203 protein-coding genes and 18 pseudogenes (2 of these 221 only partly in view) are annotated in these 226708 nt (G+C 69.7%); 107 read left to right on the forward strand and 114 right to left on the reverse strand.

The window, feature by feature from the left end:
- The 3 genes from AB0G59_RS04345 to AB0G59_RS04355 all read right to left on the reverse strand — a co-directional run.
- On the reverse strand, nt 1-547 hold the 5' portion of the coding sequence (locus AB0G59_RS04345; RefSeq protein ID WP_360907884.1) for an HD domain-containing protein. 50 nt of this gene lie to the left of the window's left edge; only the first 547 of its 597 coding nucleotides appear in the window; it begins with the start codon at nt 545-547; its stop codon lies off the left edge, out of view.
- 45 nt (nt 548-592) lie between these two features.
- Nucleotides 593-748, reverse strand: coding sequence for a DUF6131 family protein (locus AB0G59_RS04350; protein WP_360907886.1), 156 nt, complete (start codon nt 746-748; stop codon nt 593-595).
- Between the two features lie 200 nt (nt 749-948).
- Nucleotides 949-2238, reverse strand: coding sequence for a cytochrome P450 (locus AB0G59_RS04355; protein ID WP_360907888.1), 1290 nt, complete (start codon nt 2236-2238; stop codon nt 949-951).
- Nucleotides 2239-2808: 570 nt separating this feature from the next.
- Between AB0G59_RS04355 and AB0G59_RS04360 the strand changes: the two genes are divergently transcribed.
- The 3 genes from AB0G59_RS04360 (at nt 2809) to AB0G59_RS04370 (ending at nt 4960) form a co-directional block, all read left to right on the forward strand.
- Complete coding sequence (locus tag AB0G59_RS04360) at nt 2809-3687, forward strand: NAD(P)-binding domain-containing protein (RefSeq protein WP_360907890.1); 879 nt, start codon at nt 2809-2811, stop codon at nt 3685-3687.
- 434 nt (nt 3688-4121) lie between these two features.
- Nucleotides 4122-4676 (forward strand): HNH endonuclease family protein, encoded by a 555-nt coding sequence (locus AB0G59_RS04365; RefSeq protein ID WP_360907892.1) that lies wholly within the window; start codon nt 4122-4124, stop codon nt 4674-4676.
- The gene (locus AB0G59_RS04370) at nt 4673-4960 is read left to right on the forward strand and encodes a hypothetical protein (RefSeq protein WP_360907894.1); all 288 of its coding nucleotides are present in this window, start codon (nt 4673-4675) and stop codon (nt 4958-4960) included. Before AB0G59_RS04365 ends, AB0G59_RS04370 begins: the two co-directional genes overlap by 4 nt.
- 61 nt (nt 4961-5021) lie before the next feature.
- Here AB0G59_RS04370 and AB0G59_RS04375 read toward each other — a convergent pair whose 3' ends face one another.
- Nucleotides 5022-5903 (reverse strand): PhzF family phenazine biosynthesis isomerase, encoded by an 882-nt coding sequence (locus AB0G59_RS04375; RefSeq protein ID WP_360907896.1) that lies wholly within the window; start codon nt 5901-5903, stop codon nt 5022-5024.
- Nucleotides 5904-5998: 95 nt separating this feature from the next.
- Here AB0G59_RS04375 and AB0G59_RS04380 point away from each other — a divergent pair, with 95 nt between their 5' ends.
- Together AB0G59_RS04380 and AB0G59_RS04385 are read left to right on the forward strand one after the other, a co-directional pair.
- Nucleotides 5999-6916: a LysR family transcriptional regulator gene (locus AB0G59_RS04380; protein ID WP_360907898.1), complete on the forward strand. Its 918-nt coding sequence runs from the start codon at nt 5999-6001 to the stop codon at nt 6914-6916.
- 98 nt (nt 6917-7014) lie between these two features.
- Nucleotides 7015-8166 (forward strand): hypothetical protein, encoded by a 1152-nt coding sequence (locus AB0G59_RS04385; protein ID WP_360907900.1) that lies wholly within the window; start codon nt 7015-7017, stop codon nt 8164-8166.
- Nucleotides 8167-8177: 11 nt separating this feature from the next.
- On the opposite strand, the gene AB0G59_RS04390 is transcribed toward AB0G59_RS04385, so the two are convergent.
- Entirely contained in the window at nt 8178-10157 is a 1980-nt protein-coding gene (locus tag AB0G59_RS04390) for a tetratricopeptide repeat protein (protein ID WP_360907902.1), read from the reverse strand.
- 63 nt (nt 10158-10220) lie between these two features.
- A complete protein-coding gene (locus AB0G59_RS04395) occupies nt 10221-11090 on the reverse strand; it encodes a DMT family transporter (RefSeq protein ID WP_360907904.1) in 870 nt (289 codons plus the stop codon).
- A gap of 225 nt (nt 11091-11315) precedes the next feature.
- On the opposite strand from AB0G59_RS04395, the gene AB0G59_RS04400 reads away from it, so the two are divergent.
- Entirely contained in the window at nt 11316-11810 is a 495-nt protein-coding gene (locus AB0G59_RS04400; RefSeq protein WP_360907906.1) for a peptidylprolyl isomerase, read from the forward strand.
- 280 nt (nt 11811-12090) lie between these two features.
- On the forward strand, nt 12091-13008 hold the full coding sequence (locus AB0G59_RS04405; protein WP_360907908.1) for an NAD(P)-binding domain-containing protein: 918 nt from the start codon (nt 12091-12093) through the stop codon (nt 13006-13008).
- A gap of 52 nt (nt 13009-13060) precedes the next feature.
- Here AB0G59_RS04405 and AB0G59_RS04410 read toward each other — a convergent pair whose 3' ends face one another.
- Together AB0G59_RS04410 and AB0G59_RS04415 are read right to left on the reverse strand one after the other, a co-directional pair.
- Entirely contained in the window at nt 13061-14095 is a 1035-nt protein-coding gene (locus AB0G59_RS04410) for a methyltransferase (protein ID WP_360907910.1), read from the reverse strand.
- An 80-nt stretch (nt 14096-14175) separates the two neighbouring features.
- Nucleotides 14176-14499, reverse strand: a complete 324-nt coding sequence (locus tag AB0G59_RS04415) for a multidrug efflux SMR transporter (RefSeq protein WP_360907912.1) — start codon at nt 14497-14499, stop codon at nt 14176-14178.
- A gap of 216 nt (nt 14500-14715) precedes the next feature.
- On the opposite strand from AB0G59_RS04415, the gene AB0G59_RS04420 reads away from it, so the two are divergent.
- Nucleotides 14716-15318, forward strand: coding sequence for a hypothetical protein (locus AB0G59_RS04420; protein ID WP_360907914.1), 603 nt, complete (start codon nt 14716-14718; stop codon nt 15316-15318).
- Nucleotides 15319-15339: 21 nt separating this feature from the next.
- On the opposite strand, the gene AB0G59_RS04425 is transcribed toward AB0G59_RS04420, so the two are convergent.
- Nucleotides 15340-16569 (reverse strand): cytochrome P450, encoded by a 1230-nt coding sequence (locus tag AB0G59_RS04425; protein WP_360907916.1) that lies wholly within the window; start codon nt 16567-16569, stop codon nt 15340-15342.
- Between the two features lie 124 nt (nt 16570-16693).
- Between AB0G59_RS04425 and AB0G59_RS04430 the strand changes: the two genes are divergently transcribed.
- Complete coding sequence (locus AB0G59_RS04430; RefSeq protein ID WP_360907918.1) at nt 16694-17551, forward strand: maleylpyruvate isomerase N-terminal domain-containing protein; 858 nt, start codon at nt 16694-16696, stop codon at nt 17549-17551.
- A 43-nt stretch (nt 17552-17594) separates the two neighbouring features.
- Here the strand turns inward: AB0G59_RS04430 and AB0G59_RS04435 are convergent, their stop codons facing one another.
- The 6 genes from AB0G59_RS04435 to AB0G59_RS04460 all read right to left on the reverse strand — a co-directional run bounded on the left by AB0G59_RS04435 (nt 17595) and on the right by AB0G59_RS04460 (nt 24933).
- Nucleotides 17595-19088 (reverse strand): helix-turn-helix transcriptional regulator, encoded by a 1494-nt coding sequence (locus AB0G59_RS04435; protein ID WP_360907920.1) that lies wholly within the window; start codon nt 19086-19088, stop codon nt 17595-17597.
- Nucleotides 19089-20116: 1028 nt separating this feature from the next.
- On the reverse strand, nt 20117-21355 hold the full coding sequence (thrS, locus tag AB0G59_RS04440; RefSeq protein ID WP_360908610.1) for a threonine--tRNA ligase: 1239 nt from the start codon (nt 21353-21355) through the stop codon (nt 20117-20119).
- A 200-nt stretch (nt 21356-21555) separates the two neighbouring features.
- Nucleotides 21556-23172 carry a hypothetical protein gene (locus AB0G59_RS04445; protein WP_360907922.1) on the reverse strand — a complete coding sequence of 539 codons (1617 nt, stop codon included), beginning with the start codon at nt 23170-23172 and terminating at the stop codon, nt 21556-21558.
- Nucleotides 23173-23240: 68 nt separating this feature from the next.
- Nucleotides 23241-23675, reverse strand: a complete 435-nt coding sequence (locus AB0G59_RS04450) for a protein-tyrosine phosphatase family protein (protein WP_360907924.1) — start codon at nt 23673-23675, stop codon at nt 23241-23243.
- Nucleotides 23676-23707: 32 nt separating this feature from the next.
- Complete coding sequence (locus AB0G59_RS04455; RefSeq protein WP_360907926.1) at nt 23708-24274, reverse strand: DJ-1/PfpI family protein; 567 nt, start codon at nt 24272-24274, stop codon at nt 23708-23710.
- An 89-nt stretch (nt 24275-24363) separates the two neighbouring features.
- Nucleotides 24364-24933, reverse strand: a complete 570-nt coding sequence (locus tag AB0G59_RS04460) for a GNAT family protein (protein ID WP_360907928.1) — start codon at nt 24931-24933, stop codon at nt 24364-24366.
- A gap of 212 nt (nt 24934-25145) precedes the next feature.
- Here AB0G59_RS04460 and AB0G59_RS04465 point away from each other — a divergent pair, with 212 nt between their 5' ends.
- Nucleotides 25146-25616 (forward strand): hypothetical protein, encoded by a 471-nt coding sequence (locus AB0G59_RS04465; protein ID WP_360907931.1) that lies wholly within the window; start codon nt 25146-25148, stop codon nt 25614-25616.
- 123 nt (nt 25617-25739) lie between these two features.
- Complete coding sequence (locus AB0G59_RS04470; protein ID WP_360907933.1) at nt 25740-27104, forward strand: NAD(P)/FAD-dependent oxidoreductase; 1365 nt, start codon at nt 25740-25742, stop codon at nt 27102-27104.
- Here AB0G59_RS04470 and AB0G59_RS04475 read toward each other — a convergent pair.
- Nucleotides 27089-28351, reverse strand: coding sequence for an MFS transporter (locus tag AB0G59_RS04475; RefSeq protein WP_360907935.1), 1263 nt, complete (start codon nt 28349-28351; stop codon nt 27089-27091). The genes AB0G59_RS04470 and AB0G59_RS04475 overlap by 16 nt on opposite strands.
- 95 nt (nt 28352-28446) lie before the next feature.
- Here AB0G59_RS04475 and AB0G59_RS04480 point away from each other — a divergent pair, with 95 nt between their 5' ends.
- The 3 genes from AB0G59_RS04480 to AB0G59_RS04490 all read left to right on the forward strand — a co-directional run bounded on the left by AB0G59_RS04480 (nt 28447) and on the right by AB0G59_RS04490 (nt 31974).
- Entirely contained in the window at nt 28447-29766 is a 1320-nt protein-coding gene (locus AB0G59_RS04480; RefSeq protein ID WP_360907937.1) for an aminotransferase class I/II-fold pyridoxal phosphate-dependent enzyme, read from the forward strand.
- A gap of 103 nt (nt 29767-29869) precedes the next feature.
- On the forward strand, nt 29870-30538 hold the full coding sequence (locus AB0G59_RS04485) for a TetR/AcrR family transcriptional regulator (protein ID WP_360907939.1): 669 nt from the start codon (nt 29870-29872) through the stop codon (nt 30536-30538).
- The gene (locus AB0G59_RS04490) at nt 30535-31974 is read left to right on the forward strand and encodes an MFS transporter (RefSeq protein WP_360907941.1); all 1440 of its coding nucleotides are present in this window, start codon (nt 30535-30537) and stop codon (nt 31972-31974) included. The genes AB0G59_RS04485 and AB0G59_RS04490 overlap by 4 nt, the downstream gene beginning before the upstream one ends.
- Here AB0G59_RS04490 and AB0G59_RS04495 read toward each other — a convergent pair.
- Both AB0G59_RS04495 and AB0G59_RS04500 read right to left on the reverse strand, forming a co-directional pair.
- Entirely contained in the window at nt 31949-32800 is an 852-nt protein-coding gene (locus tag AB0G59_RS04495; RefSeq protein ID WP_360908612.1) for an arylamine N-acetyltransferase, read from the reverse strand. The genes AB0G59_RS04490 and AB0G59_RS04495 overlap by 26 nt on opposite strands.
- A gap of 146 nt (nt 32801-32946) precedes the next feature.
- Nucleotides 32947-33939: a helix-turn-helix domain-containing protein gene (locus AB0G59_RS04500; protein ID WP_360907943.1), complete on the reverse strand. Its 993-nt coding sequence runs from the start codon at nt 33937-33939 to the stop codon at nt 32947-32949.
- Nucleotides 33940-33991: 52 nt separating this feature from the next.
- Between AB0G59_RS04500 and AB0G59_RS04505 the strand changes: the two genes are divergently transcribed.
- Complete coding sequence (locus AB0G59_RS04505; RefSeq protein ID WP_360907945.1) at nt 33992-34387, forward strand: cupin domain-containing protein; 396 nt, start codon at nt 33992-33994, stop codon at nt 34385-34387.
- A gap of 43 nt (nt 34388-34430) precedes the next feature.
- Here the strand turns inward: AB0G59_RS04505 and AB0G59_RS04510 are convergent, their stop codons facing one another.
- The 3 genes from AB0G59_RS04510 to AB0G59_RS04520 form a co-directional block, all read right to left on the reverse strand.
- Complete coding sequence (locus AB0G59_RS04510; RefSeq protein ID WP_360907947.1) at nt 34431-35387, reverse strand: glycerophosphodiester phosphodiesterase family protein; 957 nt, start codon at nt 35385-35387, stop codon at nt 34431-34433.
- Nucleotides 35388-35437: 50 nt separating this feature from the next.
- Nucleotides 35438-35887, reverse strand: a complete 450-nt coding sequence (locus tag AB0G59_RS04515) for a ribonuclease domain-containing protein (protein WP_360907949.1) — start codon at nt 35885-35887, stop codon at nt 35438-35440.
- A 107-nt stretch (nt 35888-35994) separates the two neighbouring features.
- Complete coding sequence (locus tag AB0G59_RS04520) at nt 35995-36399, reverse strand: DUF5997 family protein (RefSeq protein ID WP_360907951.1); 405 nt, start codon at nt 36397-36399, stop codon at nt 35995-35997.
- 58 nt (nt 36400-36457) lie between these two features.
- Here AB0G59_RS04520 and AB0G59_RS04525 point away from each other — a divergent pair, with 58 nt between their 5' ends.
- A complete protein-coding gene (locus tag AB0G59_RS04525) occupies nt 36458-37255 on the forward strand; it encodes a LysR family substrate-binding domain-containing protein (RefSeq protein WP_360907953.1) in 798 nt (265 codons plus the stop codon).
- A 75-nt stretch (nt 37256-37330) separates the two neighbouring features.
- Here AB0G59_RS04525 and AB0G59_RS04530 read toward each other — a convergent pair whose 3' ends face one another.
- Both AB0G59_RS04530 and AB0G59_RS04535 read right to left on the reverse strand, forming a co-directional pair.
- Complete coding sequence (locus AB0G59_RS04530) at nt 37331-37549, reverse strand: ferredoxin (protein WP_360907955.1); 219 nt, start codon at nt 37547-37549, stop codon at nt 37331-37333.
- Nucleotides 37550-37552: 3 nt separating this feature from the next.
- Complete coding sequence (locus AB0G59_RS04535; RefSeq protein ID WP_360907957.1) at nt 37553-38743, reverse strand: cytochrome P450; 1191 nt, start codon at nt 38741-38743, stop codon at nt 37553-37555.
- Between the two features lie 172 nt (nt 38744-38915).
- On the opposite strand from AB0G59_RS04535, the gene AB0G59_RS04540 reads away from it, so the two are divergent.
- Nucleotides 38916-39488, forward strand: coding sequence for a TetR family transcriptional regulator (locus AB0G59_RS04540; protein ID WP_360907959.1), 573 nt, complete (start codon nt 38916-38918; stop codon nt 39486-39488).
- A 21-nt stretch (nt 39489-39509) separates the two neighbouring features.
- Here the strand turns inward: AB0G59_RS04540 and AB0G59_RS04545 are convergent, their stop codons facing one another.
- Both AB0G59_RS04545 and AB0G59_RS04550 read right to left on the reverse strand, forming a co-directional pair.
- Entirely contained in the window at nt 39510-40877 is a 1368-nt protein-coding gene (locus tag AB0G59_RS04545) for an erythromycin esterase family protein (RefSeq protein ID WP_360907961.1), read from the reverse strand.
- 61 nt (nt 40878-40938) lie between these two features.
- Nucleotides 40939-41676, reverse strand: a complete 738-nt coding sequence (locus tag AB0G59_RS04550) for a hypothetical protein (RefSeq protein ID WP_360907963.1) — start codon at nt 41674-41676, stop codon at nt 40939-40941.
- A 282-nt stretch (nt 41677-41958) separates the two neighbouring features.
- Between AB0G59_RS04550 and AB0G59_RS04555 the strand changes: the two genes are divergently transcribed.
- Both AB0G59_RS04555 and AB0G59_RS04560 read left to right on the forward strand, forming a co-directional pair.
- A complete protein-coding gene (locus AB0G59_RS04555; RefSeq protein ID WP_360907965.1) occupies nt 41959-42495 on the forward strand; it encodes a hypothetical protein in 537 nt (178 codons plus the stop codon).
- A gap of 36 nt (nt 42496-42531) precedes the next feature.
- Nucleotides 42532-43074, forward strand: a complete 543-nt coding sequence (locus AB0G59_RS04560) for a hypothetical protein (RefSeq protein ID WP_360907967.1) — start codon at nt 42532-42534, stop codon at nt 43072-43074.
- A gap of 30 nt (nt 43075-43104) precedes the next feature.
- On the opposite strand, the gene AB0G59_RS04565 is transcribed toward AB0G59_RS04560, so the two are convergent.
- Nucleotides 43105-44232, reverse strand: coding sequence for a PP2C family protein-serine/threonine phosphatase (locus tag AB0G59_RS04565; RefSeq protein ID WP_360907969.1), 1128 nt, complete (start codon nt 44230-44232; stop codon nt 43105-43107).
- A 225-nt stretch (nt 44233-44457) separates the two neighbouring features.
- On the opposite strand from AB0G59_RS04565, the gene AB0G59_RS04570 reads away from it, so the two are divergent.
- The 3 genes from AB0G59_RS04570 (at nt 44458) to AB0G59_RS04580 (ending at nt 47552) form a co-directional block, all read left to right on the forward strand.
- Nucleotides 44458-45714: a hypothetical protein gene (locus tag AB0G59_RS04570; protein ID WP_360907971.1), complete on the forward strand. Its 1257-nt coding sequence runs from the start codon at nt 44458-44460 to the stop codon at nt 45712-45714.
- Between the two features lie 120 nt (nt 45715-45834).
- Nucleotides 45835-46350: an aegerolysin family protein gene (locus AB0G59_RS04575; protein WP_360907973.1), complete on the forward strand. Its 516-nt coding sequence runs from the start codon at nt 45835-45837 to the stop codon at nt 46348-46350.
- A gap of 149 nt (nt 46351-46499) precedes the next feature.
- Entirely contained in the window at nt 46500-47552 is a 1053-nt protein-coding gene (locus AB0G59_RS04580) for a LuxR C-terminal-related transcriptional regulator (protein WP_360907975.1), read from the forward strand.
- 44 nt (nt 47553-47596) lie between these two features.
- On the opposite strand, the gene AB0G59_RS04585 is transcribed toward AB0G59_RS04580, so the two are convergent.
- Nucleotides 47597-49108, reverse strand: a complete 1512-nt coding sequence (locus AB0G59_RS04585) for an alpha/beta fold hydrolase (protein WP_360907977.1) — start codon at nt 49106-49108, stop codon at nt 47597-47599.
- A 119-nt stretch (nt 49109-49227) separates the two neighbouring features.
- Entirely contained in the window at nt 49228-49293 is a 66-nt protein-coding gene (locus AB0G59_RS04590; RefSeq protein WP_360908614.1) for an SCO3870 family protein, read from the reverse strand.
- Between the two features lie 422 nt (nt 49294-49715).
- Between AB0G59_RS04590 and AB0G59_RS04595 the strand changes: the two genes are divergently transcribed.
- Together AB0G59_RS04595 and AB0G59_RS04600 are read left to right on the forward strand one after the other, a co-directional pair.
- A complete protein-coding gene (locus tag AB0G59_RS04595) occupies nt 49716-50504 on the forward strand; it encodes a hypothetical protein (protein WP_360907979.1) in 789 nt (262 codons plus the stop codon).
- A gap of 310 nt (nt 50505-50814) precedes the next feature.
- Nucleotides 50815-51348, forward strand: a complete 534-nt coding sequence (locus tag AB0G59_RS04600; RefSeq protein ID WP_360907981.1) for a ferritin-like domain-containing protein — start codon at nt 50815-50817, stop codon at nt 51346-51348.
- Nucleotides 51349-51389: 41 nt separating this feature from the next.
- Here AB0G59_RS04600 and AB0G59_RS04605 read toward each other — a convergent pair whose 3' ends face one another.
- The 3 genes from AB0G59_RS04605 to AB0G59_RS04615 are packed head-to-tail and all read right to left on the reverse strand — an operon-like array spanning nt 51390 to nt 54029.
- Nucleotides 51390-52532 carry a PP2C family protein-serine/threonine phosphatase gene (locus AB0G59_RS04605; RefSeq protein ID WP_360907984.1) on the reverse strand — a complete coding sequence of 381 codons (1143 nt, stop codon included), beginning with the start codon at nt 52530-52532 and terminating at the stop codon, nt 51390-51392.
- Between the two features lie 57 nt (nt 52533-52589).
- On the reverse strand, nt 52590-53252 hold the full coding sequence (locus tag AB0G59_RS04610) for a M15 family metallopeptidase (RefSeq protein ID WP_360907987.1): 663 nt from the start codon (nt 53250-53252) through the stop codon (nt 52590-52592).
- Nucleotides 53253-53312: 60 nt separating this feature from the next.
- A complete protein-coding gene (locus tag AB0G59_RS04615) occupies nt 53313-54029 on the reverse strand; it encodes a TetR/AcrR family transcriptional regulator C-terminal domain-containing protein (protein ID WP_360907989.1) in 717 nt (238 codons plus the stop codon).
- 226 nt (nt 54030-54255) lie between these two features.
- Here AB0G59_RS04615 and AB0G59_RS04620 point away from each other — a divergent pair, with 226 nt between their 5' ends.
- The 3 genes from AB0G59_RS04620 to AB0G59_RS04630 all read left to right on the forward strand — a co-directional run bounded on the left by AB0G59_RS04620 (nt 54256) and on the right by AB0G59_RS04630 (nt 57088).
- Entirely contained in the window at nt 54256-55869 is a 1614-nt protein-coding gene (locus AB0G59_RS04620) for a CocE/NonD family hydrolase (RefSeq protein ID WP_360908616.1), read from the forward strand.
- Between the two features lie 48 nt (nt 55870-55917).
- The gene (locus AB0G59_RS04625) at nt 55918-56487 is read left to right on the forward strand and encodes a MepB family protein (protein WP_360907991.1); all 570 of its coding nucleotides are present in this window, start codon (nt 55918-55920) and stop codon (nt 56485-56487) included.
- A gap of 121 nt (nt 56488-56608) precedes the next feature.
- Nucleotides 56609-57088 (forward strand): hypothetical protein, encoded by a 480-nt coding sequence (locus AB0G59_RS04630; protein ID WP_360907993.1) that lies wholly within the window; start codon nt 56609-56611, stop codon nt 57086-57088.
- A gap of 30 nt (nt 57089-57118) precedes the next feature.
- On the opposite strand, the gene AB0G59_RS04635 is transcribed toward AB0G59_RS04630, so the two are convergent.
- Together AB0G59_RS04635 and AB0G59_RS04640 are read right to left on the reverse strand one after the other, a co-directional pair.
- Nucleotides 57119-57697 carry a hypothetical protein gene (locus AB0G59_RS04635; RefSeq protein ID WP_360907995.1) on the reverse strand — a complete coding sequence of 193 codons (579 nt, stop codon included), beginning with the start codon at nt 57695-57697 and terminating at the stop codon, nt 57119-57121.
- Between the two features lie 45 nt (nt 57698-57742).
- Nucleotides 57743-58183, reverse strand: coding sequence for a MarR family winged helix-turn-helix transcriptional regulator (locus AB0G59_RS04640; RefSeq protein WP_360907997.1), 441 nt, complete (start codon nt 58181-58183; stop codon nt 57743-57745).
- An 88-nt stretch (nt 58184-58271) separates the two neighbouring features.
- Here AB0G59_RS04640 and AB0G59_RS04645 point away from each other — a divergent pair, with 88 nt between their 5' ends.
- Both AB0G59_RS04645 and AB0G59_RS04650 read left to right on the forward strand, forming a co-directional pair.
- The gene (locus AB0G59_RS04645) at nt 58272-58829 is read left to right on the forward strand and encodes a quercetin 2,3-dioxygenase (protein WP_360907999.1); all 558 of its coding nucleotides are present in this window, start codon (nt 58272-58274) and stop codon (nt 58827-58829) included.
- A 501-nt stretch (nt 58830-59330) separates the two neighbouring features.
- Nucleotides 59331-60221, forward strand: a complete 891-nt coding sequence (locus AB0G59_RS04650; protein WP_360908002.1) for a hypothetical protein — start codon at nt 59331-59333, stop codon at nt 60219-60221.
- Between the two features lie 64 nt (nt 60222-60285).
- Here the strand turns inward: AB0G59_RS04650 and AB0G59_RS04655 are convergent, their stop codons facing one another.
- Nucleotides 60286-61434 (reverse strand): alkene reductase, encoded by a 1149-nt coding sequence (locus AB0G59_RS04655; protein ID WP_360908004.1) that lies wholly within the window; start codon nt 61432-61434, stop codon nt 60286-60288.
- A gap of 64 nt (nt 61435-61498) precedes the next feature.
- Between AB0G59_RS04655 and AB0G59_RS04660 the strand changes: the two genes are divergently transcribed.
- Together AB0G59_RS04660 and AB0G59_RS04665 are read left to right on the forward strand one after the other, a co-directional pair.
- Nucleotides 61499-61882: a MerR family transcriptional regulator gene (locus tag AB0G59_RS04660; RefSeq protein ID WP_360908006.1), complete on the forward strand. Its 384-nt coding sequence runs from the start codon at nt 61499-61501 to the stop codon at nt 61880-61882.
- A 71-nt stretch (nt 61883-61953) separates the two neighbouring features.
- Nucleotides 61954-62106, forward strand: a pseudogene (locus AB0G59_RS04665) (DUF6596 domain-containing protein); the annotation flags it as partial.
- Between the two features lie 151 nt (nt 62107-62257).
- On the opposite strand, the gene AB0G59_RS04670 reads toward AB0G59_RS04665, so the two are convergent.
- Nucleotides 62258-62476: a hypothetical protein gene (locus AB0G59_RS04670; RefSeq protein WP_360908618.1), complete on the reverse strand. Its 219-nt coding sequence runs from the start codon at nt 62474-62476 to the stop codon at nt 62258-62260.
- Nucleotides 62477-62572: 96 nt separating this feature from the next.
- A complete protein-coding gene (locus tag AB0G59_RS04675) occupies nt 62573-63214 on the reverse strand; it encodes a hypothetical protein (RefSeq protein WP_360908008.1) in 642 nt (213 codons plus the stop codon).
- Between the two features lie 551 nt (nt 63215-63765).
- On the opposite strand from AB0G59_RS04675, the gene AB0G59_RS04680 reads away from it, so the two are divergent.
- From AB0G59_RS04680 to AB0G59_RS04690, 3 genes are all read left to right on the forward strand, one after another.
- Nucleotides 63766-64317 carry an NUDIX domain-containing protein gene (locus tag AB0G59_RS04680; protein ID WP_360908010.1) on the forward strand — a complete coding sequence of 184 codons (552 nt, stop codon included), beginning with the start codon at nt 63766-63768 and terminating at the stop codon, nt 64315-64317.
- A 231-nt stretch (nt 64318-64548) separates the two neighbouring features.
- Nucleotides 64549-66573 carry an ABC transporter ATP-binding protein gene (locus tag AB0G59_RS04685; protein ID WP_360908012.1) on the forward strand — a complete coding sequence of 675 codons (2025 nt, stop codon included), beginning with the start codon at nt 64549-64551 and terminating at the stop codon, nt 66571-66573.
- A gap of 177 nt (nt 66574-66750) precedes the next feature.
- Nucleotides 66751-67314 carry a dihydrofolate reductase family protein gene (locus tag AB0G59_RS04690; RefSeq protein ID WP_360908014.1) on the forward strand — a complete coding sequence of 188 codons (564 nt, stop codon included), beginning with the start codon at nt 66751-66753 and terminating at the stop codon, nt 67312-67314.
- Nucleotides 67315-67396: 82 nt separating this feature from the next.
- On the opposite strand, the gene AB0G59_RS04695 is transcribed toward AB0G59_RS04690, so the two are convergent.
- On the reverse strand, nt 67397-68125 hold the full coding sequence (locus AB0G59_RS04695) for an alpha/beta fold hydrolase (protein WP_360908016.1): 729 nt from the start codon (nt 68123-68125) through the stop codon (nt 67397-67399).
- 474 nt (nt 68126-68599) lie between these two features.
- On the opposite strand from AB0G59_RS04695, the gene AB0G59_RS04700 reads away from it, so the two are divergent.
- A complete protein-coding gene (locus AB0G59_RS04700) occupies nt 68600-69493 on the forward strand; it encodes a methyltransferase domain-containing protein (RefSeq protein WP_360908018.1) in 894 nt (297 codons plus the stop codon).
- A 254-nt stretch (nt 69494-69747) separates the two neighbouring features.
- Nucleotides 69748-69966 carry a hypothetical protein gene (locus tag AB0G59_RS04705; RefSeq protein ID WP_360908021.1) on the forward strand — a complete coding sequence of 73 codons (219 nt, stop codon included), beginning with the start codon at nt 69748-69750 and terminating at the stop codon, nt 69964-69966.
- Nucleotides 69967-70033: 67 nt separating this feature from the next.
- On the opposite strand, the gene AB0G59_RS04710 is transcribed toward AB0G59_RS04705, so the two are convergent.
- Together AB0G59_RS04710 and AB0G59_RS04715 are read right to left on the reverse strand one after the other, a co-directional pair.
- The gene (locus tag AB0G59_RS04710) at nt 70034-70459 is read right to left on the reverse strand and encodes a hypothetical protein (RefSeq protein ID WP_360908023.1); all 426 of its coding nucleotides are present in this window, start codon (nt 70457-70459) and stop codon (nt 70034-70036) included.
- Between the two features lie 327 nt (nt 70460-70786).
- Nucleotides 70787-71971: an NAD(P)/FAD-dependent oxidoreductase gene (locus AB0G59_RS04715; protein WP_360908025.1), complete on the reverse strand. Its 1185-nt coding sequence runs from the start codon at nt 71969-71971 to the stop codon at nt 70787-70789.
- Nucleotides 71972-72153: 182 nt separating this feature from the next.
- On the opposite strand from AB0G59_RS04715, the gene AB0G59_RS04720 reads away from it, so the two are divergent.
- Complete coding sequence (locus AB0G59_RS04720) at nt 72154-72762, forward strand: helix-turn-helix domain-containing protein (RefSeq protein ID WP_360908027.1); 609 nt, start codon at nt 72154-72156, stop codon at nt 72760-72762.
- A 155-nt stretch (nt 72763-72917) separates the two neighbouring features.
- Here the strand turns inward: AB0G59_RS04720 and AB0G59_RS04725 are convergent, their stop codons facing one another.
- Together AB0G59_RS04725 and AB0G59_RS04730 are read right to left on the reverse strand one after the other, a co-directional pair.
- On the reverse strand, nt 72918-74822 hold the full coding sequence (locus AB0G59_RS04725) for an endonuclease/exonuclease/phosphatase family protein (RefSeq protein WP_360908029.1): 1905 nt from the start codon (nt 74820-74822) through the stop codon (nt 72918-72920).
- A 201-nt stretch (nt 74823-75023) separates the two neighbouring features.
- Nucleotides 75024-76316, reverse strand: a complete 1293-nt coding sequence (locus AB0G59_RS04730) for an MFS transporter (protein ID WP_360908031.1) — start codon at nt 76314-76316, stop codon at nt 75024-75026.
- 107 nt (nt 76317-76423) lie between these two features.
- Between AB0G59_RS04730 and AB0G59_RS04735 the strand changes: the two genes are divergently transcribed.
- Nucleotides 76424-76876: a helix-turn-helix domain-containing protein gene (locus AB0G59_RS04735; protein WP_360908033.1), complete on the forward strand. Its 453-nt coding sequence runs from the start codon at nt 76424-76426 to the stop codon at nt 76874-76876.
- 8 nt (nt 76877-76884) lie between these two features.
- Nucleotides 76885-77088, forward strand: a pseudogene (locus AB0G59_RS04740) (VOC family protein); the annotation flags it as partial.
- 6 nt (nt 77089-77094) lie between these two features.
- Here AB0G59_RS04740 and AB0G59_RS04745 read toward each other — a convergent pair.
- The gene (locus AB0G59_RS04745) at nt 77095-77694 is read right to left on the reverse strand and encodes a TetR/AcrR family transcriptional regulator (RefSeq protein WP_360908035.1); all 600 of its coding nucleotides are present in this window, start codon (nt 77692-77694) and stop codon (nt 77095-77097) included.
- A gap of 90 nt (nt 77695-77784) precedes the next feature.
- Here AB0G59_RS04745 and AB0G59_RS04750 point away from each other — a divergent pair, with 90 nt between their 5' ends.
- Nucleotides 77785-78486, forward strand: a complete 702-nt coding sequence (locus AB0G59_RS04750; RefSeq protein WP_360908037.1) for an SDR family NAD(P)-dependent oxidoreductase — start codon at nt 77785-77787, stop codon at nt 78484-78486.
- A 125-nt stretch (nt 78487-78611) separates the two neighbouring features.
- Here the strand turns inward: AB0G59_RS04750 and AB0G59_RS04755 are convergent, their stop codons facing one another.
- Nucleotides 78612-79100 carry an NUDIX domain-containing protein gene (locus AB0G59_RS04755; protein ID WP_360908039.1) on the reverse strand — a complete coding sequence of 163 codons (489 nt, stop codon included), beginning with the start codon at nt 79098-79100 and terminating at the stop codon, nt 78612-78614.
- 192 nt (nt 79101-79292) lie between these two features.
- Here AB0G59_RS04755 and AB0G59_RS04760 point away from each other — a divergent pair, with 192 nt between their 5' ends.
- Nucleotides 79293-80507 (forward strand): glycosyltransferase, encoded by a 1215-nt coding sequence (locus AB0G59_RS04760; protein ID WP_360908041.1) that lies wholly within the window; start codon nt 79293-79295, stop codon nt 80505-80507.
- Between the two features lie 95 nt (nt 80508-80602).
- Here AB0G59_RS04760 and AB0G59_RS04765 read toward each other — a convergent pair whose 3' ends face one another.
- Nucleotides 80603-80983: a hypothetical protein gene (locus AB0G59_RS04765; protein WP_360908043.1), complete on the reverse strand. Its 381-nt coding sequence runs from the start codon at nt 80981-80983 to the stop codon at nt 80603-80605.
- Between the two features lie 412 nt (nt 80984-81395).
- Between AB0G59_RS04765 and AB0G59_RS04770 the strand changes: the two genes are divergently transcribed.
- On the forward strand, nt 81396-82055 hold the full coding sequence (locus AB0G59_RS04770) for a LysE family translocator (protein WP_360908045.1): 660 nt from the start codon (nt 81396-81398) through the stop codon (nt 82053-82055).
- A gap of 62 nt (nt 82056-82117) precedes the next feature.
- Nucleotides 82118-82792, forward strand: coding sequence for an HAD family phosphatase (locus tag AB0G59_RS04775; RefSeq protein ID WP_360908048.1), 675 nt, complete (start codon nt 82118-82120; stop codon nt 82790-82792).
- A gap of 22 nt (nt 82793-82814) precedes the next feature.
- Here AB0G59_RS04775 and AB0G59_RS04780 read toward each other — a convergent pair whose 3' ends face one another.
- Nucleotides 82815-83141, reverse strand: a complete 327-nt coding sequence (locus tag AB0G59_RS04780; RefSeq protein ID WP_360908620.1) for a hypothetical protein — start codon at nt 83139-83141, stop codon at nt 82815-82817.
- 178 nt (nt 83142-83319) lie between these two features.
- Between AB0G59_RS04780 and AB0G59_RS04785 the strand changes: the two genes are divergently transcribed.
- Together AB0G59_RS04785 and AB0G59_RS04790 are read left to right on the forward strand one after the other, a co-directional pair.
- Nucleotides 83320-83472: a hypothetical protein gene (locus tag AB0G59_RS04785; protein WP_360908050.1), complete on the forward strand. Its 153-nt coding sequence runs from the start codon at nt 83320-83322 to the stop codon at nt 83470-83472.
- Nucleotides 83473-83683: 211 nt separating this feature from the next.
- Nucleotides 83684-84151: a MarR family winged helix-turn-helix transcriptional regulator gene (locus AB0G59_RS04790; protein ID WP_360908052.1), complete on the forward strand. Its 468-nt coding sequence runs from the start codon at nt 83684-83686 to the stop codon at nt 84149-84151.
- Between the two features lie 90 nt (nt 84152-84241).
- On the opposite strand, the gene AB0G59_RS04795 is transcribed toward AB0G59_RS04790, so the two are convergent.
- Nucleotides 84242-85078 (reverse strand): hypothetical protein, encoded by an 837-nt coding sequence (locus AB0G59_RS04795; protein WP_360908054.1) that lies wholly within the window; start codon nt 85076-85078, stop codon nt 84242-84244.
- A 564-nt stretch (nt 85079-85642) separates the two neighbouring features.
- On the opposite strand from AB0G59_RS04795, the gene AB0G59_RS04800 reads away from it, so the two are divergent.
- Together AB0G59_RS04800 and AB0G59_RS04805 are read left to right on the forward strand one after the other, a co-directional pair.
- Entirely contained in the window at nt 85643-86458 is an 816-nt protein-coding gene (locus tag AB0G59_RS04800) for a 3-hydroxybutyrate dehydrogenase (protein ID WP_360908055.1), read from the forward strand.
- Between the two features lie 167 nt (nt 86459-86625).
- Nucleotides 86626-88614 (forward strand): helix-turn-helix domain-containing protein, encoded by a 1989-nt coding sequence (locus tag AB0G59_RS04805; RefSeq protein WP_360908057.1) that lies wholly within the window; start codon nt 86626-86628, stop codon nt 88612-88614.
- Here the strand turns inward: AB0G59_RS04805 and AB0G59_RS04810 are convergent.
- Together AB0G59_RS04810 and AB0G59_RS04815 are read right to left on the reverse strand one after the other, a co-directional pair.
- Nucleotides 88588-89967 carry an MFS transporter gene (locus tag AB0G59_RS04810; RefSeq protein WP_360908059.1) on the reverse strand — a complete coding sequence of 460 codons (1380 nt, stop codon included), beginning with the start codon at nt 89965-89967 and terminating at the stop codon, nt 88588-88590. The genes AB0G59_RS04805 and AB0G59_RS04810 overlap by 27 nt on opposite strands.
- Nucleotides 89968-90569: 602 nt before the next feature.
- Nucleotides 90570-90701: a hypothetical protein gene (locus AB0G59_RS04815; RefSeq protein ID WP_360908061.1), complete on the reverse strand. Its 132-nt coding sequence runs from the start codon at nt 90699-90701 to the stop codon at nt 90570-90572.
- Nucleotides 90702-90883: 182 nt separating this feature from the next.
- Here AB0G59_RS04815 and AB0G59_RS04820 point away from each other — a divergent pair.
- Nucleotides 90884-91429: pseudogene (locus AB0G59_RS04820) on the forward strand (IS630 family transposase); the annotation flags it as partial.
- A gap of 16 nt (nt 91430-91445) precedes the next feature.
- On the opposite strand, the gene AB0G59_RS04825 reads toward AB0G59_RS04820, so the two are convergent.
- The 4 genes and pseudogenes from AB0G59_RS04825 to AB0G59_RS04840 form a co-directional block, all read right to left on the reverse strand.
- Nucleotides 91446-93146, reverse strand: coding sequence for a hypothetical protein (locus AB0G59_RS04825; RefSeq protein WP_360908063.1), 1701 nt, complete (start codon nt 93144-93146; stop codon nt 91446-91448).
- 251 nt (nt 93147-93397) lie between these two features.
- A pseudogene (locus AB0G59_RS04830) lies at nt 93398-93784 on the reverse strand (transposase); the annotation flags it as partial.
- 240 nt (nt 93785-94024) lie between these two features.
- A complete protein-coding gene (locus AB0G59_RS04835; RefSeq protein WP_360908065.1) occupies nt 94025-94369 on the reverse strand; it encodes a hypothetical protein in 345 nt (114 codons plus the stop codon).
- A 92-nt stretch (nt 94370-94461) separates the two neighbouring features.
- Nucleotides 94462-94791, reverse strand: coding sequence for a hypothetical protein (locus tag AB0G59_RS04840; protein WP_360908067.1), 330 nt, complete (start codon nt 94789-94791; stop codon nt 94462-94464).
- A gap of 1217 nt (nt 94792-96008) precedes the next feature.
- Here AB0G59_RS04840 and AB0G59_RS04845 point away from each other — a divergent pair.
- Nucleotides 96009-96098 (forward strand): annotated as a pseudogene (locus AB0G59_RS04845) (IS5/IS1182 family transposase); the annotation flags it as partial.
- Between the two features lie 216 nt (nt 96099-96314).
- Here the strand turns inward: AB0G59_RS04845 and AB0G59_RS04850 are convergent.
- From AB0G59_RS04850 to AB0G59_RS04900, 11 genes and pseudogenes are all read right to left on the reverse strand, one after another.
- Entirely contained in the window at nt 96315-97097 is a 783-nt protein-coding gene (locus tag AB0G59_RS04850) for an aspartyl/asparaginyl beta-hydroxylase domain-containing protein (protein WP_360908069.1), read from the reverse strand.
- Between the two features lie 55 nt (nt 97098-97152).
- Nucleotides 97153-97866 (reverse strand): 2OG-Fe(II) oxygenase, encoded by a 714-nt coding sequence (locus AB0G59_RS04855; RefSeq protein ID WP_360908071.1) that lies wholly within the window; start codon nt 97864-97866, stop codon nt 97153-97155.
- Nucleotides 97867-97882: 16 nt separating this feature from the next.
- Nucleotides 97883-98203, reverse strand: coding sequence for an acyl carrier protein (locus AB0G59_RS04860; RefSeq protein ID WP_360908073.1), 321 nt, complete (start codon nt 98201-98203; stop codon nt 97883-97885).
- Nucleotides 98172-99518, reverse strand: a complete 1347-nt coding sequence (locus AB0G59_RS04865; protein WP_360908076.1) for an AMP-binding protein — start codon at nt 99516-99518, stop codon at nt 98172-98174. Before AB0G59_RS04865 ends, AB0G59_RS04860 begins: the two co-directional genes overlap by 32 nt.
- The gene (locus AB0G59_RS04870; protein ID WP_360908078.1) at nt 99515-100792 is read right to left on the reverse strand and encodes an MFS transporter; all 1278 of its coding nucleotides are present in this window, start codon (nt 100790-100792) and stop codon (nt 99515-99517) included. Before AB0G59_RS04870 ends, AB0G59_RS04865 begins: the two co-directional genes overlap by 4 nt.
- Nucleotides 100789-101820 (reverse strand): radical SAM protein, encoded by a 1032-nt coding sequence (locus AB0G59_RS04875; RefSeq protein ID WP_360908622.1) that lies wholly within the window; start codon nt 101818-101820, stop codon nt 100789-100791. Before AB0G59_RS04875 ends, AB0G59_RS04870 begins: the two co-directional genes overlap by 4 nt.
- Nucleotides 101804-103090, reverse strand: coding sequence for a hypothetical protein (locus AB0G59_RS04880; protein ID WP_360908081.1), 1287 nt, complete (start codon nt 103088-103090; stop codon nt 101804-101806). The genes AB0G59_RS04875 and AB0G59_RS04880 overlap by 17 nt, the downstream gene beginning before the upstream one ends.
- Nucleotides 103059-103886 (reverse strand): hypothetical protein, encoded by an 828-nt coding sequence (locus AB0G59_RS04885; protein ID WP_360908083.1) that lies wholly within the window; start codon nt 103884-103886, stop codon nt 103059-103061. Before AB0G59_RS04885 ends, AB0G59_RS04880 begins: the two co-directional genes overlap by 32 nt.
- Before the next feature lie 19 nt (nt 103887-103905).
- A complete protein-coding gene (locus AB0G59_RS04890; RefSeq protein ID WP_360908085.1) occupies nt 103906-105282 on the reverse strand; it encodes a radical SAM protein in 1377 nt (458 codons plus the stop codon).
- A gap of 162 nt (nt 105283-105444) precedes the next feature.
- Nucleotides 105445-105735: a hypothetical protein gene (locus AB0G59_RS04895; protein WP_360908087.1), complete on the reverse strand. Its 291-nt coding sequence runs from the start codon at nt 105733-105735 to the stop codon at nt 105445-105447.
- Nucleotides 105736-106160: 425 nt separating this feature from the next.
- Nucleotides 106161-106736: pseudogene (locus tag AB0G59_RS04900) on the reverse strand (transposase family protein); the annotation flags it as partial.
- 314 nt (nt 106737-107050) lie between these two features.
- Between AB0G59_RS04900 and AB0G59_RS04905 the strand changes: the two are divergent.
- Nucleotides 107051-108505: an RNB domain-containing ribonuclease gene (locus AB0G59_RS04905; RefSeq protein ID WP_360908089.1), complete on the forward strand. Its 1455-nt coding sequence runs from the start codon at nt 107051-107053 to the stop codon at nt 108503-108505.
- Nucleotides 108506-108568: 63 nt separating this feature from the next.
- Here the strand turns inward: AB0G59_RS04905 and AB0G59_RS04910 are convergent.
- Nucleotides 108569-109338 (reverse strand): annotated as a pseudogene (locus AB0G59_RS04910) (transposase).
- A gap of 94 nt (nt 109339-109432) precedes the next feature.
- Between AB0G59_RS04910 and AB0G59_RS04915 the strand changes: the two are divergent.
- The 5 genes and pseudogenes from AB0G59_RS04915 to AB0G59_RS04935 all read left to right on the forward strand — a co-directional run bounded on the left by AB0G59_RS04915 (nt 109433) and on the right by AB0G59_RS04935 (nt 116169).
- Nucleotides 109433-110037, forward strand: a pseudogene (locus tag AB0G59_RS04915) (hypothetical protein).
- Between the two features lie 559 nt (nt 110038-110596).
- The gene (locus AB0G59_RS04920) at nt 110597-111649 is read left to right on the forward strand and encodes a pentapeptide repeat-containing protein (RefSeq protein ID WP_360908624.1); all 1053 of its coding nucleotides are present in this window, start codon (nt 110597-110599) and stop codon (nt 111647-111649) included.
- 16 nt (nt 111650-111665) lie between these two features.
- The gene (locus tag AB0G59_RS04925; RefSeq protein WP_360908091.1) at nt 111666-112367 is read left to right on the forward strand and encodes a hypothetical protein; all 702 of its coding nucleotides are present in this window, start codon (nt 111666-111668) and stop codon (nt 112365-112367) included.
- A 361-nt stretch (nt 112368-112728) separates the two neighbouring features.
- A complete protein-coding gene (locus tag AB0G59_RS04930; protein ID WP_360908626.1) occupies nt 112729-113754 on the forward strand; it encodes a tyrosine-type recombinase/integrase in 1026 nt (341 codons plus the stop codon).
- A 1218-nt stretch (nt 113755-114972) separates the two neighbouring features.
- The gene (locus tag AB0G59_RS04935; protein ID WP_360908093.1) at nt 114973-116169 is read left to right on the forward strand and encodes a family 2 encapsulin nanocompartment cargo protein terpene cyclase; all 1197 of its coding nucleotides are present in this window, start codon (nt 114973-114975) and stop codon (nt 116167-116169) included.
- Nucleotides 116170-116260: 91 nt separating this feature from the next.
- Here the strand turns inward: AB0G59_RS04935 and AB0G59_RS04940 are convergent, their stop codons facing one another.
- On the reverse strand, nt 116261-116725 hold the full coding sequence (locus AB0G59_RS04940) for a DnaB-like helicase N-terminal domain-containing protein (RefSeq protein WP_360908095.1): 465 nt from the start codon (nt 116723-116725) through the stop codon (nt 116261-116263).
- Between the two features lie 119 nt (nt 116726-116844).
- Between AB0G59_RS04940 and AB0G59_RS04945 the strand changes: the two genes are divergently transcribed.
- Nucleotides 116845-117510 (forward strand): RNA polymerase sigma factor, encoded by a 666-nt coding sequence (locus AB0G59_RS04945; protein WP_360908097.1) that lies wholly within the window; start codon nt 116845-116847, stop codon nt 117508-117510.
- Nucleotides 117507-118544 (forward strand): CU044_5270 family protein, encoded by a 1038-nt coding sequence (locus tag AB0G59_RS04950; protein WP_360908099.1) that lies wholly within the window; start codon nt 117507-117509, stop codon nt 118542-118544. The genes AB0G59_RS04945 and AB0G59_RS04950 overlap by 4 nt, the downstream gene beginning before the upstream one ends.
- Before the next feature lie 691 nt (nt 118545-119235).
- On the opposite strand, the gene AB0G59_RS04955 is transcribed toward AB0G59_RS04950, so the two are convergent.
- Complete coding sequence (locus tag AB0G59_RS04955) at nt 119236-119457, reverse strand: hypothetical protein (RefSeq protein ID WP_360908658.1); 222 nt, start codon at nt 119455-119457, stop codon at nt 119236-119238.
- Between the two features lie 194 nt (nt 119458-119651).
- Nucleotides 119652-123650 carry an ATP-binding protein gene (locus tag AB0G59_RS04960; protein WP_360908101.1) on the reverse strand — a complete coding sequence of 1333 codons (3999 nt, stop codon included), beginning with the start codon at nt 123648-123650 and terminating at the stop codon, nt 119652-119654.
- 316 nt (nt 123651-123966) lie between these two features.
- Here AB0G59_RS04960 and AB0G59_RS04965 point away from each other — a divergent pair.
- Nucleotides 123967-124660: pseudogene (locus AB0G59_RS04965) on the forward strand (helix-turn-helix domain-containing protein); the annotation flags it as partial.
- 471 nt (nt 124661-125131) lie between these two features.
- On the opposite strand, the gene AB0G59_RS04970 reads toward AB0G59_RS04965, so the two are convergent.
- The 8 genes from AB0G59_RS04970 to AB0G59_RS05005 form a co-directional block, all read right to left on the reverse strand.
- Nucleotides 125132-126196: an acyl-CoA dehydrogenase family protein gene (locus AB0G59_RS04970; protein WP_360908103.1), complete on the reverse strand. Its 1065-nt coding sequence runs from the start codon at nt 126194-126196 to the stop codon at nt 125132-125134.
- Nucleotides 126196-127383 (reverse strand): acyl-CoA dehydrogenase family protein, encoded by a 1188-nt coding sequence (locus AB0G59_RS04975; RefSeq protein ID WP_360908105.1) that lies wholly within the window; start codon nt 127381-127383, stop codon nt 126196-126198. Before AB0G59_RS04975 ends, AB0G59_RS04970 begins: the two co-directional genes overlap by 1 nt.
- A gap of 74 nt (nt 127384-127457) precedes the next feature.
- Nucleotides 127458-128651 (reverse strand): CoA transferase, encoded by a 1194-nt coding sequence (locus AB0G59_RS04980; RefSeq protein ID WP_360908107.1) that lies wholly within the window; start codon nt 128649-128651, stop codon nt 127458-127460.
- 84 nt (nt 128652-128735) lie between these two features.
- Nucleotides 128736-130181 (reverse strand): CoA transferase, encoded by a 1446-nt coding sequence (locus AB0G59_RS04985; protein WP_360908109.1) that lies wholly within the window; start codon nt 130179-130181, stop codon nt 128736-128738.
- A gap of 69 nt (nt 130182-130250) precedes the next feature.
- The gene (locus tag AB0G59_RS04990; RefSeq protein ID WP_360908111.1) at nt 130251-130988 is read right to left on the reverse strand and encodes a helix-turn-helix domain-containing protein; all 738 of its coding nucleotides are present in this window, start codon (nt 130986-130988) and stop codon (nt 130251-130253) included.
- Between the two features lie 698 nt (nt 130989-131686).
- Complete coding sequence (locus tag AB0G59_RS04995; RefSeq protein ID WP_360908628.1) at nt 131687-131971, reverse strand: peptide deformylase; 285 nt, start codon at nt 131969-131971, stop codon at nt 131687-131689.
- Nucleotides 131884-132255 (reverse strand): peptide deformylase, encoded by a 372-nt coding sequence (locus AB0G59_RS05000; RefSeq protein ID WP_360908630.1) that lies wholly within the window; start codon nt 132253-132255, stop codon nt 131884-131886. The genes AB0G59_RS04995 and AB0G59_RS05000 overlap by 88 nt, the downstream gene beginning before the upstream one ends.
- Nucleotides 132252-132599 carry a hypothetical protein gene (locus AB0G59_RS05005; RefSeq protein ID WP_360908113.1) on the reverse strand — a complete coding sequence of 116 codons (348 nt, stop codon included), beginning with the start codon at nt 132597-132599 and terminating at the stop codon, nt 132252-132254. Before AB0G59_RS05005 ends, AB0G59_RS05000 begins: the two co-directional genes overlap by 4 nt.
- A gap of 124 nt (nt 132600-132723) precedes the next feature.
- Between AB0G59_RS05005 and AB0G59_RS05010 the strand changes: the two genes are divergently transcribed.
- Nucleotides 132724-132969 carry a transposase gene (locus tag AB0G59_RS05010; RefSeq protein ID WP_360908632.1) on the forward strand — a complete coding sequence of 82 codons (246 nt, stop codon included), beginning with the start codon at nt 132724-132726 and terminating at the stop codon, nt 132967-132969.
- A 2-nt stretch (nt 132970-132971) separates the two neighbouring features.
- On the opposite strand, the gene AB0G59_RS05015 is transcribed toward AB0G59_RS05010, so the two are convergent.
- The gene (locus AB0G59_RS05015) at nt 132972-134486 is read right to left on the reverse strand and encodes an FAD-dependent oxidoreductase (RefSeq protein WP_360908115.1); all 1515 of its coding nucleotides are present in this window, start codon (nt 134484-134486) and stop codon (nt 132972-132974) included.
- Between the two features lie 342 nt (nt 134487-134828).
- On the opposite strand from AB0G59_RS05015, the gene AB0G59_RS05020 reads away from it, so the two are divergent.
- On the forward strand, nt 134829-135497 hold the full coding sequence (locus AB0G59_RS05020) for an SDR family NAD(P)-dependent oxidoreductase (protein ID WP_360908117.1): 669 nt from the start codon (nt 134829-134831) through the stop codon (nt 135495-135497).
- Here AB0G59_RS05020 and AB0G59_RS05025 read toward each other — a convergent pair.
- The gene (locus AB0G59_RS05025) at nt 135461-135832 is read right to left on the reverse strand and encodes a GDSL-type esterase/lipase family protein (RefSeq protein ID WP_360908119.1); all 372 of its coding nucleotides are present in this window, start codon (nt 135830-135832) and stop codon (nt 135461-135463) included. The two genes, AB0G59_RS05020 and AB0G59_RS05025, sit on opposite strands and share 37 nt — an antisense overlap.
- 66 nt (nt 135833-135898) lie before the next feature.
- Here AB0G59_RS05025 and AB0G59_RS05030 point away from each other — a divergent pair, with 66 nt between their 5' ends.
- Nucleotides 135899-136531: an RICIN domain-containing protein gene (locus AB0G59_RS05030; RefSeq protein ID WP_360908121.1), complete on the forward strand. Its 633-nt coding sequence runs from the start codon at nt 135899-135901 to the stop codon at nt 136529-136531.
- A 206-nt stretch (nt 136532-136737) separates the two neighbouring features.
- Here AB0G59_RS05030 and AB0G59_RS05035 read toward each other — a convergent pair whose 3' ends face one another.
- A complete protein-coding gene (locus AB0G59_RS05035; RefSeq protein ID WP_360908123.1) occupies nt 136738-137109 on the reverse strand; it encodes a helix-turn-helix domain-containing protein in 372 nt (123 codons plus the stop codon).
- 91 nt (nt 137110-137200) lie between these two features.
- Between AB0G59_RS05035 and AB0G59_RS05040 the strand changes: the two genes are divergently transcribed.
- On the forward strand, nt 137201-138040 hold the full coding sequence (locus AB0G59_RS05040) for an NAD(P)H-binding protein (protein WP_360908125.1): 840 nt from the start codon (nt 137201-137203) through the stop codon (nt 138038-138040).
- 750 nt (nt 138041-138790) lie between these two features.
- A complete protein-coding gene (gene glsA / locus AB0G59_RS05045; protein WP_360908128.1) occupies nt 138791-140356 on the forward strand; it encodes a glutaminase A in 1566 nt (521 codons plus the stop codon).
- Here the strand turns inward: glsA and AB0G59_RS05050 are convergent.
- The 3 genes and pseudogenes from AB0G59_RS05050 to AB0G59_RS05060 form a co-directional block, all read right to left on the reverse strand.
- A complete protein-coding gene (locus AB0G59_RS05050; RefSeq protein ID WP_360908130.1) occupies nt 140344-140631 on the reverse strand; it encodes a hypothetical protein in 288 nt (95 codons plus the stop codon). The genes glsA and AB0G59_RS05050 overlap by 13 nt on opposite strands.
- Before the next feature lie 395 nt (nt 140632-141026).
- The gene (locus AB0G59_RS05055) at nt 141027-141302 is read right to left on the reverse strand and encodes a hypothetical protein (protein WP_360908132.1); all 276 of its coding nucleotides are present in this window, start codon (nt 141300-141302) and stop codon (nt 141027-141029) included.
- A pseudogene (locus tag AB0G59_RS05060) lies at nt 141279-141415 on the reverse strand (helix-turn-helix transcriptional regulator); the annotation flags it as partial. The gene AB0G59_RS05055 and the pseudogene AB0G59_RS05060, both read right to left, overlap by 24 nt.
- Before the next feature lie 2 nt (nt 141416-141417).
- Between AB0G59_RS05060 and AB0G59_RS05065 the strand changes: the two are divergent.
- From AB0G59_RS05065 to AB0G59_RS05080, 4 genes and pseudogenes are all read left to right on the forward strand, one after another.
- On the forward strand, nt 141418-141663 hold the full coding sequence (locus tag AB0G59_RS05065) for a hypothetical protein (RefSeq protein ID WP_360908634.1): 246 nt from the start codon (nt 141418-141420) through the stop codon (nt 141661-141663).
- Between the two features lie 922 nt (nt 141664-142585).
- Nucleotides 142586-142825, forward strand: coding sequence for a hypothetical protein (locus tag AB0G59_RS05070; RefSeq protein ID WP_360908134.1), 240 nt, complete (start codon nt 142586-142588; stop codon nt 142823-142825).
- Nucleotides 142826-142851: 26 nt separating this feature from the next.
- Nucleotides 142852-143448 (forward strand): annotated as a pseudogene (locus AB0G59_RS05075) (FAD-dependent oxidoreductase); the annotation flags it as partial.
- Between the two features lie 8 nt (nt 143449-143456).
- Nucleotides 143457-144671, forward strand: a pseudogene (locus AB0G59_RS05080) (FAD-dependent oxidoreductase); the annotation flags it as partial.
- Here AB0G59_RS05080 and AB0G59_RS05085 read toward each other — a convergent pair.
- Nucleotides 144599-145477, reverse strand: coding sequence for a LysR family transcriptional regulator (locus AB0G59_RS05085; RefSeq protein WP_360908137.1), 879 nt, complete (start codon nt 145475-145477; stop codon nt 144599-144601). The pseudogene AB0G59_RS05080 and the gene AB0G59_RS05085 sit on opposite strands and share 73 nt — an antisense overlap.
- A 123-nt stretch (nt 145478-145600) precedes the next feature.
- On the opposite strand from AB0G59_RS05085, the gene AB0G59_RS05090 reads away from it, so the two are divergent.
- The 4 genes and pseudogenes from AB0G59_RS05090 to AB0G59_RS05105 all read left to right on the forward strand — a co-directional run.
- A complete protein-coding gene (locus tag AB0G59_RS05090) occupies nt 145601-146374 on the forward strand; it encodes an SDR family oxidoreductase (RefSeq protein WP_360908139.1) in 774 nt (257 codons plus the stop codon).
- 65 nt (nt 146375-146439) lie between these two features.
- Complete coding sequence (locus AB0G59_RS05095; RefSeq protein ID WP_360908141.1) at nt 146440-147027, forward strand: ester cyclase; 588 nt, start codon at nt 146440-146442, stop codon at nt 147025-147027.
- Nucleotides 147028-147479: 452 nt separating this feature from the next.
- Nucleotides 147480-148115, forward strand: a complete 636-nt coding sequence (locus AB0G59_RS05100; RefSeq protein WP_360908143.1) for an SUKH-4 family immunity protein — start codon at nt 147480-147482, stop codon at nt 148113-148115.
- A 20-nt stretch (nt 148116-148135) separates the two neighbouring features.
- Nucleotides 148136-148287: pseudogene (locus AB0G59_RS05105) on the forward strand (IS5/IS1182 family transposase); the annotation flags it as partial.
- A gap of 264 nt (nt 148288-148551) precedes the next feature.
- Here AB0G59_RS05105 and AB0G59_RS05110 read toward each other — a convergent pair.
- On the reverse strand, nt 148552-149433 hold the full coding sequence (locus AB0G59_RS05110) for an NAD(P)-binding domain-containing protein (RefSeq protein WP_360908145.1): 882 nt from the start codon (nt 149431-149433) through the stop codon (nt 148552-148554).
- A gap of 109 nt (nt 149434-149542) precedes the next feature.
- Between AB0G59_RS05110 and AB0G59_RS05115 the strand changes: the two genes are divergently transcribed.
- The 3 genes and pseudogenes from AB0G59_RS05115 to AB0G59_RS05125 form a co-directional block, all read left to right on the forward strand.
- Nucleotides 149543-150214 (forward strand): TetR/AcrR family transcriptional regulator, encoded by a 672-nt coding sequence (locus AB0G59_RS05115; RefSeq protein WP_360908147.1) that lies wholly within the window; start codon nt 149543-149545, stop codon nt 150212-150214.
- A gap of 492 nt (nt 150215-150706) precedes the next feature.
- On the forward strand, nt 150707-152119 hold the full coding sequence (locus AB0G59_RS05120; RefSeq protein ID WP_360908149.1) for a DEAD/DEAH box helicase: 1413 nt from the start codon (nt 150707-150709) through the stop codon (nt 152117-152119).
- A gap of 242 nt (nt 152120-152361) precedes the next feature.
- Nucleotides 152362-152705, forward strand: a pseudogene (locus tag AB0G59_RS05125) (LysR family transcriptional regulator); the annotation flags it as partial.
- 583 nt (nt 152706-153288) lie between these two features.
- Here the strand turns inward: AB0G59_RS05125 and AB0G59_RS05130 are convergent.
- The 8 genes from AB0G59_RS05130 to AB0G59_RS05165 form a co-directional block, all read right to left on the reverse strand.
- Nucleotides 153289-154257, reverse strand: a complete 969-nt coding sequence (locus AB0G59_RS05130; protein ID WP_360908151.1) for an alpha/beta hydrolase — start codon at nt 154255-154257, stop codon at nt 153289-153291.
- A 239-nt stretch (nt 154258-154496) separates the two neighbouring features.
- The gene (locus AB0G59_RS05135; protein ID WP_360908153.1) at nt 154497-155228 is read right to left on the reverse strand and encodes an SDR family oxidoreductase; all 732 of its coding nucleotides are present in this window, start codon (nt 155226-155228) and stop codon (nt 154497-154499) included.
- A gap of 93 nt (nt 155229-155321) precedes the next feature.
- A complete protein-coding gene (locus AB0G59_RS05140; RefSeq protein WP_360908155.1) occupies nt 155322-156536 on the reverse strand; it encodes a cytochrome P450 in 1215 nt (404 codons plus the stop codon).
- A 34-nt stretch (nt 156537-156570) separates the two neighbouring features.
- Complete coding sequence (locus tag AB0G59_RS05145; protein WP_360908157.1) at nt 156571-157965, reverse strand: FAD-dependent oxidoreductase; 1395 nt, start codon at nt 157963-157965, stop codon at nt 156571-156573.
- Nucleotides 157955-158182: a ferredoxin gene (locus tag AB0G59_RS05150; protein ID WP_086569655.1), complete on the reverse strand. Its 228-nt coding sequence runs from the start codon at nt 158180-158182 to the stop codon at nt 157955-157957. The genes AB0G59_RS05145 and AB0G59_RS05150 overlap by 11 nt, the downstream gene beginning before the upstream one ends.
- A 416-nt stretch (nt 158183-158598) precedes the next feature.
- Nucleotides 158599-159207: a dienelactone hydrolase family protein gene (locus AB0G59_RS05155; RefSeq protein ID WP_360908159.1), complete on the reverse strand. Its 609-nt coding sequence runs from the start codon at nt 159205-159207 to the stop codon at nt 158599-158601.
- A 230-nt stretch (nt 159208-159437) separates the two neighbouring features.
- The gene (locus AB0G59_RS05160) at nt 159438-160871 is read right to left on the reverse strand and encodes an MFS transporter (RefSeq protein WP_360908161.1); all 1434 of its coding nucleotides are present in this window, start codon (nt 160869-160871) and stop codon (nt 159438-159440) included.
- Nucleotides 160864-162705: a glycoside hydrolase family 15 protein gene (locus AB0G59_RS05165; RefSeq protein ID WP_360908163.1), complete on the reverse strand. Its 1842-nt coding sequence runs from the start codon at nt 162703-162705 to the stop codon at nt 160864-160866. Before AB0G59_RS05165 ends, AB0G59_RS05160 begins: the two co-directional genes overlap by 8 nt.
- Nucleotides 162706-163924: 1219 nt before the next feature.
- Here AB0G59_RS05165 and AB0G59_RS05170 point away from each other — a divergent pair.
- Both AB0G59_RS05170 and AB0G59_RS05175 read left to right on the forward strand, forming a co-directional pair.
- The gene (locus AB0G59_RS05170; protein WP_360908165.1) at nt 163925-164482 is read left to right on the forward strand and encodes a DUF3291 domain-containing protein; all 558 of its coding nucleotides are present in this window, start codon (nt 163925-163927) and stop codon (nt 164480-164482) included.
- Between the two features lie 258 nt (nt 164483-164740).
- On the forward strand, nt 164741-164983 hold the full coding sequence (locus AB0G59_RS05175) for a hypothetical protein (RefSeq protein ID WP_360908167.1): 243 nt from the start codon (nt 164741-164743) through the stop codon (nt 164981-164983).
- Nucleotides 164984-165118: 135 nt separating this feature from the next.
- On the opposite strand, the gene AB0G59_RS05180 is transcribed toward AB0G59_RS05175, so the two are convergent.
- Nucleotides 165119-166198 (reverse strand): LLM class flavin-dependent oxidoreductase, encoded by a 1080-nt coding sequence (locus AB0G59_RS05180; RefSeq protein ID WP_360908169.1) that lies wholly within the window; start codon nt 166196-166198, stop codon nt 165119-165121.
- A gap of 114 nt (nt 166199-166312) precedes the next feature.
- Between AB0G59_RS05180 and AB0G59_RS05185 the strand changes: the two are divergent.
- Together AB0G59_RS05185 and AB0G59_RS05190 are read left to right on the forward strand one after the other, a co-directional pair.
- Nucleotides 166313-166510 (forward strand): annotated as a pseudogene (locus AB0G59_RS05185) (transposase family protein); the annotation flags it as partial.
- Between the two features lie 220 nt (nt 166511-166730).
- Nucleotides 166731-167018 (forward strand): hypothetical protein, encoded by a 288-nt coding sequence (locus AB0G59_RS05190; protein ID WP_360908660.1) that lies wholly within the window; start codon nt 166731-166733, stop codon nt 167016-167018.
- A gap of 678 nt (nt 167019-167696) precedes the next feature.
- On the opposite strand, the pseudogene AB0G59_RS05195 reads toward AB0G59_RS05190, so the two are convergent.
- Together AB0G59_RS05195 and AB0G59_RS05200 are read right to left on the reverse strand one after the other, a co-directional pair.
- A pseudogene (locus tag AB0G59_RS05195) lies at nt 167697-167792 on the reverse strand (cold shock domain-containing protein); the annotation flags it as partial.
- A gap of 173 nt (nt 167793-167965) precedes the next feature.
- Nucleotides 167966-169417: a short-chain fatty acyl-CoA regulator family protein gene (locus AB0G59_RS05200; protein ID WP_360908171.1), complete on the reverse strand. Its 1452-nt coding sequence runs from the start codon at nt 169415-169417 to the stop codon at nt 167966-167968.
- Between the two features lie 176 nt (nt 169418-169593).
- Between AB0G59_RS05200 and AB0G59_RS05205 the strand changes: the two genes are divergently transcribed.
- The 5 genes from AB0G59_RS05205 (at nt 169594) to AB0G59_RS05225 (ending at nt 175719) form a co-directional block, all read left to right on the forward strand.
- Entirely contained in the window at nt 169594-171105 is a 1512-nt protein-coding gene (locus AB0G59_RS05205; RefSeq protein ID WP_360908173.1) for an MmgE/PrpD family protein, read from the forward strand.
- The gene (gene prpB, locus AB0G59_RS05210; protein ID WP_360908175.1) at nt 171105-172010 is read left to right on the forward strand and encodes a methylisocitrate lyase; all 906 of its coding nucleotides are present in this window, start codon (nt 171105-171107) and stop codon (nt 172008-172010) included. Before AB0G59_RS05205 ends, prpB begins: the two co-directional genes overlap by 1 nt.
- A gap of 20 nt (nt 172011-172030) precedes the next feature.
- A complete protein-coding gene (locus AB0G59_RS05215) occupies nt 172031-173164 on the forward strand; it encodes a bifunctional 2-methylcitrate synthase/citrate synthase (protein WP_360908177.1) in 1134 nt (377 codons plus the stop codon).
- Nucleotides 173165-173437: 273 nt separating this feature from the next.
- Nucleotides 173438-174157, forward strand: a complete 720-nt coding sequence (locus AB0G59_RS05220; RefSeq protein ID WP_360908179.1) for a hypothetical protein — start codon at nt 173438-173440, stop codon at nt 174155-174157.
- A gap of 110 nt (nt 174158-174267) precedes the next feature.
- Nucleotides 174268-175719 (forward strand): PepSY domain-containing protein, encoded by a 1452-nt coding sequence (locus tag AB0G59_RS05225; RefSeq protein ID WP_360908181.1) that lies wholly within the window; start codon nt 174268-174270, stop codon nt 175717-175719.
- A 167-nt stretch (nt 175720-175886) separates the two neighbouring features.
- Here AB0G59_RS05225 and AB0G59_RS05230 read toward each other — a convergent pair whose 3' ends face one another.
- Together AB0G59_RS05230 and AB0G59_RS05235 are read right to left on the reverse strand one after the other, a co-directional pair.
- Nucleotides 175887-177503: an NAD(P)/FAD-dependent oxidoreductase gene (locus tag AB0G59_RS05230; RefSeq protein WP_360908636.1), complete on the reverse strand. Its 1617-nt coding sequence runs from the start codon at nt 177501-177503 to the stop codon at nt 175887-175889.
- A gap of 990 nt (nt 177504-178493) precedes the next feature.
- Nucleotides 178494-179198, reverse strand: coding sequence for a lipoprotein (locus AB0G59_RS05235; protein WP_360908183.1), 705 nt, complete (start codon nt 179196-179198; stop codon nt 178494-178496).
- Nucleotides 179199-179634: 436 nt separating this feature from the next.
- Here AB0G59_RS05235 and AB0G59_RS05240 point away from each other — a divergent pair.
- The 5 genes and pseudogenes from AB0G59_RS05240 to AB0G59_RS05260 all read left to right on the forward strand — a co-directional run.
- Nucleotides 179635-179739 (forward strand): annotated as a pseudogene (locus tag AB0G59_RS05240) (phosphatase PAP2 family protein); the annotation flags it as partial.
- 240 nt (nt 179740-179979) lie between these two features.
- Entirely contained in the window at nt 179980-180786 is an 807-nt protein-coding gene (locus AB0G59_RS05245) for an SDR family oxidoreductase (RefSeq protein WP_360908638.1), read from the forward strand.
- Between the two features lie 6 nt (nt 180787-180792).
- On the forward strand, nt 180793-182169 hold the full coding sequence (locus AB0G59_RS05250) for an NAD(P)/FAD-dependent oxidoreductase (RefSeq protein WP_360908185.1): 1377 nt from the start codon (nt 180793-180795) through the stop codon (nt 182167-182169).
- A gap of 97 nt (nt 182170-182266) precedes the next feature.
- On the forward strand, nt 182267-183751 hold the full coding sequence (locus AB0G59_RS05255; RefSeq protein ID WP_360908187.1) for a cytochrome ubiquinol oxidase subunit I: 1485 nt from the start codon (nt 182267-182269) through the stop codon (nt 183749-183751).
- A complete protein-coding gene (locus tag AB0G59_RS05260) occupies nt 183751-184791 on the forward strand; it encodes a cytochrome d ubiquinol oxidase subunit II (RefSeq protein WP_360908640.1) in 1041 nt (346 codons plus the stop codon). The genes AB0G59_RS05255 and AB0G59_RS05260 overlap by 1 nt, the downstream gene beginning before the upstream one ends.
- Nucleotides 184792-184830: 39 nt before the next feature.
- Here AB0G59_RS05260 and AB0G59_RS05265 read toward each other — a convergent pair whose 3' ends face one another.
- The 3 genes from AB0G59_RS05265 to AB0G59_RS05275 form a co-directional block, all read right to left on the reverse strand.
- Nucleotides 184831-186408, reverse strand: a complete 1578-nt coding sequence (locus tag AB0G59_RS05265; protein WP_360908189.1) for a GMC family oxidoreductase — start codon at nt 186406-186408, stop codon at nt 184831-184833.
- A gap of 184 nt (nt 186409-186592) precedes the next feature.
- On the reverse strand, nt 186593-187537 hold the full coding sequence (locus AB0G59_RS05270; RefSeq protein ID WP_360908191.1) for a cyclase family protein: 945 nt from the start codon (nt 187535-187537) through the stop codon (nt 186593-186595).
- A 3-nt stretch (nt 187538-187540) separates the two neighbouring features.
- Nucleotides 187541-189361: a glycoside hydrolase family 15 protein gene (locus AB0G59_RS05275; RefSeq protein ID WP_360908193.1), complete on the reverse strand. Its 1821-nt coding sequence runs from the start codon at nt 189359-189361 to the stop codon at nt 187541-187543.
- Between the two features lie 353 nt (nt 189362-189714).
- Here AB0G59_RS05275 and AB0G59_RS05280 point away from each other — a divergent pair, with 353 nt between their 5' ends.
- From AB0G59_RS05280 to AB0G59_RS05300, 5 genes and pseudogenes are all read left to right on the forward strand, one after another.
- A complete protein-coding gene (locus AB0G59_RS05280) occupies nt 189715-190668 on the forward strand; it encodes a DUF389 domain-containing protein (RefSeq protein ID WP_360908195.1) in 954 nt (317 codons plus the stop codon).
- Nucleotides 190669-190920: 252 nt separating this feature from the next.
- The gene (locus tag AB0G59_RS05285) at nt 190921-191841 is read left to right on the forward strand and encodes an aldose 1-epimerase family protein (protein ID WP_360908197.1); all 921 of its coding nucleotides are present in this window, start codon (nt 190921-190923) and stop codon (nt 191839-191841) included.
- Between the two features lie 63 nt (nt 191842-191904).
- Nucleotides 191905-193683, forward strand: a complete 1779-nt coding sequence (locus AB0G59_RS05290) for a sodium:proton exchanger (RefSeq protein WP_360908199.1) — start codon at nt 191905-191907, stop codon at nt 193681-193683.
- 178 nt (nt 193684-193861) lie between these two features.
- The gene (locus AB0G59_RS05295; RefSeq protein ID WP_360908201.1) at nt 193862-195244 is read left to right on the forward strand and encodes a chloride channel protein; all 1383 of its coding nucleotides are present in this window, start codon (nt 193862-193864) and stop codon (nt 195242-195244) included.
- 184 nt (nt 195245-195428) lie between these two features.
- Nucleotides 195429-195730: pseudogene (locus AB0G59_RS05300) on the forward strand (dihydrofolate reductase family protein); the annotation flags it as partial.
- Between the two features lie 61 nt (nt 195731-195791).
- Here AB0G59_RS05300 and AB0G59_RS05305 read toward each other — a convergent pair.
- Complete coding sequence (locus tag AB0G59_RS05305) at nt 195792-196655, reverse strand: SDR family NAD(P)-dependent oxidoreductase (protein WP_360908203.1); 864 nt, start codon at nt 196653-196655, stop codon at nt 195792-195794.
- Between the two features lie 58 nt (nt 196656-196713).
- On the opposite strand from AB0G59_RS05305, the gene AB0G59_RS05310 reads away from it, so the two are divergent.
- Nucleotides 196714-197454 carry a TetR family transcriptional regulator gene (locus AB0G59_RS05310; protein ID WP_360908205.1) on the forward strand — a complete coding sequence of 247 codons (741 nt, stop codon included), beginning with the start codon at nt 196714-196716 and terminating at the stop codon, nt 197452-197454.
- Between the two features lie 262 nt (nt 197455-197716).
- On the opposite strand, the gene AB0G59_RS05315 is transcribed toward AB0G59_RS05310, so the two are convergent.
- The 3 genes from AB0G59_RS05315 to AB0G59_RS05325 form a co-directional block, all read right to left on the reverse strand.
- The gene (locus tag AB0G59_RS05315; protein WP_360908207.1) at nt 197717-198973 is read right to left on the reverse strand and encodes a protein-glutamine gamma-glutamyltransferase; all 1257 of its coding nucleotides are present in this window, start codon (nt 198971-198973) and stop codon (nt 197717-197719) included.
- 302 nt (nt 198974-199275) lie between these two features.
- A complete protein-coding gene (locus AB0G59_RS05320; RefSeq protein ID WP_360908209.1) occupies nt 199276-199776 on the reverse strand; it encodes a hypothetical protein in 501 nt (166 codons plus the stop codon).
- A 182-nt stretch (nt 199777-199958) separates the two neighbouring features.
- On the reverse strand, nt 199959-202097 hold the full coding sequence (locus tag AB0G59_RS05325; RefSeq protein WP_360908211.1) for a SpoIIE family protein phosphatase: 2139 nt from the start codon (nt 202095-202097) through the stop codon (nt 199959-199961).
- Nucleotides 202098-202353: 256 nt separating this feature from the next.
- Here AB0G59_RS05325 and AB0G59_RS05330 point away from each other — a divergent pair, with 256 nt between their 5' ends.
- Nucleotides 202354-205020, forward strand: a complete 2667-nt coding sequence (locus AB0G59_RS05330) for a SpoIIE family protein phosphatase (RefSeq protein ID WP_360908213.1) — start codon at nt 202354-202356, stop codon at nt 205018-205020.
- Between the two features lie 169 nt (nt 205021-205189).
- Here the strand turns inward: AB0G59_RS05330 and AB0G59_RS05335 are convergent, their stop codons facing one another.
- Nucleotides 205190-205558, reverse strand: a complete 369-nt coding sequence (locus AB0G59_RS05335) for an amphi-Trp domain-containing protein (RefSeq protein ID WP_360908215.1) — start codon at nt 205556-205558, stop codon at nt 205190-205192.
- 241 nt (nt 205559-205799) lie between these two features.
- Between AB0G59_RS05335 and AB0G59_RS05340 the strand changes: the two genes are divergently transcribed.
- The 6 genes from AB0G59_RS05340 to AB0G59_RS05365 all read left to right on the forward strand — a co-directional run bounded on the left by AB0G59_RS05340 (nt 205800) and on the right by AB0G59_RS05365 (nt 210794).
- Nucleotides 205800-206126, forward strand: coding sequence for a carboxymuconolactone decarboxylase family protein (locus AB0G59_RS05340; protein ID WP_360908217.1), 327 nt, complete (start codon nt 205800-205802; stop codon nt 206124-206126).
- 305 nt (nt 206127-206431) lie between these two features.
- Nucleotides 206432-206770, forward strand: coding sequence for a hypothetical protein (locus tag AB0G59_RS05345; RefSeq protein WP_360908219.1), 339 nt, complete (start codon nt 206432-206434; stop codon nt 206768-206770).
- Nucleotides 206771-207033: 263 nt separating this feature from the next.
- Nucleotides 207034-208053 carry an NAD-dependent epimerase/dehydratase family protein gene (locus AB0G59_RS05350; RefSeq protein ID WP_360908221.1) on the forward strand — a complete coding sequence of 340 codons (1020 nt, stop codon included), beginning with the start codon at nt 207034-207036 and terminating at the stop codon, nt 208051-208053.
- Between the two features lie 96 nt (nt 208054-208149).
- A complete protein-coding gene (locus AB0G59_RS05355; protein ID WP_360908223.1) occupies nt 208150-209205 on the forward strand; it encodes a 3-oxoacyl-[acyl-carrier-protein] synthase III C-terminal domain-containing protein in 1056 nt (351 codons plus the stop codon).
- Between the two features lie 66 nt (nt 209206-209271).
- Nucleotides 209272-209571 carry an acyl carrier protein gene (locus AB0G59_RS05360; RefSeq protein ID WP_360908225.1) on the forward strand — a complete coding sequence of 100 codons (300 nt, stop codon included), beginning with the start codon at nt 209272-209274 and terminating at the stop codon, nt 209569-209571.
- A complete protein-coding gene (locus AB0G59_RS05365; RefSeq protein WP_360908227.1) occupies nt 209568-210794 on the forward strand; it encodes a beta-ketoacyl-[acyl-carrier-protein] synthase family protein in 1227 nt (408 codons plus the stop codon). The genes AB0G59_RS05360 and AB0G59_RS05365 overlap by 4 nt, the downstream gene beginning before the upstream one ends.
- Nucleotides 210795-210820: 26 nt before the next feature.
- Here the strand turns inward: AB0G59_RS05365 and AB0G59_RS05370 are convergent, their stop codons facing one another.
- Nucleotides 210821-211243, reverse strand: a complete 423-nt coding sequence (locus tag AB0G59_RS05370) for a cysteine/serine endopeptidase inhibitor (RefSeq protein WP_360908229.1) — start codon at nt 211241-211243, stop codon at nt 210821-210823.
- A gap of 380 nt (nt 211244-211623) precedes the next feature.
- On the opposite strand from AB0G59_RS05370, the gene AB0G59_RS05375 reads away from it, so the two are divergent.
- From AB0G59_RS05375 to AB0G59_RS05385, 3 genes are all read left to right on the forward strand, one after another.
- On the forward strand, nt 211624-212517 hold the full coding sequence (locus tag AB0G59_RS05375; RefSeq protein ID WP_360908231.1) for a glycoside hydrolase family 19 protein: 894 nt from the start codon (nt 211624-211626) through the stop codon (nt 212515-212517).
- 334 nt (nt 212518-212851) lie between these two features.
- On the forward strand, nt 212852-213130 hold the full coding sequence (locus AB0G59_RS05380; protein ID WP_360908233.1) for a hypothetical protein: 279 nt from the start codon (nt 212852-212854) through the stop codon (nt 213128-213130).
- A gap of 167 nt (nt 213131-213297) precedes the next feature.
- Nucleotides 213298-213702 (forward strand): hypothetical protein, encoded by a 405-nt coding sequence (locus AB0G59_RS05385; protein ID WP_360908235.1) that lies wholly within the window; start codon nt 213298-213300, stop codon nt 213700-213702.
- Between the two features lie 15 nt (nt 213703-213717).
- On the opposite strand, the gene AB0G59_RS05390 is transcribed toward AB0G59_RS05385, so the two are convergent.
- Nucleotides 213718-214722 carry a hypothetical protein gene (locus AB0G59_RS05390; RefSeq protein WP_360908237.1) on the reverse strand — a complete coding sequence of 335 codons (1005 nt, stop codon included), beginning with the start codon at nt 214720-214722 and terminating at the stop codon, nt 213718-213720.
- Between the two features lie 514 nt (nt 214723-215236).
- Between AB0G59_RS05390 and AB0G59_RS05395 the strand changes: the two genes are divergently transcribed.
- A complete protein-coding gene (locus AB0G59_RS05395; RefSeq protein ID WP_360908239.1) occupies nt 215237-216160 on the forward strand; it encodes a hypothetical protein in 924 nt (307 codons plus the stop codon).
- Nucleotides 216161-216196: 36 nt separating this feature from the next.
- Entirely contained in the window at nt 216197-216532 is a 336-nt protein-coding gene (locus AB0G59_RS05400; protein WP_360908241.1) for a hypothetical protein, read from the forward strand.
- 40 nt (nt 216533-216572) lie between these two features.
- Here AB0G59_RS05400 and AB0G59_RS05405 read toward each other — a convergent pair whose 3' ends face one another.
- The 6 genes from AB0G59_RS05405 to AB0G59_RS05430 all read right to left on the reverse strand — a co-directional run bounded on the left by AB0G59_RS05405 (nt 216573) and on the right by AB0G59_RS05430 (nt 223673).
- A complete protein-coding gene (locus AB0G59_RS05405) occupies nt 216573-217778 on the reverse strand; it encodes a GNAT family N-acetyltransferase (protein ID WP_360908243.1) in 1206 nt (401 codons plus the stop codon).
- 37 nt (nt 217779-217815) lie between these two features.
- Nucleotides 217816-218868: a methyltransferase gene (locus AB0G59_RS05410; RefSeq protein WP_360908246.1), complete on the reverse strand. Its 1053-nt coding sequence runs from the start codon at nt 218866-218868 to the stop codon at nt 217816-217818.
- 13 nt (nt 218869-218881) lie between these two features.
- Nucleotides 218882-219808, reverse strand: a complete 927-nt coding sequence (locus tag AB0G59_RS05415; RefSeq protein ID WP_360908248.1) for a TauD/TfdA family dioxygenase — start codon at nt 219806-219808, stop codon at nt 218882-218884.
- 57 nt (nt 219809-219865) lie between these two features.
- Complete coding sequence (locus tag AB0G59_RS05420) at nt 219866-221221, reverse strand: hypothetical protein (RefSeq protein ID WP_360908250.1); 1356 nt, start codon at nt 221219-221221, stop codon at nt 219866-219868.
- Nucleotides 221222-221251: 30 nt separating this feature from the next.
- The gene (locus AB0G59_RS05425; RefSeq protein ID WP_360908252.1) at nt 221252-222634 is read right to left on the reverse strand and encodes a DUF6002 family protein; all 1383 of its coding nucleotides are present in this window, start codon (nt 222632-222634) and stop codon (nt 221252-221254) included.
- Nucleotides 222635-222722: 88 nt separating this feature from the next.
- Nucleotides 222723-223673 (reverse strand): 2-oxoglutarate and iron-dependent oxygenase domain-containing protein, encoded by a 951-nt coding sequence (locus tag AB0G59_RS05430; protein ID WP_360908254.1) that lies wholly within the window; start codon nt 223671-223673, stop codon nt 222723-222725.
- A gap of 397 nt (nt 223674-224070) precedes the next feature.
- On the opposite strand from AB0G59_RS05430, the gene AB0G59_RS05435 reads away from it, so the two are divergent.
- Nucleotides 224071-225285, forward strand: coding sequence for a cytochrome P450 (locus AB0G59_RS05435; RefSeq protein WP_360908642.1), 1215 nt, complete (start codon nt 224071-224073; stop codon nt 225283-225285).
- Between the two features lie 57 nt (nt 225286-225342).
- On the opposite strand, the gene AB0G59_RS05440 is transcribed toward AB0G59_RS05435, so the two are convergent.
- A complete protein-coding gene (locus tag AB0G59_RS05440) occupies nt 225343-226650 on the reverse strand; it encodes a peptide ligase PGM1-related protein (RefSeq protein ID WP_360908256.1) in 1308 nt (435 codons plus the stop codon).
- A 34-nt stretch (nt 226651-226684) separates the two neighbouring features.
- A protein-coding gene (locus AB0G59_RS05445; protein WP_360908259.1) for an MFS transporter crosses the window boundary here: on the reverse strand, nt 226685-226708 show its final stretch. The gene runs 1284 nt beyond the window's last position; 24 of the gene's 1308 nt are visible here — the last part of the coding sequence; its start codon lies beyond the right edge, outside the window — the gene reads right to left on this strand; the stop codon is at nt 226685-226687.

Below are 226708 nucleotides of genomic sequence, written 5' to 3' on the forward strand. Positions count from 1 at the left end.
CGCCGAAGCGGGCGCGCAAGGCGTGGAACGCGTCGACTTTTTCCTTGCCGAACCTCCGCACATGGGCGGCGTAGTCGCCGGAGGAGAGGAATTTCGGAGGCGTCGTCTTGGTGTGGAACTTGTCCGCGTACATCACCAGTTGCTCTTCGGGGCTCACGGCGAGGTAGTCGGCCTCGGGGAGGGGCAGCTTCTGCTTGCGGATGTCGTGCCTGGTCAGGCCCATTCCCGTGTGGCACGAGCAGAAGCGGCGCAGGCGCTCGGGGAAGCCTTCCCGGCCGAGGATCTCGTGGCCGAGCACACCATGACGGATGTACTGGCCCTGGAGGAACCGCCCGGCGCGGTCGTAGAGCCGGTAGACGCCGATGTCGTGGAGCAGCGCGCCCGCGCGCACGAGCTCCGCGTCGAGCCGGTGGGCGGAGCGGGCCATGAGCTGCTCCGCGATGCGGCAGACGATTTCGCAGTGTGTGTACACGAGGTCGAAAGCCTGCTGCGACGGCGCGTACTTCTCGTGCAGCACACGGATCTCGGCGACGGTGGGCAAGGTCACCGCCGCAGCGTAACAACCCGCCGCAGCGCCGCGCCGCCGATGGATTCACCAATAGTGCTTGCGGCCGGCCACCGCGTGCCCCATGGCTCCGAGCAGGAAGAATATGGCTCCGAGGACGACGAGGATGATGCCGATCGTCCACAGGATGGATATTCCCGCCACGAATCCGATGACCAGCAGAATGATGCCGAGGGTGATCATGGTGGACTCCTGGTTTCCGCCGTTCGGCCCGGCGCCCGGAAGGAGATGACGGCCAGGTCGGACATGTCCTATTTATTTTAAATGTTCGTGGCGTTCAATGGAACGCTAGGACATTGCGGAGGGTGGCCGGGCGAATGCGCGTCGTCGCGGGAGAGGTGCGGCCGGGCACGGATACGGGCTCAGGAGGTACGGATCCGCGCTCACCACTCGACCAACAGCCTCGCCGGCGCGACGACGTTGATGCTCGGCTCGTACACGCGCGGCTGGTCCGGGACCAGCCGCAGGTCCGGTCGGTGGCGCATGAGCGCGGTGATGCCGGCCCGGATCACCGTCCGGGCGAGATTGGCGCCGAGGCAGTAGTGCAGTCCCTGGGAGAAGTGCAGGCTGCCGGCCAGGTGCGGGCGGTGCGGGGCGAAGGAGTCGGGCTCCGGGAAGTGCCGCTCGTCGCGGTTCGCCGAGGCCGTCATGACCCAGAGGACCGAGCCCGCCGGGACCGGGACGCCGCCCACCTCGACCTCGGTCGCCGTCATCCGGAACACCCCCAGGGCCGGCCCGGAGCGCCGGAGGGTTTCGCTGAACACGCCGTCGAAGCGATCGGGTTCGTCCCGCAGCGCCTGCCAGCGGTGCGGTTCCTCCAGCAGTTCCCCGCACAGATTGATCAGGGCGAAACTGGTCGGGCGGAAGCCGGCGGTGATGACGTCGAAGCTGATCAGGCTGATCAGCTCTTCGTCGCTGTAGTCGGCCTCTCCCTTCGACACCTTCTGCACGAGAAGACTTATGAGATCGTCCTGGGGCAGACGCCGGCGTATGTCGATGACGTCGCTCAGATACGCCTCCCACTCCTGGATGTCGTTCGCATAGGCGAGTTGCAGATGCGCGGGAGGCCGGCCGAAGAAGAATTCATTGACCGCCCGGTGGTAGCGCATGATGCGGTCGTAGTCGTCGACGGGCAGTCCGGCCAGCCGGATCACGACGGTGTTCGCCAGCGGGCGGGCGTACGCCTCGACGAGGTCCACGGGAGGTTCCGCGGGAATCTCACCCGCCCGCAGGTCGGCGATCTCCTCGATCCGGGGCTCGAGACGCTTGACGCCCTTGGCCGAGAAGTACGGCACGACCGGCTTGCGCAGGCGGTCGTGCGTGGGCGACCCGTCGAATCCCATATTGGGCGCCGTGAACGTGCTGGTGTTCCGCAGCACGTCACGGACCTCCGGGGGATAACTCGACATGATGATGGACCGCGTGGAGGCGGGAAAGAGGTCGGCGTTCTTGAGGACCCACGACACGTCGTCGTACCGGGACACGATCCACATGTGCAGATCTTCGCTGTAGAAGACCGGCGCCTCGTCCCGCAGGCTCTTCAGCATCGGATGCAGATCGGCCGAGCCGTGCGAGAGGAAGGTGGCCGCCACCGACTCGGGGGAGAGCAGCGGACAGTTCTGCGCCCGTGCCCCGTTGTCGGTCCCGATGGAGGAGCTGATGAATTCCGGCAACGTCAGACCTGCTTTCGATCGTTTTGGTGGCGCAATCAGGCGCTCTCCGGGGCGTATCCGTCGCTTTGTTCAGGCTCGCACCCCTTCGTGGCGTACGAGGGCCGCCGCCCTCTCCTCCCGAGGCCCTCTTGACGGGAGCCATGGCGCCGGGTGAGGCGCGGCGGGCCACGGATGCCGGGGAATTCCTCGTCCCCGGAGCACCACGGGAATCGCCGCACCTCACAAGGCCGATGGCTGCCGCACCCGGTACGGACGCATCCCGAGCCCGTCCGCCTGACACGTGCGGGGCGCGTACTCAGGAAGATACGCACGCCGGTAGACGGGCCCCGAAAGGCATATACGTTCTTCGACGGGCAGGCCAATGCCGTCGAATTCCGTGTTTCCGGGCGCGGGATCGTTCCATGAGGGCCCACTGACCTGGCCGACGGGCGCTCGATGATCGAACGGATCATCTGCGGCCCGCGCCGGTCATGGAGAATGGAGTGCGGATCACTGGCCGTTCAGGGGGAGTTGCGGAATCCACATTTCTCGCAGGTGTGCTGTCAAACGGGGGAAAGCGTGAATGCGAAGGTGACTGTTCTCGGCCTGGGGTCCATAGGGACGGCATTGGCCGAAGTGTTGGTGGCGGCCGGTCACCGGACGACCGTCTGGGACGGTACGCCGGGGGCGGGAGAGGCTCTGGCCGGCAAGGGTGCCGTGGCGGCGGGCTCGGCCGCGGAGGCCGTCGCGGCGAGCCCACTGGTCGTGATCCGCATGGCGACGTACGAGGCCGTCCGCGAGGTCCTGGACTCCGTGGCCGCCGGGGCGTTCGAGGGCCGTGGCATCGTGAACCTCACCCCGGGCTCGCCGCTGCACGCGCGGGCGGCGGCCGACTGGGCGCGGCGGCACGGCGCCGGCTATCTCGACGGCGTGATCATGGCGACGTCGCCGCCCGGCATCGGGAATCCCGACTTCCCGGTGCTCTTCAGCGGCTCGCGGGCCGCCTTCGACAAGCATCGCGAGGTGCTCGCCGCACTGGGCGAGCCGGTGCATCTGGGCACCGACACCGCTCTGGCCTCCGTGTACGACACGGCGCTGCTGGGCCTGATGTGGTCCACGCTGGCCGGCTGGTTGCACGGTGCGGCGCTCGTCGGCGCCGACGGTCCCGGCGGGAACGAGACGGCGACGGCCTTCACGGACGTGGCCGACCGATGGCTGAAGACCGTCGGCCCGCTCATGAGGAGCTATGCCGCACAGATCGACTCCGGTCAGTACCAGGGCGACGGGATCACCCTGCACCTCCACCGCTCGGCGATGGACCTCCTCGTCCACGCGAGCGAGCTGCGAGGGGTGGACCCCGACCTGCCGGAACTGTTGCGGGAACTGACCGGGCGGGCGATCGAGGCCGGGCACGGGGACGACGGCTACGCGCGCCTGGTCGAGGTGATGCGCCGGAACGACCGGTCGTGAGCTTGTCCGTCGGTGGCGAAGGCGGTATTCCTGCCCGTACTACCGCATGACCCTGTTTCCTCCATATGACGTACATCGGGCGTTCTGCGTCGTTTGGCGTCGGGCAGGGGGTGGGCAGCCTGGAGCGGGACGATTCGGGCGGCCAGTTGGGGGGCGTGAGGATGACGACGCGTCAATGGCGAGTCAGCACATGCGCGGCGGCGGTGATCGGTGCCGTGGTGGCGCTCGGCGGCTGCGGCGGAAGCGACTCGGGCGACCCGAAGCCGGCCGCGACGGTCTCCGCTTCGTCCCCCTCGGTCCCGTCGTCGGCATCCTCCTCAGCCCCGTCGTCGGCCTCTTCCGCGGCCTCTTCCGCGGCCTCTTCCCCGGCATCCTCTTCGGCCCCTTCCTCGGCTGCGTCGTCGCCGGGGTCGGGGAAGAACGGCGGGCGGGAGGTGCTGCCCGGGCTGCCGTCGGCGGGGGAGGCCCGTCAGCAGCTGGGGAAGCTGACGGTGGCCGAGCCGCGCCCCATGACGGGCTACAGCCGGTCGGCCTTCCCGCACTGGGCGCAGCAGGGCAACAAGTGCGACACCCGCGAGACGGTTCTGGAGCGCGACGGCCAGGGCGTCAAGCGGGACGCCGAGTGCCGGGCGACCTCCGGCTCGTGGCGCAGCTTCTACGACGACAAGACGTTCACGGCGGCTTCCCAGGTCGACATCGACCACATCGTGCCCCTGGCCAACGCATGGCGGTCGGGCGCCGACAAGTGGCCCACCGACCGTCGCAAGGCGTTCGCCAACGACCTGACCCACCCGCAGCTGCTGACGGTCTCGGCGGCCTCGAACCGGAGCAAGGGGGACCAGTCCCCGGACCAGTGGCAGCCGCCGGCGAAGTCCGCCTGGTGCGTCTACGGCCGGGCCTGGACGTCGGTGAAGAGCACCTATGGCCTCACCGTCACCGAGAACGAACGGAAGATGCTCACCACCATGTTGGGTACCTGTACGGCATGAACAGCGAGCACTACGCGCAATACGAACACTTCCGGGACGAGGTGACCGCCGGTCCGGGCGGTGCGATGACCGACGAGGTCGGCGTCGTCACCGGCGACCTCACCGTCGTCACCGCGCTGCGCCCGGACGGCCCGGCCGGGGTGCGGGTGCAGTACACCGGTGCGGAGGAGTGGTACACCCTCACCGGCAGCCCCCGCCCCGTACCGCCCGCCGGACTGAAATCCCTGCACCAGGCAGTGCTCGAGGCCGTCCGGGCCGGCGGCGGCGCACAGGTGCCCGGCTGAGACCGGCGACGGGACCACCGCCCCGCCCCGCCTCGTGTCCATCGGCCGGTGGACACGAGGTTCACCCGCCGATGCGCACCGCCTGCCCGGTGACGCGTACGCGCGCGTCGGCGGGGTCCACGGTCACCAGCAGGTCGCTGGGGCGGCCCATGTCCTCGCCCTGGCGAATGCTGATCGCCGCTTCCTCGCGGATCTCTCCGGTCGCCCGCAGATAGCCGCCCAGCGCGGCCGCCGCCGCGCCCGTGGCCGGGTCCTCCACCACGCCGCCCACCGGGAACGGGTCGCGCGCGTGGAAGAGCAGCTCGCTCTCCCGCCACACCAGCTGCACGGTGGTCCAGCCGTGCGCTCGCATGACGTCGGCCAGGGCGTCGAAGTCGTAGGCCAGGTCGGCCAGTCGCGCGCGGGAACCGGCCGCCAGGACGAGGTGCTCGTTGCCGCCGAAGGCGACGTGCGGCGGCAGCGCCGGGTCCAGGTCCTCGCGCGCCCAGCGCAAGGCGGCGAGCGCCGCGTCCAGTTCGGCGTCCACGGCCGGCCGGGAGCGGGTGGGCGCACTGGTGAGGGTCGCCCGCACCGCGCCGCGCCCGTCGACGACCGTATCCACCCGGATGTCGCCCACGGGCGTGTCGAAGACCACCTCGCCGGGGCCGATGCGCTCGGCGAGCGCCACCGCCGTGGCGACGGTGGCGTGTCCGCAGAACGCGACCTCGGCCAGAGGGCTGAAGAAGCGCAGCCGGAAACGGCGCTCGGTCTCGTCGGCGGCGGTGATGAAGGCGGTCTCGGAGTACCCCACCTCGGCGGCCACGGCCAGCATCCCCGCCTCGTCGAGCCGGGCGGCGTCGAGGACGACGCCCGCGGGGTTGCCGCCCGCCGGGTCGGAGGTGAAGGCGGAATAGCGAAGGATCTCGACGGAACGGCCGGCGACGGTCTCGGTCTCAGTAGTCATGAGGGTTACTCTGCCGCCGGGCAGGCATCGTGACAAGCGATGGATCATGATGGGTCCCATCGGTGCATCCGATGGATCCGGCTATGCTCGCCCGCATGGACACCCGACTGCTGCGCACCTTCACCACCGTGGCCGGCACCGCCAGCTTCACCACGGCCGCCGCCGAGCTGCACCTCGCCCAGTCGACGGTCACCGCGCAGGTCCAGGCCCTGGAGAAGGAGCTGGGCACCCGGCTCTTCGACCGGCTGCCCCGGGGCGTGGCGATCACCGAGGTCGGCAGGCGGCTGCTCGCGGAGGCCGAGGGCGTACTGGACGCCGAGTCACGGCTGCGCGCGGCGGCCGCGGCCGACGGCCCTCCCGTGGGCCGGGTCGTCATCGGCGCGGGCGAGACGCTGTGCTCGGCGCGACTGCCCGGCGTCATCGCCGCCCTGCGCGGGCTCCACCCCGACCTCGAGGTCGACTTGTCGCCCGTAGGAACCGCCGAGGCCGCGGAGGGCCTGCGCACGGGCCGCCTCGACATCGCCTTGATGCTGGAGGAGGAAGTCCTCTTCCCCGACATCGACACCGAACCCCTCGCGCACGAGCCGCTGGTGCTCCTGTGCGCCCCCGGACATCCCTTCGCCCACCGGACGGATCCGGTCACCTGGGAGGAGCTCGCACAGGAAGCGTTCTTCCTCCACGAGCAGGGCTGCTCCTACAGCGACAGGCTCGCCCGCCGTCTCCTGTCGACCCCGGGCGTACGTCCCCGCCTGACCCGCTTCGGCAGCATCGAGGCCGCCCGCTCCTGCGTGGCGGCCGGCCTCGGCCTCACCCTGCTGCCGCGCGCCACCGTCGAGCACGCCCTGCGCGAAGGCCGCCTGGCCGAGGTGACGGGACCGTCGATCCCCGACGTGCCCGTACAACTGGCGCGCCACCGCAGGCGCTGGACCTCTCCCGCGGCGCGGGCGGTCGTCGCCGAGCTCGCACGGCAGTTCGGGGGCGGCGAGGGGAGCGTTCCCGCAGCCCGGTCGTAGGCCGCCTCCTCGGGGCAGGCCCGCCGGGACTGCTCCGTTGCGGCGAATCCGCGGCCCCGCCGTTCGGAACAACCGTGCCTACGGGAACACCGATACGGATGGACGTCGCGATCATGGGGCACTACCGTGCCGACCGGCTCGTCACCGCGCTCAGGCGCCACGCGGCCGAGCGGATCTGGCTGTGCGGCCCTACCGACGTCAGCGCCGGCATGGGACCCGGCATCCGCTACCGCCACCTCGCGGCGGGCGCGGGTGTCGACGACGTCCTGGCCCTGTGGGCGCGCATCGGCGCGCAGGTGGTGGTGCCGAGCCTGTATCCGCTCGAACAGGAACAGCTCCTGCACACCCTGGCCACCGCCGCGCAACAGGTGCCCTTCGGCGGCCGGCACGCACACGTCCATCCACCCGCCTTCGCCGAAGCGGTGTCCGACAAGGTCCTCTTCCACCGGCTGGCCCTCGACCGGGGCTGGCCGGTGCCCGAAGGCATCGTCTGCGAGGACAGGGCGCAGGCGGCCGCGGCACTGAAGGAGCTCGGGCCACCGGTGATGGTCAAGACCGGCAGATCCGTGCCATGGCAGGGGCGCTGGTACCTCACCGGCCCCGACGACCTCGGCGCGGCGGACGGCATGGTCTTCCCCGTGGTGGTGCAGCGTGTCTGCCGGGGCGAGGAATTCGGCGTCGAGCTGCTCACCGACAGGGGCGGCACGCTGCGCTGGCCCATTGCCTCCTTCGGCCCCCTGGACGAGCGGTGCATGCCCGGATGGCGCATGCGGGTGATGCCGGCCGGGCTGCCCGCAGCGGTCCGGCACGGCCTCGACGCGTTCATCGCGGACGTCACCGACGTGCTCGCACCCCGCGGGGCGTGGCAGATCGACATGGCCGTCGAGGCGGGGGAGCTGCGGGTGCTGGAGGTCAACGGCAGGTTCGGCGGAATGGCCCACCTGAGCCGGGCGGTCACCGGCCACGATCCCTACCAGGCGCTCGCCACCGCCGCGCTGGGCGGCGAACCGCCGGCCCCCACCGCCGTGCGCGTCGCCGCCGAACTCCCCCTGCGGATCGGCGCGAACCTGCCGGAAGCGGGCGACGGCGTACGGGTCGAGATCGAGAGGCCCTCACCCACGGAACCCTGTCTGCCCACCCACTTCCACCGCACCCTCGTCGTCGCCGACGACCCGGCCGCACTCGCACACTGGATCCGCGCTCTGCCCGGAAGCGCCTGGGCCGACCATGTGCCGCTCTCGCGGGGGTAGGGAGCCAGGGATCAGGGCGCCCCCGTCAGCTCCGACAGCAGCTCGGTGACCTCCTGGGCCTGCTGGGGGAGCGCCGCCTCCTCGTACGCCGTCCGCGCCTGTTCCCAGTGGCGGCGTGCCGCGTCCGGCCGGCCCGTGGCGGCGGCCAGGTGACCGAGATGGTGCAGGGTACGGGCCTGGCCGACGGTGTGGCCGAGCCGCCGGTAGACGAGCAGCGCGCCGTGGTAGCGGTAGTGGGCCCGATCGTGGTCCGCCTGGTGGCGGGCGGTGATGCCGAGGTTGAACAGGGCGTTCCCGCTGCCCTGGTGGTCTCCGAGGGCATGGAAGAGCGGCAGGGCGGCGGCGTAGTACGTCTCGGCCTCCCCGTACCGGCCGCTGCGCCGGGCGACCGTGCCCAGGCTGTGCAGGGTCCGGGCCTCACCGGTGCGGTCGCCGAGCCCCCGGTACAGATCGAGCGCCTCCGTGAAGGTCCGCAGCGCCCGGTCGTAGTCCTGCATGTGCTTGAGGAAATCGCCCATGCTGTACAGCGCGAGGGCCTGTTGCGCGCCGTCGGCGCTGGAGCGGGCGCACTCCACCGCCAGCTCGCACGCCTCGAGACCGGCGTCCCAGTCCTGCTGACGGCGCAGCAACCAGCTCACGTCGTGGGCCAGCGGCAGGACGACGCCGGGCCGGTAGCGCATCCAGGCCAGCTGGAGGGCGAATCGCAGGTTCGGGCGCTCGACGTTCAGCCAGTCCTCTGCCGCATCCTCGCGCTGGCCCGCCCGCGCCGCCCGCACGATGCGCTCGGTGACATCCCGGGCGGCGTCAAGGTAATGGGCCAACAGTCCGTCGACGGCGGCCTCGACGCTCGCCTCGTCGTCCTCCGCGGAGCAGCGCCGCTCGGCGAACAGCCGCAGCAGGTCGTGGAAGCGCACCCAGCCCCGGGGCCTGCCCGGCTCGATCATGTGGGCCTCGCGCAGCGACCGGAGCAGCTTCCTGGCCTGCGCCACGGAACGTCCGGCGACCGCGGCGGCGGCTTCCACGCTGACCTGCTGCCCCAGATGGAGGGACAGCAGCCGGAACATCCGGGCTTCCTCGGGCGCGAGCCCGGCGTACGACAGCTCGAACGCGGCGGTGACGGAGTCGCTGCCACCGTACGACAGCTCGTCCAGGCGGGTGGCGCGGTCGCGTAACGTCGCCGTGAGCTCCCCGACCGGGAGGTCCGGATCACCGGCCAGGATCGAGGCGACGACGGCCAGGGCCAGCGGCAGCCGACCGCACAACTCCGCCAGGTCGGCCACGGCTTGCGGCTCGTCCTGGGCGCGGGTGTCCGAGGGTCGGCGCATCCGCAGCGTACGGACGATCAAGTCCGTGGCCTCGGCGGGCTCCAGGACGCCCAGGTCCACGATCCGGGAACCGGGCAGGTCGCCGAGGGCGTGCCGGCTGGTCACCAGCACCCGGTGGACCGGCGAACCGGGCAGCAGGGGTCTGACCTGGTGCGCCGAGGAGGCGTTGTCGAGCACCACGAGGACCCCGCTGCGCCGGGCGGCGAGGTCCGCGAGCTTCGAGCGGTACAGCGACAGACGCCCCCCGGCCGTCGGCGGGAAGAGCTCGTCGGGTACGCCGAGGGCGCTCAGGAACGCCGACACCGCGGTGTCGGGCTCCACGAACCGGCGCTCGTCATAGCCCTGGAGGTTGATGAAGAGCACTCCGCCGGAGAACCACCCCGCCGCCAGGGCCTCGTGGGCCGCACGCAGCGCCAGGGCGGTCTTGCCGACGCCGGGCGTGCCCGAGAGCGTCGACACCACGACGGGGGAACCGTCGGAACCGGGATCCAGCGTGGCGGTGACGTCGCGCAGGGCCGCGCTCCGTCCCGTGAACTCCGGTGCCGTCGGCGGCAGACCGGCCAGCGCGGTGGGCACCGAGGGAGCGAGGTGCAGCTGTTCGACGTGCCCTGCCTGGATCACCGAACCGGTGACGCTGCCGCTCAAGTCGTTGGACGAGTGGTTCACGGTCTCTTTCTAGCCCACGGCGAAGGACCGGGGAAGGCGTTCGGCCCACGGGCGGCGGCGGGCTCACGGCACCGCCCGCTCCTGTCGTTCCGTGTCGACGCGGGGGAGGATCAGCACCCCCCAGGTGACCAGTACCGCTCCGATGGCCTCGGGGATCAGCCACCACCCGGCGCGTACCCGCTCCCCGTAGACCAGGATGCCCAGCGCCAGGCTGACCAGGCCCTCGCCCAGGGTGAGGGCGGGCTGTGAGGCGATGAGCGGGCCGGACTCCATGGCGTTCGCCAGGAGGAACAGCGAGCACGCGCCGGCCGCCACGAAGCCGTAGGTCTGCCAGGAGGCGAGGAAGGCGCCGCCGCCGTGCTCGTCGAAGGTGGTGGTGGCGGACTTCATCAAGGTGGCGGTCAGGGCGTAGCCGATCGCGGAGGCGGAGCTGAAGAAGGCGGCGCGGGCCTTTCCCCTGGGTCGCGGCAGGGCCGCCGCCACGCACAGGGCCATGGCGCCGCCGGTGGTGAGCAGGGTCAGCGTCCACATGCCGGGGGAGACGTCGGTGTGTCCGCCGTGTGGCGCGGCCGCCGCCAGTGCCATGCCGAGCCCGGCGGCGACCATGACGGACGCCGCCCAGCCGACCGCGGGCAGCCGGCGCCGGGACACCGCGGAGGCGACCAGGAGGGTGAAGGGCAGCTCGGTCACGAGGATGGGCTGCACCAGCGACAGCGATCCCAGGGTCAGGGCCAGGGCCTGGCAGGCCGCCGCGCCGACCACGATGGCGATGCCGCCGAGCCACGCCGGGTTGCGCACCAGGTGCCGGACGATCCGGACGCTGAAGGCGTCGCCCGGGGGCACGGTCCGGGCGCCCAGCCGCTGGAGCACCGTGCCCGTGGCGTTGCCCACGGCCGCCAGCAGGGCGAACAGCGCGGAGTGCAGTGCTGCCACGGTGCGGTTCCTCCGTTCGGAGCCTCGGGTCGCTGGCGGCAACGGTGGCAGAGCGGACGGTGGGACCGGAACCGCACCACCGCCCGGGAACAGTGATCACACGATCGGCCGGGTCGGACACGCGGCGTGACGGTGCGCCGGGTCGTGAGGGCCGGGTGAGCGGCTGAGAGCGAAACTCGGGGGGCCTGTGTGCATTGAGTGGGTCGGGAATGACAGGCTGTCCCCATGCAGAATGTGTTCTTCGACATCACCATCAACGACGAGCCCGCCGGGCGCATCGTCTTCAAGCTGTTCGACGACGTGGTCCCCGAGACCGCCCGCAACTTCCGTGAGCTCGCCACCGGCCAGCACGGCTTCGGCTACGAGGGCTCCGGCTTCCACCGGGTCATCCCCGCCTTCATGCTGCAGGGCGGCGACTTCACCCGGGGCGACGGCACCGGCGGCAAGAGCATCTACGGCGCGAAGTTCAAGGACGAGAACTTCCAGCTGAAGCACACCAAGCCGGGCCTGCTCTCCATGGCCAACGCGGGCCCCAACACCAACGGCTCGCAGTTCTTCATCACCACCATCGTCACCGACTGGCTGGACGGCAAGCACGTCGTCTTCGGCGAGGTCGTCGAGGGCATGGACATCGTGAAGAAGATCGAGGGCCTGGGCTCGCAGAGCGGCCGCACCTCGGCGAGCATCAAGATCGCGAAGTCGGGCGTGGTCGAGGCCTGAGAGGCCTGATACACCGGCGCGGGCCGGCTCGTAGAGGCGGCGGCTGCCCGGCAGACGCCGCCCTCGAGCCGGCCGGTCGCCCCTCCCCGGCCGGGAAGGCGCGGACGCCGCGCCGATCCGTGCCCCCCGCCCGCATGCCGGGAACCGCCGGGCTTGCAATGGCTTGATATCCCTCTTCCCTCTCCTCCAGTAATGAGTGGAAGAGTCCTTTGCGGGAAGAATCGCACCGAGGCGTAACCAGCCGACAGGCAACCGCTCTCTGCGATCCCCGGGGGGAACCGTGTGCGCCAACGTAACTGTCGTCGGTCTCGGACCGATGGGGGCGGCTCTGGCCGGCGCGTTCGTGGCCGCGGGCCATCGGACGACCGTGTGGAACCGTACGCCCGGCAAGGCGGAGGCCCTCGCCAAGAAGGGCGCCGTGACGGCGGCGACAGCTGCCGAAGCCGTGGCCGCGAGCCCGGTGACCGTGGTCAGCCTCGCGACGTACGAGGCCGTCGACGAGGTGCTCCGGCCCCTGGCCGACGCGCTCGCGGGCCGGACGCTGGTCAATCTCACCTCGGGGCCGCCGGTGTGCGCACGGGCGACGGCCGCCTGGGCGGAGAGCGGCGGTGCCGACTACCTCGACGGCGTGGTCCTGACGACCCCCTCCGGCATCGGCAGCCGGGACTTCCTCCAGCTCTACAGCGGCCCGCCGGCCGTCTTCGAGGGACATCGCGAGACGCTCGCCGCCCTGGGCGACCCGGTGTACGTGGGCGTCGACACCGCCCTGCCCTCCGTGTACGACACGGCACTGCTGTGCCAGATGTGGTCCACCCTGACCGGCTGGCTGCACAGCGTGGCCCTCATCGGCGCCGACGGCCCCGGGGGCAACGTGCCGGCGACGCGGTACACCGAGGTGGCCAACCGGTGGATGGACACCGTGCGCTTCTTCATGAGCACGTACGCGCCGCAGATCGACGCCGGGCGCTACCCCGGCGGCGACTTCCCCCTGGACCTCCACCGCATGACGATGGAGGTCCTCGTCCACGCCGGCGAGCTCCGGGGAGCGGGCTCCGGTCTGCCGGAGCTGTTCAAGGCGCTGACCGAGCGGGCGATCGCGGCCGGTCACGGCAGTGACAGCTACGCACGCCTGGTCGAATTCGTACGCCAGGAAGGCCGGCCGGACGCCACGCTGCCCTGGCCCCCGACGACCGCCTGAGGCAGACATACGAGCGGGCGGGCCCGGGAGCCCGCCCGCGACCCGCCGGCGTTCACTTAACGGCGATCACCATGGACTCCGGCCCGGCCAGATGCCGCACCCGGCTCTCACGGAACCCGGCGTCCGCCAGCCACGCGCGGCAGTCGGCACCCGTGTACTCGAAGCCGCCGGGCGTCTCCAGGAGCATGGTGAGACTCATGAGCAGCCCGGCGACGTTCTCCCGGCGCTCGTCGTCGAGGAGCGTCTCGTAGATGACGAGGACGCCGCCCTCCTGCAGCGCCTCGTACGCCTTCCGCAGCAGCGTCTTCGCCTTGGGCAGTGCCCAGTTGCTCAGGATGTGCCCGAAGACCAGGACGTCGGCCGTCGGCAGCGGCTCGGTGAAGAAGTCTCCGGCGCGGAAGACGAGCCGGTCGCCGAGGCCGGACTCCTCGTGCCGGCGCCGGAAGCCGGGGGCGACGGCGGCCAGGTCGAAGCCGGTGCCGCGCAGGTGGGGATGGCGGTCGAGCAGGTGTGCCAGCACGGTGCCCTCGGCGCAGCCGATGTCGGCGACGGTCCGGTAGGGGGACCAGTCGAACTCCTCGGCCAGGGCGAGCGCGGAGCGCATGGACAGCCCCGTCATGGCCTGCTGGAAGACGTCGAGGCGGTCGGGGTCGTCGTAGAGGCCGGCGTAGATGCCCTCCTCGCCGGCCCCGATGCCGTTCTGCGGCTCTCCCGTGCGCAGGCCCGCGTCCAGCCTCCCCCAGAGCTCGTACATCCTGGCATCGCTCATCTCCAGGAGGCCGCCCAGGTAGGCGGGCCTGCCGCGGACCAGGTACCGATCGGCGTCGGGGGTGTTCGCGTACAGGCCGTCGGTGCGCTCCAGGGCGTCGAGGGCGACGAGGGTGTCGAAGAAGTCACGGGCGGAGCGGGGGTGCAGCTTGAGCCGGACGCGCAGTTCCTCGCCGCTCAGCGGACCGTCGGCAAGCTCGGTGAAGAGGCCGAGACGGGCGGCGACGAGGAGGACCTTCGACGCCATGAAGCCGGTGGCGGTCTGCAGGAGCCGGTCGATCGCCGGGGCGTCGTGGGGGCCGGGAGACGTCTCACTCATGGGTCCCTCGCAGGGCGCTCGCATGGTTGTTTACCGGATATTTCTCAACTACCCACCCTTCGCCCCCTTCAGGCGCCGGATCAGTGGGCACCGCCCATCTCCAGCGCCATCACCCCCGCCACCACCAGCACCAGGCCCCCGATCTGCACCGCCGTCAGCCCGTCCTTGAAGAGCACCGCGCCGGCCAGCGCCACCAGCGCCACCCCCACGGCCGCCCAGATGCCGTAGGCGATCCCGATCGGCATGCCCCGCTTGAGCACCTGTGACATCAGCACGAACGCCGTCACGTACCCCACCGCCACGACCACGCTGGGCCCGACCTTCGAGAACCCCTCCGACAGGCGCAGCGACACCGTCCCCGTCACCTCCGCCAGGATCGCTCCTGCCAGCAGCATCCACGTCATGGCCTGCGCCTCCCTTGTCCAGCCGGAGAACCCGAACGTCCTTTCCTGACAGTGTGGGCGCGCGAGGACGCGGCATCCGCCGTGGGTGCGGCCGGTCAGCCCGAAAGGATGAGGCGGTCCCCACCCCGCCAGCAGCCGGCGAGACGTTCCTGCGTAGACTCCCTGGCTGATTCCGGACTCGATGGCCGGAAGGCACCACCGATCAACGGGGATACCTTGCTCACTCACACGAAGACCGGCACCTGGCGACGCTCCGCGCTCGCCGTCGGAACCGTAGCCGTCGCACTGGCCTTGACGGCGTGCAACTCCTCCACCGGAAGCAGCTCGGGCGACAAGAAGGGCAAGGCCTCGGCCGCGCCCGACAAGCCGCTCAAGGTCGGCCAGCCCAGCCCCGAGGCGATGGAGATCGGGCGCTACGGCAAGACCGGCAAGTTCACCATCACGCCGCAGCGCGTCGTCATGGGCAAGCCCTCCGACCTCACCGAGCTGGACGCGCAGAAGTACCAGGGGATGACGGTCGCCTGGGCGTACGTCAACGCCAAGCTGGTCGGCGGCGACATGCCGTTCAAGGGCCCCATGGTGTCGACCAACGTCGGGGTGCTGGCCGAAGGGAACCAGCGGGGCACCCAGCTGATCCTCATCGGCGACATGCCCGGCAGGCCCGCCGACTGCCGTGACCTGGACACCGAGGCGACGTGGCAGAAGGACGAGGAGCACACGGCCTGCATGCCCTTCATCGTGCCGGAGAAGCAGAAGGTCACCGCCATCACCTACTCCCGTGGCTACTACAAGGCCCCCCTGAAGTGGACCCTCGACTGACCGGCCGACCCGTACACCTCGTCACCCGAGCCGGACGGGCAGCGTGTCCGTGCTGTTCCCGACGAAGCTCGGGTGCGGGGGCAGCGCGCGGTCGGGCACGGCGGGCGTGAGGTCCGGGTAGCGGGCGAACAGCGCCTCCAGCGCGATCGCCCCTTCCAGCCGGGCCAGGTGCGCCCCGGGGCAGAAGTGCGGTCCGTGCCCGAAGGACAGATGGCGCTGCTCCGGGCGACGGGTCACGTCGAAGCGCGCCGCGTCGGGCCCGTACGCACGCTCGTCCCGGCCGGCGGCGCTGTACGAGGCCAGCACGGCGGTGCCCCGGGGTACGAGCACGCCGCCCACCGTCAGGTCGCGCGTGGGGTAGCGGAACGGGAAGAAGCCGACCGGGCTGTCGTAGCGCAGGGTTTCCTCCACCACGTCCTCCCAGCCGGCCCGGCCGGAGCGCACCGCCGTCAGCTGGCCGGGGTCGGCGCACAGGGCCCGTACGGCGTTGGTGATGAGGTTGAGGGTCGTCTCGTGCCCGGCGACGACCAACAGCAGGAGCGTGCCGACGAGTTCCGGGCCGCTGAGCCGCTCCTCGTCCTCCTCCTGTGCGGCGATCAGCGCGCTGGTGAGGTCGTCGCCGGGGGCCTTCCGGCGCCGCGCGACGACCTGGTCGAGCAGGGCGGCCATGTCACGGTTGGCCGCCAGGGTCTCCGCCGGGCCGGCGGAGGTGCTGACGATCGTCTGCGAGAGCCGGTGCACCTCGTCACGTAAATCCTGGTCGACGCCGAGCAGTTCGCAGATGACGCCCATGGGCAGGGGATAGGCGAAGTGCTCGCGCAGGTCCACGACCCCGTTCCGGCCGGCCCGGTCCGCGAGCCGGTCCAGGAGAGCGTCGGCGAGCTCCCGGACGCGGGGCCGCAGCGCCTCGACCCGCCGGGCGGTGAACGCCCGGGAGACCGGGGCGCGCAGCCGGCGGTGGTCGTCCCCGTCGGCGGTGGTCATGCCCTCGAGCGTGGCGAACACCGTGAGCGGCCAGCCCTGCGGTATCCGGCCCTGCTGGAGCGCCGCGAAGTGGCAGGGGCCCTTGGCCGCGTCGGGGTGGGCGAGGAACTCCTTGAGCTCCGCGTACCGGGTGACCGCGACGGCCTCCACCCCGCCCGGCAGCAGGACGGGGACCACCGGTCCCCGGGCGCGCAGGAGCGCGGCTTGCGCATGCCCCCCGGCTCCCGTCGGGTCGAGCGGGTAGGGAGCGGGCGCTGTGTCGTTCATGGTGACCCTCCTCGAAGGAAGCCGGCGGGGCGGCGGATGCCTGCGGTGCCACAGAACGAACCTCTACCGCCTACGGGCACCCGGCGGTAGCCTGCGGGCTCATTCGCCGTCAGAGGAGTGCGCCATGGGCGCCGAGGGCCGCCGCGATCCGCTCGCCGAGCACGAAAGGACCCGGGCCGCTCTGCGCGCCGTGATCCCGCGCCTGGTCCACCTGGTGCGCGGCGTTCCCGACCTGGGCGCGCCCTCCGGCGTACCGGTATGGACGGTGGGCGACGTCGGCGCGCACGTGTGTGCCGCCTATCTGGCGTACTGCTCCGCGTTCACCGGTGAGTTCGACGACTGGGACAGCGTCCTGCCACCGGACGACGGCCCGCTCTCCGAGCGGATCGCCGCCGTGAACGCCAAGGCGATCGGCCTCTTCGGCGAGGACGAGCGCCGGCACCTCGGCGACGTCATCGCCGAAAGGGGAGAGACCTTTCTGCGGGTCACCGAGGGCCTCGTACCCCAAACTCCCGTCGCCACCCCCTGGTACGGGCAGCAGGCCGTCATCACGCTGGCGACGGCGACCGGGCTCATGCTCAGCGAAAGCCTCCTCCACGGCCTCGACATCGCCCGCGGCGCCCGGCTCCCCTGGACGATCGGACCGGACGAGGCACGGCTGGTGCTCGGCCAGTCGATGCCGACGATGATGCCGCTCGCCCTGGACAAGACGAAGGCGCGAGGGGCCAGGGTCTCGTTCGACCTCGCGCTCAAGGGCGGGCCGCGGCTCGCGGTGGTCATCGAGGACGGGCGGGCGACGGTGGTCCGCGACGCGCCCGCACGCCCCTACGACTGCAGGATCACGGCCGCGCCGACCGAGTTCCTGCTGGTCTCCTTCCGGCGCCTGCCGGTCTGGAAGGCGATCGCCCGCGGACGGATGCGGGCGGGAGGCTCCAGGCCATGGCTCGCCCCGCGCCTGGCCCGGCTCATCGCCAGCCCCTGACCGGGCGCTTCCGAGGGAACCGCCCGGGTGCCGGCCGGCCGGGCTAGGGACGATCGGGGTCGATCTTGAGGACGGGCGCCGTGCAGATGATGCTGCGCCGACGGGCGATCCTTCCCCGCAGGTGTTCGCGCCGTCCGAGGCCGAGGATGTCGCTGCTGCTGAGGACCCCGTTGAACCGGGTGAGGAGATGGTGCAGTTCGTCCCCCTCCTCGTCGGCTTCCTCCGCGCACTCGCCGCCGGCCCCGTCCTCGGCCGCCCCCGCCTGCTCGTCCGTCCGCTCACCCGCGCCGGGTGCGGGGCGGCAGACGGGGTGGTGCGACGGCTCCGGCTCGTCCTCCTGCCCCGGTGGTCGCCGGTGCTGCTGGTCGGGCTGGTGCACGGCCGCCTCCCACAGCGGCCTGAAGTAGTCGAGCGGGCCGCCGAGGACGTGCAGCAGGGCGGCGACGTCGTCCCACTCGGCGGGTTGCGTCCCCTCCAGCATGGTCGTGACCCGGTCGGACGACAGCCGCCAGCGCGTGGCGACGGCGATGTCGTACGCGGTCGGCTGGCCCGCCCTCACGTGCAGGGTCCGCAGGGCCGCCAGCAGGCGTGCGGGGCCCAGCAGCCGGTCCTGGCCGGCGATGACCCCGCCCGGACTGGCCACCACGGGCGCGGCCACGGCGACCGTGTCCCGCAGGCGCTCGGTCTCCCACACCTGGCGCAGCACGGCGGGATCCGCCCCGCAGGCGATGGCGAAGCGCTCGGTGAGCGGCCAGGCGGGCACGCGCTCCCCGCTGAGGATCCGGGAGAGGTAGGAGGCGGAGCAGCCGACCCGGCGGCTGAGGACCTGCAGCTGCATCTTGGAGGCGCGGGCGAGCATCGACAGGACGGGGGCGAGCCGGTTGAAGGCCGGGGTCGCCGGAGTGCGGGCCGACAGGGGGGTGTCCACCGGCAGGTCGGACGGCGGGGGCGACTCCCCGGCCGGCGCGGTCTCGCCGTAGAGGGCGCCCAGGGACGACGGGGTGCTCCTCAGGTGGATGTGCTGGCTGAGGCGGCGCAGGATGTAGGCGTTGGTGTAACGGTGGCGTGCGGTGTCCTCGCTGACGTTCAGCAGCCGGCCGATGCGGCTCCACGTCACGCGCCGGTGGCGTGCGCGGCCCACGAGGCCGGCGGTGAGGCTCTCGAGCTGGGCGCGCAGCTGCTCGGCCCTGCGCAGCGGTTCCTCGGCGTCGAGGGCCTGCAGGCCGCGCTGGAGCTGGCGGGTCTCCTCGAGGATGTCCTTGATGATCTCCGCGAGGACCTCGTCGGCCCCCGACGGTACGCAGGGGGAGGGCTGGTACTGCCCTTGTACGGCCCGGGGCCGGCGTTTGGGCAGCGGGGGGCGCACCGGGGGTGCGGCCGGTGCGGGTACGCCGGGGGCGGAGACGGCGGCCTGGGGGTTCTTCCTCATGCGGTAGGCGGCCTGGCGGCACGGCGTGCTGCAGTACTTCTGGGGGCGGCCCACCTTGGGCTCGCCACTGGATCCGAGGGGCGTCTGGCAGAACTGGCAGAAATTCATCCTCGCCGTCCTCATGCTACGAAAAGGGTTCAGCCGGGGAAGTTCCGTCGCTGATTTGGTGGGAGCGGGCCTGTATTTCCGTCACCGGAAACCGGACGACTTCTCCGGATTCCTGTTTTTCGTCACGGTGGCCCGGTGCCGGCCGGAGGTGTCCGGCCGGCACCGGGCGCATTTCAGGACCGGCGCTTTCGCCTCGGCCAGTGGCCGCGACCAGCGATTCCCAGAGCGGCGAGGAGCCCGGAGAAGGACTCCGGGGTGAACTGCAGCTGGAGTCTGGCGCCCGAGATCAGCAGGAAACCCGTGACAAGGATGGCCAGGAACCAGGCAAGCGCACGCTTGCCAGATCGGTTCACACGACGGAAGGTTTCGTAGCGACTGCTAGTCTCTAGGTCGTGAGCCAGACGGTGCTGAAGCTGTTTGGCGCGTCGGCGCCGGGGGGATCGTTCCATTCGGTTTCTCCTGGACGGTCGAATCGCTGAGGGACGCGTGCAGGGTTTTGGATGAAGGTTTGGCGACCGCTTCACGCCCTGCACGCGCCTGAGCGTGACCTTATCTTTACACTGCGCCGAAAACGAATCGCCCTAATGGTGCATCGCGCCCATTTCGCGAAACGCCGCAGGACCGGTCGAATTCCGTAGTGAAAACCCGTGCCCATCTCACCGGATTCCGTTGATTTCGCCCGTGGGGCCTTCCTTCCCTGGTATGACAGGCACTCCGGCCCGCGGCGGTGCGGCGGATCAGGTTGCCTCGGGCAGCGATTCATGGGCCGGCGACGGACCGACTGCGTCCCCCCTCTTGACTTCGGACATAGAGGGAGGAAAATGGCAATACACCAGACAACCGGTGAGAGCCGCACCGTCGGTGGAGACGTAGACATCCATCGGCCCGAGTGACCCCACCTCGGCAACTGGCTAGGCCCTCGGCAGGTACGTATCGACATCGGAGTCCAGGCGACGACCGAGACTCACGGACCGATACGGAGCGCCGAGGGCTGGTTCATGCCCGGAGCACGGAAACGGAGACCGTGTCTACCGGGCTCCGCCTTGCCCGGCCTCGTCCCACAGGTCGGTGCTGTGGGAGTCGACGAGGGCACCGATGCGGGCGAGGACGTCCCCGGCCGGCCGCGGGTCGAGGCGGCGCCCGTCACGGAGGCGCACGGCCACGTGATCGTCGGCGGCTTCCCTGGCGCCGATCACCGCCTGGTAGGGCACGAGACGGGCCTGACGGACGCGGGCGCCCAGGGTGCCGTGCTCGGGCCCGGCGATCTCGGCGCGCAGCCCCAGTTCGGTGCACCGCCGGGCGAGGGCCGCAGCGTTCGGCAGCTCCGCCTCGGAGACCGGCAGGACGGCCAGCTGGACGGGGGCCAGCCAGGCGGGGAAGGCGCCGCCGTGGTGTTCGATGAGGTGGGCCACGGCGCGCTCCACGCTGCCGACGATGGCGCGGTGGACCATCACCGGCCGGTGCTTCGCGCCGTCGGCGCCGATGTAGTGCAGGTCGAACCGCTCCGGCTGGTGGAAGTCGATCTGGACGGTCGACAAGGTGGACTCCCGGCCCGCACCGTCGGCGACCTGGACGTCGATCTTGGGGCCGTAGAACGCGGCCTCGCCCTCGGCCGCCTCGTACGGCAGGCCGGAGCGGTCGAGGACATCGGTGAGCAGCGCGGTGGACCGCCGCCACATCTCGGGGGCGTCCACGTACTTCCCGCCGGGCCCCGGGAGGGAGAGGCGGAAGCGGGCCGGGCTGATGCCGAGCGCCTCGTACGCCCTGCGGATCATCTCCAGGGCGGCCCGCGCCTCCTCGGCGACCTGGTCCAGGGTGCAGAAGATGTGCCCGTCGTTGAGCTGGATGGCCCGTACGCGGTTCAGCCCGCTCAGCACGCCGGAGAGTTCGGACCGGTACATGCAGCCCAGCTCGGCCATGCGCAGCGGGAGCTCGCGGTAACTGCGGGGGCGGGAGCGGTAGATCACGGCGTGGTGGGGGCACAGGCTCGGCCGCAGGACGACCTGCTCGCCGCCCAGGTCCATCGGGGGGAACATGTCGTCGCTGTAGTGCGACCAGTGCCCCGAGATCTCGTACAGCTCCCGCTTGCCGAGCACCGGCGAGTACACGTGCCGGTAGCCCGCCCGCCGCTCGGCGGTGCGGATGTACTCCTCCAGGGCGTGCCGCACGGTCGCGCCGTCGGGCAGCCAGTACGGCAGCCCCGCGCCGATCAGCGGGTCGGTGTCGAACAGGCCCAGTTCGCGGCCGAGTTTGCGGTGGTCGTGCATGACGTTCCGGGTGGCGTTCGGCATGGCGTTCTCCTCACGGTCATCGGGCGAGTGACCGCAAGCCGAAGCCCCGGGGCACTCGCCCCGGGGCTTCGGACTGAACAGCTGTCAGCGCGCCGGGACACTCTCCGGCGTCGTCGTCATGGCAGCGCGCTTCATGGCAGGGACCGTAACAGAGGGGCCGCAGCGGCCGCTTGTGATTATTTCCGGCCAGTCAGAGGATCGGGGTCCGGGTCCTGCGCCTCCTGGCCGCACACCAGCGTCCGGCCCTCCTCCGTCCCGATCAGCACCTCTCCGCTCGGGGCGACGCTCAGGCACCGCGGAAGGAAGACGTGCGGGCCGACCGCGGTCGGCCGGCGGTGCACCACCTCGCCGTCCTCCGGGCACAGCGTCAGCAGCTCCCGCGCGCTGGTGGCGACATGGAGGAGACCCGCGCCCGCGTCCACCCCCACCACGGTGGCGTCCACGCGGTGCGCCCATGCGACCTCGCCGTCGGGGAAGGCGCGGCGCACGAGATACGTGCCGTCGAGGGTGGTGCAGACGTGGACGACCGCCTGCCCGAGGCCGTCCTCGACGTGGACGCCCGGGCCCCCGCCGATGGGCCCCGTGGGGCACTTCTCCCACCGGAGCGGGAACAGCGGCTCGATGCCCGCCGGCGAGACCTTGACCACCCACTTCTCCGGGCACGGCTCATGGCTGTACCCCTGCGGGAACAGCCGCTCGCCGATGCCCTGCAGGAACAGCAGGTGCGGGGAGCGGCGGATGCGGAAGCCGTGGTACGAGGAATCGCACTCGCCCAGCGCCACCGTGTCCAGCTGCCTGCCCGTGGGCGTGAACACCGGGGTCTCGTACGGCGGCCACATCGCCGGGGGAAACAGGTAGCGCGAGTCGCGGGCCGCCCAGGCGCCGTCGGCGCGTGCACTGAGCGCGACGGGGAAGTCGACCCGGCGCTCGGCGATGACCGTGCCGTCCGCGAGGTCGATCCGCTGGAGCAGCGTCTTCCTGTTCGCGCTGTCCCCGACGAAGACCGTGACCCACGCCGTCCGCTCGTCCGGCGCCACGTACACCTGGTGACCGGACCGGTGGAGGAATTCCTCCGGTACGGGCACCGACCACAGCACTTCGCCCGAGGCCGACCGGCACGCCAGCAGGCTGCTGCTGAAGTGCGCGGCGAGCATCCGCCCGTCCCGGAGCCCCTCCACCGCCGTCACCGCGTCGCGATGCCCCCAGGGGCGGCCCGCCCCGTCGGCCCACGCGGCCAGCTTGTCCCCCGGGCGGTCGGCGGCGGGCGCCCAGTGGATGTCCTCGTCCTCCACCGTGACCCGGGGGCCGAACTCGACGCCCCCGCCCTCGACGTCCTCGAGACCGAGCCACTCGTCCCGCTCGGCGACGCACCGGGTGTGGAGGTCGCCCGGATCGTCGTAGCAGCGGTCGGGCTCGGCCAGGGTCACCTCCAGCCGGCGCTCGTCGAGCCAGCGCAGGGCGGTGACCCCGACGCCGGGGAAGGGGAGGGAGGTCCGGCGTCGCGGCGCCGGTTCGAAGAGGACCAGTTCCCCTTCCCGCTCCCACTCGTCGCCCCGCTCGGTGCCGATGGTAAGGAGGGGGAGGGAGGGGTGGAAGGTGAAGACCTCGATGTGGTGGTCCAGCTCGACGAAGTGCCAGGGCGAAAGGTCGCCCTTCCGGTACACCGCCACCCGTGACCTGCCGTCCCGCGGCGAGGGGGAGGCGACGACGGCGAGCCACGCCCCGTCGCTGCTCACCGCGGCGTGGTACGGCCACCGGGTCTCGGGAAAGGGCTCGTCGGGTATCACGTGCATACGCAATGTTCTCAGGCACCACGGCGCCGGCCCCACCGCCCCGGGGGCAGGGCGCGGCCGGCTTCGTCCTACGCGTCCGCGAAGCGCAGGACGAAGCGGCGCTGCCAGGGCGTCTCCACCGCGCGCGGGTGGTAGTTCCGGCGGACGAACTCCACGGCCCGCTCCGCCGGGACCCCGTCCAGGACGGCCATGCACGCCAGGGCCGTGCCCGTCCGGCCGCGTCCGCCGCCGCAGGCGACCTCGACGCGTTCGTGCGCCGCCCGGGCCAGCGCCTCCGCGAACGCCTCCCGCGCCTGCCGGGCGTCCCGGGGAAGCCGGAAGTCGGGCCAGCGCACCCACCGGGACTCCCATGCGGTCGCCGACGGTTCCTTGCCGAGCAGATGGACCGCGAAGGACGGGGCCGGTCCCGGGGGGAGGGGGTGGCGCAGGCCGCGGCCGCGCACCAGGACACCCGAGGGGAACCGCATGACCCCGGGGTCCGTCGGGTTCCAGTCGTCCGCCATGCGAACACCCTATCGGCGGCCGGGCGGTGGCCTCAGCCCTTGACCGGGGCCTGCTCCCGCAGCAGGCCGACGAAGGCGCGCATCCACGCCGGGTGGTCGGGCCAGGCCCGGGCGGAGACGAGGTTGCCGTCGACCACGGCCTCCGCGTCCACGAACGTGCCTCCCGCCAGACGCACCTCGGGCGCGCAGGCGGGATAGGCGGCGGTACGGCGGCCCTCGAGCACGCCGGCCGCCGCCAGGGCGAGCGCGCCGTGGCAGATCTGCGCGACGGGCTTGTCCGCGGAGAAGAAGTGCCGCACGATCCGCTGGAAGTCCTCGTCCAGGCGCAGGTACTCGGGCGCCCGGCCGCCGGGGACGACCAGGGCCGCGTAGTCCTCCGGCGCCACGTCCGCGAACGCGACGTCGGCCTGCCAGGCGTGCCCGGGCTTCTCGGTGTAGGTGTCGAAGCCCGGCGTGAAGTCGTGCACCACGAACTGGAGCTTCTTCACGGCCGGCGCGGCGATCTCCACCTCGTACCCCTCCTCCAGCAGCCGCTGGTACGGGTAGAAGACCTCGAGGTCCTCCGCGGCGTCGCCGGTGAGGATCAGGACCTTGGGCATGCGGTACTCCTTCGGCTCGGGAACGGCCCGGCTATCCCTACCCGGCTCCCCGCCCGCGGACGCTCGCGCGCCCGGCCGCCGGCGGCACCTCACCCCTGGCGGTCGGCTTCCCGCCGCGCCCGCCACTGCGGGGCCAGTACCGACCAGAGCTCCATGTCACTGCGGACGCCGCGGTGGGGGTAGCTCTCCCGCAGTACCCCTTCCCGCACCATGCCCAGGCGCTCGGCGACCTTGATGCTCTCGGCGTTGGCGGGGGACGCCTGCCACTCCACACGGTGGATCCCGCGCACGTCGACCGCCCAGTCGACGAGCACCCGGATGGCCCGCGTGACCAGCCCCCGGCCGACGGCCGACTCCTCCAGCCAGCAGCCGACCTCGCACGTGCCGGCCGCGGCGTCGAAGGACCGGAAGAGAACGGCCCCGACGAGCGTGCCGTCCGCCCATATGCCGTGGAGGGACCCGCTGTCGGTGGCCTTCTTGTCCGCGTACGACTGCAGGAACGCCCTGGCGGAGGCCAGGTCGGTGGCCCGTTCCGGCAGCGGGATGTGACGGCCTATGTGGTCACGGGACCGGTCGATGTGGGCGAGGTACTCCTGTGCGTTCCACGGCTCCAGGGGCCGCAGTTCGGCATGGTCGTCACCCAGCGATTTCGCGAACATCTCACTCCTCGACGGCTTACATGTATCGGTGTGGGCAACTCCCCGAAGAATGATCATGTTCCCCGCGCCGTCGGCAGTCCGGCCAAAGAGTGGCACGAACACGTCAGGAGGGTGCGGAGGGGAGCCGTCCGCCGTACGGGAGTGCGAGAGTCCGCTGAGGCCCCCTCCCGGGGGCGCACCAGTGGACGAACAACTCGACGAAAGGACCTTTCGTGGGGAAGAAGATCGCCACACTGCTCGCATCCGTCGCCCTCGGCGCCATGACGTTCGCCGGTCAGGCGAGCGCGGCGCCCGCCGGCCACAACGCCTCAGCGGCCACGGACCAGGCCGACGGCGCGAGAACCAAGGCCAGCCAGACGCTCTACGCCCCGTCGGTCCTGGAGAGAGACCAGTCGGTGAGTTCCGACACCGCCCGCCTGGTCATGCAGTCCGACGGCAACCTCGTCGTCTACGACGAGTTCAACCGGGCCCGCTGGGCCTCGAACACCGTCAACCGCGGCTGGCGGGCCGCGTTCCAGGAGGACGGCAACTTCGTCGTCTACTCCCGCTCCGGCCGGGCCGTCTGGGCCTCCAACACCGCCGGCCACCCCGGCTCGCGGCTCATCGTCCAGGACGACGGGAACGTCGTGATCTACGACGGCAGCCGTGCGGTCTGGGCCACGGGCACGAATCACCTCCGCTGACCTTCCGCATCCGGCGCCCCGGCGGCCCGTGGCACGCGCCGCCGGGGCGCACTCCGGAGCGCCGGAGCGACTCCGGTGGCGGCGGCAGTACTGAAACCCCGCCGAGCGAGCAGACGTCAGAACATGACACGTCCACGGATCCTGATCGTCGGCGGCGGCTTCGCCGGAGTCGAGTGCGCCCGCCGCCTGGAACGCACGCTCACGTCCGACGAGGCGCTGATCACGCTCGTAGCGCCCTTCAACTACCAGCTCTACCTGCCCCTCCTGCCCCAGGTGGCCTCGGGCGTCCTCACTCCGCAGTCCGTGGCCGTCTCGCTCCGCCGGGGGCTGCGCCGCACCCGCGTCATCCCCGGCGGAGCGATCGGCGTGGACGCCCGGGCCAAGGTCTGCGTCATACGGAAGATCACCGACGAGGTCGTCGACGAGCCGTACGACGTCATCGTGCTCGCACCGGGCAGCGTCACCCGCACCTTCGACATCCCCGGCCTCGCCGAGCACGCCCTCGGCATGAAGACCCTGGCCGAAGCCGCCTACCTCCGCGACCACGTCATCGCCCAGCTCGACCTGGCCGACGCGGCCACCGACGAGGCCGAACGCGCCTCGCGCCTGCGGTTCGTCGTGGTGGGCGGCGGCTACGCCGGCACCGAGACGGCCGCCTGCCTGCAGCGCGTCACCACGGCGGCGTGCAGGCGCTACCCCCGTCTGGACGCACAACAGATCACCTGGCACATCGTGGACCTGGCGCCCAAGCTCATGCCGGAACTCGGTGACAAACTGGGAGCCGCGGCGACGCGCACCCTGCGGCGGCGCGGCATCGAGATATCCCTGGGCGTCTCGGTCGCCAAGGTCGAGCGGGAACGGGTCACCCTGACCAACGGCCGCGAGCTGCCGTGCCGGACCCTGCTGTGGACGGCGGGCGTGACGGCCAGCCCCCTGGTCGGCACCCTGGGCGCGGAGACGGTGAAGGGCCGGCTCGCCGTCACCGACCGCATGACGCTGCCGGGCCACGACGGCGTCTTCGCGCTCGGCGACGCCGCGGCCGTGCCCGATGTCGCCAAGGGCGACGGCTCCGCCTGTCCGCCCACGGCACAGCACGCCCAACGCCAGGGCAGGGTGGTCGCGGACAACGTGGTGGCCCACCTGCGCGGCGAGCCGCTGCGACCGTACGTGCACAAGGACCTCGGGCTGGTGGTGGACCTCGGCGGCAAGGACGCCGTCTCCAGGCCGCTGGGCGTCCAGCTGACCGGCCTCCCGGCGCAGGCGGTGGCCCGCGGCTATCACCTGATGGCGCTGCGCACCCAGGTCGCCAAGGTGCGGACGGTGACGAACTGGCTGCTGAACGCCGCGGCGGGCGACGACTACGTCCGTACGGGCTTCCAGAGCCGACGGCCCGCCACCTTGCGGGACTTCGAGTTCACCGACGCCTATCTCACGCCCGAGGAGATCCGCTCCCGGACCTCGTCGGCGGAGGGTCACGGGGACGTCTGACGACCGGCCGGGGACAGGCCGCAGGGCTCCGGCGCCGTCTCCTGCGCCGGGGTCTTCGGTATCCGGTCGCGGACGAGGCGGTGCTGCGCCAGGCAGGCGCCGGCGGTGAGCGCGCCGAACGCCGTCCAGCCGAGGGGGCCGGTGGCGACGGCCGCGGTGACGACCAGCGGGCCCAGCGCGCGCTGGGTCGCCTGGGCCAGGCCGTGGACGCCGAGGTAGGCGCCCTGGGCGTCCTCCGGGGCGAGGGCGACGGACAGCTCCCAGGAGACGGTGGCGTGGAGCATCTCGGCCAGGGTGACGGCGCTGGCCGCGAGGGTGAGGAAGACGGTGGCGAGCACGGCGCCGTGCGCGGTGGAGGCCGCCATGGCGATGCCGGCCGCCGCGAACGTCAGACAGAGGGGGAGGAGGAGCGCGCGGGCCTTGGCCGTGGTGGCGCCGAACCTTGCCAGGGGCACCTGGAGGGCCACGACCAGCACGCTGTTGAGCACCAGCAGCAGAGGGACGAGGCCGTGCGGGGCGTCGGTGGCGCGGACGGCCCACAGCGGCAGGCCCACCCTGATGACGGAGTCGTCGAGGAAGAGCACCGCCTCCGTGGCCATGTACGTGAGGTAGGAGCGGTCGCGCCAGGGGCTCGCGGGCGTCGTCGAGGGCGTGGGGCCGGAGCCCTTGGCGACGGTGCGGGCGGGCGCGGAGGCCTCCGAGCAGCGCAGGGTGATGAGGGCGACCACGACGAAGGAGAGCGCGTCGCCGAGGAGCAGGTACCGGTAGACGGCGGTCGTGCCGATGCCCAGCGCCGCCGCCGCGCCGAGGCCGCCTATGGCCCAGCCGGCGTTGGCGACCGTGCGGTTGACCGCCTGGTAGCGGACCCGCTCGCTGCCCGCGATGCGCGAACCGTAGAGCTTGGTCAGAACGCTCGCCCCCCGGTCGCCGAAGCCTCCGGCCGCCGAACAGACCAGCAGCAGGGCGAAGTCGCTCGTGGTGAGCAGGCCGAGGGCGGCCACGGCGCGCAGGATCTGGAAGGCGGCGAGCACGCGGGTGAGCGGCAGCCGGTCGGCCAGGCGCCCGCCGAGCGGTGCTCCCGCGATGCCGGCGACGCCGGCGACGGCGACGAGGGTGCCGACCCGGCCCACGCCGAGATGGGCGACGTAGGTGAAGTACAGCACCGACGTGGCGGCCCACAGGCCGCTGCCGACCCTGTCGACCAGGGCCACCCACAGCATCCGGCGCCCGTCCCGGCCTCCCGGCACGCGTGCTTCCACAGCGGCGATCCACCTGCGACCCGAGCTCACGGTCCCCCCGATCCTCTTGCCAACCAGTTATGTATTGATACATACTTGACTACGTGACAACACAATATGGGATCACCGGTGCGACGGCCAAGGCCCTTTCCGCTTCAGTCGAACAGGCCGTGACCGACGGCAGGTTGGAACCCGGTGCGGCCCTCCCCCCGGTGCGCCGGCTCGCGGAGGACCTCGGGATCAGCCCCGGAACGGTCGCCACCGCCTACAAGGAACTGCGCGGACGCGGCATCGTCGTCACCCGCGGCCGCGGCGGTACGGTCGTGGCGCCCGCCCCCGCCGTGGCGTCCCGGCGCCCGCCCAAGGTGCCCGATGGCCTGTGCGACCTGGCGGGCGGCCACCCCGACCCCGCGTTCCTGCCCGACCTGCTGCCGCCCGGCCGCCTGTCGCCCGGCGCCCGCTCCCACCGCTCGTCCCCCCGGCTGCCCCGCCTCGAGGAGGCCGTGCGGCAATGGCTCGGGTCCGACGGCGTACCGGTGGAGCACGTGACGTTCGCGCACGGAGCACTGGACCTGATCGGACGGCTGCTCTCCGTCGAGCTCCGGCCGGGCGACGCCGTGGCCATGGAGGACCCTGGCTACCACCATCTGCTCGACCTGATCACGGCGTTGGGCCTGCGCACGGTCGCCGTCGCGGTCGACGACGAGGGCATGCGCCCCGAGGCGCTGCGCGCCGTGCTGCGGACGGGAGTGCGGGCCGTCGTCTGCAGCCCCCGGGCGCAGAACCCGTACGGCGGCTGCCTCTCCGCCGCCCGCCGCGACGCGCTCGTGGCCGCCCTGCGCGAGGCGCCCGACGTCCTCGTGATCGAGAACGACCACGCCGGGAGCATCGCCGCGGCCCCTCTCCACACCCTCACCGCGGGCGGGCTCACCCGCTGGGCGCATGTGGCGACCGTGACGAAGTACCTGGGCACGGACCTGCGGTGGGCGGCGGCGGCCTGCGACGCGACGACGCTGGCCCGCCACGACGGACGGCTGCTGCTCACCTCCGGCTGGGTGAGCCATCTGCTGCAGGAGACGGTGCTCACCCTGATGGCGGACCCCGGCACCCAGGCCCTGGTCCGGCAGGCACGGGAGGCGTACGACGAGCGCCGGCGCGCCCTGACCGCCGAGCTCGGGCGACGCGGCATCGCCGCCCACGGCGTGAGCGGCATGAACGTATGGGTGCCGGTGCGGGACGAGTCGGCGGTGGTGAACGGGCTGCGGACGTACGGCTGGTGGGTCGCGGCCGGAGCGCGGTTCCGCATCGAGACCGCCCCCGGAGTGCGGATCACCACCGCCGGCCTGTCGCCGGCCGACGCGCGACGGCTGGCCGGCGACTTCGCGGCCGTGCTGGGGGAGTCCCAGGCCACGTACGGGGGGTGAGGGGGGTCGCCCACGGGCCGGCGGACGAGCTGAGGTCTGTGAGGAAGTCGCTCCCGTTCCGCGCGAGTAGACAGTGTCTACCTGTTCCTGGTAGACACTGTCCATGGACCATGAACCCTCCCTCCGCGACCGGCTGATCGACGTCGGAGTGGACCTCGTGATGACCGAGGGAAGCGCCGCACTGGGGCTCCGCGAGATCGCCCGCCGGGCAGGGGTCTCCCACGGGGCGCCACGGCGCTACTTCCCCACGCACCAGTCCCTGCTCTCCGCGATCGCCCGCCGCGGCTTCGCCGACCTCGCAGCGCGCATCAAAGCCGCCACCGCACCCACACCCGACGGCGCGAGGACACCGCGCGAGCAGGTGCGGGCGATGGGGCGGGAGTACGTCGCGTACGCGCTGGAGCACCGCGGCATGTTCGAGCTGATGTTCCGTCACGACCTGCTCGACAGCGAGAAGGAAGCGCCCCGGGACGAGACGGCGGGCACCGACGGGAAGGACGCGGCGGACCGGCCCCGGCTGCGGGAGTCGACCCTGCCCATGTTCGAGGCCTTCGTCGGGCTCGTCGAGCGGTGCCGCCCGGAGCACGCTCCCGCGGGGCAGCCACCCGCCGTCACGGCCGCCGCCCTCTGGACGAACCTGCACGGCCTCGCCCAACTGTGGACGTGGGGCAGCCTGCCCCTCGCCCTCGGCACCACCACGCCCGGCGGCGACCACCTCGACCGGATCGTCTCGGCGGTCCTGGACGCACACCTCGGCCCGGTGGACGCATGAACGGGCCCGCACGGCGGCACCTGGCGCTCGCGGCCAGCGTGACCGGAGCGATGATCGTCGCCCTGGACGGCACGGTGCTGCTCATGGCGCAACCCAGCATGCAGCGCGAACTCGGCGCCGGCGTGGCCCAGGTCCAGTGGACCAGCACCGGCTATCTGCTCGCCGTCGCGGCCCTCCTCGTCCTCGCCGGCCGGCTCGGCGACCGGTACGGGCACCCACGGCTGCTGTTCACCGGCGTCCTCGGCTTCGCGGCCGCCTCGGCCGGCATCGCGCTCGCGCCCTCCGTGGGCTGGGTCATCGGCCTGCGCGCCCTGCAGGGCGTCTTCGGCGCGCTGCTGCAGCCGGCCACCCTCGCCCTGCTGAGACTGGCCTACCCCGCGGACCGGATCGGGACAGCGGTCGCCCTCCGCACCAGCGCGATCGGAGTGGCCTCGGCGGCCGGCCCGCTCCTCGGCGGCCTTCTCGTCGCACACCTGGGCTGGCGCGCCGTGTTCTGGGTCAACGTCCCCGTCGCCCTCGTGATCGCCGCGCTCACCCTCGCCGTACGGGTGCCCACGCCCCCGGCCGCCGCGTCCCAGCGGCTCGACCTCCCGGGCGCCACCCTGCTCGCCGCCGCCCTCGCGGCCCTCGTCCACACCCTGGCCGGCGTGCCGGCGCACGGCTGGACCGCGACGCCGACCCTGCTCGGGCTCGCCGTCACCGCGGGCCTCGCGGCCGTACTCCTCGCGCACGAACGCCGCATCGACCACCCCATCGTGCCGCGCGCCGTGGCACGGTCCCTGCCAGTGACGGCGTCGATGGGCATCCTGCTGGTCACCACCGGCGGCATGTTCGGCGCCCTGTTCGTGGCGACCTTCGTCCTCCAGGACGTCCTCGGGCTCGACCCGCTCACCACCGGCCTGCGGGTCCTGCCGATGACCGCGTTCATGGTCCTCGGCGCGCCCTTCGCTGGCGCCGCGCTGCGCCGCTACGGCCCGCGCCGCACGGCGACCGCCGGCATCCTCCTCGTCGTCCTCGGCCTCACGGGCCTCTCCCGGCTCACCACGGCCGGCACATGGACGGCCACCGGCGCCGCCTTCGCCGTCCTCGGCGCGGGCTTCGCCACCGTGATGGTCACCGCCACCGGGACCGTCGTCGGTGACGCGCCGGCGGGGTACGCCGGGGTCGTCGGCGGACTGAAGCAGACCGCCATGAATATCGGCCCGACCCTCGGCATCGCCGTCGCCTCGAGCATGATGCCGACGAGCGCGCCCACCCCCGGCCGCACGGCCGCCGACGCGCTCCGGTCCGCCCCGGAGACCGGCCCCACCGTGCTCGTCCTGGCAGCTCTCGCCGCCCTCGCCCTGCTGCCGGCGGCGCTGCTGCCGCACGGACGCCCGGAGAAGCGAACAGCCGCGGCCCCGGGCCGGGTCAGGCCGACCGAAGGCCGTCCCTGAGCCGGGCGAGGTCCCCGGCGTCCACGCTGATCCCGAACTCCTCCTCCAGCACCTGCCCGAGCTCCGCCGGCTCGATCTTCCGCTCCGTGGACGAACCGTCGGGGCGGAAGGTCGTCAGGGTCGTGGCGTCGAGCCGGCGGTGGTGGGCGCCGGTGAACCGCTGGGCGAACGGGCGCTTGACGAACGGGGAGCGCGCATGGGTGGACACGTAGTGGCTGCCCACCACGTAGTCGATCGTGTACTGCGGATTGAGGGTGAAGGTGTGCCGGTCCTCCCAGCCCCCGGCCTTGAGCTGGTACAGCCACCAGTCGTCGATGCCGAAGACGCCCGGACGCCGCTCCAGCCGGAACTTCCAGCCCTCGTAGTCCACCTCGGTGCCGTCCGCCAGCTCGATCGGCTCCAGCGGCCCGCAGCCGAATCCGACGTCGCACAGCCACAGCCGCTCGTCGTCGGCGGCCGTCACGGCCAGCAGCGCGTGGGTGGCGGGCAGGATCTTGTCCGCGCCGAGCGTCACCCGCCCGCTCATGGCGCTGAACTCGAAGCCCAGCCGCTCGAGGACGGCGGCGAACAGCACGACGTGCTCGAAGCAGTAGCCGCCGCGGCTGCCGCGCACCAGCTTGTCCTGGACGGACTCGACGTCCAGCAGCACCGGAACGCCCAGGACGGCGTTGAGGTTCTCGAAGGGGATGGAGGTGACATGCCCCCGGTGCAGGGCACGCAGCAGGTCCAGGGTCGGCGCCCGCTCGCCGTGGTAGCCGATGCGGTCCAGATAGGCGTCGAGGTCCAGCAGGTCGCCGTTCCAGTCGTGCGTGCGGTCCGTCTGCATCGTGGTTCCTCGCTTCTCGATCGTTGCGGACACGACCGTATGCGAAGCACCGCAGCCGGGGCCTCTGCCCGGAGACCGTGCGGACCTCGACCTTTGGACCTAGGGCTTCGAACCGAGACCACCTGAGCCCCGTACGCGCCGCGGCCTCAACCCGCCCCGGGCCCGAACCGGCGCTGGTACGCCGACGGAGTCAGGCCGGTCCCGCGCCGCATCAGCGTACGCAAGTGCGTGGCGGTGCCGAGCCCGCTGCGCCGCGCGACCACCTCGAACCGCGACTCGCCCCGCTCGATCAACCGGCACGCCAGAGCGAGCCGTTCCCCCGTCAGCCACGCCAACGGCGTCGTCCCCAGCTGCGCCCGGAAGCGGCGGTGCAGCGTCGCCGGACTGACCGCCGCACGCGCCGCGAGGGCGGACACCGTGAGCGGCGAGTCCAGCCGCTCCTGGGCCCAGGCCAGGACGGGCGCCAGCGACTCGTCCGGGAGGTCGGGCACGGGACGCTCCACGAACTGCCGCTGCCCACCGTCCCGGTGCGCCGCGAAGACCAGCCGCCGGCTGACGGAGTTGGCTATCTCGGCCCCGAAATCACGGCGGACCACATGCAGCCCGAGGTCGAGCGCGGCCGCGCTCCCGGCGGCGGTGAGGATGTCCCCGTCGTCCACGAACAGCACGTCCGACTCGAGCCGGACGGAGGGGAAGCGGGCCCGGAAGTCGTCCGCCCACTGCCAGTGCGCGGTGGCCCGGCGCCCGTCGAGGACCCCGGCCTCGGCCAGCGTGAAGGCGCCGCTGCAGAAGCCGACCAGGCGCGCACCGCGTGCGTGCGCCCGCCGGATCGCCTCGAGCACCGACCGGCGGCGAGGCACCTCGACGTCGGGGCGGTTGGGGACGATCAACGTGTCCGCCGTCTCGGCCGCCTCGAGACCGGCGACTCCGGTGAGCGTGAAGAAGCCGTCCCGCATCAGGGTGCGGGGCTCGGGGGAGCACAGCCCGAAGTCGTACAGCTCACGGCCGATCTCGGGCCTGCGCAGCCCGAAGACCTCGGTCGCGCAGCCGAGCTCGAAGGGGTTCGAGTTCTCGTCCACGATCACGACGACCCGGTGTACGCCCGCCGTGCGGTCCGGCTGCGAGGATTGTTGCGTCATATGCGATTCCTAGCACTCACACCGGCCGGGAGCACCGGCGGAGGATGAGCCCATGAGCAACGAACCCATCCTCCTGGACAAGGCCCTGGCCTCCTTCGACGCCCTGTGGAGCCCCCGCATCGTCACGCGCGTCAACGACTACGACGTCCGCATCACCAAGGTCCAGGGAGAACACATCTGGCACGTCCACGACGACACCGACGAGTTCTTCATGGTCCTCGACGGCGAGCTGCGCATCTCCCTGCGCGAGCCCGCCGGGGAGCGCACGGTCCTGCTGCCCCGGGGCGCGGTGTTCACCGTCCCCCGGGGCACGGAGCACAAGCCGTCCGCCCCCTCCGGCGCGGCGATCCTGCTGTTCGAGCCGAGCGGGACGCTCACGGTGGGGGACCGCCACGACGAGATCCCGGACCACGTCGACGCGACGACCGGGCACGCACTCGGCTCCTGAACTCCCCCCGCTCCTCCTCGGGTTCGGCCCGGCCGACGTCGGGTCAGCGGGGCCGGAGGAGCAGCCGGGGCGAGTCGACGAGGACGGCGGTGGCGCCGAGCCGCGTGGCGGTGCGCAGATCCGCCTTCGTGTTCACGGCGAACATCACGATCGGAGTCCTGCCGTGCGATGCGGAGCGGAAACAGGCGACGGATTCCGGGGTCCACAGCTGCGCGGTGACGGGAGAGTCTCCCGTGCCCAGGGTGAACTTCTCCCGCAGTGTCATCTGCCGCTTGAGCTCGAACCCGGCCCAGGAGCCGGCCGGAGGCGCGCTCTTGCAGGCGTGTTCCAGGGCGACTTCGGTCAGGCGCTGCCGGGTGGCGTCACGGGACTCGGCGACCTGCGCCCGCTCCGTCTTCGCCAGCAGTCCGGTCACCTCGGCGTCGGTGGAGTACAGCCGCACCCTGTCCCAGGCGTTCTTCTCGTCCAGCACCCGCACCACCGCGTCGACGACGTGGGAAGCGGGCGCCTGCTTGAGGTCGAGGTAGATCTGCCGGCCCTCGGGTACGGCGTCCAGCGCCGCCGCGAGCGTGGGGATGCGGACGGGGTGTTCCCGGTAGGGGTGGGCGCCGTCGGCGTCCTTGAAGGCGTACCCGGCGTTCAGCGACGCCAGTCCGCTCAGGGGTGTCTCCGCGACGGCCCCCGAGCCGTCCGTCAGCGCGGACAGGTCCGTCGGCCGGTACAGCACGGGGACGCCGTCCTTGGTCGCCTGGACGCTCAGCCACTGGCCGTCCGCACCCGCAGCCAGCGACCGTTCGATGGCGAGCAGCGTGTTCTCGGGGTAGTCGCCGGTCCCGGCGCGGTGCGCGATGATCAGCGGCTTGGCCGGGGCGTGCGCGGCGGCGGGTCGGTCCGTCTGCGCGGTGGCCGGGCTGCCGGCCGTGAGCATGGGGGCGGCGCAGACGAGGAGCGCCGTGGCGGTGAGGACGGACCGGCGCGGTATGAAGGTGGTGTTCGTCACCTGGGCATCATGCCGCTCGTCCCGTACCTCCATGCCCAGAAGGTCTTGATTCAGGGGCAGCCCGAGGTGATCTTCCGGAAGTTGCGGTAGTGGTCGGCGGTGTACCAGACGGTGCGGGTGCCCGGGTCGCGGACGAGGCGTTCGGCGTCGCGGCGCCGGCCCGGTGGGCGGGGGGTGACGTCGTATTCGCGGTAGTGCCCGGTCGCGGGGAGGTGGCCGCTGAGGTTGCGGTGGATGTTGCCGCCGCGGATGACGAGGGCGGAGCGGGCCACGGGGTAGTCGTGCGCCCGGTCCGAGGCCGGCCAGTTCAGGCCCTTCCAGATGCCGCAGGCGTTCTTGACCTGGGCGGGGAACCGTTCGACCGGCAGGGGCGGATCGATGACGTCGGCCGGGCGGACCGCGGCGGTGGCCGTGGGCGCGCCGGGTGCGGGGGACAGGGCGACGGCCGACAGGAGCAGGGCGGCGGCCGTGACATGCCGAGCGCTACGAAATGTGGTCATACCCCCATCAACGGTGACGAAGGCTACGGGATACGCAAAAGATGCCGTTGGTGATCCTCACCTCACCAGGCGAGGATCACCAACGGCATCCAGGGGTCAGACGGAGATCAGGAACGCTGCTGGCGGGCCTGCTCGTCCCGCTCGGCGTTCTTCTCCTTGATGCGCACCGCTTCCTTGCGGACCTCGGCCTGCGTGGCGCGCTCGCGCTGCAGCCACTCGGGCTGCTCCTGCTTCAGGGCCTCGATCTGCTCCGTGGTGAGGGCCTCCGTGACTCCGCCACGGGCCAGGCCCGCGATGGAGACGCCCAGCTTCGCCGCGACCACGGGCCGGGGGTGCGGACCGTTGCGTCGCAGCTCCTGCAGCCACTCGGGCGGGTCGGCCTGCAGCGCGTTCAGCTCGGTGCGCGAGACGACACCCTCCTGGAACTCGGCGGGGGTGGCCTCGAGGTACACACCCAGCTTCTTCGCCGCGGTCGCGGGCTTCATCGTCTGGGTGGTCTTGTGCGACGTCATGGTGTCAAGAGTATCGAGCGTGTGAGCTACCTCTGACCACGACCGGTAACCTAGGGGAGTGACAGGCTCGGAAGATTCCCCTACGTTCCGGCTCGCGTATGTCCCGGGAGTGACGCCCACGAAGTGGGTGCGGATCTGGAACGAGCGGCTGCCCGACGTCCCACTGACCCTCGTCGGCGTCTCCGCCGCCGAGGCGTGCGACGTGCTGCGCGCCGGCGGGGCCGACGCGGGCTTCATCCGGCTGCCGGCCGACCGCAGGGACCTCAGCGCGATCCCCCTGTACACCGAGACGACAGTGGTCGTCATCCCGAAGGACCACATCGTGGCGGCGGTCGACGAGGTGTCCGCCGAGGACCTGGCCGACGAGCTCGTGCTGCATCCCCTCGACGACACCCTGGAGTGGGAGCGTCCGCCGGGACGCCCCGCGCTCGAGCGCCCCGCCACGACCGCGGACGCCATCGAGCTGGTGGCGGCGGGAGTGGGACTCCTCGTCGTCCCGCAGTCGCTCGCCCGCCTGCACCACCGCAAGGACCTCACCTACCGGCCGCTCTCCGACGTCCCCCAGTCGCGCGTCGCGCTGTCGTGGCCGGAGGAGGAAACCACCGATCTGGTGGAGCAGTTCATCGGCATCGTCCGCGGGCGCACCGTCAACAGCACCCGGGGCCGCCCCCAGGCCCAGGACAAGGCGCAGCCGAAGAGCAAGCGCCCCGAGGCGCGCGGCGCGCAGCGCAAGCCCGCGGCCGGCAAGTCGACGGGGAAGTCGGGCGGCAAGAGCCCCCGGAGCGGCTCGGGCGGCGCCAAGGGCACCAAGGGCGGCAAGACCGCCAGTCGCGGCAAGCCCCGCCGCCGGCCGTAGCGGTCGAAACCCCGCGGCGCGGGGCACCGGGCCGCGGGGGCTCCGCGCGGGCCGTCGCCCCCGCCATCGGCCCGGTCAGTCCCGGGGGCCGATCACCCGCCCCTCCTCCGTCACGGTGATGGCCCCCGCCGGGCAGGAATCGGCCGCGTCGAGGACCGTCTCGTCGGGCGTGCTCTCGCCGCCGCCCAGCGGCCGGGAGCGCTCGCCGTCCAGGACGAACGACGAGGCGGCCAGGGACGTGCAGATGCCCGAGCCCATGCACCGGCCGCGGTCCACCGTCACCCGCCAGGCCATCGCTCACCACCCCACCGGCATCGAGCGGGGCCCGCGCACCAGCATCTGCGTCTTCCAGACGATGTCCCCGGCCACATGAAGGCCCGGCATCCGCAGGACGAGGGCCCGTAGGGCCTCCTGGAGCTCGACCCGGGCGAGGGGTGCCCCGAGGCAGTGGTGGACGCCGTGGCCGAAGCCCAGGTGCTGGTTGCCCTCCCGGTCCAGGTCGAGGGCGTCGGGGGCCGGGAAGCGCAGCACGTCGCGGTTGGCGGAGCCCACCGACACCAGGACCGGCTCGCCCGACCGCACCAGCGTGCCGCCCACCTCGATGTCCTCCGTCGCGTAGCGGGCCATGGACGCGGCCATGCCCAAGGGGACGAAGCGCAGCAGCTCCTCGACCGCGGCGGGGAGGAGCCCGGGGTCCTTGTGCAGCCGCGCCAGCTCCTCGGGATGCTCCAGGAGGGTCCACACGAAGTTGGGAACCTGGGTGGCGGTGGTCTCATGGCCCGCGACCAGGACGGCCACGCACAGGTCGATCAGCTCCAGCTCCGAGAGCCGGTCGTCCTGGTCGCGGGCCCCGATCAGGGCGGTCATCAGATCGTCCGCGGGCCGGGCGCGGCGCTCGGCGATCAGCCCCGCCATGTACGCGCGCAACTCCTCCCGGCTCGCGTCCGCTTCCTCGGCCGTGAGCGAGCTGGTGGACAGGGCGTCGTCGCTCCACTTGCGGAAGAGGGGCCGGTCCCCCTCGGGCACCCCGAGGAGCCGGCAGATCACGGAGACGGGGATGGGCAGCGCGTAGTCCTCGACCAGATCGGCGGGCGGGCCGGCGGCGACCATGTCGTCCAGCAGGCTCTCGGCCAGGGCGCGGATGCCCGGCCGTAGCCGCTCCACCCGCTGCACGGTGAACGCCTTCGTCACCAGCGTGCGCAGCCGGGTGTGGTCGGGAGGGTCCATGGTGAGGATGCCGGTGGTGTTCCGGGCGGCCGACTGGCGGGGTTCGTCGTGCTCGACGCAGGCGGCGCGGCTGAACCTGCGGTCGCCCAGGACGAACCTGGCGTCCGCGTAGCGGGTCACGAGCCAGGCGGGCTCGCCGTAGGGCAGCCGGACGCGTCGCAGCCCCTCGCCGCAGCGCGTCTTGTCGTACTCCTCGGACAGGTCCAGGCCGGTCGGCTCGTTGAACGGATAGGCGGCGGGCTCGCTGTGGGAGGTGGACATCAGGACCCCTTGTTCCCTCGCGTAGGCAGTAGGTCTCGCGCCGGTACGGGCGGCACATGTAAGCACCTGCTTACAACGACCGTAGGACGGGGTAGGAAGGACGTCAACGGGGCCTGGCCCGTAGGGGTTTCGAACGCCCGGGCGGGCCGGTCGGCGCTTGAGGAGGAACGGGATGACCACGGAAAATACGGTGCGCCGACGTGACGCCGAGGCCACCCGCCAGTCCTTGATCGAGGCGGCGGCCGGGCTGTTCGCCGAACGCGGATACGACCGGACGACCGTGCGCGCCATCGCCGACCGCGCCGGCGTCAACCAGGCCCTGCTCTTCCGCTACTTCGGATCGAAGACCGCTCTCTTCGGCGAAGTGGTGGCACAGGACGGCCGCCGGCAGCTGCGCGAGACACCGGCCGAGCGACTGCTGGAGACCGCCCTGCGGAATCTGCTCACCCCTGGCGGCACCCCGCCCGGGGACCGCTCGCTGGAGGTCTTCCTCCGCTCGGTCGGAGGAGACGACGAGGCCGCGCGGACCAGCCGCCTCCTGACCGAGGAGTACGCCGACGTCCTGGCCGGGCTCACCGACGCGGACGACGCCGAACTGCGCTCCGCCCTGGTCCTGGCCTGGCTGCTCGGCATAGGGCTGACCCGGGTCGTGGTGCGCCAGGAGCCGCTGGCCGGCGCCGACCCGGAGCATGTGTGCCGGCTGATGCTGGACGCGGCGCGGACGCTTCTGGAGCGACTGCCGTGACGGCTACGGCTACGGCTACGGCTACGGCACCGGCACGGACGCGTGGACCCGGTGCAGGTGCACCACGACGTCGAAAGCGCGGCCCAGCGCGAGCGGCGGGGTCGGCTGGTTGGGGTACCGCCCGGGGATGACGAACGTCGGGCGTGCCGTGTTCAGCCAGCCGCCGACCGTCCGATCGCGGCCGGCCGCGCGCAGGTCGACGTAGAAGTCGCGGTAGCGCACCTGGTCGAGGGTGTATTCGTTGCTGCCGGGCGCGGCCGGGTCGACGCTGTAGGTGCCCGCCTCGCCCGTCGCCGTCTTGGCGCGGTAGTCGCCGCCGTTCAGCGAGGTGCCGACGGCGAGGTAGTCACGGCCGACAAGTTCGCGCAGGTCGGCGCCCATCGTGACCGGGTAGTGGTCGGGCACCGCGGACTCGTAGGCGACGTGACCGTTGTGACCCGAGACCACGATCCGCTCGCCGGTCTGGCGCTGCCACCACACGGCGGTCTCCGCCATGGTCCGGTCGCGGTAGCGGCTCGCGGCCTTCGCCTGGGCCGGGTCGCTCCAGTCGACGGTGTACTCCTTGGCCATGTGCGAGAGGATCCGGGCCTCCTGCAGCACCCAGGGATCCTGCTTCCCGGCCTTGGCCAGCAGCTGGTACGCGGCCTCCGCGTCCTGCGCGATCGCCTTCCGTTCGGCGAGCGGCAGGGCGTTGTACGCCGCCATGCGCGCCGCGACTTGGGTGGGCAGGGCGCGCAGTGCGGCGTAGTGGCGGCGGAGTTCGGGTGCGAGAGCGGGCTCGTTGCCCTCCGCCCAGGTGAGGATGCGGTCGTACTGCTCCGGATCGGCGTCGGAGAAGTCCAGGCCCACGACCCGGATCTGATGCGGGCCGGTGCGATTGTGCTCGCGCATCCAGCTGAACATCCGCGCCAGTTCTTCCGTGTTCAGCAGGGAGTACCCGTCCTGGAACTCGTCGCGCATGATCTGCCGGACGTCGCCCTTGCCGGTGCTGAGGTAGGTGTTGAGCCGGGTGGCCGCCGACCAGCTGATCTCCATGGCGTAGGCGGAGAAGCCCTCCCGCTTCACCAGCTCTTGGAACAGCCGGTCCTTCACGGTGAACAGTTCCTTCGAGCCGTGCGAGGCCTCGCCGAATCCGACGATGCTCGCCCCCCGCGTCATCGAGGCGAACGCGGCCAGGTCGCCCCCGGACCCACCGGGCTCGGCGGTGCGCAACGGATGCGCGTACCGCTGCAGTCCGGCCACCACCTCACGGTCCTGGGGCGAGGCCGAAGCCGAGGGGGCGGGGGCGGCGGGCGCGCCGGCCGCTGTCGCGGTGGCGGCGGCCGGGCCCAGGAGGGCCGCCAGAGCGAGCGCCACGGCCACAGGACGGCGTATGGATACGTGTGTCATGCAGGAAGTTATACAGGGGCCCTCCCGGGCGGCGGTCCCGCCCGCCCGCGACCGGTCCTCCCTACCGCGCGTAGGAACCGATGCCCACCAGGCAGTAGACGACCGAGCTGATGGTCCGGCCGCCCAGCGTCGTCCGGGAGGAGAAGGAGTACTGGGTCTCGGAGTCGTCCCGGCACCGGGACAGCTCGGTCGTCCCGTGGTACGCCTGGATGACCCGGTAGTGCGCGTCGGACGACGAGCAGGCGACGACGTCGACGTTCTTCACCTTCACCGGCGTCGTCGAGTCGGGCAGGGTCCCGTTGAGGCACGTCCCGGTGGTGTAGGGGGTCGGCGGGGCGACGGTCGGGTAGGTGCTCGCCGGTCCGGAACGGCCGTCGCCGTCGAGGGGGTTGAGGGAGCCGGGAGTTCTGCTGCCCAGGCCGGGTGCCGTGGTGGACCCGGCGGGGGACGGGGCCGTGGTGGCGGCACCCGGGCGGCCCGCTGTCGACGGGGTGGAATCGTCGCGCTCGGTCAGCATGACGACGGCGGCCAGGACGGCGAGCACCCCGAGGACGAGCAACGGCCTGGCCGCCGGTCTGCCGAGGAAGGAGGGCCGCCCGGCGCCCGGCGACCGCGGTGGCGTGCCGTGGAGGCGGATCCGGAGGATCGTCTCGCCTTTGTCGGTGGAGACCCTGATGAGACTGCCGTCCTGCACCGGTGGAATGCGGACGTTCACCGTCCCCCTGGGGAGGGCGACGGCTCTGGTGACTCCAGAGGCCGCCTCTTCAGGGGTCAGCCAGAGGGTGACTTCCGTGGGCATCGCTCGCTCCGTAAGGCTTGAGGACTACGAAGCCTAAGCGCGCGCAATGAAGCATGAATGAAACCGGAGTTGGGGCGCTAGGCGGAGGAATGGAGTCCGCAAAAGCGCCGGTCGGCAGCGGTGTGCTGCCGTGTGGAATAGATCATAGGAAGTCATGTGAGGGCCTGATAAGTTCCCGCCTGACCATCAAGGGGGGACTGGTCCATCTGGGGACCCCTTTGCCTTTTTGCATGTCACGAGGGGGATTTGTTTCGCATGCTCGGTAAGAAGACCGCGATTCGCGTGACCGTAGCCGCAACCACCATGGCCACCCTGGGCATTGCCGTTCCGCAGACCGCCATGGCCGTCTCCGGCGACGCGCCGAAGGCGCCGACCACGGTCGGCTCGGTCCAGTTCGCCCCCAAGGCCTCGGCGAAGACGAAGAGCATCGTCGCCGCCGCCCCCCAGGCCGCCGCGGCGGCCGGAAACGTCTGCGGCGCCGACTACAACGAGTCGGTGTACGCCGAGCGCCTGCCGTCCGCGACCGCCCGGTACGCGACGCTGTACCTGTGGACCAACGGCAAGGAGAGTGGCCCCTCGTACTACGACAAGCCGATCTGCGCCGTCCTGTGGAACGACACGGGTGCCAAGCAGTACATGGGCATCCGGCTCAAGGACAACTACACCGACACCCCGCACACGGAGAACTTCGGCACTTTCTCCACTTACGCGGGCCCCGTCTACCAGAACCGCGGCTGGTGCGGCGAGGTGTACTCGTACATGAAGAAGGGCGGCAGCGTCGTCATCGACACCGTCCGTGGCGTCGGTTCCTGCAACTAGCAGCCCGTCTTGTCGACTGTCGTAGAGAGGACATTCATGCGTAAGACCCTCGCTGCCGCCGCCCTCGCGGCCAGTGTTCTGGCCGGAGGCATCGTCTTCGCGGCGCCGGCTTCCGCCGTCGGCTCGTGCTCGGACTCCTTCAAGGACCAGTTCGACGTCATCAACCCCGGCAACAAGCCCGACCAGACCTACTACATCGAGAACTGCGCCGACGTCACCAACGGCAAGGTCACCGGCCACAGCGCGACGAGCTGGCAGATGCTCGACCTGCAGGCGATCGACCTCGGCAAGCGGTTCACCTCTTTCAAGATCACGACGAGGCTCGAGGCGCGGTCGGGCCCGACGGCCCCCGACGTCGACAAGGTCATCACGTCCAAGACGTGCGACCTGACCGAGCTGGTGAACAAGCACTACGAGTACGGGGCCACGGACCGGAGCGCCTCCACGTGCGCGGCACCGGCGGCCACGTACGACAAGAACCTGTGGTGGTCGACGGACTCCACCGTCGTCTACGACATCGAGGGCGACGGCAAGGGCCCCATCACGCGTCAGCTGACGGGCTCGCCGCTCCTGCACTGACCACCCGCCGGGGCCGTGAGCACTGCCCCCTCACGGCCCCGGCACCTCACGGGTGCTCGTGGCCCTGCTCCGGGTCACCGCGAGCAGGGCCATGTCATCGGTGATGCGGCCACCGGTGTGGCGGCCCACATCGGAGAGGACGGCGTCGAGCAGCGCGTCCGGTCCGGAGACCTCACGCCCGGCCAGGCCGTTCACGGGGTCGTAGAAGACCCCGGCCCGGTCGCGCGCCTCGGTGAGGCCGTCCGTGTACAGCAACAGGGTCGCCCCCGCCGGGAACGGCACCGTATCGGTCCGGTCCTCGCCGGCCTCCAGGTCGGCCATCCCCAACGGCAGCGTCGGATCGGACGGGGGCAGGCTGCGCACCGCGCCACCGTGCAGCAGCAGCGGCGCCGGATGGCCGCGGTTGATCAGCCGCAGCCCGTCGCCGGAGTGCGGGATCTCCGCCAGGACAGCGGTGACGAAACCCTCGATCCGCTCGATGCCCGCCCGCCGCTCGGCCTCCCGCACCATCGCCCGATCCACCCTGGCCGTGACCCCGGCGAGCGTGGGCTCCTCCTCGGCGGCCTCACGGAACGCCCCGAGCGCCACGTCCACCGCCTTGACCGCCTCCATGCCCTTGCCGCGGACGTCGCCGACCACACAGCGCACTCCGTACGGGGTGTCCTGCACGCCGTAGAGGTCACCGCCGATCTGCGCGTCCTTGACGGCCGACTGATAGCGCACGGCGATCCGCAGGGGCCCGATCGATGCGGGCGGCTCCGGCAGCACCGCGCGCTGCACGGCGAGGGCGATGCCGCGCGCGGACTGCAACCGCACGTCGCTGTAGTACATGAGGCGGCTGACGACGACGGCGAAGGCCGAGACGGTCGCGACCGCCGCCAGCTCGCTCCGCCCACCGGAGTCGTCCATGAGGCCGAAGTGGGTGAGCAGCGCGAAATCGGCGGCACACGCGCCGATGCCCGCCAGAATCGTGGCACGCAGCGACAGCAGTGCGGCGGCGGACATCGGCGCGGCGGTGTAGAGGGCCTCGGCGCTGAAATGCGGTGGGGTGTTGTAGTCGAGGAACGCGCCCACGGCGAGCAGCAGGGCGGGCACCAGCTGAAGGTGGCGCAGCCACCAGCGCTTCACAGCGCTGCCCCCCGCGCTCGGTGCCCTCACGTACCCGCTCCCGCTCTTCCGTGCCGTACGACACGCTCAAGCATCGTCGGGCCGGATTGCGGCTGCCAGTCATGGGGCGGCCGTATGGGTGCGGGGGCGCCCGGCGGCGCCGCCGCGGCACAGGCGGCGTAGTCACCCGGGAGCGGGTCGCTCCCCCTTCCGGCGGAGGCGGTCGGGACCGCGGGAGGAGGTGCCCGGCCGGGGCCGCTCCGTAGCGTCGGGGGCATGAAGTCACCGAACCTTCGACACCTTCGGCGTCGGCAATTCGTCGGTGCCCTCGGGCTCGCGCTGCTCGCTCCCATGGCGGGCGCGAGCGTCGCCGGGGCGGCACCCGGCGGTCGTACGCGCCCCGTGACCATGACGCTGCCGCCCCCCACCGGGCCGTACCCCGTCGGCACGGCATCCCTGCACCTCGTCGACCCGTCGAGACCCGATCCATGGCTCACCACCCGGTCCGCGCGCGAGCTGATGACGACCGTCTGGTACCCGTCCCTGCCGGTTCCGGGGCGACGACCGGCCCTGCAGCTGCCGCCCCACGTGGCGGCCGAATGGCAGCAGCTCGTGGAGACGAGGGAGGACTTCTCCGTCAAGCCGGGGGGCGCCGACTGGGCGGCCACCCGGACCCACGCCGTCACCGGTGCGCCGGTGAGGCGTCGGCCCGGAGGCCTCCCCGTGGTCCTGTACTCGCCCGGCCGGAACATGCCGCGGGGCTTCGGTACCGTCCTGGCGGAGGAACTGGCCAGTCGTGGCTGTCTGGTGGTGGCCGTGGACCACACCCACGAGACGATCGCCGTGGAATTCCCGGACGGCCGGGTGGCCCGTACCCAGGACGCGACCGAGACGGCGACACTGCGGGCCCTGGTCGACGTACGGGTGGCCGACGTCCGCTTCGTGCTCGACCGGCTGGAGACGCCGCACCGCGGCGGCGCCCCGGACGCGGACCGTCGTCCGCTGCCGTCCGGCCTCGCCGGGTGCGCGGACCTGACCGCCGTCGGCATGTTCGGCCACTCCATCGGCGGCGCCACGGCCGCCCAGGCGATGCACGACGACCCGCGCATCCGCGCGGCCGCCGACCTGGACGGAGCGGTCGGCGCGGGCGCGAACGCGATCGGCTCCGTGGTCGACGGCGGCCTGGACCGGCCGTTCCTCTTGATGAACAGCGTGCTCGGCAACAGCCGGGACGAGGTACTGGCGACCCTGTGGAAAAACCTGCGCGGCTGGCACCGCAACCTCCAGATACCCACCGCGGGCCACTACGCCTACACCGACCTGCAGGCCCAGCTCCCGCCGATCGCCGCGGCCGGGAACATGCCCGCGGACAGGCCGGCCGCACTCGTCGGCACCGTCGACCCCGCACGCTCCGTCCGTGCGCAACGCGCCTACCTGAGCGCGTTCTTCGACGTGCACCTGAGGCACCGCCCGGACCACGGTCTCTTCGACGGTCCTTCGGCTGCCCACCCGGAGGTCTCGTTCATCGACTGAAGCGGGACGTTGCGCCGATGCGTCAACCCCCTGGATGCAGGGATACCCCGTGCAAGGTCGACCTTCGATCCTTGGGAAGGCAAGTCCGCACCACTTCTTACTCTGCCGAAGGGGAACGAGATGAGCGGCAAGACGACCAGGGCGACGGGTACGGGGCGCGTCACGGGGCAGGCCGGACGGGTGGCCGTCATCGCGGCTCTCCTCGCGGTGGGGGCCGCCGCTCCGGCGGTGGCATCGACCGCCGGGGAGGCGGGAGCGGAGAGAGTCACCGCGGCCCGTAGCGTGGAGGTGTTCATGACCAACAGCACCAGATGCGACCTGGTGCTGATCACGGCGCGGCTCGACCACGGCGAGTGGACCCGACGCCCGCCCGCCTTCATCGAACGCGGCGACACCATCACATGGGAGTCCGAGTCGAACGGCGTCCTCACCGGCACCGAAGGCGAAGCGGACTTCGTCACCCAGGGCTGCAGGAACCCCGCCAACAACACCAAGCGGCTTCACCTGCACTGGAACAACCCGTACGTCGGTTCCAACTCCTATGACACCGCGGGCACCGACGGGGCGTTCCGCGTCACCGTCGTCGGAGGCAGCGGCAACCACGCGGGCGTCCAGTTCACCTTCATAGGATCCTGACACCGGCGCCTCGACCGCATGCGTGGGGGAGCGGACGGACGCGTGCGATCACCTTGAGACGTACCGGTGGTTTCACGACATGCTCTGCGCCCCCATGGGCCGACGGCCCGGCCACGAGTAGCCTCGTCTCCCGAGTCCGGGAGGCGAGCGTGGGCCGTAGCTGTGACACGAGCGCGCGGGTCGATGCGGTGTGCCACGCCATGCCGGGGGCCGCGGCGGAAGCCACCACCGTCCCCGAGCTGGGCGCCGGGATCTCCCGCCAGGTGGGCCGGGTCGTCCCGCACGACGGGTACACGCTCGTCGCCGTGGACCCGGTCACCCGCGCGTACGTCTTCAGCGTCGGAGAACACAGCTACAGCACCGGATCCCAGCGCCGCCTGGCGATCGAGGACGCCCACCGCCGCGACCGGCACTCCTTCACGCAACTCGTCAGCGGCCGCAGCCAGGTCGGGGTCTTCGGGTCCGGTTCGCCCAAGGGGCGGTACAGCGAGCACCAACACGACATCCTGGCCGCCGAGGGGTTCGGCAGCGAAATGCGCATCGCCCTGACGCACGGCGGCGTGCTGTGGGGCGGCATGGTCCTGCTGCGGGAGCGAAGCAGCACGCCGTTCCTGCCGGACGAAGTCCAGCAAGCCGAACGCCTGGCCCGGCACATCACCTTCGCCCTGCAGCGGTTCGTCTCCGGTAAACCGCTGCGCCCGATCCGCTGCGGAGTCGCACCGGGCGTCGCCCTCGTCGGCCGTGACTTCGAGGTCAAGGGCGTCACCCCGACAGGCCGTGACGCCCTGCGCGCACTCGTGCCCCCGCCCGGGCCCGCCGACGACGAGGAACTCTTCGCCCTCCTCTGGAACGTCACCCACATGGCCCGCAGCGCCTCCGGCCCGGCACTCAGCAGAATCCCCACGCCACAGGGGTGGATCGCACTCCACGCCCAGCTCCTCGAGGGCACGGCGGCGGGGGACGTGGCGGTCACGATCCAGCCCGCCGCCGCGGACACGCTGCTGCCGGCGGTCACCGCGTGGTACGGCATCACGTCCAGGGAACAGGCGGTGATCGAGCAGGCCCTGCAAGGCCTGCCCGTCAAACAGATCGCCCGCCGCCTCGACCTGTCACCGCACACGGTGAACGATCACTTCAAGGCCATCTACCGCAAGACCGGAGTCTCCGGCCGCGAAGAGCTCATCGTCTGTCTGTCCGGCTGACCACGGCCGACCGGTATCGCGTATCGCCGGTCGGCCGTACGCGCTCAGATCTCCAGGTGCCCCAGCACGGACCGCACCGCGTGCTTCACGGCGTCGCGCGTCTGCTCGGTGTGGTCGATCGTCTCGAACCCGTGGTGGGCGAGGGGTACGTCGATCACCTCGAGGTTGGCTGCGCAGTCCTCGGCGGCGGCCACGAACTCCGCGACCGTCGCCGCCAGCTCCGGGTGTTCCAGCCCCACGCGTGTCAGCACGATCGGCAACTCTCCCGCTGTACGGACGGCGGTCGCAGGGCGGAACCGGTCCTCGACGAGTGTCCAGTTCGGCAGCGGTGCGAGGATGGGGTAGGTCGCCGCGACGCACCGCAGCCACGGCGGGGGCGTCGCGAGCCAGTCGGCCGACAACAGCCCGCCGCCGGAGACGAACCACAGCGCGACGCGGTCCGCGTCGACGCGCGGATCCGCCCGTACGAGCTCGACCGCTGCCGCGACGTCCTCGGCGGCGCGCCCGTAGTCGCCGAGATCGTGCAGCCGGTGATCCAGCGTCACGCCGACCGCGCCGAGACCGGCCACGTACCGGCCGTAGCCGACGAAGGTCGGCCAGTCCCGTGGCGTCGGCTGCGCGCCGGGCGGGATCGGGCCGCCATGGACGAACACCACGGCCGGGCGAGGACCGTCGGCATCGGGGAGGTGGAGATCGACCCGTCCCACCCGCTCGCGAGGCCGCTCCGGTACGTCGAGCAGGAAGGACCGGAGGTGTGACGGCTGCTCGTCCTTCTTCGCGGACAGCCGGTGCCCTTCGCCCGCGGCGGCTCGCAGCAGTACGTCGGCCAGTTCGCCGGGAGCGGAGAGCATCGGCCAGTGCCCGGTGTCGAGCTCGAAGAAGCTCACCCGGGGGTCGACGAGCGCTGTGAGGCGAGGGTCCCCGAGCTGCACCAAGGACTCGATCAGGGCGATGCCCGGCCCACTGGCCGTGCAGAGGACGCCGGTCGTCGCCACCTCGGCGACCGCCCCCGACAGCCGGAGCGGCTGGGTGAGCGTGGCCGGCGGCTGCGGCGCGGCACGGCGGGTCAGCCGCTCGAGCGCGTCCGCGGGGACGCCGGCGACGCTGCCCCAGCGCTGCCACTCCTCGACGGCCGGCGGGGGCAGCAGCCAGCCGTCGTCCTCGGCCTGTTCGACCCGCTGCAGCAGCCGCTCGCGGACCGCCTCGTCGGGTACCAGATGGAGGGCCGGTTCGCCGTCCTGGGGCAGGGCCGTGTCCAGACAGACGATCCGCGCGATCCGCTCCGGCCGCCGGTCGGCGGCGCCGTACGCCGGGTAGACGCCGTAGCAGTGACCGACCAGCACCACGTCCGGCGCGTCCACCTCGTCGATCAGCCGCACCAGCTCCTGGACGTGCGCCTCCAGGTCCGTCCCCGGCTCCGCCGGACGGCGGCGCTCACCCATGCCGGTGAGCGTCACCGGATGCACCTCGGCCCCCGACTCCCGCAGCTGAGCGGCCACTTCTTCCCACACCAAGCCGTCGGTGTGGGCGCCGGACACCAATATGAATGCCGTCATGAACGTCTCCTTGCCTACCTCGGTCCACGCGTCCGGCCCGCCGGGGGCCGTCCGCGCTCACCGGTACGGTAGGAACTCCCCCAGGGGGAGATTCAAGCGACGGGCGTGACGTGTTCTCCTCAGTCCGAGTGCGTCCTACGGGCACGGGCCCATGTCACTCCGACCAAGGCCGAGGCCACGTACATCTGTACGGCGGTGATGAAGGGCACGTCGGCGGCCGGGCCGACGGGATCCGGGCCCTCGTCGCGGCCCCTTGCCGACGCGGCTCGCGACCGGGCCGCGCGCGGAGTCTCACCACCGCGCGCCCTGACACGCGCCTCCTCTTTTCAGCCATCTGGCGCGCACACTTCAAGCTCCGGTGGGGGCGCCGCCGGAGCGAAAACCGTCGCAGGACAACCAGCTCGGTGCGACGGCTCGCGCACAAGCGCCTTGGCTCGACCGCACGCCGCCCCACACGCCCTCGGCCCGCTGGGATCTCCCTCCACGGGCCGGCCCACGTTGCTGGACCCCCGGGGCTGTGGTGTCCGTGCGGCTGCCCCCGCCGCTCACCCCCAACTCGCCCGGCCGCCCACTATCCCAGGGGCGCCGGACGGAGAGGAGCACCCTGATGTACGCGAACCCCCTGCGCCGCGGCCTGGCCTGGCTGGCCTCGGTGGCGCTCATGTCCCTCGGCGTGGTCGGCCTGTCGGCCACCGCCGCCTCCGCCCTGCCCGCGCAGTGCACGGGAGCGGAGACCAGCGGCGCCGACAACATCGTCTGCCCGTTCCTGCTGCCCGGCCAGGTGATCAACAGCCTCGGCGGCAACGACACGATCACCATCCTGGCCGACGCCGGCGGCATCGTGAACTCCGGTGCCGGCAACGACATCATCACGGCAGGGGCTCTGGACACCCTGGCCGACTTCAACACCGGGACCGGCAACGACACCGTCCGCGTCCTCGGCAACCACGCCGGCCAGTCGATAGTCACCGGCGACGGCGACGACACGGTCGAGATCACCGGCAACAACTCCGGCCTTGTCGACACCGGGGCCAACGCCGACCGGTTCATCGTTCACGGCACGGTGCTCGCCGACGCCGCGTTCCTCGGCACCGGCAACGACTTCGCCAACATCAACGTCCTCGCCCTCAGCGCCAACGGCGGCAGCCTCCATGGTGGTGGCGGTGCCGACGAGCTGACCGTCACCACCTGCAACCTCAGCACCATCGCCGGCGAGGACGGCAACGACACCATCGACGTCACCGACGCCAACGGCTGCAACGTTCTGGGCGGCGCCGGCAACGACAACATCCACGAGGGCGCCGAGGCCACCGGCACCGTCGACGGTGGCGCCGGCAACGACACCTGTCAGGAAGACATCCCCTTCCTCGGCACCGAATCCAACTGCGAGGTCTGACGGGCTCCGAACGACCTGATGGGGCTGGTGCCCCCGTCCCGCGGCACTGCGCGGGACGGGGGCACCGGCATGAGCCCCAGCACCATCCGATTCTCACGACCACAACAGCGGCGGCGGTGCGGTACCGCAGGACACCGATGAAGGATCTGGTCTGGGAAGCGGTACTGACGTGAGGTGACCGGCACTACAGATTGCGTCTGCCGGATTGCGTCGAACCGGTCATCTTGTGACGGGCAGCGTGCCTTCCTCCGCCTACCGGGGAATTCAGTGCGAGCGCAGAGCGTCGACGCAGGAGCAGAGAGGACCCGGTATGAGCGATGACTTCGTCCTGGACGTCACCAGAATCCGTGACGAGGCGAGGCGGAAGATGGAAGCGGGCCCCGTCACCGGCACCTACGGCGTCGACAAGGAACGGGTCATCGGCATCCTCAACGATGTCATCGCCACGGAGGTGGTGTGCTGGCTGCGCTACACCCGCCATGCCATTTCGGCGACCGGCATCGACCGGGCACAGGTGACGGCGGAATTCACCGAGCACGCCGCGCAGGAGATGCAGCATGCCATGCGGGCGGCCGAAAGGGTCTCCCAACTGGGCGGTGAACCCGATTTCGACCCGGCGACCCTGGTGCAGCGGGCCCATACCGACTACACGACCCCGTCCCCGAACGACCTGACGACGATGCTCGAACACAATCTGCTCGCCGAACGGATCGTCATCTCGAGCTATCAGGAGATCGTCCGCTGGCTGTCGGACCGCGACCCCACCACGCGCCGCCTGCTGGAGTCGATCCTCGAGCAGGAAGAGGAGCACGCCGACGATCTCCTCGACCTGATCGGCACCTGAGGCCGCTGTCCTGCTCGAGCCGGAGGCGGCGGGCTCCGGCGTCAGCTGATCCCGGAGGCGGTGGGCGCGCCCGGGAGGCGTTGGACGGCGACCATGGCGGCGTCGTCGCCGAGGGATCCGCCGCAGTGGGCCAGGAGGTCCTCGCACAGATGCCGCAGGAGGGCCTGGGGCCCGTGCCCGGACCAGGCCGCGATCCGTTCGGACAGCGGGTAGAACGTCCCGGTGTCGTCGCGGGCCTCGATGACGCCGTCCGTGTACAGCAGCACGACGTCGCCGGGTTCGAACCCGTAGGACTCCACGGCGATGTCGGCGGGGGCGAACTCGATGAGGCCGAGCGGGGGCGCGGGCTGACGCACCTTCAGTGGGGTGACACGGCCGTCGCGCAGCAGCAGGGGAGGGGGATGCCCGCAGCTGATCAGGTGCAGGGACGGCTCGAGGTCCGGGACGTCCAGCACGGCCGCGGTGATGAAGGTCTCTCCCTGGTCGGCGCGCTCGTCTCGCGACGCGCCGGGGACACCCAGGTCGGAGGAGACGGCTCCTTCGAGGTCGGCGACCAGGACCGGCAGCTCGGCCTGCCGGTGCGCGGCGGCCCGGAATGCCCCCAGGACGAGCGCGGCGTCACCGATGGCCTCCAGTCCCTTGCCGCGTACGTCGCCGATGACGAGCCGGGTGCCGTGGGCGGTGCGGGTGACCGCGTACAGGTCGCCGCCGATCTGCGCCTCGGCCTCGGCGGCGAGGTAGACGGACGCGATCCGCAACGGGCCGATCCGCTGCGGGAGCGCCCGTAGGAGCACCCCTTGGGTCGCCTCCGCCACCGATCTGAGCTGCGTCATCTCCTTCTCGTGCCGCTCGCGGTGGTGGGCGAACAGGGTCACGATCGCCGAGATCAGGATCAGGGCGGTGATCTGGAGGGTGTGGTTGAGGTCGGTGAGGCTGGTACGGGCGACGGCGACGATGGACTGGGCCGCGACGGCCACCACACCGATGAATCCCGTCATCAGCGGCCCGCCGAACGACGCGGTGATGGCGGGCGCGGCGACCAGGAGGGGACCGAGGTGCACTTCGGGCGGGGCCAGGATGTCGACCACGGTGACGACCAGGACGAGGAGAAGCGGTACCGCCACCAGGGCACGGCTTCGCTGCCGGGGCCATCGGTGAGCCCCGGGGAGTCGCCGCAGGTCCATGGCTCCTGCTTACACCAGGTGTGAGCGGAAAACGTGCCGCCACGGCCATCGGCTTGGTCAGTGGCGCGGTGTGATCTCCTTCGGGCCGTAGAGGGCCGCGGCCTCCCCGGTGATCAGAGCCCAGTAGCGGTCGCCAAAGGACCAGTGCCACCATTCCGTCGGGTAGTTCACCAGGCCCGCAGCGGTGAGCACAGAGCTCAGCAGCTTCCGGTTGGTGCGGGCCTCCTCGCTGATGTTGAGGGCGTGGGTGTAGCAGGCGCCCGCACTCTCCTCCGGGTCCGCGTTCATCCGTGTGCCCAGGTCCAGCTCGCGCCCGCTGGTGTCGGCCAGGGTGAGGTCGACGGCCGCGCCGGCACTGTGCGGGGCGATGTCGGGCGGGGACACATAGCGGCTCGCCGCCGAGTGGATCTGCTCGTCGGACCACTCAGGCCGGCCGGCACGCAGCTGGTCGGCGTACTCCTCGAAGTATTCCCGCTGGAGCGAGGGCGGCCGGTACCCCTCGACGAACAGCAGCCGCAGGCCCCGCGGAAGCATCTCCTGGGCCTCGAGCAGCCGGTCCAGCACGCCGTCCCGCAGGTACGCGAAGGCATCTGCCGGGTCCTGCTTGCGCGCGTCGACCAGCAACGAGCCGCCGCGGCGGACGTCCACGAGACGTTCGCCGCATTCCGTAACGGGTATCGCGGCGACCTTCGGGTCCGACATCAAGACGATCTCATTCATGACGCGATCATCTCGCACGCCTCAACCCGGCGAACCTTCCCCGTCGGAGCACTGGCGGGGTCAGTCGGATTCGAGGCCGTCGACCAGGCGGTCCAGGAACCGCGTGAACGTGGCCTCCGGGGTGGCGGGACGTGGGGGCGCGGAGAGGACCTCGGCGAGCTCCGGGTGGTGGCCGTCCGCGGCGACGGCGGCCAGGTAGCGGGCCTCGGCCTCGATCCTCTCGGGTGACCGCGCTGCCGCGGCCTGCGCGATCTCATGGGCGACGTGCGCGGCGACGAAGCCGGTCAGCTGGGCGAAGACCTCCAGCTTCGCGGCGCCGTCCAGCCGGGTGGGCCGCAGGGCGGCGAGTGCGCGTTCCAGGAAGGCCAGGGTGTTCGGGCCGAGGGTCCGGCGGGCGGACAGTGCGGCCGGGAGCCAGGGGTGACGGAGCATGAGGGCGCGCTGGAGATGGCCGATGGCCTTCAGGTCCGTACGCCAGTCGCCGGTGAGGGGATCCGTCGTCGGGAGTTCGCCGCTGACGTGGTCGACCATCAGCTCCAGCAGCGTCTCCTTGTCGGGGGCGTAGCTGTAGAGGGACATGACACCGGCCCCTACCTCGGAGGCGACCCGCCGCATGGTGACCGCCTCCAGCCCCTCGGCGTCCGCCAGGGCGACGGCCGCGGCCGTGATCGCCGTGCGGCTGAAGGCGGGTTTGCGTCCCCGGCCGGGTCGGCCGGTACTCAGCCAGAGCTGTTGAGGGTCGACGCCTGCGGAGCCGGCCCGGTCGCCACGGGTCACGATCTTCTTGTTCCTCTTCTGGACGTTCTGAACATTATGGGCGTTTGGGTGGTCTGGGTGCGGTGGGCGCTGGTCGCTCGGGTGCGGGAACCATCCAAGCATCCGTTATTCTCGTACATCGTACGGAAATAACGGAGGGGTAGCCATGCCAACGCACACGTACGACACCGCCTCGAGGACCGACTGGACCGCACCGACGACGAAGCCGCCGTTGTCCTCACGGATGATGAGGGCGACATGGCGCGGCCTCCCGGCCAAGCGGCACGACGTGGGCTGGGAACCGGGGCTCGTGGTACCGGCCGCGGACGGCAGCCCCCTGCGCACGGACCACTACTTCCCCCGCGCGCAGGGCGACTTCCCCACCCTCCTCGTGCGCTCGCCCTACGGCAGGGGCCTGCCGTGGTCACCCATGTACGGCATGCTCTTCGCCGAACAGGGCTTCCACGTCGTACTGCAGAGCTGCCGCGGCACCGGCGGATCGGGCGGCCGGTTCGACGTCTGGCGCGACGAGGCCGCCGACGGGCAGGCCACGGTGGCCTGGCTGCGGGAACAGCCCTGGTTCAACGGAACCCTGGGCACGGTCGGCCCCAGCTACCTGGGCTACGTACAGTGGGCGCTCGCCCTGGACCCGCCGCCGGAGCTGAAGGCGATGGTCGTCCAGGTCGGCCTGCACGATCCCCACGCCCTCTTCCACGCGGGCGGTGCGTTCCACCTGGAGAACGCCCTCGCCATCGGCGCCGGCATGACCTACCAGCACCAGGGGATCGCGCCCCTCGTGAAGGCGACGCTGCGCCTGCAACGCCGTCTGCGCGACATCACCACCGCGCAACCGCTGCGCGGGGCATACGTCTCCGCCCTGGGCGAAGTGCCCTGGCTGGACAGTGTGATGACGCACCCGGACGCCGACGACCCCTACTGGCACGGCACGGACACCGGCAAGGCGGCGGAGCGGCTGAGCGTGCCCACCGCCCTGATCGGCGGATGGCGCGACCTGCTCGCCGACCAGACCTTCGAACAGTACGGCCGACTGCGTCGGGCCGGATGCGAGACCGCCCTGCTCGTCGGCCCCTGGACCCACACCTCCGCGATGCAAAAGGGCTGGCCCGAGGTGTTCGCCGAGACCCTCGCCTGGCTGCGCGCCCACCTGTGCGACGACCCCTCCGGTCTGCGCCCCACCACGGTGCGCGTGCACGTCGGCGGCGAAGGCGCGTGGCGGGACCTCGACGACTGGCCCCTGTCCACCCGTACGGCTTCCTGGTTCCCCACCCCGGACGGACACCTCATCCAGCAGCCCCCCACGGACAGCGCACCCCTGGCCTCCTTCCGCTACGACCCGGCCGACCCCACCCCCTCCGTGGGCGGCCCCCTGCTCTCCCGTGCCGCAGGCCCACGCGACAACACCGCCCTGGAGGCACGGGAGGACGTCCTGACGTTCACCGGTCCACCGCTGACCGAGCCCGTGGACATCCTCGGCCCGGTCTCCGCACGACTGCGGATCTCCACGGACACCGGATACGCCGACGTCTTCGCCCGCCTGTGCGACGTGGACGCCCGAGGCCGCTCCACCAACATCTGCGACGGCCTGTCCAGCCTGCACACCGCCGGGCAGGAACCCTCGGAGATCACCGTGCCGATGAGCTCCACCGCCCACCGCTTCGCCGCCGGCCACCGCATTCGCCTGCAGATCAGCGCAGGCGCCCACCCGCGCTACGCCCGCAACCCCGGCACCGGGGAGCCGTCGGCCGAGGCCGCCGGCTTCAAGCCGATCCGCATCACGCTGCACGCGGACTCGGAGCTGACTCTTCCCTGGACCCTGGAGGGTGAGGTGACAGCGGGCTGAGCCGGATTCGTTCATGCGTTCTATATCTGGCAGGATGTGAGGGTGTCGATGGAACGTGAAGCCCCTCCAGGATCCGGTGCCCAAGACGCTGGGCCTTGGCTACGAGCTCCAGGGATCCCCGATGATCTGCTGAGGGCGAAGTCGCTGGCGTACGACCTGAGCGGGTTCACGTGCTCACAGCCGGTCCCCGAAGCGGAGAGTGCCGAGTACGGGGCGTGTTCGTTCACGCTGGACGGCCTCGCGGTCCGGTTCCGGGTGGCCAAGACGACCCCGACGAAGGTCGGCCAGTTCGTCACGGTCTGGAAGAGGTCCGCGAGCGGCCCGATCCAGCCCTTCGACGCCGAAGACCCCGTTGACCTCTTTGTCATCAGCACGCGCGAGGGCGATCGGTTCGGACAGTTCGTCTTCCCGCGAGAGGTACTCCGCGCACGGGACATCGTGTCCACGAACGGTGCCGGAGGGAAACGGGGATTCCGTGTGTACCCGCCGTGGGTGACGACCACCAACCGCCAGGCCCGCAGCACGCAGGCCTGGCAGGTGGACCACTTCCTCCAGCTGCCGGAAGACGCGCCCATCGACATTCCCCGCGCCCACGAGCTCTATCACCCTCGCGGGTGACCTGTGCGGGCGCCGCGTGGCCGGCCGCGCAGCCCCCCATCGAGTCACGCTCGTGGGCGCCCGCGCACAATTGGTGGTACAGCGCTGCCGCCCGAGCGCAGTGCCACAACGGAGAGTTGACATGCAGAGCACGAACGGCGCCCTCGTCATAGCCGTGTTGGTCGTCGCCCTGGTGGTGCGACGGCAGCTGCGCACCCGCCCGGTGCGGCGCATCGGCTCGCTGATCACCCCGGCGGTCCTCGGCGTACTGGGCGTCTCGGGGATCGCCTTCGGTATTGCCTCAGTGGTCAAGGACCGCCCGCTGGCCGCGTTGCCTGTCGTCCTCCTGGTGGCGAGCCTGGCCGTCGCGGCGGGCTTCGGCGCGGCCAGGGCACGGACCGTACGAGTCTGGCGCGGCCCCCAGGGCGAGGTGCTGCGCAAGGGGACGGCGGCCACCACCGGGCTGTGGGTGGCCTCCGGGTGTGTGCACCTGGGGCTGGGCTTGTGGATCGACCACGCGGCCAGGGCCGGGGTGTTGGGGACCGCGTCGCTGTACGCGTACCTGGCGATCGGTCTGGGGGCGCAGAACCTCTTGGTACGCGGGCGGGCCGCCGCGCTGTGACCTCACCCCGCCCGCGGCCACGTCGGCTCGTCAGTAGAAGAACTGAGGCAGGTCGTCCAGCGATCCGGGGCCGGTGAAGAAGCCTTCGGCAGCGGCCAGGTCTGCTCCGAACCGCGGGTGCAGGTCGTTGATCGCCTGCTCGAGGGTTCTGTCCCGCAGTGGGTCGCAAGGGGCGGCCGCGTTCATCATGCGGGCGGTGCCCAGAAGCAGCTCCTGCCAACGATCGCCCTGCTCGGCGAGCGCGTAGATGCCCGAGAGCAAGTCGGCGATACCGGCGGGGCGGTCCAGGGCCCGTGGGTCCGTACCCGTCACCGGGGACAGCTCCCAGCCGCCGGCCCGGGCGGCGAGCCGGAGCGCACCGGCCCAGTTGCGGATGCGCCCCACCCGTACGTGCAGGGAATCCCCCGTGTGTGGCGGCAAGGTACCACCGTGCAGGGGATTGGTCGCAGCCACCAGGTCGTCCAGGACGCGGCGCTCCGTCTCGGTGAGCACCCACTCGCCGTCCTGCTGGGCACCGATGGCGGCGCTGAACCAGTCCTCGGCCGCAGTCAGGCGCGACGCGAAGTCGGCCGGATCGTGGCAGGCCGGACGGGAGGGGGCTGTGGTCATGGCGGACAGTATCGCCTGCCGTTCCGGCGCGCGCCCCGAGTGGCCTCATGTCCTCGGGGAAGGTGGCCGGCCCCACGGCGCCTCCAGTGCCGACCGCAGGGCGTCGACCGGCTCCCGGCCGATCCGCTCGGCGAGCTGTTCCTCCAGCCGTTCGAGGATGACGCCGGCCTGCTGGTGCGCGCGTTCCCCTTCCTCGGTGCGGCGGATCAGCCGCTGCCGGGCGGAGGCGGGGTCGGGGGCCTGTTCGAGGAGGCCGGCGGCGACCAGGCCGTGCACGGCCTGGTGCGCGGTCTGCCGGGTGACGCCCATGCGCCGGGCCAGCTCGGACACCGTGGTGCCGTGGTCGTCCAGCACGGCGAAGAGCTGCGCCTGCGTCGGGGACACCGGTGTCGCCCCGGCCGCCTCCAGAGCTGTCAGCAGTCCCTCTTCGAACCAGCGCCGGGCGTCGCTGAACAGCTGGGGGAGGTTGCGGCGGGTGGACTGCATGGGTTCCTCACGGTCGGCTTGCCTGCTGACACCCTCTCATGTCAGGCTGCCTGACATTCGCGAGGTCGATCCGATCCTAGGAGCCCCCATGACCATCGAGTACGCCACCCGCTACCGACGCGCCTCCCGCATACCCGCCGACCCGGGCAAGCCCTACTTCATCGAGAAGGGCGAGGGCGACCGCGCCCACCTGTTCGGCGACCTCATCACCATCTACGCCGGCGGCGAGCAGACCGAGAACACCTTCAACTTCTTCACCGTCGAAGGCCCCAAGGGCGACCTCATCCCCGCCCACCTGCACCCCGACACCCACGAGGTCTTCTACGTCACCCAAGGCGCCGTACGCCTGTTCGTCGAGGACGCCGAGGGCAACCAGCAGGAGAAACTGCTCACCCCCGGCGACTTCGGCTTCGTACCCAAGAACTGCCCGCACGCCTACCGCATGGAGCGCCACCACAGCCAGGTCGTCGGCGTCGCCGCCGGCCCCGGCGGCACCTTCGAGCGGTTCTTCGAAAACCTCGGCGCACCTGCGGAAGAATTCGGCCTGCCGGGCCGTCCTGTCGTCCCGGAAGCCCATCGCTTCGCGACGGTCCCCGAGCGTTACGACGTGCGGTTCCTGCCCGACCACGAGTGGCGGGGCCGGTGAGTGAGGAGTGACTGACTCACGGGACGTCAGACCTGAAAGGGCCAGACCGAGACTCGGTCCCATTCCGTAGAGGATGTCCTCGTCCACGCTCCACTCGACAAGATGCCGGCCATCCGCTTGCTGCGGATCGCCGCCCCACAGCACGACGGCGGTTCCGAACGGGGCCTGAAGGATCGCCGACTGGTCATGACTGGAGGAAGTACCGCCCCGGGAGCGGCTGTCCGACGGGCCTCCACCGGGCACCCGCGGCCATGACCGAGGGGTGACATTTCCACCCTCCTCATGATCGACTCGCGTCGGGTTGCGCCCAGTACGGGTGCACATAACGCCGTAAGAGGGGGGCGCGTCATGCAGAGCGCGCTGACACAGGCCGTGCGGGCCACGGCCGGACTGACATTCGCCGTAGCCACCGTGGCCTGCGTATGGGAGCTCGCGAACGGGAAAGCGCCCGTTCCGCACACCGGGGTGCTGACGTGTGTCTGGGCAGCAGCACTCTTATCCATGGCGCGGCCCGTGTTGCTGCTGGTGTGCCGGCGGGAAGGGCGTCGCCTGCACCGTAAGCGTCTGCACCACCACTCCACCGCAGGCGTACCGCTGGACAAGGACCTGAGCCGGCAAGCCCGCAGGCGGCAGGAGCGGTTCGCGGAACTGCCCTCGTACTCCGGCCCAGAGGGGTGGGTCAAGGCGCGGCAGGTCGCCATATGGACGCTGGTGCTGCTGTGCTCCCTGACCGCCGCCACCTCCTCGTTCGGCCCTCCGGAGCCACCCGGCACACAGGTCGCCGCGTTGCACGCGGCGGGCGCCCGCGTCTCCACCGCCACCATCGCGGAGAAGCCCCGGATCACACACCGGCACCACGGCGACGAGGACGACGAACGCATCGTCACCGGATACACCGCTGACCTGGTCCTCTCCGTACACGGTGGCTCCGACCGTCTGACAGCACCGGACACGTACACCCCACGCGAACCCCACACGGGCCAGGAAGTCGCCGTCCTGTGGGCACCGGACGACCCCTCACTGGGCGGTCACGTCGGCGGCCGTCAGGAGCTGCTGCGGTACGCGGCCGGGGACTGGGGCGATCCGGTGACGGACACGGTCATGCAGTGGCTGCCGTGGGTGCTCTTCGTGATCGGCGTACTCGCGCTCGGCCTCCCGTTCTCCCTGATCCCGTACGGGAAGCTGCTACGCCAACTCGCCTGGTCCCCCCTGGCACAGACGGCCCACGCCGCCGCGGCCCTCGTCCTGGCCGTCGGCGTGACACCCGACCTGGCCGGCTGCAGCGCCACGGGGATGGCAGCGGTGTGCTCCGCTCTGGCGCCGTTCGTCCTCCCTGTGACGTACTTCTGCACCGGCGGCTGGGCTCTGTCGCGGATGCCGAGCGTGGAGTGACCGCCGGCAGTCGAGAGGTCGGCGCCTCGTAGGCCATGGCCACCAGTGAGCGGCCTGGCGGTGGTCATGCTCCGACGGGTTCGGCCGTCCCGGCTCGGTGCTGGGCGGCGGCCAGCACGGGATAGTCGGTGTATCCGCTCTCACCGCCCGTGTACATCAGGCCCTTCTCCCGCACCGGGTTGAGCGGTGCGCCGATGCGCATGCGTTCGACCAGGTCGGGGTTGGCCAGGAAGGAACGGCCGAGCGAGATCAGGTCGGCTCCTGCGGCGAGCAGCCGCTCGCCCTCGTGCCTGCCGCCGTCGGCGGGCAGCGGTCCTCCCCACCCCAGCACCGGATTGGCGATCAACGTGCCCGGCCAGCTCTTGCGGATGTCCTGGAAGAGGGGCTGGTCCGGGTCGGCGAACACGACGTGCAGATAGGCCAGGTCGGCATCGGCCAGTGCGGCGACGAGCGCCGGGTAGATGCTCTCGGTGTCGCCCTCCTCTATGCCGTTGACGGTGAGTCCCGGCGCGATCCGCACCCCTACCCGCTCGGGGCCGATCGCGTCGGCGACGGCTTGGACCACCTCGACGACGAACCGGATGCGCCCGGCCACCGAGCCGCCGTAGGCGTCGGTGCGGTGGTTGGTGCCCTTGGCCAGGAACTGGTGCAGGAGATAGCCGTTGGCGGCGTGTACTTCCACGCCTTCGAAGCCCGCGTCGATGGCTCGGCGGGCCGCCGCCGCGAAGTCGGCCACGGTGGAATCGATCTCGTCGATGGTCATCTCACGGGGGACGACGGCGGTCTGGCGTCCGCTGGGGGTGTGGATCGTCTCCGGGAGCGGGACCGGCGAGGGCGCGACCGGCGTGTGCCCGCTGTTGTCGGGGTGGCCGACCCGGCCACCGTGCTGCAACTGCAGGAACATCCGGCCCCCGGCGCTGCGCACGGCGTCGGTGACGCGTCGCCATCCGGCCACGTGCTCCTCGTTGTGGATCGCGGTGATGTTGGGGTAGGTCTGCCCCACGGCGTTCGGCGTGGAGGCCTCGGCGATGATCAGCCCCGCGGAGGCGCGCTGGGCGTAGTACGTAGCCATGATCGGCTGCGGGATGCCGTCGGCCGTAGCGCGGTTGCGGGTCATCGGCGCCATCACCAGGCGGTTCGGCAGGCGCAGGGCGCCGAGGCGGGCGGGCTCGAAGAGACGGGAGGGACGGGAGTCAACTGGTGCGTTCGTCATGCCGGTACGGTAGAAGGTGACATCAGTGTCAGGTTCAAGTCCTGAGTCGGCATGCGAGGTGGGAATGCGGATCGGTGAACTGGCTCGGCGCAGTGGGGTGAGCGAGCGTTCGCTGCGCTATTACGAGACGCAGGGGCTGCTCAGGGCCGAGCGTACTCCGGGTGGCCAACGGCACTACGGCGAGTGGGCGGTCGACCGGGTCATCCGCATCCAGGCGCTCTACGCCGCGGGGCTGAACAGCAAGAAGATCGCGCAGTTGCTCCCCTGCATGCGTGACGCGGACGGCGCCCCGAACGAGATGGCCACGCCACTGCTGGTCGACGAACTCACCGCGGAACGCGACCGCATCAATCGAATGATCAACGACCTGATCCGCTCCCGCGACGTCTTGGACGACGTCATCGACACGGCCTCGGCCGGAGTGCACGCCTCCGCCGTCTCACCGTGACCGCATCCCGGTGAGCTTGGCGCGCTTGTCATCGGCCATCCGGAGCGTGATGCCGAAAGACGTGGGACGCCGGTTTCCCGGACAGCCCCGAGCGACTGCCGGCGGTGGTGCAGGTGCTGTATCTGATCTTCAACGAGGGCTACACCGCCACCTCCGGGCGCGACCTGCAACGGGTCGAGCTGGCCGCGGAGGCCATCCGGCTCGCGCGCGAGGTGCACCGGCTGCGCAGGGGCTCGCGGTGAGTCCACGGGCACGGGCTGTCCATCCGGCCGCAGGTCCTCCGGAGCACCGACGGGCCCGACGAGACCGTCCTGGCCCTGGTCGCAGTCGCGGGTCGCGGTACACCGGCCGTACCACAGCCGGGGCCAAGGCCGCTCACTTCACAAGCCGCAGATCCACAAACCCCGGCTTGAACTCCGGCGCATTCGGTTCTGCTTCCACATTGCCGGGGCCGATGTCCTCGACCCGCCAGAGCTGCCCGGCGATCTCGAGGATGTCCCCGACACGGGCGTCGTCGTAGCTCGCCGCCTCGCCCCGATACGCGCCGACTCCGATGCCGGCCCGCTTCGGGTTGTCGTGGGTGTCATGGAGGATGACGCTCTAGCCCTCGCCCCCGGACTGGGTATGCGGTACGTGCCAGCGCAGCCGCCAGCGGCCAAACGCCGACCGCGACGAAGAGTCGCTCGCACTTCACCGGTGGGACCGTCCCGCCCGACGGCGCAGTCGGCCATAGAGGATGAAGGCCTCCATAGCCGCGAGCAGCCCGCCGACGGTCCAGGCATGCCCGGACGACAGCCCGTTGACGTCGTTGCTCAGCCTCGTCGCCAGCCAGTCCTCCGGGTCCACCACCAGAGTCACGTGCCGCCCCGGCTCGAAGTCCTCGTCACACCCTTGTGAGTCGTCGATCCTGTAGGTCAGATCCCGCCCGGAGTCCGACCGGACGACGGTGCAGGTGTGCCCCGTACCGTGCCTTCTGTGATAGCTGCTGATGTCGGCTATCACGGCCTCGTACCGGGTGCCGCGCTGATCCAGCACATAGTCGTCCAACGCAGGCCCGGCGAAGAGGGCGAAGGCGAACCCGAGGACCGCCACACACGTGCCGGGCCCCGCACCGCACAATGCCCCGGCCACGACCAGGACGAGCAGGAGGACGACGACGCTGCCCATCAGCAGCAGGGTCGACCCGCCCTGGTTGAGCCACCCGCAACCCGCCAGGATCAGGGGCGTGAGGACCACAAGACCGAGGGTGACGGGCCACCTGCGCGACGCCGTGGGGCTGTTCAGCCCCACCCCCTTCATCGGCGGGCCACTCGTCTGCGTCTGCGTCCTCACCGGCTTCACTTCCTTCCCGGGCTGTTCGAACTTTCGATCAAGGGGACATCCTCATCGACACGACTCCGGAGAGGAAATCTCGCTGGGGGTCGAGCAGGGCGGACGCCGCGGGGCCTGCGTCTGGCGTCAACGCACGACCGGCCCCCGTCCCCGATCGTGTCGGCGGGTACGAGCGTGTGCGCGAGCAGCGCCGGGTGCAGGCAATACCTCTTGCGGGTGAGTCGCCCCCTCAGGGGTGATCGAACGACCCGCCACACGCCTCGATCCCTGGTGCGCCATGGGCCACCGCCCCGCATCGAACATTCATCTGGCGATTCGCTCGGACTCCGCCGTGACGGGCCGCTGATCAGCCCCGTTTCTCCAGGCGTCGACAACGAGCCGCTACCCCTCGGAGGAGCCGTGGATCCCGTACTCGCCCTCAATACCCTTCATGCCGAGTTCGAACATCTCCCCGCGGGCCGCCGACCGGGTGGCCGTCCTCTCGGGATCACGGTTGACGGTTTCTTCGCCTGTGCTTTCGACTCCTCGCGTCCGGTGGCGAGGAGGGCCGAATGAACGGAACCCACGACCTTCCCGCCGGGCGTGGGCCTGCGCCGCACAGCCCGTCGGTCACGGATGCTGTGCTGACCGGACGCAGCGGCAAGAGCGCCGAGAACGTCATCGTCCTGCTGCAGCGGTGGAGCGACGGACGTGTCCTGGCCGTCCGCCGCGATGCCTCGTGCGCGCACGCGCCCGGCATGCTCACCGCCGTCGGCGGATACCTGGGGCACGACGAGTTCGCCGACCAGGCCACGCTGCGCAAGGCCGACGAGGAGGTCGGCGTGCGTCTGTCGCTGCCCGACCTGGAGTTCTGCCAGCTCGTGCACTACCTCGCCCCCGACGGGCAGCGACGGATCGGCATGGCCTTCACCGCCCGCCGCTGGGAGGGTGAACCGTACAACCGCGAACCGAGCCATACCGGCCTGTTCTGGGTGGACCCCGGCAACCCACCGCCCGACTGCCACCCCTACACCCGGGCCGTCCTTCAGCGCTTCGCCGCAGGGGCCCTCTACACGAACATCACCGCCCCTGTCGGCGAGGAGAGGTCGTGTCTGCCCAGCTGAACATCATTGGCTCCCGCCTGGTCTTCGAGCGAGACGGTCACGCCGGTGAGCCCCGGCTGATGGAGCCGGACCGGTGCACGCGCTGGCAGTGGTGGCCGCAGTGACCGAAGCCCTCTCGTCAGCCTTCTCGTCCCAAGTCCACGTCCGCGTCCCGTTCACACCGCTGGAGGCTGCTATGCGCCACCCGTCCGACACCGTCTCACCGCCCCTGGCTGCTGCGGGGAGGCGGGTGTGAACGAGGTACCCATCAACGGGATGCAGAGCGGCGGTACGGTGCCGGGCCCTCGCCGCGAGTTGTCGTTGCCTCCTGCTTCGGCCTCGGCGGCGCCCGAGGGGGAAGCGGTCGGTGATGAGCTCAAGAGTGCGTACTGGATGCAGTGGGACGGTGAAGCGGCCCGCACCAGCGTGTGGCGGATCCTGGGCAGGCTGCCGGCGATCAGCCGCAGGGTGCTGGGCCTGGCGTATCGGGCCGACCCGCGCGCCACCGTCATGGTCGTGGTGCTGCAGCTCGGGTCGGCGCTGATGAGCGCGTTCGGGTTGCTGGCCTCGGTACGGGTGCTCTCGGCGCTCTTCGCCCAGGGTGCGACGTCCGAGCGCATCCACAACGCCCTGCCCTCGCTCGCGCTGGTCGCGGGCCTGATGGCCGCCCAGGGGCTGCTCGACTTCGGTGTCGCGCGCGGCCAGGCCGCTCTGACACCGAAGGTCCGGCGTGCGGTGGAGCAGGAGTTCCTGCGGCTGAACTGCCATGTGCGCCTGGAGGCGGTCGACGACGCCGCTTTCGCCGACGAGGCGAACAAGGCCAACGACCGTGGCCTGTACTACATGCGGCAGGCCGTTCCGCAGCTGATCCAGCTCGCGCACGCCGTGCTCGGCCTGGTCGGCTCCGCCGGTGTCCTGGCGGTTCTGCACCCGGCCCTGCTGCCGCTGCTGGTGATCTCTGTCGTCCCGCAGGGGTATGCGGCGGTGCGTTCGGCGCGCCAGCAGTTCCTCTCCCACAGCCGCTACAGCACCCTGCAGCGTCGTATCCGTCTGTTCACCTGGTTGCTGCTCGACCGCGACTCCGCGCCGGAAGTGCGTGCCTCCACCGCGCAGCAGGCCTTGCTGGAGGAACACGAGCGGTTCGCCCGGCGGATCGAGGTGGAGGACACCCGGCTCGGCCGTGAGGAGGCCAACGTCTCCCTGTTGGGCCGGTCGGTCGGCGGCGTGGCGGTCGGTGCGACGTATGGGGTGCTGGGGTGGATGACGGCGACGGGTTGGCTGCCGCTGGCGGCCGGCGGTGGCGCGTTCCTGGCGATCCGCTCCAGCCGGGGCACGCTGGTGAGCGTCGTGCTGGCCATGCACCAGATCTACGAGCACGCCCTGTGGATCGACGATCTCGAGGGGCACCTGGAGCGCTGCCGCCGTCTCCAGCCGCACCGTACCGGCCGGTGCCTGCCGGACCAGGTGAAGGCCATCACCGTCACGGACGTCCACTACACCTACCCGGAGGCGGCCCGGCCCGCGTTGCGCGGGGTGTCGATGACGCTGTCGGCGGGCTCCACGGTGGCCTTTGTCGGGGCGAACGGATCGGGGAAGTCGACGATGGCCAAGCTGCTGGCCGGACTGTACACACCGACCGGCGGCACCATCTGCTGGGACGACCTGGAGGTCCGGGAGGTGGACGCCGAGAGCATCCAGGCCCGGGTGTCCATGGTGCTCCAGGCCCCCGTCGCGTGGCCGCTGTCGGCGCTGGCGAACGTCACGATCGGCGCGGGCACCATCACCGAGGCCGACCCGGAACGGGCCCTGGCCTCAGTGATCGAATCCGGGGCGGACCGCGTCATCGCCGGCCTGCCGCAGCAGTGGGCCACCCCGCTGTCCAAACGCTTCAAGGGCGGACAGGAGCTCTCAGGCGGGAACTGGGCCAAGGTGGCCGTGGCCCGCGGACTGTACCCGGACAGTTGTGTGCTGGTGCTGGACGAGCCGACGGCCAGCATGGACGCCCGCGCGGAGCACGCCGTCTACGACGCGGTCCTGCACGGTCCCCGTCGCCCGGACCGCATCACCGTCCTGATCTCCCACCGCCTGGCCAGCGTGACCGAATGCGACATGATCTACGTCTTCCGCGACGGGCGCGTCATCGAGTCCGGTGACCACCACACCCTCATGGCCCGCCGCACGGCCGCCGGCGAACCCGGCGAGTACGCACAGCTCTTCACCCTCCAGGCCGCCACCTACAGGGAGGCCGCGATCCCCGGCACCGAGGAGACTGGGTGATGCACCACGCCCCACGGGCCGGTGGCCGGCCCGCGCGGCGGCGGCCGGCAGCACGTCGTGTCGCTGTGCGAAATGATCTCGTGAGGTGACTCGGCCCCAGGGGATCCCGCGAGTCGTGATGAGTCCTGCGGCGTCCGGCGGTCGTACTGTCGAACCTGTTACGGAGGAGGGCTTCTGTTGCGCAGCGTGACCTATTCGATGGGCGTCTCGCTTGACGGCTACATCGTCGGGCCGGACGGCGACTTCGACTGGACGGCACCGGACGAGGAGGTCTTTCGCTCCTGGATCGACGAGATTCGAGAGGTCGACGTTCACCTGTTGGGGAGACGGCTGTACGAGACGATGTTGTACTGGGAGAGCGCCGATCAGGATCCATCGCTCGACGACTCAATGCTGGAGTGGGCCGCGATCTGGAAGCCGCTTCCAAAGGTGGTGTTCTCCACCACGCTGTCGGCGGTGCGGGGTAATGCCCGCCTGGCCTCCGGCGGCCTCGCGGAGGAGATCGAGCGGTTGCGGGCCGAGCCGGGGGAGGGCGACATCGCGATCGGCGGCGCGACTCTCGCCGCCGAGGCGGCCGCGTTGGGTCTGATCGACGAGTACCGGGCCAGGGTCTATCCGGTGCTGGTTGGCGGTGGAATTCCGTTCTTTCCCCAGCGCGAGCGCCGGGTGGATCTCGAACTCGTCGAGACCCGCACCTTCAGCTCGGGCGTCGTATACCTCCGCTACCGCGTGGCGCGTTAAGCGGTGGCGTGAGCGGTTCGCCGGGCGCGCCGATCGGCACTGGACGTCGATCGGCGCGTCGGGCGACCGCAGGCGGCAGGTATCAGGCGAGGTGCCGCGAGAAGAACTTCAGCGTGCTGTCCAGCTCGAATGCCGGTATGTCACCGTGCTTGCCGGGGTTGGCATGCAGGGTCTTCTCGGCAGAGGCCAAGGCGTCGAACAGCGCCAGGCTCTGGTCACGCGGCACGCGCTCATCGTCCCACTGCACCAGGAACTCGACAGGGACGGTGATCCGCGCGGCGTCTCCGGCCGAGGCCGAAGCCCCGCCAAGGCCCAATACGGCAGCGCGGACCCGGGGCTCGGCGGCGACAAAGGGGACGCCGAGTCCGCATCCCAGCGATACTCCCCAGTACCCCACCGGACCGGTGCCTACGTGATCGAGCTGCTGAATCGCGTCCAGGACCGCTTGCCATTCCGGAACGGTCCGGCGGGCCACGAGTGCCTGGAATCCGGCGATCAGCGGCGCCAGTTCTTCCCCAGCCTCCACGCGTGCCTGGTTCTCGGACGCGATCCGGTTGTACTCCTCGTGCGTCGGCCGATCGCCATGACCAGGCACGTCGACCGCCACCACGGCAAAACCGCACTCGGTCACGAAACGGTGCGCAAGGCCCATGATGTCGGGGGCTTTCTTGTGCTGACCGCCGCCGTGGCCCATCACGATGAGGGGACGAGCACCGGCATCTTCAGGCGTCCACAGAACGCCGGGAATCTCGCCGAGGAGGAAGAGCTGTTCACAGATGCCGTTGGAGCATGTTTCAGAGGTGAAGCGCATAGCGTTTCAAGCCTTTCGGGATGCCGTCTACGGGCACTCCCTAGGCCATGCGGGGGAGGGAGGCCCGACCTGTCACAGTGTTGATCGGTCTCACCTCCTCGGTTCGCAGCGGTGCACGGCGGCACGAAAGTACCACGAGGGTATTCGGCTATCTCCCGTCAGGGATGCCGCCAGAACGAAGACAAGGACGGGTCGCATCTCAGTGTCGGTGTGTGGTCTCAGCCCCGGATCCCGAACTAGAGAAGAGGTACCACTCGTCATGAACGGGGACGTGCATCTGCTGGATCCACTGGCCCCGGTCAGCGCGCTGTCCCGCGCGTGGTGCGTTGGCTGTGGGGGTCGAATACATGTACCCCTTCCGGCGCGTTACGGTGCAGAACCGTGCCGTAGGACGTGCGGGGTGCGCTGGCTGTGTGAGGCATCCCTCTCCCGTCGTCGTGGCGCTGGTGGCCTGGGAAGGTTGACCATGTAGTCATGACCTCCTCGCCCCGCCCGCCGCACGTTGGTGGCCGACCGGATCCGATAGACGGGACTACCGCGCTCGGTGGAGAGTCCGCTCCCGCCCGCGGGTACCTGCTGGACAACGCGCGCGTCGAGGCGGGAGAGCGATTCGTTTGGCTGGCCGAGCTGTTCGACGGTGTGACGCGTGGGCACTTCGATCGACTGGGGGTCGGGGCCGGCTCGCGCTGCTGGGAAGTGGGGGCCGGTGGCCGCAGTATCCCGGAGGCGCTCGCGGCGGCCGTCGGTCCGACCGGGCACGTGCTGGCTACGGACATCGACCCGTTGTGGCTGAAGGCAGGCGGCGGGTACGAGGTGCGCCGGCACGACGTCGCCGCTGATCCGCCCCCGGAGCCGGGGACGTTCGATCTGGTGCACGCCCGGCTCGTGCTGGTCCATGTACCCGACCGGGCCCGGGCGTTGGCCACGATGGCGGCGGCGCTGCGGCCCGGCGGCTGGCTGCTGGTCGAGGACGCCGATACCGCTCTGCAGCCACTGGCATGCCTGGACGACAGCGGCCCGGCGCAGCGGCGGGCCAACTGGCTGCGCGACGCGGTCCGGGAGCTGCTGGCGCGCCGCGGCGCGGACCTGCGCTACGGCCGGACACTGCCGCGGGCATTGCGTGAGGCCGGTTTGGTAGATGTCGCCGCAGTGGGCTCTTTCCCGGTCGGCGGGCTGGCCTGCGACCGGCTGGAGGCGGCGACCATCCGGCACGTGCGCGGCGAGCTGCTCGCGGCCGGCCTGGCCGACGACGCCGAGATCGACGCGCACCTGGCCGCCATCCACGCGGGCGAACTCGACCTGACACTCGCGCCGCTGATTTCGGCCTGGGGACGCCGTCCACCCGAGCACCCGCCGGCACTCGGTTAGGTGCGGATCCAGGCGTTGTCCGATCTGCCCACAGCGCTGTTCGTCGAGGGAGGCCAGACAGCTCGCACAGGTGCGCGCCGCGCGTCACCGGACTCGAACGCCTCGGTATCCGTCGTGATCCGCTGCTGCCTGGGCGGCCGGTGCCCGCGGAATCGACGGTGCGCCGACTGCTGGCCCGCGTCGACGGCGACGCCCTGGATCGAGCAGACCGCCGCCCGAAGGCGGCCGGCCCCACTGGCTTGTACGGAGTGTCGGTGGACGGCACGAGCCTGCGCGGCGCCGCCAAGGCAACCGGCCGCAAGATCCACCTGCTCGCCGCCGTGGAGCACACCACCGGCCTGGTCCTGGCCCAGATGGACGTCAGTGAGAAGACCGACGAGATCACCTGCTTCCAGCCCCTGCTGGACACCGTCGCCGACCTGGCCGGCTCAACGATTTGCTCGTCCTGGGCGGGCATCCGCTCCGCCCAGTGAACCAATCGCAACCCCATAGCCCGCCCTCATCGGCGAGAGTGTGCTGTCGCAAGGCAGCGGATGGTCGCTATCCGCAGTCGCCCAGAACGATCCCCGACCCAGCGGACGTGTACGCGGCGTACAGCTGGATCAGCTCGACCGGCATGGTCAGCACCGTGAGCCACATGCACAGCTGTACGCCGACGTAGGTCACCAGCGGTGGCCACGTCTCCCCGAGGCGGGCGCCGTACCGTCGGCGGACCTTCTTGGTGAGCAGCACGCAGATGAACAGTGTGGCTATGCCGAGGGCCAGTCCGGCCCACGCGGCAGCGTATTCCGTCTTCGGGAAGGGCATGTGCCGGCATGCCTCCCGTTGCCGGTCCACCCATTCATTTTCGATGTCATCGGTGCTCAGGGAAGTGACCAGACCGGCAACGCTTATGAGCGGCACCAACAGTGTCGTGATCACCATGCCGGGCGTGACGGGGCGCTTCTGCGTGGCGTCGTCGAGCACATCGGAGGCGGGAGAAGTAACCATCAGTACCAATTCGGTTCGGGCGGACGAGGGCGGATGGGCTGCCCGCGGCGGAGGCCCAGCCATGGCCGCCGCCGGCGGCCGTGTCGCCGGAGTCGAGCGCCCCGCCCACCACAGCGATGGCCGTGCGGTACGAGAGTAGGTCCTGGCCTGCCGTGGGTGAACGGGCGTGGCCGCTGGCGGCCGCTCTACCCGGGGAGTGGCCATGGGTCCGGGCAGCCCGCGGGTGGATCGTCGGTGCGCAGGTGCAGGCTCAGTTCTTTATGGCGTTGCTGATCCTCTCCTGAGCGAGGCGGACGGCGGAGCTCAGCTGGTGGGAACGGGAGCAGGACGCGTGTCAGGGAGGGGGGCGGCCGGCCAGAGGGTGTCGGGGAAGGCGGCCTCGTCGGAGTCCGTGTCGGGGATGAGGGTGGTGAGCATCTGCTGGGCGGTCTTCGCGTGGTCGGCGGCGCGGGGCAGCATGACGCTTTCGTAGGCGTCGAGGGCTTCGTCGATGGTGGGGTGGTCGATGACGGCTTGGGCGAGTTCGGCGCCGTCGAGCAGGGCGAGGTTGGCGCCGACACCGACGGGTGGCATCAGGTGGGCGGCGTCGCCGAGCAGGGTGATGCCGGGTACGCGCTGCCAGGAGTGGGGGACAGGGAGGACGTACATGGGCCGGTTGATGAAACCGCCCTCGTTGTCGCGCACGATGTCCAGCAGGCTCTCGTGCCAGCCCTGGTACTGGGCGAGGAGGCGTGCGCGTACGGAGTCGGTGTCGGCGAGGTCGAGGCCGGTGTGCCAGTCCCGGGGGCCGCGGAAGGTGATGTAGGCGCGGACGTGTTCGTTGCTGTTGCGCTGCAGCACCAGGCTGCGGCGGCCCGCCTTGGCCGACATGGTGCCGCGACCGACCAGGCGGGCGATGCCGGGGTGACGGTGGCCGACGTCGTCGAAGTGGGCTTCCACCATCGTGATGCCGGCGTAGGAGGGTTGGGCGTCGGAGAGCGCGGGGCGTACCCGGGACCAGGCGCCATCGGCGCCGACGACCAGGTCGAAGTCGTCGAAGTCCTCGCCGGTGCGGTCGCGGTGGTGCAGGCGCGCGATGCCGTGGGGCAGCGGGGTGACGGACCTTACGGAGTGGCCCCAGCGGACCGTGCCGGGGGTGAGGGAGTCCAGCAGGAGCGCGCGCAGCTGACCGCGGTCGATCTCGGGCCTGCTCAGATCGCCCTCGCCGGCCTGGTCATGGCGCACCAGGTTCGCGCGGCGGTCGTACAGGCGCCACTCCTGGCCCTCGGGCCGGGACAGGGCGAGGAACTGGTCGAACAGTCCGGCTGCGCGCAGGGCCGCCTGGCCGGTGTCTTCGTCGATGTCGAGAGTGCCGCCCTGAGAACGGGAGTGGGGGGCGGCCTCGTGCTCGAAGACCGTGACCGGCACGCCGTGCTGCTGTAAGACGCGCGCGCAGACGAGGCCGCCGAGGCCGGCGCCGGCGATTGCGATGCGAGGGGTGGGGGACATGAGGGTCACGCTCCGTTCGACGGTTGAGGAGAGTGGAAGAACGCCTCTCGAGTTCCGGCAGCTGAGTGCCAGTCAGGCGTACCTGCTCACAGAAACACAGCAGCTCCAAAAGTGCAACCGCTCCGCTTTTGAATCCGATCGCCTTTATGATCGACTCCCCTCGAACGAGTAGGGTGGAGCGCATGGCTGAGACAACGACAGGACGCCGCGAGCGCAAGAAGGCTCAAACCAGGCAGGCCCTGGCGGATGCCGCGGTGCGGCTGTTCACCGAGCGCGGCTTCGACAACGTCGGTGTACGCGAGGTGGCAGAGGCGGCCGACGTCTCGCTGAGCACGCTCTTCAAGCACTTCCCCGGTAAGGAAGCCCTCGTCTTCGACCTGGACGCGGACGTCGAGAGCGCCCTTATAGCGGCCGTTCGCGACCGGGCCCCCGGTCAGTCGGTGCTGCATGCCCTGCGCGACCACATGGTGCGCACCCGTACCGCCGTACGGACCGACGACCCCGTGTTCGTCCTCGTCGAATCCACCCCCGCGCTGCGGGACTACGCCCGGCGCATGTGGTCGCGCCACGAGAAGGCACTGGCCGCCGCCCTCGCCGAGGCCACCGGGCTCGCCGAGGACACCCCCGCCGTCACCGGCCTGGCACGCTTCGCCCTGGAAGCCCCCAGCATCGCCCGTGCAAGCGACGACCCGGCCCGCACCATGCGCGACTTGTTCACCCTGCTGGAACACGGCTGGGCCACCACCGCCCTGGCGCGACAGGAAGACCGCCGCCCCGGCCGGGACGGGTGACCGCGACCAGATACCGCCAGATACCGCGGCAGCCGCTTGACCGATGGTGTCGGCCCCCGAGGCCTGAGCCGGCCGTCGTACGCCGGCCCAGGCCCGGTTCGCCTCGCGGTTACCGAGTCACGGAGCTACGGATTACGGAGTTACGGATTACGGAGTCACGGCTCCATCGTCCAGCGCTGACGGGCGTCGTCGCTGCAGGCGTCGATCGTCACGTAGCCCGTCTCCCGCGGTGGTGCCACCAGGCACAGGTGCGCGGCCTCGTTGCGGAAGCGGAGGCTGCCGTCGGCGTAGGCCTCCGCCTGCCAGCGGTGGCCCGTGCCGTCCGTCTTGCTGCCGCGGCCGGAGCAGTCGTGCAGCACGGAACGCTCGCCGGGACGGGGCTGGACGCTGTCCAGGATGTCGACGCATCGTCCGCCACCGCGGTATCCCTTGAGCCGGACGAGGTTGTCGCCGCTGCCGGCGTACTGGATGTCCCATCGCTGGGTGCTGGCCCCGATGTTGCGCCGGCGGGTGGTCAGTGGGGCGGCGTCACGGCCGGCCTCGCCGAAGATGTCCAGGTAGAGGCCGTTGTACGCGCGCAGCTGGCGCCGTCCGTCCTCGTCCTCCCATGCGCGCTCGGGCACCGCGCGGGAGTTGTCCCACCACTGCTGGGCGGTGAGGTCGCCGCACGGGTAGGCCACGACCGACGTCTCGTTCCCCGTGCCGGTCAGGCACAGGTTCGGGTAACGGGAGTTGTGCCAGCGGAGCGGGCCGCCGGGCGCGCCCGGGTCCTCGGGGTGCCACTGGGCCTCGGGCGACTCGCACGACAGCATGAGGACGGGGGACACCGGCATGAACGGATTGACGCCCGGGCACGTCTCGTCGGCGGCGGGAGCGGCGCGGTCAGCGAGGGCGCCGGACGCGACTCGGGGGCTGTTGCCTTGGGCGAAGCGGTACCAGTGTCCCCGTACGGTGTCCACACGGAACCGCTGCCGGGCGTTGTACGCCTGCAGACGGGTGGTCACACGGCCGCGGTTGCCCGCAACGTCGAGGACCAACCCGGTCTGGGCGTTCTCGAGGGCGGAGGAGAAGTTGTGCGCCGGGCCGTCGGGCGCGGCTGGTACGGGGCTGGGGGCCGGTTCGAACTGGACGGGGTAGTGGTCCGAGCCGCGCCCCGCGGGGATGTCCGCGTTGAACTGGGGCGTGCCGTGCGTGATCGCGTAGTCGAGTTCTCCGCCCCGCTGGTGGGTGGAGCGGTGGGGCCGGGCCAGTTGCTCGTCGGGCCGCAGGCGGAGGGTCTGCTCCCGGGCCTGCCGGTCGGTGCGGTTGCGGATGTCGAGGTTGAAGTCGCCGACCATGACCCAGTTCTCGCCGGCCCGGGTGGCGGCGCGGATGCGCCTGAGCAGGGGGGCGACGTCCGCGCCGCGCGCGTGGACGTTGTAGTAGACGGTGTTGCCGAACCGTACGCCGAGGGCGCGGCGGTAGCGGTATTCGTTGCGGGGCTCGTTCCGGTTGTACAGCGGGTTCTCGATGACGCGGACCTCGTCCGCGCGGGTGTGGGTGGCCACCGCCAGGTTGACCCGGCCGCCTCGCCAACGGTCCCGTCCCGTGGTGCTGTCGCGTTGCGGGTCGGTCTGGAGGAAGTACACGTGACGGGTGTGGTGGCGGTACCGCCACACCGTGTGGTTCACGTGGTTCGGCAGACCCGCCGGGAACGGGCCGGGAATGCGGATCGACTCACCGACGCCGTGGCGCTGGTGCGCCGCGGGCGGCGGCCCGTTGCCGGCCTCCTGGAGGACGACCACCTGGTGACGCATCGTCAGTGGACCGACCTCGCCGGTCCAGCGCAGCCCATTGTCGGAGCCCTGCATGTTGTAGGTGGCGAACGGCAGGTTGCCGGACGGCGGGGCCGCCGGCGTCGTCGGCCGGTCGTCCGCCCACGCCGTGGAGCCGCCCGGCCCGGGGGCGGCACCGACCAGCAGTCCGGTCGCCAGCAGCACGGAGGTGAGAGCCGCCGTCAGCCGTGATGTGCGTGGTCCGGAGCGGGCCTTGGCGTGGGGCGGTGGTAACGGTAATCGCATCGTGGTCTCCTTGTGGAGCGATCGGGTACGAACAACCGCAGGAACGATCCGTTCATGATTGGAATGTTCGCGTCAAGGCTCGATCCGCGCCACGCGCCCCGCCGCGGGCGAGCGTCTCGGTCGCGCGTCAGCCCGCGGGCCCTGGTCATCGCGCCGCGAGGACCTCGCGTACGAGTGAGTGCCGGTATGGCCGGATGCCGCTCAGGCTTCGCTGAGAGAGGTCACCTTGGCGGCGGGGTCCGGGGCGTTGTGTCGAGTGAACACCCACAGTACGAGCCCGAGGCAGCTGAACGCGGCACCCAGTGCGCATACGGCGCCCCAGCCGGCCACCGTGTAGAGGGAGGTCGCGGCGATGGCGCCGGTGGCGCTGCCGATCGAGTAGAAGACCATGTATCCGCCGATCAACCGGCTGCCCGCGTCCGGGTGCAGCGCGTAGATCAGGGTCTGGTTGGTGACATGGACCGCCTGCACGGCGAGGTCGAGAAGGATCACCCCGACGACCAGGGCCCACAGCGAGCTGCGGGTGAAGGCCAAGGGCAGCCACGAGGCGGCGAGCAGTGCCAGGGCGATGCCGGTGGTGTGCCGGGAGAGACCGCGGTCGTTCAGGCGGCCCGCCACGGTCGCGGCCAGGGCGCCGGCGACACCGATCAGCCCCAGCGCCCCGATCGCGCTGTGGGACAGGAAGTACGGGGCCTCGCTGAGCGGCAGCGCGACGCTGCTCCACAGGGTGCTGAAGGCGGCGAAGATCAGCAGACCGAACAGGGCCCGGTGCCGCAGCAGTCGTTCCCGTGCGAACAGGCTGATCGTGGAGCGCAGGAGCCGGCCGTAGCGCAGAGTTGTCGGCGGAGCGTCACTGTGGCGCGGCAGCACTCGGTGCAGGACCAGGGCGAGCAGAGCGGTGAACGACGCCGAGGCGATGTAGACGGAGCGCCAGCCCGCGAGATCGGCCATGAGGCCGGATGCCGTGCGGGCGAGCAGGATTCCGCTGACCACGCCGCTGGTGACCAGACCGACGACCCGTCCGCGCCCGGCGGGAGGGGCCAGTGACGCCGCGAAGGCCACCAGCGTCTGCGTGACGACCGCGAGAAGCCCCATCGCGGCCACGCCCGCGAGCAGGATCGCCGCTGTGGGGGCGGCGGCTACCGTGGCCAGCGCCACCACCAGGAGCAGTAGTTGGGCCACGATGAGCCGTCTGCGGTCGACCACGTCGCCCAGTGGTACGAGGAAGAAGAGTCCCAGCCCGTATCCGACATGAGTGAGGGTGACCACGCTGCCGACAAGTGCCGGGCTCATGGCGAGGTCGTGGCCCATGGTGACCAGGAGCGGCTGGGATAAGTAGACGTTGGCCACCGCGGCTCCGCAGGCGACGGCGAACAGAATCACGACGCCACGGGACAGGACGAACGCGGAACCTTCCCCGATTCCTCCGCTTCCCCCGCTTCGGGCCTCGGTCCGTCGTGTCACAGCCTCCACAGCCTTGCCGTTGCCGGGCATCGGCACCCCTCCACACATCTGGTTTCAACTTGCTACCAATGACGACGGCGACGGTAACCGCTCTTGGTAGCATGTTGCAACCGTTGTGGGAGGGAGTGAGGGACGCCATGGTGAGCAGGACGCGCTTCGACGACAGCGAATGTCCCGTCGCCCGGTCGGTGGACGCGATCGGCGACTGGTGGTCGCTGCTGATCGTGCGGGACGCCTTCGACGGAAGCCGGCGCTTCGGCGAGTTCCAGCGCAGCCTCGGCGTGGCGAAGAACATCCTCACCGCGCGCCTGCGCACCCTGGTCGCCGGCGGTGTCCTCGAATCCGTCCCCGCCTCGGACGGCAGCGCCTACCGCGAGTACGTACTGACCCCGAAGGGCAAGGCGCTCTTCCCCGTCATCGTGGCCCTGCGGCAGTGGGGCGAACAGAACTTCTTCGCCCCCGGCGAATCACACTCGGAGTTGGTCGACCGTCGACAGGGGCGTCCCCTCCGCGCACTGGAAGTCCTGTCTGCGGACGGGCGGCGACTCAACCCTGACGACACCACCGTCCACAAGGTCTCCAGCCAGTGAACTGACCAGCACCTGCCAGCGAACCGCGGACCGGGAAGCTTCGACTGCACATCGACGTCAACGCCACCGACCGCGACCAGGACGCCGAGCTGGAGCGGCTGCTCGCTCTCGGCGCCAGGCCCGTCGACGTCGGCCAGACCGGCACCGAGAACTGGCACGCCCTGGCCGACCCGGAAGGCAACGAACTCTGCCTCCTGCACTCCGCCGACTGAGGACACTCAGTTTGAGCGGGGCCTGAGCAGGTCCTCGACAAGGGTGTCCATCAGGCCGCGGGGAATGGTCGATCCCGTCAGGGCGCAGTAGACGATCGGGCCGACAAGGGCATCGATCGTGGCGTGGGGGCCGAGCCTGGGCGAGACCTCGCCGGCGTCGATCGCGCGCGCGAGCATCTCTCGTTCTTGGTCACGGCGTGGGTCGAGATAGCGCTTGTGAAAGCTCTTGGCCGTGCCGGGATCGTGCTGCGCCTCGGCGATGAGCGCGAGCAGGACCTTGCCGGCAGGGTCGTCGGCGAGGAATCGCGCGAAGTCGCGAAGGTAACCACGGATGCTCTCCGCCGTGGGCTTCTCCGTCGGGACGGGAAGGTGTTTGTCGCTGTCTTCGATGAGCGTGTCGAGGAGGATCTCGACCTTCGAGGGCCACCAGCGGTAGATCGTCTGCTTGGCGACGCCGGCGCGACGCGCGATTGCCTCAATGGTCAGAGCTCCGAAGCCGTGCTCGACGAGCAGATCGTCTGCGGCATGAAGCACAGCGAGACGTGCGGACTCGTCGCGCCGGCTCCCGGAGCGCGGCCTGCGGGGCTGAGGGCTGGCTGCGGGCATGCGGGACACCATACCCGTCAGCAGCCCGAGGGTGTTGTATAGACGCAACGGCGCGTCTAGTCTAAATTCCCCAACCGCGAAGGAGTGAGCATGTCCGCCACGTCCGACCGCAAGGCCCTCATCATCGGAGCCTCTCGAGGGTTAGGACACGTCCTCGCCAACGAACTCGCCCGACGCGGCTGGCGAGTTACCGCCACGACGCGCCAGGGTGGCGGCGAACTGCAAGCGAATGCCGATGCCTCGAACGGCCAACTGAAGGTCGAATCGCTGGAGATGACAAGCTCCGAACAGCTGGCCGCGCTGCGCGAGCGCCTGGAAGACGACGGCCGTCGACTCGATCTGCTCTTCGTCAACGCTGCGATCGACCGAGGAAACCTGCCGATCCACGAGGTCTCGACCGACATGTTCACCGAGGTGATGATCACCAACGCGTTGAGCCCGCTGCGCACCCTTGAGGCCCTCCGCGGACTCGTCGCGCCCGGCGGAACCGTCGCGGTCATGTCCTCCGACCAGGGCAGCATCTCGCGGAACACCGAGGACGGTTATGAGCTCTACAAGGCCAGCAAGGCCGCGCTCAACCAGCTGATGCGCAGTTACACCACCCGCCATGCCGACGACGGACACACCAAGCTGCTCATCGACCCCGGCCACAATCAGACACAGCTCGGCGGACCCGACGCACCGCTCACCCCCCAGGAGAGCATCCCGGCCGTCGTCGACGTCCTCGAAGCGCAGACCGGCGCCCCGGGCCTGCAGTTCTTGGACCGCCACGGCGAGACCGTCCCGTGGTAGAGCCCCAGACTGAAGCGCCGGTACCGCGCCTCCCTCCTTACGCTGCTGGCAGAGCGAATCGGGCACAGCCGTAGGCCTCACCAAGGCAGTCCCGCACAGGCTCACGACCAGGTTGTGGGACGGGTTCACGCATACGTGTCTCCCAGGTAGACAGCGCCCCGGTCCCGGCCGGCGGCCAAGACGTCGGTGATGACGGCCGGCAGGCACGGCGGCAGTGTGCGCAGTCCGGGGAGCTTGTCGAGAGCGACCCATTCGACGCCGAGCTGCTCGAAGTCCTCGGCGGGCCCGCCGAGGACCGAGGGCTCGTGGAGGATGCGACAGCGGAACATCGCCTCGACCCGATGCCCGGCGCCGGACATCATCTGGTGGCCGTCGGGGTGGTTGGCCTGGATGTACTCGCGCACCACCGCCAGGTCCTCGGCCTTCACGCGCACGCCGGTCTCCTCGAAGACCTCCCGCTCCGCGCACGCGGCCAGGGTCTCCCCGGCGTTCTGGCCGCCGCCCGGCAACCACCAGGTGTCCGGGCGCGGCCAGTCGCCGCGCACCATCAACACGTGCCGGTCACGTACGACCAGGCCGCTCGCCGCGTTCCTGATCCGTCCTTGATCCGTCACCTGCGCCCCGCCCCCTCTCCACCAGCGTCCGCCACCACAGCACCTCACGGGCGACCAAATAGCAAAGGCAAGGAGATTCCACTCCTTGCCACTCTCAACGTATAACGCCCCCGGGGGCTTGCGGCAAGACCCGCCCTATACCGCACAATCGGCGGCCGAAAGGCCACAACCTGCGGAAATGGGAGTCGCGGAGTGCGAGTGTTGTTGACGACATGGGGATCGCGCGGCGATGTCGAACCGCTGGCAGGACTGGCGGTGGGGTTGCGGGAAATCGGCGCGCAGGTGCGGGTATGTGCGCCGCCGGACGAGGAGTTCGCGGCGCTGCTGGCGCGGGTCGGCGTGCCGCTGGTGCCGCTCGGACCGACGGTGCGTTCGGTGGTCGCCGGAACGAAGCCACCGACGGCGGAAGATGCTTTCCGGCTCGCTCCCGAGCTGGTCGCCGCGCGGTTCGACACGCTCACCGCGGCGGCCGAGGGATGTGACGTGCTGCTGGCAACCGGTCTGATGCCGGCCGGCGCACGGGACGTGGCCGAGAAACTGGGCATCCGCTACGTGTACGCGTGCTTCCATATCTCCGGACTGCCGTCGCGGCACTTCCGTCCCGGGATGAGGCCGGGCAAGCAATCCCCGCAGGACGAGACCGACCACCGGGTGCTGTGGGAGCAGGACGCCCAGAGGGTGAACGGGTTGTACGGCGAGGCGCTCAACAGCCATCGGGCGGCGATCGGCTTGCCGCCGGTGGACAACGTCCGCGACCACGTCTTCACCGACCGGCCGTGGCTGGCGGCAGACGCGACGCTGTGTTCGTCGCAGGGCATGACGGAGCTCGACATCGTGCAGACCGGGGCGTGGATTCTGCCCGACGACCGTCCGCTCCCGGCGGATCTGGAGGCGTTCCTGGACGCCGGTGCACCGCCGGTGTATGTGGGCTTCGGCAGCATGGCCGCGCACGTCCCGAAGGACATCGCCCGGGTAGCCATTGAGGCGATCCGCGCGCAGGGCCGCCGCGTACTCCTCGCCCGTGGCTGGGCCGGCCTGGTTCCGATCGACGACGTCGACGACTGCTTCGTCGTCGGCGAGGTCAACCAGCAGGCACTGTTCCGTAGGGTGGCCGCCGTCGTGCACCACGGCGGTGCGGGCACCACGACGACGGCGGCCCGGGCCGGCGCGCCGCAGGTGGTGGTCCCCCGGATCGCGGACCAGCCGTACTGGGCGGGCCGCGTGGCCGAGCTGGGCATCGGCTCGGCTCACGAGGGCCCGACGCCGACCTTCGACTCCCTGTCCGCCGCGCTCACAACGGCCCTGATGCCCGAGACCCGCGCACGAGCGAGTGCCGTGGCCGGCGCGATCCGGACCGACGGGGCGACGGTGGCCGCGAAACTGCTACTCGGCGAGTCAGCCGGGTGAGGCCGCCTGTGTCCGCGTGAACCACGCGGGATCGCTGTGCCGGTGACGGACAGCTGACGGTACGGAGCAGGGGGCGGCCGGGGCGGCCGGGGCGGTCAGGTGCTTCGGGCGATGAGGCCGCCCGGGAAGGCGATGATGGCGGGCTTGGACGATGTGCCGTCGCAGCCTCGGAAAATGCTGTGGTCCGTGACCTCGGACACGAGCGTCAGGTCCTGGGGCGTGGCCGTGTACGTACCTTGGTGGACCACACCGTCCTCGAGCTCGTACTCGAACGTGCCGCCGGCGAGGAAGGTGATCCTGAGGATCAGCGCTGGCGCGATGACGCGGTACGTCGCGCCTAGATAATCGTCCGGCTTCGTGCCACAGGGGTCGGCGGCCCGTGCCGTCTGAGCGGGACCGAGCGGTGTCACTGCCGCCAGCAGTACGGCGAGCAGGGGGAACGCGAGAGCGCGTGGGCCGAGGGGTCGTCGCTTCATGGGAGCTCCTTCGTCAGCGGTGGCGGCAGGGTTGCGGTCGGCCATTCGGGTGACGTCGGCTCGTGTCCTGTCGATGTCGCGAATGTGACTGCCCCGCCCCTGCCGGCTGCTCGAGAATGCAGCCGCAGGCCGTTGGTGAGCGTGGCCGGTGTACGGGGGCGGGGGTGGTACTGCCATGGCGCGGAGCCTCACAGTCGGCGGATGTTGTCGCCCCCGCCTGTCGTCAGGACACCGCCCATCGCGATGACGCGCAACACGCGCTCGTCACACCCCGTCGAACCCATGGCTACCGCCGCACGCCGGAGGATGTGTACGCGATGTGCGAAATTCGAGGAGTCAATCGCGCAATTCCTGCCCGATTTCGGGCAGAAATCTAGATGTTTCCGGGTCTCCCGCCCTATGGTGACCGTCCATGATCACCGTAGATGCCTTGTGGACCTTCTCTCTGATGGTCGGACTTCTCACCCTCACTCCCGGGCTGGACACCGCGCTCGTCCTGCGCACTGCCGCGCTCGGGCACCGCCGTCGCGCCTGGGGCGTGGTCCTCGGCATCCAGAGCGGCACCCTGGCCTGGGGCGTCCTCACCTCGCTCGGGGTGACCGCACTGCTGACCGCGTCTCACCTCGCGTACGAGATGCTCCGCTGGGCCGGGGCCGCGTACCTGGTGTGGATGGGCGGCAGGATGCTGTGGGCGACCTGGCGCCACTCGGCGGACGAGCGCCCGGAGGCGACCGGGAGCGGGGCCGAGGCCAGGACCGGGGCAGGCGCCGACGACACCCTGCGCGGCGGCTGGCGACAAGGGATCGCGACCAACCTTCTCAACCCCAAGATGGGCGCCTTCTATATCGCGGTGCTCCCTCAGTTCATACCCGCCGACGCCCCGCACCTCGCTGCGGGCGTGCTCCTGGCCGGCGTGCACATCCTTCTGGCCGTCATCTGGAGCTGTGCACTGATCGCTCTCGCGCACGTGCTCCGGGACCGTCTGCAACGGCCCTCGGCGCGCCGCTGTCTCGACCGCATCACCGGCACGGTCATCGCCGCCTTCGGACTCCGACTCGCGCTCGGGGAGTGAGGCGCGGCCGACGGGACCGTAGACCGGCCGGCAAACCGATCGAAGTGAAAGGACAGGTACACATGAGGGCGCTCCCCACCAACACGGAAGCCGTGGTCTTCGACTGCGACGGACTGCTGGTCGACACCGAGGCCTGCTGGACCGTCGCGGAAACGGCCGTCTTCGCCGCGCACGGCCATTCCTTCGGCCACGAACAGAAAGCGCTGGTCATCGGCCGTACCGTGGAGGCTGCGGCAGAGGCCATGGCGGAGTACTTCGGGCGGCCCGGAGCCGGTACCGAACTCGCCGCCGAACTCCTCGACAGAGTCCGCAAGGAATTGGCCCGGGGCGCCGCCGCCCTGCCCGGGGCGGCGGAGCTGGTGCGCGCCTGCCGGGCAGCCGTGCCCGTAGCCGTCGCCAGCAACAGCCCCCGGGAACTGCTGGACGCGGCACTGGAGTCGGCTGGTCTCGCCGAATACTTCACCCACACGTTCGCCGCCGACGAGGTGCGTTCCCCCAAGCCCGCACCGGACCCCTACCTCACGGCATGCGAGGCACTCGGTGCGGCCCCGGGGCGTTCCGTCGCCTTCGAGGACTCGGCCACGGGCATCTCCTCGGCACGCGCTGCCGGGCTTTACGTCGCGGTCGTGCCGTCCCTTCCAGGGGCCGACCTCGACCACGATTGGCTGGGCGCCGGGCTGGATGATGCGGAATTGCTGGACTGGGCCGGGAGGTTGGGGTACGACAGCGTCGTCTGATGGCGCGATGCAACGCCGTGCCCTATGCGGGGCCGGGGCCCGGGCCGTCGAGGAAGCGAAGCAGTACGGCGGCCTCCGCGCGGAGCTGCGCGGCTCGGTCGGCGTGCGCGGGCGAAGTCAACTGCGCTGCGACCTCCAGCCGCTCGGCAGCCTCGGCGCGCACTATCTCCACCACACTGCGCTCGCTCAGCTCACGCCGCGTTGCTTCGGTGACGCCGACACCGACAGGCGAGTGCTCGAGGGCCGAGCCGCGGAGCTCGGCATCGTCCACGGGCACCGCCTCAGCGTTGTCCAGCGCAGCGAGTGTTGAGCGCAGGGCGCTCACCGCGGCCTTGTCGCGGGCGCGCATCGCTTCCGGCAGTGCTTGACGCATACGAAGACGTAAAGACATGCCGGTGACCTTATGGCCGTACCGCTGGCCGCACAACGCGATATACGACCTGCGCCCGCATACGGGTCAGCTCGCGCTTCTTTCAGTGGCATTGGCCTGCCACTTGCGTCCCGTAGACGGAGATGAACGGGGCCGAATGGACATCGGGGCCCCGGGGAGCCTCGCGGAGGTCGGCCGGCAACCGGTCGCGCAGCGTCTGCACCCGGGCGCCGAGTCCGGCGTCGGCCTTGTCGGCAGTCACAGCCGGGTGGAGGTGATGGAGCTGACCAGGAAATGGCTCCTCGGCTAAGGCTTGTTCGAGGTGTGGTCACAGACCTTGTCGTTCTCGCGGTCGAAGCCGGGTGGGCGTCCCCGCCGTGCGTCGGCGGGCTTCTGGTTTCGCGCCGATGGCGTCCGGAAGATCAACTGCTTGACCTCAATCGCGCTTGAGGTCTTACGGTTTCCATATGACCTGCACGACAGGCAGGTTCTGCACCGAAGTGCCCAGAGAAGGAAATCCCGTGACGACCCAGCAGATCTCCGACGCCGAACTCGCCGGACAGCCCGCCGCATACTGGACCGGTCTCGCCTACGAGGCGCTCATCGCGTTCACCCGGGCCCGGCAGGTCGAGAAGGGCTACACCCAGCCCCAGTTCTGGTTGCTGCGCAACCTGTCGGAGAACGACATCTCGCCCGACGGCCAGGGAATGACCGTCCCCGAGCTCCGGGAGGCCATGGCCTCCTACATCCGGCCCGAGGACGACCTGGCGGCGGAGTCCGAGGTGCTCGTGGAGCGCGGCTGGCTGACCCGGGACGCCGAGGGCCGGCTGTGGCTCACCAAGGAGGGGGAGCAGGCCCGCGTCGACCTCGCGCGCAACGCCCCCGCGATCCGCGCCGCCCTCCACGAAGGCATCGACGACGCGGACTACGTCACCACGATGAAGGTGCTCCAGAAGCTGATCCGCAACGCGGGTGGGACGGTCGCGTAACAGGCTGAGGGGCCCGGGGGTAGGTGTCGGGCCCTGGCGAGGTTCCTCTGCGAGCCTCCCGAGCTTCTCGAAGTACCGGACGGCTGGGCGTCAGAATCCCAGTGCCGGGGCGCCGTCGGTTCTGCGGTCGTAGAGCTCCTGCGGTGAAGACCAGTTGTAGCCGGTGTGCTGGGACCACAGGATGTGGTTGTCGCTCGCGCCTCGCCAGGCCATGAGGAGTCGTCCGTTGGTGCCGCGCGCGAGGGCCGGTGCTGCTTGGGTGTTGCGGTCGGTGAGGGCTTGTTGGGTGGACCAGTTGGTTCCGTCGAAGTACGACCACCAGACGAGGGTGTCGTTACCTGAGCCCCGCCAGGCCATGACGGGTGTGCCGTCCGCGCCGGTGCCCAGCGCCGGGGAACCGTCGGTTCTGCGGTCGTTGAGCGGCTGCTGCGCGGACCAGCCGTAGCCGGTGTGCTGCGACCACCAGATGTGGTTGTCGGCCGCCCCTCGCCACGCCATCAGAAGCCGTCCGTTGCTGCCGCGGGTGAGGGCGGGCGCCGCTTCGGTACGGCGATCGGTCAAGGCCTGTTGCGAGGACCAGGAGGTTCCGTCGAACTGCGACCACCAGATGAGATTGTCTGCTCCCATGCCCCGCCAGGCCATCACCGGTGTGCCGTCCGCGCCGGTGCCCAGTGCGGGCGATCCGTCGGTTCTTCGGTCGTTGAGTGCTTGTGGTGCGGTCCAACTGGCGCCGTCGTATTGGGACCACCAGATGTGGTTGTCGGCAGCGCCTCGCCAGGCCATGAGGAGCTGCCCGTTGGCGCCGCGGGTGAGGGCGGGTGCCGCTTCGCTGCGGCGGTCGGTGAGGGCTTGCTGGGTGGACCAGCTGGTTCCGTCGAATTGCGACCACCAGATGAGGTTGTCCGCCCCCATGCCCCGCCAGGCCATGACGGGTTTGTCGACCGCTTGGGCGGCGGTGCGGGCTTCACCTCCGGCGTGAGAAGCCTGGGGCTGCGCCACCAGCGTGGCGAGCAGCGCGGCGGCCGCGCACAGTACGTAGCGCGTTCGGCTTCGGTAGCTGTGGCTACGGCTGTGGCTTCGGCTGCCGCGAGTTGACGACCGGGATGTCAGCGGTAAGTGGATCATTCCTGCCTCCCTGATAGGTGGCGTGGATGCCTGTATGCGATCACGTGGAGAGCTCGTCCGGCGAACATGTCCGTCCGGGTGCGGTGGGAGTCGGGGGTGACGGGAAGCTTCGTCTGGCGTGAGAGCGACGATGTGCTGCCGAAGTGGCGCCGGCATTCCCATGCGTCGGACGACGATGGCGCGGGAAGCTCTCCCCCGCAAGTCCGCCGACAAGTTCGGCGGATACTGGGCGGATACTGGCGGGCTGGGCGCAGGCCGGGGCACGACGGCGAAGGCACGCTTATGTGGCCGTCCCCCACGAGCAGCGCGGACGCTACGTACGCTCACCCCATCGAACCGCAGGCACCGTCGACCTAAGGTGCCGGCATGACCGGCCCCACGGACCACCCCCATAGCCCTGATCATCCCGGCCACCCCGTTGCCCCCGACTTCGCGGGGCGCACCGCCCTCGTCACCGGCGCCGCCAGCGGTATCGGCGCGGCATGTGCTCTGCGGCTCGCCGCCGCCGGGGCGAGGGTGCGCGCTCTGGACCGGGACGCCGACGGGCTCGCGGCACTCGGCCGGAGGGCACAATCCCTGCCCGGAAGCGTCGAGGCCGTGTGCCTCGACCTCGGAGATCTCGACGCGGCCGAGCGCGCCGCCGGCGACGTCGACATCCTCGTCAACAATGCCGGAATCCAGGTGGTGCGCCCCATCGAGGACTTCCCGCCCGATGCCTTCCACCGGATCATCACCGTCATGCTGGAGGCCCCGTTCCGGTTACTGAGGGGCGCTCTGCCGCACATGTACGGCCAGGGCTGGGGCCGGGTCGTCAACATCTCCTCCGTCCACGGGCTGCGCGCGTCCGCCTACAAGTCCGCCTACGTCGCCGCCAAGCACGGCCTCGAGGGGCTGTCCAAGACGGCTGCCCTCGAAGGGGCACCCCACGGCGTCACCTCCAACTGTGTGAGCCCCGGATACGTACGTACGCCGCTGGTCGAGAAGCAGCTCGCGGACCAGGCGGCCGCGCACTCCCTCCCCGTCGAGCGCGTTCTGGCGGATGTCCTCCTGGCCGGGCAGGCGCTCAAACGGCTCGTCGAACCGGAAGAGGTCGCCGAAGCGGTCGTTTATCTCTGTGGACCGCACGCCTCCTTCATCACCGGTACGACGCTCACGATGGATGGTGGATGGACCGCCCGCTGATGGGCCGCCAGCTGAGGGACCGCGCGCTGAGGGACCGCGCGCGGGTGGACAGCCCGCGGGTGGACGGCTCGCCGGCGGCGGACCACCCGCCGATTGACTTGGTGGCGGACCACCCGCCGATTGACCTGGTGGTGGACCAGCCGCCGACCGGCGGTAAGCCTGTCCCCATGGCCGACGATCACACTGACCACATTGACCACGCCGACAGCCCCTTCGCCACCTACCTCGCACTGCTCGCGAGCGGCGCGCCCGCCGCGTCGTACGAACGGCCCGTCCTGCGAGCCCGTGCCGACGGGGCGCCACCGGACCGGCTTGCCGCCGTGGAGCACGCGAAGCTCCTCGCCTTACGCGTCCGGGCCGAGCTGGAGGACCGCAGAAGGCGCGAGGCCGAGCTGTCGGCCCTCTTCGCCACCGCGCACGACCTGGCGGGGCTGCGCGACGTCGACGCGGTGCTCCGGGCCATCGTGCAGCGCGCCCGTTCGCTGCTGGGCACCGATGCCGCGTATCTCACCCTTCACGACGCGGTTGCGGGAGACACCTATATGCGGGTCACCGAAGGCTCGGTCTCGGCGCGCTTCCAGGCACTGCGGCTGGGCATGGGGGAGGGGCTCGGCGGACTCGTCGCGCAGACGGCACGGCCCTACGCCACCGACAGCTATCTGGACGACCCCCGCTTTCAGCACACCCCGGTCATCGACTCGGGCGTGCGCGACGAGGGGCTCGTCGCGATCCTGGGCGTCCCCCTGCAGCTGGGCAGCCGCGTCATCGGAGTTCTCTTCGCCGCCGACCGGCGTTTCCGCGTCTTCAACCGGCAGCAGATCGCCCTGCTGGGTTCCCTCGCCGCCCACGCGGCCGTGGCCATCGACACCGCCGACCTCCTCGCGGAAACCCGCTCCGCTCTGGCCGACCTCGAGGCGGCCAACGCGGTCATCCGTGACCGCAGCGCCGCCGTCGAGCGCGCCGCCGACATCCACGACCGGCTCACCGAGCTCGTCCTGCGCGGCGGCGGAGTGCACGACGTGGCCGCCGCGGTCGCCGAAGTGCTCGGCGGCCGGGTCGAGTTCCTCGACTCGGGCGACGGGCCCGCGCCCGCCGTCGAACGTTCCCGTGCCGAGGGCCGCGCCGTCCGCCACGGCGACGACTGGATCGCGGCCGTCTCCGCCGCCGACGAACTGATGGGCGCCCTGCGCCTGCGCGACCGCCCCGGCCTCGACCCCGTCGACCGGCGAGCGCTGGAGCGCGCCGCCATGGTCACCTCACTCCTGCAGCTGGCCCGCCGCTCCGTGGGCGAGGCCGAACAGCGGGTACGCGGCGAGCTCCTGGACGACCTGCTGGACGCCCCCGAGCGGGCTCCCCGCCTCCTGCGCAAACGCGCCGCCCGCCTGCGCGCGGATCTCGACACGCCCCATATCGTCCTCGCCGCCCGGATCGCGGACGAGCGCGCCGACGCCCCCGCCGACCGGCAGCGCCTGTGGTCCGCCGCCTCCCACCTTGCCGCCACCGGCCACGGCCTCGCCGTCGCCCGGGACGGCGGCACCGTACTGCTCCTGCCCCACGGCCCGCACGACAGCGCCACCACGACGGCCCGGACCACCGCACGCCGCCTCGAAGCCGCCCTCCACGCACGGGTCACCGTCGGCGCCTCCACCCCCGTACCCGCCCCGGCCGCCCGCCCCTGCGACGTCGCCGCCGCCTACGCCGAAGCCCGCCGTTGCCTGGACGTGCTGCACGCACTCGGCCGGGGCGGGGATGGCGCGTCGGCCGACGACTTCGGATTCCTGGGCCTGCTGCTGACCGGTACGTACGGCGGAACCGATGGCGGATCCCGTGGCGGATCCCGTGGTGGAAGCCACGACGGATCCCGCGACGGATCCCGCGTCGGGGTGTTCGTCGCCCGCACGATAGGACCCGTCATCGACTACGACGCCCGGCGCGGCACCGCGCTCGTCCGCACCCTCGACGCCTATTACGCCTGCGGCATGAGCCCCGCGCGCACCAAGGACGAACTGCACGTGCACGTGAACACCGTCGCCCAGCGTCTGGACCGCGTGGCCCGCCTCCTCGGCGCGGACTGGCAGTCGCCCGCCCGCGCCCTGGAGATTCAGCTCGCGCTGCGCCTGCACCGGCTCTCACCGTCGCTCGGCGGCGGCAGATGAAGGCTGAGCGCGCCCAGTGGACTCATCTGGCTCGTAGGAGAGGTCGCGGTGCCGCGTCTCCTGGGCACACCCGACCGCGACGAGTGTGAGGACGGCCGCGGCCATCACGTACAAGGCGATCGGAGTCGCGCTGCCGTAGTCGGCGAGCAGCGCTGTGGCGATCAGGGGAGCCGGGGCGCCGGCGGCCACGGACGAGAACTGGGCCCCGATCGACGCGCCGGAGTACCGCACCCGGGTCGCGAACATCTCCGAGAAGAACGCGGCCTGGGGCGCGTACATCGCGCCGTGGCACACGAGCCCCACCGTCACGGCGACGACCAGCGACAGGAACGATCCCCTGTCGACGAGCGCGAAGAAGGGGAACGCCCAGGCGCCCACCCCCGCCGCGCCCAGCAGATAGACGGGCCGCCGGCCGATCCGGTCGGACAGGGCGCCCCACGCGGGGATGACGGCGAAGTGCACGGCCGAGCCGATCAGAACCGCGTTGAGGGCCGTCTGCTTGGACAGATGTGTCTGCTCGGTCGCGTAGACGAGGATGAAGGCGGTGATGACGTAGTAGCTGATGTTCTCCGCCATCCGCGCACCCATGGCGATGAGGATGTCCCGCCACTGGTCACGCAGGACGGCCACGAGCGGCATCCGCTCGGCGCCTTCTCCCGTCTCCTTTCGAGATTCGGCGCGGGCCAGCGCGGCCTTGAACACCGGCGACTCGTCGACGGACAGCCGAATCCACAGCCCCACCATCACCAGCAGCCCCGACAACAGGAACGGCACCCGCCAGCCCCACGACACGAACGCCTCGTCCGACAGCACAGCCGTCAGCGCGGACAGCACCCCCGTCGCGAGCAACTGCCCGGCAGGCGCCCCGGTCTGCGGCCACGCCGCCCAGAACCCCCGCCGCCGGGCATCCCCGTGCTCCGACACGAGCAGCACCGCACCACCCCACTCACCCCCGAGCGCGAACCCCTGCACGAGCCGGAGCACGGTGAGCAGCACGGGCGCGAGAGACCCGACCGCGGAATGGGTCGGCAACACCCCGATGGCACACGTCGCGCTCCCCATCATCAACAGGCTCACCACAAGCAGCCTCTTCCGCCCCAGCCGGTCGCCGTAGTGCCCGAACACCAATGCCCCGACCGGCCGCGCGGCGAAGCCGACGGCGTAGGTCAGGAACGACAGGAGTGTGCCCACGAGCGGATCGGAGTCGGGGAAGAAGAGCCGGTTGAACACCAGCGCGGCGGCGGAACCGTAGAGGAAGAAGTCGTACCACTCGATAGTGGTCCCGATGAGGCTAGCGACGACGATCTTGGGGAGTGAGTTGGGGGTGGGGGAGGGTGGGGCAGGGGTGGTCATGGTCATCACTTCCGGGTGGGGGAGGGGGCGTGTCATTGCGCCGACACACCGTAGGAAGATGCAGGTCAGGGGCCTATGTGGTGGGGGGCCACACTTCGGGGGCCGGGTGTGAGCGCAGCGCCTATGAGAGGGCGCTACGGGACCTGCAGATCGCTCAACTCGATTTACGGATTCGGTGCGGAGTAATCTCGCGATTGGGCTGATCTGGCACCCGGGTGCTGACTCCCGTGCTGACTTGGTGCTGACTAAAATCCCACGTCAGCACCCCTGGTCACCTATCCCGTGCTGACTTGGTGCTGACTACGGAGCGTTGAACTCGGGCATTCGGGTACGGAGTGGACTGGCGTGCCGGGTCGCGTGACCCCTCGATGGGGTGTTCGTCCGGCCTCACCCGGGAGGCGCCTCGAGAGGTAGCACGCATCAGACGGGCGGTGATCTTGTGGGCCCTCAGAGCGGGTTCACGGGTCGCCCGAATTGACCGTAAACCGTGAGGCGGGGGCGAAGCCTCTGGGGAGCGGGAGGAGTGGTTCGTCGAGGGCGTGCCAGCACAGGTGCTTGCCGGTGAATGCGGTGCGGGGGTGAAGCCAGCGCTCGTTGTCCAGTCAGTAGCCCTGGCCGGCGTTCAGTGGCAGGCGGATCTGGTAGGCCTCAAGCGCGGCGCGCAGTTGCGGCAGGTAGGGCTGGACGATGGGGCTGAAGCGTGCGAGGCCGTAGAGCCGGCGCTGGATGGGCACCCGTTCGCCGGGGGGCACCTGTGTCGCGTGACCCGTCGCCACCGCCGATGAACGCGGTACGTTCCTTGCTGAGCGCGACGAGGGCTTCGTGGCTGCGCGCTGCGATGTCCGTGAAGAGTGCACGGTCGTCGGTCAGCAGGCTTAACGTCTCCGGATCTGGAGGGCCCTCCGGAACGGGGGTCCTGGTCCTCTGCGTAGACGAGAAGTCCCAGATCCCGACCCTGGACCGGTCCCAGCCCGTCCTGCCGATGATGCCCGGGGTCCCGAGCGGGTCACCATGACTACCTGCGTCTCGGCGCCACCACACTCTTCGCCGCAACGGGCAAAGTCATCGGCTCACTGCACCACCGGCACCGGGCCGCAGAGTTGAGGAAGTTCCGCGCCAAGCTCGACCGAGAAGCCCCCGCCGGCTTGGACGTCCATCTGATCTGTGACAACTATGGCGCCCACAAGACCGAGGTGGTGAGGCGATGGCTGCTGGCTTGCCTCCGCTTCCAGCTGCACTGCCCCCCCCGGACAGGATCCTCCTGGCTGAACCTGGTAGAGCGGCGAGCTGACTAACAAGAAGCTCCGCCGTACACCGCTCTGTCCAGGCCCTCGAGCGCGACATACGGAACTGGATCGCCACGTAGAACGACAACCCTTGCCCCTGCGTAGGGACCAAGACCGCCGACCAAATCTTCGAATGCCTCGCCGCTTATTGCCGACGGTTCACTGATTCAGGACACTCTGAACTCGCTGACTTCAGCGTGTGGGTCGGACAGGGGCGGCTGGTCGGCGCGCGGCCAGGGTCGGTGGCAGCCAGGCGTCAGGGGTGTGCTCGAGGAGTTGACGGAGCACTTTCTCCCCGTCGGGAAGATCGAGGAGGAGCTTCGTCCTGCGGCCTGCCTCGATGTCGCGCCGTGCCTCCGCGAGGTTCGAGGCCCCGCTGATGGTGCAGTACTCAACGCAGGTGCCGATATCGATGGCCCACGTTCCGAGTGCAAGGGTCAAGTCACGGGCACGTACCAGGCGCTGGGCCCCTTTTGAGAACCTCTCCAGGACTTCGGCAGCAGTGGGTTGAACCTCCAAAGCGAGGGGTCCGGTGCCAATGCTGATGGCCTCACCGCGAAGGAGGCGGGCTGCTTGGTGAACGCCGGCAGCATCACCCGCAGTGATCTCTCCCGGGATGGGAAAGTGCACGTTCGTGGAGTCTTGGATGAAGCGCAAGTCCTCGCAAAGGTCCAGCCAGATGCGAAAGCTGTCATCCATCCAGTCCTCGGCCACAGTGGCTTGGAACGTGCATGCCTCTGCTCGGGGACCAATTGTCAGGCACAGGACGGCTCCAGATCGCGCAGCGGCAAGCAGTCGCAGGACGGGAAGCGCCGCCGACGGCGTCGGGTACTCCCGGGTGCCTGACGTCGCCAGCTCAATGCCCCAAGTGGAGTCTGTGCGATTCACCTGTACTCGCAGACTCAGCAGGCCCGTGAGGTCAGCTCCACGGAGGATGGTGCCACCGGTGCCCCAGGTCCGTTCCCGGAAGAACAGAGGGATGGATTGAACCGGTTTGCCCAGTGAGCCCATCACGCTGAGCTGTGCGCCGAGGGCGGGTTCGAGTGGCTCTCGTTGAGCCTCGAGTTGCAGGGCGTGCAGGGGCAAGGGGCCGCTGATCCCGAGTTCCGGCGGGGCGTCGATGCGGAAGCCGTGCAGGTACCGGCCTTGCAGTTCGAGGTCTTCTCCGTAGAGGATGGCTTGTTCGTACCTGCGCTGCTCCGATGAGCTGTCCGGGTCGTCGCCTGAAAAGGCGATGTTGCCCGTGACGACGACCGGTGCGACCCGGGCGCTGCGTAGATCCTTCGGCGTGATCGCTACCTGGGTGTTGCCCTCCTCGTCCGCTGAGACAGAGAGGCGATAGTGGGGCGACACCTCGTCCGCTCTACGGAGCAGGGTTCGTTGCCGGGCTACGAGATCGGGAACGCCACGCAACATCACTGCCTCTTCGGCGCGGACCTCCGCGATGCGGTCCAGGAGGTAGGTATCGGTTGCGTACAGGACGCTGCGCACCAGATCCTCATGCCGCGCCAACTGCTCGTTCAGCCAATGGACTCCGTGCATATTACGCACAAAAGGGTACTCATTACGCAGATCGTCGAACCATGCCCACTCGCGGTCGGTCAGGTGTACGGGCGCTATGAGGTCCCAGGCATCTGGTTGATGTTGGGCAGCGGTGCGTAGAGAGCTCTCAACCTGTCGGCGGCGACTGGCCGTGAGACGTCCGGTGAAGGACTTCAGCTCATAGATGATCAGTTGGTTGTCCTCGTCATACTCGAAGACATCCTTGCCTCGGTCGCCGCCGCTGCCGTCCACCACGCGGGCCAGCGGGCGTAGCCGCAGCAACAGGGTGGGCACCAGCGAGGCGTACTGCTTCTCGTGGTGTTGAAGCTGGGCCCAGGGAACCGTGACCATGCAGCCAGGGTAGGGGTAGGCACTGACAGGTGATGACGGTCGGCGGCAGGGTGGGTCCCAGCGGTCACCGGTCAGCAGGGTTCCCCTGGTCGGCTCCGTTTGGCGATCGATCGGGTCGCTTGCTGACCAGCCGTCTCGCGTTTGCCTCCTGACCTGCAGATATTCCCGCGTCCGGGACGTTGATGAGCATTTTGCCTGTTGCGTCAGGGAGAGACAGCCGGACGTAGGTGAACGCTCTGGGGCATCCACATCGTGGGGACGGTGTGGGCGGTCTTCACGCTCTGCGAGTCGATGAGGCAGGCGGTGGGCACGAGGTCGCGCCCTTCCTTCTCGAGCACCAGCCGGTGTAGACGGACGCCGAGCTTCTCGATGGTGCCGTCGCTGGTCCCGGCGCTGAAGTGCGAGAAGACGGTGGTGTGCGCAGGGAAGTCGTGCGGCAGGTAACGCCAGGCGATACCGGTGCGGTTGACGTAGAGGATCGCGTTGAGGACTTCCCGCAGGTCGGCGACCCTGCCACCGAGGTTGAGCGAGGTCTTCTGCCGATCCGCCCGCCAAGCCGTCAGTGTGGGTTCGATGAGGGCCCAGCGGGCGTCGGACAGGTCGGACGGGTAGGGCTTGCGGGGCGGCTGAGGCGTCATGACAGCACTGATACGGCCTGGAGTTGGGGCGCGTACATCGCTCGTCCGGGCGACTGATGCTGACCGACCCGGGCATTTTCGAACCGGACAGGAGCTATTGAGGCAGAACGGGACGACACGCGAGAGCGGCGATCATGCATCATCCGCACGCTTCCGGTGCCGTCCGAGCCGTCCCGCGACCTCTCGCCGCCCTTAGCTCGCAACCTCAGAGGTGATGGTGTAGTGGATCTTGATTATAGGTCAATCCCCTAAGGAACTTAGAATAATCAAGAGGCAGAAGAAGAGAAGAGCCGGGACGAAAAGGCACAGTGCAAGCTCTGCGAAGGAAGCAAGATTATCCTTCCAGGTGGGAAGCAAGTTCTCCCGAAGAACAGCTCCAGAAGCGAGGTCATCGGCAAGTCGCTGCACATCCTCGGGATGATAAGCGTCCGCTTTATGGCCATAAACGCTTCCCTGGACCACCACACGCCCCTTGTATCGGACGCTGTGTTTTGCTGCAACATTCTGCACCTGATCCGGGGGTATCTTCCAGATCACAGAAACGCGATGCTCGGTCAACCATGTATACGGGGGTGGATCTGTCACAGACGGACTCCTCGCCTTAGGGGGGTAACACAAGGGAGCCGTCCGACGCCACCCATTCCGATCCCGCCCGCTCCAAATTGCGCGCCAGATGTTCAAGTCAGCCATATGATGAGGGTAATGAGAATGGTTAAGCCTGCCACGATTGTTATCACCACCTCAATGAGCTGATCTTCTTTGCTCGGCGCAAGTAACTCCTCCCGAGACAGGGTTCCACGAGCTAGATCGCCAGCTATCCGCCGTATGTCGTCGGGGTGATAGAAGTCAGGGTGATAGGACTGCATCGTCCCAGCGAAATAGTTGTGGCCCTTAGTGCGCACGTTGTACTTACGGACAGCAAACTGAACCCGATCCGGTTGTATTTGCAGCATCCCTCCAACCTCTTCATCGGTCAACCAGGCAACTTCTGATTGTTCGTCTGCCACATCGTCCCCCGGTATAGCTGCAAGCTGGCCCCGTCCACATGATGGCCTAATGAGACAAGCAAGCTAACTCAGATGTGTAGGGGTATTGAGGTGCTTGAGGGCGCACGACCCCTGCTTTGCAATGCTTCTGTGAGTCCGTATAGATCCAGCTACAACAGCTAACAGAATGAGTTGATCTGTCTGAAGGTGACGAGGCTGCAGGCGAGGCGGAGGAAGGCTTCGCGGATGTCGACTCATCCTCAGCAAAATTTTGGAGTGGCCCACTTGGCCGAGTACTACTTCCCCTTCGACAGCGGCGCCGGCACCACCGTCACGAGCGAGCAGTGGTCGCAGATGACGTCCATGTGGCAAACGGCATCCGTGCGCCGCGCACCAGTGACCCCGCCGACCCGCTCGCCACCACGGCAACCGGCCAGGACATGACCGTCAACGTCGCCGCCGCCACGCCACGGTCCAAGGCTTTCACTACTACTCCGACGCCGAGCGCCACGTGGTGATCGCTGCCAACACCGGCACCCAACCGCGCGTCGACCGGATCACCATCCGCCTGACCCGCACCGGGCAGCGCATCTCCGTCGCCTACCTCCAGGGCACCCCGGCAGCGCAGCCCCAGCCCCCCGTGCTCAGCCAGGGGCAGGACGGCGTCTTCGACGTCCCCCTGTGCAGGGTGGCCGTGGCCCCGCAGGCCGGTGCCATCGCACCCCGGGACATCGTGGACGAGCGGGTGTATGCCCTGACGCAGAGCGTGTACGCCAATTCCGCCGCCCGCGCGGCGTCCCCGGAACGGCCGGTACCCGGCAAGCTCGCCTACCTCCAGGGCGAGGACCGCATGGAGATCTACACCAGCGGCACCTGGACCCCCTCTGTCCCCCGGACCCTGGCAGCCCCTGCCACTTCCCGGCGATGTCGCCGCCTGCGGCGGCAACCCCCGGTGGCGTCTGGTCAACGGCACGATCGAGCTGTCCGGCAGCGTGGAACGCAAGGACGGCCGCGACTTCAACGTGGCCGACTCCTGGCTCCTAGCGACGCTGCCGCCCGAAGCGCGACCGAAGTACATGCGGTCGGCCTCGGAGCTGGGCTGGATAGGTCAATTCTTGAGGCTGAGCGAGCGGCAGTTCCGCAAGCTCGTGGGGCTTGTCCGGCGTCGGGGCGGCGTGCCGTCCGGCGGCTGGCCGTGGGGTTTTCCCTTGGAGGACCGGGTGTCGCTGGTGACCGCGATCCTCCGTGACTGCCGGCTGCGGGGCAACGGCTTCCATCAGGCCGTACTCGGCATCGCCCGACTCCATAATCTCGCCCTCGCGGGATAGCCCGCCCGAGCACAGAAACCACTCCGGCCTGCCCGAATGACTCCTTACGGGACATAATTTAGGCTCAGTGGGAACCAGTCGGCGCAGGCGACAGCTGGAAACCTCACTCTGCGGGTGACAAAGCGAAGCCCCGACTGCGATCACTTCGTCGGGCACGCTTGACTCCGCTCGCAAGTCCGTGAGAGACGGCGCTCGCCGTGGACATACCGGAGAGTGTCATTGCGTCACGAACTCCTTAGTCCAGAAGTTCCGATAGATCAGCTTTCGGGAGATAGCCATCAGGTGTGAGATAGCTCGGATCTCGATCTCCGTCAGATCAGGGTGCCAGATGTCGAACAACAGCACCCCGCGCCCCTCGTTGCTGTCGTTCCACACCTCATGTTCAAAGGAGTCGTCGAAGACGAATGCCTTCCCCCGCTGCCATTCCCTCGTCTCGTTCCCTACCCGGATGCGGGGGCCCCTCGGAGTAACCAGACCCAGGTGGCACCGCAGGTGGGCGTTCGTGTAACCGGTATGTGCGGCGATGTGTGTGCCGGGGTCCAGCACGGAGAAGTATGTCATCCCGCAGCCCAGTGCACCGGGGATCGGTTCGAGCGTCCCGACGGTTGTCGGGCATGCCTTGAGGTTCCTGGGGTAAGCCTTGGCTGCGTAGTAGAGGTAGTGCGCCGACCATCGGCCCTCGTCAGCGAGTTCGGCTGGCTTGGAAAGCGTTCGCTTGCCGGCCAGGCCGCCGAGTCCCTCGAATTCCGCAGAGATATCCTCCGTGGCCGCCTCCAGATCTGTGATCCACGGGAAATGCTCGTTGTTCCACCAGGCAGTCTCGGAAAGGCCCGGGATGAAGATGTTCGGTTCCTGGCCCCTGGATGTGTGATCCTGTACCTCGTCCCGAAGTGCAATGTCCAGGCCGTCCAGCACTCGTCCTAGAGTGGATCGGTTGACTGCCTGCTCCTCGATCCACCGGTCCAGGTAGTAGGGGATCTCGGCAAGCCACGATTGCATGAACGCCTCCAGGCGCTGTTGGTCAGCAGATAGTTCACATGACTGACCGCGGTGATCAACCGGCAGCGAGGATTGCCTCGAATTTCTCTCGCGCGTTCACCAGCGCTGCCGCCCGCTTCTGGCTCTTCGAGACAAAGCCGGTGAGTGTACGGCGCAGTGTGTCCCCGGCGGTTTGGTCGACACGTCCGATGGTGTGGATGGTTTCCGACTTCACCAGGACCAGCCGGTTCGGTTTCGGCACGACGGCCACTGGGCTCGTCGTGCTCTGCTCGATCAGTGCTTCCATCCGTAGCACCAGGTCGCTCTCAGTGACCTCGACTTTGGACTCCTGCAAGTCCTCGTCGATGAGCTTGAGTTCACCGCCCCAGGACGGCCGCCACCGGTCGTGGAGGAAGAGGATGAACTCACCTTGTCGGCCCTGGCCTGCGTCGTTGTGCCAACCGAGGCGGCTACCTGCTGGGTACTTCCAGAACGCGAAGGCGATCCTGTCCCAGTCAGCTCCCACCTGGCCGAAGAAGTCGCTGTACGCGCGCACCGCATCGGCTAGTTCTTCGTACAACTTCGGCCGCCCGTCTTTACTGAAGGCTTCGAGGCCATCCCTGAACTGCACCCCCTTCGAGCGGAAGGCAGGGCCGTCCTCGATCGAAATGACGCTCTCCTGCCGGGTGAATGTCGCGTGCTCCATTAGCTCTTGGGCGGCACAGAAGTCGCGCTCGCTAAGAAAGTCGTCAATGACGATGAAGCGTTTTCCGCGTTGTGTTTCCTTCATGTCCTCCCCCTCGGGGTCAATGGGCAGACTGATGCGTCTCGACCTGTGCGGTCCGGGCAGCGAGGACCGCCTCTCCCCATCCCGCGACACAGCGGTATTCGGGGCTCACCAGCACGTGATCAGGAATCTCCGCGCCTACCTCGTTCTCCAGCCGCGTAGCGAGTGCGATCCAGTCGAGTGAGTTCAGGCCGAACAGCGAGAGGTCGCGATTACGAAGCTCAGTGTCCTCGATTAGATTCTCCGCCTTAGGGGCGTCGATCCCCCGTTCGGTCAGCGCCCGTACGACATGGCGGGCGACCAGCAGCTCACTCGCGCGGCGCTGTGCGGAATTTTGCATCCCTGCTCATCCTCCTGACTGTCTCGATCAACGCGTCTCGGTCATGCTTGCCCACTGTGGTTCGGGGCAGTTTGCGGCATACAACCACGCGTGGGAGGGGTGTTCCCGCCGGGCATCCGGCCAGGGCCACGAGCAGGTCCTGCTTGGCGGCGTCCCCCTCGACCACTGCGTAGAAGTCCTCGGTCTCGGGGCTGTCGTTCCGTGGAAGGATGAGTGGGAAGACATCTGTCACTCCCAGTACGGAGCGTAGGGCCTTCTCCGTGATGTCTGTTCTGATGAATTTCCCGTTCAGGCGGAGCGGGCCACGTACTCTCTCTTCGAAGTACACGGAGCCGTCGGTGTCGTGTCGGACGACGTCGCCCGTGCGCCATTCCTGCGTGGGCCCCTGGTTGTCGCCGAGGTATCCCTCCATTGGCGCGGCCAGCCGCAGGATCAGTTCCCCCCGTTCTCCGGGTGGCGGCTTGACGATGTCAACCCCTGGCACCGGCCTGCCCATGCCTCGGTCGCCGAAGAAGGTGCCCCCGGTCTCCGTCGAGCCGTATCCGCGAAGCAGCGGTAGTCCGAAGCGCTTCTGGAATGCTTCGTTGAGCTCGTCGGGAACCTGGCCGGCTCCCGCCATCGCGGCGCGCGGCGTCGATGTGCCTTGGCGACGAGTCTCGACCAGCAGTCTGGCCAGGGGCGGCGTGAGAGCGAGTACTGAGACGGCGCCAGAGTCGGTCTTGCGGGCCAGCGTGCTCGCCCGGACGAAGGGCGTCACGTCGAGGTCGCATCCGCTTAGCAGCGCGCTGATGGCGACACCCCAGCCAAAGGAGTGCACAAGCGGGACAGGGACCGCGACACGGTCACCGGGGACTAGCCCCAGCCCCGCACGGTAGCCCTCGGCGTCGTACAGCACGCTGGCAACTCCGCGCCGGGCGACCTTCGGGCGGTCGGTGCTGCCCGAACTCAGATGGAGCACCGCAGTGGTGTCGAGGGCTTCAGCCCATCGGCCCGGCGCGGCGGGGGCGACGGACAAGTCCGCGGTGATCCGGCATGCGCCGCGTACGAACTGAGCGGGAGCCCCATCGAAGCTCGGATCCGTCTCCGGAACTGGCATCGGCACCGCGTCCAGCCGCCACACAGCCATGGCGGCCACCAGCAGGTTGCGGCCCTGCAGGCCGCTCAGCACAACCAGCTCGCCGGGCTGTACCTCGGCCCGGCTCAAGCGGTCGCACAGGGAGTTGAAGAGGGAGCCAGCGGCGTCGATACGTTCACTGTCGACGTTCCCGCCTTGCGCCAGAATGCGCGTCACCATTTCCTGGCGGCCGCTACTCACTGCACCACTTCCGGCTGCTTGGCTGCTGACTCAGGGGCGTTCGCCGACATAACCCTGTCGATGGTGAGGATGGGCAGGACCGTCGCCACGCCGCCGGCCACGCCGATCCACAGTGTCGGTACCACACCAATGCCTGAGCCGAGCCAGCCTGCCACCAGCGCCGCAAGCGGCATGCTGCCCCAGATGACGAAGCGAATGGATGCGTTCATCCTGCCGAGGAGGTTCTTGGGGCAGAGGGTCTGGCGGAGGCTTACCTGGGTCACGTTGAAGAGCAGTGCCCCGACGGTTAGCCCGAACTCGCCAACCAGCAGGATCGCCCCTGCCAGGATCGTGCTGTGTGGTGCGGCGACAGCCGCTAGAGGGCTGGACACGGTGAAGAACGCCGCTGTGAGCAGGCCGCAGGCCATCACGGTTCCTACGCTGAGACGCTGCCGGGCCTTGGGGGCGAGCAACGCCCCCACCACGCCGCCGGCGGCGCCGCAGGTCATGATGAGCCCGAGCATGAACGAATCGAATCCGATGGTGCGCAATACAAGGATCGGAACCAGGGTGGCGACCATGGTGGCGAAGAAGTTGGACACGCCCATGGACATTGCCAGACGCCGGATGACTGGCTGGGTACGGACGAAGCGCACGCCTTCCGCGATGTCTGTGAGCAGGCGGCCCTTGCCCCGAGGAGAAAGCGCCGATCTCTGCTCCCCATCCTTAGTCATGGTGAGGCACAGGAAGCTGGCGAGGTATGCGAAGGCATCAACGAGCATCACAACCGGTGCGCTGACGACCCGCATGAGGAGTCCGGCCAGCGCCGGTCCGCCGAGGGTGGACACCTGGGCGGTGGCTTCGAGGCGGGCGTTGGCGGTAGCGATGTCGTCCTCGGGTACCAGGACGGGGACGTAGGACTGGTAGGCGACGTCGAAGAAGACGGTCACCACGCCGACGACGACGGCGACGGCGTAGAGAACCTCCATCCGCAGGTCCCCTGTGAGCCAGAGGAGCGGAATCGAGAGTACGGCCAGGCAGCGGATAAGAGCCGCCCACATCATCGTCTTGCGCTTGAGTATTCGGTCCACCCACACACCCGCGGGGAGGCCGATGAGGAGATAGCAGACGGTGGACGCGGCGCTGAGGGCGCCTACCTCTTTGGTGTTCGCATGGAGGAGCTGGACGGCCGTGACGGATAGGCCGAGCGTGCCAATGCGAGTGCCGAACTGGGAGAGCGTCTGTCCGAACCAGAAGCGTCTGAAGTTCGTGGATGCCACAGAGCTGGCGCTCACGACGTGCACCTCAGGCAGCTGCCCGCACCGACCGGAGTGTTGGTGGCCGCCTCCAAGTCAAGGAATACTGATCCCCGGGTCTGCAGGCCAGATGCCCGGACAAGATCCTCGACGTATTGCTTGTTGACCACGAAGCGGTCCTTTCCGTAGATCAGGTAACGTTGCCGGTCGGTTTCGCCGGTGAAGTTCACCGTCATGACATTGGCGCCGGCGGCCAGCCCTCGGGACTGTCCACCCGAGGACGTCTTCTCCAGGGCGCTCACCGACGGTATGAGCAACTCGGGTCGGTGCAGCCGGAGGGCGGCGAGTGCATTGAGTGCGAGCTCGTTGGATCCGGCTGGCGCGATCTGCAAGGGGGTATTGGGGGCGGGCACGAAGGGGCTCACACTGCACATGTGGACCCCCAATGTCCCCGCCAACTCGATGTCATCGACGATGCTGTCGAGGGTCTGGCCGGGCAGGCTCGATATCAGGCCAGTACCCACCCGGTAGCCGAGGTCCAGCAAGTCCCTGACACACTGCAAGCGATCGTCTAACGACTCGTGACGCATCGTTTCGTGCAGGCGCGGGTCGCTCGTCTCGTGCTTGAGGATGTAGCTTGTCGCGCCGAGGTTGCGGAGGTGCTCGTACTGTCCTCTGCGCATGTTCCCGAGGTTGAGCAGGATCTCAACACGACCATCGAACAGCTCTCGGATCCGGGGGATGACGTCCTCGATCGCGGCGAGATTGCGTGGTGTCTCGCCGCCTTGGAGGAGGATGATGTCGATTCCGGCTTTCTGTATCGCGCCTGCTCGCTCCAGGATGTCGTTGCTGCTCATGAAGTACCGGTCGTTGTCCCGTGTGTTGTCGCGGCGCATCGGGCAGTAATCACAGTTCACGCGGCACACGTTGGTTACTTCGATGACGCCGCGCAGGATCACGGTCGGCCCGAAGTGTTCCTCCCTGAGCTGCCGGGCCTTAGCGAAGAGCTCTTCCTGGGCCGGGCCTGTAGCCGTGAGATACGTCCGTATTTCAGATCGAGTGAGCATGGCCACCCTTCGCTTCGCTGCTTTGTTGGGTCGACTCGTTGCCTGAGGGCTGTGGGACAGCAACGTGTACTACTTGTTCGGCGACGAGCTCCGGGTCCGCTGTCTCCCGGAAGGAGCGGACTACGGTCGCCAGGTCCGGTGCGAAGCGCACGAGCGAGACGGTGCCATTGACCACTACCGTGAGGGTGTCACCGGGAGTGAGTCGCTCTCCGCGTAGGTAGAGCGTTACCTGGCGAGCCCCCCTGACCTCGAGGTCGATCCAGTCCGCGGCGGCCCGGTGCGCACGGACCGCGGCAGCTTGTCGCGGTGTGATGCCGCTGAGGCGTACCCAGTGGGCGCGGCCGTGGGCGTCTTCCTCGGCTCGGTGACGGATCTCGGCTGGCTGACCCGTACGGCTCGTGCGGCCAAGCCAGTGTTCGAGCTGCCGGAACAGTGGCCTGCCTTCTGCCAGCCCCAGTGTCTCCAGGCCATGGGAGCCGTGCGGGACCTCCACATGCTCCACATCCTGGTGACCGAGATCGCGCAGTGTGCGGACAGACTCACGGTCGAATTGCGCCGGAATCTGCTCGTCCTTTTGCCCGTGCACAACGAAGAGAGGAAGTGGAAGGGCGTTGGGCAGTAAGGCCCTGGTCCGCGCGTCGGTTCCGAACGACTCCCATGCAGAGAGGGCTCCGTTGATCGGGACGGCTGCGGCAAACGAGGACCAGAACCGCATTCCCAGATTCCAGGTCGCCAGGCCGCCCATGGAGACTCCGGCGAGGACGCAGCGGTTTGGGTCAGCATCGAGTTCGGTCCGGGCCCAGCGGAGGGCAGCGAGTGGGAAGTCCTGTCCGGCCAGGTCCCAGCGCGGCATGTTGAATCGGCTGCCGAAGATTCCGGCGAGGTCGAGGTTGTTCGACTTCCGTGCTGGGAGCTGCGCTGTGGGGCAGAGGACGGCCATCGACAGCCTGTCCCCGAGTGCTGTGAAGTACGGCAGCACTTGTTCCCCGCTGCCGCCGGCGCCGTGCAAGACGATCAGGGCGCCGAGCCGTCGGCCGGGTGAGTACGGGGGTACATGCACCGCCATGTCTGTGCGCCGACCGTGCTCGTCGTATAGCTCCGTCGTTCCTGACCAGGCGTGCCACTCACCCTCGGCAGGACGGTCGAGCAGATCCCGCAGTTGCGCCGCACCGATGTCGTGGCGACGCAGTTCGGCGAGTGCCGTGTCCGGGTCGGCACGCAGGCACAGCGTGCGTGCTTCAAGCGGCATCATTGGCGTTCTGCCTTCCATCGCGGATCGTGCCGACGCGGCCGGTACCGAAGTCGAGGCGTCCCAGTCGGACAGGCGTCCGGCTGAGGCGCCGTGCCTTGACCTTGGCTAGGGACAGGGCAGCCGGGATGTCCGCCGCTGGAAGCGGAAGCTCTAGGAAACGCGCGCCTTTCGCCTTAGCCAGAGGCCCTGCAGCTGAGGTCACGATGTGAAGGTCGGCGACGGAGCGCGGGGGGAAGCCGCTCAGCACCAACCGGTAGCGGTCAAGAACCCAGCGCACCACCATGGGGGAGCCGCCGCTCAGCAAGTCGTCCACCAGTGGAGCCGATCGCTCTGGATCCGGCAGATCCAGCGCCAGCGTGCCGTGGCCAGCGCTGGGAGCGGCTACAGGAGGCCCATCGTCTGGTAGGGGTACCTCGAACCGGTGGACCAGCGGCCCGGTCATCTGCAACCGCAGCATGCGGGCCAACCCGGCCTCCGGCTTGTGCGGCTCTACCCACGCCACCAAGCCGGCGTACCCACGGCGTCGCGCAGTGTCGCGCAGCGCGAATGCGAGCTCTAATGCGGCACCGCTGCCGCGCGCGGGCACATCGACGAAGACGCCCTTGAGAAGGAGGTAATCCCCCCACCTCATGCTGCGGTGTACGGCGCACAAGCCGTCGGTGGGCGTGTCGAGCCCCACCCAGAAGTAGTAGTCCTCGGCAGCCAGCTCCCGGGCCAGTGTCACGGCGCCGAGTCCTTCGAGATCGACGATCCGGAGGATCTCGTCGGCATCCGCCGACGTCAGTCGGCGTACTCGGCCGGATTTCATGAGCATTCACCTACAGTCGAACGGATCACACGAGCGGAAGCTGCCGGCTCAGCGCGAGATAAGGGAATTCCGTGGGCGCTGCCTCCTGCAGCTCTGCAGGGAGTGGGACTTTGGTCATCCGCTTGCTGGCGCTGCGGGCGGCCATGAAGTTGATCAGCACCTTGGTCGGCATGAAACGGCTATCGAGATCCTGAATGATCCACGAAAAGAGATCCGAGTGAAACGGGTAGAACGTCGGTCCGACCAGGTCGTCGTCGGGCATGTTGAGCTGTCGGGCCATACCGGTCTGCGGTAGGACTCGGTAGCCCACGTGCATCACCAGCTCGCCGTCTTCCAGCTTGGAATTGATGTACTGGGTGCTGTTGCGCACGCTCTCGCGGTCTTCCCCTGGGGCTCCAAAGACGATGTTCACCCGGGCAGGAATCCCATGCCGCCTACACCGTTCGAGGCACCGGTCAACATGGCGAGTGTCGAAGGTCTTCCCGAGAAGCTTCATCACGCGGTCGTCGAGGCTGTCGGGGGAGATGACAACGAATTCAACATTACTTCGGGAAAGAAGTTCGGCAAATTCGTCATCGAACGGCTTAGGTGTAAAGTAGGCGGACCATGTCAGGCCGGGTAGATTAAGCTCCGTGATGAGTTGGACGACTTCCTTGGCGTACCGGAGCTCACTATTAAATATTCCGTCAGTGAAGAACACTCGGCGGATTCCGGACGCATGGATGGAGCGGAGCTCGGAAGCAATAAGGTCCAGCGGCTTCAGCTCGCCACTGTTGTCGCCGCTGATGTAGGCGTACGGGCAGTAGACGCACCCTTGATAACAGGTCTTCCGGCGCGTCTCCACGCCGATCATCGCCCCTTCGAACCTGGTATATGTCTCCATTAACGACTTTGGGTGCTGGAGTACGTTCGTTACGAATCCATCGTACCGGCGGCCCGTGATGTTCTTACCAGTCCCACGGTACCGATCCAAGTCGGCGAGGATGTCGAGCATGGCCTGCTCGCCGGGCCCGACGACGCCTACGTCGAACCTGAGCCGGGCCAGCAACTGATCGGCGAATAAACTGTATCCAGGTCCCCCACCAACCAGAAGAGGGGACCGGTCGGCATCGTCAAGGGCCTGTCGCACTCGATTGAGGAAGTTCTCGTAGTGCTGGACGTGGCCATCGCAGGAGAGGTCGATGGGGTCAATATTGCGGATAGTGAACCCGATGGCATCCCAGGGTTCAGTGACCCAGGACAGATCGTCCACGGCGCTGGGATCCTCGGCAAAGTCAATCAGGCGTGTGTGGTGGCCGGAGTGGTTGAGGGCGTCTTGAACACACCGCAGGCCGATTGGGAAAATGGGCTCATTACCCGGCATGGGCAGACTGGCCATATTAACCAGCGCGACGCGGGCCACTATTGGTCCTCCCGAAAGGATCTACACTGCGGCAGACGATGAAGAATTGGACAACGGGGGCAGACCGCAACAGCTGACCTGCCCCCGTCCATTGACGGTTGTCCCACGCGTTGCACCGGGAACTGTGCAATAGGGCAACGACTTCGGGACCCTTGGCGAGGATCAGCCGCAGGAGGGATTCGTCATCATGTGCAGGAAGTCGGAGTCGACCAGGTCGAAGAGCGCCTCGCAGAGTTTGTCGAAACGCTCCGGGTCGGTCGCCATGAGAACCTCGACAGCCTCCTTCTCCATCAACATTCCTGTTGCGCCGAGAGCTTCACGAGGATTGTTGGCCAGGTGCGTGGCGAAGCTCTCGTCGTAGCTGAGGCGCCCGATCATTGCCTCCATGGTGAGGGCCACCTTGTTGGCGTTATCGATCTGCTCGGCCGAATACTCGGCAACTTGCTGAGACACCTATTCCTCCTCTTTTTCCCTGTTGGGGATGGGCGGGAATTGCAGAGAGTGAGTTCGAGCGTGAGCCGGTTTTGTGCAGTGGAGACCGAGCTGAACCGCTGATGTTCGGCCCCCGGCGATCGAGGCCCAGCCCGCGATCAGCAGTGATTAAAGCGGATCAGGTTACCTGAGTGATCCGATACTCGAACTAATGGCCGAAATGGTCCTGTCGTGAAGCTGTGGTCCGGGAGGGCGGAGTGCCCGCCTCCCCTTCGTAGCGCGGCTCCAGTTGCCGCAGTGAAGGGAATCGTGCAGCAAGTCGCCATGCTGGGCAGCTGGTTGCAACCCGCACTCCCCCTCGGGGACATCTAGGGCAACTCTTGGCTTGAACCGATCGCTCCTCCCAACCCAGTTGGCTCCGGGCGGGTGCGATTCAGTGAGCTCTTTCAGTGTTGCCGCTCCAGGGTGAGGACGGTCGCGGCGATTGCCGACATTCGATTCGGGCTGCACCGGGCTTTGCGGAAGATTCGCCAGGACTTCAGGCGGGCCATGCCCCGTTCGACTGGTGCCCGTGCTGTGGAGAGCGTGCGGTTGACGGTCTGCTGGGTCGGTGACAGGTCGCCGCCCGGCGGGCGTCTGACGGGTGTCGTCACCCATGGGACCGACACCCAGGTAGGCGCGGTCGACGAGTACCGGGATGCCCTGGCGTTCGTAGATCCGGATGATCCGGTGGGTGCGGGCGGCGGTCAGGTCGTGGGCGCGGCCGGGCAGTGCGGGCGAGATCCACAGCAGCTGCCCCGCCGGGTTGGTCACCACCTGCACGTTCACCCCGTGCCGATGGTGCTTGTGGGAGTAGTCGGCCTGGCTGTCGCCGACCCGGTCGCACTCTGCTAGGTGCCGGCGAGCAGGACGTGGTCGGGGTCGGCTTCGCGCAGGGCACGCAGCAGCCCGGGCGCGCGGTCGGTGAGCAGCCCGACGACTGCTGTGGTGTAGGTGTGGGCAGTGCCGACTGCGATGCCGAAACGACGATCACCTGCCCTGCGCCTCAGCTGTTTCAGTCCGCAGGTCAAATCACGTCCGCACTGAAATGCTAAGGGCTGTCCCGTAATCCCCGGTGGATCAGCGCGCGGCGTCAGATGCGGTGCATCGCAAGGCGGAGGGTCATCCTCATACTGGGCATGTTCGGGCGATCCGACAACGCGGCGAGGTGCCGTAGCTGTCGTCGCGCGCCCTCCGGCGATGTCCCCTCCCCGCGCGACCGCCGTCGCTCCGGTCCCCTCCGCCGCCCGGCCCCGCTCGCCGCGCCGGTTCGTGACCGCCGCCCTACGCTCGGGGCATGCAACGCCGCTTGATGCACATGTCTGCCGAGGCCCAGGACGCTCTGCGCACCGCGCTGGAGGAACTCCGCGCGGAGCTGAAGGTCCCCCTGAGCTTCCCCAAGCGCGTACTCAAAGCGGCCGACAAGGCCGCGGGTGAGGCGCGCTTGCCCGACAAGGACGCCACCCACCTGCCGTTCTTCACGATCGATCCGCCGACCTCGAAGGACCTCGACCAGGCCATGCACCTGGAACGGCGGCCCGGTGGCGGCTACCGCGTGTACTACGCCATCGCGGACGTGGCGACCTTCGTCAGGGCGGGCAGCCCTCTGGACATCGAGGCGCACGACAGGATCGAAACGCTGTACTTCCCCGACCTCAAGGTGCCCCTGCACCCGCCCGTCCTCTCCGAGGGCGCGGCCAGCCTGCTGCCGAACAAGGACCGCCCCGCCCTGTTGTGGCAGCACGACCTCGACGCCCACGGCAATCTGACCGACTCGTCCGTGAGCCGGGCCATGATCCGAAGTCGGGCCCAGCTCGACTACGCCGGCGCCCAGCAGGCCATCGAGAACGGCACGGCGGAGGAGCCCCTCGCCCTGCTGCGCGAGATCGGCGAGCTGCGGGAGGCTGTCGAAATCGCGCGCGGCGGCATCTCGGTGAGTCTGCCGGACCAGGAGGTCACCCTCGAGGATGGATCGTTCAGGCTGCGCTACGTGGCGACGCTGCCGGTCGAGGGCTGGAACGAGCAGATCTCCCTCATGACCGGGATGTCCGCGGCCCAGATCATGCTCGACACGGGTACCGGCATCCTGCGGACCCAGAAGGAGCAGGCCGATCAGAACGTGATCAAGCGCCTGCACGACATCGCGAAGGCCCTGGGCATCGTCTGGCGGCCCGGCATCTCGTACGCCACGCTGGTCCGCAAGCTCGATTCCCAGAACCAGCAGCACATGGCCTTCCTCACCGAGGCCACGAGCACGATGCTCAAGGCGGAGTACACCGTCTTCCGCGACAACCAGAAGCCGGCGTACACGATGCACGCAGCGATCGCGGCCCCGTACACCCATTGCACGGCTCCGCTGCGGCGCCTGGTCGACCGGTACACCGGTGAGCTGTGCGTGATGGCGTGCGCGGACAAGGCCCCGCCGAACTGGGTGCTCGACGCACTGTCCTGCATCCCGTGCGACACGGCACGGGGGAAGGGCGGCCTGGCGGACCGGCAGACCGTGGACCTGGCCGAGGCCGCGGTGCTCAAGGACCGCGTGGGCGAGGTGTTCGACGCCACGGTCATCGACACCGACGCGGAGCGGGGCAGGCCGCGCGAGGGCAAAGTGTTCCTGGCCGACCCCGCCGTGCTGGCCAAGGTCGTCTCGACCAACGGCCTGGATCTCCAGCTCGGATCCAGCATCAGGGCCAGGCTCAAGCAGGCGAACCCCGCCGCGGACGAGGACAAGGTCCTCTTCACTGTGCCCTAAGGGGTGTCCCGTAAAGATCTTGGAGCCGCCTCGGGCATAGCGGGCCATCGTGCCACCTGCGACCTATCCGGCGAGGGCGAAGTTGTGCATCCGGGCGATGCCGAGCATGGCGTGGTGGACGCCGTCGCCTTTGAGGCGGCAGTCGCGGAGGATCTTCCAGGTCTTCATGCGGGCGAAGACGTGCTCGACACGGGCTCGGACCTGTTTGTGGGTCCTGTTGTGGTCTTCTTTCCAAGCTGGGAGCTCGGTCTGGCCGCGGTCGCGACGGTGCGGGATGACGAGTCCGGTTCCCGGTAGCCGCCGTCGGCGATCGTGAGAGTCTTGCCGACGGCAGCCTTGGCACCGGACTCCTCCCATGCCTTGCAGTCGTTGCGGTTCCCGGCGAGCGGTCGGCCGACCACGACGACCAGGCGGGTGTCTGCGTCGATGACGACCTGATGGTTGGTGGAATACCGGTAGTTCTTCGATCGCTCGGCGATGGTGTGGTCGCGGGTGGGGACCAGGGTGCCGTCCACGATGAGAACGGTGTCCTTGGCGAACCGCTTGCGGGGCCGGAGCGCGAGCAGGGGGCCGAGGTGGTTGACGACTCGGCCAGCCGTGGACTTCGAGACGCCAAACAGCGGAGCGAGCTGCCTCAACGTCCGATTGGTACGCCAATAGGCCGTGACCAGCAACACCCGGTCCTCCAGCGGCAGGCTCCACGGCCGGCCTCGGTGGACCAGATCTGTTTCATCACGCCGCAGCGTGGTCAGCAGCTTGCCGAAGCAGCGCGGGCTCAGCCCCGCGAACGGGGTTATCCAGGACGGCTCCGATGCCGTGATCACACTGGCCACAGCATGATCATCACCCAGGACGACCCAACGCCGAGACAATCCCACAGCTACGCTGATCGGGGCAGTCCACAGTGAGCAAGACCCGGGGGAAACCGTGAACCAACCGCTGCTGTTCCTCGACGTGGACGGACCGCTCAACCCTTACGCGGCCCAGCCGGAGAGGCGCCCCGACGGCTACACCACACTCAGAGTTCCCCGGAACGACGCCCATGAGGACGACAGGGGCCTCTCGTCCCGACGACGCCCCCTACGTGTCTGGCTCAACCCGGAGCACGGACGAAGCCTGCTGCGGCTCGGCTTCGAGCTGTGCTGGGCCACCACATGGATGGACGACGCCAACCGGTGGATCGCACCGGTCCTCGGCCTTCCGGAACTACCCTTCGTCGACTTCGGCGACGCCCTGCTCCAAGAACGCCCTGATGGAGTCCACTGGAAGACCGGACCGTTGGTGAACTACGCCAACGGCCGTCCTTTCGCCTGGGTGGACGACGAGCAGAGCGAGCTGGATCAGGCGTACATGACCGCCCACCACCAAGGGCCCGGGCTCCTGCACCACGTCAACCCGCGGATCGGCCTACGGGAGAACGACTTCCGCGCACTCGCCGACTTCGCCCACTCCCTGCCACCTCACGAACCACCTCACCCGCTCTTCAGGCTGCTCCATACTCGGAGCAAAGTTCTTTGCGGGACAGTCCTTAGCCGCCGCATGCTGGAGGACCGCCAACAGCCGTGACGGTTCCCGCTCATCAACGAGTGGGAGCTCGCCCCACGACATGGCAGGCCCAGCGCCTGGATGCCGCGATTGACATGCTGGTCACCGAACGAGCCAGGGAGCTCCCGGCCGCTGGCGCCAGCCTGCGCGAGCATTGCTCGGGGCCCATCTTCGGGGCCATGATCATGGGTAGATCGACTTGCCCAACCACGGTTTGCATCTATCGCGGCCTGCCTTCAGCGTTCCCACGTCTCTGGGCTCGCGGCTTCCAGGCGGTAGACGTACAGTGTGCCGCAAATGGGCTCGGGTGGTCGGGGATGATGGCCACAGCCCGCTTCCGCCGGCGGGCGCAAGCCTCAGACCCCTGGCACGCGGGCTCGCATGGCGAGGGTGGCTATCTGGGTGTGCCATGGAGGGGTGAGCAGACGACGACTCTGTAGGTATTTGCCTGTTCATCTGCGGAAGGCTAGAGCGCGCCGGGCGAGCGGTTGTCGTTCAAAGGACCGTCGCGCGGAGTCGCTTCCTCGCTCGCAGATTGCTGCGTTGGTGGCCTCGGCGTTGCCTGGTTTGGCCGCGCTGGTTGCTCTGTTGTTCACGTGGATGCAGGTGAACCAGAACAGCAAAGAGGTCCGTGTCGCGGAGCAAAGTGCGATCACCAATCGATACAACGCGGCCGTCACTAATCTCGGCTCCAGTTCGGCGCACATCCGCCTGGGCGGGATTTACGCGCTAGAGAGAATAATGCGAGACTCGCCCCGCGATGAGCCCGCTGTACTTTCCGTGCTATCAGAGTATCTGCGCGACGGCATAAGAGCGGCCCCGCGGGAAGGGAAAGAAAAAAAGCCAAAGCATTCTACTGAAATGGATGCTGCCGTATCGGTTATGGGTGATCGACCTGACAGCAGCACAGTTGGCGGTCTGGTCAATCTGCCTGGTCTCGACTTGCGTGGGCTCGGCGACGTTCAATCACTCAGAGATGACGGTATTGTGAATTTCAAAAAGGCGAGGTTCGACTCCGTCAACCTTCAAGGCACCTCTCTAGGGTCTTTCTCCCTCAGGGAAGCCTCAATGATAGATTCAAGGCTGGATAGTGCGAGTATTATCTCTAGCGATCTTACCGAAGCGGACCTTCAAGGCTCCAGCATGACAGACCTATTTTGCTCCGGTTCGGATCTAACTCGTGCGAGGCTAGGGTCGGCCAAATTGACCAACGCAGACTTCTCCTTCGGTGACCCCGAACTTTCTGGTGAATGCATACTGACCGGGGTGGACTTCACCTCAGCGGATATGATAGAGGCCAACTTGAATCACCTCAATCTTGAAGAAGCTAATTTGGCCGGAGCGAACCTGACCCAGGCGAACTTCAGTTCCGCGCAAATGCGCCACTCAATACTAAGTTCCGTCGATACGGATGGGGAGACAAAAGTGTCAGGCGCTAATTTCTATAAGGTAGACTTGCGGGACGCCGACTTGCGCGGAATTGATTTCAGTGGCAGTGACTTGCGCGGCGCGGATCTGCGTGGCGCCCAGCTTGATGGCGCTCGATTGGAGGGCGCTGAGCTTGACGGAGCGCGTGGGGTGCCTGCCGGGCATGCTTGAGGCGGCACGGATTGCGATGCTCCGGCCGAGCGTACCGGTCGAGTCCACCGACACCTACACGACTGTCGCCGACGCCCTCGCGGCGGCGGAGGAGGCCGGTGGGGTCCTGTCGTGTTTCTCCTTCGACGACTCCAGCGAGTACGAGCGCAGCCTGCGCCACGACGTGGACGGCTGGCGGTACGAGGTGATGCTGCACCCGCGGGGCGCCTGCGAACTGGTGAAGACGAGCTGGCTCGACGCCGACGACCAGGACCAGGCCGTGGAACGGCTGCGTCGCGCCCTGGCCGTGTACGTGCCCAAGGGCCTGCGCCGCCCCGGACTCGAGGCAGTGCAGCGGCCGTCGACCACGAGCGTGCCGCGCATCGGCTGGGCACAGAGCCTGCCGGTGGCCGGAATGCAGAGGTGGAAGGACATGTGCCTGGCGGAGAAGGAGCTGCCCCTGTTCGACATGGCGCCGATCGCCGACGGCCCCGGCGGCATGTGCGAGCCGCTGCCCGAGGAGCCCTTCGCGCTGTTCCGGGCGCACGGCCTGGCCGCCCGCGCGTGCGCCGGCTGCGCCGTGCCAGTGACCGACCGGCACCCGCACTGGCCGGGCGTGCTGGTCGGCGTGGAGAACGAGTACGGGCCGGCGTGCGACCGTTCACGCCTGGGGGCGAGCCCCTGCAGCGCATCAGCCACGTCATGGATGCCGTCCAAGCCCGCCCGGCCGGGAAGCTGACCGGCAGGGAGCAGCAGGTCCAGTGCTGGCACTGCGATGTGCACGTAACCGAGCAGCACCCCCACTGGCCGGGGATGTGGACCGAGGCCGGCGGATCCTGCAGCCCGGTCTGCGCCGTGTTCGGCTGGGGCCGCTCGAAGCCAACATGCCGGGGCCGCTGAACAACGTCACAGCCAACCAGGGCTCCACGCGACGGGACATGACCGTGGTCTGGCTCCGTGTGCCAGACGCAGTCCGCGCCGTCGAGAGCGGGTCGATCTGCGAAACCGCCAGTGCTCTCGGCCTCGTCCTTGCCGCACGCACCCTTGCCCTCTAGACGCGCCTGACACCGCTGGTACAGGTCTACCGCGAGTTCATCGACATCGGCGGTGACGAACGCGTCAACAGCACCCGCTACGCCTACGAGACCAGCCTCCGCCTCCACGTGGAGCCGTACTTCGGCACCCGGGCCATAGGCGCCATCAAGCCCAAGGACCTCAAGGCCTGGCTGAAGTGGATGGTCGAGGACCGCGGCTACGAAGCCAGCACCGCCATCAACCGCTACGAGACCCTCAGCGGGGTCTTCAGCTTCGCCTTCGCCAACGACTACATCGCCAAGAACCCCTGCCAACAGGTCAAGGCAGGCCGGTCCCGAGCCAAGCGCAAGACCAAGAAGACCATCCACCTGCCCACCCTGGCGGAAATTGAAGCCATCGCCGCCAACCTGCCCGGACCTCTCCAGCTCCTGGTCTGGCTGATGGCCGGGTGTGGCCTGCGCATCGGCGAAGCCAGCGCAGTGTCGCTGCAGCAGATCGACTTCGAGACCGGCACCCTCCACGTCGACCGGCAGATCACCCAGGACGGCGAAAACGAGAAGCCCACCACAAAGCGGCAGAAGGCGGTGACCAAGGGCAGGGGGCGTGCCCACTGCATCCGCCACCTCAAGTGGCGGGACCAGGACGAAGGACGCTCCGTCCCCCTGCCGGCCACCATCGCCGCCAAGATCCGCGAACACCTGCGACTGCATGGAACGTTCCGCGTCGAAGACGGTCTGAACCGGATCGCAGGTGACTACCTGTTCTCCAACATCGGACGGACCAACATCCTCATGTACTCCCTCGTCAACCGGCTCTGGCGCAACGCCAAGAAAGCCGCCGGCATCACCAGGAAGATCACCCCGCACTGGCTCCGGCACTTCTTCGCCTCCGCCGGCCTGTCCAAGGGCGTATCCGTCACCGACATGGCCGAATGGCTCGGCCACCGCGACCCCAAAATCACCCACCAGACCTACGCCCACATCATGCCCGACGCCCCACAACGCCTCCGGACCGTGATGGACTCCGTCTTCATGCTCGAGACAGAGCTGAGCCTGCCCCTGCAGTTCGACACACTCGTCGAAGCTGCATAGGGCGCATTACGGGCCCGCTGCCCTGGGCCGTGAGAAAGCCGAGCGGGTCCCGTACCAGCCGATGAGCGTGTCCGACCAGCGGCCACGCTCCCGCGGCGAGGCCGGGCTGCTGCTGAGGCACTGTCTACCCCTCATTTCTGATACTGGGTCTGACGCCCGCTGTCGGGGCTGCCCCGGACAGATCGTGGGGGCACCGGCGCTGCGGGCGGGAGAACAAGAGTTGTCGGACGAGTCCGGGTCGGCCCGAAAAGGTCGCATCTGCAGTCACGGCAGATCGCAACCGCTGGCGCCCTGGTCGGCCCACCAGCCCGCCGCCCCAGCCGCCCGTTCCGAGTCCGCGGGCTACAGGGGTCGGAACCGCCAGTTGCCCGGCGCATCGGGGTCATCGCTGGTGCCGTACTCCTGGCTGCCCCACAGGATCTCCCCGTGGTCCAGCGTGCCGTTCCCGTCCAAGCGGACACCACTACGGTCAAACGCTCGGCGAGGCCCTCGCCGTCGTTGTCCGCGGACTTGCGCATGCCTGCAACGAAGTCCGCACAGTCCAACGGCCCGTCTCCTGCCGCCATGGAGGCAAGGTCCTTCACCACAGCTCGCCCAGCGCGCTCCGCAGACGCGTGATCTTCGCAGTTCCCTCACCCAGACCGAACGCAGTCGCGATCTGGTCGGCGATCACCAGCACATCGCCCTCCGCCAGACGGCCGTCGCCGTCCCCCGTCCAGCATCTCGGACGTACGGCGCAGTTTCTGATCTGGAACTCCCACAGCGCTACCCATCGTCAGCTCTCCTCAACTACCGCTCTGCAAGGGGTGTCGATCACCGGACCGTGATCACCGAAGGAGGAACCATGCTCCATCGGTTTCAGGCACGGCCCACCGGCCGGCAAACGCGGGCGCCGCCATGAGGGCCGGGCCCGCGCTCCCTCCTCCACACACCGATGTCCGGGTGAGACTGGCAGCCCCTGCCCTTTCGAGTTTCTCGACCGGGGGCACTTGGCACGGGGCCCATGTCTTCTCCGCGATGCTCAGCTCCCGTGCAGGCTGGCGGAGTTCCCGAAGGGGTGAGATCGGCGGCATCTTCGGATTCGTGCTGTGCCGGTGTGCTGTCCTATGTGGCGGCCTGCGATGTCCGTATGCCGATCAAGGAGTGCTGCCCTGGCCACGCTGGCGTCGGTTCGACGGCAAACGGCTGGCCTCGGAGCCTGCGAGGAGGCGGTGCATCATGACGGATCGGTCGCTTTCCCCTGCCTGGTCCCTGACACCGGCCGAGCAAGTCCTCAGGTCGCTTTTCCTCGGGCCGCGGGGGCTGGGGACCTCAGCGGCTCGCATCGTCCGCGACCTCCCTGCCGAGGGCGCAGACCGCAGTACCGACCTGTCCCCGGCACCCGTCGCGGCGCCGCTCTCCAAACGGCCGGTTGTAGTGTCGGTCTTGCCGCGACCGGCAACACACTGCCCAACCCCGCTGGGTGTGACGCTGTACTGTCCCCGCCCGGTCCGGGTGGACGAGTCCTTGGGCGCGGAGGTCAACGAACGGCTTGTTGCCTGGGTGGAGCGCGTAGGTATCTTCCCCGGGAAGCTGGAGTCGGTACGCGCCTGCAACTACGGCCGCTACGCGATGCTGATCCACCCGGACTGCGACGATCCGGACCGGCTGCTGCTGGCCGCGCAGTGCATGGCGGCCTTGTTCGCGGTGGATGACTACTACTGCGATGACGAACGCACCGGCTCCGATACCGCGCTGGTCGGTAATCGGCTCACGCTCGCGCAGACCGCTCTGGACCCGGCCTACCTGGTGGGCGGGTGGGGATACCGCGAGGAGCTGGAGCGGGCGCTCGCTGCGGATCCTGTCCTGGGGGGATTGCGTTCCTACATCGAGCGGGTCGCCGGGTTCGGGACGCCGGCGCAGGTGGGCCGGGTCCGCCACGAGACCGTGGCCATGTTCGTGGCGATGAGTGGTGAGGCCGGCTGGCGGGTCAGGAAGACGAGCCCGGCGGTGTGGGAGTACCTGGCGGCCCGGCAGGTCAACAGCTTCCTTCCGTGCATGACGCTGATCGACATCATCGGCGGCTACGAGCTACCCGCCACCCTCTACGCGCATCCCCCGGTGCGGCGGGCGACGATGCTGGCGGCCAGCGCGTCCATCATCCTCAACGACCTGTACTCGATGGCCAAGGAGTCCGAACCCGGCATCGGCGACGGCGGCCTGCCCGACGTCATCGCCACCGAACGCGGCTGCACCGTCCAAGAAGCGGTCCGTCTCAGCGCCGCCTACCACGACGACCTCGTCCGCGCCTTCGAAGCCGCCGCGAAAGAACTCGCCGCCACGATCCCCTCCCCTGAACTCGGACGCTACCTCGCCGGGCTCCACGCATGGCTCGGCGGCAGCCACGAATGGCACGCCACCACCGGCCGCTACTAACGACCTCGTGCACGTTTGGCCGTAGCGTGTCGTGATCTTGATCGTTTGTGTTGCATGTGGTGGGGATGGCGCGTGCTGCGGTTGTGGTGAATCAGCGGGTCCCCGGTCTGGGACGGACGGTGGTGGCGGCCGTCTCCAGTAGGGGGTGGCGCAGGAGGCGTGAGGCCCAATAGGCGGGGTCGGCTCCGGAGGGGGAACACGTGGTCAGAATGGACTTGGTCGTGGTGTGGGTGAGCAGGCCGCGGTGCTGGGCTTCCCGGACCACGGTGACGGGGCCGATCGCCTCACCACGGTGGACCAGCGCGACCAGGCGGCCGAAGAGCCCTGCGTGCACGAGGTCGGCGAAGTTCTCCGCGTAGAGACAGGCCCGGACCTCCCTCGGGGCGCCTGGCTGGGTGGTGGAAGCGGAGCGGAACGCCCGCTCGTCCTCGAACCGCCCCTCCTCCCGGCCCTGGACAGCGGGCGGTGGAACGGAGGCGATGCGGGCATCGGAGCCGGGATACGGGCGCCACTGCTGGGCGAATCCGTCGAGAACACGGGCCAGGCCGGCATCCACGTGACGAGCCGCTACGCTACCGAGCCCGCCACCGACCTCACCTGAAGCCGGTGGGATGCCCCGCCCCCCACCCGAACAGCGCAGCCGGGGCGCTCTCGTCCCGTCGTGTGACCCACATCATGGGAACCCGTACCTCCTGCCGGACATATCAAGACGTGACGTCAATACACACCCGCATCAGGGACGGCGACCCGGATTCCTTCCGCCATCTCTTCCGCTCACACGCCCAGATCGTCCACCGCTACGCCGTCCGCGCCACCGGCGACCGGTCCACCGCCGAGGACATCGTCTCGCTCACGTTCCTGGAGGCCTGGCGCCTCCGCGCCCGGCTTCCCGAGGAGCCGGACGGCGCGAAGGCCTGGCTGATGGGCATCGCGGTGAACGTCCAGCGCAACACCAACCGTGCCGCCCGCCGCCACGAGAAGGCGCTGGCCCGCATGCCCGCCAAGGAAGCCGTGCCGGACATCGCGGGTGAAGTGGTGGGCAGGATGGCGGACGCCGAACAGCTCACCGCCGCGAAGAACGCCCTGGGGAAGCTGCGCCGGTCGGAGCGCGAGGTCGTCACCCTCTGCGTCTGGTCCGGCCTGAGCTATGCGGAAGCGGCCGAGGCCCTGGGCGTGGCCGTCGGCACCGTACGGTCGCGGCTGTTCCGGGCCCGCGAGCGCCTGCGCAAGCTCACCGAACAGGAGCTCCGGCAACACGCTGACGAGACGGCGGCCCGGCGGCCCGAGCGCCTCCACCTGCACCTGAACCTGAACCGGCCGAACGAGAAGTGGAACCGATGATGCGTATCTCCCGGCGGCCCCAAGAGCCGCTCGACCACAGCGACTTCGACCTGCTGCTTCCCCGTCAGGACGAGACAGCCCTGCCCAAGGCCCGGCAGGACCTGCTCGAAGAGGCCCTGTGGGCCGAGGCGCACCGCACCGCCCCGCGCGCACCGCGCTCCCCTGCGCACCGCACGGCCTGGATTGCGCTGCCGGCCGCCGCAGCCGTGATAGCGGGTGCCGTGATCGTTGCCCCGGACAGCTCGGGTACCTCGGATACGGACACCCGCCCGCCGAAGGCCGGTGCGAAGCTGCAACCCGGCACCACCAAAGGCCTGTCGGCGACCGTCGACCGCATCTCGCTCGCGGCGGCACGGCAGCCGGCACTGGAGCCCCGGCAGGACCAGTACATCTACGTGGAGAGCAAGGTGACGGGCGGGCGGGTCGACAGAGCGGGCGGCAAGGAGAAGCTCGTGGTGACTCCGCTGCGCTCGCGCCAGGTCTGGCACTCGCCCGACGGCCTCAAGAGCTTCATCTACGAGCCCGGCCATGAATTCATGGACAAGAACGGCGAGGACCTCGACCTCGAGCGTGCCGATGACGTCACCGACCGGGGCTCCTACAACAACGTCAAGGCGCTCCCCACCGACCCCGACGTCCTGCTCGAGCGCCTCTACCAGGGGGGAAAGATGGGTAACCCGCAGGCCGACTGGACGGCGTTCGGGGAGATAGGCCAGCTGTTGGAGGAGCAGATCGCGGCGCCGAAGATCAGCGCCGCACTGTTCAAGGCGGCTGCCAAGATCCCGGGCGTCACGCTCGTGGACAAGGCCGTCGACGCGACCGGCCGGTCCGGTATCGCAATCACTCACACCGGCCCCGTCAGCCGTCAGGAGTGGATCTTCGACAGGAACACCTATGCGTACCTCGGCCAGCGTGACGTGCTGGTCAAGCCGTATCGGGGCCTCGAACCCGGTGCCGTCACCCACGAGACCGTGGTCATCAAGCGGGCCGTGGTCGACGCGAAGAAGGAGCTCCCCGACGGCACGACGCTCTGAGCCGATCCGGACCTCGAGCGTCCGGATCAGCAGCCGCACCTGCCCGAGGGGCCTCGCACGCCGCGGCGGTTCCGGGCCCGCTACCGGTCTCTGCTCGCTTCCTCGCCATGTCAGGTGCGGTCGCGAGCGATGAAGAGCTTGAACAACTTCGCCAGCGAGGTCTTCCCCGTGTTGTTAACGGCCGACGCACAACGTCACCTTGTCAGTGAAGGAGAGCTCGGTCTCACGTAGCAGCCTGAAGTTGGCGATGACGGCCTTGGCCGGCCGGGGTGGCGTCGAAAGGCTGAGGCCGGGTGACCCGGCAAAGCCGTCTCGCTGCCCCGGAACGGCATTGCCTGCACTGGTCTGAGTCATCTCACGGCTCCCGGTGTGCTTTCACCTCTGGGGCAACCAGGGAGCACGTGGCGAACGTACCGAGGAGCCCGTGTTATGCCACAGGCTCCGGGGCCGCATCCTGCCACCCAAGGCCCGTAATTGCGCAATTCTCATATTGCGATTAATTCCGATCATGTCGACTCGGTGGTTAACGTCAAATGCCCAAATGGTGCCAAATGTGTTTGCGGCGCACTGTGCCCTTGGGCTCCTTGCTGCCCATTTGGCGAGAGCGGCCCCGGCCTCGGTCCCCGCTGAGCCTTGTTCCCCGCTGAACCAGCACTCGGCTATCGCTGCCGGTTGCGTCCGCTTTCAGCTGTCAGTACCTCGTGGCCGCCCTCGAGCCCGAGCACCAGATGGGGGCGAGGTAGAGGGTGCGGGTTTCGCTGGTGTTTGTGACGCTCGCTAAGACGAGCTTGTGGTCCTTGACGTGCCAAGTGCCTTCGGTCGTGCCGTTGTGGACCAGGCGCCAGACGCGGGCGCGCCAGATGACGTCGAACTCGGCGGCGCGGCTCTCCCTGCGGTAACGGCCGTCGGCCATGAAGTCCCAGGTGATTCCCTTCCCGCGACGGGGACGAACGCCAGCGCCATGCCCACCGCCAGCCGGCTGACCTCTACATCCCACAGCATCAGGCCTCGCAGATAACACCCACCCCACCGGCGCTGATCCCGCCGCGGGAGCGAGGCGAACACATCCGCAACGAACTCCGTTGACTCACCCCGGAGCCGTTCCACCTAGTCCTGGTCATTGGCCGCCGGCGGCCAGGATGCGCGGTCACTCAGGTGGTTGAATTCCACCAGTTCGCGGGCGAGGACGTCGAAATGGGGGAGCGGGGCCCACAAGCTGCGCTCACCGATGACGTAGAGGCGGCGCTTGGCACGGCTCGCGGCGACGTTGAGCAGATGGGGGGTGCGGGCCGCCCACTCGCGGGCCCCGGGACGGCCGCCGCCGAGTATGAGGATGACGACGTCGGCTTCCTTGCCTTGTGCTCGGTGGACGGTGGCGCAGCGGTCGTCGAGGAGTTCAGCGGTCCAGCCTTCACGGCCGCGGCAGACCTTCTTGCACTCGGCGACGAGGGCCCGGAACGGGGCGATGACGCGTACGCGCTCGACGCCGACGCCGTGCCGGTCCAGGAGGCCGAGGACGAACTCGAAGGCGCGGCGGTCGCGTTCGCCCCACGGGGCGTCGGCCGGGCGGGCGGGGTCGTCGGTGTTGAGCCAGCGGCTGGGCAGCAGCCCGTCCCGTTCCCCGTCGGGGAACGCCTGTTGCGCGGTGCCGTAGACCATGAGGCCGTCGTACGCGACCTCATTGCTGACGGTGAACATCGGTTCTTCGCAGCGGCGGTGGACTCGCAGCGGTGAACCCACCCAGACGTGGTCGTCGTCCCCGTCCGGGGCCGGCAGGTAGGTGCCGTAGCGGTTGGACCGGTCGGCCACGGCCTGGGCCGAGGTGGCCGAGGGCAGCCACCGCTCGTCGACGCCGTAGGCGCGCAGCAGCCGGCGTTGCAGAGCGGTGGGCATGGTGACGACGGGCTCGAGCTGGAGAGGATCGCCGACCAGAACGGCACGGCGGGCTCGCCACAGTGCGCCCACGGCGGCCTGCGGGGTGGCCTGCCCGGCCTCGTCCACGAGCAGCCAGCCGATCGACTCCCGGCCGAGGCGCGCGAACATGCTGCCGACGGAGGAGAACGTGGTGGAGACGACGGGAACCATGAGGAAGAGGGTCTGCCAGGCATGCTCGACCTCTTCGTCGGGCAGCGGTCCACTGGTTCCCGCCATCAGCTCCATCAGGACCTGGAGATTGCCGCGGACCCTCTTCGCAGCCCCGGCCACGAAGGCGCGGTGCAGGTCGAGGGCGCGCAGGAACAGGTCGCTGCGCGCGGTGGACCACGCCTCGTCGGACCAGGGGGAGCCGAGTTCCTGGTCGGCTTCGTCGAGGTGGAGCCAGCCGAGCGGCAGTGAGGGCAGACTCCGAGCCGCCTGTTGCAGTTCGTGGTGGCGTTCGTTGAGCTCGGTTATGGCGGCCCGCAGGTCGTGGCGGGCCGCTTCAGCGGCCTGCCGGGCCCGCCGCAGTGCGGTGTCCGCCGCGGCCTGCCGGGCGCGCGTGGTCTGTTCGTGCGCGAGGGCGGCGGTGAGGCCGGCGGCGGCCTCGTCGACGGCGGTGGCGGACCGGGAGTTCCGGCCCTCGGCCAGGGATTCGGCGCGTACGGCTGCGGCGACCTGCTCCAGGGAGTCGTCGAGGGCGGCGCGCTGCTGGACGAGCAATTGCGCGTTCTCGGCCCGGGCACGCTCTTGTTGCTCTTCGGCGGCCTGCCGGTCGGCGGAGCTCTGAAACAGGTGCCGTAGTCCGCCGCGCAGGCCTCGCTTGGCGGTAGGTGGTGTGTCCTGGCGTGCGGTGAGCACCGTGACGTACTCGCGGTGGTGCGCGGCCAGTTCACGAGCGGCCGACAGGTCCGCACGGGCGGCGGCAAGCTCCTGTCGGGCTCGTGGTACGCGCTCGGTGGCCGCCCGGTGTCCGGCTTCGGCCGCCGCGGTGGCACGCCGGGCTGCGCCGGTGGCGACGGTGGCCCGTTCCAGGGCGGACGTCGCGGCGGTGACCTGCTGGTCTGTGCGGAACACGGCGGCTTCCAGGTCCGCGATCCGCTGCCCGGCCGACGGAGACTCGACGGCTATCAGCGCCGAGGCCAGCCGGGCACGCTCGGTACGCAGGCGCTCGACCTCGGCCTGGGCGGTGCGGAACGCGGCGACGGCGGCGGTCCACGACGGCACGGGCTCGGCGGGCCCGGCCGCCGCGTCCCGGTTCGCCGCGTCCCGGTCCGCCGGGGCGGCGGGGCGTCGGCTGCCGGGCGGAGTCCTCGGCGGGATCCAGTCACTCAGGACAGCCTGCATGCCGCGCAGTGGTGGCAGTCCTGCTGCGGACCGGGCGGCAGCCTCCTTCTCCGGCAGCCGGCCCCACCAGAACCGGTCGCCGAACTCCTTGCGGTTGGTCTTGTTCCCGAGCACCGCCGCGACCAGGCCCCACGCTTGGCCGCCGAGGAGGGCGGAGGCGAGGTCGGAGAAATGGTCGGGGCCGCCGTGCCAGTGCTCACCGAGCGCGCCGATGCCGGGCAGCTCGGCGGTGATGTTCTCGACCGCGCCGTTGTTGGAGGAGGCGACCACGATCTCGAACCCGGTCAGCCGAGGGTCGAGCCGCGACACGAATCGCGCGTGCTTGCCCTGCCGGTCCTTGCCTCGCCACGCCGGACCGTTAAATGCCTGTGCGGGCCGGTCGAACGTCGCCAACACCGCTGCCCGCTCGACCACCAGCGCGGCGACCAGGTCGCGCAACATCGTCGTCTTGCCCGTGCCGGGCGGGCCGTTCACGGAGAACATCCCCCCTTCGGTGCCCGCGCGGTCGGTGAGCATCCGGTCGACCGCGAACTGCTGGCTCAGCGCGAGCGGGAACTGCGCTGGTGCGGGCCACCGCCCCGGCGGAACCAGCTCCGGACTCACCCCGGCCAGGACGACTCCGCGCTCCCGGCGCACATCAGTCCGCATCCCCACGGCAATGGCATCGTGCTCGGTCAGATACGCGTCCAGTGCCGGGCCGACCCCCTTGCCGAGGGCCCCGGCGACCCGGGCGAGATCCGGAGGGAGCAGGCTGTTGAGGAAAGGCGCTGCTGCGGCGACCTTCGCCTGTGGGTCCCGAGGCCGGTGGACCAGCCTGCTCCGCACCCTGATCACCTGGGGCCGCAGATGGTCCTGCACCCCGCACAGGTCGGCGATCTGCGCGGTCAGGGCGACGAGATCGGCGAACGTGAGCGCGCGGGGACCAGAGCCACCCCTGTGCGCCTCCGGCATGTCCGCAGGGTCGGCCGGCGCCCGCTCGGGAACACTCCCGCCACCCTCCGGATGCCCGGACTCGGCATGGTCTCCGGCGGGCCGGCGGGCCGCTGCCCAGTCGGCGGCGCGGCGCACCAGGGGTTCAGCCGCGCCCTGCAGGACGGCGCCGACGACCTCGCCGAACAGGGCCCCGACCGCGCCGACTGCGGCTTCGCCCAGGATCTCGCCGAGCAGTCGCTGCCAGCTCACGCGGCCGGCCCCGGCCCCGGCCGCAGTTCCCGGCCCACGGCCGGAGCCGGGCCGCTGCCCGTACGCCGTGCCGTGAGGCGGGGCGGCGGAGCCGTAGGGAATCGCGGTGGCCGTCAGCTCGTCGATCGCCGTGCCGAACGCGTCGTCGAGGTCCTCGAAGCCGTCCAGCCAGCCCGGTGCGGAGGGTCCCGGATCGAAGAGGCGGCCGGTCGCCCAGGCACAGGCGGAGATCACGGACGTGTCCTCGACCGGTCGCCCCTGATCGTCCAGGACCAGGGCGAACATCGCGCTCTGGCCCGGCAGCGTCAGCTCGGACTGCGGCACACCGGGATCCGGATCGGTCCCCGCGGGCAATACCGCGATCATCGCCTGACGGAGCAGCTCCAGATCGAAAACCCCGCAGTAGATTTCGTGCCGCCACATCCGGCCGTCCGGCGCCCGGCGCGCGCCCGTCTCCGGATGGTCGGCATCCCACGGCAGGTGCGGTGGTATCCGTCCCGGCAGCGGCGTCAGGTCGACGACGTACTCGTCCCTCGGGCCGGACCGTGCGGCGGAGCGCCGCCGGGGCAACGCCGGGATGCTCGGCGGACCGAACAGCTCGATGGCGCGCCAGCACTCCAGCAACGCTTCCCGGCGGCGGTCCTGCCCCTGTCCGCTCCGCACCCCCCGGCCCCCTGTCCCACGCGCGGCACCCGGCCGCTCCCTTGCCGATCAGCTGTCCGTCGAATCTACCGGACCTCCATCAGGCCGGGTCCCGGCAAGCTGGGACACAGCTCGGCGACAAGTACAAGTACGTGTGTCGGCTTCGGCTCGGCGAGCACATCTGCCGGACGCGCCGCGGTAATCGATTGCCGGGAGTGGATGGTCGCGTCCGGATGCGGATAAGGCGGAGCGGTGGCGGCTCCTAGTGCTGTGACCGCATTGGTTCGCCGGGTTGCTCGTTGTGCTGGTAGGAAGCAACGGCCAGCGAGGGGCGGGGATGGCGGCACTGGTCAGGGTTCGTCGGTTGACCGAGCAGGAGGGGCAGAAACTGCAGCGGATCGTGCGGCTGGGCACTACGAGTGCGGTGCGGTTCCGGCGGGCGATGCTGCTGCTGGCTTCGGCCGGCGGGAACACCGTCCCGGTCATCGCGCGTCTGGTCCAGGCGGACGAGGACACCGTCCGGGACGTGATCCACAGCTTCAACGAGATGGGGCTGGCCTGTCTGGACCCTCGGTGGGCGGGAGGCCGTCCCCGCCTGCTCAACCGTGACGACGAGGACTTCGTCGCCGAGACGGCCACCACTCGTCCGACCATGCTGGGCCTGCTCGTCCGCCGCGGGATCTCCTTCCAGCGGACCAAGACCTGGAAGGAATCCCCGGACCCGGACTTCGACGTGAAGCTGGACCGGATCGAGTACGCGATCAACGAGCGGCCGGACCGCACCTTTGCTTTCGACGAGTTCGGCCGCTCGGTATCCGTCCGACCGGCGGCTCGTGCTGGGCACCGGCCGCCCGGACCGGCTGCCGGCCGCTTATCGCCGCACCCACGGGATCACCTATTTCCACGGCTGTTACTCGGTCGGTGACGACCGGCTCTGGGGCGTTGTCCGACGGCGCAAGGGCATCGACCACACCTGGGCGGCCCTGCGGTCGATCCGCGCGGCCCGCCCGGACGGCGCCCCCATCTTTCTGGCGGCCGAATTCGCCCGGGCCGGTGTCCTGTAGGCTCGCATTTCGCCTGTCCCTTTCTCATTGACCGTGGCCTTTGTCCGGCCCAAGGGACGGCGGGATGAGACGAACTCCCCTCTGATCGTTGACTCGTGGTAGTGCTGATCCCGGTCTCGGTCTATGCAGCGGCTCTCTCCAACCTGATGGTGGAGACGCCGCAGCTGATCGAGACCGGGGTTTCTGCTCCCAGTTCTTGCTGCTCGGGGGTGGGGTATGTCGCCGCATGGTCGGCGAAGTCTCGATGGGCCTCCGCCGTACGGACGGGAAAGCCGCCAGACCTCTGAAGGGATCAAAAAGAGTGGGGTGGTTATGCCCTGATCAGCAGTCTGTCGATGCCTCCGAACCCGGTGACACCACCCCGAGCCGGGGGAGAGCTGCTGAGCCGCCGGTCGGTCTTGGCCGGTCGGCGGCGGGGCAGGGCGTGGGGGCGAGGGGTCAGGGTGTGGAGGTGAGGGTGGGCCAGAGGGCGGTGGCGGTGAGGGGGCGGGCCAGGCGGCGTGCCCAGTAGGTTTCGTCACCGTCTTCGTCGCGCCAGGACCACAGGCGGGTGGTGGCGAGGTGGAGCGGGTTGAGCTGCGTGATGCCGATGGCGCCGTGGAGTTGGTGGGCGATGCGGGCGATCTCGGCGGCCGAGGCGGAGGCCTGGGTCTTCGCGGCGGCGATGGCGACGTGTGCGGCCGGGCTGCCGAAGTCCAGCGGGGCGGCGGCCTGGACGGCGGCGCGGACCAGGGCGGTCTCCTCGATCAGCCGCGCTTCTTCCTGCTTGACGGCCTGGAAGCGGCTGAGCGGACGGCCGAACTGGGTGCGGGCGGTGGTGTGGGCGACCGTCAGGTCGACGCAGCGTTCGGCAGCACCGGCGATCAGGGCGGAGCGGGCCAGGGCCGCGCGGAGCCGGGCCTCGTCGAGCAGTTCGGGGGAGATCCGGCGGACCCGCGAGGCGGGGATCTCAAGGGCGGCAAGGTACAGGTCGTCGCGGGGTTCCTCGGCGAGGTTGCCGCCGGGGGTGAGGACGGCCTGGCTGGGGGTGAGGGTGAACAGGACTGGGCCAAAGGGGGCGGCGGCCAGCACGACCACCGCGGTGGCGGCGCGGGCCCATGGGACACGGCGCAGGGTGCCGGTGACCAGCAGGGTGTCGTCGTCGCCCAGGCAGCCGGCCGAGCCGACGGCGGAGGCGGCCGGGTGGGCGTAGCGGATCGTCAGCTCGGGGGCGATCGCGTAGCTGAGCGGGCCGCCCGGGACAGGGAGGCCGACGCAACGCAGCAGGGGGCGGGCGACCAGGGCGGTCTCGGCGAGAGGGGCGGGGACGGCGCGGTGTCCTGCTTCCCGGGCGGCGGCGAGGAGTTCGGCGGTGGAGGCGTCCTCGGAGGGGAGGGCCACGGCGTCGGGGGCGGTGGTGTTGGCGACCGTGGCGATGGCGTCCGCAGCGGCGTGGAAGGCGGTGGTGTCGTAGGCGTCCGCGGAGATGACGGGGGCGCCGGTGTCGATCGTGTGGGTGTTCATCAGTGCTGCTCCAGACCTCGAGTGATGATGCCGCGAAGGATTTCGTTGGTGCCCCCGCGCAGGGTGTAGCCGGGGCTGTGCAGCAGGGCGAAGGCGAGCAGTTCGGGGTGGCTGCCGGGGGTGGCGTGCGGGTCTGCCGGGGTCGGCAGGATGCTGCGGACGGTGTCGACCAGCGCGCCCTCCAGGCGGGTACCGAGGTCTTTGACCAGGGCGGCCTGGGTGTCGGGCGAGTGTCCGGCGTCCAGGGCCGCGGCCACGCCGAGGGACAGTCGGCGGATGCTGTGCAGGCGAGCCGTGAGGATGCCGACCTGGGTGAGCTGTTCGGCCGTGGCCGGGCGCTGCTCCAGTTCGCGGAGCAGGGAGACCAGCAGGGGGAAGGTGGACAGGTAGCGTTCCGGGCCGCTGCGTTCGAAGGCGAGTTCACCGGTGACCTGCTTCCAGCCACTGCCCTGCTCCCCGAGCAGCATGCCGTCGGGGACGTCGACGCCTTCGAGGTGGACGGCGTTGAAGCGGTGCTCGCCGCTCATCAGGTGGATCGGCTCGATGCGTACGCCCGACGCGCGCAGGTCGACGATGAACTGGCTGAGCCCTGCGTGCTTGTCCTCGGCGTCGTCGGTGCGGGCGAGGACGATGGCGTAGTCGTTGACGTGGGCGCCGCCGGTCCACATCTTGGTGCCGGTCAACCGCCAGCCATCGGCGGTGCGTTCGGCGCGCGTGGCGACCGAGGCGAGGTCGGAGCCGCTGTTCTTCTCGCTCATGCCGATGGAGAAGAAGCACTGCCCTGCGGCGATCCGGGGCAGGAAGAAACGGCGCTGCTCCTCGGTGCCGTGCTGGAGGATGGACGGGCCGGCCTGCCGGTCGGAGACCCAGTGGGCGCTGACCGGGGCTCCGGCGGCGAGCAGCTCCTCGATCACCACATAGCGGTCCAGGAACCCGCGGCCTGCACCGCCGTACTCGGTGGGAAGGGCCATGCCGACCCAGCCGCGCTCGGCGAGGCGGCGGCTGAAGCCGGGGTCCCAGCCGGCCAGCCAGGAGTCGGGGCGGCCGAGCACGGTGCCGCGGGCGCGCTCCTCGTCGACAAAGGCGCGGACCTCGGCGCGGAGCCTGCGGGCCGATTCGGGCAGGGCGACATCGGGGAATGCGATCGGTGAAGGCGTCGAGGTCGGTGAAAGCGTCGAAGGCGACATGGCTCATTCGCTCCCGGGTTGGTGAATTGATTGATGCATTTCTTTGCGTTACGGAGCTTCGTTACGGAAATCGGTCAGCCCGTGGGGTGCAGCAGGGAAGGGTCGAAGCCGGCTTCGCGGAGCACCTCGTCGGTGTGCTGGCCGATGCCCGGGCAGGGCCGCAGCTCCGGCTCCGGGTCGGCCGAGTAGCGCACCGGGCGGCCGATGACCCGGTAGCGGCCCTCGGTGGGGTGTTTGGCCTCGTACAGCAGGCCGCCCTCTTGGGCGTAGGCGGTGGTGGCGGCGGAGGCCAGGTCGAGCACGGGGGCGGCGGCGATGCCCGCCCGGTCGCAGAACGCCTGCCACTCGGCGCTGGTGTGCCGCGGCGTCAGCCCCGCGAGCAGCGGATAGAACGCGTCGGCGTTGCGGGCCCGGTCGGGGCCGGTGGAGAAGCGCGGGTCGGCGGCCAGTTCGGGGCGGCCCACGAAGGAGGTGAAGTCCCTCCAGTTGCGGTCGCTGTGCGGCAGGATGCACATCCAGCCGTCGGCGGTGCGCAGGGCTCGGCGCTGCGGGCTGAGCGAGCGGGCCGAGCCGAAGGCTCCATCGGCCTCCAGGGCGGCCGCTCCCAGGTGCTCGACCAGGTTGAAGGCGAGCATGGTGTCGGCCATCGGGACCTCGATGTGCTGTCCGGTGCCGCCGTGCTCCCGGTAGTGCAGCGCGGCCAGTACCGACTGGGCGATCTGCATGCCGCAGATCTTGTCGGCGAGGACGGTGGGAACGTAGTGCGGTTGGCCGGAGACCTGGTGGTTGAGCCAGACCAGGCCGCTGGCCGCCTGGATGATGTCGTCGTAGGCGGCGTGCGTGCCGTAACGGCTGTCGCTGCGGAAGCCCTGGGCATTGGCGTAGATCAGACCGGGGTTGACGGCCGCGGCCTCGTCGTAGCCGAGGCGGAGCTTCTCCAGGGCCTGCGGGCGCAGGTTGGTGATGAAGACGTCGGCGGTGCGCAGCAGGGCGAGCAGGGCGTCGCGACCGTGCGGGGCCTTGAGGTCGATGGCGGCGCTGCGCTTGTTGCGGTTCAGGTTGAGTGCCGGGCCGCCCATTCCGGGGTGGCGCCGCGGCGGGTAGTGGCGCGTCATGTCGCCGGTGGGCGGCTCGACCTTGATCACGTCCGCGCCCAGGTCACCGAGTTCCTTGGCGGCGTACGGGGCCATGATCACGCTGGCCAGTTCGATGACGCGGACTCCGGCGAGGAGTCCGCGGCCGGACGGGGCGCTCGACTTCTCGGGCATCTTGCGGTGCCTCCTGGGGTATCGGGTGGGGCGGGCGAACGGAGGTGCGGGGGTCGCGACAGTGGCGGGTCCCGGAGAAGTGGCCTAGCGCCACTGGAGCGCGGCAGACCCGAGCGGGGAACGTCGGCCGGCCTGTGGGACCGTGCGCCCGCTGTACGCGAACGGTGTCGCCGGTTCGGTGAGCGGGCCGAAGTCGGTCTCGGTGGTCGACAGCGCGGCGAACGGCGTGCGCCCGGGCCGGGGCAGGTCGAGTACGTCCTCCCGTGCAAGCAGCCCAAGTTCCTGCACCCAGTGGCAGACCCCGGCCAAGGTCACGCGGATCCGCCAGGAGCCGCCCTCGGTCGCACGCCGGCGCAGGACCGTTGCCACGGCGGCGGCCCCGAGGTAGGCGGCGAGGTAGTCATTGAGCAGGTACGTCGGCGGCAGCGACGGCCGGTCGGTCCACTCCTCGATGGCGAATCCAGCTGCTGAGCAGGCGAGTTGGTCGAACCCGCCGCGTTCGCCCCAGGGTCCTTCGGCGCCCCAGGCGTGGTATTCGAGGGTGATGAGTCCGGGGCGGCGCCGGACGAGTTCCTCGGTCGACGCCCCGTGCCGGGCAAGTCCCCGGTAGGCGTGCACGAAGACGTCCGCTTCCTCGAGCGCGTCGTGGAAGGCCGCACGGTCGTGATCGTCGCGCAGGTCGCAGTAGGCATTGCGCTTGCTGCCACCGGTCATCGCGATCATCGGGATCGGGTCGGGGCGGTCGGGACGCGACAAGTGCAGCACGTCGGCGCCGAACTGGGCGAGGAGCCGCGCCGCGACGGGACCTGCGATGACATGGGTGAGATCGAGCACCCGTACGCCCGCGAGCGCCTCATCGGACTCACCGATCGGCTCCAGCGGCCGGACCGGTCCGTCACCGACGCGTTCGATCTCGACGACCGGACGCTGGGCCACGTACCGCCCGGCGGGGTGCGCGAGCCACTCGTCGCGGGTGCGCACGACGCAGGCGGCGCCACCCCGCGCGCAGATGGCCTCCTCCAGCGTGAAGGCGTCCCACTCGGCCGTGGCCTGCGCGATCCCCACCTTGTCGAGCCCGCACCTGAGCACGGAGCAGACCGCGTCCCGCAGATGCGGATAGGTGGTGATGATGAAGATCCACCGGCCGTCGCGCGCCCGGTAGAAGTCGTTGTTGCCGAGCAGCGTCGGATCGTCGAGCAGAGCGCCGATCGGGCGCCCCGAGAGCGTCGTGTGATACGTGGCCATGAGCTGGTCGATCGCGGCCCCGGCCTGCACCTCCACCTTCTGGTGCGGGTGACCGCGCTGTTCGCCGACCGCCGCCGTCTGCCGCCCGAAGACACCGATCGCGGCGGACATGGCATCGGCGAGGCGGTGCACCGAGGGCACCAGGGGATCGGCTCCGACGACGGTGATGTCCTCGGCTCCCCGGGCCGGATCGGGGTCGCCGAGGGTGTGCAGCAGCCGGGAGAGCATCTCGCCGACAGAGGTCGGCGAGATCGTCCCGGTCGTGGTCAGCGTGTGCGAAGTCATGCCGGGATGCTCGTTCCCAGCGCTGCACGAGCGCCCGGATTCACGGATATCCGTGAATCGATGCGGATGTCACGTCCGCCTCTCCTGGATGTGCGCGAGCAGCCGGGCCGCCGCCCGGTCCAGGCGCAGCCGCTCCGAGCGGCCGCGACGCCGGTGCGTCAGAACGAGGGCGCCCGTGACGACGGGGCCGTCAGTGACGGGGATCGCGAGCGCGCTGACCTCGGGATCGGCCAGACCCTCGCTGCGGCTGATGCGCGACGCGCGGATAGCCGGAAGAGCGCAGCGGAACTCCGCGACCGCCTCGGCGTCATGACGGGCGAGCTCGTCGAGCAGCCCGTGGCGCTCCGCCTCGTCGGTGAAGGCCAGCAGCAGCCGGCCTGCGGCGGTGCGCAGCAGCGGCCGGGCCATGTGCTCGTCGGCAAGCGGCAGGAGGCGGGGGATCTCGTCCTCGCCGCCGCGCGCGAGGTGCACGGCGTCGAGCCCCACCCGCACCGTGAGCAGCACCGGGGTACCCGCGACGCGGCTCAGTTCGTTGAGCTCGGCCTGACTGATCCGCGGGACGACCCGGCCCGCGATGAGGTTGAGGACATGCGGGGCGGGCCCGAGCCTGAAGCGCCCATGTCGTTCCAGCAGAAAGCCGGTCGCGGCAAGGCCGTTGACCAGGTCCTGCACCGAGCTCGCCGGCGCCCCGACCGTCCGCGCCAACTCGGCCACGGTCACCCCGCCCGGCTCCCGCGCGGCGGCGTCCAGGATCCACGCGACCCGGTCCACCGTACGGTGACGCCGCCGTCGGCCGTGCTCGCTCATCCCGCCCCACCTTGTCCTTCTTGTACGCCGCCGGCCACGAGCGCCGACACGGCCCGTCATCCTTTCCCGCCCCACCCCGACGAGCAAGCCGTGCCCGGCCCCGCAGACGTCACAAGACCGGCAGCAGAAGGTGGTTCACGCAAAGGCGGAAGGACCGTCTCCGGGTCGAAGTCGTCCGCGAAGCGATTCCTCACGCCTCCCCTTTCGTGCCGGCGCACACTAGCCCAGCTCCTCGAGCATGCCCTCGTCATCGACCAGCGGCTCGGACCGCTTCCATCGTGCATGTGCTGATGTACGCATCGAGATTCTCCGCACAGGGAAGAGTGGAAAGGGAACAGGGGGGCGGGGTGGCGAAGTCGCCGATGGCGTGGAATACGGTGGCCGCCTCCTTCAGGAGACCGCCCGAGCCGGTACTCCTCCCCACGGGCGTACAGGGGCAGGAGAAGCAACGGCGAGCCGAGCGGCGTCTTGGAGACCGACTAGCGGGCGAAATCCATCGCGACCGTCCGTCGGCCGAGATACGCCGAGCCCGGACCGACCTGGAGCACCCGGAGCATCCGGTGCCATGCCTCACGGCTGAACCCATCCCGCCGGTCCGCCGCTTCCAGCAGTCCCCACGGCCCGTGAGGGAGGAGGAAATCCGCGCCGGCGGCGGGGCCACACGATGCTCCGGAGAGCGTCCAGGGCCGTGACCACGTCTACTGTTCGTACGCCCAAGCGCGGCCGGTCTGCCGGTACTCCTCGACGGGGATCGGCTCGATACCGGGCCGCATGCGGGCGGTGTGGAGCAGGCCGTCGAGGTGGTCGATCTCGTGGGTGACGAGCCGGGCGAGGCCGCGCTCGTACACCGTGGTGATCTCGGTGCCGTCCAGGGCGGTGGGCGTCACCGTGATCGTCAGGGGGCGGGGGACGATGCCGCGGACGTCGAAGAAGGACAGGCACCCCTCGTACTGCTTGTCCGTCTCCTGGGAGCGGGCGGTGATGCGCGGTTGACTTGGGCGATCGGGGCCGCGGTGGGGTCGGTGGGCTGGACGACGGCCGCCGCCCGGGCGATGCCGGTCTGCGGGGCCGCGATGCCCATGCCCTTGGTGAAGGGATGGACGCGCGCGATCCGCTCCACGGCGGCGAACAGCGTCTCGATGGTCTGCTCGGCGGTGTCTTTGCCGTCCGGCAGGTCGAGGGGGCGGGTGGCCTCGGCGAGGACGGGGGCGCCGTACTGGACAACGCCGAGGTCACACATCTGCTCGCTGGGGCGCACCGCCGTCACCTGAACTCCTCGTGAATCGCGTCGTGTTCGCTCTTCGCACGGGAGCGCCATTCGAGAAGGTACCGGGCGTGGAGGGCCGGTGTGGAGGTCGTCCAGGAGAACAACCTGGTCCCGTTCTCGTCCCGCCGCACGGGCGCGGTCCGCAGCGGCGACGCCTCGCCGGTCGTCGACGTCTCCGTCCCCCGGACGACCGGGTCGAGCACGGCGGGGAAGGTCAGCTGGACTTCCAGGTGCTGGGTGGACAGCTGTACGGCCCGCTGGAACCACCGGCCCCACTTCTCGTCCCCGACGCTGTAGGCATGCTGGGAGCGGCAGTGTTGCGGTGCGGATGCCTGCTCGATCACGGCTCGCGGCTGGGAAGGGTGGTGGACGCACCATGGTCCCGGCCCTGGCACCCCGGGGGTCCGAGGGATCGGCTGCGCTCAGACCGAACATCAAGACACCCAGGGGTAGATGGACCGACGGAACATGTGCGATGCCGAGCACGACCTGCACCGAGGGCTGACAGCGTTCCGTTTCCCCTCGTACACGCCCGACCTCAACCCGGCCGAAGGCATGTGGGCACACCTCAAGCACAGCCTCGGCAACCTCGCCCCCTGCGGCACCGACGAACCCACCGTACCGGCCCGCACCCGCCTGAAACGGATGCAGTACCGGCCCGGCCTGCTCGATGGCTTCATCGCCGGGACCGGACTCATCCCGGCCCCGTCATGACGTCACGCCGAACCGAAAACCTCAGTAGCGGCCCGCTCGAACGCTTCAGGGTCAGGGCGGCGATCGCCCGCCCAGGCGACGATGCCGTCAGGTCGGACCAGCACGGCACCCAGTCCGAGGTCGTTCTTCGCCGGCCCGGCCGCATACCGTATCCGGCTCTCCCAGCCCATCGCTGAAGCGTGCAGGCGTCGGTCGGTGCTGAAATCAAGTGCGACGCCTCGTCCGTCCTGCGTCAGGTCGCCGAGACGAGTGCCGTCTTCGAGCCGGAAGTCCGGGGCGTTGCGGCCGACCAGCGGGTGCTCGCTGCCGAGGTCGTAACGGATCGATGATCCCGACATCCTCTCGAACACGTAGGTCGTTCCGTCACGGGTCCCGATCAGGTCGCGGATCACTGATTGGATCGCCTGGCCGTGCGGGTCCGGCTTCATGACCGCCACCTGGGCGCGCGACCAGTTGAGCACCGCTGCGCCGATCGGATGGCGCTCGTGGGTGTACGTGTCGAGAAGCCCGTCGGGCGCATGCCCGTGCACGGTCGCCGCGAGCTTCCACCCCAGGTTCATGGCGTCGCCGAGGCCGGTGTTGAGTCCCTGCCCGCCCAGGGGGGAGTGGATGTGGGCGGCATCGCCCGCGAGCAGAACGCGTCCTTGCCGGTAGGTCGTCGTCTGCATCGCCCGATCGGTGAAGCTCGAAGCGAGATGGACGTCGCTCAGTGTTACGTCGGTGCCGGACACGCGGCGCAGCACCGCCTGGAGATGGTCGCGAGTCGGCTGCTGCGAGCGGTCGAACGCGCCACCGTCGAAGTCCATCATGCCGATGGGCCCTTCCGAGGGCATCCGGATGTACATGCCCGTCGACGTCAGGTTGAATCCAGGGCGCAGCTTCTCGGGGTCGGCGATGGTGGCGTGCATGGTGTAGCCGGTGAACTGCGGCTCGGTGCCGACGAAGTCGAAGCCCGCGAGCCCACGCACCGTACTGCGTCCGCCATCGCAGCCGACGATCCAGCGTGCCGCGTACTCGTCCGCGCCGGCTCGCGCGACCGCGCTCTCATCGTTCTGGGCGATGGCCGAGACCGTGACGCCGTGCTTGATTTCCACTCCGAGCTTGGCTGCCTGCTCGGACAGCACCGTCTCGACCGCTTCGAGGGTGGTCAACATCCCCTCCAGCGCCGGGCCGGGAAGCCGGAACGGCAGGGCAGTGACGTCGACCTGGTCCGGATCGAGCCTCATGCCGGCGAAGTGACCACCGCGCAAACGATGCGATGGCTTGTCCGCTTCGGGGTTCGCGCCGGAACCGTCGTTGACGCCCGACGCCGTCAGCAGCGGCTGCAGCATCCCGCGGCGGTAGAACGCCTCGACCGACACGGGGGACAGGCCTCGCATCCCGAGCGGTTCCGCCCGCCACGGGGAGCCGGGCCCGGGCTCTCGCTCGAGCACCAGGACAGAGCAGCCCGCGAGGCCGAGCTCGCAGGCAAGGAACAGACCCACCGGGCCGGCGCCCACGATCACTACGTCATGCATGAGAGATCCCTTTCACAGACCTACTGCCGGATGGGCACCCGGCAGGACCTCTGGAAAGGTGCCCGACCTCACCGACATCGGACCGACAGCCCCCGATATGTCACCGACACGACAGCTCCACCGCCCGATCACCCTGCTCAAAGCACCGATCAGCCAGGACCCACCTCGCCCGTATCCCGAGCCGGGCAGGCAAGAGGCAGAGCTCTGCAGACAGGCACTCAGCTTGGTTGGGGCGCGGGTGAAGGTTCCGGAACCCGCGGCTGACGCGGGCGGGGTGAGCCGGCCGCTCGCAGATTGAGCGATGCGGGTCGTAGCCTGTCATGACCAACCCAATGGTGGGAATTGTCGAACGGAGCAGGCACGCCGGACATAGCGGCCGACGCGCACGGCGGCAGCCGGCGCGAAATGACCGTCGCCGGGGCCGTCCAGGGAATCGGTGCCGCCGCGGCGTGGCGTTTCGCCGAGGAGGGCGCCAAACTCGTTCTCTCCGATCTTGGCCCCGATGCGGCCGAAGTTGCGGCAGAGATCGCGGCGACCCGCCCGGACTCCGACGCCATAGGAATCCAGACCGACGTCACCGACCCCGCGGCCTGCGACGCACTGGTCGCCGCCACTCTCGAACGGCATGGACGGCTTGACGTGCTGGTCGTCGCGACCGCCGTGGTAACGCCGAAGTCCCTTCCCAAAGATCTCGATCCGGCCGAGTGGGACCGGGTCATGAGCTTCAACGCCAAAGGTCCGTTCCTGCTCTCGCGCAGCGCCATCCCGGCCATGACCGCGCCGGGCGGCAGCATCGTCTACGTCCACTCGGCCACGGCGCAGACGGGCGTGCCGGAGCGCGCAATCTACAGCGCGTCCAAGGGGGCGCTCGGCGCGATGTTCAAGAGTCTCGCGCTCGAACTCGCACCCGACCGGATCACCGTCAACGGGGTCGTGCCCATGCACGTCGACGCCCCGCTCAACGCCGCCACCCTTCACACCGCGGCGGAGCTGGTCAAACTGCCCAGGTAGTTGACGTCGCTGCCACCGATGGTGACCGTGACCAGTCGGGTGTCGGCGGTGACCGCCGAAATCTGCGGCGGCCGGCCGTGCTGGCCGGTGGTGAGGATGTTCGCGGTGGCGCCGCTGCAGGTGACATCGGTCAGCGCAAGGCCGAAACGGGCCGCGACCTTGCTGGCGTAGTTGTCCGCGGAGCGCCCGCACGCCGCCGGGCTGCCGGGCTTGGTGGGAGTGATGCCGGGGCCCGCGGCGAACGAGCTGCCCATGGCCACGTACTTGGCGCCCCTCGGTACGCCTGCTGAGGTTGCCTGCGCCTGTGCCTGGAAGGCGATGGCACCTACGGCCACTGATGAAGCGACACCGATCAGGACCACCTTCCGCGGGGCGCTTCCCCGCCTGCGCCCCGGTGCGGTGTGTCCGACGTCGACGAGGGCAGTCCCGCGCGCTGGCGCAACGCCGCCGCGCCCGGCCTGTGTCTGACCGCAGAGGACAGGGTGGGGTTCATGTACGCCCGTCCCTGCGCGAACCGTGAGACGCAGCTGTGGTGGAGGAAGTCCCGTGAGGTCTCCGAGAGGCACTGGCAGGCGCCTGGCCCGTCGGTGCGCATCCGCTCCGCCAACGGCGACTACCTCGCCCCCTACAGCTCCCGAGACCGGTCCAACCTCTACCTGTTCCCGGGCGACCGTCCCAACAGCGCGCAGCTCTGGGACATCCGGTACACCGACTACAGCGACAATCTGGTCAAGCTCGTCGAGCACAGAACAGGCAAGTGCGCCGACGTCAGGGCCAACGACCGCGCCGGACCCGGATCCGCGGCAGTGATCTTCCGCTGGGGAGACGCCCGGACCAACAACGACAACACCGGTCGCCGCTGGCGCGCCGAAAGCGACAAGGACGGCAAACCCCGCTTCCGCAATGAGGCTACCCACCTCTGCCTCGCCGCCCCCACGCCCGAAGGCGGCGGGGACCCCGGCGCAGAGCGCAGGGGCATCGTGGACGAGTGCGCCAACACTCCTCAGCAGTGGTGGACGGTGGAGCGGGCCTGACCCCGCTCGGTCCGCACTCCCGCTCAGACCCGAACCCGCCCCGCAATCGACGCGGCAAGCAGGCGAGCTGGCAAGCAGGCGAGCAGGTAAGCAGGCGAGTTGGGCGCGTGGCTCAGGCCCTCCTTCTGGCGGACCAGCAGACCAGGTCTTCGGGCCGTGCGGTGCCGGTCACGATGGATGCGCCTTCGTGGCCGGCCACTGCCACGCTATCCGGCGTCGCGCGGCGACAGCCGCCGTGTAATCCGGTCGAACAGTTCCGTCAGCGGCTCGCCGATGTCCCGCCCGAACTCGGTCAGCCCGTAGGTGACCTGGGGCGGCGTCGTCGGCTCGACCTCCCGCCAGACCAGGCCGTCTTGGACCAGCGCGCGCAGCGTCTGGGCGAGCATCTTCTCGCTGATGCCCCGGATGCTCTCGCGCAGCTCGTAGAACCGCAGGTCGTTGCTCCGCAAGGAGATCAACACCCAGACGCCCCACCTGCTGGTCACATGGTCGACCACATCCCGCGCGGGGCAGTCCGTGTGAAACACGTCATATCGCTCTCCCGCCTCGGGCTGTCTGGGCTGCGCGCTTCCCGTCACGTGGGGAGCTTACCTAGGGGTATGTCCTTACCAGAAGTTAGCCCGGTCCCTAGCGTGAAGGCCGCCGAGGACGTCGAACAAGGAGCTGATCATGATCGTGGTGACCGGGGCTACCGGGAATGTGGGACGGCCGTTGACGCGGGCGCTGGGCGAGGCGGGCCAGCAGGTGACGGCGGTTTCGCGGCACGCGGCGGCGGTGCCGAACGGTGTCCGCCATGTGGCGGCCGACCTGGCCGAGCAGGCCAGCCTCGAGCCCGTGCTGGCCGGGGCGGAGGCGCTGTTCGTACTGCTGCCTGGTGATATGCACGCCGCCGGAGCCAGCCCGGCCTCCATCATCGGTGAAGCTGCTGCCAGCGGAGTTCGCCGGATCGTCCTGCTCTCCTCGCAGGGCGTGGCGACCAGGCCCTTCGGTCCGACGCGGATCGCTCTGCGCGCGGTGGAGGACGTGTTGCGGGAGTCCGGTCTCGAGTGGGCCATCCTGCGGCCGGGCGGCTTCGCCTCCAACGCCCTGTGGTGGGCCGAGTCCGTCCGCGCGCAGCGGGTCGTCGCCGCTCCCTTCGGCGACGTCGGGGTGCCGATCATCGACCCGGAGGACATCGCCGAGGTCGCGGCGGCCTGCCTGCTGGAGGACCGGCACGCCGGCGGCGTGTACGAGCTGACCGGCCCGGAGGTCATTACGCCGCGCCGGCAGGCGGAGGCCATCGCCGCCGCACTGGGCTCGCCAGTGCGGTTTCACGGCCTGACCCGCGACGAGGCCAAGACCGCCATGGCCCGGAGCATGCCGGCGGAGCTCGCCGAGGACACCCTGGACATCCTCGGTTCCCCGAGCCCGGCCGAGCTGCGCGTCAGCCCGGACATCCAGCGGGTCCTCGGCCGAGCCCCGCGCCCGTTCGCCGACTGGGCCGCCCGCAATATCGCCGCGTTCCGCTGAGACCGGTCGGCGCCGCTGTCACTGATCGGCGTGCCGGCGGATCACTGCCGGTAGTCGAGGAACCTGGCCCGAAGTTGACGTTGGCGTTATGGCCCGGGACGGACACTTCAGATGGCTCACTTCGTGCGCTGCTCGTTCAGCAGGCTGACGACGGCGCGAACGATGTCGTGGCCGAGTTGCTGACCGGGCCCGGAACGGCGTGCCCGTTGACCTCCATATCCGTGATCCCGTGCACGCTGGTCAACAGCAGTGCTGCGAATGGACGGGTGTGCTGTGCGCCGACCAGATCGCCGACGATGGCGAGGAACTCGTCCTGGGCGCGTCCACCTCACCCGGCAGCCGCACCGTCCCGGCGAAATCATCGACGGTCTCGAGTGACCCTCGGGATCGTCGCTGCGTGGGCGTGGACAGAGCGTGACGGAGCGTTTCGGGGCGTGCAGCGCGTGGGGATCGGAACGCCCTGGTGCCCGCAACCGCACCACCCGCCCGAGTGCGCCGGGCTCGGAGAGGCCGGTTTTCGTCGCCAGTGGCTGGGAATCGTCGTTGCGGTGGGATTGCTCGGGACGGTGCACTCCGTCGGTCCCACCGGCTTGGCCCATGCAGTCCATCAGTCGTTCCTTGGAGAGGCGCGAGGCCCTGCCCGCTGCAACTGATCGGAGGAGCTCATTGCCTGCTGCGAAGGCCGGGAAGCGGTCTGCGGCCCGCTCCTTGTGTCCAGGCCCCTTTTGTGGCCAGGACGGAGCAGCTCATGTGAGTGTCTTCGGCTGCTTCGAGCAGGATTCATCCGGTTTGCTCTCTCCCGGTCGGCTGCTGGAGGTGCTGTGCCAGGCGGGCATTTTGCCCGACGACCCGAGGATCGCTGAGACCATCGCCAATCTGCACCGCGCCCGCCCTGCCCGGTTACCGGCCGAGCCGCTGCTGCTGACCGTGGAGGAGTTCGCAGCCGCCACCCGGCGCAACCGAGCCATCATCGAGCGTGCCGCCCGCGGGGAACTCGCAGTTCCTGACTTCCCGGCGCTGGTGGACGACCTCCAGCGCATCTACCAGGAGGTCCGCGCCGATCGGACCGGTGCCGTCGCCGAGTACATCCCCCAGCTCGCGCGGGTGGACGCGGACCAGTTCGCCATGTCGGTGTGCACGGTGGACGGACAGCGTTTCTCCATCGGCGACGCGGGCGTGAACTTCTGCCTGCAGTCGGTCTCCAAGACCGTGAGCTACTGCCTCACCCTGGAAGAGCACGGGCCCGACACCGTCCACCGCCATGTGGGACGGGAGCCCAGCGGGCACGGCTTCAACGAGCTGACCTTCAACAAGGCCGGGTTGCCGCACAACCCGATGATAAACGCCGGGGCCATCATGAGCTGTGCACTCATCCAGCGCGGCCTGGATGCCGCGGACCGCTTCGACTACGTGGCCGAGACCTGGAAACGCCTCGTCGGCGGGCGCAGCGTCGGCTTCAACAATTCTGTCTACTTGTCCGAACGCAATACTGCGGACCGGAACTTCGCTCTTGGCTACTCGATGCGGGAACGCGGCGCCTTCCCACCCGGCACCGATCTCCTGGCCACCTTGGAGTTCTACTTCCAGTGCTGTTCGATCGAGCTCAATGCACAGCAACTGGCCGTCGCGGCGGCCTCCCTGGCCAATGCCGGGGTGTGTCCGTTGACGGAGGATCCTGTGTTCTCCGCCCAGACGGTGCGCCACTGCCTGTCGCTGATGTCCTCGTGCGGCATGTACGACTTCTCGGGTGAGTTCGCCTTCACCATCGGCCTGCCCGCCAAGAGTGGAGTCTCCGGTGCCTTGATGCTGGTCGTGCCTCAGCTGATGGGCATCGCCATCTGGTCGCCTCGACTGGATGCCCAGGGGAATTCGGTGCGCGGGATCGAGGTCTGCCGGCGCCTGGTCGACTGCTACAACGTGCACACTTACGACCTGCTCACCGGCACCGGTGCCGAGACCTGCAAACGCGACCCCCGCTTCAAGCGTCAGCAGAGTGCCATCGAGGGCATCGTGGGCCTGTGTTTCGCCGCCAGCCAGGGAGACCTCAGCGAAATCCGTCGCATGGCCGCCTGCAACGTCCCCCTCGGCGCCACCGACTACGACGGACGCACCGCCCTGCACCTGGCCGCGGCCGAGGGGCACCGGGAAACCGTGGAATTTCTGCTGTCCGTGGGAGTCGACCCGAAGCCGGTGGACCGCTGGGGCGGGACGCCCTTCGATGACGCCAACCGTTCCGGTCACCGGCAGCTGGCCCAGTTGCTCGCCGATGCCGCCGACATGCCTGGCCGGGCCGGAGGCCGGGCTCAGGGCCAGTAGGCCCGGCGGAGGGCGACGAGGACGGGCAGCAGTTCGGTGGCCGGCGGCAGGCGCCGGCCGCGTGCGGTGACGATGTCCCACGCGTGGCCGTCGGTACGGTGGGCCGTCCCCAAGGTGATGGGACGGGTAATGTCGGTGACGTCATGAAAGACGACGGTGTCGCCCTGTGCGCTGGCATGGTAGGAGCGGCCCATGCACCGGATGGCGGTGGGCCGGGCGGTCACCTCCGCGATCTGAAGTATCCGACCGGCGTCGACAGAATGTGCGCCGTCCATGGATTCCCCCTGCGGGACATCGCCTCCGGGATTCATTGATTACCCTTTGCAGCATAGGAATTATGCCTCGTAATGGTAGTGATGCGGGGTGGGCTGACACGAGAGCGCTCACACGACAGGCTGTGGACATAAGGAGCACATAGCGCTGAGAGGGGCACATAGGGGGTATGCGCCGGCGCATGATTCTCGCCTCACTCCGGAGTGGACCACGCCTTATCGGACGAGCCTTTCGGACTCCGGAGCGGGGCATTGCCGGGGTCGTGAAAACAGCCCTTCCACAGACGTCGCAATGTGACGATGGGCAGGTGGCGCGGGCCGCGCAGGACCAGGCTCTAACTGGTACGCGAAGAAGTCCTCGAGCAGGCGGGGATCGTCGAAGCGGCGCAGGAGCGTGTTCAGCACGAACTGCGGACGAGCGGCTGCGTGAGCAGTTCGAGGGGGTGATCTGGCGGTTCCGCACCGGCGGCCAGCTCGTCGATGAGCGACGCGATCCTGGGATCGCGGGGGTCGGCCTCGGCGCGCAGGGCCGCGGCGGTCTGAGCGGCGATCTCCGGCCAGTCAGGGGTGCCCTCGGTGTCCGAAGGCCGTACGGGATCCGGAGCGGCGAGCGCGAACATGTACGCGGAGGTGTCGGCATCCAGCTCCGGTGCCCGCGCGAGCGCCCGCAGCACCTGCGGTGACGGGCGCGGTCGGCACCCTGTTCCAGCCGGGTCAGGTACGGCTCGCTGATACCGGCCAGCCGGGCCAGCTCGTCCCGGTGCAGCCCCGGGACCCGGCGTCGGCCGGATCTGGGCCGAAGCGGCTCTTACCCGCGGCGACCAGGGCGCCGCCACAGCGCGCCGCCCCGAGTCCCTGCACTCCCTCGTCGATACCTACGGCGACAGCGTCCTCCCGCTGCGCCTCGACGTCACTGACCGCGCGGCCGTCACCGCTGCCGTGCAGCGGGCCGTCGACGAGTTCGGCCACCTGGTCTGGCCGCCTTCCCCACCCTCGGGCTGTACAACGCCTCCAAGTAGGCGCTCGAGGGGATGAGCGAAACGCTCGCCCAGGAAGTCGGCCCCGCTCGGCATCCACGTCACGATCGTCGAACCCGGCCCTTACGCCACCGAGTGGTCCGGCACATCCGCGGTACACACCGAACCCATCGCCGCGTACGAGCCGATCCGCGAGGCACGCCGGGCCGGCCGCCACCGCCCGCGCGCCCCAGGATCCGCAGGCGACCGCCGACGTAGGGACGAGGCACTGAAACAGGTCGAACACCCGCAGTCGCACCCCGCCTACGCCGCCGGGGAGCTCGTGGACAGGCATCGGCCGGTTGCCGGCACGATGCACGATCGCCCGGCAGTGGGCCCGGTCCGCCGAGGCCCCCGGCCTCGTCTTCTGTCCCGTTGTCCCGTCATCGTCAGCTCGTCGAGGCGATCAACGCCGCGGTGCCGAGGAACACCACTACCGCCCCGGCGACACCACAGAGCACCGCCCCCACAGCAGCTCCTGACATGTCCGTCCCTTCCATCGCGGTTGGGGTGATGCGGGGACGGGTCGCTGACTCGTATGGACTCTGGGCAGGGCGCCCCGGCGGCTGAGGTGTCGGCGCGCTCATGCTGAGAGGGCCGCGGGTCCACGGAGACTGAAGGCTGTTCTGCCGGACCCCGAGCGCCGATGGCCTCATTTTGGGGGTTGGCCCGTGAGTTCGCGGCGAACGCGAGTGTCAGATTGCCCGCCCGAGCTCACGGCGGTCGACACGCTGCGCCGTCGTTACGGCATCGAACAGCTCACCCCCATGAGCCATTCGTGAGACAAGTGGCACGCGGGCGGCAATGCGCGGCCGACCCACGTCCACTCGGACGACCAGTACACCTGCACCGTCGCGCCCGGCCGGACCGTAGCGGCCACGGGGTTCGTCGACTCGGATTCGCCTGCGTTGTCCTGTGCTGGAGGCGGCGGCTCCCGTGCGGTGGAGACTGTCCAGTACGCCGATCACCGCCGCTCGCTGATCGTTTACGACGACGCCACCGTCCTGCATCTCGCGGGCGTCACCCTCACCAGGCTGTCGGGACGGGTCGTGGAGGGCCGCGGTGAAGGACGGGCCGCGCAGCGGACCGTGATCGCGCTGCCCAGTCAACTGCCCACGGACTGCTTGGCCTCCGGCCTCCGGAGCAGCAGCAACGGGGTACAGCTGGAGATCCAGCCGTGACGGCCGGAGCCCGCAGTGCTGATGTGGTGGTCGGCAACGGAGTGCTGGGGCTGTCCGTGGCCGTGGAGGTCGCACGGCAGTCACCGGGACTGCGTGTGGTGGTCGTGGGTCCGCCGGGGCGGCCGATGGCGGCCACTCCCGCGGCCGGAGCGATGCTGAACTGCTTCGGCGAAGTCACCCGCTACACCGCCCGCCACCCTGCAGCCCGGGCCCGTTTCGCCCTGGCCCGCCGGGCACTGGACGCCTGGCCCCAGTGGCTGGAGATGCTCGCCGACTTGGCCGGCGCTCCCGCGGGCCGCACCCTGCTGGCCTCGCATGCCCAGGGCACCTACGTCCTTCTCGGAGCCCGGTCGGGAAGGGTCGCGACCGACAACTTCCAGGCGATGCGACGAGCCCTGACCGACCATGGTGAGCCCCACGAGATGGTCGACCCCCGGGAGGTCGACGGCCTGGCACCCCGCAGCCAGGCCCGTCCGCTGCTCGTACTGCGCCTTGACCGCGAGGGTTACGTCGATGCCCGTGCCCTTCTGGCCGCCCTGGAAGCGGCCGCCGTCAACCTGGGCGTGCGCATGGTGCCGGACACCGCACGCGAGCTGCTGGCCCGTCCCGGGGCGGTGACCGGGGTGCGGCTGGCGGGCGGCAGCACACCCTGTCCGCCGGCAGCGTCGTCCTGGCCGCGGGTGCCACCAGCGGCTCCCTGGCCGACGGCGTCCTGCCCCCGGGCGCGGTACCGCCCATGCTCTACGGCACCGGCGTGTCCCTGCAGGTGTCCCGCACTGCCACCAGCGGCCCCGGATCGCGCCACGTCCTGCGCACCCCCAACCGCGCCGCCACCTGCGGCATCCACGTCGTCCCCCTGGCCACGCCCGGCCACCAGTACATCGGCGCCACCAATCTCATCACCACCACCCCCATCACCGGGCCCGAACTCGGCTCCACCCACACCCTCATGCGCGAGGCGTGCGAGCAGATCGACCACACCCTGGCCTTCGGCCGCATCCAGCACCTGATGTCAGGCTGCCGCCCCATCCCGCTGGACTGTTTCCCTCTCCTCGGTACCTGTTCCCTGTCCGGTCTGGTCTTCGCCACCGGCACGTACCGCGACGGCTTCCACTACTCACCTGTCGTCGCCCGCCACCTGGCCACGGTGCTGCTCGCATCTCCCGGGGCCGACGCCGGTCCGGACGCAGACCTCGACGCAGATGTTGCCCACTTCGCTCCCGAACGCCCACCCATCCAGGTCATGACCCCCGCCGAGGCGATCACCGACACCGTCCAGCACACGGTGGACACCATCCAAGAACAAGGCATGCATATGCCGTTCTGGCTCGACTGCACCCCCATGGAGGACTGGGTGCGCGGGCGCGTCGACGACCTCTCAGCCAGGCACCCAGGAAGGCGTCGGAGCCATACAGGGATCACATGCCGGGTCGGATTCGAGCTCGGCTTCCAGGAGCCGGCGGTCGGCGCGGAGCCGACCCAGGTCGCGAGGTGGAGCGGCCGACCGCCGCGTAGGTCATTGACTCCCGGCCGGGGCGGGCCGTGGGAAACTGTTGGCGCGGACCACCAAGACCGCGACAGGCTCCCGTCCCGCACCGGCCTATCTGAGCGATCTTCGACGAGATCCGGACGCGGTCCCTGGCGTGGCCTGACAGAACATTACGGATCGTGGAAGTTGGTGCACACCTGCTTTTGCTCCGGTGTGTCGGCGGCCAGTTCTGCGAACGGGCGGCCCCCACCGAGTAGATCCTCTCCCCGCCGGCCGAGCGGACGTCAGACGTGGGCGTGGGCGGTGAGCGTGTCGAGGAAGGCCGCGGTGAGCGGGTCGGGCGCGGGGCGGGTGTAGGCGCACAGGATGCGGCGTACGGGCGGGTCGGGGCAGAGGCGGCGGTCGGTGAAACCGGGCGGCAGGAGGTTGGCGGGAACAAGGGCCGGGCCCAGTCCGGCGGCCGCGAGGAGCGGCGCCGCGGCGGTCTGCTCGGTGCGCACGGCGATGCGGGGCTGGAAGCCGGCCGCGGCGCAAGCGGTGTCGAGCACCTCGGCGAGGCCGTTGCCGGGGGCGTACTGGACCCAGGCTCTGTCAGCGAGGTCGGCGAGGCGTACGCGGCCCCGGTCGTCGGCGGGGGCCGGCTCCGCCGCGGGCAGGACCACCACGAACTCCTCGGTCCCCAGCTCCCGTACGGGCCCCTCCCAGTCGTGCGGTACCGGTCCGACGGCGAGGTCGGCGCGGCCGGCGGCCATGGCGTCCCGCAGGTCCCGGGCGTGCGGGAACTCCAGCAGGCGGATGCGGACCCCGGGGTGGCTGCCGTGCCAGGCGCGCAGGACCGGGGGGAGTACCCCGAGCGTGATCGAGTAGACGGTGGCGAGCAGGATCTCGCCGCCGTCGAGGCCGCCGGCCCGGCGCGCGGCGCCGCGCGCCCGCTGGGCGTCGGCGAGGGCGGCGCGGGCGTGGGGGAGCATTGCCCGGCCCATCGGGGTGAGGCGTACCGAACGCGGCAGGCGCTCCAGGAGAGGGCCGCCCGCGATGCGCTCCAGCGCCCTGACCTGGTTGGACAGGGTGGGCTGGGAGACGTGCAGCAGTTCGGCGGCGCGCGTGAACGACCCTGTGTCGACGACGGTGACCAGGTACTCGAACTGCCTCAGCGTTGCCATTCACTCATGCTATGGCAGAGGTAGAAAGGAAGTCTTGGACCTATGGCGGCGGTCCGCCGACGATGAGAGCACGTCGGCCCCCCTCCGGTGGGCGGCGATCTCGCGATCTGCAAGGACTCCCTCATGACCATCGAAGCCGCTACCGCAGCCTCTACCGCAGTCACCGCCGCAGCCTCCGCCCGGGAGGCGCTCGACGCGAAGCGCCTCGTCATCGTCGGCGCCGGTTCCCGCGTCGGCCGGAGGCTGGCGCAGACCGCCTCGGCCGCGGGGGCCGAACTGGTCCTTGCCGGACCCGATACCGCCAGGCTCCAGGCCACGGCAGCCACTCTCTCCGGGCCTGCCCTGATCCAGCACACGGACCTGGCCGACGAGGATTCGATCGCCGAACTCGCCGCGAGGGCCGGCTCCTTCGACCACCTTGTGTCGACCGCTGCGATGCCCGCCAACGGGCCGGTCGCGCAGCTGGAGATCGCCGCCGTGCAGCGGGCGTTCGCCGCGAAGGTGTTCGGACCGCTGCTGCTCGCCAAGCACTTGGCCGCGCAGGCAGGCGAAGGCGGCTCCTTCACCTTCTTCTCCGGCGTCGCCGCCTGGCGGCCCATGCCCGAGCGGGTGGTGACGGCCACCACCAACGGCGCCCTCGCCTTCCTGGTGGAGGCCCTCGCCGTGGAGCTGGCACCGCTGCGCGTGAACGCCGTCTCGCCCGGCATCGTCGACTCCGGGGCCTGGGACGGCCTCGGCGAAGGCAAGCAGGATTTCCTGCGGCAGGTCGGCGAACGCAACCCGGCCCGCCGCACCGGTACGCCGGACGACCTGATCAGGGCGGTGCTCTACGCCTTGGCCAGTCCGTTCGTCACCGGCACCGTCCTGCACGTCGACGGCGGCGGCCGGCTCGCCTGAGCCGTGGGCCGAAACGCCTCTGAGTCTTGCCCCCTCACCTCCCACCTGCCCCGAGGAACACCACCATGCGCTACAAGACGCCCCTCATCGCCTGTTCGGTCGCAAGCATGATCCTGCTGACCGGCGCGACCGCTGCCCCGGCCACCCAGCACGGCCACAAGGGTGACCCCACCCGCCTGATCGACCGGACACCCGGTCTCGTCCGCCCCCTGTCGCTGACGGTCGACGGCTCGCTCAGCGAGCGCAGGGCCCGACAGGAGGTCCGGCTCGCCCAGCTCCTCTACACCTTCTGGAACACGGGACGCACGCAGTACCTGGACGCCGCCGTCAGCGCGGACTTCCAGGACAACACCCTCCCGGCCGGCCGGCCGCAGGGCCCCGCCGGACCGGCCTTCGCCTCGAAGAACTTCCGCGCCGTCGTTCCCGACCTGACCTGCGAGCTCTCCGACCTCCTGATCACCGGCGACAAGATCACTGCGAGGCTCGTCTTCCGCGGCCACTTCACCGGGACGTTCAACGGCGTCCAGGGCAAGGGGCAGAAGGTGGATTTCAACGCGATCGACATCCAGCACGTCGGCAAGAACAAGATCACCGAGGACTGGCACATCGAGGACAACCAGACCCTCCTCAGCCAGCTCGGGGTCACCCGGTGAGCACCGACGGCCTGCGGAAGGTTCTTGTCGTGGGCCCGGTACTCGTCCCGCGCGCAGGCCAGCAGGTTGACGCCGTACCTGGCCGGCACGCCGGTCGTGCCGTGGATGGGGTGGGACTTGGCCGCGGTCATGCTGCCGGCCTTCGCATGGATGCTCCGGGCCTGGTTGTAGGCGGCGGGACTGATCTGGACCGGGTTGCCCGCGCGGGGAAGCAGCACGCGGCGCTCGTCCTGGACAGGGTTCACCTTGTCCGGGCCGGCCGCCGGATGGCCGCTCTCGGCGCCGGCGCCGCATGAGGGGGATCGTACACTCGCCTCTATGGGGAAAAGCTCACGTGTGGGCGGAATCGGAGTCGCCGAGAGCGCTTCGATCCGCAAAGCTGTTGTTTGACCGCTTCCATCCATTGAGAGTCCCACGGTGCCCGTGCCGTCGCGGAGTTCGGAGTTCCGGCAGTGCTTTTCGACGTCACCCGCAGCGAACTCGCCAGCGTCTTCGGCGACGACCGGATCGCGACTCTGCCCGCCACCGCCTTCCCGCCCGCCGCCGCGGACACCGAGGGCGCCCGCCTCCTGCAGACCGTCGGCGTCCCTACCGGGACGCTCCTGCTGCGTCAGCCCGACGAGCACGACGGCCTGCTGCCTCTCGTCCAGGACGTCGTCTGCATCGAGGACTTCGAGGACTTCGAGGACTTCGAGGACTTCGAGGAGGCCGCGGGGGACTGGCCCGTCATCGGCTGGCTGCTCAACGCGCACCTCGCCCTCGACCCTGTATCCGGCAAGGTGCACGCCCTCGACCCCGCCGAGGAGACCGTGCAGGAACTCCACACGGACGTCTCCTCCCTCGTCCGGGTCACCCTCCGGTTCCAGCGCCTGCTCGAAGAGTTCACCTTCAGCGGCGACGAGGACGACGAGGAGGCCGACTTCGAGCGCCTGGACGGCGAGGTCGACCGCATCCGTAAGGAGACGAGCAGCATCGACCCGCTCCCCTTCCAGGACGATGAGACCGTCTGGTCGGTAGTGGGCGATGAGATCGCCATGGGCCAGCGCTTCAAGGGCAACAGCCCAGGAGCCCGCTCGCTCTACGGGTGACGCCGGCCGATGCCGCCCACACTCGGCCTGCCCACGTGATTGCCGATCGCGCGTACTCATCCCGCACGATCCGCGCCTACCTGCGCAGACGGCAGATCCCACACATCACCGCCGCGGTTCTGCAGGTGGCCGCCCGCCTGGCCGCGACCGTGACCGCTACAAGCGCAGGCACAAAGCCGAATGCCGGATTGGGCTGCTCAAGCAGCCCGGGGGAGTGGGCCACGCGCTACAACAAGCTGGCCGTCCGCTACAAGGCGACCGTCCAGCTCACCCTGATGCGGCAGTCGCTTTAACCACCACATGGGTAACCCGCCTCTCCCAGCCAGAGCACCCTCTGCTTTATCGGAGGGCAGTCTTTCGGCCCGAGGCCCGGCCCTCACGGACAGCTACTTTGCGGCTGGTGTCTGAGATAGGACTACGGGGCCGATGGATGTGTTTATGCCTCGGCCTTCTTCATCAGCTCCACCAGGCTGGAGAAACTGTCCGCGGCGTGGCCGGCGTCCATGCCGCGCCGGACGAGGTCGGCGACCGCGGTCGGAAGGGCGGTGTCGACGCCCGCGTCGGCGTTGGTGTGCAGGACGTGTTCGACGCTGGCCATCCCCATGGCCAGGCGGTCTACGTCGCCGAGGTGTTTTCCGGCATCGATGCGCTCGGCGTAGAAGGTGAAGAACCCGGGAAGCGAGTTCGCGGTGTCGGTGGCGTGCTGCAGGACGTCGGTTGCTGTCAGGCCGTTGGCGTGGGCGAGGGCGATCGCCTGCCAGTAGCTCAGCATGGAGGTCCAGAACATGACCATGCCGATCTGGTAGAAGAGCGCGGCGAGTCCCGGGTCCTCGCCCCGGTAGTCGGTCCGACCGGTCACGACTTCGAGCACCGGCCGGTGCTTGTCGAACACTTCACGCGGACCGCTGTAGAAGGTGGACGATGCGGACTGCCCGACCCCGGACGGCGGCACCGTGATGCCTCCGGTGAGCTGCACGGCGCCCCGCTCGGCCGCCCAGCGGGCGGCGGCCCGGGCCCGCTCGGGGGTATCGGAGCTGAGATTGACCAGGACCCGGCCGGCCAGCGCCGTCGCGGCGGGCTCCAGCACGTCGTACATCGCGGCGTAGTCCGTAAGACTGAGGATCACCACCTCGTTCGCGGCGAGAGCCTCCTCGACGCTCGGCGCGAGCACCGCGCCACGGGCCACCAGGGCATCCGCGCGAGACGCGGTGCGGTTCCACAGGGTGACCGCATAGCCACGGTCCAGGAAGGTCGCGGCCATGGCCTGGCCCATGGGACCGAGCCCGATGACGGTGACCGACTGCTTGATGCTGCTCATGACGAGATCTCCACCCCTCACTAAAACGAGCGCTCTATTTAGAGCACAGCGGGAACGTATCACAGCTCTGGAACGAACGCTCTACTCAGTGGACCGATACGGTGGCTGCATGCAGACCAGCAGCACACGGGACCGGATCGTCGTCGCAGCAGCCCGCCTTCTGCAGCGGCAGGGCTACGTCGGCACGGGCATCAAGCAAATCGCCCAGGAGGCACAAGCCACCCTCGGCTCCGTCTACCACTTCTTCCCGGGCGGCAAGGAAGCCGTCGCCGTGGCTGCGATCAAGCACAGCAGCGAGGAATTCGCGACGCTCCTCCGGACAGCACTGGACAGCGACGAGGACCCGGCGGAGGCAGTGATGGCCAGTGCCGGGCAGCTCGCCGAGGAACTGCGCGAGTCGGGCTGGACCGACGGCTGCCCCGTCACGGCAGCAGCCCTGGAGACCCTCGGCACCGACTCGGAGATCCAGCAGGCGTGCGCCGATGCACTGCGCAACTGGGAGCAGTTGGTCCTCGACAAGTTGCTGCGCTGCGGCTTCCCCTCCCAGAGCGCCCGGGAACTGGCGATCACCATCATCGGCGCCTTGGAAGGTGCCGAAGTCACCGCCCAGGTCAACCGCAGCGAGGAACCACTGCAGGCGGCGGGCCGGCAACTCGCCCGTCTTGTGCGCTCGTACGAGGTCGACTCACCCCGCCGGCACGCGGGCGACGTCGATCGGAGAGACAGAACCGCCGGGCGGCGAGCCCCGACGCGCCACGGCCAACCATGCACGAGCTCGTAAGGCGTGTTGCATAAGGCTGTGATGTGATCTGGCAGGTCAAGGCCGGTTTCCGGTGGTTCTGGTCATGTTGGCAGGGCGAGGTTGCGCATCTGTGCAGGTCAGAGTGGGATGGTTCCGGGGCCCGGGTCAGCAACTGGCCGGCATGGGACCGACCTCGGTTCCGTTGATGCTGACTGCAAAGGGCGTCCAGGGGCGTCCAGGGGCGTCCAGGGGCGTCCAGGGGCGTCCAGGGGCGTCCAGGGGCGTCCAGGGGCGTCCAGGGGCGTCCAGGGGCGTCCAGCCGGTCCAGGAGGAGCGTTCAAGGCCATGTCAGGGCCTCATGTCTCGACGAGTCCGCACAGTCGGCGAGAGCCGTAAATATCACTTTGTGTTAGCCTCGGATGTTTGGACGGCTGTGACGGCTGGCGACTCCGTCCGTGCGGTTCCCTTGTTCGTCGGCTGCTCATTCCTGCCGGGCCTTCCTCGGTACTTTCCCCATGTGGAAGGCTCTTCATGAACCACCCGGACGGCCCCGGCACCTCGCACGGCGACCTTGCCCGGCCAGTGCCCCTCGCTACGACGGTGTCCCCGGCCGCCTTCGCCGACATGGAACTGCCGGCCGAGATTCTGCGAAGGCTCGACGAGCTCGGCGTGCGCGAGCCCTTCCCGATCCAGGCGGCCACGCTGCCCAGCGCCCTCGCGGGACGCGACGTCCTGGGGCGCGGGCGCACGGGATCGGGCAAGACGCTCGCCTTCGGCCTGTCGCTGCTCGCACGGACGGCCGGGCGGCGCGCGGAGGCGAAGCAGCCCCTCGCTCTGGTCCTGGTGCCCACCCGGGAACTGGCCCAGCAGGTCACCGAGGCGCTCGCGCCGTATGCCGACGCACTCCGGCTGCGGATGGCCACGGTCGTCGGCGGCATGTCGATCGGTCGGCAGGCCGCAGCGCTGCGCGATGGCGCCGAGGTCGTCGTCGCCACCCCCGGCCGCCTGCACGACCTCATCGAGCGCAAGGCCTGCCGCCTGGGACGAGTGCGGATCACCGTTCTCGACGAGGCCGACCAGATGTGCGACATGGGCTTCCTGCCGCAGGTCACCGAGGTGCTCGACCAGGTGCACGCCGACGGCCAGCGGATGCTGTTCTCGGCCACCCTGGACCGCGACGTCGACCAGCTGGTCCGCCGCTACCTCCACGACCCCGTCGTCCACTCCGTCGACCCGTCCGCGGGCGCGGTCACGACGATGGACCACCATGTGCTGGTCGTCCACGGCCCCGACCGGTACGCCGTCACCACGGAGATCGCCGCCCGCGACGGCCGCGTCCTGCTGTTCCTGGACACCAAGCATGCGGTCGACCTGCTCACCCGGCATCTGCGGGCCAGTGGAGTGCACGCTGCCGCCCTGCACAGCGGAAAATCCCAGCCGCAGCGCACGCGGACGCTCGCGCAGTTCAAGAACGGCCAGATCACCGTCCTGGTGGCGACCAACGTCGCGGCCCGTGGTCTGCACGTCGACGACCTCGACCTCGTGGTCAACGTCGACCCGCCCACCGACCCCAAGGACTATCTGCACCGCGCGGGCCGCACGGCCCGGGCCGGTCGGTCCGGCAGCGTCGTCACGCTGGTGCTGTCGGCCCAGCGCCGCGAGACGAGCCGGCTGATGGCCGAGGCCGGCATCGAGCCGACGGTCACCAAGGTGCGCTCGGGCGAGGCGGCGCTGAGCCGGATCACCGGAGCCAAGGCCCCCTCCGGCACCCCGCTCGACGGCGGGCCCGCCGCACCCCGGGCCAAGAACACCAACGTCCCCTTCCGCGGCCTGGGCACCAGCAAGGACGCCTCACGCGGCACCGGCGGCAAGTCTCGCAAGGCAAACGAGGCGCGCAAGCTCGCCGAGGCCCGCAAGGCGGCCCGGGTGCGGCGCGGAGACTGAGAGCCGCTGCCCTGATAGCCGCGGATTCCCCTGCCGTCGACGCGGCCTGCGCGAACTGCCGGTTCATCGCCTGCTGACCGTGTACGCCCGCCCTCACCCCGACCCGCTCACCCTGGCCTTCATGGACACCCTGACCCGGCATGCCCGAGCAGGTGCGGGCGGGGCAGTTCAGACAGCCTGCTCGAGCAGGTCTTGCGAGAGGGTCCACAGGCGCTGGGCGTTCGCCGGGTCGAGGGCGTAGCGACCTCGCCCTGCTGGCATCGGCCCCGCCGTTCCGCGCACCCGACAGCGAGTCGCCCCCGCCGGCGCTGCAGACGCTCAGCGGCCCGAGATCGTCCACACCGCCCGGGACTGGCTGGCGAAACTACATCTGGTGGCCGCGGGCTGCGGACTGACCACCGTGTCCTCCGCAATGGCCGCCGCCGCGCCACCCGGCGTGCGCATCCTGCCGGTACGCGGCGGACCCCAAGAGCTGCGGCGCCTGCTCCTGGCCCGGCTTCCCCAGCCACCCACCGAACCCGCCCTCCGCCTCGCAGCCGCCCTGCGCACCGCGGCCCTCGCCACCGACACCGTCCCCGATCCGTGACGCATGCCCGCCGCTCGGGCGATTGCGCGCCACGACGGCGTGCAGCATCCGGCTTGGGCACCGCTGCCCCGGTACCCCGCCCGCGGTCCAGCCGCGGTGCTCGGGCCGCGATGCCACGGGAACTCAGCGGTCCTGGCCCGCCGGGCCGGATAGGCCGGCTGGGGCCGTTCGTGGAACCGGCTAGGGCCGGGGTGCATTGACGACCTGGGTGGTCAGGGCGCGGGTGATGGCGCGTGCCACGGTGATCACGGCGGGGATGTGTGCGGCCGGTTGGCTCTGCTCGGTCGGAGGTTTCCGCGGACGCGGGGCCGCTGTCCCTTCGTACCGCTGCCGTCGTGCGAGCTGTTCACCACAAGCTCCGCGGATCGCGCCGGACGGGTCGTGAGCAGGGTGCGCCATCGCTCGTAGTACTCCGCACGGTAGGGAGGCTCTGGAGGCAGTCCTGCTCGACCTCCAGGCGCAGTGCGCGGTGCAGCCGCACATACGCGCGGACGGCAGGTGGCACAGCCGCAGAGCGGCTGGCGCACATGTGGGTGGCGTCGCTCAGCCCGAACCGGGCACGGGCAACTGCTCGAGGCTACGATCAGTCCTGCGCGGTTCCAAGGGCATTGCGCAGGAACGCCGTTGCCTGGTCGATGGCTCCGCGGGCGGCTTCGGAGCGACTCAGCGAGTTGAGCATCATGAAGTCGTGGACCGTGCCGTCGTAGCGCACCGTGGTCACCGGAACGCTGGCTGCCCGGAGCTTCGCGGCGTACGCCTCGCCCTCATCGCGCAGCACGTCGGCTTCGTCGACGATCAGCAGGGCGGGCGGCAGGCCGGAGAGTTGCTCGATGGTGGCACGGTTGGGAGATGCGGTGATCTCCGCGCGTTGGTTCGGGTCGGTCGTGTAAGCGTCCCAGAACCATTCCATCAGCTTGCGGCTCAGGTAGTAGCCGGTGGCGAATTGGTCGTAGGAACCGCTGTTCATCGCCGCATCCGTGACCGGGTAGTACATCGACTGCTGTACGAACGTGACGTCACCGCGCTGCTTGGCCATGAGGGCGAGTGCGGCGGTCATGTTCCCGCCGACCGATTCCCCGGCCACTGCCATGCGCTGTGCATCCAGCCCCTTGAAGGCCCCCTCGCGGGCGATCCACTGAGCGGTGGCGTAGCCCTGCTCGATGGCCACCGGATAGTGCGCCTCCGGCGACGGCGTGTACTCCACGAAGGCCACTGCCGCACGGGCGCCGACCGCCAACTCGCGCACCAGACGGTCGTGGGTACCGGCATTGCCCAGCACCCAGCCACCGCCGTGCATGTACAACACGACGGGCAGCGTTCCGGTGGCGCCCTGCGGCTTGACGATGCGTACCCGTACATCGCCCACCGCTGCCGGAACCGAAACCCACTCCTCGTCGACCGATAGCTTGTCGACCGGCGCGGCCTGGAGGTCGTCGAGCACCTTGCGCGCTGCGGTCGGATCCAGCTCGTACAGGAACGGATGTCGCGAGGTTGCGTCAGCGAGCTCCTGCGCCTCGCGCTCGAGGACAATTGAGGCGGTTCGACCAGTCATGGGAATGCTCCCTGGAGCGCATCGTGACGAGCGCAGGGCGTGAAGAGCGCCGCGCTGCGCTCGGGCTGCGGAGCGGTGGGCGGAGCCTCCGCCCTTTTTCAGCCCCTGATGGGTGTATATACCGACTGCAGTACGGTGAGCGCCGTCTTCCATGCTTCCGAGCGCGGCTGGTTCCCGGCTCTACCTGCCGCCTGTTCATTGTTCGGCATGGCGAGGTCTCCAGTGGCGGGCCGGCCGGGTCAGGTGAGCCAGTCGGTGTAGTGGGTGGGGGCGATGCGTGCGTCGCCCTTGGTGGTGAGCACATCGCCGTCAACGGCGGCGAACATGCCGGCGGTGTCGTCGGTGACGACCGTGCGGCCGTCGGGTCGGGTGTTCAGGGTGATCCGGCCGAGTTCGTCGAGGGGATGGACGTCGGGCCCGCCGATGTTGAGGGTGGCGTTCAGAGGGGTACCGGCGGCGACTTCGGCGACGGCGTCGGAGAGGTCCTGGGCGGCGATCGGCTGGAGTGGGGTGGTGGGCAGGCGGACGGTGTCGCCCTCGGTGGACCAGGACATGACGGCGGCGATGAACTCCATGAACTGGGTGGCGCGGACGATCGAGTAGGGGATCGGCCCGGCCTTGAGGATGTCTTCCTGCAAGACCTTGGCGCGGTAATAGGCGAGGTTGGGCACCTGGTCCGCGCCGACGATCGAGAGGATGACGAAGTGCCCCACCCCGCCCTTGTGGCCGGCGGCCAGGAGGTTGTCCATCGAGGTCTGGAAGAAGGCGGGAGAAGCATCGTCGAAGGTCGGGGAATTCGTCAGGTTGACGACGCCGTCGGCTCCGGCCACCGCCTCCTCCACGCCCCGGCCGGTGATCACATCGATACCTGTAGACAGCGAGTGCGGCACGGCCTCGTGCCCGGCGGCCTTCAGCTTCTTCACGACCTGCGACCCGATCAGACCGGTACCGCCGATGACGGCGAATTTCATGGGTCACCTTTCGTTGTGTATCGATAGGTCATGCGTCCAGATTGGGGCAACGCAGTGCATGGCGCATGCCGGCCCCCTCGCGCCCGTGCCGGTTCAGGCGGCAAGGCCGTCGATCGCCACGGGAAGGTGGCGGGGGCCACGCAGGACCGGGTTGGCGCGGTAGGGCGGCGGGTCCGCCATCAGCCGTGGATTCTTGATTCGTCGGAAGAGATGGGGCAGGGCCAGCTGCGCCTCCATCCGGGCCAGCGGGGCGCCGAAGCAGTAGTGGATGCCGGTGTAGAACCCGAGGTGCTGGTTGTCCTCGCGGTCGGGGTCGAACCGGTCGGGATCCTCGAAGCGCTTCGGGTCGCGGTTGGCCGAGGCCAGCAGAAGCCAGACCTGCGCACCCTTGGGGATGGTGGTGCCGGCGATGTCGATGTCGGACAGGGCGACGGTGAAGGGGATGAACTGGACCGGCGGTTCATAACGCAGCACCTCCTCGACGAGCGGGGCGACCAGGCCCGGTTCGGTCCGGAACCGCTTGAGGATGTCGGGGTGGCGCAGCAGCGTGAGCGTCGCGTTGCTGATCAGGTTGACGGTGGTCTCGTGGCCTGCGATCAGGAGCAGCATCGAGGTGGACACCAGCTCCGCCGTCGACATGCTGCCGTTGGGGCCGGTTTCCTGGGCGAGGTAGCCGAGGATCCCGCTACCGGGGTGGCGCCGCTTGGCCTCGATCAGGTCGGACAGGTAGGCGCCGAGCTCGCGGCGCGCATCCCGTGCCTTTTCTTTCCCTTGGCGGGGGTCGAGGCCGGACGCCACGGTGTCCGCCCAGCCATGGAAGCGGGGTTCGTCCTCGTGTGGCACGCCGAGAATCCTGCAGATGGCCGTGATGGGAAGGGGGTAGGCGAAGTCTTCGACGACGTCGACCTCGTCCTTGCCCTCGAGCGCGTCCAGCAGGTCGGTGATGGTTCTGGCGATGTCATCCCGCATGTCGTGGAGGAACCTGGGGCTGTGCGGGGGGCCGAACGGCCGCATCGTCGTGTTGCGCAGCCGGTCGTGCTCCGGCGGGTCGTGGAAGAGGAAGCTGGGCGGCAGATTCGCGTCCTCCTCGGCCACGGCGGGGCCGCCGGCGCCCGGGGCGCGGTTGCGCAGGTCGTTGCTGAGCCGCGGGTCGTTGGCCAGGCTCCGCACCTCGTAGTACGTGCTGACCAGGTAGGAACCGTCGTCCTGACGGGTGACCGGCGACTCGCGCAGGGCGGCGTAGAGCGGGTACGGATCGGCGCGATTCGCGAAGTCGGTGATCTGCGCGGACATGGTGCCGAGGGCCATGGTGTCTCCCTGTGGTGGCGGTCCGGGGCGAGGGTCAGGCACGTGGTGCGGTGAACTGGACGCACCGCTCGGTCGGTGAGTGGCCTGTCAGGGTGACGGTCGGCTCGTGGGTGGGAAGGCGGGGGTCCGGGAAGGCTGGGTCAACGGGCTGCAGTGTGTCGGTGCGGCGGTCCACCATCGCGTAGTCAGGGGGGAACGACGCTCCGGTCTCTATCTGCTGTTGATAGAACCCGAGCCACTTTCCCGAGTCGAAGGAGGCCGCGGCGATGACCCGGCCGCGATACCCGTACACCGCGACGAACCGCTCCTCGGCGAGCGCGCCCTGGGCTATGACCAACTGGTCGCCCATCGTGGGCACACCAACCGACTTGATGTTGACGCCGAACTGGACGGACCAGAACATCGGCACCCACAGGTGCGGGCGACGGTCCGGGCTCGCGCTGACCATGTTGTGTGCCGCGATCTGGGCCTGTTCCACCGCGTTGCCCCAGTGCTCCAGTGACAGGAACTGGTAGCCGAACAGCGGATGGGGGCTGCGGGCGACGTCACCGGCGGCGTAGATGTCATCGGTGACGATGCCGTTGACGTCGAACACCCGGCACCCGGCGTCGCAGGCGATGCCCCTGGGGCCGGCCGCCAGCCCGGAACCGGCGAGCCACTCGGTGTTCCGGATGGCGCCGAGGGATACCACCGCCACGTCGACGTCGATCGCCGATCCGTCGGACAGGTGGGCACGCCGGAGCCGCCCGGCCTGGTCGCCCTCCAGCGCGGTGACGCTGACACCGCAGCGCAGATCCACTCCATGATCGCGCTGCAGCCGCGCCGCCACCGCGGCGACCACCTCGCCGAGGGCGCCCACCAACGGCGCTGGGGCGCGTTCGGCGACGGTCACCTCCACGTCTCGCTCCCGGCAGACGGAGGCGATCTCGGAGCCCGTGAAACCGGCGCCGATCACCAGCACCCGGCGCGGGCCGGCAGCGAGTTTCCGGGACAGCCGGGCGGAGTCGTCGCGGGTACGCAGCACGAAAACCCCGTCCAGCGCCGCCTCTTCCGGATGGAACCAGGGCCGGGCCTTGGTCCCGGTCGTGATCAGCAGGCGGTCGTAGGGAAGGACGTCGCCGTTCGCCAGGCGTACGTGCTTGGCGGTCCGGTCCAGGCCCGTGGCGGCCACACCGAGACGCCATTCGGCGTCGATGTCGCGCTTGCGCGGCAGCGCGGTGTCCTCGGCGGCTTCCATCCCCAGCAGCACCTGCTTGGACAGCGGGGGCCGGTCGTACGGCTCGTACGGCTCGTCCCCGACCAGCGTGAGCGACCCGGTAAAGCCCAGGTCGCGAAGCGTCTCCGCCGCGCGCAAGCCGGCCAGCGACGCACCGACGACGACGATCCGGCCCTTCCGGCGGAGAGCCTGGACATCGGCGTCAGCCGACATGGCCCTCTGCCCCCTTGGCCGGTTCGTCGGAGAAGTCGACGAGAACGGCCTGGACCGGGCAAGCAGCCGCAGCCTGCTCGACTTGGTCACGCAGTCCCTCGTCGAAGCGGGAGGTGAAGAGCAGCGCCTCCCCGCCGTGCAGTACGAAGACGTCCGGGGCGAGGAAGGCGCACTGCGCGAATCCCTGACACCGGTTGAGATCGACGACAAGCCTCATCTGGAACCCCGCTCCTTGCTCGGGCCGCGATGACCGCAGGCTCCGCAGCCTCTCTGCGCTCGGTTCACTCGAATGGTCGGCGACATGCCCTTCTTCAGGATCAGCTCGGCGGGAGGGCCTCGCAACATGAGTGCAGCGCAGTCGGCGTCACCCGCTCCCACCAGGCCTTACGGAGCAAGACCAGCACGCACCCGGACACCCTGCCCCCCCCCGCCGAGACCGAGCCGGTCATGGTGACGCTCGTGCCACAGCAGTCCGATCTCCTCGATGAGCTCAGAGATCACCCCGGGCGGTAGCCCTGTGGCACGACAATCACGCACGAGCTCGTAAGGGCTGTCCCATAACCGGTCTTTGAGTCGCTGCGGACCGATCGACGTTGTACCGGCTGGGCTTCATCGGCTAGAGAACTCTCATTGTCACCGGGACAGCCCCAGGAACCGGGTAGCCGATTCCCACGCCTGATGGCCGTGCTCGGCGGAGTAATGGGGACTCCCGGGATCGCAGAAGCCATGGCGACAAGGATAGATCTCTGTCACCACATCTCTACGGCCTGCCAGCTTCTCGGCAACTGCCGGTGCCGAGAAGCTGGGCTCCTGCGCCGCGAAGACCACGAGGCACGGCGCGGCCGGCTGGACATCCAGGTGGTCACGGATCCGAGATCCGTAGAAGCACACAGTCTTGTCCACTGCGCCTGTCCCGGAAGCGAGCCATGCGCTGGTGGCTCCGACGCTGAAGCCGATGCAGAGCACTCTGCGATATCGCTCACGCAGGCCCCCGGTGAACTGCACGAGCGCTTGGCTCATACTCATCACGCCAGGGGCCCGCATGAATTCCCGGTATGCCTGGTGCTCGTCCTCCCGGGGATACACGAGGCCCGACGGCAGAAAACTGGGCGTGAAGACATCGCACCGGTAGGGGCGAAGCATCCTGGCAACGCCGATGATGTGGTCGTTGACACCGTAGATCTCGTGGGCAACGACCACAGCAGTGTCGTGACTGTGGTCACCCAGCGATCGGCTTGTCATGAAGGGAATGTAACCGAACTCGCGAACTAGATACTCACTGGATACTCAAGGGGAGGCAGCTGAGTTGGCGCTTGCTGTGCGAGCCGTGAGCTCGCTAATGGCTGTCGGGTAGCTGCTGGTCAGGCGTGAGGTCGTTTGGTGGTGGCTGGTGTGATCACGGCGTCCGCGCCGTCCTGCACAGCGCGTTCACCGGGCTGAGCCCGCGTGCCTTCGGCAACGCGATCCCTTCCTCACTCATCGCTGGCCGGGCTCGATACGTCTTGTGGGCCGGTGGGGGCGGGGGCATGTGGCGGGTGGCGGGGGAGGAGTGCGGCGGCGGTGAGGCCGGTGAGTCCGACGACTGCCAGGGTGATCATGGCCGCGGCGTAGGCGTGGCTGGTGAGGCCGGCGACGAGGATGGTGCCGGCGATGGCGGTGCCGAGGGAGGAGCCGAGGTTGGAGATGCTGCGGGACAGACCGGAGATCTCGCCCTGCTGGGCTTCGGTGAAGCTGGACTGAACGATGTTGACGGAGGGGGTGAGCATCACGCCGAGGCCGAGGCCGATGAGGAGCAGTCCGGGCGCGAAGGCCCAGGGGCTGGGTGAGCCGGCGACGACGAGGGTGAGAACGACGATGCCGGCGATGGTCGTGGCGAATCCCGTGAGGATGAGCGTGCGTTGGGCGCGGCGCTTGGCGAGGCGTTCGGCTGCGAGGGAGGAGACGAGGATTCCGAGGGTGGCCGCGGTGAAGATCACGCCGGTCTGGATCGCGTCGTATCCGCGGACGACCTGTAGGTAGGAGGCCACGGTGAAGGACACCCCCATGAGGAGCAGCCACTGGGTGTTCTGGGTGGCGAGCCCGAGATTGGAGGTGCGGCTGCGGAACAGGCTGGTGGACAGCAGTGGCTCCTTGCCGGCCCGTTCCCTGGCGCGGACCCACTGGAAGAAGCCGGCCAGGAAGAGAGCGCCGAGGACGAGCAGGGCGAGCATCAGCCAGATGTTGTTGTCGGTGGCAAGGATGCCGGTGATGACGAGGACGAGCCCGATGGCGGACAGGAGGGTGCCCACGGTGTCGAAGGGGCGGGTCGGGTCCGGCGGCAGGGGGTCCTCGATGCGGCGGCTGAGGACGATGATCGCGACGATGACCAGGGCCTGGAACACGAACGCGGCGCGCCAGCTGAGGGCCGAGGTGATGAGCCCGCCGATCAGTGGCCCGGCCGCGGCGCCGATTCCTCCGAGCGCCATGATCGTCCCGAATGCGCGGGCGCGTGAGGTCGTGTCGGTGAAGAGCAGTGTGGTGAGGATGTAGACGGGCGGGATGAGCAGGGCGGTGCCGACGCCTTCGAGGATCGAGTTGCCGAGGATGAGGACGCCCAGGCCCGGTGCCATGGCGCTCAGCAGGGCGCCGACGCCGTACACGACGAGGCCGGTGAGCAGGCACCGCTTGCGGCCGTAGCGGTCGGTCAGTTTGCCGCCGGGGATCATCAGAGCGGCCATCACCAGCAGGAAGATGGTGATGGCGATCTGGACGCCCTGCACGGTGGTGTCGAGGTCCTCGCTGATGTCGTTGATCATCACGTTCATGTTGGAGCCGGCGAAGCTGCAGATGAACTGGGCGAGGGCCAGCGGCGCGATGACCCGCCGCAGGCCGCCGGGCGTCCGCGCGGTCGGGGCGGTGTCACTCACCGGCGCCACCGCGTTCTGCCTTGTCGAGGTGCTCGTCGAGGGCGATGGCCGCGGCGACCAGCGCGAGGTGGGTGAATGCCTGGGGGAAGTTGCCGATCTGTTCGCCGGACGGGCCGATCTCCTCGGCGAACAGGCCGACGTGGTTGGCGTAGGTCAGCATCTTGTCGAACGCGTAGCGGGCCTGGTGCAGTCGGCCCGAGTGGGCCAGTGCCTCGACGTACAGGAAGCTGCAGAGGTTGAAGGTGCCCTCGGAGCCGCGCAGCCCGTCCGGGGAGGCCTCGGGGTTGTAGCGGTAGACGAGGCTGTCGCTGACCAGCTCGTGTTCCATGGCGTCCAGGGTGCTGAGCCAGGCCGGGTCGGTGGGCGAGAGGAATCCGACGCGGGGCATGAGCAGGAGCGAGGCGTCCAGGACGTCTGTGGCGTAGTGCTGGACGAAGGCCTGCCGCTGGTCGTTCCAGCCGTGTTCGATGATCTGCCGGAACACGGTGTCGCGCTCCTGCGTCCAGCGGGCGGTGTCGGCGGGTCTGGAGTAGGCCGTGGCCAGCCTGATGCCGCGATCGAAGGCGACCCAGGTCATCAGGCGGCTGTAGGTGAAGTCCTGTTGCCCGCCGCGGGTCTCCCAGATGCCCTCGTCGGGCCGGTCCCAGTGGTCGGCGAGCCAGTCCAGCATGCCGGCGAACGCCTTCCAACCGCGGATTCCCCCCATCTCGCCGGCCTCGGCCAGAGCGTCGGCGGCCTCGCCGTAGATGTCGAGCTGGATCTGGTCGGCAGCCGCGTTGCCCGCCCGTACCGGGGCCGAACCCTCGTAGCCCTCCAGATGGTCCAATACCTCCTCGGTCAGGTGAGGGTCCCCGTCGATCCGGTACATGATCTGTAGAGGATCGCCGGAGGTGGCACCCCCGGCGTCGAGACGCTCGCGCAGCCAGCGACGGAAGGCCGCCGCCTCGTCGGTGAAGCCGAGGTCGGACAGGGCGCTGACGGCGAGAGAGGAGTCGCGGATCCAGGTGTAGCGGTAGTCCCAGTTGCGCTCGCCGCCGATCTGCTCCGGCAGTCCCATGGTGGCGGCGGCGATGGGAGCGCCGGTGGGGGCGTAGGTGAGCAGTTTGAGGGTGATGGCCGAGCGGTTGACGATGTCGCGCCACCGACCGCGGTACGTCGAGGAGCGCAGCCACCCGTGCCAGAACGCCCGGCACGCCTCCAGCTCCGCCCAGATGTCGTCGGGTGACAGCGGGCCCGGGGCACCGCCGCCGCCCGCGTCGCTGGTCAGGACCACGGCAGCGGTCTGCCCCGCGGCAAGGGTGCAGCGGGCGGTGAGGTCGTCGTCATCGGGGTGGAGCACGAACGGGTCGGTGACCTGCAGGTGCAGATCGGAGTCGGGCCCGTGGAAGACCACCGCCGCCTCGCCGGTCCGCTCCAGGGAGTGCGGGGCGCGGCCGTAGTCGAACCGCGGCCGGCAGGTCAGGCGGAAGTCCAGGCTGCCCCGCACAACCCGCACCAGCCTGACCAGGCGGTGCCGGTCGGTGGGGGTGGCGTCGGTCAGGGGGGTCATGAAATCGGCGACCTCACCGACGCCGCCCGGCGCCATGAAACGGGTCACCAGGACGGCGGTGTCGGAGAGATAGAGCTGCCGGACCACCGGCTCCTGGCCGCCCGGCAGATGGGCGGACAGCCGGCAGTACCCTCCGCGTTCGCTGTCCAGCAGCGAAGCGAACACGCTGGGGGAGTCGAACCGCGGCGTGCACCACCAGTCGATCGTCCCGTCGGAGGAGACCAGCGCGGCGGTCTGGAGGTCACCGACCATCCCGTGATCGGCGATCGCCGGGTAGCCGCTCATAAGAATCTCCCGTCGTCCGTTGAAGCCGTGGCGGCGTTCGACGCCTGGACAGGAACATCAGGGTGCGACCTCGGGAAACGCCCAGCCCGAGAGACCCGGACCCGCGCCCCGGCACGGGCCCGCCTGTTCGGCCTGCCGATCACACAGCCAAACGAGATGGGACTCCGACAGCGCCTGCACCAAGACATGGCTCGTCATGCCCTCAGGCGCATTCTGCCGCGAGATTTCCGGCGCGGCCGGATGACGCGCGGTGACCGCACGGGGTGACTCTGGTGGCCACCGCCTGCCCGACATGCGGAGCGGACCAGCTCAGGAAACCTTCGAAGTGGTCCCCGACCTGGCTGAACGCCTTGACCGTCTCTGGCCGCGGCGACAAGTCCGTCCTCTCGGGCGCTGACCTGCTCTACTGACGTCGTCAGCGCGAGCAGTGGCGGCTGCCGGCCGAAGGCGCCCCGGATGACGCGACAGCCGACTACCTCCACCGCCACGTCGAGCCCACTGCCCGCGCCATCGACGGCCTGGAGAAGGCGCTGGCCGGCCTCGGCCCCCTCGACGACGCCCTCGCCCTGGACCTGCGCAAACCCCAGGACTACGTCCACCGCGTGTGGTCCACCGCTTTCCGCGCCGTCGACCTCGCCGACGCGTGCAGCGACGAGCAGGACGAGTACAGCGATACGTGCACAGCCGACGGCGACGACCCCGAACTGGACGCTGCATGAACACCGCCACCGTCCCTGAACCTCGCACCGCGGCGGCCCTGGCCGCACGCCGCCGCAAGACCGAAGCCGTCCTTGAACGCGTCCACTAGGCCATCGCCCGGCTCCGACGCGAGAAAGCCGCGCCGAACCGGCACCGAAGTCCTGATCCCTCCCACCCAATCACTCCACGGCCCGTCCATCGCCCCGGTGGTCGGGCCGTCCTATGAGACCTCCCAGGCGAGTTACAGCAACTGTCCACGGCGGCAGGCAGCGCCACTGCCCCAGTTCCCGCAAGGACCTGTGCAGGAGGGCACTTGGACAGGGAAATCGCAACTTCGACATGGCGCGCAGAGGCAGCTACCTTCACCTGGTCTTCGGTGATCGCCCACCGTCGCATAGGAGTTCCTTCAGGCTGAGCCACCCGCTACGGGATGAGTCGGTCACGCCCCAGGAATCCTCGCCCCGATGCGTAAGCCACCGAACCGGGTCCACACCAGGCACCCTCAACCAGGGAGAGACGCATGCCCCATCTTGCGCTGTACACATTCGGCGTCCTGAAGTCACCTATCGCCGATCCCTCACCTCTCACGCGCGAACTCCGCGACAGCGGCAAGGCCATCTACCGGAAGATCAGCCAGCACCCCGGATACCTCGATCGTGCTGAAGCGGCAGACCGCAGCCGGGGCACACACTTCGACTTGGACTGGGGTGCATGGGGAGAGTTCGCCGTACCGACCTGGTACGGCAAGGGCCGCACTGTGGAAACCGCTGCCCTGGACGCGACCCTCTCACTCTGGACCGACCTGCGCCCCGCCTTCGACGCCATCTACACCGGTCTGCACCGTGAGGCACTCAACAGGCGTTACGACTGGTTCGAGAGGACAGCACACCCGAATTACGTGTGCTGGTGGGTCTCCGACGGCATGATACCCACCTGGCAGGACGGGGTTTCCAGGCTGGAACACCTCCACGACCACGGCTCCGCGCCGCACGCCTTCACCTTCCGCCACTCATTCGCCCCGGACGGAACTCCGACCAGGATCAAAAGCATCGGGCCGAAGAGCGACCAGGTTCACTGACAAGGAAGCCTGAACGACTGGATTCACTGTCAAACGCCTCGATTGAATGACGGCGAACAGCAACGGCCTGGCTTTGTTCACGAACTCGGTTCTCGTGAACAAAGCCAAACGGCTCCGACTCCCCGTCATGGACATGTAGCCTATGAGTGTCCGCAGTTCAGAGCCGGTTCACGGGCTCCTGCGGTCGGTAAAATTGAATACCGGGGTGAGTTCCAGCTCCTGGTCCGCGAGCGCCTCGGGAAGGAGGCCGCCTCCCAGGTGCTGTGGTCCGCCCCGCGGGTGATCTGCATCGCGGAGAACTTCACCCGCTACGACCTCCACGCCGTCCACGAAATGGGCCGCACCATCGACCTGGTCACCTACCGCTGCTTCGGCGACAGCCTCCTCGCCTTGGAGACCGTCGCCTCCATCCAGGAGCCCGGCAGCCGCAGAAGCATTTCCCTGCCGTTCAACGCCTATGCACCGACTCCTGATCGCCACATTCCGCGGCGGCCGTCGTAAGCCAGGGTTGCCCGGCAGTAGTGGCGCCGACGGCGGCGACGGAGCGTGATCATCACCCCCACCACCCAGGGCGATTGCAAAGTCTTGGTGATCTCGTAGGTGTGCGGGTCAAGGACGTGCGGCAGGCGGGTCAGCTCAGGTGAGGAGTTTCGCGAGCAGAGCCATCTCGGTGGGCGGGTCGATCACCGGCTGGATGAGGAGTTCGTCGACGCCGGCCTGTTCCATGGTGGTGATGCGGGCGAGGAGGTCGTCGCGGGTGCCGACCAGGGCCAGTGTGTTCATCAGCGAGGGCAGGACCAGGTCCCGGTCCTGCGGTGCGATGCGTCCGAGGTAGTTGGGGTAGAGCTTGGTGTGCCGGTCCGGCGCGGTGGCGGTAGTGCCGCGCCGGTCGAGGAGCCGCCGCACCGCCTCGCGTTCCTCGAGGCCGAGTTGCTCGGCGAAGGCGGGTGTGTCGGCGGCTGTATCGGCGGCGAAGGCCAGCAGCGACAGGACGAGGTGGCCCGTCGCGTCCCGGGCCGCCTCGCCGTGGGGGTCCTCGTCCTCGTCGAGTAGGTGGAGCGAGGTGACCACGTAGGAGTCCGCCCGGGAGCCCGTGGGGGAGTCGGGGTCGCGGGGTGTGCCCTGGGCGGCGTGGCGGCGGGTGTCGTGCAGCGCGTGCCAGGCGGTGGGGTCCAGCAGGCCGAAGGAGATGAGGCCGGTGCCGCGGCGGCCGGCGACGGCGGCGGCCTTCGGTCCGAGCAGCGCGGCCACGACGAACTCGATCGGGTCGGCGGTGTTCACGTGCGCCCCGGCGTGCAGGAACCGGATGTCGCGGACCCGGTCACCTTCGCGGTACTCGGTCGAACGTCCGGCGCACAGGTCCTGCAGTGCGACGGTGAAGTTCTCCAGCCTGTCCGCCGTGGTCGGCCGCATGCCCAGGGTGCGCCGGGCGGTGTTTCCGGTGCCGACTCCGCAGATGATCCGGCCCGGTGCCAGGGCGTTGAGGCTGGCGAGCCCGCTCGCGGCGGCCGGAGCCGAGCGCAGCGCCGGTGAGGTCACGCCGATGCCGAGCCTGATGCGGCTGGTGGCCTTCGCACACAGGCTCAAGGCGACGAAGGGGTCGCCGTGGACCATCGGGGTGTCGTTGACCCAGAAGCTGTGCAAGCCCAACTCCTCGGCCCGCACGGCGAGGTCCTCCACACCGGGCTGCGCGGCGACAACGACGCCTGCACGCATCAAAACCTCCAAGGTGCGAGGATCGAATCGAACCCGCTCAGCATGGCAGGTCCCGGCGCAGGGCCGTCCATGCCGTGTCTCGTCAAGACCCTGTCGCCGTACCGGGTGGCGGGCATGTCGCTGACGGAGCGGCTGGTCAGGTTGCCCGGCCCGCGCCGTAGGCGGGGAGTACGTCATCCGTTCGTGAGTGTGGTGCTGATCGCGGCGTCCGCGGTAGTGGCCGGCGCCCGCTCATACACGGCGATCGGGCAATGGGCCGCTGCGGCCCCGCAGACCACCCTGGCCCGGCTGGGTACCCGGGTCGTCGGCGCCTTCGCGGTGCGTATCGCGCCCAGTGCAGCGACCATCCGCCGGGCGCTGGAGCGGGTCTGCCCAGGCGGGCCGGCCGACTTGGCCGGTGGCGATCCGGCCGGGGCTACCACAGTCGCAGTGGACCGCAAAGAGTGCCCGCGGCTCCCGCAACGGCCACGTCCCGTCCGCACATCTGCCGGCCGCGACGGCTGGCGACGGGCAGACGATCAGTCAGCTGTGGGTGCCGGACAAGACCAACGAGATCACGGGCTTTGCCCGGCTGCTCGCGCCCTTCGGCTTGACCGGGATCGTCGTCACCGCCGACGCGCTGCACACCCAGCGCGAGCACGTCCGCTTCCTCACCCGGGACCAGCGGGACCAGCAGGCGCACTACCTGCTGGTGGTCAAGAACAACCAGCCGTCCCTGTCCACGGCGCTGCGCCCGCTGCCTGGAGCCGGGTCACCGCCCGCCATGCGGCCCGCAGCCGCGGGCATGGTCGGCGTGAACGGAGGGTCGTCAAGGCGCTGACCGTTGACGGGCTGGAGCCGGACTTTCCTGGCACGATCCAGGCCGCTCGGATCATGCGCGCCAGATCACACGACTTGGCAACAGCCCTGGGTGCGGTAGGGAGGGATAGAGCCGCTCGCGCGGTCGCGGGACAGGTCGGTGGGGCGCTGGGCGGTGAGTGCGCCGACACGTGCCCGCGTCTCAAGAACCACGACTACGACGGCGACTGCCATCGTCATCTGGCTCCGCGACCTCGCCAAAGAGCCATCAGACACCACCTAGGCGTTTCAGGGTCGGGCGGCGTCGGGCCGAGGGAGGCTCCGAGGCTTCCCCGGCCCGATGCCACGGCAAGTGCGCTGCCCTCAGAGCAGGCCAGCCGCCTAGTGGATCAAGGCTCCGACGAAGGCGTGGATCCCGGCCACGGCCCAGCTCAAGAGCTGACCGGTAATGGGCAAGAGCATCGCTGCACTCCTGTCATATGGGCCGCTCATCATCGCGGCCTGGTGGCCGGATCAACGACGCCCCGTCCGGTCGGACACGTCCTAACTGATACGCACGTGGCAAGGGCGGTGATCACTGGTACCCGTCGTCATGCCGTAAGACCTCGCCGACCTCTCACCGGCTGACCGAGACCCGAACGAGGCTCCCGCCCGCCCCCGGTCGTCGGTCAGGCGTCAGGCGCATCTCAGCGCCGGAGGGCTACAGGGGCCTTATGTTGGCGGCCTGCAGGCCCTTGGGGCCTGTCTTGACCTCGAATTCCACCTTCTGGTTTTCCTGCAGGACCTTGAAGCCCTCCTGCGGCGGTGGAGGCTCTGCGCACGCTCCGGGCGGAGCGTCCGGACGTCAGCTCTGCGGTGCGTGCTCGTCGCAGGGACAAGAGCTTCCCCCTGACCTCGTCCCAGCTCGAGCGGCATGTGGCAGGCGTCGTCCAGCAGGCCCTCGGATTGGCCGTGGATTCGTGCGCGGGCTCACGCGTCCTCGATCACCGGATACGGCACATGCGTGCGCCCGTTCGGGTCGATGGCCAGGCGTCCGCCGGCCGGCGGGCGGGCCCGCTGGGCGCAGTCGCGGCGCTCGCAGATGCGGCAGCCCAGGCCGATCGGGGTGGCGGCCCGGGGGTCGTCCAGGGGGACACCACGGGCATAGACGAGGCGGTGGGCGTGGCGCAGTTCGCAGCCGAGGGCGACGGCGAAGTCGGCGCGCGGAGCGTGGTGGCCGAGGCCGCTGCGGGTGACCGTACGGGCGAGCCAGAAGTACCGCTTCCCGTCCGGCATTTCGGCGACCTGGGTCAGTATGCGGCCCGGCGCGGAGAACGCCTCGTACACCGTCCACAGCGGGCACGTGCCGCCGAGGCGCGAGAAGTGGAAGTCGGTCGCCGACTGGCGCTTGGAGATGTTGCCGGCCCGGTCCACCCTCAGGAAGGAGAACGGCACCCCGCGCTGCCCGGAGCGCTGGAGGGTGCTCAGCCGGTGGCAGACCGTCTCGAAGCCGACACTGAAGCGGGCCTGCAGCAGCTCGATGTCGTAGGACAGTTCCTCCGCCGCGGCGCGGAAGGCGGTGTACGGCATGAGGAGCGCGCCGGCGAAGTAGTTGGCGAGGCCGATCCGGGCGAGGGACACCGATTCCGGTGAGACGAGGGCCGGGCCGGTGGCGAGGGCGTCGATCAGCCCGGACTGCTCGGTCAGGGCCAGCTGGGTGGCGAGCTGGAACGCCCGTTGCCCGTCGCTGAGCCACGGCGACAGGAACACCAATCCGGTTCGGGGATCGAAGCGGCGGACGTCGACCGCACGCGTTCCGGACGCCGGGACGGCCTTGATGCCGTGGCGGGCTTCGAGGCGGGCGGCGACCGCGTCGGCAGCCCGGCCGGGCCGCAGCCCGGTCCCGTCGCTCTGCGCGAGCTCCTCCGCTGTACGCTCGGCCGCCTCGTCCAGCAGCGCGAAGTGGTTGTGGTGCTCGTAGAAGAAGTCCCGTACCTCGTCGTGCGGTTCGGCGGGCGGCAGTACGGCGGTGTCCCCCGGGCCGGCGAGGGCGGCGGCGCGTTCGGCGGCGTCGCGGTAGCGGCGGTGCAGCGCGACCAGGGCGCGGGCGACCTCCGGGTGATCCCGGGCGATCTCCGTGACCTCTTCGGCGGGCGGTGGAGTCCCGGTGCCGCACGCCTCGTCACCGAGGGCGGCCCGCAGGTCGGTGGCCAGGCGTTCCTCGTCGGCTTCGGAGAAGAACTCGGGGTCGACTCCGAAAACTTCGGCGATCCGCAGCAGGACAGGGGCCGTCAGCGGGCGCTGGCTGTGCTCGATCTGGTTCAGATAGCTCGTGGAGATGCCGAGGGAGCGCGCCAGCTCCACCTGGTTGAGCCCGTGCTCGCGCCGTAGCCTCCGCAGCTTGGCGTGTGCGTAGATCTTCCGGACCGGCGTCCTCGTCATCCGCTCACCTTCCGCCCCTCGTCTTGCGAAAAATAGCATCCGCATCTTTCGCAAGATTCGCAGTTTCACAGCTCCTGCCTGGACGGATTCCACAGAATGGAGCCGTCGCTCTCACGGCCCACGGCGGGCAGTGTCCGGTGTGTACGCAGCATCCGACGCACGCCGCGAGGAGTCCCGTGATCGACCATCAGGTACGTGTCCACCCCAGCGCCGACCGGCTGCCCCGCGAGCAGCAGCTCGCCTGGAAGCTGGCCGCCGTAGCCACCGGCACCGAGCATGTGGCCCCCGAAGCCGCCGCGATGGCCGTCAACCGGGTCATCGACAACGCCGCGGTCGCCGTCGCCTCCCTGCGCCGCCGCCCGGTGGCTGTTGCCCGCGCCCAGGCGCTGCCGCACCGCTCCACGCAGGGCGCCTCGGTGTTCGGTGCCGGCCCCGCCGTGCGCGTGTCCCCGGAGTGGGCGGCCTGGGCCAACGGGACCGCGGTCCGTGAGCTGGACTTCCACGACACGTTCCTGGCCGCCGACTACTCCCACCCCGGCGACAACATCCCGCCCCTGCTGGCCGTCGCCCAGCACACCGGCCGCACGGGCGCCGACCTGCTGCGCGGCATCATCGCCGCGTACGAGATCCATGTGGCCCTGGTCAAGGGCATCTGCCTGCACAAGCACCGCATCGACCACGTGGCGCACCTGAGCGCCGCCACGGCCTGCGGCCTCGGCGCGCTGCTGCGGCTGCCGACCGAAACGGTGTACCAAGCGGTGCAGCAGGCCGTGCACACCACCACCGCGACCCGTCAGTCCCGCAAGGGCGAGATCTCCAGCTGGAAGGCGTATGCCCCCGCCTTCGCCGGCAAGGCCGCCATCGAGGCGGTGGACCGGGCGATGCGCGGCGAGAGCTCCCCGTCACCGATCTACGAGGGCGAGGACGGCTTCCTCGCCTGGATGCTGGACGGCCCCGGCGCCTCGTACACCGTCTCGCTGCCGGAGCCGGGCGAGGCCCGGCGCGCCATCCTCGACACCTATACCAAGGAGCACTCCGCCGAGTACCAGGCCCAGGCGGTCATCGACCTGGCACGGCGGCTGAGCGAGAAGGCCGGACCGCTGGACGGCGTACGCGAGATCGTGCTGCACACCAGCCATCACACCCACCATGTGATCGGCTCCGGCTCGGGCGACCCCCAGAAGTACGACCCGCAGGCCAGCAGGGAAACCCTGGACCATTCCGTGCCGTACATCTTCGCCGTGGCGCTGGAGGACGGCACCTGGCACCACGAACGGTCGTACGCGCCCGAGCGCGCGCAGCGCCCGGAGACCGTCGCCCTGTGGCGGAAGATCTCCACGGTGGAGGACCCGGAGTGGACCCGCCGCTACCACGACCCCGATCCGGCCCGCCGCGCCTTCGGCGGCCGGGCCGTGATCACCCTGGCCGACGGCACGGTGATAGAGGACGAGCTCGCCGTCGCCGACGCACACCCGGCCGGCGCCCGCCCCTTCGACCGCCAGGGCTACACCGCCAAGTTCCGGACGCTCGCCGAGGGCATCGTCCCCTCCGGGGACCAGGAGCGGTTCCTGCAGGCGGCGAGCCGGCTCGCCGAGCTGGATGCGCCTGGACTGGACGGCCTGTTCCCGGCCGTCGACCACGCGTTCCTCGCCGCGTACGACTCCGCACTGCCGATGGGCCTGTTCTGATGCTCCACACCCGCACCACCCCAGCCGAACGCCGCCGGGACCTGCGCGAGAAGCTGGCTTCCGGCCGCCTGCTGCGCGTGCCGGGCGCCATCAGCCCGCTGTCCGCCCGGCTGATCCAGGACACCGGCTTCGACGCCGTCTACCTCTCCGGCGCCGTCCTCTCCGCCGACCTCGGGTTGCCGGACATCGGCCTGACCACGGCCACCGAGATCGCCGGCCGCGCCCAGCAGATCACCCGGGTCACCGACCTGCCCGTCCTCGTCGACGCCGACACCGGCTTCGGCGAACCCATGAACACCGCACGCACCGTGCAGCTCATGGAAGACGCCGGCCTGGCCGGACTGCACCTGGAGGACCAGGTCAACCCGAAGCGGTGCGGCCACCTCGACGGCAAGAGCGTCGTGCCACGCGAGGAGATGGTCCGCCGGGTACGGGCCGCCGCCGACGCCCGCCGCGACCCGGACTTCCTGCTGATGGCCCGCACCGACGCGCGCGCCGTCGAGGGGCTGCCCGCCGCCATCGACCGGGCGAAGGCGTACGTGGACGCCGGCGCCGACGCCGTCTTCCCCGAGGCGCTGGCGGACGAGGCCGAGTTCGAGGCGTTCCGGAAAGCCGTGGACGTGCCGCTGCTCGCCAACATGACCGAGTTCGGCAAGGGCCGCCTGCTGGACGTCACCACACTGGAGAACCTCGGCTACAACATCGCCCTCTACCCGGTCACTCTCCTGCGCCTGGCCATGGGCGCGCTCGAGGAGGGACTGCGCGTCCTGGCCGCCGAGGGCACCCAGGAGTCCCTGCTGCCGCGGATGCAGACCCGCTCCCGGCTCTACGAACTCCTCGGCTACGACGAGTACGCGGCCTTCGACTCGACGGTCTTCGACTTCACCCTCCCGCCCGGCACCTGACACGCACCGGAGAGCCCGCCATGACCACCACCACGCCCGAAATCCACCGCGGCCTGGCCGGTGTCGTCGTCGACACCACCGCCATCTCCACGGTCATCGAGGAGACCAATTCCCTCACCTACCGCGGCTACCCCGTCCAGGAGCTGGCCGCCCACCGCTCGTTCGAGGAGGTCGCGTACCTGCTGTGGTACGGCGAGCTCCCGGACGCCGCACAGCTGCGGGACTTCCGGGCCCGCGAGCGCGCGCTGCGCCCGCTGGACCGCACGACCGCCGAACTGCTCGCCCGGCTGCCCGCGACCTGTCACCCCATGGATGTCCTGCGGACGGCCGTCAGCTTCTTCGGCGCCGAAGACCCCATCGAGGACGACGGCAGTCCGACCGCGAACCGCGCCAAGTCGCTCACCCTGCTGGCGAAACTCCCCGTCGTCGTCGCCGCGGACCACCGGCGCCGCCGCGGCCTGGACCCCGTCCAGCCCGACCCGTCCCTCGGCCTCGCCGAGAACTTCTTCCACATGTGCTTCGGCAGCGTGCCGGAGCCGGAGATCATTCGGTGCTTCGAGATCTCCCTCATCCTGTACGCCGAGCACAGCTTCAACGCCTCCACCTTCACCGCCCGGGTCGTCACCTCCACGCTCTCCGACCTCTACAGCGCGGTCACGGCAGCCGTCGGAGCGTTGAAGGGACCGTTGCACGGCGGCGCCAACGAGGCCGTGATGCACATGCTGGAGGAGATCGGCGACCCGGACCGCGCCGAGCAGTGGCTGGACCGGGCGCTGGCCGACAAGCGCAAGATCATGGGCTTCGGGCACCGCGTCTACAAGCACGGCGACTCCCGCGTCCCGCTGATGCAGGAGGCCACCGACCGGCTCGTCGCCCGAGCCGGCGACCCGGAGGTGACCCGGCTCGCCGCCCTCCACACCGCACTGCGGCAGGCCATGCTCAGCCGCAAGGGCATCCACCCGAACCTCGACTACCCCGCCGGCCTCGCCTACCACCTCATGGGCTTCGACATCCCCGCCTTCACGCCGCTCTTCGTGATGAGCCGCGTCACCGGCTGGACCGCCCACATCACCGAGCAGCTGGAGCGCAACGCACTCATCAGGCCGCTGGCCGCCTACGCCGGGCGGCAGCAGCGGCCCGTACCCGCCGCGTGAGGGCCGGCCCGCCCCCGCCGTCCCGTCGCTCCGGTGTCCGAAAACGCCCGGACGGTTGAGAAAGGCTGCGATTCGTGCCGCTGTGACTTACCGCACTGTGTCTTCGAGGGTCCGGTGATCGACGGAGGGCGCGCCGGTTGACGGCGGGAAACAAGTGGAGCCCGCCCGTCCCGGTATGACGGTCAGTCGCCCGACGAACGCACTGGTGTGAACGGCACTAGGCCGCCTTCCTGGTGGCCTGACGCACTGCCGCGCCGCCGCTACCTTGTCCCCGTGCGCGGACCGGAAAGCTGGCCGAGGCGGACCGCTGAAGGTCTGCTCTGCGCCTGCGTCTGCCTGCTGCTCGGCATAGCGGGACACGGAGCGGCCGGAGGGCACCTCCCCGGCGCGGGCGCGCTGCTGCGCGTTCTCGCCGCCTTGTCGGTGCTCGGCACGGCGGTCCGCGGTGTCCGGCGGCTGCGGTTCGACGCCGCGGTTCTCCTTGCCGGCGGGGCGCAGTTCGCGCTGCACTTCGTCCTGCACCTGCTGTCATCCTCCAGCGTCGAGCGGGCGGACGGCTCCGGGCATGTCGCGCATCACTCCGGGTCCTCCGCCGGCCATCACATGGCGGCGCATGCGCTCCCGACCGGCCGGATGTGCGGCGAGCCCCCGGGCGCCGGTGCGGGGTGCGCCGAACCCTGGGATCTTCCTGGCCCGCTCGGGGCGGAGACGAACGCCGCAGGCGGCGTCGGGCACGAGATGACGGCCGCGATGACCGCGGGGCACGCTCTGGCCACCCTGGGGACGGCCGTGTGCCTGCTCTTCGGCGAGCGGATCCTGCGCCGCATCGCCGGCCTGCTGCTGCGCGGCCTCCACTGCCCCGTCCTGGCCACGTCGCCGGTACCTCCCACTTCGCGCGTTCCGGCGCCCGGAGCCCCGCTTCGCCTCTCCTTCGGTGCCCTCCTGGCTCGCGGCATTCCCCGGCGCGGCCCTCCCTCGCTGCTTCCGGCCTGATCGCCCGGCACCGCTTCCGCGATCACGACACCCCGCCGCCACGCGGCGGGTCCTCCTGTCCTTGCCGGACGCGCCGCGCCTGCGGCGCTCAGCACCATGGGATCACCCGCATGCCCACCATCGAAGAACCCACCCAGAGTCCCCCGAACCGTCCCCCCACCGAAGGTCCGGAGCCGTCGGCGACCCGCTCCTGGCAGGGCGTGCGCGCCCTCCTGCTCCGGATGCACTTCTACGCCGGCGTATTCGTCGCCCCCTTCCTGTTCGTGGCCGCCCTGACCGGCCTGCTCTACACCTTCACCCCACAGCTCGACCAGCTTTTCTACGGCGACAAGCTGACCGTCGCCGCCGTCGGCGACGCGCCGCGACCGCTGGCCGAGCAGATAGCCGCCGCGCAGGCCCACCACCCGCACGACACGCTGGCCTCCGTCATCACCCCGCCGGGACCGGAGGACACCACCCGCGTGGTGTTCTCGCTGCCCGAGCTCGGCGAGAAGCAGCTCACCGTGTTCGTCGACCCGTACACGACCCACATCCGGGGTGAGCTGACCACCTCGTTCGGCTCCACCCCGCTGACGACCTGGCTCGGTGACCTGCACCGCGACCTGCACCTGGGCGACGTCGGCCGCCTGTACTCCGAAGCGGCCGCGAGCTGGCTGTGGGTGCTCGTACTCGGCGGACTCGTGCTGTGGATCGGCCGCAGTCGGGGCCGGCGCGCCCGCGGTGCGCGCGGCGTCCTGCTGCCCGACCGGGCCGCGCGCGGCGTGCGCCGCACCCGTAGCCGGCACGCCGCCACGGGCGTGTGGCTCGCCCTGGGCCTCCTGTTCCTCAGCGCGACCGGGCTGACCTGGTCGACGTACGCCGGGGAGCGCTTCGGCCGGGCCCTGGACGCCGTCCAGGGCCACGCCCCCGAACTGGACACCCAGCTGCCCGGCGCGACTCCGCCCGCCGATGACGAGCACGCCGGCCACGAAGGCCACGGTGGGGCACCCGCCGCCGAGCAGGCCGCCGCCGACCCCGCCGCCTTCGACGCCGCCCTGCGCACGGCCCGCGAGGCCGGGCTCGGCGGCACCGTGCAGATCACCGCGCCGGACGCACCCTCACATGCCTGGGCCGTCGCCCAGAAGGACAACGTCTGGCCCGTCCACTACGACCGGGTCGCCGTGGACACCGCCAACGGCAAGGTCACCGCGCACAGCCGGTGGGCCGACTATCCCCTGACCGCCAAGCTCACCAAACTCGGCATCCAGGGACACATGGGTGTCCTCTTCGGCATCGCGAACCAGATCCTCCTCGCCGCTGTCGCCATCGGCCTCATGTCGGTGACCTTCTGGGGCTACCGGATGTGGTGGCAGCGACGCCCCACCCGCTCCGACCGGCCCGCTCCGGTGGGCAAGGCGCCCGCCAGGGGGACGTGGCGCAAGATCCCGCTGCCCGCCCTGATCGTCGGAGCCCCGGCGGTCGCGGCCCTGGGCTGGGCCCTGCCGGTCCTCGGCGTCACCCTGCTCGGGTTCCTGCTGATCGACGCGGTCGTCGGCCTGGCCAGACACCGGCGCGCCGACTAGGCAGCAGACAAGCAAGCGAGCACATGGACCGCTCGCCCGAAGGCGCTCGCCACGTCGCGGCTCACTGCCGGGACGTGGCGAGCGCGCTGCCATGATCAACAGGTTCGATGCTGCGACTTGGACTGCGGAAGGGCCTTCCAGGTCCCGCGGAGGATTCACCACCGAGGTCAGTGGCTCAGTGCGGCCATGGCCGCGTTGTGGCCCGGGATGCCGCTGACCAGGCCGCCGCGTGCCGCGCCCGAACCACACAGGAGGATGTTGGGGTGGGCGGTCTCCACGCCCCACCGGGCAGCCGCCGACAGCTCGTCACCGTTGTCCGTGTCGTCCCTGTAGGGGAATTCGAGCGCGGAGTGGAAGATGTTGCCGCCCGGTAGGCCCAGTTCCCCCTCGAGGTCCAGGGGGCTCTTGGCCTCGATGCACGGGCGGCCGTCGCTGTCGACGGCCAGGCAGTCGGCGAGGGGCTCGGCGAGGTGGGAGTCGAGCTGTTCCAGCGTGGCTCGGAGCAGTCGCTCCCGGGTGGCGTCGTGGTCGGTGGTGAACAGCCGGCTCGGCGTGTGGAGCCCGAAGAGGGTGAGGGTGTGGTACCCCTCGCGGGCCAGTGCGGTGCCGAGGACGGAGGGATCTGTGAGGGAGTGGCAGTAGATCTCCGAGGGCGGGGCGGACGGGATTCGGCCGATGGACGCCTGTCGGTAGGCGGTCTCCAGCTCTTCGTACCCCTCGCTGATGTGGAAGGTCCCCGAGAAGGCGGTGTGCGGCTCGACGGCGGTGTCGCGTAGCCGGGGCAGCCGTCGCAGCAGCATGTTGACCTTGAGCTGGGAGCCCTCGGCCGCCGGTGGGGGCGGCTCGCCCAGGAGCCGGGCCAGTTCGTGCGGTGAGGCGTTGACCAGGACGTGCCGCGCAGCGAACGTACCCTGCGGGGAAGTCACCTCGGCCGTGTGGCCGTCCGTGGCGATGTGCGTCGCTTCGCACTCCGTGAGGATGTGCGCGCCGGCGGAGCGGGCCGCGTCGGCGAGGGCGTCGGTCAGTGCCCCCATGCCGCCCACGGGGACGTTCCAGTCGCCGGTGCCGCCGCCGATGACGTGGTAGAGGAAACAGCGGTTCTGGCGCAGCGTGGTGTCATGGGCGTGTGTGAAGGTGCCCACGAGAGCGTCGGTGAGCATCGTGCCGCGCACGAGGTCGTCGTCGAAAGCGGCCTCGATGGCCTCGCCGAGGGGGCGCTCGAAGAGGGCTTCCCAGGCGGCCCGGTCGTCGATACGGGCTCGTAGTCCGGCTCGGGTGGGAAGCGGTTCGGTGAGGGTGGGGAAGACCCGCTCGGCCACATGGCGGGTCATGCCGTGGAACCGCTGCCAGGAGTCGAATTCCTTGTCCGATCCCGTGAGCCGGGCGAACGACGCGCGGGTGCGGGACTGATCACGCTCCACCAGGAGGCCGGTGGGCCGCCCCGCACGCGCGGTGGGGGAGTAGGAGGAGACTGCGCGCCTGCGGACGGTGAAGCGCAGCCCGAGGTCCTTCACGATCTTTTGGGGCAGCAGGCCGACGAGATAGGCGTAGCGTGAGACCCGGGCGTCGAAGCCGGGGAAGAGGCGCGTGGAGACGGCCGCACCGCCGGTTCGGCCGAGGCGTTCCAGGACGATCACCCGGCGCCCGGCACGGGCCAGATAGGCGGCGGCGACCAGACCGTTGTGACCACCGCCGACGATCACCGCGTCGTACGCCCCGACGGCCTGCCCGGCCGGGGGGCGGGCTCCCGTCCGGTGGGCGGCGTCCGGGATCGTCCCGGGTATGTCCCTCGATGTCGCCATGTCTCTTCGTAGCACGCGTCGATCGGCGCGGCCAGACCCCGGCGAAGCGAGGCCGGGGCATCCGGCGCCCCGGCTTACGGCGGCGCGCCGGTACGGGATGACCACGCCGACCTCGGCGGTCGGGTAGGTCGCGGCCATGCTGTGGGCCAGCCGCTCGACCGTGTCGTCGTCGGACAGTTCACTGGGGCGTACGGTGACCGTCAGCAGGAGCGAGGAGATGGGGGCTTGCGCCTCCTCTTCCTTTTGAGCTCCTTCTTCGCCTTGTGGTTCCTCTGCGTCCTGTGCCTCCCGGGCTTCCGGGCGGGCGAGCAGGACGCCCGCGTACACACAGCCGCTATTGGCGAGCAGATCGACCATCGAATGCTGGGCCAGTACCGCGTGCAGGATCTCTTCGTCGCTGGGCTGGGAGTCGAGGGCGGTGAGCCTGTCGATGATCGTGTCGGCCCGATCCTCGGGCGAGAGGGTGAAATCGCAGTCCTCGAACTGCTCCGGTACCGAGAAGGTGAACGGCAGCCGCGGCCTGAGGAGCGTCAAGCCCAGTACCTCGAATCGAAAACTCCGATAATCCGGAGATATTGCAGTCGTGCTCCATCTCCTGGCCGCATCAAAAACGTACAGCCGGCGCAGAATCGCCCACATCGGATCTATCGGGCCATCGATTCAATGCCAAGCGGAATGAGTCATGGGCCGGAATCATCGAGGGCACCACAGCGGATGCCGGAACCGCGGACACCAAAGGCCACGCGCGGCAGCGGTTCCGGCGACACGGTCAACTGGGCACTCCACAGCCATGGCTCGAATCCACGACACAACCGTTTCTGCTCAGGGGAAAGAAGTCGGTAAGGGCTGGATTCGAAATATGCGGAAGATCCGGCGAGTTGGTCGACCGTCCCGGAAGCGCTTGATCCGGGACATGCCTCAAGGTCGTGAGGTCGTCATCCTTACGCTACACCCGCTGGAAATTGACGACCGTTAATTCGCCGCGACAGAGGGCCCGGACACGGTCTTCTTCGCCAGCTCGTACACCGGAAGGATCTGCCGGTGCTCCGCCGTGTCGAAGCCGCGGAGCTGCACGACGACCACGCCCTTCGGGGTGGACAGCGCGAGCGCCCGCTGCTCCCGGTTCTCCTTCAGCTTCGGGCTGTTCAGCTTGTAGACGACCTCCACCGCCGGGAGCCCGCCGACCTTGAGGTCCTGGTACTTGCTCTCGACGAGGTACTCCCCCTCCTCGGTCATGAAGACATCGAGCACATGCCGCGCGGACGAGTCCGTCGCGGGCCCGGTCCACACCAGCATCCTGCTGATCACGCGCTCCTTCGTGTCAAGCTCACAGGCTCCCTTGAGGGACTTGTGGTGGGTCAACTCACCGAGGAACTCGCTGTCGACCGCCGACATCGCCTTCGCCGTCCAGCCCTCGGCCGTCTCGAACGACACCGGGAGTTCACACGCCGAGCCGGCCTCGCCGACCCTGGTACCGCTGCCCCGCCCGGACTCGGTGCTCGCCGTCGCGGCAGGCGCCGCGGACTTCGACGACTCCGATTTCCCCGCGGCCTTGCCGGCCGCCTCCGCCGTGTCGGCCTTACCGGCCTTACCGGCCTTGTCGTTGCCGGAAGCGCAGCCGGTGAGCACACCGGCCATGAGCGCGGCGAAAACCAGTCCCTCTGTGAATTTGCGCATGAACCTTTCCCTGCCGATTAAGCAAACGGAAAGTAAAATAGCCCGGCGCGCCGGTCCGGTGCAAAACGTTATTCTCCCCTGGGCGTTCGCGGCTCCCCGGCCGCCGCCTCCGCCGGACGGCGGGTGTTTTGGGCGCCGCGGGACGCGGCACGAAGTGGTCCCGACCTCGACTACGAGCACTGGCGGCGAGTTGCCCCTGCGAACCCGAAGCGGATCGGCGGATCCGAGTGGGACCGCGAACTGGCCGCATTCCAGAGCCTGTACTCGTGGGCGAAGAAGGAGGGCCGTCTTCCACGGAATCCGGTCCTCATGAAGGAAGTCCTGGGGCGCAACGGCGAGGTCGTGTCTGTTCCCGGACAGCGGGCGGGGGACGCCCGGCCGAGCAACGTTCACTGGCTGACACCGCGGACCTGGCGCCGTTGGATCGGCATCGGGCCTCGGCGCGATTGCCGCCGTCTTCGCGCTGGCCATGGCGGCCTCCCGCGCCTGGGTCGGCGCCCACTACCCGCACGACATCGCCGCCGGCCTCGCTGCCGGAAGCCCATAGCCCGACCGTGTGACATGCCCGGACGAATACGGCTGCGTGGCGCGCCGGTCTGTCCCGCCCGCGACGCAGGGTGCTTTGGTCTGGGGGCCGGGCATGCGACGGCTCCCGTGGCCGTCCTGGCGGCCGGCCGGCTTCCGGCCTTCTAGTGCGTGTCGCCCGTTCGGCGTGCGTGCCGTCCGAAACGCCGAAGGAGAGATCGTAGTGCCAGGAAGTGTCGACGAGAGCCGCAGGGCGATGCCCGCGCAGCTTCTCAGGGGCCAGAAGGCGCTGGTGACCGGCGCCAACTCCGGCATCGGCCTGGCGACCGCCGTTGCCTTGGGCCGGGCCGGAGCGGACGTCGTGGTGAACTACGTCGTCGGTGCGGATGAGGCCGAGAAGGTCGTGGCGCAGATCAAGGGCTTCGGGGTTCGCGCCTACGCCCACGAGGCCGACGTGTCCGACGAGGACCAGGTGGTCGCCATGGTCGCGCGGATGGTCGAGGAGTTCGGCACCATCGACATCATGGTGGCCAACGCGGGCCTGCAGCGGGACGCGGCGGTGACGGACATGAGTCTCGCCCAGTGGCAGAAGGTCATCGACGTCAACCTGACCGGCCAGTTCCTCTGCGCACGTGAGGCCGCCAAGGAGTTCGTACGGCGCGGTGTGGTGGCGGAGGTGTCCCGTTCGGCCGGGAAGATCATCTGTATGAGCTCGGTCCACCAGATCATTCCGTGGTCGGGGCACGTGAACTATGCCTCCTCCAAGGGCGGCGTGGGCATGCTGATGCAGACCCTCGCCCAGGAGCTGGCCCCGAAGCGGATCAGGGTCAACGCGGTCGCGCCCGGCGCCATCCGCACACCGATCAACCGCGATGCCTGGTCCACCCCCGAGGCCGAGGCCGAGCTGCTGCGCCTCATCCCGTACCGTCGGGTGGGCGACCCGGACGACATCGCCAACGCCGTCGTCGCCATGGCGTCCGACCTGCTCGACTACGTCGTGGGCGCCACGCTCTACGTCGACGGCGGAATGACGCTCTTCCCCGGCTTCGCCACCGGCGGCTGATCGCCGATGCAGGATCACGTCACGCCCCGCCGGGTGGTGATCCTCGGCGGGGGCTTTGCCGGGCTGTTCGCCGCCCGCGCCCTACGCCGGTCACCGGTCGCCGTGACCGTGGTCGACCGCCGTGCCCACCACCTCTTCCAACCGCTGCTCTACCAGTGCGCCTCCGGAATCCTGTCCGAGGGCCAGATCGCGCAACCGCTCCGCGCGGTGCTGCGACGCCATCACAACGTGAGCTGCCTGCTCGCCGAAGCCACCGACGTGGACGTCGAGGCCCGGCTGGTCCATGCCCGACGACCGGACGGCGGAGCCGTCGAGCTGCCCTACGACGACCTGATCGTCGGAGTCGGCATGCGTCAGTCGTACTTCGGGCACGACGAGTTCGCCGCGCACGCCCCCGGCATGAAGACCCTGAACGACGCGCTGGACATCCGCCGACGGATCTACCAGGCGTTCGAGATGGCCGAAACGGCCGCGGACGCCCGGGAACGGCAGCAGTGGCTCACCTTCGCGCTCGTCGGAGGCGGGCCGACCGGCGTCGAACTCGCCGGACAGATCAGGGAGATCGCGGGCCACACGCTCGACCGGGAGTTCCGGACGATCGACTCCGCCCATGCCCGGGTGCTGCTTTTCGAGGGGTCCGACGAGGTGCTGGGCGCGTTCGGCCGCCCGCTCGCGCATCGCGCGGCCCGTACGCTGCGGAGCATCGGCGTGGAGCTCCACCTGGGCACGAAGGTCACCGCCGTCGACGCGCACGGCCTGACGGTTCAGGACCATGACGGTGCGACCACCCGGTTCGAGGCACGTACGGTGCTGTGGACGGCCGGGGTCGAGGCGCCGCCCATCGCCACCGCGCTGGCCCGGGCGACCGGCGCCACGCAGGACCGGGCCGGACGCATTGCCGTCGAACCCGACCTCACCGTCCCCGGCCACCCGGAGATCCGCGTCACGGGCGACGTGATGGGCCTGAACAAGCTGCCGGGCCTGGCCGAGGTCGCCATGCAGTCGGGCGCCTACGCCGGCCGGGCCGTGCGCCACGCGGTGGAGGGCAGGACGAGGCAGCCGAAGCCCTTCAGGTACTGGGACCTCGGCAGTGCCGCCTACATCTCCCGCGGCCGGGCCGTCGTCAAGGCCGGCCCGCTGCACCTGTCGGGTGCGATCGGATGGCTGGTCTGGCTCTTCATCCACCTTGCCTTCCTCACCGGATTCCGCAGCAGGCTGGGAGCGGTGCTCAGCTGGTCCGTCGCCTTCGCCACCAGCTCGCGACGCGAGCGCGCCTTCACCTGGTCCGACGCCGACGCCGACGCCGACGCCGACGCCGGTGCCAGTGGCGACGCGCCGGCCGGCCCGGCGCCCGGGCAGAAGACGCCCCCGCCGCCTCCTTGACCACGGCAACCGCCGGCACCTCCCGGGTGCCACCCCTCGCACTCCTGTCGTTCCTCAGCCCCCCCGCGCCCCCGCGGGGCAGACCACCGAGGCGCACATGCTCAGCACAGCGGCCCTTCTGGCGAACACCCCGCCCCAGCTCCTACCGGCTCGTGAGCTGATGGCCTTCACCCTGGCCTCGCACATCCTGCTGGTCCCGTTCGGTGTGGCGCTGCCGTTCATCACGGTCCTGATGCACCACCGGGCACTGCGCCGCAACGATGCCGTCGCCCTGAAGCTCGCACGGCGCTGGTCGGCGGTGATGGCCGTCCAGTTCGCCATCGGCGTCGTCACGGGCACCGTGCTGTCCTTCGAGCTCGGTCTGCTGTGGCCCGGCATGATGGGCCGCTGGGGCGACGTCTTCGGCCTCGGGTTCGGCGTCGAGGCGTGGGCGTTCTTCCTGGAGGCCGTCCTGATCGCGATCTACCTCTATGGGTGGCGCCGGCTCAAGCCATGGACACACTTCTGGCTGGCCGTACCGCTGCCGCTGGCGGCCCTGATGGGCGCCTTCGGCATCATCGCGGCCAACTCCTGGATGAACACCCCGCAGGGGTTCGGCCTCGACGCCCAGGGCAATCCCGTCGACGTCGATGTGCGGCAGGCGGTCTTCACACCGATGTTCGGCCCGGAGTACTGGCACTTCGTGGTCGCGATGTTCATGACCGCCGGCTACGTGGTCGCCGGCGTGTACGCGGTCGGCTGGCTGCGCGGGCGCCGCGACCGGTACCACCGGCTCGGCTTCACGCTGCCGTTCACCGTTGCGGCGATCCTCACGCCGGTCCAGTTCATGCTCGGCGACTCCGCCGCTCGTGCCGTCTTCCACAAGCAGCCGGTGAAGTTCGCCGCGACGGAGATCGTCTGGAAGACGGACACCCACGTGCCCGAGTACATGTTCGGGCGGCTGAACAGCGACGGGACGATCTCCGGCGGACTCAGGATCCCCCAGCTGGACTCGATCCTCGCCGGCTTCAAGCCCAGCACCCAGGTGACCGGGCTGACGTCGGTGCCGGCTGCCGACCGCCCCACCGCCGTCCAGGCCACCATCGCCCACTGGGCGTTCGACATCATGGTCACCATCGGCAGCCTGCTGATCCTGCTCGCCCTCTGGTACGCCTGGTCCTGGCTGCGGCACCGGGGCCTGCCGCGCAGCCGCTGGTTCTTCCGCTGCGCCGCGATCGCGGGAGCCGCCTGCCTGGTGACCGTGGAGTGCGGCTGGATCACCACGGAGGTCGGCCGCCAGCCCTGGATCGTCTACCACCACATGAGGGTCTCGGAGGCGGTGACCGCTACCAGAGCCGGATCGCTGTGGGCGATGCTCGGCATTGTCATGGCCGTGTACGTGGCCGTGTTCGGCGCGTTCCTCGCGATCGTCCTGACGATGCGCACTCGCTGGCGCATCGCGGACGAGGGCTCGGCCGCCGCGCGTGCCGCACTGCCGCCCGAGACCGACACCCCCTACGGTCCCAGAAGCGAGCCCGAGCCGGCAGCCGCGGGGGCCGCACCCGGTGGCGGGTCCGACCGCACGTCCGGCGGTGCGTCATGATGGCCGCTCTCATCGCCTGGGTCATGGTGCTCGCGATCGCCGCCTACGCCTGTGCCGGGGGCACCGACTACGGCGCGGGCTTCTGGGACCTCCTGGCCGGAGGGGCGGAGCGGGGCCGGCGGCCCCGCTGGCTCATCGATCACGCGATGGAGCCGGTCTGGGAGACCAACAACGTCTGGTTGATCTTCGTCTTCGTCATCATGTGGACCGGCTTTCCGAGGATGTTCCAGGCCGTTTTCGAGGCGATGTGGCTGCCCCTCGCGCTCGCGGCCGTAGGCCTGGTGCTCCGCGGCGCCGGGTTCGCCCTTCGCAAGCCGTCCCGCCGTCTGGCCCAACGAAGGGTCTTCGGTGCGATGTTCGCCATCTCCTCGCTGCTCACGCCGTTCTTCCTCGGGGCGGTGCTTGGAGGCATCGCCGCCGGTCGGGTCGCGGTGGGAACCGACGCCTCCGCGGACGCCTGGGCCCATCCGACCTCCGTCCTCGCGGGTCTGCTGGCCGTCGCCGCCACCGCGTTCCTCGGGGCGGTGTTCCTCTGCTCCGACGCGCGGCGGTTCGGCGCCGACGACCTCGTCGACTACTTCCGGCTGCGGGCCCTGCTGGCCTTCTGCGCCGTCGTCGTCCTCGCACTCATCGGCCTGCCCGTCACCCATGACGACGCCCGGTACGTCTGGGAGGGCCTCACCGGGGGCCTGGGCCTGCTGCTGATCGTCCTGGCCGCGGTCTGCGGCCTGGCCACGGTGCTGCTTCTGCTGCGCCGGTCCTACGGCTGGTCCCGCTACACCTCGGTGGCGAGCGTCGCCCTGACCGTCGGCGCGTGGGGCTTCGCGCAGCGCCCCTACGTACTGCCCACCTCGCTGACGGTGGCCCAGGCGGCCGGCGCCGCCCACACCCTGCGCTGGCTGGGCATCGTCACGGCCATCGCGGTCGTGCTGGTCGGCCCGGCGCTGGTGCTGCTCTACCGGCTCGACACCATGGGCGAGCTGGAGCCGCTCACCGACGCCGACACCCGGGCCGCCAGGGCTCCCGGGGACAACCCGTAGCGGCACTCCGCCGGCTCCGTCGCGGCGTACGGCACCCCGTCAGCCGAGGCGGGCGGCGATGTGGTCGCCGACCCGCAGGGCGTTGGCGATGGCTGTGAGCGACGGGTTCACCGCGCCGATGCTGGGGAAGAAGCTCGTGTCGACGACGTAGAGGTTGTCCAGGTCGTGGGCCTTGCAGTGGACGTCCAGCGCGGAGCTGCCCGGGTCGTCGCCGAAGCGGACGGTGCCGGCCTGGTGCGCGGTGGCGCCGATCGGCATGCCCTTGTGCAGGTAGATGCTGTGGGACAGCAGGTGGTGCTCGTGCATGCCCAGGTGGCCCAGCATGCCCTGCAGTTTGTGCTGGAGGCGCTTCAGTCCCGCGATGTTGTTCTTCTCGTCGAGGGCCAGGTGGATGTCGTCGTTCTTGTCGAGGGTGACGCGGCTCCCGGGCAGGGGGAGGTCCTCCCCGCACAGCCAGAAGTCGACGGCGTGGTGGGCCAGCATCTCGAACGGCATGTCGGGCGTGACCGCGCCGGCCCAGCGCGGCGCCTCGCCGTGGATCTGGTCGGCGTCCGACTTGCCGAGCATCTGGATGCCGCCGAGCGGGAAGTCCCAGTCGTCCGCTCCCAGGTACCAGTCGTGGAGCGCCAGGGTCTTCTGGAACCTGGTGGGGTTCGGTTCCTTCGACACCGCCATCAGCGCCAGGTTGTTGTGACGCATGTAGTGGCGTCCCACCACGTCCGAGCTGTTGGCCAGGCCGCCGGGGTGCTTGTCGTTGGCCGAACGGAGCAGGAGGACGGCGGAGTTGACCGCGCCGCAGGCGACCACCACGATGTCGGCGGTGTACGCCTGGGTCGTTCCGTTTCCGAGCTCGGCCACGACCCTGGTGACGGTGCGTCCGGTCGGGTCGGTCTCCAGGCGTCGTACGTCGGCGCCCGTCACCATCGTGACGTTGTCGTGCTTCAGCGCCGGGTCGACGCAGATCACCTGCGCGTCGGACTTGGCGCCCATCAGGCAGGGGAAGCCGTCGACCCGGTCGCAGCGGATGCACACGCTGGAATGGGTGGCCCGGCCGTTCTCGTCCTGGGTGAGGTTGACGCCGATGGGCAGGTGGAAGGGGTGCAGTCCGCGTTTTTCCAGGTCGTCGCTGAGCTGCTGGATGCGCGGCTCGTGTGCCACCGGTGGGTGGGGGTACTGGCCGCTGGCCGGGCCTTCGGTGGGGTCCTCGCCATGCCGCCCGTGCACCAGATAGAGCTGCTCGGCCTGCGTGTAGTACGGCTCCAGATCCTCGTAGCGGATCGGCCAGGCGGGTGAGACGCCGTCGTGGTGGCGCAGCTCGCCGAAGTCCTCGGGCCGAAGACGGAAGAGGGCGGCGCCGTAGAACTTGGTGTTGCCCCCGACGTAGTAGTTCACCTCCGGGGGGAACTCGTTGCCGTGCTTGTCGTACCAGAACTCGGGGGCACGGTACTTTCCCTTGACGAAGACGGCGGTGGAGTCCCAGTTGTCCCGCTCCCGCGGCAGGTAGTCGCCGCGCTCCAGAATGAGGATCCGCTTGCCGGTGGGGGCCAGCCGGTGGGCGAGAGTGCCGCCGCCCGCTCCCGTACCGATGATGATGACGTCGTGGTGATCGTCGGCCATGCGGAGATCCCGTTCTCGGAGTCGTTGGCTGACCTGGCCGTAGAGCCCTGAGGGCCACTGCGCTGCACCGCGCCCGACGCGCGTGCGCGCTGTCGGGACGTTCGGCATCACATCCGAAGCTATCGGGCGGTCCGGGGAGCGGCGACCGTACGGGAGCCGATCAGGTGTGCATTCGACGGAGACGTCAGAGGACGGCGATCGGGTTGACCGGTGAGCCGGTGGCGTCCGGCAGCCGCAGTGGGGCGATCACGCAGAGGAACGACCAGCGGCCCTCGGCCTCGCAGACCGGCGCCAGATCCTCGAACTGCAAGTAGTCCAGCAGGTGAAGGCCCATGGCGTGGATCGCGAGCACATGCACGGGGAAGTCCACCCCCTCGGTGGAACTCGGGGCCGTGTCGTTGTTGCCGTCGCCGCCGAGTACGGCGACCCGCCGCTCCGCCAGGAACTCCAACGCGGACGGATGGAGTCCCGCGCGCGCATCCGCCGCCTGCCACGCGCCCAGCTCGCCCCGGCGTCTGCGGTGGCCGACCCGGACGAACAGGAGATCGCCCTCACCCACGTGTACGTGCTGGGCGGCCTCGGCCGCGGTGAGGTCGCCGGCGCTCACGTGGTCGCCCGGTTCGAGCCACGGCACGCCACGGACCCGCGGAATGTCCAGCAGCACGCCGCGTCCCACGATCCCGTCGCGAGCCACTTCGACGGAGAGCGCCTCGGCGCCGCCCGGCGTGACGCTGCTCGCGGCCACGCCGCCGTGCAGCGTGCCGTCGTAGATCACGTGGCACAGGGCGTCGAGGTGGCTGTCGGCGTCACCGTGCACGTTCATGGCGAAGCTGTCCCTCGCGAAGTGGAGCCCGCCCGAGGCGTCGCCCTCCGGCCGCCCGCTCATCCGGTGCCTCGCCGGCTCCGGGTTGTCCGGACCGGGCAGCGTCTCCACGGGCGCGGCGAGCGTCACCGTCCGGCCGGTGCGCACCTCGCGGGTGGCGGCCAGCACCCGGGCCGGAGTGAGCGCGTCCAGGGCACCCCTCTCGCCCCTGGCCCAGGCGGAGCGCGCGAGCAGGCGCCGGTACAGCACGTCGAACTCGGCCGCGGTCAGCCGTGGCGGTCCTGCCGGGCGGGCACGCGCGGCCATGGGTCAGCGCCCGTCCTCCGCGTCGAGCGCCTCGTCGAGGGTGATGGCGGCCATGATGAGGGACAGATGGGTGAACGCCTGGGGGAAGTTGCCCAGTTGCTCCCCGCTCGGGCCGACCTCCTCGGCGAACAGTCCTACGTGGTTGGCGTAGGTCTGCATCTTCTCGAAGGCGTAACGGGCCTGGGACAGCCGCCCCGCCCGGGCCAGCGCGTCGACGTAGAGGAAGGTGCACAGACTGAACGTGCCCTCCGAGCCGCGCAGCCCGTCCGGCGACGCCGCAGGGTCGTAGCGGTAGACAAGGCTGTCGGAGACGAGCTTTCGATCCATCGCGTCGAGCGTGGAGAGCCAGGCCCCGGACCGGGGAGCGATGAATTCGACCCTGGGCATGAGCAGCAGTGAGGCGTCCAGGACGTCACCGTCGTAGTGCTGGATGAAGGCGCGTTCCTTCTCGCTCCAGCCGCGTTCCATGACCTGCTCGAACACGGCGTCCCTCGCGTTGCGCCACCGCTCCTGGTCGGCGGGCCTGCGGAAGTATTCGGCCAGGCGCAGCCCGTGGTCGAAGGCGACCCACGACATCACCCGGCTGTAGGTGAAGTTCTTGCGGCCGCCGCGGGTCTCCCAGATGCCCTCGCCCGGCCGGTCCCAGTGGTCGGTGAGCCAGTCCAGTGTCCTGGTGAGTGCCTGCCAGCCCTCGTAGCTTGCCTGCTGTGCGATCTCGCGCCCCTGGGACATGGCGTAGAGGGCCTCGCCGTAGATGTCGAGTTGGAGTTGGTCGGCCGCGCCGTTGCCGATGCGGACGGGGGAGGAGCCGCGGTAGCCCTCGAAGTGATCGAGTGTCTCCTCCGGCAGGTCGGGATCGCCGTCGACCCGGTACATCGTCTGGAGCGGCTCTCCCTCCTTGCCCTGGCGCTCACGCAGCCTGTCCACCAGCCAGTGGACGAAGGCGGTGGCCTCCTCGGCGAAGCCGAGGTCCAGCATGGCCCGTACGGACAGCGAGCCGTCGCGTACCCAGGTGAACCGGTAGTCCCAGTTCCGCTCGCCGCCGACCTGCTCGGGCAGGCCCGTGGTGGCCGCCGCGATCAGGGCGCCGGTGGGGGCGTAGGTGAGGAGCTTGAGGGTGATGGCCGAGCGGTGCACCAGCTCGGGCCACCGCCCCCGGTAGTGGGACTGGCGCAGCCACTGATGCCAGAACCGGGCGACATCCCCCATCTGCGCGGTGAGCCCGTCGGCCGTGAGGGGTGCGGGCGCCTCGCCATCGGGTGCGCAGACGGTGAACACGGCGCCGCCGGACTCGCCGGACTTCAGCGTCACCTTTCCGCGCACGTCCTGGCCGTCCCGCTCCAGAGGGAAGGTGGACTGCAGGTGCGCGTCGATCCCCGGGGCCCGGAACAGAGCTCCGTTCTCGCCGAGTTCGAGTTCGTGCCCGGCCCGGCCGTAGTCGAAGCGCGGCCGGCACTCGAGCGTGAAGTCGACCGTCCCCCGCACGGCGCGGACCATACGGACCAGGGTGTGCCGGTCGGTGGCGGTGCGGGTCCGGTCCGGGGGCATGAAGTCGACGACCTCGCCCACGCCGTCCGGTGACATGAACCGGGTCACCAGGATCGCGGTGTCGGGGTAGTAGAGCTGCTTGCGGGTCTCGTCGGGGTGCTCGGGAGCCAGCCGCAGATACCCGCCGCGGTCGTGGTCGAGCAGCGCGGCGAAGATGCTGGGCGAATCGAACCTGGGAGCGGCGAACCAGTCCACGACGCCCTGCGACGACACGAGCGCGTTGGTCTGCAGGTCGCCCACCAGGCCGTGCTCGGCGATGGGAGGGTAGCGGTCCATGGGCTGCTCCGAAGTTTCGGGAGAGGCCCCCTGTGTCCACTATCCGGCTCCCCGGTGGGCCCTGCCATGCCGCAGCGGTCACGACCGTACGCCCGGGGCCGCCGACGGCGGCGACAGTCCGTGGGCAGCACCCGTACGGCGCAACGGCGGCGGCTGCCGGGACACCGCAGCCGGGGCTTGGCCGTGCGGCCGAAGCGACCGCGGCCGCGGAGCCGGGGTACCGCACCCGGTTTGCCGACCGCCCTTCCGGCGGGCGTTACTGACTGGGGTCGGCAGGCTACAGGTGGGCCCGACCCGGAGCGCAGGCGGCGCAGCGCCCCGGTGCGGCGCCGGCGGAGCGACGGAGGTCGTGCATGGAGATGATCCACATCCGTCTGGTGAGCCCCCCTGATCTCACGCCCCGGGCCGTCGGGCTGCTGACCGGCGACCGTTACGTCTTCAACCTGATGGTCCTTCCCGAACGGGCGCGCAACCCCGACGGCGACGCGGTCGAATGCGACATCCTGGCGGGTGCGGCCAACGCCGTGCTGCGCGGTCTGCGCGAGCTGGAGATCGACCGCCGTGGATCGATCATCATCGAACCGGTCGAGATGGCCTTCTCCGGCACCGCGGCCGAGGCGGAGAAGCAGCAGCTCGGGGCGCTCGCGCACGCGCCCGTCTGGGAGGAGGTCGAGGCGCGCATCCGCGCCGAGGGCACCTATCTGCCGAGCTTCTACGTCTATCTGGTCAGCGCGGGCGTCATCGGAGCGGTGGGAATCATCACCAACTCCCAGATCCTGATCGTCGCGGCGATGGTCGTCGGACCGGAGTACGGCGCCATCACCAGCGTCGCGCTGGGCATCGACCGTGGCAACCGCATCAGGATCCGGCAGGGCCTCTTCGCCCTGACCGCGGGATTCCTGCTGGCCGTCGTGGTGACCTTCCTGTTCTCCTGGACGATCCGGGGCCTCGGCCTTCAGCCCGAGGCGTTCGACCTGGGCATCAGGCCGGTCTCCACACTGATCGACGCCCCCGACGTCTTCTCGGTCGTCGTCGCGGTCCTGGCCGGCATCGTCGGGATCGTGTCGCTGACGCAGGCCCGGACGAGCGCGCTGTTCGGCGTCTTCATCTCGGTCACCACCATCCCCGCCGCCGCCGACATCGGCGTCTCCTGCGCGTTCTCCAGCTGGAGCGAGGCGCGCGGATCCCTGGTCCAGCTCCTGCTCAACATCGTGCTGCTGATCGTGGTGGGCGTGCTGACGCTCAGATTCCAGCGGGCCGTCTGGCGGTACATCGGCCGGCGCAGCGGGCGCTCCGGCGGCCGATGAGGCCGCCGTCCCGTACGGGAGCGGCACATCATGTGCGCGCCGCACGGCCGGCCCCGCAGCCGGGCGCAGCGGTGGCTCACCCGCCTGTGGCCCCAGTGGGCGAACGTCCCGGACGATCGGGCCCGCGGGAACGTGTCGCGCTTGACCGGGCCGGTGCGGGGCCGCACGCTCCCGACGAGGAAGGCCACGTCCCCGGGGTGCCATCGCGCCCGTGGCCGAGGACGTCGGCCGGGCGGACCGAGGAGGCCACACGTGCAGGAGAGCCGCACCGGACGGCAGCTGACCCTGCGCCATGGTGCGCACAGTGCGGTCGTCGTCGAGCTGGGCGCGGCGCTGCGGACGTACTCGGTCGGGGAACGCACCGTGGTCGACGGATTCGCCGCACACGACCGGATCACCGGCGGGCGCGGCCAGATCCTGGTGCCGTGGCCCAACCGGATCCGGGACGGCCGCTACCGCTGGGACGGGCAGGACCTCCAGGTGCCGCTCACCGAGCCGGAAAGCGGCAACGCCATCCACGGACTGCTGCGGTGGACGTCGTGGCAGGTCGTGGAGGCGAGCGACAGCCGGGCCGTCCTGGAGGTTCCGCTGTGGCCGCAGCCGGGCTACCCGTTCCGTCTCCACCTCCGCGCCGAGTACGCCCTGGGCGAGGGCGGGCTCGAGGTCGCCGTCACCGCGCGCAACCTCGACGCGAACGCCGCCCCCTACGGCTTCGGCCAGCATCCCTACGTCACGGCGGGCACCGCGGTCGTCGACCAGTCGGTGCTGACCGTCCCCGCCCGGACGAGGCTGCGCACCGACGAGCGAGGCCTGCCGGTGGCCGCCGAGCCGGTCGCGGGCACGCCGTACGACCTGCGGACACCGCAGACCGTCGGAGCGCGCCGACTGGACACCCCCTTCGGCGACCTCGACCGGGACCCGGACGGGCGGGCCGTGGTGCGCCTCGCCCATCCGTCGGGTGCGTTCGGTACGGACGTATGGCTCGGCGAGGGAGCCGACTACGTGCAGCTCTACACCGGCGACACCCTCCCACCGGGGGAGCGCCGTCGCGCGGTCGCCGTCGAACCGATGACCTGCCCACCGGACGCCTTCCGCAGCGGCACAGCTCTCGTCAGCCTCGGTCCGGGCGAGCGGCACACCGTCCGGTGGGGGATCACGCCATGGGGGGAATGACGGCGCCGTCATGGCACTCGCCCTGATCCCCGCCGGGCCCACCACGCGGCGAAGGGATTGTCCGTGACGACGGATCAGGTCCTCATCGGAGTGGGCCTGACCCTGATGCTCGCGGTCGGCTCGCAGATCCTGGCGAGCCGCCTGCACATCCCCGCCCTCATCGTCCTGCTGCCGGTCGGCTTCGCCGCCGGCGCACTGATCGACGACGTCAACCCCGAGCGGCTGCTGGGGGCGGCGTTCTCCCCGCTGGTGTCGCTGGCCGTCGCCGTGATCCTCTACGACGCGGGCCTCGGGCTGGACCTGGCGAGGATGAGGGGCCACCGGCGCCGGGTCGTCTCCAGGCTGATCTGTATCGGAGTACCGATCACATGGCTGCTCGGCGCGCTCCTCGCCGCGCCTTTGCTGGGCATGTCCCGGCGGGCGGCCGTCATGATCGGCGCGATCCTCGTGGTCTCGGGGCCGACGGTCGTCGGACCGCTGCTCGGCTTCGTGCGTCCGAAGGACCGGCTCCAGCACATCCTCGTCTGGGAAGGCTCCCTCATCGACCCGGTCGGCGGCATTCTGGGAGCACTGGTCTTCCACGCGGTCACGGCCAGTACGGGGCACTACGTCGGCAACGTGGCCGCGGGTTTCCTGACCGGTGTGGGGATCGGAGCGGCCGGCGGAGTGGCCGGAGCGGCTCTGCTGTGGTGGCTGTTCCGGACGTTGCCGCTCGGTGAGGTGCTCGGCACCACGGTGCAGCTCGCAGCGGTGATCGGTGTGGCGGCGCTCTGCGACGTCCTGCGCGAGGACACGGGACTCATCGCCGCCGTGATGATGGGCCTGGCCGTCGCCAACCTCCCCGGCATCGACGTCCCGGCGCGCCGGCCGTTCTTCGAAACCCTGGTCACCGTGATCCTGGGCCTGCTCTTCATCTCCATCTCGGCCACCGTCACCCCGCAGTCGCTGCGCCATGTGGGGCTGCCCGCACTCGGGCTCGCCGCGTTTCTGGTGCTGGCCGTCAGACCGGTGGTCGCGGCTGTGTCCACCTTCGGCACGGACCTGACACGCGGCGAGAGAGGCTTCATCGGCTGGATGGCGCCGCGCGGCATCGTCGCGGCCGCCACCGCGTCGACGTTCTCGGCCGGCCTCGTGGCCCAGGGGATCGACGGCGCAGCGAAGATCCTCCCCGCCACATTCGTGGTCATCGTCGCGACCGTGACGCTCTACGGCCTGACCGCCTCGCCCGTGGCCCGGCTCCTGGGCGCCGTGCGCCCCTCCCGCTCCCGTCCGCTGCTGGTCGGCGGCGACCCGTGGGTGGTCGACCTCGGTGTGGCCCTGAGGTCGGCGGGGCTGGAGGTCGTGATGTGGGCAGGCCGTGAGCAGCAGCGCGAACGCATCCGGCAGGCCGGGATCGAGCTCGCGCCGGGTGAACTACTGGCCGCCGTCACGGGCCAGGGCGCAGAGCTGGAGGGCATCACGGCGGTGTTCTTCCTCACCGCCGAGGACGACTTCAACGCACTGGCGGCGACGATTCTGCGCGGCAGCGTGGAAGGGGTGGTCCACCGCCTTGCCGCACCGCCCGAGAGCCACGGCGTGGTGGCGCCGTTCGTCGGCGGCGAGGTCCTGTTCGGCGCGGATCTGACGTGGCCGGCCTTTTCCCGCAGCTACAAGAACGGGGCGGCCGTCCTGGCCCAGCCCGCCGGCACTGCTCTGCCGCCTGGTTGCGCCCTGCTGTTCCTGGTACGCCCGGACGGCCGCCTCGATCCGGTCACGGACGCGGGCACACCGCTGCCCGGGCCGGCGGACACGCTTGTTCTGCTGGCCCCCGGCGGGCGGGGTACCGCGCGAACACCGGAGTAGGCCGGCCGCTGGGGGGGGGGCTCGTGCTACCCGCTCGGGCGGCTTCGGAATGCCCGCGTGAGGACGGTGTGCCAGGGTGGGAAAACGCCGCCCGGAGCGGGTGACGCGGCGGTCGGGGTTCGCTGAGGACAGCCGGTGAAACCACCTCTGGGGTCCGCGTCGCGAGGAGGCAAGGCGCATGCCGGACGCCAAGGCAGTGCCCACGGACACGCCGCCTCCGGATCCGCTCACGATCCTCCGGAGCCGCAACTACGTGGTGCTCCTGGTGATGGCCGCGGTGCTCGGCGTGCCGGTGACCGCGGCGGCGTTCGGCTTCCTCGCGCTGGTCGCCGAACTCCAGCCGATGCTCTACACCGATCTCCCCAAGGCGCTGGGATTCCACGACACGCCGCCCTGGTGGCCGCTGCCCCTGCTCGGCATCGGGGGACTGCTCGTGGCGCTCACGGTGCACTACCTGCCGGGTAAGGGCGGTCACGAGCCGGCGGCCGGGTTCAAGCCCCAAGGCGCGCCCACACCGATCGAGCTCCCCGGCATCTTCCTCGCCGCCCTGGCGACCCTGGCCTGCGGTGCGGTGCTCGGCCCGGAAGCGCCTCTCATCGCTCTCGGCGGCGGACTGGCCGCGGGCGCCGTGCGCCTGGCCAAGCGCGATGCCCCGGCGCAGGTGATCGCGATGATGGGAGCGGCCGGCAGTTTCGCGGCGATCAGCTCTCTGCTGGGGTCACCCCTGCTCGGAGCGTTCTTCCTGATGGAGGCCTCGGGACTCGGTGGACCGATGATGGCCCTGGTACTGGTGCCCGGCCTGCTCGCCGCGGGCATCGGCGCGCTCATCTTCATCGGCCTGGGATCCTGGACCGGACTGGGCACCTACTCGCTGGCGCTCCCCGACCTGCCCGAGGCCGTGACACCGACAGCCGCGGAATTCGGCTGGGCGCTGGTCATCGGGCTGTCGGCCGCCGTCGCGGGCGTGGGAATCCGGTGGCTCGCCGTTCACCTGAAGACGCACGTCGAACGCCGACGCGTGCCGGCCACGGTGGTCATGGGCCTGGTCGTGGGGGGACTGGCGATCGCCTATGCGGAGAGCACCGGCAAGCCGCAGAGCGACGTGTTGTACTCGGGTCAGTCGGCGCTGGGTCCCTTCCTCGCCCACAGCACCGCGTATTCGGCCGGAGCACTGCTGCTCCTGGTGTTGTGCAAGGGCCTGGCCTACTGCGCCTCGCTCAGCAGTTTCCGGGGAGGCCCCGTCTTTCCCTCGATGTTCGTGGGCGCGGCAGGCGGCATCCTGCTCTCCCACCTCCCGGGGCTGTCCCTCATGGCGGGGTTCGCCACGGGCGTCGGAGCGATGAGTGCCGCGATGCTCGGACTTCCGCTGGTCTCGGTCCTGCTCGCCACCCTGCTGCTCGGGTCACAGGGGCTCACCGTCATGCCGTTGGTGATCGTCTCGGTCGTGGTCTCGCATGTCGTGTCCGCCAGGCTCGCTCCGCACTCCTCCCCGAAGCCGGAAGGGAATCCGGATCAACACGCGTCTTCACCACCCCCCAGCAGCGGTTCGACCTCACCCTGACCGAGACCAGGACCTTCGACTCCCAGGTGGTCCTCCTCCGTCACGAACGGCCCCACTAGACCGCGCGCTCGAGCCGCCCCGACGGGCGGGCGGCGACCGGTGAGTTCGCGCAGCGCATGTGATCGAAGCCTGCACCGGCCGAACCTTCTTGTACCCAGACACGAGACAGCGAGGAACCTCGAAGATGCGTCCCATGATCAGCACCGCTTTCATCTCGCTCGACGGCGTCGTGGAGTCCCCGGGCGGCGAGCCCGGCTACCGCAACTCCGGCTGGACCTTCAAGGACATCGAGTTCCTCCCCGAGGCGTTCGAGAGCAAGGGCCGGGAGCAGCAGGAAGCCACCGCCATGCTCATGGGCCGGACCAGCTACGAGGCGTTCAGCCCCGTGTGGCCGGACATGGCGTACTTCGCCGACTACAAGCGGATGCCGAAGTACGTCGTCTCCACACCCTCGCCGACGACGACCTGGTGGCGAACTGGGGCGAGCCAGGAAGCGCGGAAGCCTCATGAAATCGGTGTTCCGGTCGAACTGCGCGATGCGGCCCGTCTACTCGGTGTCCGCCGGGAGCCCGACGGGGTACTGCGCGCCGAAGTCGGCGGAAACGGAGACGGCCTGCCAGGCTTCGGCTTCGGCGATCTGCTGCCGCGAATAGTCGAGTGCCATCCGGGCCGCGTTCGTGCCCAGGGGCAGGTGGGTGGGGAGGTGGTCGCGCTTGACCACGCGTACCAGGATCCCGGCGGCGCGGTCCGGGTCGCCGGCGGTACGGCTGCCGCGAGCCCGGTCGTTGAAGGCGCCGACGGTCGCCTGGTACTCCGGCGGGACGTCCTGGATGTCCATGGAGGCTCCGGCCCAGTCGGTGGCGAAGCCGCTGGGCTCGACGACCAGATAGCGGATGCCGAACGGCGCGGTCTCGGTGGCGAGCACGCGGGTGAGGCCGTCGATGGCGAACTTGGCCGCCTGGTAGGAGCCCAGGCCGGCACTGCCGCCCACCCGGCCGCCGATGGAGGAGAACTGGACGACGATGCCGCCGCCCTGGGCCTTCAGCAGAGGCAGTGCCGCCTTGGAGACGTTGTACACGCCCCAGAAGTTCGTCTCGAACTGACGGCGGAAGTCGTCCTCCGGAGCCGTCTCGACCGGGGCGACGTTCGCATAGCCGGCGTTGTTGACGACCACGTCGATACGGCCGAAGCGGTCACGGGCGGCGTCGAGCGCGGCCGTGGCCGCGGCGGCGTCGGTCACGTCGAGCGGGACGGGGAGGACCTTGTCGCCGAACCGCTCGACCAGGTCGGCGAGCTGTTCCGGCCTACGGGCAGTGGCGGCGACCCGGTCGCCCGCTTCGAGGGCGGCGACCGTGAGGGAGCGGCCGAAGCCGCGGGAGGAACCGGTGATGAACCACGTCTGGGTTGCCATGCAGATAGCAAAACACGGTTGCGTTAATAGTGCAACCTCGTTGCGTTAGGATGTCTGCATGGCCAGCCGCAGTCAGCCCACAAGAGCCCGGAGCCCCGAGGCCAAGCGCGCCCGCGAAGCCACGATCCTCGACGCGGCGACCCGTCTGGCCACGGCGAACGGCATCCGGTCGGTGACCTTGACCGACATCGCCGCAGAGGTCGGCATGCACAAGTCGGCGATGCTCCGCTACTTCGAGACCCGGGAAGAGATCTTCCTCCGGCTGGCCGCCGCCGGGTGGGTGGAGTGGTCGCAGGCGGTACGCGAGCAGCTCGCCGCCGTCCCGCCCGGCACGGGCGACGAGGACGGCGAGGACTCTGCGCATGCCGCGAACAGCGTGGACCCGGAGCCTCGCCTTCACGCGGCCGCCGGCCTGCTGGCCGAGTCGCTGGTCGCGCGACCTCTCTTCTGCGACCTGCTCGCCCACACGCCCATGACCCTGGAGCGCAACGTCTCACTGGAGAGCGTCCGGTCCTTCAAGCTGATCGCCATCGCCGAGGTCGCGGCAGTGGGCGAGGCGCTGCGCCGGGTGGCCGCGCTGAGCCCGGCGCAGGCCGGCGACGTCGTCGCCACTGCCACGGCGATGGCAGGAGCCCTGTGGCAGATGGCCGCCCCGGGAACCGAACTGCGCCGCCTTTACGAGTCGGACCCGGATCTCGCCCACGCCGTCGTCGATGTCGCCCCTCGGCTGACCGGCATCCTGAGCGCACTGCTGCGGGGCTACGAGGCCGACAGCGCAGCCGGAGTGCGCCAGGAATAGGCAACAGTTTGACGGTTGCCCGTCAGTCAGTGGGCGCCTCCACACGGATCGCCCGGAGGCGGGTGAGGTCCGTGGCGATGTCCGGCAGCGAATCCCCGTTTTCGGTAACTGGGGATTCGCTGCCGGTACGCCGGCCTGGGCGATCGCCTGGGGGTTGGAAGTCCTCTGGGGGAGGAACTGTTGCCAACCCCGAGCCGGAGGCAAGGGCGTCATCGCGAGGTGGAGTCCGGAGGGAGCCCGAGGGCCCTCCCGCCTGGTTCTGTTACGGCCAGCCCTGCTTCACCGCGGCGGGGGCGGTGTTCCAGCTCTTGGGTATGAACGTGATCACGTAGCTTCCGCGGTCGAAGTCCTCGTACCCGGCAGACCACTTCCGGAACTTGCTCTCGTGTACGTGCATGGGTCCCAGGTCGCTGTTGGGCGCGTGATAGTGGTCGCCGTGGGTCCATGTGGTGTTGTCGGCGTCCGCTTCTGTTTGAGCCCCGAACCAACCGTAGTCGAAATTGACCCAGCCTTCGCCGGGATTGGCCGGACTGCGCGGAATGCTTCTGTCCTTCGACATGTCGACCAGGCCGGTCCCCTGGGCGGGGCGGAAGGCTTCCGGGTCGCCGTACTTCCTCTTGTCGGAGGAGCCCCGCTGGTCCTGCCCGCTCCAGAAGTGCTTCGAGTAGATCACCGCCTTCATCTTGGACGGGTCGTAGTTGCCTCCGTCCCCTTCCTTGAAGGACGGCGTATTCCTCAGCGCCGAGTAGAAGTTCGAGCGGCTGTCCTCGTGGAGCAGAGCGTCATTTTTGTTCGTGAGCTCCCTCTTGAGGTGGTCGATGTAAGTCCCCTCGTCGTGGGCGTTTTCCAGGGCCTTGTTCATGATGGACGCCACATCGCGCGCCCGCTTGAAGCCCTTCCCCTCGTCGAAGCTGTCCTTGGCGATTCGGCCCTCGAACTCCGCCCGCGTTTCCCCGGGTCGGGGGCTGGTGTTCTTGAGGTCGTTCTTGTACTTGTTCTCGTCGAAGAACGCGAACGCCAACTTGTTCGTCGGGTAGGGACCCGAATTGACCCAGGTGACGCCGACGCAACCGTAGGACAGCTTTTCTCGCTGTTCTTCGGTCATTTGCTGCTTCTTGCCGTCGCGGTGGCTGTAGACCTGCTGCCACTTGCGTATGTAGTTGTTGACGACCGTAGTGGCCCTGCCTCCGTAGGCCCGGTACGCGTCAGGCATCCTGTCGAGAGGCTCGGCGGGCGGGGTTACCCTGTCGTCGTCGGAGGCGGGGGCCCGGGAGGGCGCGCTGGCGCTCGGAGGTAATCCCGTCGGAGGCTTGCCGGGTTGACCCAGGGTCAGAGCACTTTCATTCAGTGCGTTGATGTTCTTGACGTCGTCCGCCGTCAGGCCGTGCGTTTCGGCGTAGGACCCCTTTCCTTGCTCATTACCGCTGTCGGCGGCCTGGCTGATCGACGGCGTGAATCCAGCGGTGCATATGACCGCACCCACGGTGGCGAAGGCGAGCAATCTCCGACGTTGATGCATGAAGATCAATAACTCCTTTGTGGTGAAGTCTCGTGAAACGAGGGCATGCGAGAGCGCGACGCGATGGAGGGGTTTGCGGCGAGCTGCCGCTCAGGGCCGTGGCCGCGCCGTCCTGCGCCGCTGTGCCGGCGACAGGAAGGCTGCCGCCGCGAGGCGGAAGGAGGTGCAGTACATGCGGGAGATGGCGGTGGCGGCGCGGTCGTTGCCGGTTCATGACCGTGGTGCCGCCGGGCGGGCCGGGCGCGAATCGGTCGCCCGCCCGGCCTGGCTGTCCGCCCGGGTCGGGCGGGGCCGGTGGTTCGCTACATCAGGGTCGTCGCCGAGGCGACGACGCGGGCCCGGTCCGGGTGGTCGGGGTCGCCGTAGCGGACCTCGACGCGCGGGTGGGAGCGCATGAACTCGGTATCGACCAGGCGGACCTGGCGGGGGTGGTCGACCGTACGCACGGCGATGTCCGTGTCGAGGAAGAAGCTGAACTCACCGGTGGCCGGGGCGTAGACGAAGAACTTGCGCCCCTCGAACTTCTGCTGCGCGACGTCGTCCGTCAGGACCAGGGACCAGAAGCCCACGCAGTGGCCCGCGGGACACATGAACCGGAAGTCGGCCCGCAGGCCGTCCAGTTCCATCCAGCGGAAGGGGTTGTCGTCGTGCGCGTTGATCGTGGCAGCTGCGGTGGCGGTAGCGGTGGTTGCCGGGGTGATCGCGTCCGGGGTGGCCGCCTGGGCCCCCTGGGTGAGGGGCAGGGCGAGGGCCGCGGTCACGGCGACGGTGGTGAGGGCGCGGAGAGCGGTTGGGCGTATCACTTCTCGGCTCCTGGATGAGTGATCAGGTCGATACGAGCAGTGATCATGTCCCTGTGTTAACTCCCCGGCAACATCATGGCTTTAAAATCGGCCAACCCGTCACGTAGGACGTATCTGGCCATGCATCCGATCCGGCAGTGAGCTGACCCCGGCGTTGGTCGCGTCGGCTGTGGAAGCCGTGGTCAGGTGGCGGTGAGGACCAGCACCGCTTGGTCGTCGTGCGTGCCATCGGGCGCGAAGGCGGCGACCGCGGTGGAGATCGACTCGAGGAGCACGCCGGCGGTTGGGGACGAGGTTCGGAGTGCGCCGAGGGCGTCGGCCAGGCGATCCTCCCCGAAGAGTTCGCCGCTGGTGGAACGGGCCTCGGTGATGCCGTCGGTGACCAGGATCAGGCTGTCGGCCGGATACAGGTCGACGCCGCACGGGGACGCGTCGGGGTCGGGGCCGATGCCCAGGAGCAGGCCCGGTTGGGCGATTTCTTCGACCGTGCCGTCGGCCCGGCGCACGAGCGGGGGTACATGACCGGCTCGGATCAGGTTCAACGCCAGGTGGGATGCGGTGTGCCGCAGTTCGCCGTAGACGAGTGAGACGAAGCATTCCTCGCCGACCGCCCGATCCGTCAGAGCGGCGTTGATGGCGGTGACCACGGCCGCCGGGTCGTCGAGGAGACGGGCGGCGGCGCGAGCGCTGTGGCGGACTATGCCGGTGGTGGTGGCGGCGCGAGCGCCGCGCCCGCATACGTCGCCGATCATGAGTGCCCAGCGGTCGTCGGGAAGAGGGAAGACGTCATAGAAGTCGCCACCGACGTCGAGTCCTTCGCCGGCGGGATGGTAGGAGGCCGCCAGTGTGGCGCCGGGGACCTCGGGCAACTCGGGAGGCAGCAGGCCGGCCTGCAGGTCGCGGGCGAGTCTGGCCCGGTCGGTGAACTGGCGGGCATTGTCGGCGCTGGAAGCGGCCCGGCGGGCGAGCTCCTCGGCCAGGGCGACGGCGTGGTCGTCCAGGGGCCGGTCGGTGGTCAGGAGGGTCAGTACGCCGAAGGTGCGGCCGTGGGTGGCCAGTGGCACGCACACGTAACCGCTGACGTCGAGATGTGCGGACAGGCCGCCCGGACAGGAGCCGACCTGGCCGGTCTCGGTGGTGCCGGAGGCCAGCACACGGGCAACCACGGTGTCGATCTCGCCGCTCAGTTCGGGCGAGGCGAGGAGGCCCTCCCCGGCGCGGGTGGCGGCGGCGACGGCGATCCGCTGGATCTGGTCGCGCTCGACCACGTGGACGGCGCACAGCGGTGCCAAGGCCGGCACGGTCAGCCGGGCCATGCGCTCGAGGCAGTCGAAGTAGTGAGGCTGGCGCGCGATGGCGGTACTGGCCTCCAGGACGAAGGCCAAATCCTCACGGGCCGCCTTCTCCCGCTCCTGGGCGGCGTGGCCCGCCTCCACCGCGCGGTGGCGCTCGATCGCCAGGGCGGCGATGCGGGTGAAGGCCGCGCTGAGCGCCAGATCCTGGTCGTCGGGCGCCCTGGGAGTGCGATGGTAGATCGCAAAGGTGCCCAGCAGCCGGCCGTCCGAGCCGCGGATCGGAGTGGACCAGCACGCCGCGACCCCGGCCCGCTTGGCCAGGTCGCGGTAGCCCTCCCACAGGGGGTCGGTGGCGATGTCGCTGACGATCACCGGTGCCTGCCGGTGGGCGGCCGTGCCGCACGAGCCGACTCCTTCGCCGATGACGGTCCCGTCGATCGCGTCGTTGTAGAAGTCGGGCAGGCGTGGGGCGGTGCCGTGCCGCAGGTGACGGCCGTCGGGATCGAGCAGCAGCACCGAGACGATCATGTCCGGGGAGAGCTCCTCGATCGCCCTCGCCATGCCGGTCAGGATCTCGCTCAGCGGGGCGTCACGCGCGATCTGCTCCAGCAGGACGCGCTGCTCGGCGGCCAGGAGCTGCGCGTGGTGGTACGCGGTGGTCTCCACCGCGATCATCGTCACCCCGTCGACCCGGCCGGCCGCGTCCCGGCGGGGCTCGTAGGTGATGTCGAAGAATTCCTCTCGCTGGGCGCTTCGCCCACCGAGCACGAGGTGCCCGCCTCGGTTCCGGTACACGGTGCCGGTGCGGTAGACCTCGTCGAGCCGATCGAGGACACCCTGCCGGGCCAGTTCCGGAACCAGCTCCCCGACCGGTATGCCGGTCGTCGTACGGCCGGCCGTGAAGGCGTCGAAAAACGCCGGACTCGCCGCCTCCAGCACATGCTCCGGGCCGCTCAGCGCAGCGAAGACCACCGGAGCCTGCCCGAACAGGTCCGTGTACTCCTCGCTCCGCCCGTGCAGGAACATGCGATGTGCAGTGGCGAGGCGATCAGGCTGTGCCGGCATGACAGGGAAACCCTCTCCCGCGTCCTCACCCGCGCCGTCGCGCCGTACCTCCACTCTGGCACACCGCTGCGCCGATTCCCGGGCCCCGGGAATGTGCCCCATGCGGCGACCCGCACCTGCCCGGCGGGCCAATCGTCTGGCGGACCTGATCGACCACGGGGAAAATGGTGATCATGAGTCCTCTCGGGGGCGCGAGCTCTCCAGGCGAGATGCGGAGATGAATGCAGGGGTGAAGCTCTTCGGTGGTCCGGTCGAGTCCGCTGCGCCGCTCGCGCCCGGCTCCGGCGCGGGCGAGAAGGGGCTCAAGGCGGGTGCCCTGGGACTGTTCTCCTCGGTCGCCATGGGCCTGTCCTCCACCGCTCCGGCGTACAGCCTGGCGGCGACGCTCGGCCTGATCGTCGTGGGGGTCGGCCTCCAGGCGCCGATCGTGACGATGCTGGCCTTCGTCCCGATGCTGCTGATCGCGTACGCCTACCGGGAGCTCAACGCCGGCGACGCCGACTGCGGCACCACCTTCACCTGGGCCTCCCGCGCCTTCGGCCCGCGCGTCGGCTGGATGGGTGGCTGGGGCATCATCGTCGCCGACGTCATCGCCATGGCGAACCTCGCGGAGATCGCCGGCATCTACGGCTTCCGGCTGCTGGGGTTCGACTCGCTCGCCGAGGACCGGCTGTGGACCACCGTCGCGGGGGTCACCTGGATCGCCCTGATGACCACCGTCTGCTACGTGGGCATCGAGGTGTCGGCGGCCCTCCAGCGCTGGCTGGTGTGCGCCGAGGTGGCGGTCCTGATCCTGTTCGCGGTGACCGCCCTGGTCAGGGTCTACACCGACGGGCCGCCGACGGCGATCCACGTCTCCGCCTCCTGGTTCAACCCCCTCCATGTGCCGTCGGCCAAGGAGCTGACCGCGGGCCTCCTCGCCGCGGTCTTCATCTACTGGGGCTGGGACACCGCCGTCGCGGTCAACGAGGAGACCGCCGACAGCAGGCACACCCCCGGACGGGCGGCGGTCGTCTCCATCGTGCTCCTGCTGGGCATCTACGCCCTGGTGGCGACGTCGGCGCAGGCGTTCGCCGGGATCGGCACCGAGGGCACCGGTCTGGGCAACACGGCCAACTCCGGGGACGTGCTCTCCGGCCTGGGCGGTGCCGTCTTCGGCACCACGGGCCCCGGCTGGTTCCTCACCAAGTTGCTCATCTTCACCGTGCTGACCTCGGCGGTCGCGTCCACCCAGACCACCATCCTGCCGCTGGCCCGCACCGTCTTCTCCATGGCGGCGCACAAGGCCGTCCCCTCGCACTTCGCCCGGGTGCACCGCCGGTTCCTCACCCCGACCTGGTCGACCGTCGGCATGGGCCTGGTCTCCATCGGCTTCCTCGTCCTGCTGACCGTGATCAGCCGCGACGTACTGGCCGACTCCATCAGCGCGGTCGGCCTCGCGATCGCCTTCTACTACGGCCTCACCGGCTTCGCCTGCGTCTGGTGCTACCGCGGGCTGCTCACGCGCAGCCCCCGGGACCTGCTGTTCAAGGGGGTGCTTCCGGGGCTGGGCGGGCTCCTGATGCTCAGCCTGTTCTGCTACGCCGCCTTCGTCGTCTACGCCGCCCCCGACTACGGCTCGACCTCCTTCGACCTGCCGCTCCTCGGGCCGACCGGCGGGGTGAGCGTCGTGGGCCTGGGCGCCCTGCTGGTCGGTGTCGTCCTGATGCTGGTCATCACGCGCGAACACACCGCCGCCCTCAAACTGCAACGCGGACTTCTGCCCCACCACCTGCCGTCGCTGACCGGGGTCGAAGCGGCCAGCCGCTACGTACCCGCCGACAGCCGCTCCGGGGTGGGCGGCGACTGGTTCGACGTCATCCCGCTGTCGAGCTCCCGGGTCGGCCTGGTGGTCGGGGACGTGCGCGGCCACGGGCTGCGCGCCGCCGCCACCATGGGCCGGCTGCGTACGAGCGTACGCGTCCTGGCCCGGCTCGACCTCGCCCCGGACGAGCTGCTCGCACGCCTGGACGATGTGGTGGGGCGGACCGCCGAGGAGCGCATCGCCGAGGAGCGGGCGCACGGCCGCGGCGGGGGCACGCCGGGGGCCGACGGCGACGAGGCCCTGGGGGTCACCTGCCTGTACGCCGTCTACGACCCGGTGTCCGGGCTGTGCAGCATGGCGCGCGCGGGCCACTCGCCGCCCGCCCTCGTCGACCCCGCCTGCGGCGCCGTCAGCCGCCCGGGGCTCCCGGAGGGCCCGCCCCTGGGCCTGGGCGGTGCGGCCTTCCAGAGCGTGGAATTCCAGCTGCCCGCCGGCAGCCTGCTCGCCCTGTTCACCGACGGTCTCGTCCAGGCCCCGGGCCACGACACCGAGACGGGGCTCGGCCTGCTCACCGGCGTCCTCACCGAGTGCCGGCGCCCCCTGGAGGAGCTCTGCGACCGCACCGTGGCCGAGCTGCTGCCCGGCCCGGTGGACGACGACGCGGCCCTGCTCCTGGTCCGTACCCGGATGCTCGGCGAGCACCAGGTGGCGGTCTGGGAGCTGGACGCCGACCCCGCGAGCGTCGCGCGGGCCCGGTCCGTCACCAGCGGGCAGCTGGCCGAGTGGGGGCTCGAGGACCTGTCGTTCACGACCGAGCTGATCGTCAGCGAGCTGGTCACCAACGCCGTCCGCTACGCCTCCGGCGGGCCGGTCCACGTCCGGCTGATCCGCGACCGCAGCCTCGTCTGCGAGGTCGCCGACACCGGCCACACCTCGCCCCACCTGCGCCACGCCGCCGCCGACGACGAGGGAGGCCGGGGCCTGTTCATCGTCGCCCAGATGACCCAGCGGTGGGGCACCCGCTACACCCCCACCGGCAAGACCATCTGGACCGAGCAGCCCTTGCCGACTGCGGAGTGAGCCTTCGGCTCAGTCGTTGCGGCGGAGAGGCCGACACCGTTCACGCCGGGGAAGCGCCCAGGCTCGTGTGAGCTGCTTGGTCAGCTACTTCGAGTCGTCCGGAGCGTCGTCGAGCCGGGCCCCTACGGCGGCCAGCTCCAGTCCGCTGCGCTCGATCGCGCCTAGCGACTCAGGGCGTTTTCGTGGCTGACTGCTTCGTGCTCTTGCTCCTGCTGGTGCCCGTGCTGCTCCGACCGGGCTTGGCGGGCAGGCTCTTCCGCCTCGGGGCCTTCTTTGTGCCTGTGACCGCCTGCGACGGCGCCGTCTGGTTCGGTGCGGTCGGCCACGTGAACTCGATCTCCAGCTCAATCTGCCCGTTACCGACCTCGACCTCCATCTCGCCGTGAAGGTCATCGGGTACCCGCAGGCTCAGCGTCCCGGGGCCGAGTTCCAGTTCGGCCTCCCCACCTTCCCTCAGCACAGCTGCGAGGGCCGTGAGCTGGTCCGCCGCCTCATAGCGTGACATCGAGCGCTTCTGCTCAAATTTGAGGTCCTTCATGCATGTCTCCGATCCGGCAGGGACGGCACGTAATACCGATTCTGAGGCCATGCAGGGGATCGGACATCCTCATGGCCAGGCGAAGAGACGGCCCCGCCTCCGCCCCATGGCGTGGCGAACCATGCGCCCCATGCGTGAGGCCCGAATGGGTTCTAGGGTTGAGGGAAGACCCGGTACTCGCGGAACTCGGTTCCTTCCGCCGCACGTCTCGGGCTCGAAACTCACCAGGAGGGCATGCGACATGTCCACTGCATCGGAAACCCCTGTCCTGGACACCCTCGCCGCCATGACGGTCGACTCGATCGAGCGGTGCGGGATGGCCCCGGACATGCTCATCCTCACGCGCATCGCGGCACTCGCCGCTTCGGACGCCCCGCCCATCTCCTACGTGGCCCATATCGACCCTGCCCTCAAGACCGGCCTGACCTCGGAACAACTACAGGACGTCCTGGTCGCCATCGCACCCATCGTGGGCACCGCCCGCGTCATGACGGCAGCAGGCAACATCGCCACGGCACTCGGCATCGCCATCGCCGTCGCCGATGCCGAGATCGAAGCCCAGGGCTGAGAGCGGCCCCCGCGCCCCTGCGGCGTTGGCGCTGATGTCTGTCGACGTCACCCGGGTGCCGCGCGTGCCTTGCCGGTACGGCGCGTAGGGACAGCCGACGCTGGACGGGGAAGTGCCGTCGAGCGGGAGATGCCATGAAACTCCAGGTCAACCGATGCGCTGCTGCTTGGGTGGCGGTCATGCTCGGCTGCGCCGGCATGACCGGCTGCTCGTCGAACGAGTCTTCAAACTCTCCCGCAGCCTCTGCGGCGAGGTCGGGGGCATCTGCGGTGGCTTCCGCGGCCAGCAGTGCGGCAGCATCTGCGGTGGCCTCTGCGGTCGCTGCCGCCGAGGCGGCCGCGACGTCTGCGTTGGCGAACGTGAAGGGCGGACTGGACGCCAAGGCGGACGTCGCCCTCGGCAGTGTCACGATCGGCTCCGACGGCCGGGCGGAGGTCCCGGTGAACGTCACCAACCACGACTCCAAGCCGAGGCGCTACACCATCGTGGTCGATTTCAAGGACCAGTCGGGCAACCTGCTCGACGTGGCCGTCCTCGAAGTGCCCCAGGTCGCCGCGGGTGGTACGGCCCAAGCCACTGCCCGGAGCAACCGGGACCTGACCGGTACGGTGACCACCGAGGTCCGGAACGCCTTGCGGTACTGATGCCACACACCGCAGCCATGGTCTTGGAGAGGGTTTTGTAGTCGCAGGTCAGGCGGCGGTGGAGCATCAGCCGGCCAGGCGTCGATCGGCTGCCCAGCACCGCCAACGGCTGGCCACGAACTCGGCGCCGCCGGCGAAGAGCCCACTAGTCTCATTGTGTGCAATGGCTGCCACATGGGCCGGCAGTGGCCGGCCCGCGGGTGCCCGGATCGCTACATTGGCGCGGTGTTCGTCCTTTCCGCTCCACGCCTGCGGGAGCCCCGATGAGCCGACCGACGCGTGTCCTGGTCACGGGCGGCAGTGGATTCCTCGGCCTGGAGATCTGCCGCCAACTGGCAGCCCAGGGCACTCACGTCACCTCCCTTTGCCGCCGCCCGAGCCCACAACTGGCCCGCCTCGGCGTCCACCAGCATCTGGGAGACCTGGTGGATCCATCAGCCGTGTCCCGCGCTGTGGCCGGCTGTGACGCCGTCGTCCACAATGCGGCCCTGGCCGGAGTCAGCGGACCGGCGCGCCCGTTCTGGACCGTCAACGTCGAGGGCACCCGCAACGTCGTCGCCCAATGCCGCGACCACCAGGTCCGCACCCTCGTCTACACCTCTACCGCCAGCGTCGTCTTTCCACCCGGCGGTCTGGACAACGCCGACGATCGGACCCCCTACCCCCGCCGCCACCTGGCCGCCTACCCCCGTACCAAGGCCCGCGCCGAAGCCTTGGTGCTCGCCGCCAACGGACCCGGCCTGGCCACCGTCTCCCTGCGCCCCCACCTGATCTGGGGGCCCGACGACCCGCATTTCCTCCCCGCCCTCCTGCGCATGGCCCGCAGGGGCCGCTTCGTACTGCCGGGAGACGGCACCAATCTCATCGACACCACCCATGTACGCACCGCCGCCCATGCCCACCTGTTGGCTCTGGACCGGCTCCACCACGGTCATCCCATCGGTGGCCGCGCCTATTTCATCACCCAAGGCGAACCGCTTCCCCTGGGCACAGTCGTCGACCTTCTCCTGGGCGCAGCAGGCATGCGCGTACGGCGGCACGCCGTGCCGGTTCCCCTCGCTTATGCCGCTGCTGCGGCCCGGGACGCGGCCGTGCGTGTGACCAGCCGCGGAGGCGTCCACGGGCTCAGCCGCTTCCTCGTCGACGTACTGGCCCGCCCCCACTGGTTCGATCTCACCGCGGCCCGTCGCGACCTGGGCTTCACAGCCCCGATCAGCATCGCCGAGGGCATCGCGGAACTGGAGGAGAAACGGACTCCGCACGTCACCGATGCCCGGCCGTAAGCACACCTACGCCTTCCAGGTGGTATGCGGCATCAGTTGCCAAACGGCGGCGTGTGACCCGGACGGCGCAGGTCACCACGACTAGGTTGCCTTGACATGCCACACATGCGAGCGTGCCTGGCGGGAGTGGCCGCCCATCTGCCCGAAACGTGGATCTCCACTACGGAACGCGAGGCGCAGATCGCCGCCGCCAGCCCCGGCTTCAGCCCTCCGGCCGGACTGCTGACCCAGATGACCGGCGTGGAAGGCGTGCATCTGATCGGAGAAGACCAGCAGGCATCCGATCTCGCGGTGAGCGCCGCGCAAAAACTCCTGGCCGACCAAGGCACCAAGGCATCCGACATCGACCTCATGATCTTCGCGGCGGCCAGCCAGGACATGGCCGAGCCGGCCACCTCCCACATCGTCGCCGCCAAACTCGGGCTCAAGTGCCCGGTGTTCGATGTGAAGAACGCCTGCAACAGCGTCCTCAACGCCATCGAGATCACCCAGGCCCTGATCGCCTCGGGCCAGTACCGCACGGTGCTGATCACCTGTGGTGAAGCGCTCACCGCCTACACCCGCCTGCGCATTCCCCACGCCAGGGCCTTCGCGCAATCCCTGCCTTCCTACGGCTTCTCCGATGCCGGCTGCGCCCTGCTGTGGACGGCAGAAGAGGCCACCAAGGCGGGCCCCGTGCACAGCCGCGGTGTCATCGCCAGCCGCTTCGCCGCCGACTCCACCGCCTGGGCCTCGGCCACCGTGCGCACCGGCGGGACCCGGTCCGCGATCGCCCGCTCCGATGCGCAGGACGACGACGCGGCGTACTTCCGCATGGACAGCACGCACATGCGGGAAAGTGTCCGCACCCTGGCCCTCACCCAGGTCCGCCCTCTGATGAACGAACTCGACCTGGCCTTCGAAGACTTCGCCTTCATCGGCGTGCACCAAGTAGCCCTGGCCGACCTCGCCTATCTGTGCGGCCCCGAGGTCGGCATCCCCCGTGACAAGCTCGTGATCACCCTTCCCCGGCACGGCAACGTCGCCTCCGCCTCCCTGCCGCTGCAGCTGTCATGCGCCCTGGAAAGCGGGATGGCGCACCCCGGCGACCTGATCGTCCTCATCGGCCTCGCCGCCGGCAGCAGCGCAGGCGCCGTGATCATTCGGCTCTGACCCACTCCCCGGGCCGCCCGGAGCGCACGCCGGAGACGCCCGGGCCCCAACGCCTCAGGAGCACTCGTGACCCCCTTGTACGAAACCGTCAAGACCACCCTGACCGGCCACTTCAACATCCCGGACGACACCATCCACCCCGCAGCCACTCTGGAAGACCTCGGAATGGACTCCATCGCCGTGGTGGAACTGATGTGCGTACTGCAGGACGACCTGGGGCTGCGCGTTCCCGACCTCGACACCCTGAAAGGCGGCCAGAGCACCCTTGCCGAGGCCGTTGCCGCCCTTGAACGAGCTCAAGACGACGAGCCGGCCTCGGCGCCGGCCGACGGCGAGCACGCCACCGTGGAGACGGCAGCCCGGTGACGAGCACCCATGAGATCGCCATCACCGGCATCGGACTGCTGACCGCGGCCGGAACGGACACCGGAACCACCTGGCAAGGAGTGAGCGACGGCGTCCCCACGGCCGGCATCGACGCAAGCCTGGGTGACGTCCCCGTCCCGCTGACCTGCCGCGTCCCCGACTTCGACGCCGTCGCGCTGCTCGGCCGCGACGTATGGCGCATGGACCGCTTCTCCCACCTCGCCCTGGCTGCCGCACTCGAAGCCGTAGCCGACGCCCGACTCGACGCCACTTCCTGGGACGGCGCCCGCGTCGGCGTGATCGTCGGAGTGGGCGCCGACAGCAAGGACACCATCGTCGCCAACACCCGCAAACTCATCGAACGCAAGTACGCGACGATCTCGCCCCTGGCCGTTCCCCGGTCGACCGCCAACGCCGCCGCTGCCGAAATCTGCATGGCCCTGGGCGCTTACGGCCCCAGCATGGCAGTGACCACCGCCTGCGCCTCCGGTGCCACGGCACTCGGCGTAGCCAAGGACCTCCTCGCAGCCAACCGCTGTGACATCGCCCTGGCCGGTGGCGCCGAAGCGCCCTGCCACCCCCTCACCTCACTCACCTTCTCCCAGATGGGAGCTCTCTCCACGCGACTGCACGACCCAGCAGGCGCCAGCCGCCCCTTCGAAGCCGACCGCGACGGCTTCGTCCTGGCCGAAGGCGCCGGCATCCTCGTCCTCGAACGCGCCGCGGACGCCCGCGCCCGTCGTGCTCCCGCTTACGCCTATCTCAGCGGATACGGTTGCTCCACCGACGGCTACCACTACGCCGCCGCCCACCCGGAAGGCATCGGCATCGAACGGGCCCTCGACGCGGCCCTGACCGACGCCGGCCTGCACACCAGCGACATCGGCCACATCAACGCGCACGGCACCGCCACCCCGATGAACGACCGCATCGAAAGCGCCACCATCCGCCGCTACTTCCACGGCGGCCCACCCGCTGTCACCTCCACCAAGGGCGTCACCGGCCACACCCTCGGTGCCGCAGGAGCCATCGAAGCGGCTCTCGCCGCCCTGACTCTGCGACACCAGTCCATCCCGCCCACCGCCAACCTCGACCGTCTCGACCCCGACATCGACCTCGATGTCGTCGCCAAGACCGCCCGCCCTTCCCGAATCGACGCTGTCGCCAGCAACTCCTTCGGCTTCGGCGGCCACAACACCGTGCTGATTCTGCAGCGGGCCTAGGGCACAGGGCTCGACGGGACCCCGGCTCAGCGCACGAACTTCCAGGTGACGCCGTTGACCACGCCTCGGTCGAGCGGAGCAAGCTTCTCGAAGGCCGGCCGGCCGAGATCGATGTGGGTGCGGTCGCAGGAGAAGCACTTGTCCCTGACCGGCACCCTGATGGTCTTACCGTTGTAGCTGACCTCGACCGATATCCCCTTGCAGAGAGGGTCGTTGTTGGGATTGGCGGAGGTCCACCACGAGGGCGAGACCGCGACCAGGTCCTGGGAGTTCGCGTCGATGGCCGTCCCGCAGGCGCCGTCGCCCTTGTCGGTGTAGTAGGTCATCTTTCCGTTCATCGGCTGGCCGATCGGAACGTCGGCGGCCGCCGGTCCCGCGGCGACGGCAATTCCGGTGGCCGCGGCGGCCAGGACGACGGCTGCGGAGCGCGCAGCTCTGATTCCACGCATGGTCTCTCCTCGTTCAGGGGTAATGGCGGGCGGGTGTACTCCACGGACCCGTGGAGCGAGCGCCCCGGAAACCGGCATTACGGAGCCGTCACGGCTCGCCGGTCAGGAAGTCGAAGGACAGCGGCATTTCTTCGGCACGCGTCCGGCTTTCGGTCCATGAGTGCCATGCGGGACGACGCCGACGCAAGTCCCTGCAGCGACAGTTGTCCGGAACCGGTTCCCCAATGCACCTGGTTTGGCCGCCTATGATGCATGTCGTTGACAACGAAGTTGAAGAGTTATTCACTGCGCAAGGGCGACGGCCGCAGCGCCTCCCGCCGGCCCGTCGCGCTTTGAGTAAGCGAGTGCCACCTCAGCGATCCGACCCCACAGGAGCCGCCGTGAGAAGAAACCGCTTCGTCACCTTGCTGCTGGCCGTACTGGCTCTGGTCGGTGCGACCCTCCTCGTGCCGTCCGGCACGGCGAGTGCCGCCGGCCCGTGCGACAACGCGCCCAACTGGGCGGCCGGTACCTGGTATCCGACGGGCACGGTCGTCCGGTACGCGGACGGTAAGTACTACATCGCCGAGCACGACAATCCCGGCTACGACCCGCTCATCAGCACGTGGTACTGGGACCCGTACACCTGTCAGGGAGGTGGGAACCCGGGGACCGGAAAGTTCCCCGTGACGGAGGCCCAGTTCCAGCAGATGTTCCCGGGCCGGAACTCCTTCTACACGTACGACGGGCTGATCGCGGCGCTGGCCGCGTACCCGGGATTGGCCGGCACCGGCAGTGACCAGGTCAAGCGGCAGGAGGCCGCGGCCTTCCTGGCCAACGTCGACCACGAGACCGGGGGCCTGGTCCACATCGTGGAGCAGAACACGGCCAACTATCCCCACTACTGCGACCGGAACCCGCCCTATGGCTGCCCTGCCGGTCAGGCCGCCTATTACGGCCGTGGTCCGCTCCAGCTCAGCTGGAACTTCAACTACAAGGCGGCGGGCGACGCCCTCGGAATCAACCTGCTGAACAACCCATCGCTTGTCCAGACCGACGCGGCCGTCTCCTGGAAGACCGCCCTGTGGTACTGGAACACCCAGCGCGGCCCCGGCACCATGACGCCGCACGACGCGATGGTCAACAGCCGGGGATTCGGGGAGACCATCCGCAGCATCAACGGCTCCGCGGAGTGCGACGGCCGCAGCCCCGCCCAGGTGCAGAGCCGGGTGAACAGCTACCAGCGATTCGCCCAGCTGCTGGGTGTGGCTCCGGGCGGCAACCTCTACTGCTGAGCCCCCGGGAATGCGGCTGACCGGCAGGCCCGCCCCCGGCTTGCCGGATGCCAGCACTCCACCGGCGCTACGAACGCAAGGCCGGCCACGTCCTGGCCTTCACCCGCCCGAGGTGGCAGTTAAAGGATGTCCGGGGACATTAGAGGCCTCCTGACGTCTTCCCGATTGAGTGCAACTCCCCGGCAACAGCTAGGATTTGGTTGTTCTTGAAAAGGGGTCGCTAATGGGCATCAGATTCATTGAGGTAGACGAATCGCGGCAAGGTGAGCCGGGTGTGCGGAAGGGAGGCAGAACATTGACGGTAGGAGACCAGTCCATCACCCAGGAGACGTGGGTGAAGGTTGAGGCTTACGACGACCTCGATCCGACAGCGACCGGGGACGTCCATCTGCACACCTTCGCGGTCCCAGGTATGGAAGTGCGGGTTGGGGCCGCGAAGAATGACGAGGACGGAAGCAGCGAATTCGAACCCAGGTTGATCCCGTCTGTCCAGTATTACCAGATCGAGCTCGGGCCCGACTCGCTGAACAAGCTCCATGATGCGCTCAAGCCCTTCATCGCAGCCGCGAAGGAATGTGAGCCGCCAAAGGGCCGCAAGATACGCTCCAAGTAGTCCGCAATGTCCCCTCCCGCGAGGGGGCATTGTCATAGCCGGTGCGCTACGCCGCCGGCCCGCGTCCTTGCCGGCGCGTGTGGCGAACGGGTGGCGTGTCCGGGAGCTCCTCCGGCTCGTTCTTGCCGTAAAGGCCTGTCTTGCCGGAATTGACTGAAGGAGTCCCGATGCGACGAGTCCTCGCGGTGACTGCCCTGACCGCGGCCGCGCTGAGCGCAGGCGTCACCGGCCCGGGCGCCGTCGCCCATGCCGTGGGCCGGGCGCCGGACGTCGACCTGGTCGGTACGGGCTTCGATCCGGAAGGGGTGACCGCGGTGGTGGACAACGTCCTGCAGAACACGACGGCGGAACTGGGCCGGACGGCCGGGGGCAGCGAGCTCGGGAGGACCTTGCCCGCGGTCGGCCGGGCGGGCGGCGGTGTCCTGAGGCAGACGACCTCCGGCGTCCAACGGTTCGTCGGACAGACGGCGGGATCGGCGGGACAGTCCATCGGCAGCGCTATGACCGCGAAGGCGAGGGGCAGCCTGCCGAAGGGAAGCCTTCCGGAGCCGGGCTCGGTCCCCGGATACTGAGCCGGACCGAGGCTGTCAGTGCCGGGCGCTGATCAGCTGGGCCACCCTGGCACTCGTCAGTTCGGTGGCGAGCACGCTGTTCTCCAGCGGCAGCAGGCGATGTGCCTTGCACAGCTGTGTCGGCAGCGCCGCGTACTCCTCCCCGGTGACGCGTGCCCAGGACGGGTCGAACCGCACCCGGATGATGAGGTCGCGGGCCTGCTCGGAGACGATCGTCGACGCCAGGAGCCACAGTCCGGGCTCCCGCGCCTTGCCCGGCGGGTCGAAGGCCAGGTGCAGCAGCCACGCCGACCGGCCCAGCGGGTTGCCCAGCCGGTGCCAGACGATCCGTCCGTCCGCGTCGATCCGGCCGAAGGTGCCGGTCCCCGCCTTCGCGGTGCCGAGGAGTACCACCCAGATGCCGCCGGGGCCGCTGATCAGGCCGACCGGGGTGCTGCCCTGCCCCGCCGGGACGGGGATCTGGGAGGTGCGTCCGCTGCGCGGGTCGATGCGCAGCAGTGAGCTCGCGACGTCCTGGCTGACGTAGAAGTCCCCGCTGACCGGGTGCTGTGCGGCGAAGATGGGGTGCGGCTCGGCGTCGAAGAGGCGGTGGCGGTCGGGACGCGTGTGGTCCAGGGCCAGTACCTGGTCGCTTCCCTTCAGGGTCACCCACAGGGTGTCGCCGTACTCGCTGACGTAGTGCGGCCCCCGGCCGCCGCCCGGAACAGCGATCTCATGTTCGATGCGCGGGGCGGCCTCGAGGGAATCCGCCCGGGGATCCACCAGGAGCAGCCGGTCGGTGCCCTCGTGCGTGGCCCAGATCCGCCCGGGGTGGCGCGAGGAGACCGCCAGCCCGTGGAGCATCGCGTCGGAGGAGCCGAGCGGGAACGCCTTGACGGCCGTCACCTGCTCGGTGCGGGTATCCAGTTGGAGCTTCACCAGCCGGCTGTTCGACATCTGGGACACGAGGAGCATCGGATGCCCCGGCACTTTGACGATCTCGTGCGTTTCCTCGGCGGGCGGCAGCTCGTACTCCACCACCGTGCGTCGGGAGGACCCCGCCGGTTGGGAAGGGACGTTCCGGTACTGCGGCCCCGCAGTCGCGGTGCCCGGCATTCCGAGCAGCGTTCCGGCTGCCGCGAGGCTGCCCAAGGACATCAGTCGGCGGTGAAAGGTGCGGCGCTCCAAGTTGCTCTCCTGATGGACGCGACTCTTGGGTGACGCGTCCATGCAAGCGGTGCCACCCGATCATCAGACAGCGGATCCGGTGGATTCCCCCTTGTGGGTGAGGCGGAACTCGCCGCCGGATCCTGGGCCTCGTACAGGCGGTCGAGGAGCGCTTGGGTCCCGGGGATCCATGGCCTGCAAAGGAACTGACGGCCATCGGTGCGGTAATTCAGAATTCAAGCGAGCCGGTTTTCCTGATCAATCGACTGCTGGCCCTAAAGCTAATCGGAGGGGGTCAATTCCACTTCTGTGGAAGCGATTGACCCTGCTCACCAGGCAATGCTACTAACAAGAGGCACGAATCCCCCACTAGACGAGGAGCATCGGCATGCTGCGCATTGACATCAGTATTTTCTCCGGTCGCCCCGACCCGTCCTGGATCATCATGGACGAGAGCGAGGCAAGAAGTCTGTTGTCGGATGTGGCCGATGCGGCGGAAGAAGCGGTGGGGATACCCGGGGCGGGGTATGACGGCCTGGGATATCGCGAGGTCGTGGTCTCGGCGGTCAGCGACGACGAGCCCTGGCCCGATTCCTTACCCCGCAGTTTCGCCCTGGGCACCCTGGGCGCCCGTGACCCCGGCCGCTCGGCCGAACTGGCCCGCCGGGTCGTGGAAGGCATGACCCGCCACGCGGACACGCGGCTGGCCGAGCACGAGCAGACGCCACTGGACGATGACCTGCGCGATCTGGTGCTCGGTGAGATCGACGCTTTCCAGGCCGAGCCGCCGGCCTGGACCCGGTCCCCGGAGCTCTCCGCGTACCCCCTGCGCACGACTGCCCAGGAAGCCGCGCCGACCGCCACCTGCTACATCGAATTCGGTCAGTTCAACCCCGGCTTCTGGAACACCCCGCAAGTCCAGCCCCACAACAACTGCTACAACTACGCGCGCAACATCCGCACCGACACCTTCGCCCAGCCCGGCCGGGCGCACGGCGCCCAGACCGGGACCATGGCCTGTCCGAACGTCACGCAGGCCGCCCTTGCCGACGGCTTCGTCCGGCGCTTCCAGTGTCTGCCGGACAGCGAGAAGCCCCGTTGGCTCACCGCACTGGTCGTGTGGCCGGGTCGGGATTACCACTGGTACAGGTTCCACAACGGAAATTTCTGGGGGCACAAGCCCGGCCAGACGGCAGCCCGAGACTACGACAACAGCGGTGTACGGATCACGAATCCGGAAACGTGCAACCGCGGGGGTTATCGTGATTTCTGCGGGTACTTCTATGCCGGACGCTCGGTCGTCATCAGGTGAGGGCACCCAGAGCACGTAGAGCGTGAAGAGAGACCGATGCTGGTGGAACTGGACCTGTTCAGCGGTCGCCCCAATCCTCGTTGGCGCCTCGATCCCGGGGATGCCGAGGAATTCCGCGCACTGACGGCTGGTCTCCCACCCGCGGGCCCGGTGGCCCAGCCCCCGTCTCCGGGGCTGGGCTACCGCGGCTTCACGGTCACCGACGCCGACCGCGTGATCCACGTCTTTGCCGGCCGGGTGACCGAGGGGACCACGTCCCGCACCGACCCGGACCGGTCCCTGGAGCACTGGCTGCTGACCCGGCTGCCCTCCTCGCTGCGTGACCTCCGCCCCTTGGTGGCCGAGGCGCTCGAGGACGGACGGGACGACTGACGACCCCTGGCAGGGGCCGTCGCCGATGCGGGTGCCGCAGTTAGTCCCTGCAACCGCCAAGTCCCGAGAGGAAGTCGTCCAGACCGGCATGGCGGATGCGCTCGACCCCGGGCGACTCCGCGCGGTAGTCGATCCGGGCCGGCCGCTTGTCGTCGTGGAAGTAGACCGCCTCCAGAACCCCGTCAGGAGTTTCGGTGAGCATGGGGTTCGCCACCAGGAAGTCGCGCACCGGCGGGGAATCGCGGCGCACCTGTAACCACAACCGCTTGCCACCGAAGTGGTTCGGAGGGAGGGCGACCCGGGTGCCGAAGCGGCGTTTCATCTGGTAAGTGCCCTTGCTGAGAAAAGCTTCCGTGCCTTGAAAGTCGAGTCGGCGGGCACCGTTCTTGGCCGCCCACTCGATGAGGAGGAAGTACATCACCTTGAGTGCGCCGGCCGAGTAGTGCTCCGCCGCGCCGTCGAGAACGCCCAGCAGGCGGGAGGTGAGCACGCCGGAGCTGGGATCCCAGTGGCACAGGTGTCCGGCGACACGCTTGCCGTTCGCGGAAAGATAGAAAAGCACTCCCGAACGGAACAAGCACTCGTACGCCGAATCCCTGCTTTCGGTGCGCGCCCGCTCGCCGTAGCGCTCGAGCATCGTCGCCATGTAGATCCGGTCGTAGAAGAACTCGAACCAGGCGGGGTCGTGCTCGACGCCGAACGCCCAGTCGTGCTGTCGCGACTTCTGGCGGAAGTCACGCCGTGCGCCTTTTGAAGCCTGGTGGTGAGTATTTTTGAAATCCTCGCCGAAGTCCAACACGAAGTGCACCCGGATGGGCATGATCAGCGAGGCGTTCGAAGGCAGTTGCCTCGCCTTGGCCCTGCTGGTGCCGACTATGACGATGTCGGCGTCCGGTAGCTGAGGCGGGGACGTCAGATTCCGCCCCTTGAGCGTCGTCGCCGTACGCACGGCGGACTCTCCCAGGCCCTCCTCGCGGCGGTGTTCGGTGAACTCCAGCGTGTACGCGAGCCCCTCGGGGAGGCCGGAGTACGAGATCGACACCCCTCCGAGGTCCGAACGGACGGCGGGGAACGTTCCCCAGCTCCTGGTGTCCCAGCCGACGCGAAGCCCGGTCAGGAGTGGATTTCCACTGTTGCGCCACTCGTAGCCGGCGTGCAGGCGAAGCCGCTGGTTCAGAGGGACGCGTGGTGGCGGCAGGGCCGCCGGACGGGCCGTCTGTGAGGTCAGCCGCTCGCTGCCTGTCATGTCACAAGCCCAACCTTTCCGAGTGAGCCGCTCAGGCTCATGAGAGCTTCACACCGATGTGCAGGCCGTGTTCGTACGGGTAGTCGGTCAGGGTCCTCACCTGTTGAAAGTCGGCCTGACGCAGCCATTCTTCGTAGTCGCGGGCCGGGTAGGCCATGCCCTGGCCGCTGGCCAAGGCATTGAGGTAAAGCGACAGGCGAGCCGAGTACCAGCCTTTGGTCTCGTCGTCCGAGACGTTGTACCCGTAGATCAGGACCCGCCCGCCGGGCGGCAGAATGCGGTGGGCCTTGGCCAGCAAAGTGACGATCTGCTCGCCGGAGAAGATTTCCAGAACGTGGCTGAACAGCACCGTGTCGGAGCCTGCCGGAAAGGGGTCTGCGAACAGATCCCCCGGATGAACCGTCACCCTGTCACCGAAGTCGGGTGCGGTGGTCCGCTCGGCGAGCTTCGACACACTGGGGATGTCGAAGATGGTCGAGCTCAGCTGCGGATACCGGGCAGTGAGCCGGGCGCTGGTGGTGCCGTCGCCGCCGCCCACGTCGAGGAGCCGGTGGACCGATGCGAACTCCTCGGTCTCCACCAGGGCTTCCACGCTGCGCAGGGTGAAAGCGCTCATGGCGCGGTGGAAGACGGCCTCCTGCTCCGGAGCGTGCGACAACCGCTGGTAGAGGGTCGGCTCGTCGCCCGGGTGAGCGGCGAGCGCGGCGTTCGTGCCGGCTTTCAGCGCTTCGGTCAGCCGGGCGAAGGCGGGGTAGTAGATCTCCCGCCAGCCGACCAGGATGTGGCGCCAGCTGTCGGGGCCGTCGCGCGTCAGCATCTCCTCGGCGACCGGGGAGTTCGTGTACCACCCGTCATGCCGTTCGAGCAGCCCGGTGGTACACACCGCGTGCAGCAGGACCCGTAGCGAGTGGGGTGGCAGTCCGGTGACCACGCGCAGTTCGTCGAAGGACGACGGTTGGCCGGACAGGGCGGCGAACAGGTCGAGCTCCAACGCGGTGACCAGGGCGTTGAACAGTGCCGGGGCGTTCACCAGCAGATGGAAGCGTTCGAGAACCAGGTCCCTCTCGTCGTGCGACAGCGAGCGGTCCATGTCGGGAGGCACCTCACGGGTCGAGCGGTAGGGGAGTGGCCTGAGCGATCACCTGGCTTTTGCAGCCGGTCACTCCGGACAGCGGGCCGCACCCGGCCAGTGCCCGGTAAATGGTGCGGTCACCGGCGCCGTGGTCGAGAACGTAGTTGTGCAGCAGGCGGACGTTGTCCCACACGGCGATGTCGCCCACGGCCCACCGCCATCGCACCGTGCGCTCCGGGACGAGCGCGTGGTGCATGAACAGGTCCAGCAGTGTGTGGCCTTCCAGGTCGGACAGTCCCTCTATGGTCGATGCGTAATTGGGGTTGAGGACGAGCGACCGGCGCCCGGCCGCGCGTCGGTCGACGGCGACCAGAGGATGACGGACCACCGGCAGGGACAGCAGACGGTCACGCCCGACCGGGTCGGCCCCGGGCGTGAGCCAGTCGGCGAACAGCCTCCGGGCGTGGTGCAGGCAGCTGAGACCGTCCGCCAGGACGCGCAGCGGTTCCGACAGCGCCGTGTAGGCGCCGGCCAGGTCGGCGAAGAGGGTGTCGCCGCCGACCGGCGGCACGCGTGCCGCCTGGAGCAGCGAGTACGTCGGCACGTCCCGGACGAAGGTGCAGTCCACGTGCCAGTTGGTGCCGTGCCTGTTGTGGGCGTCCCGGCACCGCACATCATCGGGTGTGACGCCGCCTGTCTCGTTGGCCAGCACCTCGGGATGGTCCGGGAGCCCGGGCTTGAGGGGGTGGGCCGGCAGCACTCGAGCGAACCGGGCCGCGAACTCGACCAGCACGGCCGGATCGGTGGGTTGGGAACGTAGGAAGAGCACTCCGTGCTCGCTGATCAGCTCCTTGAGGCGGTTGACGTCGGCCGGGCCGATCCGGCGGACGTCGAGCCGCGACACCTGCGCCCCGATGCTCCCGGTGAGGCGGTCGACCGTCCACTGAGGCTCTGACATGAGAGTGCGCGACCTCCCTCTCGTTCCTGTCCGGTCGAAGCGGTGTCCGTGGCCTGCTCAAGCGGCCGCGAACGCCACGTTTTCCATCGCCCCGCCCCGGGCGACGGTCACCACCCCGGCACGGCCGTCCGGGTAGTAGCGTGCGTAGACCCCGCCCGGTCGGCCGCCGAAGAGGAGGGGGCTCAGTACCGGGGCCACTGACACGTGGTACGGCTGTGAGCCGGGGCCTGCCACCATCTCCAGCTCGTACCGGCCCGGCTCCACGTACTCCTGCGCGACGGAGTCCCCGGCATCCAGCGCCCGGGAGACGGCCGCGGTCCATTGAGGCTGGGGGCACAGGCGGCCGATCATGACACCGCGGCCCATCATGCCCACGGTCTGCTTGAGCACGAACGAGTCCTGGTGCGCGATGAGCAGCCGCCGTAGGTCCACCGGTTCACCGTGCCAATCGACCTTGGCATCAGACGTGGCACGGGTCCAGGGGAGGTACCGGGCCACCAGTCGGCGCTCCTCGCCGTTCATCCAGGACTCGCCCTTCGAAAGCCGGCAGAGCAGCTTCTTGTTGGCGACCAGGTAGCTGCTTTCCGGCGGGTAGAGGACGCATCCGGCCGCGATGAGACCGCGCACCGGGTCCAGCGATTCGCCCCGGGACACCCAGTCCGCAGGCGAGAAGTAGCGCAGTGCGAGCGGGAACCGCAGCCTGCCGGCCCGGCCGATCACGTCCGGCAGGTCGTGAGGTTCCAGCACCTCGGCGTCGAAGCCCCGTTCCCGCAGATAGGCGGCCTCGCCGTCGAAGTACCGTGTGGTCTCGCACCGGCGGTCCACCCGGTTGCCCACCAGCGCGACCGCTCGCCGCAGTCCGAGTTCCGCGCAGACGTCTTCGAGCAGGTCGGCGCGGGCTTCGTGCGGGTCGTCCACGGTGAAGGGCAGGCCGCCGGCGGGGCCGCCGTAGAGACGGGTCCATGCCTGGCTGAACCGGTGCGTCTCGGTGGGACCGCCGAACGCACCGCCCACGTTGAACTCCAGGAAGCGGGGTCCGTCCGGTCCGATCACGATGTCGGGGCGGGCCATCACGTCGCAGTGGCGCAACTCGAAGTCGTCGTCGCCGACGAAGAACGGGAAGGAGTCGGCGGTGGAGCGGATGCCCAGAGCCGCCAGTCGGCCCTGCCGGGTGGGCGCCGCCTCCAACAGCGCCCGGCGGAGCAGGGCGAGCAAGCCGCGTGTGGCGGTGAAGAGTTCGTCGTAGGCCGGTCGGGAGACCGCGAAGGGCTCTGTGGGTACCGGTTGCGTGTGCAGCCACGTTCCGCAATCGCGCAGCTCGTGGCGGAGTACCGTGCTGACGACGTCGGACGGGCTGCGGTTCGCGGTGGGGAAGGGGCGCGCGCCGAACCACGAGGACGTTCCCGGCTTCACTACGACCAACTTTCGGCAGGGGATGGATACCTACGCGTTTGCCCCGACAGCGGTGGCCACGTCGTCGACGGACCGCACCAAGTGCAGGTCACCGTCCTCCAGCTGGTCGTAGTCGGACCGGGCGTAGGTGCCGGAGGCGTGGACGACGATGGTGCGGTCCCGGCCGATGAGTCCGCGCTCCACGCCTTCCCGGACGCCGGTCATGGCCATCAACAGTGACCACTCGGCCAGATCTCCCGGATCTTCGGGCATGCGCATCCCGGCGCGGGCCAGTTCGAGGCGAACCGCGGCGTAGTGCCGAAGGCATTCGTGCCGGGAGACGACGATCCCTCCGCCACCGAACTCCCTGGTGATCTCGTTCATCCGCTGGGATGTGAGCGGCCGGTGGGTGTAGAAGGTGGGATCCAGGATCTCGCTCGGGCTGTCGGTCGCGTAGGGAAAGCACGGATCCTGGTCCTGGCGGTACAGGCGTGCGACCCGGTCCCATGTGTAACGCGGCATGTTGCGGCGCTCGAAGCTGCCGAAACGCTGGCTGAGAACCATGTCCGGGGTGTGCAGGTGTTGCACGAGGAAGGACTCCGGCCGCTGCGCGGGCGTCGCGTCGCCGGCGGCCTCCAGCAGGGCACGGCCTGTGTGGTAGCCGAGCAGTCCGAAGGCGCTGGAGACGGCGTGGGCGTGCACGCGGACCTCGCCCTGGGCGATCGGTTCCGCGTCGTGCTCGAACAGCGCCCGGGTGGTGTCGGCCAGCATGTAGTTGGCCAACTCGAGGGAGAACCACATCCGGCCGCCGGTGTGGCCGGACCACTCGGCCGCGTACTTGCGGACGTACTCCCGGGCCAGTGGCTTGACGTCCTCGGCCTGCTGGCCCTCGAACAGCAGGACGGGATTGAGCGCACGCAACTCCGGGTCGGTGGACAGCCGTCCGCGGCGCAGCTTGTCGCGGCAGGCGGCCGGGGAGATCGTCGCCACCCGCAGCTGATGTGGTTCGGCCAGGCCCAGATCGAGTGCCCGTAGCACCGCGTCGCGCAAGGCCGTGCCCTTATTGGCGGAGGTCGGGGTCACCAGCATCACCGGCGTGCCGGTGCGGCGCACGTGTTCGATGGCTCGGGCCACGATGAGCAGCGATGCCAGGGACTTGGTGGTCTGGGTGGCGGGGTTGCCGGTCAGGTCGAGCAGGCGGACCCGGAGCCCCTGGAAATCGTCCAGCGAGCGCCAGGAGACGGCCGCGGCGGCGAAGTACTCGCGCACGCGGTCGTCCAACTCCGGGAAGTGGAATCCGGGCCGGAACCCTTCCGGCTCGTTGCTGCCCGTGCGGTCCTGGACGCACGCCTCCACGATCTCGGGCAGCCGGTGGTAGTGATCGAGGACAGGGTTGCGCGTGATGGCCCACCCATGGGGATTCGTCATTGTCATCGATGTGTCCCTCTGCTTCGCCCGGTCTGGGACGGGCGCCGAGTCGCGCTCCGAGGGGCAGGAGTGCGTCGGCGCCGGGTGAGCGGGTTCACCTGCCGAGGATGGACCGCAGCACGGCCACGTAGTCGGAACCGGTGTCGAGCGGTGCGTACTTGGGTGGATTGGCCTCATCCGTGAACGCGTCCAGCGGGGCGACGACGACACCGTAGTCGGGTCGGTGCTTGTACTGGATCGACATCCGGTCGCGGCGCACAGCGCTGACCCTGTGCGGCGCCGCCCGGTGTACCCCGTTCGACCAGCGCTGTACGTAGTCGGCGAGGAAGACGAACAGCGCGTCCGGGTCGGCGGGGACCTCCAGCCAACTCCCCTCGGCGTCGCGAACATTCAGGCCTGATTCGTCCTGGGACAGGATCGTCAACAGCGACAGGTCGATGTGCGGAGACATCGAGTAGTTGACCTTGGAGTCGACGTCGGTCAAATGCGTGGCGCCGTAGTAGTTGAGTCCCAGCCGGTCCAGAGGTGAGCTCCGGTGGGCCGCGAAGAAATCCTCTGCCAACCCTAGGTCGAGGGCGCAGGCTGCCAGGATCCCGTCGGCCAGCGGGACCAGATACTCGAAGAGCTCCAAGGACTTCGGGAAGTGCTCATGGTAGAAGTCCACGGAGTCGGGCAGCGCGAGTTCGTGCGTGGTGTTGCCGATGCGGTACTGCTCGCAGGCCTCGGTGCCGCTGTGCGTGCGGCTCCTTTCCCGGCCCAGGCCCCTGTATCCCAGGAACTGGGACTCCTCGGTGGCCGCGTACCTGTTCTTCTCCTCCGTCGGGAGGCTGTAGAACTGTCGAATTTCCGCGTAGACATCCGCGAACAGGTCGGCCGGAATGCCGTGATTGTGGACGAACAGAAAGCCTTCGCTCCTGCAGATGCCGCTGATTCTGCCGGCGACTTCCAGTCGGTCCCGCGAGGTCCACTCAGCCGGGTTCCCCGGCAGTTCAACGTGCGGTATCACCCCGTACCCTCCAGAGCCGTCACCGATCTGCTCGTTCACGTCGATGGGCGTTGTGTCACCCGTTGGCGACGGTCACCGTGCCGTGGGTCCAGTGCGGCCGAGCCCAGCCCGGGGCTGGACGGGCAGGTAGGGGTTGAATCGCCCACACCGCAAGGCCATCTTGCGAGTCCGGGCAGACTTCGGGCAAGCCCGGAGCGGCTGCTTTCGGCCAGATTTCACATGCCAACTGTGAGCACATCCGTCTCGTTCACTACCTGACATGCAATCACGCCTCATGGGATTCGAGTCAACCGGCGGGATTCATTTCCGGTGCCGTATCGGATCATTGGGAAACTCGGCCAAAAGTGCTGTTCGGCCCATTGTGGGCAGTGGTCGTTTCGTTCAGCCTGAGAAATGAGTCAGTTGCTGATGGTCATCACGGTTGGGGCACGCGATGATGCTCAACAGGGTCGTGAACCAGTCTCCGCCCCCTTCGCTGCCGACCGAGCGGATCAACCCATTCGATCCGCCGCCCGAGTTGGCGATGTGGCGCACCCGGTCGCCGCTGAGCCGACTGCGGTACCCCGACGGGCACCTGGGATGGCTGGTGACCGGTTACGAGCTGGCCCGGGCGGTGCTGTCCGACCCTCGGTTCAGCGCCCGCTCCGAGCTGAAACGGGTGCCTGTGGCCCGCCCTGGCACGGACCCGTTCTACGGCAGTACGGCACTGCCGGGCTGGCTGGTCGACATGGACGCGCCGGAGCACACCAGGCTTCGGCGGCGGTTGGCGGGGGCTTTCACCGCGCACCGGATGCGTGCGCTGCGGCCCCGGGTCGAGCAGATCGTGGCCGACCATCTGGCGACGATGGCTACGGCGGAGGAGCCCGCCGACCTGGTGACGGAATTCGCGGTGCCCGTACCGTCACTGGTGATCTGCGAGCTGCTGGGTGTTCCGTACTCCGACCGGGGCGGCTTCCAGCGCAACAGCGCCACCCTCTTCAGCCTCCGGGCGACCGCCGAGCAGGCGGCTCGCGCCATGGCCGAGCTGGACGCGCTGTTGACCGAGCTGGCCAGGCACAAGCGGCGACGGCCGCAGGGGGACCTGCTCAGTGTGCTGGCGGCGGACGACGAGCTGTCGACGGCCGAGATCGCGGGCACGGGCGTCCTGCTGTTGTCGGCGGGCCACGAGACGACGGCCGGCTCGCTGGGGCTCGGGGTGTTCGCGCTGTTGTGCCATCCGGATCAGCTGGCCCGGCTGACGGCGGACCCGGACGTGGCGGACACCGCGGTGGAGGAGCTGCTGCGGTACTTGACGATCTTTCATTTCGGCGTGCCGCGAACCCCACTGGAAGACGTGTCGGTGGCCGGTGAGGTACTGCGGGCAGGCGAGTCGGTGACCGTCTCGCTGTCCGCGGCCAACCGCGACCCCGGACGGTTCGCCGCACCGGATCGCCTCGACATCGGGCGGCGCGCGAGTGGACATCTCGCGTTCGGGCATGGAGTTCACCAGTGCATCGGGCAGAATCTCGCGCGAATGGAGATGCGAGTCGGCTTTCCCGCCCTGTTCCGTCGCTTTCCCGGACTACGCCTGGCAGTGCCGTCCGAGGAGGTCTCCCTCGGACGGGACACCGGGTTCTATGGGGTGCACCGGCTGCCGGTGGCCTGGTCATGAGGGCGGCGCGTCACGGCCGGGCGACCTGGCCCGAGGGCGCTCCCGTGATGGGGCGCGCTATCCGGCGAAGCACTGTTCGAGCTTTTTCTCGACTTCGTACGCGGCGGTGAGGCTCTCCGCGACGACGCAGTGCAGGAGCGTATCGTCGCGCCGGTCGAAAGCGCTGCTGATGATGACTCCGCTACGGCTGCCCCGGTCGTAGGCGAGTCCGGCATGGGCAAGAGTCTCCACCGCCGAGTCGAACGAGGGGACCGACCAGCCCTTGGGCCAGAAGCCTTCTAGTAGTACCCGGTCCTTCATGAACTCCCGGCCGACGATCTTTCCCCCGAAGACGCTGTAGACATGGGTCGATCCCGTCACCCGCCCGTTGTACTCGGTGAACAACAGCTCGCCGTCCGGGGTGATGACCGCATCGGCGCTGAGCCTTCCCCGGTATCCCATCGCCCGCAACGGCTCACAGAGGTTCCGTCCCTGGCGGGTGAGCTCACCCAGGATCTCCGGGGAGAACTCCGTCGGTGGGATGATCTGCTTCGTCGTCACCGGCTCCGACAACATCTCACCGTAACCACCGAACTCGATGCCCGCATCGCTGATCAGGTACTCGGCGAAACAGGCGGCGCTGCCGGGGAAATACCGTTCCACGACGAACGGGTTCCTCCGATTGTCGGTGAGCCAGTCCCAACGGTCCGAGAGGTACTGGCGTACAGCGCCTTCCTCGGACGCCACGACCACCTTCTTCGCGCCCACGGGCGACAGCCCCGGCACCGGGCTCACGATCTCGTTGCCGGCACCGCCGGACATGTAGTCCTTCTTGAGAATGGCCGTCTGGCCGGCGCCGACCAACTCACAGACGGCGTCGACGGCGTCCTCCTCTTCAGCGCACACCCGCCCGTGCGGTACCGGGACGCCCACGCCCGCGGCGATGGCTCGGAAGGCCGTCTTGCTGTTCATCAAGGCGCCGCCGCCTTGTTCGATGAAGCCATGGCCGGCCAATGCGTCGGGCACGCCCAGGGCGCGTGCCAGCCGGGCGATCGCCGCGCCCGGCCAGAGCGGAAGGATGCTGGTGATGGTCCGGCCCGCGATCGCCGAACGGATCTCCGCGAGCAGACGCTCGTCGGTGAGAGACGTCCCGGACAGTGTGTCCGACCCATCGCAGTCGGTCGGTGGCACCAGGACCCGCAGCGATTCGAGCCGGGTACCCGTCATGGAGGTCACATACCGCAGGAACGCTCTCTCCGGATGTGACGGCAGGACGACAATGTCACCCTCGTCGGCGAACCACATCACGCGCTGAGCCCACCAGGCGGATGCGGAGCGGGTGCGGAGCACTTCGTCGAAGTCATTACCGACCAGAATTTTCACCATGGCCTGTTCCATCCGCTCGGAAGGGAGTCGCAGATCATTTCGGATCGCTCACGGACAC

The sequence above is a fragment of the Streptomyces sp. NPDC021096 genome, from assembly GCF_040641275.1.
Lineage (GTDB): Bacteria > Actinomycetota > Actinomycetes > Streptomycetales > Streptomycetaceae > Streptomyces.

What these genes read in the sequence shown, in the direction of transcription:
- AB0G59_RS04350 (WP_360907886.1), bottom strand. Translation starts at nt 748, where the DNA reads ATGATCACCCTCGGCATCATTCTGCTGGTCATCGGATTCGTGGCGGGA.
- AB0G59_RS04370 (WP_360907894.1), top strand. Translation starts at nt 4,673, where the DNA reads ATGAACAGCGAGCACTACGCGCAATACGAACACTTCCGGGACGAGGTG.
- AB0G59_RS04375 (WP_360907896.1), bottom strand. Translation starts at nt 5,903, where the DNA reads ATGACTACTGAGACCGAGACCGTCGCCGGCCGTTCCGTCGAGATCCTT.
- AB0G59_RS04380 (WP_360907898.1), top strand. Translation starts at nt 5,999, where the DNA reads ATGGACACCCGACTGCTGCGCACCTTCACCACCGTGGCCGGCACCGCC.
- AB0G59_RS04385 (WP_360907900.1), top strand. Translation starts at nt 7,015, where the DNA reads ATGGACGTCGCGATCATGGGGCACTACCGTGCCGACCGGCTCGTCACC.
- AB0G59_RS04400 (WP_360907906.1), top strand. Translation starts at nt 11,316, where the DNA reads ATGCAGAATGTGTTCTTCGACATCACCATCAACGACGAGCCCGCCGGG.
- AB0G59_RS04410 (WP_360907910.1), bottom strand. Translation starts at nt 14,095, where the DNA reads ATGAGTGAGACGTCTCCCGGCCCCCACGACGCCCCGGCGATCGACCGG.
- AB0G59_RS04415 (WP_360907912.1), bottom strand. Translation starts at nt 14,499, where the DNA reads ATGACGTGGATGCTGCTGGCAGGAGCGATCCTGGCGGAGGTGACGGGG.
- AB0G59_RS04425 (WP_360907916.1), bottom strand. Translation starts at nt 16,569, where the DNA reads ATGAACGACACAGCGCCCGCTCCCTACCCGCTCGACCCGACGGGAGCC.
- AB0G59_RS04430 (WP_360907918.1), top strand. Translation starts at nt 16,694, where the DNA reads ATGGGCGCCGAGGGCCGCCGCGATCCGCTCGCCGAGCACGAAAGGACC.
- AB0G59_RS04435 (WP_360907920.1), bottom strand. Translation starts at nt 19,088, where the DNA reads ATGAATTTCTGCCAGTTCTGCCAGACGCCCCTCGGATCCAGTGGCGAG.
- thrS (WP_360908610.1), bottom strand. Translation starts at nt 21,355, where the DNA reads ATGCACGACCACCGCAAACTCGGCCGCGAACTGGGCCTGTTCGACACC.
- AB0G59_RS04445 (WP_360907922.1), bottom strand. Translation starts at nt 23,172, where the DNA reads ATGCACGTGATACCCGACGAGCCCTTTCCCGAGACCCGGTGGCCGTAC.
- AB0G59_RS04450 (WP_360907924.1), bottom strand. Translation starts at nt 23,675, where the DNA reads ATGGCGGACGACTGGAACCCGACGGACCCCGGGGTCATGCGGTTCCCC.
- AB0G59_RS04455 (WP_360907926.1), bottom strand. Translation starts at nt 24,274, where the DNA reads ATGCCCAAGGTCCTGATCCTCACCGGCGACGCCGCGGAGGACCTCGAG.
- AB0G59_RS04460 (WP_360907928.1), bottom strand. Translation starts at nt 24,933, where the DNA reads ATGTTCGCGAAATCGCTGGGTGACGACCATGCCGAACTGCGGCCCCTG.
- AB0G59_RS04470 (WP_360907933.1), top strand. Translation starts at nt 25,740, where the DNA reads ATGACACGTCCACGGATCCTGATCGTCGGCGGCGGCTTCGCCGGAGTC.
- AB0G59_RS04485 (WP_360907939.1), top strand. Translation starts at nt 29,870, where the DNA reads ATGGACCATGAACCCTCCCTCCGCGACCGGCTGATCGACGTCGGAGTG.
- AB0G59_RS04490 (WP_360907941.1), top strand. Translation starts at nt 30,535, where the DNA reads ATGAACGGGCCCGCACGGCGGCACCTGGCGCTCGCGGCCAGCGTGACC.
- AB0G59_RS04495 (WP_360908612.1), bottom strand. Translation starts at nt 32,800, where the DNA reads ATGCAGACGGACCGCACGCACGACTGGAACGGCGACCTGCTGGACCTC.
- AB0G59_RS04500 (WP_360907943.1), bottom strand. Translation starts at nt 33,939, where the DNA reads ATGACGCAACAATCCTCGCAGCCGGACCGCACGGCGGGCGTACACCGG.
- AB0G59_RS04505 (WP_360907945.1), top strand. Translation starts at nt 33,992, where the DNA reads ATGAGCAACGAACCCATCCTCCTGGACAAGGCCCTGGCCTCCTTCGAC.
- AB0G59_RS04515 (WP_360907949.1), bottom strand. Translation starts at nt 35,887, where the DNA reads ATGACCACATTTCGTAGCGCTCGGCATGTCACGGCCGCCGCCCTGCTC.
- AB0G59_RS04520 (WP_360907951.1), bottom strand. Translation starts at nt 36,399, where the DNA reads ATGACGTCGCACAAGACCACCCAGACGATGAAGCCCGCGACCGCGGCG.
- AB0G59_RS04530 (WP_360907955.1), bottom strand. Translation starts at nt 37,549, where the DNA reads ATGGCCTGGCGGGTGACGGTGGACCGCGGCCGGTGCATGGGCTCGGGC.
- AB0G59_RS04535 (WP_360907957.1), bottom strand. Translation starts at nt 38,743, where the DNA reads ATGTCCACCTCCCACAGCGAGCCCGCCGCCTATCCGTTCAACGAGCCG.
- AB0G59_RS04540 (WP_360907959.1), top strand. Translation starts at nt 38,916, where the DNA reads ATGACCACGGAAAATACGGTGCGCCGACGTGACGCCGAGGCCACCCGC.
- AB0G59_RS04545 (WP_360907961.1), bottom strand. Translation starts at nt 40,877, where the DNA reads ATGACACACGTATCCATACGCCGTCCTGTGGCCGTGGCGCTCGCTCTG.
- AB0G59_RS04550 (WP_360907963.1), bottom strand. Translation starts at nt 41,676, where the DNA reads ATGCCCACGGAAGTCACCCTCTGGCTGACCCCTGAAGAGGCGGCCTCT.
- AB0G59_RS04560 (WP_360907967.1), top strand. Translation starts at nt 42,532, where the DNA reads ATGCGTAAGACCCTCGCTGCCGCCGCCCTCGCGGCCAGTGTTCTGGCC.
- AB0G59_RS04570 (WP_360907971.1), top strand. Translation starts at nt 44,458, where the DNA reads ATGAAGTCACCGAACCTTCGACACCTTCGGCGTCGGCAATTCGTCGGT.
- AB0G59_RS04575 (WP_360907973.1), top strand. Translation starts at nt 45,835, where the DNA reads ATGAGCGGCAAGACGACCAGGGCGACGGGTACGGGGCGCGTCACGGGG.
- AB0G59_RS04585 (WP_360907977.1), bottom strand. Translation starts at nt 49,108, where the DNA reads ATGACGGCATTCATATTGGTGTCCGGCGCCCACACCGACGGCTTGGTG.
- AB0G59_RS04595 (WP_360907979.1), top strand. Translation starts at nt 49,716, where the DNA reads ATGTACGCGAACCCCCTGCGCCGCGGCCTGGCCTGGCTGGCCTCGGTG.
- AB0G59_RS04600 (WP_360907981.1), top strand. Translation starts at nt 50,815, where the DNA reads ATGAGCGATGACTTCGTCCTGGACGTCACCAGAATCCGTGACGAGGCG.
- AB0G59_RS04605 (WP_360907984.1), bottom strand. Translation starts at nt 52,532, where the DNA reads ATGGACCTGCGGCGACTCCCCGGGGCTCACCGATGGCCCCGGCAGCGA.
- AB0G59_RS04610 (WP_360907987.1), bottom strand. Translation starts at nt 53,252, where the DNA reads ATGAATGAGATCGTCTTGATGTCGGACCCGAAGGTCGCCGCGATACCC.
- AB0G59_RS04620 (WP_360908616.1), top strand. Translation starts at nt 54,256, where the DNA reads ATGAGGGCGACATGGCGCGGCCTCCCGGCCAAGCGGCACGACGTGGGC.
- AB0G59_RS04625 (WP_360907991.1), top strand. Translation starts at nt 55,918, where the DNA reads ATGGAACGTGAAGCCCCTCCAGGATCCGGTGCCCAAGACGCTGGGCCT.
- AB0G59_RS04630 (WP_360907993.1), top strand. Translation starts at nt 56,609, where the DNA reads ATGCAGAGCACGAACGGCGCCCTCGTCATAGCCGTGTTGGTCGTCGCC.
- AB0G59_RS04635 (WP_360907995.1), bottom strand. Translation starts at nt 57,697, where the DNA reads ATGACCACAGCCCCCTCCCGTCCGGCCTGCCACGATCCGGCCGACTTC.
- AB0G59_RS04640 (WP_360907997.1), bottom strand. Translation starts at nt 58,183, where the DNA reads ATGCAGTCCACCCGCCGCAACCTCCCCCAGCTGTTCAGCGACGCCCGG.
- AB0G59_RS04645 (WP_360907999.1), top strand. Translation starts at nt 58,272, where the DNA reads ATGACCATCGAGTACGCCACCCGCTACCGACGCGCCTCCCGCATACCC.
- AB0G59_RS04650 (WP_360908002.1), top strand. Translation starts at nt 59,331, where the DNA reads ATGGCGCGGCCCGTGTTGCTGCTGGTGTGCCGGCGGGAAGGGCGTCGC.
- AB0G59_RS04655 (WP_360908004.1), bottom strand. Translation starts at nt 61,434, where the DNA reads ATGACGAACGCACCAGTTGACTCCCGTCCCTCCCGTCTCTTCGAGCCC.
- AB0G59_RS04660 (WP_360908006.1), top strand. Translation starts at nt 61,499, where the DNA reads ATGCGGATCGGTGAACTGGCTCGGCGCAGTGGGGTGAGCGAGCGTTCG.
- AB0G59_RS04680 (WP_360908010.1), top strand. Translation starts at nt 63,766, where the DNA reads ATGAACGGAACCCACGACCTTCCCGCCGGGCGTGGGCCTGCGCCGCAC.
- AB0G59_RS04695 (WP_360908016.1), bottom strand. Translation starts at nt 68,125, where the DNA reads ATGCGCTTCACCTCTGAAACATGCTCCAACGGCATCTGTGAACAGCTC.
- AB0G59_RS04700 (WP_360908018.1), top strand. Translation starts at nt 68,600, where the DNA reads ATGACCTCCTCGCCCCGCCCGCCGCACGTTGGTGGCCGACCGGATCCG.
- AB0G59_RS04715 (WP_360908025.1), bottom strand. Translation starts at nt 71,971, where the DNA reads ATGTCCCCCACCCCTCGCATCGCAATCGCCGGCGCCGGCCTCGGCGGC.
- AB0G59_RS04720 (WP_360908027.1), top strand. Translation starts at nt 72,154, where the DNA reads ATGGCTGAGACAACGACAGGACGCCGCGAGCGCAAGAAGGCTCAAACC.
- AB0G59_RS04725 (WP_360908029.1), bottom strand. Translation starts at nt 74,822, where the DNA reads ATGCGATTACCGTTACCACCGCCCCACGCCAAGGCCCGCTCCGGACCA.
- AB0G59_RS04730 (WP_360908031.1), bottom strand. Translation starts at nt 76,316, where the DNA reads ATGCCCGGCAACGGCAAGGCTGTGGAGGCTGTGACACGACGGACCGAG.
- AB0G59_RS04735 (WP_360908033.1), top strand. Translation starts at nt 76,424, where the DNA reads ATGGTGAGCAGGACGCGCTTCGACGACAGCGAATGTCCCGTCGCCCGG.
- AB0G59_RS04745 (WP_360908035.1), bottom strand. Translation starts at nt 77,694, where the DNA reads ATGCCCGCAGCCAGCCCTCAGCCCCGCAGGCCGCGCTCCGGGAGCCGG.
- AB0G59_RS04750 (WP_360908037.1), top strand. Translation starts at nt 77,785, where the DNA reads ATGTCCGCCACGTCCGACCGCAAGGCCCTCATCATCGGAGCCTCTCGA.
- AB0G59_RS04765 (WP_360908043.1), bottom strand. Translation starts at nt 80,983, where the DNA reads ATGAAGCGACGACCCCTCGGCCCACGCGCTCTCGCGTTCCCCCTGCTC.
- AB0G59_RS04770 (WP_360908045.1), top strand. Translation starts at nt 81,396, where the DNA reads ATGATCACCGTAGATGCCTTGTGGACCTTCTCTCTGATGGTCGGACTT.
- AB0G59_RS04775 (WP_360908048.1), top strand. Translation starts at nt 82,118, where the DNA reads ATGAGGGCGCTCCCCACCAACACGGAAGCCGTGGTCTTCGACTGCGAC.
- AB0G59_RS04780 (WP_360908620.1), bottom strand. Translation starts at nt 83,141, where the DNA reads ATGCGCGCCCGCGACAAGGCCGCGGTGAGCGCCCTGCGCTCAACACTC.
- AB0G59_RS04785 (WP_360908050.1), top strand. Translation starts at nt 83,320, where the DNA reads ATGGACATCGGGGCCCCGGGGAGCCTCGCGGAGGTCGGCCGGCAACCG.
- AB0G59_RS04795 (WP_360908054.1), bottom strand. Translation starts at nt 85,078, where the DNA reads ATGGCCTGGCGGGGCATGGGGGCGGACAACCTCATCTGGTGGTCGCAA.
- AB0G59_RS04800 (WP_360908055.1), top strand. Translation starts at nt 85,643, where the DNA reads ATGACCGGCCCCACGGACCACCCCCATAGCCCTGATCATCCCGGCCAC.
- AB0G59_RS04805 (WP_360908057.1), top strand. Translation starts at nt 86,626, where the DNA reads ATGGCCGACGATCACACTGACCACATTGACCACGCCGACAGCCCCTTC.
- AB0G59_RS04810 (WP_360908059.1), bottom strand. Translation starts at nt 89,967, where the DNA reads ATGACCACCCCTGCCCCACCCTCCCCCACCCCCAACTCACTCCCCAAG.
- AB0G59_RS04825 (WP_360908063.1), bottom strand. Translation starts at nt 93,146, where the DNA reads ATGGTCACGGTTCCCTGGGCCCAGCTTCAACACCACGAGAAGCAGTAC.
- AB0G59_RS04850 (WP_360908069.1), bottom strand. Translation starts at nt 97,097, where the DNA reads ATGCAATCGTGGCTTGCCGAGATCCCCTACTACCTGGACCGGTGGATC.
- AB0G59_RS04855 (WP_360908071.1), bottom strand. Translation starts at nt 97,866, where the DNA reads ATGAAGGAAACACAACGCGGAAAACGCTTCATCGTCATTGACGACTTT.
- AB0G59_RS04860 (WP_360908073.1), bottom strand. Translation starts at nt 98,203, where the DNA reads ATGCAAAATTCCGCACAGCGCCGCGCGAGTGAGCTGCTGGTCGCCCGC.
- AB0G59_RS04875 (WP_360908622.1), bottom strand. Translation starts at nt 101,820, where the DNA reads ATGCTCACTCGATCTGAAATACGGACGTATCTCACGGCTACAGGCCCG.
- AB0G59_RS04880 (WP_360908081.1), bottom strand. Translation starts at nt 103,090, where the DNA reads ATGGAAGGCAGAACGCCAATGATGCCGCTTGAAGCACGCACGCTGTGC.
- AB0G59_RS04885 (WP_360908083.1), bottom strand. Translation starts at nt 103,886, where the DNA reads ATGCTCATGAAATCCGGCCGAGTACGCCGACTGACGTCGGCGGATGCC.
- AB0G59_RS04905 (WP_360908089.1), top strand. Translation starts at nt 107,051, where the DNA reads ATGCAACGCCGCTTGATGCACATGTCTGCCGAGGCCCAGGACGCTCTG.
- AB0G59_RS04925 (WP_360908091.1), top strand. Translation starts at nt 111,666, where the DNA reads ATGCTCCGGCCGAGCGTACCGGTCGAGTCCACCGACACCTACACGACT.
- AB0G59_RS04935 (WP_360908093.1), top strand. Translation starts at nt 114,973, where the DNA reads ATGACGGATCGGTCGCTTTCCCCTGCCTGGTCCCTGACACCGGCCGAG.
- AB0G59_RS04945 (WP_360908097.1), top strand. Translation starts at nt 116,845, where the DNA reads ATGGGAACCCGTACCTCCTGCCGGACATATCAAGACGTGACGTCAATA.
- AB0G59_RS04950 (WP_360908099.1), top strand. Translation starts at nt 117,507, where the DNA reads ATGATGCGTATCTCCCGGCGGCCCCAAGAGCCGCTCGACCACAGCGAC.
- AB0G59_RS04955 (WP_360908658.1), bottom strand. Translation starts at nt 119,457, where the DNA reads ATGGCCGACGGCCGTTACCGCAGGGAGAGCCGCGCCGCCGAGTTCGAC.
- AB0G59_RS04970 (WP_360908103.1), bottom strand. Translation starts at nt 126,196, where the DNA reads ATGAACACCCACACGATCGACACCGGCGCCCCCGTCATCTCCGCGGAC.
- AB0G59_RS04975 (WP_360908105.1), bottom strand. Translation starts at nt 127,383, where the DNA reads ATGTCGCCTTCGACGCTTTCACCGACCTCGACGCCTTCACCGATCGCA.
- AB0G59_RS04980 (WP_360908107.1), bottom strand. Translation starts at nt 128,651, where the DNA reads ATGCCCGAGAAGTCGAGCGCCCCGTCCGGCCGCGGACTCCTCGCCGGA.
- AB0G59_RS04985 (WP_360908109.1), bottom strand. Translation starts at nt 130,181, where the DNA reads ATGACTTCGCACACGCTGACCACGACCGGGACGATCTCGCCGACCTCT.
- AB0G59_RS04990 (WP_360908111.1), bottom strand. Translation starts at nt 130,988, where the DNA reads ATGAGCGAGCACGGCCGACGGCGGCGTCACCGTACGGTGGACCGGGTC.
- AB0G59_RS05010 (WP_360908632.1), top strand. Translation starts at nt 132,724, where the DNA reads ATGTGCGATGCCGAGCACGACCTGCACCGAGGGCTGACAGCGTTCCGT.
- AB0G59_RS05015 (WP_360908115.1), bottom strand. Translation starts at nt 134,486, where the DNA reads ATGCATGACGTAGTGATCGTGGGCGCCGGCCCGGTGGGTCTGTTCCTT.
- AB0G59_RS05040 (WP_360908125.1), top strand. Translation starts at nt 137,201, where the DNA reads ATGATCGTGGTGACCGGGGCTACCGGGAATGTGGGACGGCCGTTGACG.
- AB0G59_RS05050 (WP_360908130.1), bottom strand. Translation starts at nt 140,631, where the DNA reads ATGGACGGCGCACATTCTGTCGACGCCGGTCGGATACTTCAGATCGCG.
- AB0G59_RS05085 (WP_360908137.1), bottom strand. Translation starts at nt 145,477, where the DNA reads ATGGCAACGCTGAGGCAGTTCGAGTACCTGGTCACCGTCGTCGACACA.
- AB0G59_RS05090 (WP_360908139.1), top strand. Translation starts at nt 145,601, where the DNA reads ATGACCATCGAAGCCGCTACCGCAGCCTCTACCGCAGTCACCGCCGCA.
- AB0G59_RS05095 (WP_360908141.1), top strand. Translation starts at nt 146,440, where the DNA reads ATGCGCTACAAGACGCCCCTCATCGCCTGTTCGGTCGCAAGCATGATC.
- AB0G59_RS05110 (WP_360908145.1), bottom strand. Translation starts at nt 149,433, where the DNA reads ATGAGCAGCATCAAGCAGTCGGTCACCGTCATCGGGCTCGGTCCCATG.
- AB0G59_RS05115 (WP_360908147.1), top strand. Translation starts at nt 149,543, where the DNA reads ATGCAGACCAGCAGCACACGGGACCGGATCGTCGTCGCAGCAGCCCGC.
- AB0G59_RS05120 (WP_360908149.1), top strand. Translation starts at nt 150,707, where the DNA reads ATGAACCACCCGGACGGCCCCGGCACCTCGCACGGCGACCTTGCCCGG.
- AB0G59_RS05130 (WP_360908151.1), bottom strand. Translation starts at nt 154,257, where the DNA reads ATGACTGGTCGAACCGCCTCAATTGTCCTCGAGCGCGAGGCGCAGGAG.
- AB0G59_RS05135 (WP_360908153.1), bottom strand. Translation starts at nt 155,228, where the DNA reads ATGAAATTCGCCGTCATCGGCGGTACCGGTCTGATCGGGTCGCAGGTC.
- AB0G59_RS05140 (WP_360908155.1), bottom strand. Translation starts at nt 156,536, where the DNA reads ATGGCCCTCGGCACCATGTCCGCGCAGATCACCGACTTCGCGAATCGC.
- AB0G59_RS05145 (WP_360908157.1), bottom strand. Translation starts at nt 157,965, where the DNA reads ATGTCGGCTGACGCCGATGTCCAGGCTCTCCGCCGGAAGGGCCGGATC.
- AB0G59_RS05150 (WP_086569655.1), bottom strand. Translation starts at nt 158,182, where the DNA reads ATGAGGCTTGTCGTCGATCTCAACCGGTGTCAGGGATTCGCGCAGTGC.
- AB0G59_RS05155 (WP_360908159.1), bottom strand. Translation starts at nt 159,207, where the DNA reads ATGACAAGCCGATCGCTGGGTGACCACAGTCACGACACTGCTGTGGTC.
- AB0G59_RS05165 (WP_360908163.1), bottom strand. Translation starts at nt 162,705, where the DNA reads ATGAGCGGCTACCCGGCGATCGCCGATCACGGGATGGTCGGTGACCTC.
- AB0G59_RS05170 (WP_360908165.1), top strand. Translation starts at nt 163,925, where the DNA reads ATGCCCCATCTTGCGCTGTACACATTCGGCGTCCTGAAGTCACCTATC.
- AB0G59_RS05180 (WP_360908169.1), bottom strand. Translation starts at nt 166,198, where the DNA reads ATGCGTGCAGGCGTCGTTGTCGCCGCGCAGCCCGGTGTGGAGGACCTC.
- AB0G59_RS05200 (WP_360908171.1), bottom strand. Translation starts at nt 169,417, where the DNA reads ATGACGAGGACGCCGGTCCGGAAGATCTACGCACACGCCAAGCTGCGG.
- prpB (WP_360908175.1), top strand. Translation starts at nt 171,105, where the DNA reads ATGCTCCACACCCGCACCACCCCAGCCGAACGCCGCCGGGACCTGCGC.
- AB0G59_RS05215 (WP_360908177.1), top strand. Translation starts at nt 172,031, where the DNA reads ATGACCACCACCACGCCCGAAATCCACCGCGGCCTGGCCGGTGTCGTC.
- AB0G59_RS05225 (WP_360908181.1), top strand. Translation starts at nt 174,268, where the DNA reads ATGCCCACCATCGAAGAACCCACCCAGAGTCCCCCGAACCGTCCCCCC.
- AB0G59_RS05235 (WP_360908183.1), bottom strand. Translation starts at nt 179,198, where the DNA reads ATGCGCAAATTCACAGAGGGACTGGTTTTCGCCGCGCTCATGGCCGGT.
- AB0G59_RS05245 (WP_360908638.1), top strand. Translation starts at nt 179,980, where the DNA reads ATGCCCGCGCAGCTTCTCAGGGGCCAGAAGGCGCTGGTGACCGGCGCC.
- AB0G59_RS05250 (WP_360908185.1), top strand. Translation starts at nt 180,793, where the DNA reads ATGCAGGATCACGTCACGCCCCGCCGGGTGGTGATCCTCGGCGGGGGC.
- AB0G59_RS05255 (WP_360908187.1), top strand. Translation starts at nt 182,267, where the DNA reads ATGCTCAGCACAGCGGCCCTTCTGGCGAACACCCCGCCCCAGCTCCTA.
- AB0G59_RS05260 (WP_360908640.1), top strand. Translation starts at nt 183,751, where the DNA reads ATGGCCGCTCTCATCGCCTGGGTCATGGTGCTCGCGATCGCCGCCTAC.
- AB0G59_RS05265 (WP_360908189.1), bottom strand. Translation starts at nt 186,408, where the DNA reads ATGGCCGACGATCACCACGACGTCATCATCATCGGTACGGGAGCGGGC.
- AB0G59_RS05270 (WP_360908191.1), bottom strand. Translation starts at nt 187,537, where the DNA reads ATGGCCGCGCGTGCCCGCCCGGCAGGACCGCCACGGCTGACCGCGGCC.
- AB0G59_RS05275 (WP_360908193.1), bottom strand. Translation starts at nt 189,361, where the DNA reads ATGGACCGCTACCCTCCCATCGCCGAGCACGGCCTGGTGGGCGACCTG.
- AB0G59_RS05280 (WP_360908195.1), top strand. Translation starts at nt 189,715, where the DNA reads ATGGAGATGATCCACATCCGTCTGGTGAGCCCCCCTGATCTCACGCCC.
- AB0G59_RS05295 (WP_360908201.1), top strand. Translation starts at nt 193,862, where the DNA reads ATGCCGGACGCCAAGGCAGTGCCCACGGACACGCCGCCTCCGGATCCG.
- AB0G59_RS05305 (WP_360908203.1), bottom strand. Translation starts at nt 196,655, where the DNA reads ATGGCAACCCAGACGTGGTTCATCACCGGTTCCTCCCGCGGCTTCGGC.
- AB0G59_RS05310 (WP_360908205.1), top strand. Translation starts at nt 196,714, where the DNA reads ATGGCCAGCCGCAGTCAGCCCACAAGAGCCCGGAGCCCCGAGGCCAAG.
- AB0G59_RS05315 (WP_360908207.1), bottom strand. Translation starts at nt 198,973, where the DNA reads ATGCATCAACGTCGGAGATTGCTCGCCTTCGCCACCGTGGGTGCGGTC.
- AB0G59_RS05325 (WP_360908211.1), bottom strand. Translation starts at nt 202,097, where the DNA reads ATGTTCCTGCACGGGCGGAGCGAGGAGTACACGGACCTGTTCGGGCAG.
- AB0G59_RS05330 (WP_360908213.1), top strand. Translation starts at nt 202,354, where the DNA reads ATGAATGCAGGGGTGAAGCTCTTCGGTGGTCCGGTCGAGTCCGCTGCG.
- AB0G59_RS05335 (WP_360908215.1), bottom strand. Translation starts at nt 205,558, where the DNA reads ATGAAGGACCTCAAATTTGAGCAGAAGCGCTCGATGTCACGCTATGAG.
- AB0G59_RS05340 (WP_360908217.1), top strand. Translation starts at nt 205,800, where the DNA reads ATGTCCACTGCATCGGAAACCCCTGTCCTGGACACCCTCGCCGCCATG.
- AB0G59_RS05350 (WP_360908221.1), top strand. Translation starts at nt 207,034, where the DNA reads ATGAGCCGACCGACGCGTGTCCTGGTCACGGGCGGCAGTGGATTCCTC.
- AB0G59_RS05355 (WP_360908223.1), top strand. Translation starts at nt 208,150, where the DNA reads ATGCCACACATGCGAGCGTGCCTGGCGGGAGTGGCCGCCCATCTGCCC.
- AB0G59_RS05370 (WP_360908229.1), bottom strand. Translation starts at nt 211,243, where the DNA reads ATGCGTGGAATCAGAGCTGCGCGCTCCGCAGCCGTCGTCCTGGCCGCC.
- AB0G59_RS05385 (WP_360908235.1), top strand. Translation starts at nt 213,298, where the DNA reads ATGCGACGAGTCCTCGCGGTGACTGCCCTGACCGCGGCCGCGCTGAGC.
- AB0G59_RS05395 (WP_360908239.1), top strand. Translation starts at nt 215,237, where the DNA reads ATGCTGCGCATTGACATCAGTATTTTCTCCGGTCGCCCCGACCCGTCC.
- AB0G59_RS05400 (WP_360908241.1), top strand. Translation starts at nt 216,197, where the DNA reads ATGCTGGTGGAACTGGACCTGTTCAGCGGTCGCCCCAATCCTCGTTGG.
- AB0G59_RS05405 (WP_360908243.1), bottom strand. Translation starts at nt 217,778, where the DNA reads ATGACAGGCAGCGAGCGGCTGACCTCACAGACGGCCCGTCCGGCGGCC.
- AB0G59_RS05410 (WP_360908246.1), bottom strand. Translation starts at nt 218,868, where the DNA reads ATGGACCGCTCGCTGTCGCACGACGAGAGGGACCTGGTTCTCGAACGC.
- AB0G59_RS05415 (WP_360908248.1), bottom strand. Translation starts at nt 219,808, where the DNA reads ATGTCAGAGCCTCAGTGGACGGTCGACCGCCTCACCGGGAGCATCGGG.
- AB0G59_RS05425 (WP_360908252.1), bottom strand. Translation starts at nt 222,634, where the DNA reads ATGACAATGACGAATCCCCATGGGTGGGCCATCACGCGCAACCCTGTC.
- AB0G59_RS05435 (WP_360908642.1), top strand. Translation starts at nt 224,071, where the DNA reads ATGCTCAACAGGGTCGTGAACCAGTCTCCGCCCCCTTCGCTGCCGACC.
- AB0G59_RS05440 (WP_360908256.1), bottom strand. Translation starts at nt 226,650, where the DNA reads ATGGTGAAAATTCTGGTCGGTAATGACTTCGACGAAGTGCTCCGCACC.